Source organism: Candidatus Gastranaerophilales bacterium (assembly GCA_028693235.1).
In the GTDB taxonomy this organism is placed as follows: Bacteria; Cyanobacteriota; Vampirovibrionia; order Gastranaerophilales; family Gastranaerophilaceae; genus JAQUVW01.
This window is the reverse complement of sequence record JAQUVW010000002.1, coordinates 255298-485983: the sequence shown is the minus strand read 5'-3', so window position 1 is coordinate 485983 and position 230686 is coordinate 255298. Positions and strand designations below refer to the sequence as shown.

Genomic DNA, 230686 nt, shown 5'->3' with positions numbered 1-230686 from the left:
GTAAATAGTCCACTCTTTACACTGTCACCAATTGCAAAGACTTTTTTATTGTAATCACATTGCATAAATTCGTTTATATTGATTTTTGACTTTTCATCTAAGTAATTTCTATCAACGAAATCAAAAACGGGTCTATCGCCGACGGAAATTATAACGCTATCTGCCTCGATTAATGAACCATCTTTCAAAACAACGCCATCATCTGTAATTTTTTGAGTAAAACAAGGCCACAATATTTTTGCACCCAGTTTTTCTACGTGTTCAATTTCTTTAGCAAAAGCACTTGGTTTCTGAATGTCTATCGCAGTCACCTCTTTAGCACCTTGTTTATAGGCTTCGATAATAACGTCCATCGCAGCATTTCCGGCACCAATTACAACAACTTTTTCGCCTAAATCTATTTTTTGACCTCTTTTTGATTTCTTCAAAAAACTTAGACCTTTTTTTAGTTTTTCAAACCCTTCAAAAGGTATTACAATTGAGCCATGAGCACCTATTGCAAGCACGATGGCATCGTAGCATTCTTGAATATTTTCGAAATTTTCTTTTGTAATTTTTGCATTTGTATGAATTTGTATGCCGGTATTTTTAAATCTTTCAATTTCAGAGTCCAAAATATCTTGATTTAGCCTATCTTCAGGAATTACTTGAGATAATTTTCCGCCGATTTTATCATCTTGCTCAAACAGTTCGACCTCATAGCCTTTTTTAGCCAACTGCCATGCACACGACATGCCGGCAACTCCTGCACCAATTACAGCAATTTTTTTATTTTGAGTAATTGTATATGGCTTAACTTTTATATCTTTAGAAAGATTACCGAGCATTTTCACATCTAACGGAGTGTCGACTTTTTGTCTTGAACAATCATTCAAGCATAGGTTAGGACAAACTTGACCACAAACACTTGCCGGGAATGGACTATACTCAAGAACGAGCTCCAACGCTTCTTTTATTTTGCCGCTTCTTAACAAAGAAAATCTTTTTTGTGTAGGAATTTTAATCGGGCAATTATACTCACAAGGAGCACTATATGCGTAATTCTTCCATTTAGGAATTTTTAACCTTTTTTCATCAGTTTGAACCAAATCATAAATTTCAAAATTATCTTCCATCAAATCAGAAAAGATTGAACCGCCGATGGCTTTCATCCACTTATTTTCACGGAATGTTTGAAGCGAAATATCATGAGTTTGCTGTCTTTCTTCGTAAGTTTTAGCAATAATTTTTTGCCATTTTGAAAAATCAGTAAGCTCTTTTAACAATTCAGGTTTTTTAATTTTATTTAAAAATTCATTTAACCCGTTTTCTAAGAATTTTACATCTTTTTCATCAATTTCAAGAACAAAAACATCATCCGAGATATTTTTAATAGGCCCTCTGAAATATACAACGCCGCCGACCATTCCGGTGCAAGCTCTATCACCTAAAATAGAGTCAACCCCCTCAGAATCAATGCCGCAAACAACAGCTATACCGCCGCCCATAAATTCAAATGAAAACGAACCTGTATTTTTCAAGACCCATAATTCAGGAGCAAGATATTTCGGGTCTTTTTTCATCAACGCACCTGAGCGAGTTCCCACTTTTCCGTCAACAAAGATTTTTCCGCTCGCAGCACAATGAGCTGTAGTATCTCCGCAATCTCCTAAAACAGTAATTACGGCACCTGAATTTAGCCAACCCACATCCGCAGGAGCAGCCCCTTTAACTACAATATTAGTACCTTTTGCCCCCATTGAACCTACACGTTGTCCGGGATTTGTCAAACAAAAATTTAAAGGCTTTCCATCTTTTGACCACAAAGAACCGCCAATATTGTGTTGCCCACAAGCATTTATCTCAAAATCATGCTGCCCCTCATCAACGCCTTTCCAGATTATTTCCATAAGGGCTTGGGTTGAGAGTCTTTCGTCGTTTTTTAATGTATCAATTTTGAGCATTTTTATCTACCTTTAACAAACATGTTGAATATCTAATCTGTCAGCAACATTTTTATCAACACAAATCAAAGCATCAGAACGCCCAATCGGTAATGTGCTGTTTCCGACAGGTGCCAATAACTTTTTAAGTTCTATATCTGTTGCACAAATATAATTAACTATATTTTGAGCAACTTGGTCAATATCAAGTCTTTTAGCAAGCTTAGGATTTTGAGTCGTGATACCCATCGGGCACCTACCGGTGTTACAAGCATTGCATTTTCCAAAATCATTACCGACGCAACCTGCCATTTGCAAAACCAAACGCCCGATAAACACGCCACTGGCACCTAAACAAATAAGTTTAAATGCGTCAGCTGCAAGATTTCCGTTCATGCCAACGCCGCCTGCTGCAAACAATGGGATTTGCCCCTGTTTTCCTTGTCTTACGGCGGTCAAATAGCAATCTCTCAATTTTGAAACAATCGGATGTCCTGTATGATTTAACGATATTTCATGGGCGGCACCTGTACCGCCTGCTATACCATCTAAGAAAAAACCGCCGACAATATTATATGGGTCACGCAAAAGATTGTTATAAACGCTTACACTTGTCGCAGAAGCCGCAACTTTAACAGCCACCGGAACTTTGAATTTGAAAGCACAATTCAAAGATAAAAACATCTTTTGAACACTTTCCTCAATCGAATACAAGCCTTGATGGTTTGGAGGACTCAACAAATCTGCTTTTGGTACACCTCTGATTTCTTGAATTAATTTAACATTTTTTTCAGCCATCAAAAGCCCGCCATCACCAGGTTTTGCACCTTGACCGATTTTTATCAATATACCGGCAGGGTCTTCTTGCATATAAGGCATTGAGTCGATAATTCTGTTCCACCCAAAGTGACCTGAAGCGATTTGAAGTATCATATATTTCAAATATCTTGAACGCAAAAGTTTTTCGGGAAGTCCACCCTCACCTGTCGACATACGGATTGGAATCCCTTTTACTTCATTCAAATAAGCAACTGCAATGGCAACCGCCTCCCACATTCTGGGAGATAACGCACCGATTGACATATCACCGATTAAGATTGGATAAATCGAACGGTTTGGAGGGATTGATTTCGTTTTAGATGGTTGCAATTCACCGTTTACGATTTCTAAATCAATATCCTTTGGGTTCAATACTCTACCCAGATTTGTCCTCAAATCGAAAGTATGCCTCAATGCGTCCAATGAAGGGTCTGTCATTTGCGAAATTCTACCCACTTTTATTTTATCTAAAGTTCTTCCTTCTGTATGGAGATTGGTTCTTCCACCTCTTTTTACGCTTTCGCCTGTTTTTGAGCGATATCTTGTGCCGAAAATTTCAGTCTTATTGCGGACAGGTCTGATTGCACCATTTGGGCAAACCTTTGTGCAAATTCCGCACCCTCTGCAATAATCATTCTCATCGATATTTTGTTGAATTACAGGGATTGCCTTTTGGTCTGAATCTATTGAAAAACCTTCTTCATTAGAAATAGCTCTGACTTTTTTCCTTTTTTGAACACCAACTTTTATCGCAGAAAAAGAGCAAGATGCAACGCATTTACCGCAAAGCATACATTTATCACTCTCGTATTCGATTATCCAAGGTAAATCATCTAGGGCAATTTTGTTTAATTTCATTGTGGAATTCTTTCAATATTCAAATCGTTATCGACTACAACAATTTCTCGCTCATTAGTATAAATATCATCGTTAGAGTTTCTATCGGGCATAATTTCATTGGCACCGCAAACTTCTGACGTAATTATAACCATGTCATTATGCTTGCAAACTACCGTTGGGCGGAGTTTTTTCGAATCTTCAACACTCAACATCGTCCCATCCGGCAAAACTCCTATCGTCGTATTAGGACCGTTTATTGCCAGATTTGCCATAGAGGTTTTTATTCTCGTCAAAACTTCTTTATCATCACGTTTTTCAATTTCTTCATAAGGAAGCGGAGTTAAAACGTGTTTGAAATATTTCAACGGCCATTTCAAAATCTTATGCACGTAATGAAGCGTATATAAAAAACATTGAGAATCGGATTCAAAACCTATATACGCCTTGTGAAGATTTTTTTGGGCTAACTTATTCTTTTCATAAAACGTATTTTCACCGTTTGTCAACGTCGTATAACCTTGTAAAAAGAACGGGTGAGCAGCATATCTAACGATATCGTAATTCGTATTTTGCCTGCATTGAGCAGTTATAATTTTTGAGCGAATATTAACATCTTCACCCCAAAGATTGAAATAGGTGCCGATATCTTTTGGATTACCTATTTCTTTTAATGTTAAAACATCTTCCCAAAAAGAATATACATACCCTTCATCATCTTCTTCTAATAGCTTTCTCAATTTAAGTCTTGAATTAACAAGCAATTCTTCTTTTTCTTCTTTCGAAGCATTCTTATATGTTTTCGGGTATTGAAAAACTTCAAAAACATAATTCGGCATAGTTTTTATGTCAAGTTTTGCATCAGGATAAACCTCAGGCGTAAACTGAAAAACCCTAACGAAGCCTAAGCTATGCAAATAATCCTCAGCAATTTTCATCCCTGCATCGCTGCAAGCCATTGAAAGCGTAGGCAAATTTTTATAATTTTCAAATATTCCGCCCAAATCTTGCATTACAAACGCAAAGCCTGAGTTATCATGTCCCTTTTGTTGGGAACGCATAAGTTTTAAGGCTAGTGACGGATGAATATATTTCTTTGATTTTATCGCACCAATTCTACACATATTTATATTGTGCTTTTTTCTTGTTTTCAAGTCAAATAAAAAATGAAAAAAATTTTTTCTGCAATTTTGAAAATTTATCAAAAAAAACGCTTTTTCCTTAATTTTTTTATATATTTTTTATTTTTTTATAAAAGAATTTTACGATTTCTTACAATTATTTCGCAATTTTCTTATTTTTTTTCTTATTTTTTTTAGTTTTACAATTGAAATAAAAATATAATTTTTTAATATTTTATTTATTTTGGAAAAATGTTTTTAAACAGGTTAGATTTTGTTGTTTGAAAATCTAACTGTATCTAAAAAACTTCGTAAGGGTTAGATAAAATAATTCTCTACCCTAACTCACACATTGAAAATTATATATTTTCGCCAGCAACTGCCTTATATAAACTGATTTGATTTACATAACAATCAATTTTGCTTGCTGTCACAAGTTTTTGTGTGGATAACAAATTTTCTTTTTTCTGCAACAAATCAAGATAAGCGATTACGCCCTCTTTATATTTCAACTCGGTTAATTTAAAATCTTTCTTTTCCATATTCAATGCGTCAATATTTTTTTCCAATTTTTCATTTTCAAGTTTCAAAGAGCTCAAAGCATCGTTCACTTCTTGAATAGCAGTTAAATTAGTTTTGTAATAGTTTTGAAGAATTTGTTCATATTGGTTTTTTTTCATTCTAAGATTGGCAAACTTAGCACCTCCACTGAAAAGCTGCAACATGCCTGCCCCTGCAATTCCCGCAATAGCGTTTTCCCAATTCATAGCAGAGAACATTCCGCCAGTGTTGAAAGACATCAGCCCCAATATATTAAACTGGGGTAAAAACTCTTTTTTCGCGACTTTGACATCAATTCTTGATTTTTCAACCATTTTTTCTGCCACCAAATAATCAGGACGTTGGGTTATGATATCAGAAGATATAGCCTGAGGAACATAGATTGCCCCATTCAACTCATCATATTTTATTCTTTTAAAATCCTTGGTATTTTCAGGGCTATCTCCAGTCAAAACAGCAAGTTGATTGAGCATAATTTCTCTTGATTTTTTAAGCTCAATAATATCAGACATTGAAATAACATAAGATTTATTAGCCTTGACCAAATCAGACGTAGAAACAAGCCCCTCCTCGTTGCTTTGTTTCATAATATCAAAAATCTGCTTTCTGTCTTTAATTATTTGCTCTTGAATATCGATTAGTTTATCAAGCTTTACAACATTGTAATAGCTGGCACCTACAGCACTAACAATAGAAAGATAAGTCGCCTTTTCTTGCAATTTAGAAGCTTCATACAATTTTTTTGCACTTCTTGTCTTATCGTGATTTTTTAAGAATATATCCGCCTCATAGCTAGCAATAATAGGAATAGAAAAGCTACCCTCTCCTGAAGTTGTAAAAGGCATTTTTATAGCAGAAGGCGAAGCTCCCACTGTAAGCGACGGAAGTTCATTTGCCATTTGTAACTTTGAAGCCTGACGTGATTCTTCAACTTTTAATGTAGCGATTTTCAAATCTTGATTATTATCAAGAGCCTTTGTAATATAATCTTCCAAATATTCATCATTATGATTTTGCCACCACGCCATATTTATATAACTTACAGCATTTGCCTTCAAGACTTGAGCTGGTTGCTCAGGTGTTTTAGTGCTTTTTATAGCGGCATAAGTTGCTTCAGGTAAAAAATTCATAGACATCATTGATAACAATAATGTTAAAGCCAGTGTTTTCTTTGTATTCATTGAGTTTTCCTCTTCAAAAATTAATTGCTTGACATTTTTTATAGCAGTATGCTAGCATATCAATGTTGTAAAAGCAACATGTTTTTTACGCAACATGTTATAGATACAACATAAATATTTGAATATATAATTAGAATTGAAAAATAAAATGAAAAGAACTAAAACTTATACAAATTCCCTGTATTACCACATCAGGATGACCGCCAGATACCTAAAATTATTCGGCTGTCAGCTTTTTGAAAAAATGAACCTTCCTTTGAGCTTCGATGAATTTATCGCACTCGATGTAATATCTTGCAACGAGGGAATTTGCCAAAGAGATTTGGCTAAATTACTCTTAAAAGATAGAGCTAACACTGGTAGACTCGCTGAAATACTTGCAAATAAAGAACTAATCGAAATAAATATTGATACAAAAAACAAAAGACTCGTAAAAAAACTCTCTACTACAGAAAAGGGACAAAAAGCTATTGAAGCAATTCTTCTAACCTTAGAACCGACTTTGGAAAAACTTAAAAGTAAAAATAATGATGAATGCGAGGAAAAAGTAATCGCATATTTAACAAAATGCAGAGAAACTCTAAGCAAAATCGTAGATACACAAATTTAACAGGAGAAATATATGACCACTGCCGAAAATAAAACAAATGAAATAAAAGAAGAACCTAAAAAAATTAAAGGTGTAAAAAGATTTATTACCCTTGTTGTCGGAATAATTATAACGTGCATTGCCGGATACTACATACATGACTCTTTAAAATATCAAATTACAGATGACGCATACGTAGAGGTTCACATGGTACAAGTCGCACCAAAGGTTTCAGGTCAAATAGAATCAGTTTATATAGAAGATAACCAATATATTAACCAAGGCGACACCATTGCAAAAATAGATGACTCGGACTATAGAGTCAAACTTGCTCAAGCTGAAGCGAATTATCAAAAAGCTCTGTTAAACCAAAACGTAGCAAGAGCAAATATGTCTGCCACAAACTCTGCAATCTCACTCGCAAAAAAAGACTTGGAAAGATATACAAAATTATACGCAGCAGGTGCCGTGTCAAAACAAACACTCGACACAGCTCAAACAAAATATGATGACGCTAAAGCTAAATTAGAAACAGCTGACCAAGCTCTACTTTCTAAATCAGATAAAAAAGTTGCAGACGCAGAACTTAAAGCCTTAAAAGCACTTTGCGACCAAGCTGCCTTAAATCTTGCATACACAACAATAAAAGCTCCTCAATCAGGCACTGTCACTAACAAAAAACTTGAAAAAGGTGCTTATGTTCAAATAGGTCAACCTTTGTTCGCTTTAGTACCTAAAGAAGTATGGATTATAGCTAATTACAAAGAAAATCAAGTCGGACAAATGAAAATCGGACAAAGCGTTGATATCAAAATAGATGCCTATCCTGACAAAGTATTTAAAGGCAAAATAGACAGTATCCAAAGAGCTTCCGGTGCTAAATCAAGCTTATTTCCACCTGAAAATGCTGTAGGCTCATTCGTTAAAATAGTCCAAAGAATACCTGTCAAAATCGTATTTACAGAAAAAATTGACCCCGCTCAATACACAATCGTTTCAGGAATGTCAGTTGAACCGAAGGTAAAAATAAAATAATGGCAACTGAAACAACGATAAAAGACGAAAGCTGGAAACCTACCAAAAACCCATGGCTATTGGCTTTACCAACTTTATTTGCTGCCTTTATGTTTGTCCTTGATGAAACAATCGCAAATGTAGCATTACCACACATGGCAGGGACATTTTCAGCAAGTAGAGAAGAATCAACATGGATTTTGACAAGCTACCTTGTCGCCAGCGGAATTATGATTCCTGCAGTCGATTGGTTTTCAAAACTCATGGGGAGAAAAAATTTCTTCATAATGAGCATAATCATTTTTACAACCGCATCTGCTCTTTGCGGAGTCGCAGATTCACTGGAGATGATGATATTTGCTCGTGTGCTTCAAGGTTTTGGCGGTGGCGGATTATTGCCAATCTCACAAGCTGTTTTGTTAGAGGCTTTCCCTCCAAACATGAGAGGCAAGGCTATGAGTATCTTCGGACTTGTTATCGTTGTTGCACCTATTATCGGTCCGGTAGTCGGAGGATACATTACCGACAACTATAGTTGGCCTTGGATTTTCTTCATAAACCTACCAATAGGTGTATTCACCGCTTTCTTAGCAAAAGCACTTCTTGAAGACCCTCCTTACGCACAAAAGCAAAATAACGTAAAAATCGATGGAAAAGGCTTCTTTTTCCTTACTATTTGGCTAATCACATTGCAAACAGTTTTGGATAAAGGAAACAACGCCGACTGGTTTAATGCACCGTGGATTTGCTGGATGAGTTTTGTTTCAATAGTTTCTGCCATTTTCTTTTTTAGAAGCCAAATAAAAAACAAAGACTCACTAATTGATTTATCTGTTTTTAAAGATAAAAACTTCACAATCGGAACTTTCGTTCAAGTAGTTGTGCAAGCTGTCTTATTAGCATCTTTGGCTGTTTTACCGCAGTTTTTGCAAGGACTTTTAGGCTACACCGCCTTTCTAAGCGGAACAGCAATGATGCCCAGAGGCATAGGTGCCTTTATTGCAATGGCGTGTTGCGGAATTTTATCTACTAAAATAGACAACAGAATTCTTGTTATTATAGGATTATCATTAATTTGCGTAGCAAGTTTTTCTTTGGGAAATTTAAACTTACAAATTTCTAACATAAATATTGGTATTCCGAATTTTATTTTCGGGTTAGGAATGGGGCTTGCAATGGTGCCTTTGATTTCGCTATCTGTTGTAACCTTAAAAAACAGCCAGATGACTAACGCCAGCGGGCTTCAAAACCTGCTTAAAAATATAGGAGGTGCGATAGGCACATCAATTATAACAACTATTATTTCAAGGTACGCACAAGCTCACCAATTTATGATGGTGGGAAATTTACACGAATTAAATCCGGTATTCAACGCCAAAATCGCAGCTATGCAATCAGCATTTATGAATTACACATCAGCTAATGTGGCACATCACATGGCTCAATATTCTCTATATGGTGACCTCGTAAAACAAGCTAATCTCTGGGGCTTCATTGAAGCTTTCAGATTGTGCGGGGTCGCCGCTTTTATTACTATACCTTTGATATTTTTAGTTAAGAAAATAAATCTTAAAAAACAAAGTTAAATATATTAAATAATGGCAAAAAAAATCATGTTGAGTCTTTTATTCCTCATGTAAGTAACAAGTGAGGAATTTAAAGTGACTAACATTTCTAATCAACCTGCATTCGGCATGGCACTAAAACACAAAGATATGAAAGCTTTTATGAACGGATTAAGTGACGGCGACGTAAAACTATACAACAAATTGGCAAAAAAAGTTCACCGTTCATCTAACTGGAACAAAACAGACGTTTTCTTCTCCCCTGCAGGCGAAAACAAAATTGCAGCAAATATTGTAAGTAAAGCTGATAACGGTATCGCAGACTCTTGCGAATTCGGTTTTAAAGATGCTACAAAAAAAGAAACAAAATCTATCATTAACACTTTAAAAGCAAAATTCAAAAGAATAGGCACTATACAAAATTTAGACAGCAAGTTTGAAGGGGCTGAAAAAGCTACCAGACACGCTAAAAATATTGAAAATTAATTCACAATTTTGACTTAATTAAAAAAGCAGGAGCCTTGAAATTTGAGCTTCTGCTTTTTGCAAATAAAAAGCGGGCAAACTGTCCGCTAAAAAAGTCTCTAAATTTATTTATGTGTATTTATTGGATTTGTGATTTTTCAGGTAACGAATCTTTATCAACATTAAAAGCATCTAAATATTCGTATATAGGACCTTGCTTATTCGGCTGAATCCAGCTGAAATCTTCTTTAAGCGAATTCATGACCATTTGTTCATATTTAGGTTTATCATCAAAGAATGTTTTCAGACCTTGTTTCATAGCTTTATAGAAACCTTGACCTGAAATATCCTTAGTCAAAATACCTGTTTGGTTATCACCTTCAGCTTTTACCGTGTCCACAATTCCGCCTGTAGCAGTAGCTATTACAGGAGTTCCGAAAGCGAAAGCTTCACTTTGAGTCAAACCGCAAGGCTCAAATTTGCTCGGCATCAAGAAGAAATCTGTAGTTGACATCAAGGCAGGATTAGGATTAAATCCGTGATTGAAAACAACCCTGTTGGAATCTTCAGGTTTCAATTCTTTTTGAAGTTTTTCAATCAAAGCTCTGTTTTGACCACCTTCACCGTCTTCACCACCTAAGTAGAAAATTGGTTTAGGCTTATTCGGGAAGTCTTCTTCCCAATTATCATAAAGTTTTTTGATGGAATCCACAGCAATATCTACACCCTTTTGACCGACTAAACGGTGTGCGTATGAGAAAATCGGAGTATCTTTAAATTCTTCTTCGGTTAAATCAGGAAGTTTTGTATCGCCGACATTTTCAAGTCTGCTTGGTCTAAACTCGTGGCTCGCAACCGGCTTCATGTATTTATTATAAAATTCAATTTTGTTGTTCAAACGAGCTGCTAAAACATCTTCTTTAGAAGAATTTTGACTATAGGTTTTAATATCCAAAGGATTATTTGGATTTATACCGCTGATAAATTTCTTTTTAGCATTTATATCAAGGTTTTTAAAGTCGTTACCATTGATTATACCGACCAAAGTTTTTGATTTATCTCTTTGTTCAATAGCCCATTGAAGAGGACCTGATTTTGCATTTTCATTAACAAGCTCTTTTGCATAATTTTTTGAAACAGGAGCAAAATAATCACTCAAACAAACGCCCATATTTAAAAGATTGACATGGCGTTCGCCGTTAGTTCTGTTCATTATCAAAGTATTTTGCAAATCTTCGTATGGAGCACCTGTTGCAGCATTTTTCACGATATCTGAGGCATAATTATCAAAAAGGGTATTCAATATATTTTCAGAAACCTCAACTTTTTGTTGATAATCATTATCTATAAATGTATAGCCTTGATACTGTGCGTTATGACCGATTGTTATAATCTTCATATCTGAAAGTTTTTTAGCCGCATCATCAGCTAAACCTCCATAGGCATTTTCCATAGGAGCTTTATATCTAGCCATTGCAGCCATTGGAGCAGCTTGCCAATCATTCAACAAAAATCCGTCAGGAGATGCAATATCATCATATTTTTCTTTATTAATAATATTCAAGCCTTTTACACTGTGAGGGTCTTCTTTTGCCTTTGCAAATTCATATACCGCTTTTGAGAAAAATGCAAATTTTTCAGGTTCTTCTGCTTTTGCTGTGCGTGAATAGATTGAGCCATTGAAATATTCATCATTTTTGACAAATACAAGTGGAGGAGTGTCTATCACTTTCATAGAACCGTCCTTTTGAGGGACACGTTTTTTGTTACTTACAAAAATTTCAACAGGTTCATCTTTTGAATCGTGAAGCTTGTAAGAATGGACTTTAAATTCCGCTACTTTATCAAGTTCAAATTCTGTGCCTGAATAGTTATAAGTATATTTTCCGTTTTCTTTTTCAACAGAAGAAAAACCGTTTTTTTGGTACATCGGAATAAAGGTTGGCGTTTTGATGCCTAATTTTTCAAAATTATTTTGAACATCAACAGGAACAGCCCCGAGCCCGCCTTCTTTTATAGGTGCAAATTCAGAGGTAATAGACCATACGGTATCACCTTTTTTCAAAGGTTCTTTGCCTGCTTGAAGCTCACCGTGCAAGTATCCTGTAGCACTTTGTCGAATAGTTTCAACGGCTTTATCGTATTTACCTTGGTCGAAACCTGCTTTTTTATCTACACCTTTAAGTAATAAAAATCCATCAACATTTTCGAGATATTTTGAATGAAGAGCACCCTTCGTATTTACAGCTCTAGCTTCACCTGCTTCCCAGCGAGCAGAATTTGCCGTATTTTCAATGTTATCAATCCTAGTTTTTGCACCATTTATAATTTCTTGGTGCATTGCATCTTCCAAATCGCCTTTTGGAGTTTTATCATCTTTGACCATATCCATAAGCTTTGCACCGCCTGCAAAAGCCGCCAATGCAGTCCAAACACCTTTACTACTTTTTTGAACTTGTTCTACTGCTGATTGAGAATCTTTTGCAGCATTTTTAAGCATTTCTTCGACAGCATCTTTGCTTGCAGCTGTTTCTTTTTTGAGGACATCTGCGATTTGGTTCATGGTCTTTTTATTCGCCCTTTGGGTAAAAACTGCAGTAACAGGAACTGCAGCCAAAGCCGCTATTCCGGCATATTTTGTTATATAATCAAGAACTTTATTTTTTGATTTAGGTTCGTCATTTTTTTGCACAAATGTATCTTTTTGCGGCGTAGATTCAAGCTTTGACTCTTTTTGTATTTGAGGTTGAGGAGTGCCGGCAGAAGCCGTTGGGGCAGTATCTGCAGATTGTGCCGTGAATTTTTGAGGTGCATTTGTTATTTGTTTAAACGCATCAGAATCAAAATTACCCATGTAATATACCTTCTTATTTTAGAGACCTATATATAGGAAAACATGAACATATACAAAAATTGCCATGAGCGAAATAACCGCATATGCAAAAAAGCCTGAAATTTCAAGCTTTTTTGCGTTTTTTTGATTTTGTTTAAATGTAAATATTTATAAATCGTTACAAAAGATTAAAATAATTTTTTAAATCTTTCCATAGCTTCTACCGTATTTTCAAGATTGTTGAAAGAAGTCAATCTAAAATATCCTTCACCATTCACACCAAAACCTGCACCAGGAGTGCCGACTACTTGAGCTTTTTCTAAAAGCATGTCAAAAAAGTCCCACGATTTCATATTATTTGGGCATTTTAACCAGATATAAGGCGAATGTTTTCCGCCAGTAAACCAAATCCCTTTTTCCTCTAATGTGTCAGCAATAACTTTGGCATTTTCACTGTAATATTGAATATTTTCTTTAATTTGTTTTTGACCTTCTTCAGAGAAAACCGCCTCAGCACCTCTTTGAACGATATAAGGAACACCGTTAAACTTGGTTGTTTGGCGTCTTAACCACATTTTGTTCAACTTACCATCAAGCAATTTTTTAGGGACAATTGTATAGCCACATCTTGTACCTGTAAAACCTGCCGTTTTTGAAAATGAGCAAAATTCTATGGCACAATCTTTAGCACCTTCAATTTCAAAAATACTGCGAGGCAAATTTTCATCTTTAATAAAAGCTTCATACGCAGCATCAAACAAGATTAATGCATTATTTTTATGTGCATATTCAACCCATTTTTCAAGCTGTTCTTTATTGTAAACAGCTCCAGTAGGGTTGTTTGGCGAACATAAATAGATAATGTCGCATTTTACGTTTTCATCAGGAAGAGGCAAGAATCCATTTGCTTCATTTGCATTCATATATAAGACTTTACGCCCGGACATAACATTTGTGTCGACATAAACCGGATAAACAGGATCCGGCACAAGCACTGTATTATCAATACTAAACAAATCAAGAATATTGCCCAAGTCACTTTTTGCACCATCTGATATAAATATTTCTTCGTCATCAACAGGAGTTTTGCGAGAGTCATAATATCCTTTTATTGCTTTTTTCAAAAAGGCATAGCCTTGCTCAGGTCCATAGCCTCTAAAAGTTTCTTGTTTGCCCATCTCAGAAACAGCTTTTTGCATAGCCTTAACGACAGCATCGCATAAAGGCAAAGTAACATCACCTATCCCCAATTTAATTATTTTTTTATCGGGATTTTCATTTTCAAAATCAGCAACTTTTTTCGCAATAGTCGAAAACAGATAACTTTCTTCAAGTTTTTCATAATTATGGTTAATATTCATTAAAATCATCTCCTACAAACTGTTAGTAGAATGATTATACCGCATTTTTATAAAAAATTAAAATCCGGATTGATTTTTTTTACTCGGAATAAACTTATCAAGCTGAGGCTCAATCGTTTTAGAGATGACGATATGCTCAACGAAATAATCAATCGGCTTAACCAACAGAGCAAGTGCCATAAAACCGCCCGCTGTTTTTATCATTTTTTGTTTGAAAATTTTTGAATTTTCGTAATCTTTCAAAATGGCTTTTGCAGACTTACCCAAATATCTTTTTTCACCATATTCTTGCAGGTATCCTTGCTGAATATTTTGAAATTTTTTATAAAGTCTTTTTGGCAATTCCTTTGGTTTTTCGCCATTCATGAGCTGCTCTCTCATTTTGAACATAGTATCAACTTTTTTGTCCAAATAAATTTCTAGTTTTTGAGGATTAGCAAGTGAAAGAGATTTATATTCTTTGCTTGATGCAAAAGATGAAATCACCTTTTTTTTGGAAGTTTGAGTATGATACTCACCCAATTTGTCAGACACTATCTCATTTAATGAGGTTTTCAAGTTCTTTTTGTAAGAGTCTATTTTGTTTTCAAACTTGTGCAAACTGCTTTGTTCCATAAAATCAAGTGCAAATTCATTTGCTTCTTCCTTAGCATGAGTAGAAAGTCCCGTTTTTGTAAATGTATTCAAATGAGAAATAGCTTCTTGCCCCGAATGGACAGCAACAGTCGGCAATACTACACTAGCTAAAGCTTGAAAAACAGCCTCTTTGAAGCCCCTTTTTCCGCTAGGATTATAAGCAGTATTTTCATTTTTATACTTGTCATAAATATCTGCACCAAAATACATCAAAGCAGGCACCCACAATGCAGTTCCCAGTTTGGGCGATAATGGGCTCACAACAGCACCAAGCTCGTTAGAATAAGCTAGCCCCTTCAACGGCCACGTTCTCAACGGGTCTTTATAAGGTTTTGCAGCCTGCGTATTTTTGAAATTATTATCAATCTTATTGTCAAAACTTACACGGACTCCCGGTTGGCTATAAGCAGATAGTAAATCCAATATTTCCTCCAATATTTTTTTTATTCCAAACTGTTAATTTAAAAAACCGTCAATCTTTTTTTTACTCTCTACTTACTCTTTTTTAAAGAATTTGTTACAAAAAGATTGCTTTTTTTCACGAAAACGATATAATTGTAGCATAAACACTTAATCACGAGATAGATATATTGAATAAATTGAAAAAAATTCTGAATATCTTGAACTTTTCTCTAACAAGAGATGTTTCGAGTAGTGTTAATTCCAAAGGGCATTCAAAAGGTCCTTGGGGGCATCAGGTAGCTCACGCAGACGGTGCCTGTGCTTACCTAAAAGAAATGGTTTATGAGCTTTTTTATTTCAATTCGTGCACAAAAAATCTTAAACCATGCTACCAAGAATGTATATGTATAACTGAACGTCATTAATGTAAATTGATGACGTTTTTTAGTGCAAAATAAAACGACAAAATGGAGAATAAAATGTTAAAAGTAGAGAGCTTAAACACAAGAAACAGATTTAAAATGGGAAATATTTTTTCTAATCCTGTGAGAAATATAAAACCCAATTTGCAATATCAATACAACCTTATGCAAGACACCGTTTCTTTTACAGGTAAAGAAAATACTGAAATATTCAGCTGCAAAGATAACAAAAAACTTGCTCAAGAAGTTTCAAATCAATCAGATATCCCTTTTAAAGACTCTGTAAGCAAAAAATTTAAAAACGGAGAAACTTACGTAAAATTGAACGATGATGTTGAAGATAAAAATGTCGTTGTCATAAACGCAGGTAACGACCCTGTTAATGATAACTTGATGGAATTCAGACAAATGCTTGATGCCGCAAAAAGAGGCGGAGCCGAAAAAATTACAGCCGTACTTCCTTATTTGCCATACTCAAGACAAGACAGGCTCTCTGCTGACGGCGAATCATTGGCAGGAAAAATGATTGCAAAAGATTTGGAAACAGCTGGAGCTGATAAAGTCATTACTTTTGATATTCACTCAATACAAACTCAAGGCTTTTACGATGTACCTATGAAAAATGTTTCTGCAATGCCTTTATTTGCAGACTATTTCAAAGAAAAAACGAACGGAAAAACCGACAATTTCGTTGTGGTAAGCCCAGATGTCGGTGGGGTAAAAAGAGCTAAAAATTTGGCAAAAGAACTAGACGTTGACACTGCAATCATCCATAAAGAAAGGGCTGAACACAATAAAGCTGAAGCGGTTGCTCTAATAGGCGAAGTGAAAGATAAAAACTGCATTTTGATTGACGATATGATTGACACGGCAGGAACCATCACTGAAGCCGTTAAAATGCTTAAAGGCAAAGGTGCTAAAGACGTCTATATTTGTGCAACACACGGGATTTTCAGTGGCAACGCATTCGAAAACATAAAAAATTGTCCTGTTAAAGAAGTTGTAGTGACAGACACGCTTCCACTACCGGAAAATGCACCTGAAAAAATCAAGCAAATCAGTGTAGCACCACTTCTCGCAGAAGAAATCAACAAATAAATTTACATAATAGAATGGTCTTTCATTCAGCCAAGTTCCTTCACACACTTGGCTTTTTTTTGCAAAAAAAAAGAAGCCCTCGCGAAGCTTCTCCTTTTACAAATCCCATCTCTCTCAATATTATTAGTATTCAATACCTTGTCTTGCCATAACACCTGTATCAAAATAGTGTTTAATCGGCTTCATTTCAGTAACCAAGTGAGCCAATGCAACGAGCTCAGGATGAGCACGACGCCCTGTCAACACGATTTCCAAACTTTCAGGCTTATTTAGCAATGCTTCTTTTACTTCTGCAACTTTTATCATCCCCATATCAACGCAAATATTTAATTCGTCTAAAATAATAAGTTGATATTCGCCGCTTTGGATAGATTTTTTAGCCAAATCCCAACCTTTTTTAGCTTCTTTAAAATCTTCAAGATTAACATTGTGGCTGTAGACAACTCTATCCATTCCGAACTGAACTACATCTAAATTAGGTAAAAACTTTTTAGAAGCAAGTTCGCCGTAGCAAGTACCTTGGTCGCCTTTTGTAAATTGAATTACAAGAACCTTCCAGCCATGACCCAATGCACGTAGAGCAAGCCCTAAAGAAGCTGTAGTCTTTCCTTTACCGTCACCTGTATAAATTTGAATATAGCCGTGTTCTAGCAATTTTAAATTCCTCCAAAGAAACGTTTTTCTAATCTCTATATAAATTATAGATTATCTCATAACGGTTTTTATCGTATTTTTAATTGAGATTTATCCGAGCTCTGAGAGAAACAATTTTGTAGCCAATTAGCTTCTCTATAATGCAACCCCTGCACCAGAACTGAACTGTTATTCTATATTAAACCAAACCCGAGGCATCGGGCAATTTTTATACAATCCATGCTTTTTATTTTACAATTTTATAATCGTAGTAGCTCGCTTCAATTAGTCACAATGGGCTTTTTTTGATTTTAATAAAATATTTACAAAAACTTTTGTTATTTATCTTAAAGAACTATTGAAATCCAATCACAGCAACTTTTACGGCTTACTTTATAAAAACATTTTAATTCAATTTTCTTCATGATGAATACAAACATGTTTTATTGCAAGACATGCAAGCAAAAAGTATAAGAAACATAAAGCAATCAAAATAACGAAATCCCATTTTACTTGGGCAAACGACGCTCCGAATTGATTTATCCTGACAATTGCATCAATACCTCTTGTTGCAGGGACGAAATCAGCTACAAAATTGAGCCACGTAGGAATTGCCTCCTTAGGCCAAACAAATCCCGGGACAAATACCATCGGCAACGACAGTACAACAACAAACATTAACCCATCTTCTCGCTCATTAAAAAATATAGTAAGAGCTTGAGCTAAGAAACTTACAGCAAACAAAAACGGGAAAACGCATAATGCCAATAAGGGAATATTTTCAGGTGCCCTGAAAGAAAATAGCAACGGTATTACGATAAAGAAAAATATACTGTGCGATAAATACAAAGTTACGTAGGCAAGCGAATTGCCCAAAACAATTTGCCACGGTTCAGATGCAACTTTACAGAACGCCCCTTTCCTTTCACGCTTAGTTCCACCTAAAACGCCGACCCCGACGAGCAGCGTCTGCTGCATTATCAACACCAATACAACAGGGAAAATATATGTTTCATAGCCACCTGAGGGGTTAAACAAAGGCATATCAACACTAATAAAGGGTCTAACTACCCCCAATGCTTGTTTTTTTGTAACACCTGCCATTCGGAGCTTATTAACTTCAATGCCTGATGAAAGCGTCATAGCGGTCGACATAACGCCTCCAGCTACCTGTTTATACATGACTAAATACCCTGAATCTGCATATAGAGATAATTGCGTTTTTTTACCCTCTAAAAGATGTTTCTCAAAGTCTTTCGGTATGACAATAAACCCAAGTGTTTTACCCTTATAGAACTCAACTTGTGCCTCATTTTTATTAACAGGCTGCGAAACGATATCCACAGAATCTGTACTGTTGATATCTTTTATCAATTTTCTTGATAAAACGCTGTTGTCATTATCAACGGCAGAAATAGGTATATTTTTTGCAACCTCATGACTATATGGAATAGAATAAAACATTGAATACATAAACAATGCAATTATCATAATAAGAACAGTAGCAGGGTCTGTCAGAACAGCTATAAGCTCTGTTTTCCATATTTTTAATATTGTTAAGAAATCTTTTTTCATCAATTTTTATACCATTGAGTTTTATCTAATGCTAACCTTTTTAACCGAGGGAAGAAACATAACGCCAACAATATAATCACAATCAAACCATATAAAGAAGGCATATCATATTTCCATGGAATCCCTCTTAATGTTTGGTCGAGCATTATTTTCATATAGTGAGATATTGGCAACAATGAACTGTAAAACTTTGCAAAAGCAGGCATTCCAATTTGAGGATAAGTAACTCCTGCGAAAGTGAAACCTAATGCTGTGTAAAAAGCTCCACTGCTCAAAGCAAAACGCAAGCTACCCGTATAAGCTACAAAAGCAGCCCCCATAAGCTGATAAGCCAATATAAATAATACCGTAGTTAATATTACAAAAGGGATATTCCCCCTTAAAGGCATTCCGGATATACCAAAATAAACAATATCAACAAATAAAGTCAAAAATAAAAAACTCAAAAAATAAGGGAATATTTTGCCTAAAACACCGATAAGTATAGAATTATCTGCACATTCAAGCCATTCTATAGCACTACCGTTTTTAAACTCTGTCCCTACAGCCCACACGCACACACAACACGCTAATATTTGTAAAATGTGAGCAAAAGAAACAATCCCTAAAAAATACGAATAATTCAAATATGGATTTGCATTAACATGCTCGTCAATTTCAACAACATTCAGCTGGGACATGGCAACGCCTTTTGGCACGCCCAATTTTTGTTTCACTGCAAGATTTATCCCGCCCATAAGGGTTCTTGTCACAACTACAATTTCCTTGCTTACAATTCCACCAACGAGCAAAAGTTGGTTGTTGTAATAATAAACGAGTTGAGGAGCTTTATTCTTATATATATCCCTTTGAAAATCACGTGGAATATATATAAACGCATAGGCTTTTCCGCTAACAATAAGGTCACGCCCCTCTTGCATATCGGTTGTTTGATATGCAACATTCAAAGTTGGTGACGCCTCCAACATCCTTACATAAGTCCTTGAAAGACTTGAGTTATCGGCGTTATATACAGCAATAGGAAGATTTCTCGGCATGCCTGACTTAAATATAGCAAAAATCAAAAAGCATAATATAATCGGCAAAATAAACATAGGAAAAATTAATTTCTTCTGATTTTTTATTCGCCTTAATTCTCTTAAAAATACTGCTATAAAAGCATCCATCATTTAATTTTGTCCCAATTTACGATTGCACTCATGCCTGCTCTCAAGGCATCAATTTTATTAAGAGGTTTAGCCCTTACTTCAAATGTTTTAAGGTCGAAATCGCCTTTAGCTTTTGTAGCTTTCCAAGTCGCAAAATTGCCGAGGACAGAGATATAATTTACTTTCAAAGGTATTTCTTTGTTGCCTAAAGCAGGGATTTTTGCATTAATGATTGTACCTATTTTTATTTTTGACAACAAATCTTCTCTGATATTAAAGGTAACCCAAACATCATCAAGGTTTACAATGGTAATTATCGGATAACCTGTACCGACAAGCTCGCCTTTTTCTGCGGAGATTTCAGTAATTTCACCGTTTATAGGAGCTTTAAGTGTATTTTCTTTTAAATAAGAAGCGACTTCACTAACGGCACCTTGAGCTCTACGGACATTGGCACCGGCTGCCATTTTGTCTTCGCTTCTGGAACCTGTTTCTAACATCTGATAATTTGAGCGGGCTGTAGCAACCGCATTCAACGCATTGTTATAGGCAGCTTGAGCTTCATCTAATTTTTGAGTTGCAACAACACCATCTTTGTGTAGATTTTGGAGCCTTTTATATGTCTTTGACGCCAATGACAAACCGGCTTCAGCTTGCTGCATAGTGCTCTTAGCCATAGCTATTTGCTCAGCTCTGGCTCCGGTATTAACCTTTTGATTTTCAGCCATTGCCAAATCTAACGTAGCAGAACTTTGCATAGCTTTAGCTTGAATATCAGGGGTATCAAGTTTTACCAACAACTGCCCTTTTTTTACAACATCACCTTTTTCAACAGGAATATCCAAAATTCTACCTGCTATTTTGGAAGAAACATCAATTGTTTGAGTTTCGACTTCGCCTTGTATAATTTCAGGCTCCGGACGGGTTACAATAAATAATAAAATGCCCAAAACAGCTATGAAAACAGCTATTGTTATAAATAATCTTTTCTTATTCAATTTATGTATCTCCTTACAGTTGTTCTGTTTTTGATTCTTTTATATGTTCAAAAATTTTATCATATTCACCGTTGGTTTTTAAAAGTTGAGCCAAAGTAACATCGTAGTTATACAAAGCATTGAGGCGTTCAATTTTAACACCGGATAAAGCAGTTTGAGCATCTGTGACGTTCAAAGATGTAGAGTAACCTTCTTGAAAACTTTTTGTTGTAACCCTAAGCGATTCTTGGGCACTTTCCATAGATTTTGAAGTACTGTCATATTGTTCTTTGTATTTTAAAAGTTCTTGATATTGTTTATTCACAAGGGTTTCAATATTATATTGAGCATCTTTTTGCTCATATTTAACTTCTTTTCTGAATGAATCTGCAGCCTTAACCTCATTCAATCTTGTTAATCCGTCAAAGGCAACGAAATTAACGCTCGCCCCCATTGCCCAACGAGGAACTCCTGCTGATAAATCTTTTGAGCCAAAAATATCATAAGCAAACAAACTCACAATGGGACTGTAATTGCTTACTTGTGAACGATAATTTGCCTGTGCTAATTTTTTCTTTGCCTCAACTTGTTTCAATTGTGGATTTTTTTCTAAAGCATTTTTAGTATATTCATTAACATTCAAAAAATCTTTTTGATACATAAACAAAGCTGAAGTAGGGCTAACGGTAACATTTTCAAGGTCTACGGAATCATCTTTTATTAAATTTTTCAAACTGTTTTCGATAATATTTGCATCTCTTTGAGCAGCCAGTAGTTCTCTTTGAGCTTTTTCGTAGGCGACTTCTGCATGTAACCTTTCTGTTTTCGGAATAATACCGTTTTTCTCAAGTTTTATAGCATCTGAAAGATGTTTTTTTGTAGTTTCTTCCACTTGTTTTCTGACATCAATTACGTCTTTTGCAAGTTTTAGTCCATAATATCTTTTTATAAGCTCACAGGTTAAGTCACCTTTGATTTCTCGAAGTTTTTCGTTAGAGCCTTCATAATAGGCTCTGGCAGCAGAATTCATAGCAAGGATTTTGCCACCTGTAAACACATTCCAAACAGCACCTGCTCCAACTTCCCACAATTTGTTATCTTGAAGCATAATCGACTTTGTAGGAGCTAAAGGGATACTTATATCATCGCTTAGACCTGCCACAGTAGTATTAACACCTATTTTCGGAAAGAAATGTCCTATTGCAGCATTTTTCTTATGCCGTTTTTCTTCGGTTGCCTCAAATGCAGCTTTAATTGCATTATTGTTGACAATCATCAGGTCATATGCCTGTTCAATACTCAAATCATATTTTTCAATTGATGTTTTTTGAAGCGTATTAGAATAGGCAGGAAGAACGAAACAGAACAATAAAAACGCTATGCACAATTTTTTCATTGGCACGCTCCTATCGCATTATCAAATAAATTCAAAACTTTTGGTGTAAGCGAATTCAAATCAACATCTTCGCCACTGAAACGCTCAATAAAACTGCTTATCATACCGTCTAAGGTTAAAGCCAAAAGATAATAATCATTGGTAATAACATTTTTCTTGTTATGCACATAATCTTCAATTATTTGTGCAACTAAGGTATAGACACCTTTCATTGGATTCAGAGCACCTTTTTGAGTGTTTTGCATAAAAAACGGATTGTTTTTTAAATAATCACGTATAATCGCCTTGTTTTTTTCATAATAAGAAAACTTGTAAGATACAAAAATCTTTAATTTTTCAAAGGGTTGTTCAACATTCTGAAGCAAACTTTTTATCTCTAAAAAAGCATTATCCACAACACTATAGATATAACTTGCGAAAATGCCTTCCTTTGAGCCGAAAATAGAATATATGGTTCCGACACCCACATTCAATTCTTTAGCGATTTTATCAATTTGCGTTTTTTCATAGCCCAAAGTTTTAAAGTGTTTTGCAGCTACCTCAAGAATTAATTTTCTCTTAAATTCCATTACTTCATTTTTCATGATTTAGAATCCTTTTCTTTTTATAGAATAATATTCTAAATCAGAATAAAATTCAAGAAATATTTTTTTATTCTAAAAGAGCCTCTCAAAAGAGGCTCAAATTATATTAATATTAGAATTATTGACTGCAAAAATCTAATAAACCTTGAGCAATTTTATCCAGAGGCAAAACTTTTTCAGCCGCTCCTAACATAATCGCTTCTCTCGGCATACCAAAAACAATACAACTATGTTCATCTTGAGCAATTGTATTAGCACCTGCTTTTTTCATATTCAAAAGTCCTGCGGCACCATCTTTTCCCATGCCGGTGAGCAATGCACCGACAGAATTTTGACCTGCATATTTTGCAACAGAGTTAAAAAGGACCTCAACAGCAGGGCGTTGATGGAAAAGCATTGGGCCATCGAGAAGTGCAACATTATAACTTGTCCCGCTTCTTCTAATTTCCATATGGTGATTACCTGGAGCAATCAAAGCCTTACCTATAGAGAGGAATTCACCGTCTGTCGCTTCTTTGACTTCTATTTTGCAAATATTATTCAACCTGTTAGCAAAAGCTTTGGTGAAATTTTGAGGCATATGCTGAACTACAACGATAGGAGGACAATTTTCAGGTAAAGAAGATAATACCTGAGAAAGAGCTTCCGTACCACCTGTAGAAGCACCTAGAGCTATTATTTTATTTGTAGTTGCAACTCTCATGGCAGCAGAAGGTGAAGAAAGCGAATGTTTTGCCGCACCGGTAATACTATTTGTTTTAAAAGTATGAACATTAGCAGCAGCCTTGACTTTTTCAATTAATTGTCCGCTCATATCTCCGACAGAATATGCCGTCCCCGGCTTTGCTAAAACCTCAACAGCACCAAGTTCTATTGCCTTTAATGCGACATCACCGCCATTTTTAGCCAAAGAACTCACAACAACCACCGGCATCGGATAGTGCCTCATTAATTTTTCTAAGAACGTAAGCCCATCCATACGAGGCATTTCAATATCTAAAGTAATAACATCAGGTTTCAAATAAACAATTTTATCCCGACCGATTATCGGATCAGGAGCAGTTCCCACGACCTCTATGTCAGGGTCTTTCTCAAGTTCTTGAGTAAAAACTTTTCTGATCATGGCAGAATCATCTATTATTAAAACTTTAATTGACATTATTTATAGTCTCTTTTTTAATGTGGGCGTGATTTTTTATATATCGTAGGCTCGTAATAAAAGAATTTATGATGAATTTGAATAAGACTTTCAGAGTGCCCTATAAATAGCAACCCATTCGCTGATAAGGCATCATAAAATTGTTGAACCAACTTTTCTTGCACTTCTCTATCGAAATAAATCATGACATTCCTACAAAATATTATATCAAAAGGATTTTTAAATGGGAACTTATCGACCAAATTAAAGAGCCTAAAAGTTACTAATTTTTTTATTTCTTCAGAAAGACTCCACATATCTCCGTTTTTGTAAAAATATTTTGAAACCAAATAAGGAGGAATATTATCCTCAGGAGCAAATACATACTCACCACTTATTGCTTTATGTAAACTTTGAGGACTTATATCAGTAGCAAGTATTTTTGGCCTTATATCCATAGGCAAAATCTCTTTTAACAAAATGGCTAAAGTATAAGCCTCTTCGCCTGTAGAACACGCCGAAGACCATACCCTAAGCTCTTTTGTACGTTTTACCGTTTCACTCTCATTTAAGATTTGTCCTATGTTTTTTTTAATGTGTTCAAAGTGATTATTTTCTCTGAAAAAATTTGTTTTGTGAACGGTTATAGTATCAGTAAAGACTCCTTGCAACTCTTTTTGTTTTTCTGTAATCGGAGGAGCTGCAATATAGTGATAGTATTCACCAATATTTTCAACACCGCTTTCTCTGAATAACTTTACTAATTTTTGAGCAAAAAGACCTTTTTTACTTTCTTCAATGTAAATACCCATCTTTTTATAGACATATCCAGAAAATAAGTCTATATATTTTTGCTAAAGAGAAATAGAAGATTGAGTATGGTTGAACATTTTAAACCTTTACAATTATATCGAGTATTACAAAATTTGAGAATAAATGATTAAAAATCATCAAGAGGGATAATGTCTTCAGGATTCACCTTTGCTCTACCGGTGAGTTTTGGCTTTTTCTCTTCAATTTCTGCAATAGGAGGATTTTTGTCTTCTATTTCTTTTACCATATTTTTTTCAAAAGATTTATCTTTTTTAAAATCAGGTTTTTTTATGTTTTTAGATTGAGAGTACCTGTTTGTTTTTTCCGTTTTATTATCCTTGAATGAGGATGGATTATAATACTGTGTATTCTTAACATTTTTTGCAACACCTGTAATAGCAGATAGAGTTTCAACTATTATTTTTATTTTGTCAGAATAGCTTTCTAAATTTTTAGCCGACATACTGCTTTCTTGAGCGGTAGAAGCGGTATTTTGAATAACGACTTCCATTTGAGAAATAGCTTTATTGATTTGATTAATACCGATTTCTTGTTCTTGACTTGCAGCCGAAATTTCTTCTAGCAATTCACTGACTTTGTGTGTATCAATTCTGATGCCTTCAAGTGCATTTCTAACTACATCAGACATACTCAAACTTTTTTCAGACAATTTTATATTGCTTTCAATAATAACAGCAGTATCTTTAGCAGCTTGAGCACTTCTTTGTGCCAAATTTCTGACTTCTTCAGCAACAACAGCAAACCCTTTGCCGGCATCACCGGCTCTTGCCGCTTCAACTGCCGCATTTAAAGACAAAATATTAGTTTGAAAAGCGATTTCATCAATAACTTTAATAATTTTAGCGACTTCAGCACTTGATTTTTTCAGCTCTTCCATCGCATCTAAAAGATTTTTCATCTGAATATTGCCATCATCAGCAGCACTTGTAGTCTGTTTTGCCAAAGAATCAGCTTCTTTTGTATTTTGAGCAGTTTGGTGAATCATTGAAGCAGACTCTTCAAGAGTAGCAGATGTTTCTTGAATAGAAGCTGCTTGTTCCGCAGTTCCTTCTGCCAATGAATTTCCGGATTGAGTGAGCTCATTTGCCGTTAAAGCAACATTCGAAGCTGTGTGGCTTAAATCATCAATGAAAGATGCAACGCTTGATGATAAAGATTTAGCCGTAAGCTTAGCTAATATAATTGCTATCAAAACAGATATAACAATTAATATGACAGAAATCAAAGAAAATGATGATTTGCCTGCAATATAAGCGGAAGCACCGCTTAATAGCAGAGTTGCAACTATTAGCATAATTAGTCTTGAATCAAGATTTATTGTATTTTTATTCATGCACGGCTACCTCTTGTTTTTCGAATATATTAATAATTTCATTATTTATGAATATTTGGTCAAGGTCAATTATTATAACAACTCTGTCTTTCAACTTACCGATTCCTAAAATGAAGTTCGAATCCATGCCTGTACTATATTGAGGAGAAGGTTCAATTTCGTCAGCAGATATATTAACGACTTCAGAAACGGTATCGACGACGACGCCTAATAGCCGTTGGACATTATTTATAACGGTTTCGACAACAATAATACAAGTTCTTTCGTTATAAGATTTTTCTTCCATATTAAATTTTATTCTCAAATCCATAACAGGGATTATTTTGCCTCTAAGGTTAACCACACCTTTAACAAAAGAAGGTGTTTTAGGGACAGGAGTAATAGGCATCATGCCGATAATTTCTTTTACTTTTAATATAGAAATACCGTATCCTTCATTGCCTAATGAAAAAGTAAGTAATTTTTCTTCAGTTACAGTCATTTATTCGTTACCTCCTTTTTTAAATAAATAATCCACATCTAAAATCAAAGAGACTCTGCCATTACCGAGAATGGACATGCCCGCAATATATCTCAAATCAGAGAATTCTTCACCGACAGGTTTTACAACAACCTCCTGACGATTTATAACATTTGTAATTGGTAATGCTCTAAGTTCTTGGTCGAGTTCCAAGAGAATGACTAAAGCATTATCCGAATCATTATTTTCATCGGGGAACAATAAGGTTTCAGGAACAATCGGAACAATATCTTCCCTAACTTTAAGCATAGTTCTGTTTTGTTGAGTATAAATCCAATCAGCTTTTTCAGGTTGAATTATTTCTTTCACGTTAACGGTAGGAATAATGAAATATTGATTATTCATTTCGATAATGGTACCGTTCATAATTGCATGATTAACAGGAACCTCAAGAGTAAAAGTGGAGCCTTTGTCTTTTTCACTTTTTATATCAATTTTGCCACCGATTTTAAGAATTTGATTTTTGACAACATCCATACCTACGCCACGACCTGAAATATTGTCAACTTTTTTAGCGGTAGAAAAGCCTGGTAGTAAAATAAATTCTTGAATTTCTTCATCAGTATAGGTCTGACTGGTATTCACAAGTCCTTTTTCTAAAGCTTTCAAATATACAGCTTCCAAATCAATACCTCTACCATCATCTTTGACTTCAATAAATATTTTACCTCTTTTATTAAATGCATTTAATTCAACTTTTGCTTTTCGAGGTTTACCTTTTTGCAATCTAACATCAGGATTAGCCTCAATGCCATGAGAAATAGCATTTTTAATCAAGTGAACCAAAGGGTCTAATAATTTTTCAGTAACGACCCTGTCTATTTCAGTATTATCGCCTGAGGTTATGAATTCAACATCTTTGTCTAAATCCTTAATTGTATCTCTGGCGATACGGGTCAATTTATGGAAAGTGGATTTAAAAGAGACCATTCTTAAAGACATAGAGAGATATTGGAGCTCTCTTGTAATCCCCAAAAAGCTTGACATGTTAGAAATAAGTTGATTATCGTTTGCATAATTTTTAGAAATATGTTCATCGAGAAGAGCCTGATTGATAATAAGTTCTCCAATTATATTAACCAAATTATCAATTTTAGCATTGGCGACCTTCATAAATTCTTCATTAGATATAATAGCTGATTTTTTAGGAGCAGCTTCAAGTTTTGCTTCTATTTCTTTTTGTTGGGACGTCAATTTAGGCTCAAGTGTTTCAGATTTAAATTTAGGGACTTGAGATTTATAATCAACAGCAGCCTGATTATTTTCAGAAACATTTTCATCTTCATCAGGAAGTTTTATATCGGATAAATCGAGTTGTGCAAGTTTAGCTAAAGATTTTTCCTCATAGACGACAGTCTCTGAATCTTCGCTTTTTAGCTCCTCAATAGCAGGAGGTAAATGTTCTTCAACATTTTGCGGAATTTCAAAGCTAACATCATTTTCTTGATTTTGTTGAACAGTATTTTGAACAAACTCAGATGTAGCATCCCCTTCAAGACATTGCATTTCTTGAATCTGCATATTTTCTTCGGGCTGCTGTTCAGATATTTGAACATCTTCTGTATTATTTTCGCTAACAGGAGCAGGATTTTCATAATTTTGACATTCGAAAACTGCTTCTTCAACAGTAGGTATATCTTTTGAAGCGGATAAATTTTCTAAAACATCTTTATGAGCATATATAGAGGCGACATAAGCGTCGTCTTTATAAGAATCGACATCTTCACACAAATGTCTTATTATATCAGCCGACTTCAAGATAGCATCAACAATTTCTTTGGTAACATTTTTTTCTTGTTTACGACATAAATCCATGAGAGTTTCGGTACTATGTGATATTTCCTGAATAAGTTCATGCTCAACAAATCCAGCCAAACCTTTGATGGTATGAAAAGCTCTAAACATGGTATGAATAATATCCATATCATGAGGATTTTGCTCTAAAGTAAGAACATTTGACTCAATTTCTTCTATATGTTCAAAGGCTTCTTGTACGAAATCGCCCCAGAATTCATTGTCAATATTCAATTCCATTTACACACCTATTTTTTTGCCATGCTATATGCGAGACCGAATTTTTCCCCATTGATTTTGAAGAATATTTTTCTTGAAGGGACTTTGCTGATCATATATAAATCCTGTCCTGATATATATGCAGGATTGGATGTAAGAATAGTATAATCTTTTTTGGGATTATTTTCCTCATTCATATTTGTGATTTTTGCAAGATTGGCGAATCTTTTAACAGCTTCATTAAAAAAGTCAGCCAAAGCAGCTTTGACAAATATGTCTATTGTAGATATTTTATCTACGCCCATAATATTTTTAGCGATATCTTCAGCAACTTTTTGAGAAAAACAAAACATTATATTTCCTTCATAATCCCCCGTGATACCGATTAAAATATTATATTTTTCGGTTGAATTAAGAGAACTTTCAGGCATATCACACATAAATTTATAATCCATATCTATAAACTCAAACAAACGTTCAAGCACAGTAGAAAAGGTATCAACAACATTAAAAGTCATCGCAAATACTTTCACTTTGCCCCACATCTATTGTAAATTCGCCATAAGAGCTTTTATAAAAAGCTTTTTGACTTGATACATTAGGAGTAACTATATCTAAGTCTTTAGCAGAGAAAATAGAAGGTGGTGTAATCCAAATTTCTCTTTTACCGTATTTATTATTCATATAAGTAGCAGTTCTGCCGCAGAATATATTAGCAAATTCAGCGAGATAAACATATAAATCCTCATCGTTTTCGAGGTCTTCACCAAAATTCATGGCTTTTGCAAGGTTTTTGCCGTTATCAATAGACGTATTCAAAAGAATTCTGCCATTTGTTTCTCCGGCAACACCAATTAAAATGGATAGCATATTAGTTTGGTTTTCCTCGACTGCCTGAACCTGATTAAATTTTTCTTCCGTAACTTCAAAAGTTACATCTTCAAATGATTTTTTAGCAAAATCAAATAAAACATCAATCATATTTTCCAAGATATAAACTCCTTTTAATTATACAACTTCAGCTAATTTAGCTATAAGGGTATCAGGTTTAAACGGTTTCATTAAGAAGTGTTTAATACCCAATTCTTTTGCTTCATTGAGCAAAGTTTCGTCGCCCATTGCAGAAAGCATTACTATTTTGACATTAGGATTAAGTTCAAAAAGTTTTCTAGCCGTTTCAAGACCGTCCATAACGGGCATCGTAACGTCCAAAGTAATTATATCAGGATGTTTTTCAATATACAAATCAATCCCCAATTGACCGTTTAAAGCATTACCGACGACCTCATATTGTTCATCACCTTGCAATGCTCTGACCACCGTTTTATATACAAATGGAGAATCATCTATTACCAAAATTGTTTTGCTCATACGTCACTCTCTTTCGATATATTGTCTTTATTTATTAATTTTTCTGCATATTGTAATATATTGTAAGCCTCGTCGTCATTTGGGTCAAGGTCTATAGCAATTAGAATATTTGATTTTGCCCCATCTTTATTTAAAGATATCAAATCTGTAATAGCAGCAAGCTTGTAGACATTTGCATTTTCAGGATTTGACTCTAACGCTTTATCCAAAATTAGTAAAGTTTTTTGAAGTTGACCAGTTTTAGCAGAAGAATAAGCAGCAGTAATCAAATAATCTTTAGGGAGTCCTTCTTCACCGATTAATTGCAAATATAGCTTGGTAACGTGTTCTTGCACTTTGAGGTTATTTGAAATATTCAACAAATCGCAGCATCTGGCAATATAATATAAGATAAGTGGCTTTCCGGGTCCTATTTCATTTGCTTTTTGAAAATAGCTTAACGCAATTTCATATTTTTTAGCCTTAAAATTCATTATACCCAAATTATAATAAGTATCCACATCATTAGGATTTATAGAAATTGCTTTTTTATAAAGCTTAGTAGCCTCATCAATGTCATCAGTCATTTGAAAAGACAATGCTAAATTATAAATTGCAGCGAAAAAATCAGCATTAATTTCTGTTATTTTATCAAAGCAGAGAGCAGCTTTTTCAAATTCTTTGTTATGGAAAAACGCCAAACCGAGTTTGTGTAGACCCTCTTGCGATTTTGGGTACTTATGTAAAAATCTTTTAAACTTACGGATAGCCCCTTTATAATCTTTAGCTTCAAGAAGTAACAGACCTTTTTTATAACAAGTTTCTACTCTTGAAAAATAGAAATACAAAAAAGCGAGCACTAGAAAAATAAAGATGAAGAATCCATAAATAAATAATTCATAGGATTCAATAATATATTTCAAAACACTCATATATTTATCTGAATCTTTCTTCAGGAGGAATTATTTTTTTTATTTTAACCCCGAAAGTATCGCCCACCACAACGATTTCGGCAGTGCCGACTTCGACACCTTCTGAATATAATTTAATAGGTTCGTCAGCATCATTATCAAGCTCAATCAAGGAACCTTGAGTAAGCTCCATTGCGTATTTAATGGGAATTTGAGTTCTACCGAGTTCAGCAACCAATGGGATTTCAATATCGCCAAGTAAATTTATATTCATATGGGATATATCAGGTCTTAGATGTTGAATATCCTCTTTAAGCAGACCTAATCTTGACATTGTTGCAATAAGTTGTTCATACTCCAAAAACAAATGTATAGGAAATTCAAGCGAATCATTAATTTTAAGATTAAGATGAATGACGAAATCAGGCGTTAAATCTTTGAACCAATCATCATGTTTTTTATCGGCACATTGGCGGAACTCTAATTCTTTCAAAGGGGACATAGGAGCTTCACAAATTTTATTATAACGCACAGCGACAGCTTCCAAGATATTATCTAAAAATTTTAAACAAGAATTAACCTGAAGCTCAGTCAAAGCACCTTTTTTTTCGGCATCGCCATTCCCCCCCATAAAGACATCAGCTATTTTAACAGCCAAATTTTCAGGGAACAAAACAGCAAAAGAGCATATTGTTTTAGCTTTTTTATACTGTCTTGAATATATAGCGAAAGCCGAATAATCGCTTAAATCTGAAGGCAACAATTCATTACCTTCAGCGGTCAAGTTAAATTTTTGAAAAGGGTCTTTTCCGAGAGCTTTGTGCAAAGCCGAAACAATATTCGGAAAGAAATGAGATATAAATTTATTAATGCTGTCGATTTGAGAGTTAGTCATTTATGTCTTTCATTTTATTCAAAAATTTATGTAATATGTAAATATTAAATTTTTTGCCACCGATTCGAATCATCTTTTGTATGGTTTTTTCTTTAGAATTTGATTTTCTAAAATAATTAAAATAATAGTCAGCAATAGCCACAATGTGATAATATGGTATATTTTCAAGCTTATTATTAGCAATACTGAAGTCGTTACAATTATAATCTTTATTATACAATCTTGCAACTTCGGCGACCTTATCGGGAAGTTTCAACTCTTGCAACAGGTATTTATAGCCATATTCACCTTTTAAATGCATAAAATCATCATTATCTTTGTCAGATATTTTGATTTTTTTAACACCGATATTATAATTATATGCTGCTTGCTCAAGCTCTTTAAGTTTAAGTCGAGAAAAATGAAGCAATTCTCCCATATAAATAGAATATTTCGCAACAGCCTTAGCTTCCTCCTCATCAAAAGACATATAGACCGATGGAACAGAATTTTTTTCAGTCAAAAAGGCTTTGTCCTTGTCAGACAAAGATTGTTTAACATAAATATCGGTGAAGTATAGTCTTAACAGATTCTCGGGTGTAACACGCTCATTAGCTGCGTGTATCAAATCCCCGTTTTCTGAAAAAATTTCAACTTCAAAAATATCTCTTTCGAGTAAGTCTAAAGCATTAATTTTTATCATGTATTTATTTTATGCCCAATAGTCATGCACATTAACATTATGTGCATTAATGATAAAACATGTCAAGTTTTGTAAACTATATTGTAAAATAATCCAAATTAAGTAAAATATAAGTTGAGTAAATTATCAAGAATAAGGTGAGTAAAGTGGTTTTAGCAAAAGTAGTAGATGTACTGGCAGACAAATGCCAAAATTGTCACGCTTGCATAACAGTGTGCCCATCAAAATTTTGTAATGATGGCAGTGGTGACCACGTAAAAATCAATCACGATTTGTGTATTGGTTGCGGTCAATGTATTGAAGCTTGCACATGGGGAGCAAGGGTAGTAGTTGATGATTTGCAATCATTTTTAGAAGACATAAAAAACGGAACCAAGCTGATTGCAGTAGTAGCACCATCTGTTGCTGCTTCATTTCCCGAAACTTATCTAAACTTAAACGGTTGGCTTAAACAATTGGGGCTTAGTGCAATTTTTGACGTAAGCTTCGGTGCAGAACTAACAGTTAAAAGCTACATTGAATATCTAAAGACCACAGGAGCAAAAACCATTATATCACAACCGTGCCCCGCAATAGTGAATTATATTGAGTTATATCGACCTGAGCTTCTGCAATATTTGGCACCTGCAGATAGTCCGATGTTGCATATGATAAAAATGATTAAAGAATTTTATCCGCAATATAAAGACCATAAAGTTGCGGTTATCTCGCCTTGTATAGCTAAAAAAAGAGAATTTGAAGCCACTGGATTTGGCGATTACAATATAACAATGACAAAACTCAAAGACTATTTAAACGATACCAATACAAATCTTATAAAATATCCGAGGGTTGAATATGATAACCCGCCGGCTGAAAGAGCAGCATTATTTTCGACACCCGGAGGCCTATTGGAAACAGCAGCAAGATGGGATAACGAATTACGTCCGAAAATAAGAAAAATAGAAGGTCCACACGCAATTTATCCTTATCTTGACCATTTAGAAAAGGACATCTTGAGAGAAGTTGCACCACTGATTGTCGATTGTTTGAATTGTGAAAAAGGTTGCAACGGCGGAACAGGAACTGATTGCAAAGGAATGTCTCAAGATTATCTTGAAGCTGCTATTTCAAGGAGAACAAAACTTCTTCAAAAACAATATTTGACCTGTGAAGAAAACGACCTGCTTAACAAAAACGTCATTGATTCTGGAGAAAAAGACAAACTTATTCAAGATAAAATAATAAAAGAAATAGATAAATACTGGAAACCATATTTATATGATAGAAAATATGAAGATCGTTCTAATCATTCTATAGTGACACACGTACCCAAAAGAAACTATGAAGAAATATACGAAGCAATGCTTAAAGAAAACGAATCCGACTTTAAAAATTGCTCAGCTTGCGGATATGGAAATTGCAAAGATATGGCTATTGCAATTTATAACGGACTTAATAAACCTGAAAATTGCCACCACTACCAATCAAAATTATTAAGGAAAAACCTTAACGCAAGAAAAGAAGCTGTAAATACTTTCCAAGAAATAATTGTAAAAGAATTCGACTCAGAACATTTACTGGCAAAATTCAAACCGATTATTAAATCAATTGAAGATATTTCATTCCAAACATCAATGCTCTCAATGAACGCTTCTATAGAAGCTGCTCACGCAGGAGAAGCAGGGGCAGGATTTGACATTGTTGCAAAACAAGTCAGAACTCTTGCAACAAAATCACATAATGAAACATCAAAAATATATGATTCATTGCAAGATTTACAAAAAGTTTTAGATGGTGCTGTTTCAGAATTCCAAAAGCAACTTGACGTCTTTTTAAGTGAAGATAAAGAGCAAATAGAAAGCGTTAAAGACACATCTAAGAATGAACCTTTAAAACTTGAGGGGGAAGAAACTAAACTTTTAGCTGATGTAAAAGACTAAGTAAAAAGAGAGCCGAAGCTCTCTTTTTTTAACTACACCGCAATATCTAACGCTGAAAGCAAAGTGTCACCTATAGAACTCAATGAATCAGTAAAATTATTCGTGTACGCAGAACCGGCGTTATTTTTGCCGAGCAGTTGTTGAAACAGATTTTTGCTGTCAGAATTTTCTTGGTCAGACTGAAAATCTTGTTGCTGCTGAGAAATGTACTTCATAATTTCATCAAGAGTAATTTTGCCGTCGCCATTCAAATCCATTTCAGAATTTGATGACTCCTCATCGTTACTTGAACCTGAAGCAGAACTGCTTTTCTCGGAACCTTTAGCCCCTTGGGCTTCTTGCACATCCTGAGCATCTTGAGCTCCGCCGGACTCACCTAACATCTCCAAAAACTTACTTATACTGTTGTCGTCAGCCTCATTTGATGCTTTTTTACTGCTAGTTGAATTTGAATCGTACATGTAAGCGGAAAGAGCGTTAGTATTGGAATACAAACTTGAAATCATTATTTAACCTCCTATTAACATAGCACGGGTGCTATATTTTCCATGACTAATATAAATCTTTCAAAGATTTTTTCATCATGTAAAAAGACGACATGGAGGGAATAAAACAATTATCTGTTATATTTAGAGAATGAGGATTCAGGGTGATTAGAATTTGAGAGAATAATTTCTTGATACTCATTTTTGTCAATATTAACGCCCATTTTTTTAATATCGAGGGTAAATTTTTTATTTTTTTTATTATTTTTTTTGTTATCCATAATATTTTCCAAAATTTAAAAGCTTCCCTTTTTCGGGAAGCTATAAAACCTTAAAAATGGTGCCGATGGTCGGAGTCGAACCGACACGAGGCGTAAACCTCACCAGATTTTGAGTCTAGCACGTCTACCAATTTCATCACATCGGCATGTGATTTTGTGAAATTTTCAAGGTATGGATATATATTACCAGAAGCGATTTAAAATATCCAGTATTTTTTATAATTTTTTTTAAAGAAATGTGAAAATATATTTCAATTTGGCTGAAAGATAGCAATAATCATGAATTAGTCAACTTATAATGAAAGTAAAAATAGGAATGATTAGTGGTAGCAATAAATAATATACAGCAAAATCCGATTCAGACTGTTTCTAAGATACCGTCACAGCAAGAGAATCGACCGAATAAGACAGCAAGTGCAGCAGCAGTTGAAAGCATATTGTCGTCGACTTCGATTAATGACTCAAAAACCTTGTTACAAGAAGGGAATACGCATCTTAGAGCAAACGAATTTGATAAAGCAATTGACTGTTATAAAAAATCAATAGAACTAAGACCTGATTATGTCGATACCTTTTATCAAATGGGAAAAGCCTATAGGGGAATGGAAGATTATACAAACGCAATCTCATCACTTGAAACCTATACAGCTGAAAAAAACAAAGATACAGATGCAATAATAATGCTTGGGGAATGTTATTCAGACTCAGGATATTTTAATAAAGCTAAAGCTGAATTTTCAAAAGCAATTACACTTGACCCGGCAAATGACCTTGCTAAAAGAAATTTAAAAGAAACAGACAATCTTATTTTAAGTTGTTTTGCACCTGAAAAAGCAATGAAACAGCGTCAAGAGCAAGCCTATAGCAATTTATCACAAGCCTTAAAAATGTGTGAAAAATATCTTTCTCCCTCATATTTCAAAGATATGGGTGACTTAACGGTATGTTTTGACAAGACAGCAAAACTTGGTGGCACATCAAATATAGCCCAATATGAAAACACAAAACAAAAAATCAGCGTAACAGATTCCTACGTCTACGCTGCACCTGAAATTGTAACGGCATATTTGGTTCACGAATTTGTGCACGCAAAAGATAATGACCCCTATACCTCTGTAAGAGAGGAACAAGATGCATATCAAGCAGCTACAGAATTTTGGGTAAAAAATTCAGACGGAATAAATGACCCCGAAATGGATTACGCAGCAAATTTATATAAAGAAAACCCGCAAAAACTAGCAAACAGAGTCGAAGAAATATACAAATTGAGAGACCCTAAAATTGCGATGACGTCACCAAACCACCCGAAAAAAGGCGGTAAAATAAACGCAAGTGCTTTAACTCAATTAAACAATCTGAATGCGGCAAATGCATATAATGTAATCTCCTAGTTTTATCTTTTCCGTTCGATATAGGTTAAGAATTTGACACTTTATGCCAAAAAAGCTAGAATTGACAGGGAAAAGAGGAATAAGGGTAAAAGGAATTGGTTTCAAATATTCTCACAGCAACTGTTATCGGGCTAGATGTTTATAAAATATCAGTCGAAGTTGATATGAACAACTCAATTCCATCTGTATCGATTGTCGGACTGCCTGATACGGCTATAACTGAAGCGAGAGAAAGAGTTCGCTCTGCGATAAAGAACTCCGGCTTTGATTTTCCAACAAAAAAAATCATCATCAATCTTGCACCTGCTGATATTAAAAAGGAAGGTAGCAACTATGACCTGCCAATAGCGATAGGCATTTTGGCACAGAGCGGAAATATTGATGCAAATAAATTTAAAGAAACAGCTTTCATCGGTGAGCTGTCTTTAGATGGCACAGTTCGTGCAGTCAAAGGTATTTTACCGATTGTTGCCGGCTTGAAAGAAATAGGAATAAAAGAGATTGTAGTTCCTAAAGAAAACGCAAAAGAAGCAGCTCTTATTCCCGAAATGACTATTTGGGCGGCTCCGCATTTAAGTGATGTTGTTAATCATTTTTCAAATGACGCATCGACTCAAAAATTGATGGAATGTGTCGAAATAAATGTCGATGAAATTTTACTGGACGAATTAAATTCGACAAATAAATTTGATTTTAAAGATGTTAAAGGTCAACAAAAAGCAAAAAAAGCTTTAGAAATCGCTGCTGCAGGCGGACATAATATATTAATGATGGGTCCTCCGGGGTCAGGAAAAACATTGTTATCAAAGTGTTTTTCCTCCATTTTGCCACCTTTGCAAATAGAAGAAGCGATTGAACTTACAAAAATATATAGTATTTCAGGGTTGATTGACTCAAATGAACCTCTTATTACAAAAAGGCCATTTAGAGTTGTGCACCATACAGCTTCGGCAATAGGAATAATTGGAGGAGGCTCAAATCCCAAACCGGGAGAAATCACTCTTGCACATCGAGGGGTGTTATTTTTGGATGAAATAGTTGAATTTCCGAGGAATGTACTTGAGGTTTTGCGTCAACCACTTGAAGACGGAGAGGTCGTAATTTCAAGAGCACAATCTAGAGTAAAGTTTCCGGCAGATTTCACCCTTTTGGCAGCAATGAATCCTTGCCCCTGCGGATATTTAGGCGACAGCGAAAAACAATGCACATGCAACGAATTTCAAATTAACAGATACCGCTCTAAATTATCAGGACCACTACTTGATAGAATTGATATACAGATTGAAGTTCCAAGACTTAAAGTCAATGACTTGTTAAATAAGAATTTCCAAAGTGAAAGCTCTGCCGAAATAAGGAAAAGAGTAATTTCAGCACGGCTTATGCAAGCTGAACGATATAAAGGGCTTGATATTTTTACAAATTCAGAATTAACGCCAAAATTAATAAAGAAATTTTGCCCGCTTGACTCCCAATGCGAAGAACTTTTAAAAAGTGCAATCATAAAGTTTAACATTTCAGGTCGTGCGTATGACAGACTGATAAAGCTGTCAAGGACTATAGCGGACCTTGACGTCTCTGAAGATATACAAGTTCAGCATATTGCCCAAGCAATTCAGTACCGCAACTTTATCGAACCGGAAAAAGCACAATTATTTTAAATAACTTGATTAATCCTTAATCGCCCTGATTAAAGCGACTTTTGATTTCACATCAATTTCTTTGCCTGTTAATGTTTTATCAACAGAGGCAATAAATTTATTAACTTTTGCTTCATCAAAATATAATAAGAATTTTTCTTTCATGCTTTTAGCCCCTGGGCTTGGAGGAGCGTCAAACCAAGTCGGGACAGTATTTGGCTTTACTAAATATCTTGAGGCAGATTCTTGAACATCAATAGTTGCATTTTTAAAGCCTGCATTTTCGAGATTAGCCCCCAAAGATTCTGCATTAAAGTTAGTCAACGAGTCGTTAGGGTCTGACATTAGCTCAGATTCAGCCCTTTTAAAATCCTCATAATCATTGACGTCATCAGGAGTAACGAGTTCATAATAGCGAGTATTTGAGTTGATAATAGGTTCAAAAGCAGAAAATATTCCACCGAATTTAATTATTCTATATATCTCGTTAATAGCAACTTGTTTATCTAAAATGTGAACCATTACAGAACGCATTAGAGCTTTGTCCACAGCTTCTTTAGGCAATTTTATATCTTCACAACCTGAAAGCAAAAATTCATACTGCGGAACTATATCTAAAGTAGCCAAGAACTTTTTGCATTCTTGTAAACAATCTTCAAACTTATCAGAAAAAATAATTTTTCCTTTTTCATTTAGTCGTTCAAGCACCCCAAAAGCGAGTAGTCCTGTGCCTGTACCGATATCTATTACAGTATCATTCGGCTTAATAGAGGCATTATTCAAGATAATATCACGAACAAGTTTCAACCAATTCATAGTTTGAGATAGTTGAGTTTCATCCATATAAGAAAATCGGGTTGATTTTAGCCATTGTGACCAATTCTTGCATATTTCTGACATAAAGACCTCTTTCTATTTTACAAATCGGAACCGCAATTTGGGCATTTTTCAGCTGAGCGTTTTACATTTTTACCGCAAACGGGGCAAACTTTATAGACTTCGCCCTTATTGGGGGCATAATTTGCTTCTTTTTCTTTCTTTTTTAATTCGATGTTAATGTTTAATTTTGCAATAAAATTTTTAATTAAATAAATAAATACTACTATCGCAATAAGAAACCACAATTTCAAAGCTATAAAAAGCAATAAACCTAATATTAAAAGAACGGGAAGACACCCTTGTATTTGAAACTTATACATAGTTATTTTGCCTTTGGTTTAGTAATAGAAGGGGGCTGGATATAAAGAGGTTTGACCTTTGCCCAATGAAAATCATCATCTGTATTTTGAAGTTTTTGGCGGGTAAAATAAGCAAGATTTTTGCCTAAATCATACTCACCTGATTGAAAATCTAAAGAAGAAATACCGTTTTCTTGCAAAAAGTTGTGAATAGAATTATCAGCAATTATTGCAAAATCGAGCTTTGCAAGGGATAGTGCTTCTTCTTTTTCAATCATTTTCGGAGCTTCTATTTCTTCCCCAATAGGAGAATACATTCCGAAATAGACTTTATTTTTTCTCGCATCCATAAGGATAAGAGAATTTTTGCAAGAAGTGTTAATTCTTGAAAGAATTTGTAAAGAAGAAATCCCGACAAGTTTTGCATTTAATTGTTGAGCAAAAACCCTTGAAATAGTATTGCAAACTCTTATACCGGTGAAGCTCCCGGGACCTATATTTGTCCCGATAGCACTAATATGTTGCATCAAGATATTATTTTCTTTAAGGATTTCAACGATGGCTGGCATAAGATAAGCACTGTGATATCGTTCATCTGTGCTGTCGATAATCCTTTCAGAAAGCATATTCGAATCTTCGAAAAGTGTTATATAAGTCTTATCCAGGCTTGTATCAAACGTTAAGAATTTCATTTTTTATTTCCTTAATAATAGCCTCGTTATCAGAGCCGAAAGCCGAAAACGCAAATTCACGTTCAGTTTCGCCTAGATAATTAATTTTTATTTCCAACCTATCGAAAGGAAGAGCCATATCAGAAAACTCAGCCCACTCGACAAGCGTCAAGATTTTACCTTGAGAATACTCCTCAAGCTCGTCTGTAATCGTTTTAACGCCTTCATTTTCAAGTCTGTATAAATCGAAATGATAAATGGGCAATCTACCTGTTTTATATTCGTTAAGGATAACAAAACTTGGGCTTGTAACTTTTTCGCTTACTCCAAGGTGTTTGCAAAGAAATTTAGAAAATGCGGTTTTCCCTGCACCGATATCGCCATACAGGCAAACAAAAGCTCCATTTTGCTCAACCAATTTAGCAAATTTTTCAGCGAGATTTTCTGTATCATCAAGATTTTTGCAAATTATAGAAAATACTTTGTCCATTAGAAGAAATCTCCCACACCGAAAGTAAATGCCCCATTCGGATTGCCATCGCCGACGCTTGTGAACGGAATACCATAATCTATACTCAACGGTCCTACGCCCGGAATAAACAATTTGATGCCCACCCCACCGGCAATACCACGTTCAGGTCTGTTATATATAGTATTTGTAACCGTACCTCCATATAATTGACCTGCGTCAACAAACATAGAGAATTTTACGTTATCAAGCATTGGCAGTTTTTTAATTCTATCCAAGAAGAAGAACGGTGTAGTGACTTCAGCAGACGCCATAACGAAGCCGTCACCCGTACCGATACCGCTCATTCTGTAACCTCTTACAGAATAAGGTCCGCCTAAACGGAAAGCCATAACTTCAGGCATATCGCCGTGTATTTTTCCTGCAGCTCTTGCTTGGAATGAAATTGCAGATTTTTTCATCAATGGGAAGTATTTCTTTACGCCGGCAGTAACTGTACCGTGAGTTGCATTGAAGTCTGAAAGACCAACATTTTCATTAAATCTTATAGTTCCAAAGACGCCGTCACGAGGACTTAGAGCGTTATCACGAGTATCGTAAATCAGACTTGGTCCAAGAGTCAAGAAAGTACCGCCTTTTAACTGATCAGCTCTTTTGCTGAAAGGAATATTATGTTGAGCATATAGATTTTTTATTTGCCCCTCGTCGCCTTCTGTCATATTTACTTGTTCTATACCGATTTTAAATGAGCCTGTCAAATTTTTAAAATCTTTAAATTGACGAGAAACGACGACTTCACCACCGTATCGTTTTTCAATTGCAAGAGGCACTTGGTAGCTGGCAAAATCACGCCCGAAAGCTTTTACGAGGAGCGAGTTGTCACTACCTCTAAAGCGGGGTTCAAACCAGCTTAATTCAGCTTGAAGATTTGCTCGTCTTAACATTGAGCTGTCGGACAATATAACACCGGTACCTGTCATGAAGTTAAAGGAAACTCTTTGACCCAAACCTCTAAAATTATTTTCAGTAAATCCGACCTGTCCGAAAAGCCCTGTAGCAGTGTCAACACCACCGCCAAGAGAGATTGTACCTGTTCTTTGTTCGTCAAGAACGATTGTTACATCGTAGAAATCAGGGTCATCACATTTTTCTAAAGTACGATTGACATCTTTAAAAGCTTGAGTCCCGTATAAACGCATCAAATCAGCTTTTATCATGTTATCGTTATAAACAGACCCCGGAGTTGAGAGTATATTTCTTTGGATAACAAAATCTTTTGTTTTTTTGTTACCTTCAAATTTTATAGAATTAATTTTTCCTTCAGAAATTTTCAAATTCACGACGCCGTCAGGGTCATCTTTAATATCAACGACACGAGCTAATATGTAGCCTTTAGCGGCGTACAATTCTTCGATATTAGCAACAGCATTATTAAGAGTATTCAAATTTTGGGGTTCATTTTCAAGGTCAGAGAGTTGGTTTAAGATTTCGCCTGAAGACACGACAGAATTGCCGTCGACAGTAAAGCCAGTAATAGGCAAATTTTCTTCAAGGTATATTTTGAGAGTGACGCCATTGTCGTCATCAGGGACAGGAACAGCCTTCATTTTTTCGGAGAAAAAGCCCATATTATAGATATTTTTCAAGTTTTGTTGAACGAGTTCTTTGCTGTACACATCGCCTATTTGCATTTGCATACTACGCATAATATCGCTGTTGTTAATGAGTTGATTACCTTCAAATTCTACGCCTTTAATTTTAGAATTAGCATCAATCTGAGGGGAAGCAGAGTCACTTTGAGTAGCGAAAACAGGTGATGTAAGACACAATGTCATAAATCCCCATATTAACAAAATTCCCGCTTTATTTATAAAATTTTTTACTCTCATTACCCTGTCTTGTTCAACTCGTCATTGCATGACGCAACGACCCATTTTGATAGAATTATACCATATAAAAATATTATATTAAAACATGTAAAAAGAGTATAAATAAATTAACAAATAATAACATTTAGGGTTATTTTAATAAACAAAAGAGGATATAACATGAAAATAGCGTTTACCCCATCTTTCGGCAAGGTAATACCTGTAAAGAAAATCGTAATTAATAATGATAATGCCTGTGTAAACTATGAACAAATAACATTTGATTCATACAGCGGAAACACTGAAAAAGTGGACACATCTTGTTCGCCTGATTTATCTAAAAAAGTCATTCAAGCATTGAATAGAGTGCTTTTACGAAATGACGGAGCCGAAGAACATACATATAAAAACGCCCTTAACAATATGATACGAAACGCATTTGCTAATGTTGATAATGATTACAAAATACCCGCAAAGCCAATTCCGTCAAGCGAAAACTCAAGGATAAGACCTTGTTATACAGGAGATAGAAATTATATATTAACAGGCAAAGACGCCCAAGATTACTTTGAGTCAGGGAAAAACATAGGTGGAGCACGAGCACTTGTAAGAGATTATAACGAAGACAGATATGCTATAACAAAATCAAAACGAGATTTTGCCTATACAAAAACCGGTTTAATCGCAAATCCGAATTTAAGACTCAAAAACAAATACGGAAACAATTTAGGGATTGTAATCTATGCTGACAAACAAGAACTACCGAAAAAAGGCAAAGGCACAAAAACGGACATCACCATAAAGGGGATAGACTTTGAACCGTTAGAGCTAAACCGATAAGCGACTTAGATTAGGCTATATTAGCGTCTTCAATATTTTTTTTGGTAATATAATAGCCGAGGAACTTTTTATTCCAAGGATTTTGAACCACAGGTAACTTTTCTAATTTCATGCAATTCATTATTTGATAGACTTCTTTCAAATCAGAATCGGGATAAACAACGATTTTACAGTTTTTGTCGGCTAATATATCTGTCATTGAGTTGTTTTTTTTAAAATTATTATTGTCTTTTGAAGTATATTTCTTTTTTTTATGTAAGATAAAATTCGTAAACTTGTAAGTGCAGTCAAACATAAGTGACTCCTTTGGTTACTTGTATTTATCATATATATAAAGGGGAGTAAATCAACAACTTATTTATCCCATGCCTGCGAACATAATTCTACTAGCCTCTTGGGTAGAATTTTAGCAAAGATATATAGCCACTAGGATTTGAAAAGGACGATTTTTGAGGTACAATGGAGCCAGACAATAAAGATTGGAGAAAATATGATTATTCCTAGTATTGACTTGATGAATGGGAAAGCTGTTCAACTAAAGCAAGGCAAAGAAAAAGTTTTAGAACGTGAAGATGTTCTTGAATTAGCAAAATATTATTCTCGTTTCGGAGAAATTGCGGTTATCGACATTGATGCTGCAATGGGAAAAGGCGAAAACGAAGAATTAATAAGAAGAATTTGCCAAATAGCCCATTGCCGAGTCGGAGGAGGGATAAGAACAAGAGATAAAGCAAAGAAAATGCTTGCATTGGGAGCTAAAAAAATCATAATCGGAACAGCTGCTGATGAAGAATTTTTAGCCCAGCTTCCAAAGGATAAAGTGATAGTTGCAATCGACGCTAAAAACGGGAAAGTAACCACTGAAGGCTGGACAAAAGAAGTAAATTCCACCCCCGAGGACTTTGTAAAGCGTTTTGACGACTTATGCTCAGGATATTTATATACCATCGTTGAAAACGAAGGAATGATGAAGGGTACAAACCTTGAAGCTATCAAAAAAATTCGCAAATTAACGAAAAAAGAACTTATCGCAGCCGGCGGAATTTCTTCTGTTGACGAGATAAAAGAACTTGTTAAGATGAACGTGTCAACGCAGCTCGGAATGTGCATCTACACTAATGCGGTAAAACTTGAAGACGCTTTTTGTGCCGTAATGGATTTTGAAAAGCAAGACGGATTAATTCCGACAATTGTTCAAGATATAAAAACAAAACAAGTTTTGATGTTAGCATACTCAACCCCGGAATCTTTAAAGAAAGCACTTTCAGAAGGTTTAGGTACATATTACAGCCGTTCGAGAAAAGAATTATGGACAAAAGGGCTTACAAGCGGTAATACTCAAGAACTTGTGAATGCTAAATTTGACTGCGACCAAGACGCATTGCTTTTCCAAGTCAATCAAAAAGGAAATGCTTGTCACCTTGAAAGATTTTCTTGTTTTGAAGACAAAATGTTCTGCATAAACGAACTCTATGACTTGCTTTTAGACAGAAAAGAGAATTTGCCGGAGGGTTCGTTTACAACAAAATTATTTAAAAACGAATTTTACCTAAAAAGAAAAATAATGGAAGAAGCATTTGAAACCGTAAACCCTGAATGCGGCGACGGCTTAGAATGGGAAGCAAGTGACCTTGCATACTTTGTGCTCACATTTATGGCAAAACACAACGTCACCCCTGCTGATATAGTAAGCAACCTTGCCTCACGTACAAAATAGGAAAAAACGATGGAAATCATAAATATTTCAGAACTTACAGAGGAGAAGAAACAAAATTTTCTTCAAAAAATTGAGTTTGAAAATCTTTCTTCCGTAACAGATATCATAAAAGACGTGAGAAAAAACGGCGACGAAGCGTTAAAACGATATTCCAAACAATTCGGCGACGGCGAAATTGATACAATTGAACTTACCGAAGATGAAATCCAAAATGCAATTTCAAAAGTAGATAAAAAAACTATTGATACATTAAATTTCGCTATTGAAAATGTAAAAGAATTTGCCGAAAAGCAACTTTCTTGCATAAAAGAGCTTGAAACGCAAATAGCAGGTTCGACATTGGGGCACAAAATAGTCCCCTTAGAGTCTGTGGGTTGCTATATTCCGGGTGGAAATTATCCGCTACCGAGCACCGCAATTATGACAATTACGCCTGCAAAAGTAGCTGGGGTAAAAAATATCATTGCAGTATCTCCCAAAATCAAACCGGTGACAATTGCCGCTTGTAAACTCGCAGGGGCGACGAAGATATTCAAGGTTGGCGGCGTTCAAGCTGTTGCAGGACTAGCTTATGGGACAGAAACCCTTCCGAAAGTAAACAAAATTGTAGGCCCCGGCAATAAATATGTAACCTCCGCTAAAAAACAAGTATTTGGCGAATGCGGAATTGACTTTTTAGCAGGGCCATCTGAAGTTTTAATAATCGCAGATGAAAAAGCAAATCCGAAATTTGTAGCCGCAGATATGTTGGCACAATGTGAACATGATAAAGATGCAAGAGCTTATCTCATTTGTTTTTCAGCAGATTTTGCAACGAAAGTAAAAGAAGAAGCAGAAGCATTTTTAAACGAACTTGAAACCGCAGAAATTGCCAAGATATCATTTGCAAAATCCATAGCAATAGTTGTAAATAGCATTGGAGAAGCTGTTGAATTATCGGAAGAAAGAGCTCCTGAGCATCTTGAATTGTGCTTTGAAAATGCAACTGATACCATAGAAAAATTTAAAAATTACGGCTCTATGTTTATCGGAAATTATTCAGCAGAAGTTTTCGGAGATTACGTATCAGGCACAAATCATACACTGCCTACCAATCAAGTTGCAAAATATTCAGGCGGATTAAGCGTTTTTGACTATATAAAAATTCAAACATATCAAATTATAAGCAAAACCGCAATAAATCAAATAGCGGCAAACGCAAGCAATTTAGCTAAAAATGAAGGATTATTTGCTCACAAGCTTGCCGCAGACGTAAGAAAGCATTGATATAATAGGCACAATTGTTAATACAGTTTAATGTCATTACGAAGCAATGGGAAAAGGGCTTCAAGAACTACCCTTCGTTGGCTTTTGTTTTTACGATTTCATATCCATGGTTAGCCCATGACTCGAAACCACCTGACAATTCCAGAACCGAATATCCGTGTTGAACCATAATCAACGCTGCTTTTTTGCCCAAATGACAAGTTGCATTGTAGCAATAAACAATTGTCGGTTTTGATTTATCAATAATTTTCAAATTTTCAACAAGATTTTCAAAAGGTATATGAACCGCAAAGGGGATGTGCCCTGAAATATAATCCTCGTAGTGACGAACATCGACCAAATTAAAGAAATTCAAATAATCATCCATTTCTTTTTCGAGGTCATAAGGACTCATTGTATAAGCCAACTCATTTTCAAAATAATCAATAGAACGTTCTAAATCATTGGTAATTTCAATATACTTAAACATAAAAACAGACTCCTGATAATGTAACATCAAGAGTCTATTATTTCTTATAATTTTTTTAAACCGACAGTATGGTTACCCCATGATATCAAGCTTGTTGCCGGATTGTTTGTTTTTAGCCTCATCATTAGCCATAGCAAGGACACTGCGAGCCTCTGCAGCGACTTTGTAATCTTGAGCAGAAGGGTCAGAAGGAGCCATAGCCGAATCAATGACCTGTTGAGCTTGTTTTATTGTCAATTCAGGTTTTGTCTTGTTCAAACCAGGCATTTTGATATCAACATGCCCACCGGTAATTAGCCCCGAACCATCTTTGTCGATAACAATACCACCGCCCAACGAGCCTGCTTTAGACTTATGAGCGAGTTCGTGAGCATAAACGTCTTTATATCGTTTTTGATTTTCTACCTTCAAATCTTGAGGCGACAAGCCAGAGCCTGAACTAAAGCCTATAGACATAGCACTACCTTCTTCCTTTTCCTATACTTATAAAAACATTTTTCCAAAATAGTTGTTGTGTAATGGATGAAATTTTTACATAAATTAATTATTTCCTTGACTTTTTCAAGTAGAGCTATTATCGTAATACAAGATTAAATTTGAGGAAAAAATGAAAAAAAGATTGTCAAGCACAATTGAATATAGATTTTAAAAGGGAAAACTTTTTGTTTTCCCTTTTTTACGGATTGCGAGCAGAGGCTAAAGGGCTTGCGAAGAGCAAGACCGAAACGCAAGAGATTATGAGGACAAAATGTTAAAAGAAAAAGAAAAAAATATAAGAGCGACGAAGTCGCATAAAGGCTCGGTTACGAGGATAGAGCAGGTTTCAAAAAACACTCATTACATTGAATTTGAAACAGAAAAGCCATTTTTTTCCAACCCTGGTCAATACGTATCGATTTTATGTAACAATTTAAGCCTTAGACGCCCATTCAGCATTGCTTTCAACAAGCAGGACAGAATAGGCGTTCTTTTTAAAGAAAAAGGTGAAGGAACAAAATTCATAAAAAGCCTGACTGTCGGAGATAATATCGATTTTATTGGAGCTTTAGGCAATAGATTTAATATCCGAAACGAAAAATCTTTGTTAATAGGAGCAGGCGTTGGTGTCGCTCCTATTTTTTATATGAAAAATAAACTTGAAGAATTAAATATTGATTACAAAATGTATTCTGGTTTTTCATCTAAAAGTGATATCCCACAAAGATTTGACCTTGGCTGTATTTTTACAGACGACGGCTCTTTCGGCAAAAAAGGAAGCGTTGTTGATTACCTTGAAGAAATAATAGAAAATTACAAACCAAAAATTATTTATGCCTGCGGACCGAGAATAGTCTTACAAAAAACCGCTCAACTCGCACAAAAGCACCATATTGCTTCACAAATAGCGATGGAAAAAGTTATGGCTTGCGGAATCGGAGTATGTAGAGGCTGCGTAATTAGAATTATCAAAAACGGCAAGGAGCAAAACGCAACTGTTTGTAAGGACGGACCGGTTTTTAAAGGCGAGGAGGTAGTATGGTAGCAATTGAAAAAGCTGACTTAAGCGTAAATTTAAACGGACTTGAGCTAAAAAACCCTATTTTGACTGCGTCAGGAACCTTCGGATTTGGCGACGAATTTGAAGACTTTGTCGATGTAAAAAAACTTGGTGCAGTGGTGACAAAAGCTGTCACACTACTACCGAGAGAAGGGAACAAAACAAATCGTCTTATTGAAGTAAAAAGCGGAATTATTAACTCAATAGGGCTTGAAAACCTTGGAGCAGAAAGGTTTTTCGAGGAGAAAGTTCCTATGATGAAAGAAAAAAATATTGAATTTATTATGAACATGGCAGGAGCTGACGAAAACGAATATGTAGAGCTGGCTAAAATGTCTGAACAAAACGACCTCAAAGCAATTGAACTAAATGTGTCGTGCCCGAATGTAAAATCCGGCTGTTTGGAATTTGGAACAGACGAAAAAACTCTCGAAAATTTGGTAAAACGAGTTAGAAACGAATTTTCAGGCACACTGATTGTCAAGCTAACTCCCAATGTAACTTCAATCGAAAAAATAGGTATAGCCGCTCAAAAAGCAGGTGCAGACATTATTTCAGCCATTAATACTGTTAAAGGATTGGGGCTAAAGTTGACTTTTTCAAATGGAAAATTTCAAAAGGAAATGGTTACAGGAGGTTTTTCAGGAGAAGCAATAAAACCAATCGCCCTTGGTGCTGTATTTCGTCTGAGCAAAACTGTCGATATTCCGATAATCGGAATGGGCGGAATTTCAAAATTGCAAGATGTATTAGAATTTTTTACAGTAGGAGCAGACGCAATTCAAATAGGAACTGCAAATTTTACTCACCCTGACATTTCAGAGTCAATAATAGCGGACCTCCAGAGCTTTATGAGCAAAAACGGATTTAAAAATATTAAAGAATTAAAAACAAATTTGAAAGGAGCTATAAATGAATAATAACGAGGCTTTAGACCTTCTAAAAGAAACTCAAGGAATGCTAAAAGGACATTTCTGCCTTACTTCTGGATTACATTCTGATACATATTTTCAATGTGCAAAACTATATCAATATCCTGAAATCACAGAAAAAATTGCAAAATCATTAGCAGAAAAACTTTCCACGCTTGATTTTGACACAATTATAGCACCTGCCGTAGGTGCAGTAATAATGGGCTACGAAACCGCCAAACAAGCCAAAAAACGCAGTCTTTTTGTCGAAAGAAAAGACGGAAAAATGGAGCTTAGACGAGGCTATAGCTTAAAAAGAGGAGAAAGAATAGTCATAGTTGAAGATGTGATAACAACAGCCCGCACAATTAATGAAACGTTAGACGCAATCAAAGAATATGACGCCGAGCTTGTCGCTGTAGGCTGTATCGTCGACAGAACAGCAGGGAAAACTGACTACGACATAAAATCCGTAATTCAAATGACTCCGGTACTTTACAAAGCTGAAAATTGCCCGCTTTGCAAAGAAAATATCCCCATTGAAAAACCGGGCAGCCGCAATAATGATAAGGTTCTTGCAAAATGCTAAAAGATTTAATCGATATAAAATCATTAACGAATGATAATATTAATTTAATCATTAAAACCGCTCAAGACTTTAAATCAGGGCTTTTACAAGCTGATTTGAAAAGCACAATCGTAGCATTGATGTTTTATGAAAATTCAACAAGAACCCGTTGCAGCTTTGAAATTGCGGCTAAAAGACTAAATATGATTACGACGATTTTCGACACAAAATCATCTTCACTTTCAAAAGGCGAATCATTGGAAGACACGATTGAAAACCTTACCGCACTAGGAGTTGAGGTAATAGTCTTGCGTCACAACGAAAACAATATAATCAATACTATAAAAAGAAAAATTAAAGCGGATATAAAGTTCGTAAACGCAGGCACAGGAAGCCATTCGCACCCAACACAAGCTCTTTTGGATTATTTTACAATGCTAGAAAAATTAGGAACTGTCAAAAACAAAAAAATCACAATCGTCGGCGACATAAAAGATAGCAGAGTCGCAAAGTCAAATATAGCCTTATTAAGCAGGTTTGGAGCTGACATTCATATTGCAGGGCCGAAATATTTTATGCCTGAAAAAGCAGATTTTGAGGGTGTAACTTTTCACAAAAACCTGATTGATGCAATTATCGATTCCGATATCGTAATGACTTTGAGGATACAAAAAGAAAGACTTGAGGCGGATTTCGGTCTTGATATTGAAGATTATAAAAAAGATTTTCAGATTAATAAAAAAATTCTGGCACAATATGCCCCAAACTCAATATTAATGCATCCAGGACCTGTTAACAGGGGTATTGAATTAACCTCAAATCTAATTGATTCAGAAAAAGGAAAAACTATTTTAGAACAAGCTCAAAACGGCGTTTTTATCAGAATGGCAATTTTAAATTTAATCGCAAATTCAAAAAAACAGGAGGCTATTTATGCTTCTTAAAGGTGCAAGAATAATTGACCCTAAAAGCAACATTGATAAGGTTTTAGATATAAGAATAGAAAACAAAATTATAACTAAAATCGCAAAAAATATTGAAGCAAATGAAATGGAAATAATCCTTGATTTTAGCGGAAAAATAATCACTCCCGGCTTAATCGACCTGCACACTCATTTAAGAGAACCCGGATTCACAGACAAAGAAACAATAGAAACAGGCATAAATGCAGCAATTGCAGGAGGCTACACCGCCATCTGTCCGATGGCAAACACAAAACCCTGTAACGACAATGTTTTAACCTTAAAAGATATGTTCAAATCTTCTGAAAAAGCAAAAGGCATAGGCTTCTATCCTGTTTGTGCCGTCACAAAAGAGCTTCAAGGGGAAAAAATAGTAAACATAAAAGAGCTTAAAAAGCTTGGAGCAGTAGCTTTTTCAAACGATGGCAAGCCGATTGAAGACATGACATTATTAGAAAATATTTTAAGCTATACAAGGGATTTAGACGTTTTGGTAATTTCACACTCTGAAATTTTAGAACTCTCTCAAGGCGGTTCAATAAATGAGGGCGAAACCAGCAAAAAATATGGAATTAAAGGAATTCCAACAGCCGTAGAATATACAGCAGTAGCTAAAGAGCTTGATATTATCAGAAAAACCCAAGCCCCATACCATTTTGCACACATTTCCACAAGAAAAAGTATAGATTTGATAAGAAAAGCAAAAGCAGAAGGACTAAAAGTCACTTGTGAAACGGCTCCACATTATTTCACACTTACAGAAAACGACATAAATCCCCAAAACGGAATATTCAAAATGAATCCGCCACTTCGCACGCAAGATGACCTTGAAGCAGTAATAGAGGGGCTTTCAGATGGTACAATAGACGTAATCGCTACTGACCACGCGCCTCACACTATTTATGAAAAAAATTTACCTATTGAAGAATCACCCTTCGGTATAGTAGGGCTCGAAACAGCCTTGGCACTAACCTTAGCACTGTCAGGCAGGGTCGAACTTCCTATTCTCATTGAAAAATTGACATTTAGCCCTGCAAAAATTCTTAAATTGAAAAATCAAGGCACAATCGAAATAGGAAAAATCGCAAATTTAACAATAATTGACCCCGATTTGGAGTGGACAGTCAATGCAAAAAACTTTAAATCAAAATGTAAAATATCGCCATTTGAAGGTAAAAAATTAAAAGGTAAAGCAATAGGAAGTTTTATCAACGGAGAATTTATAAACTTAGAGGAGAATACATAATGGAAATCGACCCGAAAATAAAAGAGAAAATCGTTCTCGCACTAGATGTTGACAACATATCAAAAGCAAAAGAAATGATTTTGGAGCTTAAAGATTACGTCGGCGTTTTTAAAATAGGTTTACAGCTTTACACCGCTAACGGCGGGGAAATATTTAAATTTATGAAAGAGCAAAACATCGATTTTTTCTTTGATGTAAAGCTTTTAGATATCCCGAACACTGTCGCAAAAGCCTCAGAAAATATCATCAGAAACGGTGCTGCTTTTTACAATGTTCACACGATGGGTGGCTCTGAAATGATGAGAAAATCAGCAATTTCAGCAAGAAAAACAGCCCTTGAAATCGGTGCAAAAAAGCCTATAGTTCTAGGCGTAACAGTCCTCACCAGCATTAGTGATGATACATTAAACAACCAACTAAAAGTGCCCCTAAAATCAAATGACTACGTAACAGAACTTGCAAAACTCGCAAAAGAAAGCTCCTTAGACGGCGTGGTTGCAAGCGTTTGGGAAGCTAGAAGAATAAAACAAGCCTGCGGAAAAGATTTCAAAGTCCTTTGCCCCGGAATTCGTCCGGAATGGGCTTCAAAAAACGACCAGAAAAGATTGGCAACACCTAAAAAAGCAATACAAGAAGGTGCCGATTATTTAGTCATCGGAAGAGCCGTAACAGCCTATGAAAACAGAGTCGAAGCTATGAAAAAAATCTATGACGAAATCGAAAATACAATGCTAACCCAAAATGAATCTTCTCCGAATTCTACAGCCAAATTAATCCTCGAAAACGGTATGATTTTTGAAGGAGAATCAATTGGTGCCACAGGAATAGCCTACGGCGAAATCGTTTTTAACACTTCAATGAGCGGCTATCAGGAAATTTTAACCGATCCGTCTTACGCCGAACAAATCATAGTTATGACTTACCCTGAAATCGGGAACTACGGCATAAACAAAGAGGATTCTGAATGCGGAAAAGTTCAGGCAAAAGGTCTCATCGTGAAAAATGCATGCTCGCAAGAAAGCCACTACAAAAGCATTATGAACATATCTGATTACCTCAAACAAAACAACATTATTGCTCTAAACAAAGTCGACACACGTTTGTTGACCAAAATAATAAGAGAATCAGGCGATATGAGTTGTGCAATAACAACAAATGAAATTACTCGTGAATTAAAAGAAAATATAAAAAAATTCAAAGTCAGCAACAACATAACTCTTGAGGTTTCGACATACAAAAAAGAAAAAATAGCTGGATGTGGCGTAAAGGTCGCCATAATAGACCTAGGAGCGAAAAAAAGTATTATAGAAAACTTAAAAAAATATAACGCAGATATAACTATCTTCCCTGCAGACATTGACTCTAAAGTGATTTTAGAGGAAGAATTTGACGCAGTAATATTGTCAAATGGTCCAGGCGACCCAAAAGATGCAACAAAGACAATAGAAACAGCAAAAAATCTGTTAGGAAAAATTTCGCTCTACGGAATTTGTTTAGGCCATCAGATTTTAGCAATAGTAACAGGTGCTCAAACCTACAAGCTCAAATACGGGCACAGAGGCGGAAATCACCCTGTTATAAACCTTCAATCAAACAAAGTGTTTATGACCGCACAAAATCACGGCTACGCTATAAAAGACGGGAGTCTGCCTGATTGCGTAGAAGTAACATACAGAAATCTCAACGACGGCACAATCGAGGGAATTAAATCTGACAAATACAAACTAGAATCAGTACAATTTCACCCAGAAGCCGCACCCGGTCCAAACGACACTGATATAATATTTAAAAATTGGATTCAAAATATTAGAAAAGAGAGTGAATTATGCCAAAAAATTTAGATATAAAAAAAGTTCTTGTAATAGGTTCAGGTCCAATAGTGATAGGACAAGCAGCGGAATTTGATTACGCTGGAGTTCAAGCTTGCAGAGCTCTTAAAGAAGAAAATCTAAAAGTAATCCTCGTAAACTCAAACCCAGCAACAATCATGACCGATGAAGACATCGCTGACAAAGTCTACATTGAGCCCCTAACCATAGAAGCTTTGACCTTCATTATAAAAAAAGAACGCCCTGACGGAATAATTGCAACTCTAGGCGGTCAAACAGGTTTAAACCTCGCTGTAGAGCTAAGCGAACAAGGTGTTTTCGACAAATACAATGTGAAACTTTTAGGCACTAATATAGACTCTATCCAAAACGCAGAAGACCGTGAACTCTTTAAAAATCTCATGATGGAAATAAATGAGCCAATCCCAGAAAGCGACTGCGTTTCAAGCTTTGATGACGCAAAAAAATTCGCTCAAAAAATAGGCTTCCCGATAATAGTTCGCCCCGCATACACTCTTGGCGGTTCCGGTGGTGGCATCGCCTCCAACATGGAAGAATTCGAAGATATTGTCGGCACAGGACTTGCTATGAGCCCTATATCCCAAGTGCTCGTTGAAAAAAGTATCGCCGGATACAAAGAAATTGAATATGAGGTTATGCGTGATTCTAATGACACGTGCATTACAATTTGCAACATGGAAAATATAGACCCAATCGGTATTCACACAGGTGACAGCTATGTTGTAGCACCATCTCAAACCCTAACAAACAAAGAATATCAAATGCTCAGAAGCTCCTCCATAAAAATAATCAGAGCCTTAAAAATTGAAGGCGGTTGCAACGTTCAATACGCTCTAGACCCTGTAAGCAACCAATATTACGTAATAGAAGTCAATCCCAGAGTCAGCCGTTCATCAGCTTTAGCCTCTAAAGCAACCGGCTACCCAATAGCAAAAGTCACAACAAAAATCGCTATCGGTTACAACCTGCACGAAATTACAAACTCAATAACTCAAAAAACCGTAGCAGCTTTTGAACCAGCATTAGACTACGTTGTAACTAAAATCCCAAAGTGGCCTTTTGACAAATTTGCCCACGGCGACAGAATCCTCGGTACAAAAATGAAAGCGACCGGCGAAGTTATGGCAATTGGCAGAACCTTCGAAAGTTCCTTCAAAAAAGCTGTAACCTCTATAGAATCAAAATTTACAGGGATTCTCAGAGGCTGTCACATGGACTGCGGTGAAGATGAATTAAAAGCCCTACTCCACGTCCAAGACGACAGGCGAATCTTTAGAGTAGCAGAAGCTTTGAGCAGAGGCATTTCCGTAAACGAAATAAACAAAATCACGAAAATTGATAAGTGGTTCATCAACAAAATGAAAAATCTTGTCGATTTTGAACAAAGATTAAAATCAGAAGAACTTACAAAAGCTCTATACATTGAAGCGAAAGAAAAAGGCTTCCTTGACTCTGAAATAGCCTCTATCTCTTGCCGTGAACAAAAAGAAATAGAAGATTTTCGCTCTCAAAACAACATAAAAGCCTCATTCAAAATGGTGGACACCTGTGCTGCTGAATTTAAAGCCTACACTCCTTACTACTACTCAACATATAACGAATTTGACGAAAATCAAGTCAGCGAAAAAGACAGCATAATGATTTTAGGCTCAGGTCCAATCAGAATAGGGCAAGGCATCGAATTTGACTACTGTTCCGTCCACGCTGCCTGGTCTGTTCGTAAAAACGGCTACGAATCAATAATAGTAAACTCTAACCCGGAAACATTAAGCACAGATTTCGACGTCGCTGACAAATTGTTTTTCGAGCCGATGTACATTGAAAACATAATGAACATAATTGAAAAAGAATCGCCAAGTGGCGTTATGGTTCAATTTGGCGGTCAAACCGCTATCAACCTCGCCTCTAAACTCGAAAAAAGAGGCGTAAAAATACTCGGAACCAGTCTTGAATCAATAAATATAGCAGAAGACAGAAAACTATTTGAACAACTTTTGAGAAAATTGAATATCCCGCAACCTAAAGGTGGTGCCGTTTACACGATTGACGAAGCTCGCCAAAAAGCTCTTGAGCTCGGTTATCCTGTACTTGTTCGCCCATCTTACGTAATAGGCGGACGTGGTATGCAAGTTGTTTACAACAAAAAAGAGCTCGAAAGCTACATAGAAAATGCTTTGAAATTTTCAGGCAAACATCCTATCCTTATTGACCAATATATTGAAGGTTCTGAAATGGAACTCGATGCAATTTCTGATGGCGAAAATGTCCTTATTCCTGCGATAACAGAGCATATAGAACGTGCAGGAATACACTCCGGTGACAGTATTGCAATTTATCCTACACAAAAACTCTCTAATGAAATCAAAGAAAAATTAATCTCTTATACAGAAAAAATCGCAAAAGAGCTCCAAATAAAAGGTTTAATGAACATACAATTTGTCCTTAAAGACAATATTCCCTATGTCATTGAAGTAAACCCGAGAGCCTCAAGAACAGTGCCGATTTTGAGCAAAGTAACAGGTATTCCGATGGTCGACATTGCCATAAACGCAATCCTCGGAAACTCAATAATAGAGCAAGGATACAAAACAGGACTCGCTAAAGAAACAAACCTTGTTTGTGCAAAAGTCCCTATCTTCTCATTCCAAAAACTAAACAGAATTGACCCCGCTTTAGCCCCTGAGATGAAGTCTACAGGGGAAGTCCTCGGTATAGACACTACCTACGAAAAAGCTCTCATAAAAGGATTTTTAGCAGCCGGTTATGAAATGAGCAACAAAAGAGGCAATGTTTTGATTTCTATAAATGACCACTTTAAAAAAGATTGCATTGATGTCGCTCAAACCCTTACAGAAATGGGGTACACACTAATCGCAACTACAGGAACTCATAACTTCCTATCGCAATATGGAATTGACTCTAAAGAAATCGAAAATTTCGACATCGAAAAAATTCAACGAAATATGAAAAACAAAGAACTAAGCTTCATAATAAACGCCCCTACGACAAACAACGACCCAAAAAGATACGGCTCTCAAGACAGAGGTTTCTTAATAAGAACAATAGCTGAAATGTATTCAACTCCTTGTTTTACAGCCTTAGATACAGCTCGTGCGTACCTCGAGGCATTAAAGTTCTTCAACCAAAACGAAACCCTAACATACAACAGCATAGAAATCTACAGAGATAAAGAACCTGCTTTAGTTTAAATTGATATGGTGTAGTGCTATGACGGTTTCTATAGCCTCATTGCACTCACCTTTTTCAGGCTCTTCTAGCTCTCAAAATAATTATCCAAATCAAAGCCCTACGGCAATGTATTTTGAAATTATGCTGCAAATTCAGAAAAAGACATCCCTAAAGCACCAACAATTCGCCACAAAGTTGTCAACTGAATATTTCGCTTTCCCTTTTCTATATTACTCAGATGCCCCCTGCTTATATTGTTCATAAGTGCAAATTCATTTAAGCTCACGTTTTTCTTTTCCATTCTGAGCCGCTTCAATGTTTTCCCGAAAATTCCATCTTTAATCAACAAAACAAACCAAGAAGAATATAAAACATCCCTGAAAAAAGCTGTTTCAATGCTTCAACAAGCATCCAACCTTGAATATGCAGAAACAGGACGAACAAGCATTGACATGGGTCCAACCAGTCAAGATTGGTACGACAACTTTTTTAAAAAAAGATTCAATATAGTAAGCTCAATGCCATCATCCTCAAGCAAAGCTGTGAATGAAGGTTGGCGTTATAGTGGAGATATTACATTCTATACTGCTGACGGTATGGCTTTTTCAATTGAAGGACACAACAGTTTTTGTGCAATTACTATTGACGTTAATGGAGATAAAAAGCCTAATAAATTTACCCTGTCTAAAGACGATTTGAAAGACGGTTATACTATTGGGCTACAAAGCTTTAATAACATAACCGGAGATTACATGAATGGAGCTGCTGTCGTAGCATTAGCAGGACCTGCCGCATGTATTATCGAGGGAAATAGCTCAAGAAATTGTGCTATAGATTTGAGTGAAAATCAATTACCTCCACCTCCACCTCCACCTCCAAACTAGATATCAGACATCAAGTCCAAGAACTCAGGAAATGATATATCAACCCACTGAAATTCATTTACAGTTATTGGGGTTTCTGCAATCAAACCTGCTACATAAAGGCTCATCGCAATTCTATGGTCGTGGTAACATTCATGAGTTGAATCGCCACTTAATGAACTTTTGCCCTTTATCAAAAAGCCGTCCGGTGTTTCTTCAACGTCGGCTCCGAGTTTTTTCAGTTCATCACTAACACATTTAATTCTATCGGCTTCTTTATTTCTAAGGTCTTGGGCGTCTTTTATCACGGTTGTCCCTTCTGCCTGTGTAGCTGCTACTGCAAGAACAGGAATTTCATCTATCAACCTTGGAATAATTGCTCCCTCAATAGTAGTGGCTTTCAAATTTGAATATCGAACCCTTATATCTGCAACTTTTTCGCCTGAAATTTCTCGTTCATTTAAAACTTGAATATCTGCATTCATTTGTATCAAAGCATCGATTATTCCGGAGCGGGTTTCATTTACCCCCACATTTATCAAGGTTATATCGGAGTCTGGAACAATACTCGCCGCCACCATAAAAAATGCAGCTGATGAAATATCTCCGCAGATAGAAATATCTTTTGCTTGAAGCTTGGATTTCTTTATCGAAACCTTATTTCCGTCAACTTTTATATCTGCTCCGAGATATTTAAGCATCAATTCTGTATGATTTCTTGATTTGAAAGGTTCAACAAACGAAGTAACCCCCTCTGAAAAAAGCCCTGCCAACAAGACACAAGACTTGACTTGTGCTGACGATAATTGCGACACATAATCTACACCATTTAGCTTTTGCCCCTGTATCTTCAAAGGTGCCTTATAATCTTTATGCTCCAGCTTAGCCCCCATAAGTTCCAGCGGCGAAATAACCCGCTTCATAGGTCTTTTCGAAAGGCTAACATCACCAACAAGTTCAGAATTAAAACTTTGCCCTGCCAAAATCCCAGACATCAATCTCATTGTCGTGCCTGAATTTCCACAATCAAGAACAGCATCAGGTGCATTCAAAGCCTTTGAAGCATCAACTATGACTGTTTTATCGTCTAAAAAATCAACTTTGCACCCAAGCTTTTTAACAATATTTAAAGAGCTATGACAATCTGCTCCTTTTGAAAAATTTGATATTTTAACTCGTCCACCCGTTAAAGCGGAAAACATTGCGGCTCTATGACTTATCGACTTATCTGAAGGTATCTCTATAACGCCTTTAAGTGGAGTTTTTCGTTTTTCTATCGTAATATCCATAGCTATATTAGACTATAGTCCTCTATTTTTTGCAATCGCAACAAATTTATCTTTTTACATTAGTCCAAAAATCAGGGTGTAAAAGTGCCAAAAACGGAATAAGCTCTAATCTTCCGACAAGCATATTTATTATATAAATAATCTTTGTTAAAGGACTCAAAACAACAAAGCTTCCCATAGGACCAATCAAGCCAAAACCCGGGCCAATGTTACCTAAAGTAGTAATAGCACCAGTCATTCCGATTATAAGATTATGTTCAATTATACTTGTCACAAAAGCTGAAACTGCAAAAATTAAATAATAAAAAATCACAAACCCAAGCAACTGTTTAACTATCTCGCTTGAAATAGAAACTTTGTTTATCCTAATAGGATAAACCCCGTTCGGATGATGGATTTGAGTTATTTGACGCTTAATATATTTAAAAATAAATACAAGCCTAACTACCTTAACGCCACCACCTGCAGAGCCTGCACAACCACCAACAAACATCAAAACAAATAAAAATGCCTTCGCACTGAATGCCCATAAATTAAAATCAGCAGACGCAAATCCGGTTGTGGTTATTATACTTATAACCTGAAATAAAGATTCTCTAAAAGATGCAACAAAACCATATTCGTGATTTAAAAACAATATCAACGCAATTACACACGCAAACCCTAATACTATTACAGAATACCAATTGAACTCCTCATCTTTAAACAAGCTCATAGGTTTTCGTTTTGTAATAATTTTATATTGCAACGCAAAGTTTGCACCCGACAAAAACATAAATAACGAAATAACCCAAACATATATCGGACAATTATAGCCCCATATGCTTTTCGGGTTAGGCGAAAATCCACCTGCCGCTAATGTGGAAAATGAATTGCAAAATGAATCAAACCAAGGCATTCCACATAATTTCAATATCACTATTTCTAATATGGTTAATATTATATATATTTTCCACAAGGCTGTTGCCGTATGTCGTATTCTGGGCGTAAATTTGTCCTCGGTAGGTCCAGGTGCTTCTGCAAAAAACATTTGTCTGCCAGCAACTGCAAATTGGGGCAAAATGGCTATAAACAAAACTATTATCCCCATACCTCCAAGCCATTGGCTCATTGAACGCCAGAAAAACATTGTTTTCGGGTACAAAGAAAAATCCGACAAAATAGTGGCACCCGTAGTCGTAATCCCTGAAACCGCCTCAAACAAAGCATTTAAAGGGCTTATATTATAAAACAAATACGGCACCGCTGATACTACTCCGAAAATAATCCAAGAAAGGGCTACTATAAATAATGCCTCTGACTTTTTTAAGTCGTTCAATTTATTTCCGTCAACCTTTTTTGGATTACAAAAAACACCAATCGTATAAGAGCTGAATGACGCCATTATAAAGGGTATCAATGAATAATAATCCTTGTAATACAATGCAACCAAGCAAGGTGCCAATATCACCAATGCTATGTATTTTAATACTAAACTGATTGCTATAAGTATGTGTGACGTTCTCATTTATCAAGCTTTCTTAAAAAACTCTTTTATCGTATTTGAGTTTTCTTTGGTGGTAAATATAATCAAATTATCATTCGCCATAACATGCGTTGTACCTTTTGGAATTATTACCTTATTCCATCTTTGAATTATTGCAATGATTGCTTTTACGGGTAACTGCAAATCCATAATCCTTTTATACTCGAATTTTTGAGGAACCGTGATTTCGATAATTTCGCCCTGACCACGTTCTACTGTTGCCAAAATATCCACATCTGTTTCAATCAAGTGGTTTTCAATCTCATCTATAGCAGCTTCATTAGGAGAAACAGCTACATCAATTCCGACTTTTTCAAACAACGCCGCATTTGCATCTTTTGAAACCCTTGTAATTATTTTACTTACCCCTAATTGCTTTGCAAGTAACGAGCATAAAAGATTTTTTTCATCATTATTCGTAACACTAACAACGACTTCACTCTCTCCTATAGACTCAGACTCTAAAAGCTCCAAGTTAGTACCATCACCATGCAAAACCAATGTTTTCTTCAAATTTTCCGTCAAAAATTCACATCTTTTATAATCTTTTTCGATGATTTTAGTTCTGATGTTCATTTTTTCTAAATTTTGAGCAAGCATCATTCCGACACTTCCTCCACCAATAATACTTACGGATTTAATCATCTCGGCACGTTGGAAAAATTCACCTGCCAATATATCTAACGAATAGGCAGACCCCATAAAAATGACTTTATCATTAAGTTCCAAAGTCGTTTCACCATCAGGAATAAACAATTTTGCATCTCTCGTTATACCCACAATCAATGTTTCATCAGGGAAACAACAATCTTTGATTGTTTTATTCAAAATTTTGGATTCTTCCTTAATTCTATACTCAAAAAGTCGAGCTTTACCTTGGGCAAAATTTTCAACGTCAATCGCATTTGGAACCGTTATTATTCTAAAAATTTCTTGAGTTAAAAGCTCTTCAGGCCATATCACATGGTCAATCAACAGCTCTGCTTGATATTTTGAACCTTTTACCAATGACAATGATTCCAAATATTCTTGTTTTTTCACGAAACATACGGTTTTTACAGGGCTCATGCTTTTGGCGGTTAGGCAAGCGACTATGTTTGCCTCCTCCATATCCGTGCAAGCAATAAACACGTCTGCATTTTGTATTTGTGCGGTTTCCAAGACTTTTATATTGGAGCCGTTTCCGTGGACGAAGCTTATATCAAGTTTATTAAAATCATCGCTTCTGTTTTCTTCTTTGTCTATTATTGTTATATCGTGGTCTTCAAAGAGTTCTGTCGCAATCAAGCAACCAAGTTCATTTGCACCAAAAATTACAATTCGCATAAATTATCCTTATTCTATTAATTTATAAACTAAATACAATATCTTTTCAACTTATTTAAGTGTTGGAGGAGATTGAATAGGCTAAAATACTTCACTTCGCTAAGAACAAAGAGTATTTAAAAGACTAAAACCATAAAAAAGCAACAACACAAAGTGCTATAATCAACATTGAACGAATATTAAACTGTTTTAAAAGTCTAAGCCTATTTGTTTGTCGTGACGCCATTTTTTACGGCTCAGTACTCACCTCGAAAAAGTCAAAAAAATCCCCTTCCGAAGAAGGGGTTGAGCACTAAGCATAAGCAATCAGAAGAGTTGAGGATTTACTCTCACATCATACTTGTTTTACCCCCTCGAAACATTCCACTTGACGGCTATTTTAAGCTATAAGCATTTCGGTTAATTAAAACAACTTTTGATTTATATTCTTTTTTGAAATAAAATAATCTCATTAGACTTGGAGATTATATGCAATATCTGAACTTTAACGAACAGGAGCTCACTCCTGAACTAAAACAAAAATCTATCAACCAAATCCTTAAAGTTTGCAACCAATGCTATAGTTGCCCTCTCGGCAAAACCAGAGATAATTTGGTCTTCTCAGATGGGAACCCCAATGCAAAAATTATGCTAATCGGCGAAGCCCCCGGAGCAGAAGAAGATGCCTCAGGTACCCCTTTCGTAGGTAGAGCCGGCAGATTGCTGAATGACCTCCTTCAAGAATGTAATATCGACAGAAACAAAGACCTCTATATCTGCAACACTGTTAAATGCAGACCCCCAGAGAACAGAGTGCCGACTGATGAAGAAAAACAAACCTGCTCTTCCTTTCTATCTGCACAAATCAATATTGTTCGTCCAAAAGTCATTGTCCTTTGCGGTGCTACTGCCGCTAAAACTTTCCTCGGGGATAAAATTAAAATTTCTCAAATTAGAGGTCAATGGTCCACCCTATTCGGCAACATAAAGTCCATTGCAATTTTTCACCCCTCTTATCTGTTGAGAAACCATTCACTTGAAGAAAATTCTCCAAGATGGCTCACTAAACAAGATTTAATCGAAATTAAAAAGGTCGCTTACTCCAACAATTAAATTTTTTATAAGATTTGCTTAAAAAATTGTAATATTTCAAAACGCCCCAACCCCCATCATAGCAAGATTTTTGCAATATTACCATTATTTATTCCAGCTTAAATCCTCAATTAATGCACCATCGGCTTGAGTCTGATAAAATATGTATATTGTAGTTATAACAGTCTAGAGAGAAAATATGTCAGAAGATAAGGAATTCAAAAACGTTTTAGAAAAAATTCAAATCCAACTCGATAAAATCGCGGCACTTGATGAAGGCGATATTATTGAATTGAAAAATAAATTGCGAGAAATTACAGATACAATGGCTCAAGAAAATTCTGTCGAAAATTTCTCTGAAATTAAAGACAAAATCAAATCTCTCGATAACACAAACTCTGATATGAAAACTACTATGAAAAATCTTATCGACAAAACTTCTTCTATGATTGAAAAATTGTCCTCTACAGACCATAGCTCTATCATCAAACTGCAAACCTTTTTGACTGACCTATCCTACCAAATCTCTAAACTTAAAGAAGAAGTTCAACATAATGACTCTGAAAACAGCAAATATATCGACGAGGTTTTTGACGAGCTTAGAGATACTATCGAAAAATCTCAAGAAGAAATCTCGGACAGCTTTAAAGTTAATTTTGAAGGCGTTAATACCTCATTTCAAGGTCTTGTCGAAAATGTTCTCGACAAACTGAATGAGCTTAATTCTACCTTCGAAACCTACAATAATAACCTTGTTAAAGACGTTATTGAAGCCGTTAATTCCCAAAAAGAGTCCTTGGCTAAAATGTCCTCTGACCTTGAGGAGTTTAAAGAATCTGATACGTCCATTCTTCTAGAGGAAGTTAAACAAAAACTCGCTTCTCTCCATGAAAGTTTGTCCGCTGAACTCAAAGAAATGATTACAACTGCTTCTGACAAGCAGGATATCCAAATATTAAAAGCCGTTTCTATTAAAAATACTGACGGAATTCAACAATTTTTATCTCAAATTCAAGAAGATTCTATCGAGCAAACAAAAGATATTATCAAAAAATTAAAAGAACAAAATGAAATCTTTGAAGACTTAGATTTGGTCGAAAAAATCAACAAATTAGATGTAATCTACGACAACATCAGCATTTTAAACAGCTGGGTCGAAAAAATCGATTTAATAAAAGAAAACTTGAGCTCTGTAAGTGCTAAAATTGAAAACTTCCCTGACGTTCAAAACAAAGTTAATGCGGTTTACAACAATATTTCTGTCTTGAGCGAATGCTCTGAAAAACTTGATAATATTGACGCTAAACTCGACGATTCAACAACAGACAAAGTTGATATTATCTACGAAAACGTTTCTTCTTTAAACGAATGGGCTCAAAAACTTGACGCCATCAATGCCAAAATAGACGATGATACTTCTGATAAAGTTGACGTTATTTACGAAAACATTTCAAACCTTAACATCTGGGCTAAAAAACTGGATAACATCGACAAACAAGTCGCCGAAATAGACTCTAAATTGGCTCAAAAAACATCCTCTCAATTACAAAAAATTGATGAACAATTATCAACTTTGGACTCAAAAGTTGAACTATACGCTCAACCAACAGAAGACGAAGAAGCTAACTCTGATAAAATTGATATTATTTATGAAAATATCTCTCTTCTTAACGGTTGGGCTAATACTCTTGACTCTGTTAATGACGAGGTATCTAACATCTCCAGTTGGGGATTTAAAATCGAAGAAATTAGAGAAAAACTAGAAAACCTTTCTAACGAATTTGAAATCATTACAACTGCAACTAAAGATGATACTGATGAATATATCTACACTCTTTTGGATATTGAATCTGACTTTGCTAAACTTCACTGTGCTCTTGAAGAAAAAGAGCAAGAAAAAAAAGAATTCTTAGAAAATATCACTGAGGTTTCGACCAATACTGTTGAAGATATTCAAGTCATCAAAAATTGCTTTGAAGAATTGAACGACGATATTTCTAGCATCAGCAAAAGAACCAACAAATTGATTTTGACCTCTGATGAAGCAAACAAAACCTTCAACAATCATTTGTTTGAATTTTCAAAACTTATTGATGATTTACACAAAAAAATCGCTGCTTTTAACCCAATTAAACAATATTCTCTACTTGAAAATAAAGCCAACACCATAAAAAAACTAGTGGCTTCAAACCTTGCCTCAAGTAAAAGTTTAAACGAAGCTTTTATCTACCTTGCTGAATGGGTTGATTCTACAGGCTCTATCATAAATTCAATCCAAGAAAATGTTATCAATGTCACTCCGCAACTAGACGTTATGAAAGCTCAAATGAATAATATCGAAGAAAACTCTTCTAAAGTTGATATTATTGAATTAAAAGTTAAATTTGATGACCTTGTCGAAAAATTAAATTCTATCTCAAAAGAAAAAACAGAATTGATTTCATCAAATGTCAATCAGCTCAAATTAACCATGGCTTCTGCTTTAGACAATCAAAAAAATGATATTAAAAACGAAGTAAAAATTGAAATGACTTCGCTTAATAAAGATATTACGTCTAAGCAAGAAGAAAACAAAACAGCTGTAATCACTGCGATTTCAGGTATTCAAAACAGAGTTGAAAATCTTGAAACAAAAATGGATAGTCTTGAAAACAAGTTGAATTCTATCGATGAAAAACTTGCAAAACTTGTCGCAAAAGCTGATGAAGAACCTGAAGAAAACACACCTAACGAACTTGCTGAAATGAAGACTGTTATGGATTTCATCGCTTCTCAAGTGATTTCTGCAAATGAAAACTCTATTAACAACAAGGTTTTAAACCAAAAAATGGAAGTTATGGAGCATCAACTAGCAAAATTTGAGAAAAATATTGCAAGGATTGTTTCATATCTGGATGAAGACTAAAGTTTTCCTAACAGGCTTGATTACGTTCACAATGACAACTAATCCAGAGTGGTGTAAAACATTGTTATCACTCAAAACTAAACATCAAGTTTTTCGAAAACTTTCCTTAAAACTCCATTGTTTGAAGCTAAAAGCTCTGTAGCAACGCTCGTTTCAACACCGTATTTAAGAGTCAAAACAGCTTCTTTTACTTTATATCCATTGTCTTGAAGAACAGTTTTTGCTTTATTTTGCTCAATGCCAACAATCGCCGAAACTATTCTTTCTGCTCTATCTTTTAGTTTTATATTTGTAGGTTTTACATCTATCATATAATTTTCATAAGTTTTTCCGATTTTAATCATTGAAGCTGTCGTAAGCATATTCAAAACAAGCTTTTGAGAAGTACCTGCTTTCATTCGAGTAGAACCCGTAACCACTTCGGCACCTGTTTCAACGCAAATAAAGACATCTGTATTTTGTTTTATCTTTGCATTTCTATTTGACGACACGGAAATACGTTTGCAGCCTGATTTTGTAGCTATTTTTAAGATTTCAACAACGTAATTTGCATTTCCGCTCGCAGAAATTACACAGATTGTATCATTTGAAGATACTTGCAATTTTTTAAAATCAGTTTTTGCGAGTTCAACAGAATCTTCTGCTCCTTCAATTGCATTTCTTAAAGCGATATCACCACCAGCTATAACACCAACAACCATTGAAGATGGGACATTAAATGTAGGTGGGCACTCTGAAGCATCTAAGACGCCCAATCTTCCGCTTGTGCCTGCTCCAAAATATATCAATCTTCCATTTTGCAAAAAATTTTCTGAAATTATATCAACCGCCTTGGCTATTGAAGGTAATTCCGTTTCTATTGTTTGAGCAACTTTTTTATCTTCATCATTGATTATTTTGACAATTTCTAAAGATTCAAGTTTATCAATATCTTTTGATAAAGGATTAACAGCTTCTGTTTTACTAAGTTCTAGCATACCTCAACACCTGTATTTATTGACTTTAGTCCATTTATCACTATAAATTTTTCTGTATCAAATTCATAATTTATTCGTTTTTTTACAACAAAAAAAGTTGGACCGCTACCTGACATCATTGAGCCCTTTACGGATTTTTTCATAAATTGAAGCTCCTCATAATCATTGATAACGGCATTTTCCAAGCTGTTATACAACAAAGAGGCATCAAACTCACCTTTTTTCAATTTTTCTAACATTTTATGGGTATTATCAGGAGATGTTTTATCTTTTAGCTGTGCAAATTTTGTATAAGCTTCCTTAGCTGAAATGCCAAATTTACACGGTTTTACCAGTGAAACGTCAAATTGAACAAAAGGTATAGCTTCTATTTTTTCCCCACGAGATGTGCATAATGCACAGCCACCTTTTAGGCAAAAATTCAAATCAGAGCCCAAAGAAGCACAAATTCCATCAATCTCATCATCAGATAAAGAGTTTAACAATTTATTTAACGCATACAAAACAGCAGCACCATCAGTGCTTCCACCGGCTAATCCTGCTGCCACCGGAATATTTTTTTCTATATTTACCTTTAAATAAATATTTTTAATTCCGGCTTTTTCAAAATATTTATGAGCCGCTTTAAAAACAAGATTGTGCTCATTATAAGGAATTTCAATGGAATTCCCCGTAAGTATAATATTTATACCGGTTTCATTTTCATCAACTTCGACAGTTAAATAATCGTACAAATCAACCGCCTGCATAATACTTTGAAGATTATGGAACCCATCTTCCCTTTTATTTAAAACCTCAAGTGTTAAATTTATTTTTGCGGGTGCTTTTACTTTTATTTTTTTCATAAATTTTCTTTCAATTTTTCTGACAACTCACCTATCGCCTTTATCGACAAGGTTTCACCTCGTATCTCTTGAGGAATATTTAATTCTGTCAGCGTTTCTTCAACTGCATCTTTAGAAAAACCTGCATTTATCAAAGAATTTTTTATGTTTTTTCTTCTCGTGGCGAAACAAGCTTTTGAAACTTTTTTGAAAAAAGTATAGTTTTGCAAACTCAAAAGCGGTTCTTTGTTGACCTCTAATTTTATAATAGCAGAATCAACTTTCGGAGCAGGGAAAAAGCTTCTTGCACCAACTTTTCTAACAATCTCAGGATTAGCCCAAAATTGAGCCAAAATAGTCAACAATCCAAAATCTTTACCCATAGATTTTTCAGTAGCGACAAGCCTTTTGGCAACTTCAAACTGAACCATCAACGTAATTTGAGAAATAGAATTTCTGTTTTTATTATCCAAGTCATCGACTTCGCCCAACAAATGTGCCAAAATCGGGCTTGTAATATAATAAGGGATATTGGCTACAACCTTTAAATTGTTGCCAAACTGAGAGATATCAGTCTTCAAAACATCAGCATGGACAATCTCCAAATTGTCAGCATCTATTTTTTTTATCTCTTTGACCATGTCCTCGTCAAGCTCTATCGCAATTACCTTTTTTGCCTCCTTAACAAGCCTTTCTGTAACAAAGCCAAGCCCTGGACCGATTTCTATAACCGTATCTTCTTTAGTTATACCGCTTGTCTCAAAAATAGCATCTAAGGCTGACTCGTCAACTAAAAAATTTTGACCGAGTCTTTTTTTTGCTCTGAATTTCTTTGCTCTTTCGAAGTAGTTCATGTGTACTTATATAATAATACAAATAGCTAAATGTTTTAATACATTAATTCTGGTAAATTTCATATATGAGCATGATTAATATTAAAAATAAAGAATTAACAAGTAAAAAAGAAATTAGGGATTATTACCTAACTGGTGCAAAGCCTAAACATTTACACAAATTCGGAATGGAATATGAAAGAATAACAACAAACAAAAATGATTTCTCCATAATTCCTTATCACGGCGAAAAAAGCATATTCAGGCTCTTAAGGCAGATTGCATTCAAAGATGAATGGAGCTATTTAGTCGATTTCGGGCAAGTCGTAGGACTAAAAAAAGGACAATCGACAATAACATTAGAACCCGGTGGCCAGTTTGAAATTAGCGTCGCTGCTCAATTTTCTATCAAAGAACTTGAAAAAGAACTTGAAAAATTAACAAAAAAAACTAACGACATTGCAAAAAATCTTAATATTTCTTTCTTAAGCTACGGAATTTCACCCCTAAAAACCTACAAAGATATTTCGCTTATTCCCAAAAGACGCTATGAAATAATGTCGAGAGAACTCCTAGGCGACCATCACTCTAACATGATGCGAGAAACGGCAGGGCTTCAAGTAACAATGGATTACGAAACCGAAACTGACGCTATGAAAAAGCTGCAACTCGGGTTAAAACTCTCGCCCGTCATTTGTGCGATGTTTGCCAATTCGCCTATCTATAACGGTAAACTCTCCGGCTACAAAAGCTATCGTGCACTTGCTTGGCTCTTTACTGACAACAAAAGATGCGGTTTGATTAATGAAAAATTCTTCTTTAATAATATAGATTTGTCTTTTGATGATTATATAAACAAAATCCTCAAAATACCAATGCTTTACATAATGAGAGATAACAAAATCATTGAATTTTCTCAACAAATAGACTTTGAAACCTTTTTAAATCAAGGATTTCAAGGGCACAATGCCAATTTCTATGACTATCTTTTACACGCAAGTCTGTTTTTTCCGGAAGTTCGATTAAACAACTATCTTGAATTCAGAAACCACGATTCTCAAAAAGGTACTATGAAATATGCTCTTGCCGCATTATATAAAGGTATTTTCTTTAACACTCGTTCAATTAGCGATACTATGGAATTGTTTAAAAAATTCAATTATTCGGATTTCGCATTCGCAAGAGAATCAGTCCCAAGGCTCGCTCTTGAAGCACAACTGGGAAGTTATAAACTTCACAATATTGCAAAAGAATTATTGAAAATTGCTTCCATTTATTTAAGAAAAGAAGGCAAAAACGAAAATAAATACCTTGAGCCCTTACAAGAACTGATTAATCAGAACATGTGTCCTGCTGATTTGATAATCAAAAATTGGGAATCTAAATGGAGCCGAAATCTAAAAAAATTGATTGACTCTGTCGCCGACTAAATTTTATGATTGTAAATAATAATTAAGTATCATTTTTTTATCGTTCATTTTTGCCCTTTTCAATACTTATATTTTTGTAGCCAAATTTCATGAAATAGTAAGTAATAATGATAAACCCTCTTTTGCCTGAAACAAAAATTAATGAATGTAGAAGTCACAAAAAGAAAACTCCTTCTTTTAAAGAACTTTCGCAAAACAAAAAGCAACTCATTCCACAAGCTTTATTAATTACTCTTGCGATTTTATCGGCTCAGAATATGTCTTTAGCCCTGAAAAGAAACGAAAATCCACCTTATATAATTGAAGAAAGCTCACAAATGGATGAAAACAAAGACTATTCAGACATCACAATCGTTGCACCGCCAAATATTGAAAACTCAAAACACTATAACGAAAACAGCGAAAATGTATCGGCAATAGCCCACAGAGGCTATAGCCATATAGCCCCTGAAAACACTATTCCTGCCTTCGTTGCCGCAGCTCAACACGGTTTTAAAAAGGTTGAATGCGATGTAAGCTGGACTAAAGACTCCGTACCTGTTCTATTACACGATGAAACAATTAACAGGACAGCCTCTCGCAAAAACGGGTTTCCACTCATTCTCCCTAAAAAATGCAGCAATTTAAACTATAATGAATTATTGGATTATGATTTCGGAAGCTGGAAAGGTTCCCAATATAAAAATACAAAAATCCCTACATTTGCTGAATTTATCGACTGCTGCAAAGAAAATAATTTGCAACCCTACATAGAGCTCAAAGAAACAAAAGGCTTTGACTCTGAAAAAGCCGAAATGCTTGTCAACTACGTAAAAGAAGCAGGTCTTGAAAATGATGTCACCTGGATAAGCTTCAACGCTGATTATCTAAAACTCATAAATGAACAATCCGAAAATTGCCGATTAGGATATTTAACAAAAGATTTTTCATCTGACACTATAAGCACTCTACAATATCTAAATACGACCTTTAATGAGGTCTTTTTAGACATTAAAGCTGCTGCCATTGATGACAAATCCAGTGAAAGCATTCAGGATTCTGGCTTTTATTTTGAAGCATGGACCGTCGATACACCTGACGAACTTGACAAACTTTCCTCGCTCAATTGCAGAGGTATAACTACCAATTATTTTACAAACGATGATGTGAATGAATATTTTTTAAAAAGTGACATAAAATAAACTTCTGAAACAAAAAGAGAACCACTCTTAGGCAGTTCTCTTTTTATATCATTCTATCAGGCTTATGCGATATCTTCTTTTGGTTCAACAGTTGTAGCAGGTTTTGCTTCTTCCAACTTTTTGCTTGTTAAAGACACAACATCTGCACCACTATTACGCTTTTTCACCATATCTGCCGTTACAACGTACTCTTTCAAGTCTTCTTGTGACGGAATATCATACATAATATCAAGCATCAATTCTTCTACAATTGAACGCAATGCCCTTGCACCAGTCTTACGTTTAATAGCCTCTGCAGCTATCAAATTGACAGCATCGTCGTCAAATTTGAGTTCAACTCCATCCATATTCAACAAACATTGATATTGTTTCAACAATGCATTCTTTGGCTTAGTCAAAATCATCTTCAACGTATCTTCGTCTAACGAATCAAGAACTGCATAAATAGGAACACGTCCGATAAATTCAGGAATTAAGCCGAATTTAAGCAAATCTTCAGGTTGCAATTTTTTGAGTAATTTACCTGACTCAATCTCTTTTTCAGCCTGAGTTTTAGGTTTGGCAGCTCCAAATCCTAAAGAACTACCCTCGCCTGCTCTTCTTTCGACAATTTTTTCCAATCCGACAAAAGCACCACCGACTATGAACAAAATATTGCTTGTATCAATTTGAATGAATTCTTGGTGAGGATGTTTTCTTCCACCTTGAGGAGGAACATTCGCCACTGTACCTTCAATCATCTTGAGCAATGCTTGCTGAACACCTTCACCTGAAACATCACGAGTAATGCTCGGGTTTTCAGATTTTCTTGCAATTTTGTCGATTTCGTCGATATAAATAATGCCCCGTTCTGCCTTTTGTGAGTCGTAATCTGCACTTTGATACAATCTCAAAAGGATATTTTCGACGTCATCTCCGACATAACCTGCCTCTGTCAACGTTGTTGCATCTGCAACAGCAAACGGAACATCTAACATTTTTGCCAGCGTTTGAGCAAGCAATGTTTTTCCGCTTCCTGTAGGTCCGACAAGCAAGATGTTACTTTTTTGAATTTCTACGCCTGCTTCGTCTTTTCCTTTTGCTACAGCATTATGTGCTATACGTTTATAGTGATTATACACGGCAACTGATAACACCTTTTTTGCATCATCTTGTCCAACAATAAATTCATCAAGATATGTCTTTATTTCATGCGGTTTTGGAACACTGGTAATGTCAGCCTCTTTTTGTTCTTCTGCTGCTTCTTTTTTATCTTTGTTCTCGAAAAATTCTTCATCTAAGATTTCGTTACACAATTCGACACACTCGTCGCAGATATATACTTCAGGACCAGCAATAAGTTTTTTTACTTGGTCTTGAGTTTTTCCGCAAAATGAACATTTTAGGCGACTGTCATCGTGGTTAACCATTCTTTTCTCCTAGTTTTAGTCGTTTCTATTTTTTTCAATACTGATAACTTTATCAATCATACCATATTCAAGAGCTTCCTCAGGAGTCATGATATAATCTCTGTCTGTATCTTTTTCAATTTTTTTCAATGATTGTCCTGTATTTTTAGCCAAGATTTCATTCAATGATTTTTTAATTCTTACAATTTCTGCAGCTTGAATTTCAATATCAGTTGCTTGACCTTGAGCACCACCTAAAGGTTGGTGAATCAATACTCTTGAATGAGGTAAAGCCATACGTTTACCTTTTGTTCCTGCTGCAAGCAAGAAAGCACCCATTGATGCTGCTTGACCTAAACAGATTGTTGAAACATCTGCTCTTATGTGTTGCATAGTATCAAAGATTGCAAAACCCGCTGTAACACTACCTCCGGGGGAGTTAATATACAACATAATGTCTTTTTCAGGATTTTCACTATCTAATAGCAACAATTGAGCAACTATTAAATTTGCTACCATATCATCAACAGGGGTTCCCAAGAATATAATTCTTTCTCTCAATAATCTTGAAAAGATGTCAAATGATCTTTCGCCACGGCTTGATTGTTCAATAACAACAGGTACAAAGCTCATATTTTTTTACCTTTCTTATATAAGTATACTTATCTTTTATTTTTTGTCAGTAGTATTATACTTCACTTTTGCGTTATCAATCAAAAATTGAGTAACTTTTTGGCTCAAAATTTGTTGTGATAATGAATTTATCAAGTTTTGATTTTTTTGAAGTTCTTTTACGATATTCATTTTATCTGTTTGATAAATTTTTGCAATTTCTTCTACTTTTCTTTCTAAATCCATCGGTTCAACCATTATTTTTTCTTCTTGAGCAATTTTTGCAATAATTAAAGAACTTTTTATTCTGGTTTTAGCTTCAGTACTTAGCTCTTCCCAAACTTTTTCATGCCCTTCTTTTTCAAGCATTTCATCCCAATTTCCGCCTTGCATAGCAACTCTTTGTTGGAATTCACCCATTAAAGCACGAGCTTCACGTTTTATCATAGATTCTTGAATATTTACATCAACATCGCCTGTGATTTTTTCAAATAGTTTTGTAGAAATTCTTTTGTCATTTTCCATTTTTGCTGTGTTATCCAAATATTTTTGGATATCGGCTTTTAGTTCATCTACATTTTTGAAATTACCGACTTTTTTAGCAAATTCATCATTAATTTCAGGAGCGACTTTTTCTTTAATTTCATTTAATTTGATAGCAAATTTTGCATCTTTGCCTTTAATTGTTTCATCATGGTAGTTATCTGGGAATTTCACATCAATAGTAAATTCAGAACCTACTTCTTTATCAACAAGTTGTTCAGCAAAGCCCGGTATAAATGTGCTGTTACCCAAATCAAGAGTATAGCCTTTTGCAGCTCCGCCTTTGATTTTTTCGCCGTCAACTTCACCATCAAAATCAATATTTACAATATCTGTAGCATTTGATTTTCTGCCCTCAACTGTTTTAAATTCTGCATATTTATCTGCTAAAACAGCCAATTCTTTATCTAAGGAATCATCATCATTTTTAAATTCTTCAATTTCGATTTCAACTCCTTTATAGTCACAAAGATTGACTTCAGGTCTTAATTCTAATTTAGCAACAACTGTCAAAGCTTTATCATCAGCAAATGCAAATTCTTCAACAGACGGTTCTGTTACGATATCCAATTTATTTTCATATATAGCTTTTGCAAATATATTTGGCAAAATGTTTTCTAAAACTTCACGTTGAATTGCGTCCACGCCAATATGTTTTTCCAAAACAGGTTTTGGAGCTTTCCCAGGTCTAAATCCCGGTATATTTACTCTTTCTGATAATTTTTTACATGCCTTGTCATATTCTTTTGACGCTGTTTTCGCATCTACTGCAATGTTTAATTTGACTTCATTGTTGTCAAGTTTTTCAATTTCTATACTCATTAGTTCACCTTTTCACATAGTTACTGTAATTATAGTAACTATTATAAAACAAAAATGTAATAATACGAAACATTTTACAAAAAATACTAGATACGGTCGAGTTTGACTGCACAAAGCACCTATAAACATGGTATAATATTAAAAACATTCAAAAGGATATTTTATGAAAAATTTATTTGTTCTTATTTTTGCTTTAACTATCGCAACACCTGCATTTGCATACATAAATATGGGCTCATACGACGCAGGTGCTATTAACAGCATGTACATGCAAGATATAAGAAACTTTGCCAGACAAAAAGAAATACCCAAAATTCTTCAAGACAACAAAGAACAACAAGGTTTTGTACTTGAAAGAGTCAATTTTGTAAATAACCATGCCTTCACTTTCTCTGAACTTGAACAGGTTTTTGAAAAAAAATTAGGCACAACCGTTACCCCCGTCGACATAAATACAATGCGTCGCGAGCTTATGCAGTTTTACCAAAAGAACGGTTATCCCTCTGTATTAGTGAATATAGACTCCCAAGACCCTGATGGCGGCATTGTAACTTACTCCATCAACGAAGGTAATAAAAACTCTGTGCAAATTGAAATTGAACCTCTAAGATAAATCTGTATATCCTTTCTGAAAGCTTCCAAGAGGTTATAATTATTTATTTCCGCTTGTAATATCTAAATATTACAGGTGATTTAGTGTGAAAAAATTAGTTGCATATATATTTATTGTTTGTCTTTTTACATCGACTGCCATCGCTGGAGAAATGCAAGAATATATCCCCCAAGAGCAAGCCACTGAAGCAATAAATCTGGCTCCTGAACAAATTAAAGCTTTATGCACAATGGAAAAAAGACTTTGGGGTAAAGCAAAAGACTCCAATGATTTTTTAAGCCGAATTGAAATTTTAGAACATACCCTCGGTATTAATTCACCCAAAAACACCGCCTCTCAAAGAATAGAAGCCCTTAAACTTGCAAGTTCAAGAAATGCTATCTCAGGAAGTTCTATACCCGTCATGACAAGCAGATACTTTAGGCAACGGGATATCCAGACTTTCGCCCTGAATAAATCTGATGACGTCGGCTTAATCGATGGTCTATTGAGAGCATGGCGTCCTGATTTATACAACCAACTCAAAGAATACCGCCGCCAAAGAGACGAGGTAGACCCTGAATGGTATGAATATAATTAAACTATTTTGCTAAAGCTGTCGCTTTAGATTTTATAAACTCGTAGCCGGATTGCAATGCTTTTAGATTTTTATCAATTAATTGAGATTTTTTATTCTTTAAAACATTTGTAATCACGTTTTTTACATTGTCTAATTTAAAATTTGGCAAAGTTGCAAAAAATGCACCGATAGCCGCCACGTTTGTAGTTCTTATTTCGCCTACCTTATTCGCAATTTCAGTCAATGGTATAAATTTGTAATTAATATCTTTTCTTCTTGGCTTTGCATCTACCAATGAAGAATTTACAAGCATTGTACCACCGGTTTTAACCTGCGATTCAAACCTTTCAAATGAAGGTAAATTCAAAGCTATGACATTTTCAGGAACTTCTATATACGCAGATGCAACTTCATCATCAGAAAACGAAACCGTACAGTTTACCGTACCACCACGCATTTCTGCACCATAAGCAGGTAACCAACTAATATTTAATCCTTCAAGCATTAATGCTTTCGCTATAATTTGTCCTGCCAGCAAGACTCCTTGACCGCCGAAACCGGCTATGACCAAACTTGAATCCATTTTAAACTCCCTCTGATATATCTTTATAAACACCAGGCACAAAGACTTCACTCATTTCGCCACGAACTCTTTCGTGAGCCTCTTGAGGAGTCATTTTCCAATTGGTTGGACAACTTGCCAATACTTCTACAAAACCAAATCCTAAGCCTTTAACTTGTGCCTCAAAAGCTTTTTTAATAGCTTTTTTTGTTTCATTGATAGCTTTTGGATTATCAACACTGACTCTTGCCACATAAGCGGCTCCTTCAGCTTGAGATATAACTTCTGACACTCTAACAGGATAACCTGAAATCTCAACTTTTCTTCCCTTCGGAGTTGTTGTTGTGACCTGCCCTAACAAAGTTGTAGGACCTGCTTGTCCTCCAGTCATGCCGTAAGTTGTATTATTAATACATATTGAACTTACTTTTTCGTTACGAGAAGCTGTGTGCACAGACTCACCCATTCCGATTGAAGCAAAGTCGCCATCACCTTGATATGTAAATACAAATTTATCAGGTTTTGAGCGTTTAACCCCTGTTGCAACTGCGGTTGCTCTACCATGAGGAGCTTCAACTATATCAAGGTTCAAATAATCATCTAAGAATACCGAACACCCGACTGAAGCAACTGCAATAGTATTTTCTCTGACTCCTAGTTCGTCCAAAACTTCTGCAACCAGTTTTAAGACGACACCATGGTCGCAACCCGGGCAAAAACTGAATTTAAAATCATCTCTTATTGATTTAGGTTTTTCAAAAACTAATTGTTCCATTATTTTGCACTCATTTCTGTATAAGCATCTTCTATTTGAGCATATATTTCTTCGACTGTCATCATTTTGCCGGCAGCTCTACCGTAGAATTTTACAGGAGTAGCCGTCTCGACAGAAGCTCTGACGTCTTGAACCATTTGTCCCATATTGAGTTCAACATCTAATATCATATCGACTTTAGATGCCAATTTTGCAATCTCTTTTTGTGGGAACGGATTTAACATAATCGGTCTGAAAAGTCCGACTTTCATTCCATTTTCTCTTGCTTTTCGTATTGCGGATTTTGTAATTCTTGCAATACTTCCAAAAGCAGTAACTGCAAGCTTCGCATCATCAAGTTTATATTCTTCAAACATATTTTCTTCTTGTGCGATTTGTTCATATTTTCTGAATAGTTTTTCAACTCGTCTTTCAAGCACAACAGGATCTCGCTCAATAGTGCGAATACATCTGGGCTCTCTATCTTTCGCACCGTCTAATGCCCAAGAAGATTGATCGATTTCAGGATAAGGATATTCTCCGAAAACAGCAGGCTCCATCATCTGCCCAATCATTCCATCAGCTAACAAGCATACAGGCGTTCTGTATTTTTGAGAAACATAAAAACATTTATAAGTTAAATCGATACTTTCTTGAACGTTTGAAGGAGCAAAAACGATAAGTTTGTAATCGCCGTTGCCACCACCTTTGGTAGCTTGAAAATAATCACCTTGGGACGGATGAATATAACCGAGCCCCGGACCGCCTCTCATAACGCTCATCAAGACGCAAGGCACTTCGTCACCACACAAAAAAGATAAACCTTCTTGCATAAGTCCGATTGCACAAGATGAAGATGAGGTCATAGCTTTTATACCTGTCGAACCTGCACCTATCAACATATTTATAGCAGCCACTTCACTTTCTGCCGATACAAAAGCTCTGCCCATTTCAGGCATTTTTCCACTCAAGTATTCCCCGACCTCTGTTTGCGGCGTAATCGGATAACCGAAATAAGCTTGACAACCGGCATTGAGAGCCGCTTGAGCCATCGCATAATTACCCTTTAAAAGTTCTTTTTCTTTAATCATTTATCTATAGACCTTTTCAATAGCTAAATCAGGACAGGTCTTGGCACACACGGCACAACCGATACATCCTTTTTCTTCGTTAAACGTTATCGGATAACACCCTTTCATATTTAATGAAGTGTCTTTCTCAATACATTTTTTAGGGCACACATCAAGGCATAAATAGCACGCTTTGCATCTTTCCCTGTTTACAATAATTCTACCCATAACGGATTTCCTAGCACAATATTCTATATCAACAATATTATACTCCAAACAAATAAATAAAAGTCCATATTTACAAATCTTCTTATTTCGTGAACAATAACACATGTAAGCCGTTAATCGTGACAAATGACAAGAAAGGCAACAATGACTACCACTTTGACCTACACAGAAGCTATTGAGCAAAGCCAATATATAGAAATAGCTAATATCAGCAAAAAAATATGGAACAAACATTACTCAAAAATCCTGACACAAGCCCAAATTGACTACATGTTGGCAAAATTTCAATCAGAAGACGCCATTAAAGACCAAATAAAAAATGAAGATTATTCATATTTTATAATATCTGAAAACAACAAAACTATCGGCTACTTCGCATACAAACCGGACAAGAAAAGCCTTTTTATCTCTAAAATATACCTCCTTGATGAATTTCAACACAAAGGTATTGGTGCAAAAACTATCGCTTTTCTCAAAAGAAAAGCTGTTTCGCTGGGGCTAAAAACCTTATTCTTAACAGTAAATAAACATAATATTAATTCCATAAACGCTTACAAAAAATATGGGTTCATAATAGAAAACTCAATAATTACGCCCATCGGCAACAATTTTGTCATGGATGACTTTGTCATGGTTTTAAATTTTTAATTAACAAAATTTATACCAGTATTACTTTTTTGTGACTTTTATTATTTTATGCTAAAATTTAATCGGAGAGGGGTATTTGTCAATGCCAAGAAAGAAAATTATTGAAATTGTACTGGATGTTGAAACTACAGGACTGGATTATACCAGAGAAAAAATGGTTGAATTTGCTGCCGTTAGGCTTGAAAACGGCAAAATTAAAGATGAATTTCAAACACTCATCAATCCTGAACAACATATAAGGAAATCAAGCATTGCCATTCACGGTATTACAGAAGACATGGTTAAAGACGCCCCTACGGAAGCTGAAATTATGCCGAAAATTATGGAATTTATCGGTGAGTACCCTATAGTTGCCCACAACGCAATTTTCGACTGGAGCTATATCAACGAAGCCTGCCTTCGTCAATTCGGAAAAGGTATCCAAAATCAACGCATTGACAGCCAAATGATGTTTAAAGAAATCTATCCCGACCTCGAATCTTGCGGACTTGAAGCACTTATGAAAAAATTCGATGTCAAATACGATACAAGACATAGAGCAATGGCTGATACCGTAGGACTTGCAATGGCATACCCTAAGCTTAAAAAACTCTATGAAAAAAAATACGCTTGGCAACTTCAGCAAATCGACAACGTCGAATATCTCTTTGAGAGATATTTGAGAATTCAAGGTGCCGTACAAACACTTCAAGCTGAAATGCAAGATTTGAAATCTATCTTCAAGCTATATTTTGAAGAAGGCGGTGAACCTATCACCTCTACTTCAGGCGAAACTCTTGTCTACCAACTAAAACACGGTTTCGGATATGATTTTATGGAAATTAAAGATGTTTTAGACGAAATCGGTGCTCTAAACAAAGCCGTTAAACTAAATCATGGCTTTATCGACAGACTCGCATCAGGTTTGAGCCTAAAAGAAGAAATAAAAGAAAAAATCAAAAACGCAAGACACGAACTCTCTGAAACAAGAAATATTCAAGTCTTAAAACCTGACAGAAGAGCAGACTCTAATCATAACTAGCTTTTTAAGCTTATTTTTGCCTGCGAAATTTAACATTAGTTTACAAAAAATAAACGATTTTAGCAACTTTGTGTGTTTATACCCTTTTTAGCAATCAGTGAGAATAGGAGTTAGAAAATTGAAATTTATCCACGAAATTTTCAAAACAAATGCAAAAAAATACGGTAGCTGCATCGCCGTAGAAGATTCATATTCAGGTTACACTGCAACATACCGCCAATTATATAACGACATTATGAAAGCCGCTTCCGGACTTCAAGCATTAAATATCGAAAAAGGTATCCATATCGCTCAATTCAGCGAAAATTCTTCCAAGTGGCTTGTTGTAGACCAAGGAATTTTTAACAACGCAGCAATTAATATCTTGCGAGGCTCTTTGGCTCCAATTGCAGAACTTGAATACATATACAATCACTCTGATAGCCAAGCCCTCGTCACTGATAGCTTGAAAGTCATTGACGGATTGAGCCATTTGCTCGACTCTGCCAGATTTGTCATCTATATCGGTAATGAAAAAATTCAAAAAAATTATAATTTTAAAATTGAAACCTTTGATTCCCTTTTGGCTTTGGGCGAAAACAAAGAGTTCCAACCGGTCGAAATTAAAGGCGAAGATGTAGCTTCTTTAATCTACACCTCAGGCACAACTGGGAACCCAAAAGGTGCTATGCTTACTCAATATAATCTTGCCTCACAAATTGAAGGTTGCAATGCAGCTCTTGACCTTAAAGAAACAAAAACTCTAACCGCTGTCCTTCCGATTTGGCACGCCTACGAAAGAACTTGCGAATATTACATCTTCTCAATAGGTTCTCATGTTTGCTATACAAACGTCAAAAATTTCAAAAAAGATTTAAAACGCTACAGACCTCACTACCTCATTGCGGTTCCCAGACTTTACGAGGCTGTTTATGACGGAATTCAATCAGAATTAAGGAAAAAACCTCAATTTGCTCAAAATATTATTAATGCAATAATTTCCGCCTCAAGCAAACGGGAAATCGCAAGAAGAATACTTGAAGGAACTTGCATTTATAACCAAAATCCTACATTTATTCAAAAATTGTGTAGTCAAATTATATCTTTATCACTATCACCAATCGATGCTCTCGGCAAATTTGTTATTTACAAAAAATTTAAAGAAGCTATGGGTGGTCGTTGCGTTACCGGCATCGCCGGCGGCGGAGCTATGGCAAAACATATAGAAGACTTCTTCAAAGCAGTCGGAATTCAAGTTTGTGTAGGCTACGGTTTGACTGAAACTTCACCGGTTTTATCCGTCAGAAGACAAAGTAATTGCAAAGCATATTCATCCGGACCTGCTTTCAAAGATACTCAATTTATGATTGTTGACACAGAAACTATGAAACCTCTAAATAAAGGCGAAAAAGGTTTAGTTTTGGTCAAAGGTCCTCAAATAATGAAAGGCTACTACAAAAACCCTGAAGCTACAGCTAAAGTAAAATTGGCAAACGGCTACTTAAACACAGGAGATATCGGATGGCTTACAGAAGATAACTACCTAGTTTTAACAGGAAGAGCTAAAGATATCATCGTCCTTTCTAACGGCGAAAACATTGAACCTGAAGCAATTGAACAAAGCTGCATGACCAGCCCCTTTGTTAAACAAGTCGTTATCGCCGGGCAAGATAAAAATGCCCTAAGTGCCCTCATTGTACCTAACATGGAAGCAATCAACGAAATAGCTCAAAAAAGACATATCACCAATCCTTTGAATAATTCACAACTTAAAAATGAAATATTAAAAGAGTTAAGAACAAAAGTCCAAAACAGAGAAACTTTCAGAAGCCACGAAAGACTTGCCAATTTCGATTTCGTTGAGGAAGAATTTACTCCCCAAAACGGCATGATGACTATGACTGCAAAAATTAAAAAGAATGTCGTCTACGAAAAATATAAAGAAAAAATTGATGCAATGTATAAATAGTTTACACAGGCGTTACGCCATCTTATGTTTAGTTTATAATATTTTTAAGTCAGAAGATTTCGTTTCAGGACGAAATCTTCTTCTTTAAATACAAAATAACAAAAAGGATTTTAAATGTTTTTAGATAAAGCTAAAATTAAGTTACTATCAGGTACAGGCGGAAATGGTATGGTCGCTTGGAGAAGAGAAAAATTTGTCGACAAAGGCGGACCGGCAGGTGGTGACGGTGGTCGTGGCGGAGATATCTATCTTGTCGCAGACGAAAGCATGACTACGCTTATGGATTTTAAATTCAAATCAATATTTAAAGCAGACGACGGCGAAAACGGCAGAGGAAAAAGCCAAATAGGTCGTGGCGGTAAAGACCTCTATGTAAAAGTACCGATTGGAACCATTGTTAAAGATTTAGAAACAGGCAAAATCATTGCTGACTTTACAACTCCTGAACAAACTATACTTATAGCTAAAGGTGGTCGTGGCGGTCGTGGAAATATTCGTTTTGCAACATCTCAAAAAAGAGCTCCACAATTCTGCGAACCGGGTGAACCAGGAGTCGAAAGAAGCATTGAACTTGAATTGAAACTTATCGCAGATGTCGGTTTATTAGGTATGCCTAACGCCGGCAAGTCAACTATCATAAGCGTAATTAGTTCTGCTAAACCTAAAATCGCAGATTACCCTTTTACAACACTCGTTCCTCATCTTGGGGTTGTAAAAAAGCCTGATGGCGATGGATTTGTTGTCGCTGATATCCCCGGACTCATTGAGGGTGCATCTGACGGGATAGGTTTGGGGCATGAATTTCTACGCCACGTAGAAAGATGCAGATTCCTTATTCACGTCGTCGACTTGACTCAAGATAACCCTATCGAAAATTTCAACACCATAAATAATGAACTTGCAAAACACGGCACCAGATTGTCTGAAGTATATCAAGTTGTTGCTTTAAATAAAATTGACTCCATAGATGAAGAAACTGCTCAAAAATACTTGAAAAAATTCAAAGAATTAGCTAACGATGTATTCTTGATTTCTGCAGCCACAAACCAAAACATAAAACCTTTCCTTGATTTTGTTATTCAGAAAGTTGACGAAATACCCAAACCCGAAAGCGAAGTTGAAGTGGAAGAAGATACTGGTGCTTTTGATAACGATGACAGTGCTTATAGCATCTATAAAGTTGATAAAAACTCTTTCGTAGTAGATGGAGGAAAACTTCTTCGACTTGCTAACGTTACCGACACTAGAAATACTGACCAATTATATAGATTTCGGAATATCTTAAACGCCATGGGCGTCTACGAAGCACTAAAAAATGCCGGTGTCAAAGACGGTGACAACGTAAAAATAGGACATATTGAATTTAACTATTTGGAATAAAAACGGTTTTAAAAAACTAAACTTCACACTAAAAATTAACTAAATCTTTCAAATCTATTTTAAGGGCTTTTGATATATCCAACAAGGTATTTAATGAAGGTCGCGAGTAGGCTACTTCTATTTTTCCCACAAAATTAATGCCTTTATTTATCCTATCTGCGAGTTCTTGTTGTGTAATATCGAGTTCTAAGCGTCGTTCTTTTATCCTTCTACCCAATTTTACATAAAACTGTTCATGCATATTTTCAGCATAAACGTAAACTTTCATTAAATATACGTTCTAACTATACGTACGTAGGGTATAATATAAAAACAATAGAAGTTGAATGAAAATATGAAATCAAAGTTAATAATAGATATCAATTGGATTTTAAATATACAAAATATATTATCTCAAGATATTCCATTTCCACCGCTCAAAGATGAAACATTATCTTTTTTAAAAAGCACATTTAGCCATTTTGAGATAATTTTATTTACTGAACTGAATTGCGAAATTGTAAAAATATGGCTTTGCCAAAATAATATAGATAAATATATTTCAAGAATAATCAAAATTACTACAAACGAAGTTTATTCGCAAAACGAAAAAGCTATTGAATATTGCACTCCTGATTTTTTACAAAAATTAATCTGAGTCTTTTAAACATTGCTTTTTAGCTTTTTTCCAAAGACAATCCCATTCTTCAAAAGAATTATCGGATAAATTTTTATCACACAATACTTCCATTGTTTTAAATCGTTTGATAAATTTTTTATTAGCTTTTAATAAAGCTTGTTCAGCGTCAATTTTGTTCCAACGTGCAAGATTAACTATTGCAAATAATAAATCGCCTAGTTCTTCTTCTTTGTGTTCTTTAGTTTGGGCTTCTTGAAACTCTTGCAACTCTGAATGAACGCAATCTAGCAACTGCTGCTCATTTTGCCATTCAAAGCCGACGGTTACAGCCTTTTTACTGATTTTTTGAGCACTCATTAAAGCCGCTTGCGACTTAGAAACGCCATCCATTAAGGAGGTTCTATGCGGTTTTTCTTGTTTTTTCAATTTTTCCCAATTATCAAGGATTTCTTGTGTATTTTTAACTTTCACATCTCCGAATACATGTGGGTGTCGGTGTATCAGCTTGGTCTTAATGTTATCTGCGACATCTTCGATATTAAATTCATTATCTTCTTTTGCAATTTGAGAATGCAAAATAACCTGCAGCAAAACATCACCGAGTTCTTCTTGCAAGTGTTTGGAATCATTGTTATCAATGGCATCTACAGCTTCGTAGGCTTCTTCAAGCATATTGCGTTTCAACGAAGAATGAGTTTGCTCTCTATCCCAAGCACAACCATTCTCTGAGCGAAGCGTTTCTATTACTTTAATCAATTCTTCTAAATTCGGATAATTACTCATTTATTTCACCATTTGATCCACTGTCATTATCAAAATACCTTGACCGCCAATAGCCTTAAGGTGTTCAATACTATCATATACTTTTTCTTTATCAACAACAACATGAACTACAGCCATATCTTCATTTCCTAAAAGAGTTGTTACAGTGGGAGCTGAAAGCCCTGGTAAAAATTCTTTCAACTTTCCTAAAGAGGCTTTTGGAATATTTACCATCAAATATTTTTTTTCTTTGGCGTTAATCACAGATTCCATGGCTCTTAACAAGCTCTTTGTCATTTGGCTTTGTTCTTGAGTTAAATTTTTTCTTGCAATAACAATAGCGGTTGATTCAAGGATTTTATCAATAATTTTCAATCTATTAGACTTCAAAGTTGACCCTGAAGACGTAATATCAACAACAACATCAGACAATCCCAAACGAGGAGTAATTTCTGTTGCACCGGAAACTTCAATAATTTTTGGTTTTTTACCCTTTGACTCTAAATAATCTCGTGCAATATTAGGGAAAGATGTTGCAACTTTGATATTTTCAGGCAAACTTTCAGTATCATTGTACCCGTCTTCTTCCTTTACAGCTACAACCATTTCACAATAACCGAAATCCAAGTCCATAATTTTGTCTACATCTGCCTTTAGTTCAGTTACAATATCAAAGCCGGTAAATCCTAAATCTGCTACATTATCCTCTACAAATCTCGGAATATCTTGCGTTCTTACAAAAATAATAGAATATTTGCCGTCTTTAGTTGTTACTTGAAGCGTTCTATCACCTTTTGTCGGAAAATTCAATCCTGAACAATTCAACAAATCATATATTTTTTCTGACAATCTTCCTTTATTAGGAATAGCAATTCTTAAAACTTCCATATTTTCCCTTTTTCTTTTATCTCATGCTCTTATTCTACCACAACTAACAAAAAGCCAGAAGAGTAGTTGCCATAACAAAAAAATATGCTATAATGAACGATGAAATTTAAGCATAAACTCCAATTAATATAACTATTTTACTCAATATTGAGAACACGAGGCATACTTACTACTTAATAAAAGAAAAGGGGTAATATGAAAATTAACGCAGTTGACCAAAACAATGTCTTTGGTCCGTTTCAACCTAACAGAAATGAAAATAATAAACATTTTCAATCAACACCTATAGCTTCACAACATATTGAAAGTGACTCTTTCATAAGTGAAAAAAAAGCTCAAACAGCTAAAAATATAGTTGTTATTGGTAGTATTGCAGCTTTGGTTACTGCCGGTCTTATGATTTTAAAAGGCAAACCTGATAAACTTGCAAAACAAGCTGATGATGTAATGTCTTCTTTTAGCAAATCTGCAGATGATATAGTTGAAGACATAATGGTTTAAAAGAAAAAGACCTTTCAACAAGGTCTTTTCTTTTTCTTTTTATTTTATTTAACAGCTACTTATGAACCTGAAACAATGATTGTAAAATCACTCTTTACGCAATAAGTTCTGATGGGGTCGTAGACGAATTGAGAATGTTTTACTTCAGGAATCTTCTTCTTTAACGAATTTACAAACTCACCCGTAACCGCTGCATTATGTCCGATAACTTGAGAATGCGGCAAGTGTGCTCTACCTATACAATTAACTTCGTAGCCGTTTTCTTTAAGCTCTTCTTTTATTCGCATTGCTTCTGCTTCTTTGTCAAATGAATACATAATACCTGCTACCAGCTGTTTATCTTCATAAGAAGCTTTGTGCCTGTATATCATTCTATCTACAACTTCTTGAGTTTTTTCAGGGTCTAAAATCCAATAACTTATATACCCTTTTTTATTTGGAGCACCCGGTAGAGTTGCAACCTCAATGCTATCCAAATCGATACCACGCATTAGAGCAGCATATTGAGATAACTGATACAAATTCATATCGGTTTTTATGTAAGAATTTGCTATTTTTAAAGCTTCCGGAATCTTCGTAATGGCTTCGGGTGTTTGCAATTTTTCCATTAACGCTTTCAAGAACCATTGCTGTCTTGAAGTCCTTCCGATATCGCCGAGTCCGTCTTTTCTGTAACGAAGATATCCTTCAACATCTTTGCCGTATAAAACATGAACACCCTTGTTCAAGTTGATATGCAATCCGCCTGCATTGTCGTTATAATACATATCTTTTTCAATATAAATAGGAACTCCACCTATTGTATCAACAAGTTTACGAACTCCGGCAGTGCTAATAACAATATAGTTATCAATTCTTACGCCCAAAGTATCTTCTATAGTTTTTTTAGTCGTCTCAACTCCACCCAAAGCATGTGCGGCGTTAATTTTTTGCACACCATGCCCGTTTGCGACATAGACCTTGCTATCTCTAGGAATTGATATTGCATTGACACTATGAGTATGAGGGTCTATATTAAACAACAATATTGTATCTGAGCGAGTACCTTTAAAAGGATCACTGTTTTCACCGTTTGAATCAACGCCCAATACCAAAATATTTTGTTTTCTGTTTAAAAATTGCAAATTGAAATTTTTAGAATCTGAAGGTAAGTATTTTTGGACAAATGCCATCAAAGACTCTTTCAACGCCATAGCTTCTTCTGAATCATTTGTAAATACATAATACAAAAAAGCACTCACTGACATCACCACTGATATCAACACGAGTACCATTATCGTCTTGCCGAAATTATCTTTTGGCTTTTTCCTCGTTTCGTTATAATTCAAAAAAGCATTATACTGATCTTCTTTATTTCTAAGTTCTTTCATATGTTTCTAGCTCTCTACTCTCGTTATATTTATAAATAATATTAATTTAATAATAATATTTTACTTCAAAAAATATTATTACAAATAGTAGCAATGAATTATTTTACAGAAATTTTGCAATTGAAGTTAAATTAATTTTGAGTTATGGTTGAAAGTGTGTATTGATACGATTCTAAGGGACGAAGAATGAAAGACTCTAAGTTAATAATTAAACAAGCAGAAGATAAAGTTTTTAATCAATTTAAAATTGTTGATGAAATTAAAGAAATTAATCAAGAAAAAGTCTTAAAAGCTTTCATAAAAAATAAAGTCGGAGCAGAACATTTCGCATCAGTGTCAGGCTATGGTCACGATGATATGGGGCGTGATGTCTTAGATAGAGTATTTGCAGATGTTTTCAAGGCAGAAAAAGCAATGGCTCGCCCTCAATTTGTATCAGGAACTCACACGCTTGCTTGCTGTCTGTTCGGCAATTTAAGACATGGCGACAAACTCATTTCCGTAGCCGGTGCTCCTTATGACACAATGGAAGAAGTTATCGGAAAAAGAGGTGATAAAAAATCCTCTCTAATTGGGCATGGCGTTCTTTATGATGAAGTACCGCTAAAAGACGGCATTGACATAGATTTTGAAGGCATTGACAAGGCTATTGATAAAAACACAACAATGATTCTTATCCAACGTTCAAGAGGTTACTCTCAAAGACGCTCTTTGAGCATTGAAACAATTAAAAAAATTGTCGAAATAACAAAAAAGAATAATCCTAATTGCATTTGTTTTGTAGACAACTGCTACGGCGAGTTTGTCGAAGCCTTAGAACCACTTGAAGTAGGAGCAGACTTGATTGCAGGGTCATTAATTAAAAACCCCGGTGGTGGACTTGTAGAAGCAGGTGGCTATGTTGCAGGGAAAAAAGAATATGTTGACCAAACCGCATACCGACTTACAGCACCAGGCATTGGAACAGAAGGGGGTGCCATGTACAACCAATCAAGATTGATGTTCCAAGGTCTTTTTATGGCACCGTCAATTGTTGCAGAATCAGTTAAAGGGGCAATATTAGCTTCTCAAGTTTTTGAAGATATAGGCTTTAATTCAACGCCGCTCCCGACAGAACACAGAACAGACATAATCCAAACAATAAAATTTGGTGAAGAAAAACCACTTTTAGCTTTTTGTAAAACGCTTCAATCATTATCTCCGGTGGAATCATATTTAACCCCAATTCCTGATGAAGTCCCCGGGTATGATAACAAATTAATCATGGCAGGTGGCTCTTTTATTGAAGGCTCCACAATTGAACTTTCAGCTGACGGCCCTGTTCGTCCGCCTTACGCTGCTTATATGCAAGGCGGGCTAAATTACGCCCATGTAAAAATTGCAATCCGTGGCATTTTAGACGAACTTGCAAAACATGAAAAAGAATAAAGTTATATTCTATTCAATGTTTTAGTATCAAAGAATAAAAATTTATTTGAGTCTGCTTTCAACGTTATATCCCCGGAAACATCTGTCATTGGAGGCATTTTAGCACAACATTTTTTGCCGTTTGCTATGAAATACACAACTCTTTCACTACCTAACATCTCCGAGATATCAACAGGTGCTTTAAACTCGCAATTAGGAACATATTCTGATAAATTTTCAGCTCTTATTCCAATTAAAACTTCATTATATCCTGACAAAAGATGTTTTTGTTCATCATTCAAATAAATCTTAACCCCATTGATTTCAACAGCACCCTCAATAATTTCAGAAGGAATAAAATTCATAGCAGGAGAACCTAAAAAGCCACCCACGAAAGTATTTGCCGGTAGATTGTAAATCTTATCAGGAGTATCAACTTGTTGAATAATTCCCTTATCAATAACAGCGATTCTATCGCCCATCGTAAGAGCTTCCGTTTGGTCATGGGTTACATATATAAACGTTGTTTGGAGTTTTTGATGTAATTTTTTGATTTCAGCTCTCATTTGAACCCTTAATTTTGCATCAAGATTAGATAACGGCTCATCCATTAAAAATACCTTTGGTTCACGCACGATAGCTCTGCCCAAAGCAACTCTTTGCCTTTGTCCGCCGGATAATTGCTTAGGCTTTCTATCCAACAATTCATCTAAATCTAATGAACCGGCAACTTTCAAAACTTTTTCTTTAATTTCATCTTTTTTATATCCACGCATTTTTAACGGAAATGCAATATTTTCAAATACGGTCATGTGAGGATACAACGCATAACTCTGGAAAACAAAAGCTATATCTCTATCTTTTGGGTGAATATTATTTACACATTTATCCTCGATAAAGATTTCACCGTCTGTTATATTTTCAAGCCCTGCAATCATTCGCAAAAGGGTAGATTTGCCGCACCCTGATGAGCCGACAAGCACCAAAAATTCTTTATCTTCAATCGACAAACTAACTTTATTTATAACCTTTTTGTCGCTATTATCGTATATTTTTGATACATTTTTTAATTCAACTTTTGCCATTTTATACTATTCTTTCTTAGCAAACTTGAGAGTCATTTTTTTCTGCATCGTCTAAATACTCAAGTTGCACAGGATTTTTTTCTACTGGAATAATTATAGAATAAACAGACTCTTTTAAAAGCTCAGAATCAACCCAAATTAATCCTTTTAATTGTTTAACAAATTCTTTTGTTATTCCCAATAAAAGTCCTCTCAACAAATGCTTTTTAGCATTTTTATCAATTTGTATATATGGATCAAAAATGTCTTTCATTTCATCTTTCGAAATACCGGAACCAGTATCTCGGACTTGTATCAATAAAAATTCATTTTTTTCTGAATCAGTAGGAACTTTTATTCCTTTTTCAATAAAATATTCAAATTCTGGATTTGCAAGTTTTACCTTAACGCCACCCAAATCGCAAGAAAGAACAGCATTTTCTAACAGATTAAGCAAAATAGTTTTGACAACAGTTTCATCAGAATAACAATTTTTTCTCGTCAGTTCTTCTGTATCCAAATCTATTGAAAGTCTTTTTTCGTCAAGCTTTGCCTTAACTTCATTTATCGCAATGCTTGCAGTATTGGTAATATCAAAGTTTTTAAAACTTATTTCATACAAATCGGCTTCGATTTGGGACAAATTTATAACTTTATCTAAAAGTTGAAGCAACTCGGATGAGTTTTTGTGTATAATTTTCAAATATTTTTCTTGTTTGTCATTAATATCGCCCCCCAAACCTTCTAAAATAGCTTGAGAAAAGCCGATAATAGAATGCAAAGGTGAGGTTAAATTGTTAGACATTTTGTGCAAAAATTCATTTTTATTATATTTAACTTTTTCGTCTTCTTCAATTTTTCGCTCAAGGGATTTGACCATTTTATGATTTGACGTCACATCTAAAATAACAACCAAATATTTATCTTCGTCGGGCAATTTTTCTGATTTAATCTCAACGTATTTTTCATCGCCTTTTTTTGATTTCAAAAAGAAAATTCGTTTAAGCTGTTTTTCCTCGTTTAATTTTATATCCTCATTCGGGAAAAAATCGTACAAACTTGTTATTTCTGACACTTCAGCTCCACACAAAAACAAAGCCGCAGGATTGGCGTAAGATACATTACACTCAACATCTGTAATAAAGACAGCCTCGGGACAAAAATCAAGGATTGCAGACTGTTTTGAGAACAATTGTTTAAAAAGACCCATAGAAAATACCTATCTAATCTATCGTCTCTGTTTCCTGTATTTAGTCATACGAAACAGAACACACGAATTCTAGCATATTTTTTATACTTTGTTATCATCTTTTAAGTGTAGAAATAAAAAAAAAGGCGGAGATTTCCGCCCATTAAACCGGTTCGAGTTATATTCACCATCTTTTGTATTATCAATTGAGATAATCTTTAAGATGATAAAACTCTTCCCTTCCTCTCAACTTTTTGATTGCAGTTCCTTCTATTTGCCTAATTCTCTCCTTTGAGAACCCTAATTTTCTCCCTAGCTCCTCTAATGTCTTGGGCTGCATACCATCAAGCCCAAATCTGTTTATTAATATAATACGTTCTTTTTCATTCAACTCATCTAATAGCTTCTTTATATCGTAGCTCAAAAAATATTTTTGAGCCTTAAAATCAGGCGATTTAAAAACCTCATCAGGAATATAATCTTCAAGAACTAAATTGTCCGCAACCGGCGTATCCAAACTTATCGGCTCACGCATCATGGCTTTTTTTATTACGCTGATTTTTTTAGGGGTAAGCTTCATAGCCTTTGCCAGTTCTTCATCTGTAGGCTCTCTGCCGAGTTCACAAGAAAGAGTCAAATTAGCACGTCTTAAAGCTCTTATTTTATCAGCCATGTGAACCGGAATTCTTATTGTGCGTGAATTATTTGCAATAGCCCTGACAATGGTTTGTTTTATCCACCAAGTCGCATAGGTACTGAACTTGAATCCTCTTTTATAGTCAAATCTCTCTGCTGCCCTGATTAACCCCAATGACCCCTCTTGAACCAAATCCATAAAAAGAACGCCCTGACCGACATATTTTTTAGCGATACTAACCACAAGCCTTAGATTAGCTTGTACAAGTTTTTTCTTAGCAACTAAAGCACTTTTTATATCACCTTCTTGAATGGTCTTTCCTAACGTTTTTTCATCTTCGGCTTTTAAAAGACGAACCTTGCCAACATCTTTCAAATACATTTGCAATAAATCGTCTTTGTGAGCAATACTGTTAAATGATACTTCTTCTACATTTTCTTCGTCGTCACTTCCTTTAATAATAAAATCATTCTTCAATGCGTTTGCTGAATATTTGTTTTCATAAGATTCTGCAAAACAAACTCCCATCACTTCTCCACGAATGTTTTTTACACTCATATCAACTACTCTCCTTCGGTTTATAAGTAGTTTGACGAGAATTAATGAGAATTGTTTCTATTTTTAAGTTAATCGCTTTACGTTAGTTAATAATTTTATAAACCAAACTTTGCTTCGGTGGTTTTTCAGCAGTAAACGCAAAAGCTTCCTTTATCAAAGCTTCTGAATCAGGTATCAAAGCTTCATTATTGGCATATATAGTGGCATAAGTTTCACCTTTTTTCACTTCTTCGCCATATTTTTTATCCAAATAAACACCTACAGCATAATCTATAGAATCTGTTTTCTTTTCTCTGCCTGCACCTAATGCCTTAGAGGCTTTTGCAATAGAAAGAGCATCAATATTTTTAACAAATCCTGAATTTTCAGCCTTAAGCTCATACGTATATTTCGCCTGAGGAAGCAAGCTGTAATCGTTGATTACATCAGGATTTCCATATTGAGAAACAATGATTTCTTTTAACTTTTCTAAAGCCTTTCCGCTTTTAATCAACTCTTCAAGATAAGCTTTTCCTTCATGAATTTCCTTGAACATGCCTGTTTTAACAAAGCTTACACCAGCAAGCTCGAAGGTTAATTCTTCCAAGTCTTCAGACATATTACCTTTTAAGAACTCAATTACTTCTTTAATTTCAATTGCGTTACCGACAGCACGCCCCAAAGGTTGATTCATCGAACTTATAACAGCACAAATATTTCTCCCTAAACGCTTACCGACCTCCACCATTATCGTAGAAAGTTTTTCCGCTTCTTCGGGAGTTTTAATAAATGCACCTGAGCCGTATTTAACATCTAAAATAATATGATTTGCACCTGATGCAATTTTTTTAGACACAACAGAAGATGCAATCAAAGGAATAATATCAACGGTTGATGTAACATCTCTCAATGCATACAATTTGCCGTCAGCAGGAGCTAAGGATAAGGTTTGAGAAGCAATAGCCGCCCCAACCTCTTTGACTTTTTTCTTAAAATCATCGATATCTAAATTTGTTTTAAAGCCCGGAATTGAATCCAATTTGTCAATGGTTCCGCCAGTATGTCCCAAACCACGCCCTGACAACTTAGCAGAATGAATACCCGCTGCAGCCACTAAAGGCAAGAACATAACCGTAATTTTGTCACCAACGCCGCCTGTTGAATGTTTATCGATAATATTGTTAGAAATATCAGACAAGTCAAGAATTTCACCTGACTCAACCATATATTTAGTCAAATATGTGGTTTCATCCAAATCCATTCCCTTAAAATATATAGCCATCAACAACGCACTTGTTTGATAATCTTCAATGGTATTATTCATAATTCCATCGATAAAGAACTTAATTTCTTTTTCGGAAAGTGACAGACCTTTTTTCTTTTTTTCAATTAAATCAACTATTTTCATCAGAGACCTCTTTCTTTAGAGCCACAAGAGAAGCGACTCGATAAAACCGCTTCTCTATGTGATTAAAACTATCTATATACTATTTTCTTGGTGCAGAATTCAGATATTGTATAATGTCATTAGAAATATCTATGCCGCCTGTAAAGACAACTCTATAATCAAGAACGACATCATATTTTTTAATTGCGGCAACTGCTTTTGTAGCAGCCATAATGTTTTGATATATTTCATCTTCTTTTTGCATTTTCATCTTCAAAACAGTATCTTCTTTGTCTTTATACTCTTTTTGGATTTTTTCTTCAAAATTTTTCTTTTGAATAGGTGAATCAATAGCCTTGAACTGTTTATCTTTGTCTATAACATATTGTTGAAGCTCAAGAACCTTATTATCAATCTGTTTATAAGAATCTTTTGCGTAAGCATATTCTGATTCGATTTTTTTAAAGTTTGCATAAGCAATAGTATCAGCATTAGCAGCCAAATTAGTAAAGAACAACAATGCTAAAGCTGTAACTGCGAGTTTTAAATTTTTCATTTTTTCCTCCATCATTTGCAAAATAATCTTATCAAATTAAGCAAAGAAATACAAGCTTTTTGCGATACTGTTAATTTAAAATTATCCGTGATAATATTACTCAGTAAGGAGAGTGTATTATGTTAATCATAATGAAGCCATTGGCTAAAGACGAACAAATTGAAAAAGTTATTGCTTTTATCAAGAAAAAAGGGTTTGACGCACATGTTTCTCACGGTGAAATACATACGGTAATCGGAGCTGTCGGGGGGAAAATAATTGACCCGAGAGATATCGAGCTTATTGAAGGCGTTGAAGAAGTAATTAGGATTAGCTCTCCATACAAACTTGTTAGCCGTGTTTTTCAGCAAAACGATACAGTTATAGAAATCAATGGAGTTAAATTCGGAGATAACAATATAGGTGTAATAGCCGGTCCCTGCACGATTGAGACCTACGAGCAAATGGACGCTGTAGCCAAAAAACTTTCATCTTATGGTGTTAAGATATTACGTGGCGGTGCTTTTAAACCAAGAACCTCTCCTTATGCCTTTCAAGGATTGGGAGAAGAAGGGCTTCACATAATAAGAAAAGTCGCTGATAAATATAATATGGCTGTTACATGCGAAGTCATGGAAATATCTCAAATTCCTTTATTCCTTGAATACGTAGATATTTTGCAAGTGGGTGCAAGAAACATGCAAAACTTCAACCTTTTAAGAGAACTCGGAACAATTAACAAACCTGTTATTATAAAAAGAGGTCTTAGTGCAACTATTCAAGAGTGGCTAATGGCAGCAGAATATATTATGGCAGGAGGAAACCGAGAGGTTATTCTTTGCGAAAGAGGTATAAGAACCTACGAAAAAGCGACAAGAAATACCCTCGACCTATCAGCAATACCCGTCGTTAAGAAATTAAGCCACTTGCCTGTAATCGTTGACCCCAGTCACGCTACCGGATTAAGAGATAGCGTGCCTCCAATGAGTAAAGCTTCTGTCGCAGGAGGTTGTGACGGTTTAATAATAGAAGTCCACGACGACCCTGAAAACGCTTTGTGCGATGGAGCTCAATCTTTATTCCCGCAAGGCTTTGAAAAACTCTACAACGAAATAAAACAAATTGCTCCTATAGTCGGCAAAAAAATAATTTAACTAAATACAAAATCTTTATATAAAACAAAGGTCGCTTGAAATTTCAAACGACCTTTTAAATGTTTTTTCAAAACTGTAACTATGCGTTAACTGTTTCTTTAAATTTCTTTCCTGCAGTAAAGATAGGAGCAACTTTAGCAGCAATTTTAATTTGAGCACCGGTTTGAGGATTACGACCAGTTCTTGCAGCTCTTTTTCTTGGTTCAAATGTACCGAAACCAACTAAAGTAACTTTTTTACCTTTAGCCAATGTTTTTTCTACTGTATCCATAAATGCATTGATAACTTCAGCTGCATCTTTTTGAGTAACTTTAGCTTTTTTTGATACTTCTTGTACTAATTCTTCTTTGTTCATGTGGATTAAACCCCTTTCATAATGTGTACAACTCTTATTATATTTGTTTTTTCAAATTATGCAAGAGGTTTTTTTCATATATATGTAGGTTTTCTGGCTTTTTTATTTTTGTTTCATGGTCGGAAAAGCAATAACGTCGCGAATTGTAGGGGAATTAGTAAGCAACATTACAATCCTGTCAATGCCTACACCCAAACCACCTGCAGGAGGCATGCCGTATTCCAAAGCATTAATAAAATCTTCATCAATATCACATGCTTCTTCATCACCTGCTGCTTTTGCTCTTGCTTGTGCTTCAAATCGATTTCTTTGATCAATCGGGTCAGTAAGTTCAGAAAATGCGTTACAAATTTCCCAACCGTTGATACGAGATTCAAATCTTTCAGTCAATCTCGGGTTATCTCTGTGGACTTTTGCCAATGGAGATATATCTCTCGGGTAATCGATAATATGAATAGGTTGAATCAAATGAGGCTCAACTTTTTCTTCAAAAATAGCATCAAGAACTTTTCCCCAGCTATCGCAATCTGAAACATCAATGCCGAGTTCTTCAGCTTTTTCAGAAGCTTCTTCTTTTGTATAATAGTCATTAAAATCGACACCTGTATATTCTTTAATAGCACCAAGCATTGTTTTTCTATCCCAAGGCGGAGTCAAATCGATTTCTTTATCGCCATAAGGAATTTTCATTGTGCCTAAAACATCTTGTGCCACAGAAGAAACAAGATTTTCAACCAACGCCATCATTTCGTTATAGTCAACATATGCTTGATAAAGCTCCATCATAGTAAATTCCGGGTTATGACGAGTATCAATACCTTCGTTTCTAAAACTTCTGTTTATTTCAAAGATTTTTTCAGATATTCCGCCAACAATTAATCTCTTCAAATATAGTTCAGGAGCAATTCTCAAAACCATATCCATATCAAGAGCGTTATGATGAGTAATAAAAGGTTTTGCATTAGCTCCGCTTGCTTGAGGATGAAGCATAGGCGTTTCAACTTCTAAAAAGCCTTGCTTTGTCAAATATTCTCTGAATTTTTGAACAATTAAGCTTCTTTTTTTCAATTTGTCTTTAGAATCTTCGTTCATAATCAAATCCACATATCTTTGGCGATAACGAAGTTCAACATCAGTCAATCCATGAAACTTTTCAGGTAGTGGTTTCAATGCTTTTGATAGCAATTTATAGTCGTTAGCTTTTATGCTCAACTCGCCTCTAGGAGTTCTTCTTACAGTACCGTAGAAGCCAATAACATCGCCGATATCAACGAGTTTTAATGTTTTAAATTTATCTTGCCCCATATTTTCTTTATGACAAAATATTTGGACTTTCCCTGAATCATCCATCAAGTCAATGAACATGCCGGAATTTCTCATTGCCATAATCCTGCCAGCAACAGCGTAAGAGTCTTGAGTATCTTCCCCTGCAGGCAAGTCTTTATATTTTTCTTGCAAAACATGGGCACTTATATTTTTATCAAATGAATACGGATACGGATTTATGCCTTTATCAGCCAAATCTGCTAATTTTTGTATTCTGGTATTTCTGATTCTGTCTGTTTGTTGGGTTGCTGTTTCGTTAGATTCTTGCATTTTTCCTCCAAAATTCATCTTATTGCGTTATAATTTTATCATTAACAAGGAAAATAATATATAATTATCTTATGAGCAACGAATATAATGTAATAATTCCTGAAGCACTTGCAATCTTAGAGCCGAATGAGGAGCTTCTTGAAAAAATAAATTCAAAAACATTTAAGGACAAAATCCTTTTTGAGACAGACTCCGATTTTCATCAAATTAAAGTAATCGAAAATGAAATCGGTCGTTTTTTGCACTACAAAGATACTTATCAAGCAGGTTTTATTGATACTTCTTTTTATAAAGGAAATCTGCCTTATATTAATTATTTTCTTATCCCGTATTTCATGAACCCTGATATCAAGAAAATACTCCTTATCGGTATGGGAACAGGAAAAATCGTCAACGACTTTGAAATAATGTTTGATAAACTCAAAAAAATTGACGTTGTTGATATTGAAGAAAATATTTTGCCTATCGCAAAAGAATATTTTGATTTCAAAGAATCGAAACTTTTTAATTTTCACCTCCAAGACGGACGGATATTTTTACGCAACACAAAAACGAAATACGACCTGATTGTGGTAGATGTCGCAAACAATGACGGAATAGATGCGAGGTTTTTTGAAGACAGTTATTTTGATGAGATAAAAAATGCACTTTCTCCAAAAGGAATTTTCGTCTCCAACTTATGTGCCAGTGCCCAACTTGAACATCCTAAAAACTATTTCTTTAAGGCACTGAAAGAAAAGTTCAACTCGACTTTTCCATATTTTTCTGTCTACAAAGGCAATTATTCTGACGAAGTATATTACAAGAGCTTCTTCAATATTGACAAAAGAGTTATCGACATAACAAACATAATAACTATAGCCGCAAACTCCGATTATTGTTTCACGCCTTCAAAAAAACAAATAGAAAAATTCAAACTTATAAACATCGACATGACGAAATATCTTTCCGACAAGGTCTGAATATATCCAACATTTTAATGATTTACTCAAAGCGAAAACTATTATATAATTCAAATGATAATAGAGTGGCTAATTATATACATAGCAAAGTGAAAACAGGCAAGGAGCTCTTTAATGGATTTTTCCTCAGTTATAGGTTTAATAGGCGGCATAGGCTTGATACTCATGGGGCAAGCTTTAGAAGGCGGAAAAGTTACTGACCTTCTACAAGTTACAGCTGCTATGATTGTATTCGGCGGAACTTTTGGTGCCGTAGTTGTCAGCTTCCCTGTTGAGACTTTAAAAAATGGTGTATTGTTACTCAAAGATGTATTCTTCCAATGCAAAGTCGATTTTGACGAAGTTATTGCCGAAATTTTAAAATTCGCACAAAAAGCAAGAAAAGAAGGCATCATAGCTCTTGAAAAAGAAGCAAAAAACGCATCTGACCCCATTCTTAAACTTGGCTTAGAAGCAGTAAGTGACGGTGCTGACCCTACATTAGTTAAAGAAATGATGGAAAATCAACTCGGGCAGCTTGAAGAAAAAATAAACACTGGTGCTAAAGTCTGGGAATCAGCCGGAGGCTATGCACCGACTTTCGGTATCATCGGTGCCGTAATGGGGTTAATTCAAGTCATGCAAAATCTATCTGACCCCTCTAAATTAGGTGCCGGCATTGCAGTTGCTTTCGTTGCAACTATTTATGGTTTGTTTGCGGCTAACTTGGTTTTCATTCCATCCGGTACGAAAATTAAATCAAAATATGCAAAAGTTTTCTTGAAAAAAGAAATAATTATAGAAGGAGTCTTGGCTATTCAGGCAGGTGAAAGCCCTGCTTTGATTGAACGAAAACTACAAACTTTCTTATTATCTGATGATAAAGAAGGAAAAGAAGATAAATAATGGGAAGAAAAAAACCACCTGAAGAACATGAAAACTTAGAACGCTGGCTCGTTTCATACGGCGACTTCATTACACTTCTTTTTGCTACTTTTGTTGTCTTATACGCATTATCCCAAACAGATGCCGGACAATTCGAAAAGCTAGGTGCCTCTCTTGAAGGTGCCTTCAACCCTTCAATCATTGAAGGCTCTTCGGGTATGATGGACGGTCAAGGCGAATCTCCTATTGATTCGAAATCAGCAGACTCCATAATGGAATCTCTTTTACTGGAATATATTAGCCCAAAATATGAACAAACATCTTTTGAAAAAATTGAAGAAGAAATCCAAAAGCTTATAAACAAAAAAGAATTATCAGGCGTTGAAGCAAAGATTGATGACAGAGGACTTATTATAACCTTATCTGAAAAAGCTCTTCTTTTCCAACCAGGTTCTGCAACAATAAACCCCGAAGCGAAAGTAAAACTAGATAAAATAGGTGCAATAATCGGACAAAAATTCATCTTGCACTTGATAAGAGTGGAAGGCCACACTGACAGTGACCCATTAACTTCTGATGACAAATACCCTTCTAATTGGGAATTGTCTGCAGCAAGAGCCAGCTCTATTATTCGCTATCTAATATTAAGATTTAACTATAAACCAGAATTATTTACAGCTGTAGGATTTGCAGACACAAGACCAAAAGTTCCTAATACAAGTGCAGCAAACAAAGTAAAAAACCGAAGGGTCGACATTGTTGTTTTGAGAAATAAATTCAAAACCGTTGAAAACTCTCAAGACTCTATTATTAAAATGGACAAATCTTCTCAACGTAAAATGAAAGAACAACAACTCAAAACAGTAAACAGCGTTTTGGGTCTTAGCGATGCGGCAAAACAATTAACCAGCGATGAAGCCGATGATAAAAATGTCATCATACTTGATACAGAAAAACAATAACTATAGCATTATCTGTTTTTTTGTATTAAAATTGTTCTCGGTTAGAGTATTGTTTAAAGCAGGTAAATTATGTCACAAAGACCCATAGTAGCAGTCGTCGGAAGACCAAATGTCGGAAAATCGACTTTTGTAAATCGCCTTACAGGTAACAGAAACGCCATAGTGGATGATATCGCAGGAGTCACTCGTGATAGAATTTATTTTGATGTCGAATGGCAAAATAAAGAATTTACCGTCATTGACACAGGCGGCATAATCCCTGGCGATGAAGATGAAATTATGCTAAATATCTTCACTCAAGCAAAAGTAGCCTGCGAAGAAGCTGACTCTATTGTATTTTTAGTTGATGGAAAAGAAGGTATCAACCCCATCGATTATGATATAGCTAATATCTTAAGAAGAAGCGGTAAGCCAATCTATCTTGCAGTCAACAAAATTGACTCTCCTGAAAGAATGGCTATGACTGCAGATTTCTACGAGCTTTCTCTTGGTGAACCTCACGCAGTTTCGGCATTGCACGGCTCTGGTGGTGTGGGAGATTTGCTCGATGAAATAACACAAAATTTCGAAATTGTTGAAGATGAAGAAAAATCTAACACTATTAAAATCGCTATAGTAGGAAAACCTAATGCGGGAAAATCTTCTATTATAAACGCCTTACTAGGTAAAGACCGTGTTATTGTATCTGATGTTTCAGGTACAACAAGGGATTCTATCAACTCAAAAGTCAAGTACGAAAACCAAGAATTTACTCTAGTTGATACCGCAGGCATAAGGAAAAAAGCCAAAGTTGATTGGGGCATAGAAAAATTTGCCGTAGATAGAGCAATTAGAGCCATTCGTGACTGCGATATCGCCGTCCTCGTAATAGACGCAACTGACGGCATCACCGACCAAGACAAAAAAATCTCAAGTCTTGTCGTAGAAGCAGGCAAAGGTCTAATCGTTGCCATCAACAAATGGGATTTAATTGAAAATAAAGAAACTACTACCATCAATAAATTTGAAAAAGAACTTGAACATGAAGTTCCTTTCTTGAGCTTTGCACCTAAAATATTTATAAGTGCAAAAACAAAACAAAGACTTGTAAGCATTTACAAAGAAGCTGTAAAAGTATATGAACAATGCAACAAAAGAGTTTCTACAAGTATTTTAAACAGAGTTCTTTTAGATGCACTTGCTATAAACCCGCCAACTACATACAAAGGCAAAAGGTTACGTATCCTTTATGCAACGCAAGTGAAAACAGCTCCACCTACATTCGTTCTATTTGTAAATAATGAAGATCTTTTAAAAGACAGTTATAAAAGATATTTGGAAAACCGTTTAAGAGAGGCTTTCGGATTCTTCGGAACTCCAATCAGATTGTCAGCTAGAGAAAAACAAGGAAAAGAAAAATGATAATAGATGCAATTTCACAAAAAATGTTAATTGAATTGGGGGTAATCGCTTTTGTATCCTATATTATCGGCTCAGTTCCAACGGGATATCTCGTTGTTAAATTAATCAAAAATGAAGATATTAGAAATATCGGAAGCGGTTCAACAGGAGCTACCAACGTAAAAAGAGTATTGGGCAAAGAATGGTTCTTTGCTGTAATGCTTTTAGACGCCTTTAAAGGCTTTTTACCCGTTTTCGTTGCGGCAAATGTTTCTTATGCTTTCTACGAGTGGGGAATTCCCGCTGTAGTTGCTGCCATTTTCGTTTTGCTTGGACACAGCAAATCTGTATTCCTAAAATTCACGGGTGGCAAATGTGTTGCCTCTGGTGTCGGAACTATAATCGCTCTTTGCTGGCCCGTAGGACTCATAACGGCAGCCATTTGGGGCGTAATCACTTATTTCTCAAAATATGTATCGCTAGGCTCAATAATAGCTCTAACTTGCACCCCTATTTTGATGACTTTATTTAAACAACCTCCTTTCTACGTATCATATTGTGCAATCGGAGCTGCATACGTAATATACTTACACAGAGAAAATGTCAAAAGATTGTTTGACGGCACAGAAAGCAAAGTAAGATAATGACTTTATACAAAAGTATTAAAATTACCCCTAAAATATATGTCGAAGATAAAGAAACTCTTGCACTCGTTTACACTCCCGGAGTTGCTGCTTCTTGCTTGGAAATTTCAAAAGATGAAGAAAAATCTTTTGACTATACCAATAGAGAAAACTCGGTAGCCGTAATCGCTTTCGACTACTCTGAAGCACTAAAAAGAGCTATATTTTTAAAAAGCACTCTTGGAATTGATGCTTACCCTTTAGAATTAAAAGAATGCCCGATTGATAAAATAAAATTTGTTGTCGAAAATATAGAACCAACTTTTTGTGCTATAGATTTAAGCCTTATTAAAGAAGATGTTGCAGACGTTACCTTTGATGTTAAAATACCTGTTTTAACGTCAAATGTACCCGATTTAAAAAAATTCTTCTTATGCGTTTCAAAAAATTTATTTATGTTTGACATTAATAAACTTGAAGGAACAACCTCAAAAAAATCTTTAGATTTAAGACTCAAAGCAGGTGGAGTTATTGAAACTGAATTATCAGAAAATGAGCATATTAAACCGGTCGCAATTGCCTCAGATGGCTCTGCCGTATTAGGCTTAGGCAACATTGGAGGACTCGCAGGTCTTCCCGTAATGGAAGGTAAAGCGGTTCTGTTCAGCTCTCTTGGTGATGTTAGTGCGATGCCTCTTTGTTTCAAAACTCAAAATCCAAAAGAGGTAATTGAGCTTATTTTATTGCTTGAAAATTCCTTCTCTGCTGTAAACCTTGAAGATATTTGTGCTCCAAATTGTTTTGAAGTGGAAAATACTTTAATCGAAAAAGCTAATATTCCAATTTTTCACGACGACCAGCACGGAACTGCAATTGTTGTCCTTGCTGCTTTATTAAACGCCGTTAGCGTAGCAAATAAAAAAATCGACGAAATAAAAATAGCATTTTCCGGAGCAGGAGCTGCGGCAATAGCCGTCACAAAACTACTGCTTGCAGCAGGTGTAAAAGACATAACCCTTTGCGATATCAACGGGGCAATCTACAAAGGACGGAAAGAAAATAATTCTTCTCTTGAAGAAATAGCAGAAGTAACAAATAAATCTAACATTAATGGTACGCTTAAAGATGTAATCAAAAACGCAGATGTTTTTATAGGGCTCTCTGCTCCTGATTTAGTCACAAAAGAAATGATTAAATCAATGGCAAAAAAGCCTATCATCTTTGCTTTAGCTAATCCGACTCCTGAGATATTGCCCTCAAAAGCACTTGAATATGGAGCCTTTATAGCAGCCTCCGGAAGAAGCGATTTCCCAAACCAAGTAAACAATTCCCTAGCATTTCCCGGTTTGTTTAAAGGTGTTTTAGATAATAATGTAATCAAAATAACCACAGAAATGAAGCTCAATTGTTCATTTGCTATAGCATCTTTAATCAAAGATAGCGAGCTTTCTCAGGAATACATTATTCCAGATGCTTTAGACCCACAAGTTGCCAAAATTGTTGCTGAAAATATTTGTGTTCAATAAAGTTAAACTATGCTTTTTTTAAGTCTTTCAGCTCTATTGCTGGTTAATATATTTCTTAATTTCATAATAGCTTGAGCATGCAACTGACAGACTCTTGACTCAGAAACTTCAATTGTTTCACCGATTTCTTTTAAAGTCATATTTTCATGATAATACAAGACCATTATCATTCTTTCTCTTTCCGGCAAACATTTTAAGGCCTGTTGAAGTTCTTTTTTTGCGTCTTTTTCTTCCAATTTTTCTAAAGGATTAATCGAATTTTTATCCTCAATAGTGTCAATAATTTCAACACTTTCTTCGGAAGTTCCTTTTTTATCATATAAAGAAGTAACGGAGGTATCATCAGCAAGAATCGCATCAATTTTTTCTTTTTCAATGCCCATACTATCTCCGATTTCTTGAGAAGTAGGAGCTCTGCCTAATTTTTGCCTTAAAATTTCAGCTGCTTGTTTAACATCTTTAATTTTTTTTCTTGCACTTCTAGGAAGCCAATCTTGAGCTCTTATTTTATCAATAATAGTGCCACGAATTCTCATTATCGCATAGGTTTCAAACCTTGCACCTTTATCGGGAGAAAATTTTTCAATAGCATCTATTAATCCTTCAACTCCAAAACTTGCAATATCTTCCAAACTATAAGATGGAGGCAAACTTACTTTTACCCTGCCAATTACATATCTTGTCAAATAAATATATTGAACAATCAACTCATCTCTGAGCTTTTTATCAGAACGATTTTTCAAAAACTCGCCCCAAAGAGCAGCGAGCTCATCATCAGAAATTCGCTTGATGTTGTTATATGAGTTGTATTGTATTTCTTCACTCATCTAAGTCTTATCCCCAAGTATGTCAACAAACGTGACCATACTATAATTGTAATGATAAATGAATTTTAGTAATCATTTATATAGATGAGTTTTATATTTTACAGCCTAGGATTGAAGTGTTTGCGAAGCTTTTTTAGGATCTGTTTTTTTACGTTTTCTTCTACGCATTAAGTCAACAAATGCTTCTAAACGAGTAATATAACCTGCCCTACCTGATTGTTCATCCATAATCATGCATAAAATAGGAATATCACAATTTTCTCTAATCGTTGGAAAAATATTTTGTGACATAATCTCAGGCATACAGGTAAACGGACTTATATGAATAATACCGTCGATACCTCTTTCGTCAGCGTAAGCAACGTCGCTCACTGACTCTAAGGCATCTCCTCCAATATCTCGTTTCAAATAAGGGGCAGCCAAACGTTCCGCCCTTTCCAAATGGGTTTCACCTTTGCGAAATATTTTTGGTATAATCGCATCTTTTAAAAAGCTTGATACTGTAAGGCTTCTTCTTGTTTGCACACCCATTCTACCCAATTCTCTTTCGACAAATTGATTAGAAAAAGGGTCCTGAACAAGATAAATCTCACCTGTTAAATCAACTTTAAGAATTTCTCTTTTTTCGTCAATCGGAGTCTTTCTGATTTCTTCAAGAGCCATTTTTTTAGCTTTTTTCAACTGCCTTGTATTTTCAGCATCATAAATCATTTTCAAAGCTTTTTTATAATGCTTTTCGGCAGTACCGATTTCCCTCTCACGAGCTCTATAATAAGCCAGTTCATCTTCTATTTTGTCCAAGACAAAGACTTTACTTATTGCAGCATATATGGATTTAACCAATCTGATAGGATTATTAACACCCGTAAGCTCATGCAAGAACCTATACATACCGTTAAAGCCATCATACAATTCGAGTTCAATATATTTTGTATCGTAATTCAAGTCGTTTAAAATATGTTTTATGCTTTGACCATATTCGCCAAGCCTACAAATACCGGGAGATGAAATCATCGCAACATAATCAGCACCGGCTTCAGATGCTTCAATAAAGTTCCCTAATATTAATTTATAAGGCAAACAAATAGACTCGGGGCTATATTTTGCTCCCAAAGAAATCGTTTTCTTATTAGAATAAGGAGGAACAAAAGGCTCGACCCCCATTTTTCTAAGTGCAGACGCCCAAGCTATATATATATTTCCCATATGAGGGAATGCAACTTTAATTTTGTCTTTTTCTTGTTTCATTATATTAGAACTTTAAAACATATCCGCCGTTATCAGCATTATAAAGCACATCTTCATTTAATTTACTTCTTAAATTTTTGATATATTTATATACGTAATCTCTTGGCAAATCTAAAATCTTAGCCAAATCTTTAGCGTAAACAATAGAATTTTTATTAGCCAAGAAGTGGTCAAAAATCATTTGTTCACGAGCGGTCAAATTCTTTTTAAAAGAATAAAAAGCATCGTTTTTAGATGTAATAATTTCCGGAAGAACTTCTCTTTTCAATTCAGGTTTCTTTTCCTGAATAGGTTTAAGAGGAGTTTTTTCTCTATGCATATTTTGCTTTGTTTTTTCTTCTTTATTTAATTTTGAAATTTCTTTTTCTTTTTCAAAAGATTTTATCGCAATAGTTTGTATTTTTTCCGCTTTTACACGTGGATAATCAGTGTCAACAGGCATTGAATTTAATGATCTGGACATTACTTTGTCAACCATATCATTTGTTTGTTTTTCCCCTTGGATTGTTTTACCAAGCCTTGCAGCAAATTCTTCTAAAGTGATGCGTTCTAAAGAACTTCTCCATTGACGAATTTCCTCTTTGCTCAAGTATTCTGGCATTATAATAAATCTCCTTGACTCAAAACTGTCTAATAATCTAACTTTTAACCAATTGGTCTTCCATTTGTTTATACAATTAGGTTACCACAATTGGGGTTTAAAATCTCAAAATGTTTACGAAAATAACAAAAATTTTAAAAAGATTTACAAAACAAGATGCTACACTTATTCTACTCTCACAAGCTTAAAAGGCAGGCTTGACGCCTACCTCAAAATAATAAATATTATCATTTATAAATCTTACGAGAAGAAGTGACCTCTTTTAGAATTTAAGGTTATGTTGTCGAAAGAATACAATCTTGCAGGTCTTTTTGAGCCTGATTTTGTATATTCGTCAAGTTCTCTCAAGATTGCACCTGTTAAAACTTTCTTTCTAAAGTTTCGTTTATCAAGTTTTTTGTCCCAAATCAATTCATAAGACTTTTGCAATTCTGTCAACGTAAATTTTTCGGGAAGCAATTGGAACGCAATCGGGCAAAATTCTAAACGTTCTCTCATTCTTTTTAATGAATACTCAATGATTTCTTTGTGGTCGAAAGCCAAAGCAGGCAAATCATACACACCGTGCCATTGAACTTCTATAATTTCAGAACTATCTTCGAAAGAAAGCTCAATATCATCAGAACGAATTAATGCAAAGTAAGCACAAGTTATGACTCTGGCATTCGGGTAACGCAATGGATCACCGAAGGTATATAATTGTTCCAAATAAATATTTTCAACATTAGTTTTTTCTTTCAAAATACGCAAAGCCGCATTATCTAGATTTTCTGACAATCTGATAAAACCACCCGGAATCGCCCATTTTTCTTTAAAAGGCTCGTGAGCACGTTTTACAAGCAAAACGCATAATTTGCCTTGTTTAATAGTAAAAATGACTACGTCGGTTGTAACTTCGTGTGTTTTTATCTCGTGAAACATATCTTTCTCATCTTGCTGTTAAGTCGTTATGCTATTTATGTATTGTATTTCAAACATAACGCTCTTTTTTGATTTGTTAAGAAAAATAAATTGTCGAGAATGTTTGAAATTATATTGCTTGGTTAATCATAAAGTTTGTAATTACCCCATCAACATCCATTTGATGTCTAAAAGTAGAACTGCTTGCACTTTGACGTGACTTGTGAATAGCAGGGTCCGGATTTCTTTTTTGGTAATTATATTCATTCATGATATTAGAAACAAATCTTCTTGTTTCAGAAAACGGAGGAACTCCGCCATATTTTTTAACATTGCCAGGACCCGCATTATATGCAGCCAATGCAAGTTCAGTAGAACCAAACATTTTGTACATCATTTTGTAGTACATTAAACCGCCACGGATATTATCATTCAAATAATATGGATTGTATCCGAGTTTTTTAGCTGTTTGCGGCATCAATTGGAATACGCCGACTGCACCGTAAGAACTTCTTTTGTTGTGGCAAAATCCTGATTCTTGTTTTGCAATACTTAAACCCAATGCAGGGTCAATGCCCATCTCAAGCGAATGCTTTACAATTGATTGCTTAATTGTAACTACTGATTCGGCTTTTACTTGGTTTTGTGGGAGTGAGATAAGGGTGGTTAGCATTATTAGCGTTAGTATTAGTAACTTTCTAATCATGTAAATCCTTTTTAATTGTAAATTGAATAAAGAATTGATTAAAATTTTCGGCTTGATTGAGGCTCAATTTTTTTTAAAAAATCCTTCGTGATATTATTAATTTTTACACATCAATATCAAAAGTCAAGTCCCAGTAGGCTATACACCGAAAAGCCAGTCAATGACTGGCTTTTTTTGGACTTTGAAAATACTATAAATTATGTAGAAGTTTGCAAAATAAGGCTTTCAGCTGTTGCGAAATCTTCAACCGTATCTATATCAACAGTTTCAGGGGATAGATAAAACATCGGATTTTCCCCGATGAAGTCTTTCACTTTTTTCATTATTTCCGTTTTTATTATGTAAATCGATCCGGTCTCAACAAAACTCGGATAATGCCTGTGAGTGTCTTGACGACGAGGGCGTTCTCTGTAGTTATACATACCTTCGGGCTTTCCCGTTTCAATATTTAAACGCCAATAAGCATGCGTATATCCGAGTCGCCTTACTGCGAACACAGAATCACAATCATTATCAAAATAAAGCTTAAAAGCCTCGTCAATTTGCTTTGCGTCACGTAAAGGACAAGTTGCTTGCAAAAGAACAACTGCATCCGGAACATAATTTTCGTTTTTTTCAAGATAATCTAAAACCTGCAACATTACAGGAGCCGTTTTTGTTTCGTCTTGAGCCAATTCTACAGGTCTGTCAACAACTTCAGAGCCAAAACTCAAAGCTATATCTTTTATCTTTGAACTCTCTGTAGAAAGTACCGTGCGAGTTATATATTTTGACTTTAGTGAAGCTTCTATCGTATGAGCAATAAGAGGCTTACCTGCAAGCATTTTAATATTCTTCCCCGGGATTCCCTTAGAACCTGCACGTGCCGGAATAATTGATAAAATTTCCATTTACAAAATCTCTTCCAATAACTGTGCCGCTTTATCGGTTTTTAATGAACCTTTAACTTTTGTGCCCTTGATATAGCTCCTTAAAGCCTCTCGAATAAGTTCACTTCTTGTTCTTTGCTCATCGCCAGCCATCTTATCTATTTTATTTAAAAATTTATCGGGCATTGAAACCAAAATTCTTGCCATAAAAACAGTCCTCTCCTAAGTAATATAATCTTTTATATATTATAGCAATTTTTTTGAAAAAGTACAAAAAAAGGTCGTTCTTTTGTTGGATTTAAGATTTTTTGTATGGATTTATAAAAACAAATTGACTATAATAAACCTATGGAACGCACTCCAAAGAAATATATCGGCATATTATACAAATGCTGCAACGTATATGGAAGAATTTATGAAAATTCTGACAAAACCGCTTACGTGGGTCGTTGTCCCCGTTGCATGCGTTCTGTTAAAGTAAAAATCGGAGAAGGCGGTACCGATACAAGATTTTTTGAGGCATTTTGATATGAATTTAAAAGAAATTAGAGATAATCATAAATTGGTAAATTTATTCTGCACACTTGCGGAGATTCCATCACCTTCTTTAAAAGAAGAAAAAGTTTCTGCAAAAATACTTGAGATTTTTAAAGAAAATAATATTGAAGCTCATCTTGATTCTTACGGAAATGTAAAAGCAAAAGTAGCAGCTAGTGACCCGACTAAAGCTCCGATAATGTTCAGTTCGCACATGGATGTAATCGGCGACGACAGCCCTATCAATATGGTAGTGAATGGAAACATAATTGAAACGGACAAAAAAAGGACTCTAGGTGCTGATGATAAAGCAGGCGTTGCCTCTGCTATTATGTTGGCAATGGAAATAAATGCCGACAAAAACATAAAACACGGAGGAATTGAAATTACCTTCACAAGAGATGAAGAACATTCTATGACAGGAATTGAGCACGTTGAAATGGACAAAATCGACTCTGAATATGTACTTGTTTTAGACGCTGATAAAATCGGGCAAGTTCAAGTTTCAGGTGCAAGTTTTACTAAAATTACAGTAAACGTAAAAGCCCTAATCGGTGGACACTCCGGAAACGACATCGGCGACAAAAAAAGACTAAATGCCATAAAACTCTTAGGCGAATTGATTAATGATATCCCTCAAGGTGTTTACAAAAAAGACGAGCTTGGCGTAGTAACCTCAATCAACGCAGGAGCTATAATTGGAGGTGGCGTAAAACCTGCTCTTGAGGATATAAAAGACAAAGGGCAAGTCCCTGAAAACTTCCAATCAGCAATTCTTGACGGCTCTGCGACCAATATTATAAATACTGACGCAGGAATTGTTTATTCAGTAAGAAGCACCGACAAAAATGCTGAATTAGACCTAATAGCTGAAATACAAACAATTATTGACAACTTCAACAAAAAATATAAAGGACTCGCAACAGCGGAACTGATAAAAGAAATTCACCTTTTGCCTTTTGAAAAAAGTGATGATGAAACTATCCCAAATCTTGCAAAAATTGCCTCTAAAAAATGTGGTTTACCGATAGAAATTTCATCTTTCCACGCAGGAGCTGAAACCCACATTTATGCAAACGCTAAAAATAAATACGGAAAAACAATCAAGCCTTATTTATTAGGTGCTGCCGACGTTTACAATATGCATTCTACAAACGAGCAAATGGACTGGAAATCACTGTTAAAAGGTTATGAATTTATCAAGGCATTATTTTTGGTCTTTAACGAGGCTCAATAATGAAAGCACTTATACAACGTGTAAAAGCTGCATCCGTTTCAATTGAGGGTGAATTGTACTCATCAGTCAACAATGGATTGTTAATTTTGCTCGGTGTTGAAAAAGAAGACACAGAAAAAAACGCCGAACTTCTTGCAGAAAAACTTTTGAAATTGCGTATTTTTGAAGATAAAAACGCAAAAATGAACCTTTCCGTCATTGATACTAAAGGGGATATTTTGGTAGTTTCGCAGTTTACATTGTGCGGCGATTGCAAAAAAGGGACTCGTCCGAGTTTTGATAAGGCAGCACCGCCTAAAGAAGCGAACAAGCTTTATGAATATTTTGTTTCACTAATGAAACGTTCCAACCTCAAAATCGAAACCGGCAAGTTTCAAGCTATGATGGAAGTATCTTTAATCAACGACGGTCCTGTGACATTTATGGTTGAGAAGTAGTTTTAAGATGTTATGATGCGATGCACCCTTCTCCATAATAGGTATCATCATCAATGCTATCTAAAATAACACCTGCTGTGCCACTCTCTTCACAAGGTATTATTGAATTTTGCCAACCGCCTAAATCATCATTATAAACACGTCCATATCTAAAGCCGTCTTTAACATCATTAGGATTAGTAGTAACCATATTGGGACCTTTTTCACCATTTACATCAACAGAAATAGAATAAAAATCACTTTCATAACTGTAAGCAATTCCGTCAGTTGTGTAAACGATAACATCTCCATAGTGATAAGCATCAGAAGATGAAGCAGTTGAAGCAACATTAAATCTTTTTGACCAGAATTCATCATAAACACAATCTGAGTCATAATCACAATTATTAATTATATCGTCAAGTGTTTCCCCAGTCAAAGCATAGTGTTGTGATACAGCTTGGTTCAATACAGATAAAGCTTTTTTCGCACCAGTTCTATATTCTTGTTTATTAGTATTATTCAATAATGCAGGTATCGTCATCGCTGCGATTACGCCGATAATAACCAATGTAATCAAAACTTCTGCCAAGGTAAATGCTTTACATTTTTTCATTTAGAGCTCCTTAATCACGATTTTACCATGATAACACTTATCGCTAGTAAATACAAGCCTGCACAATCATCTTTCCGCCAAGGCGGATATATTAATTTGGTTATAGCATTATTTATGTTATGCAACACGACGAAAAAATACTTGCAAAAGCAATAGCCAAAGTGATGGTAGATATAAGCAATAAATCAGGCAAAAGCTTGAATCTTTTTTGTAATGAATATTCTATTCCTGCTTCAACTTTGAGCAATATTGAACTTGCGAAAAAAAGCGGAAAGATTTTTTCACTATATAAAATATTAAAAGCTTATGGAATAAGCCCTTCAAAATTTTTTGCAGCAGTTGAAAAAGAATTGCCTAGTGACTTTTTATCACCTGAAGATTAATCATTCTCTTTCGTCATAAGATATTTTCGTATCAGGAGTTATTGAGACAGTGAATGCGTTACTTAGAGCGATTCCGCCTTTGACTGCCGGAGCGTTTACAATGTTTCCTTTAACATACATAACGCTTGAGCCGCCGCCATCAAGATTCATAGCGTTGTAGCAGCCGAAAGATTTCATTATTTTCGCCAAATCCCAGATATTTACGCCGACAGAAGATTGCTCCCGCCCATCGATTGTCACAATTATAAAGTTGTTATCTGCCGTGTAGCCTATTGCAGTTCTAGGGTTTTTACCTGATATAGCATTCAATTTTTGAGCTGCTGTATCAACAAAGAGATTGCCGTCTTTAACAAGATAAGGGCCACCACTGACTATGTGCTTCATATCATTCCAATTTGGTGAAGTATTAATGTCTATTTGTACACTTTTTCCATTAAAAAACGGCTTCAATTTTTCTTTTGGACCGGATATAACATATCCATCTTTAGGAATTTGAATTGAGCCGTCTGAAATTTGTATGATTTTGCCATCTTGAATAGCCATCTGAACCCCATACTTTGGCGTGGGTGGAGAATATTGCCCCCAGTCCCTCGTATATGCCAAAACATGGGTTGCAAGCATCCTCGGCTGGTTAATATTGTCTATTGGTACACTTGTAAATAAGTTATGTATTTTTCCGTCAAATTCAACTCTTGCCATTTTAAAATCGTTTTCGCCGATTCCCATCGCAACTCTGTTGTAAATAGGACCCGTCAATATTTTTTTGTCTATCATCAAAGTCCCCAAAGGCACTCCTGATTGAGGCTTGAAATAAGTCCCGTTTACAGCAACTACAGCATTGTTCTTTTGAGCAATATTCCTTATTGTTGCTTTTCTGGCTAAAGTACTAGAGGCAAGAGCCGGAGCCAGTTCAATATTTGGATTAATTTTTCTGTTAACTTCCACTACATTAATTTTAATAGGCTGAGAATTTATATATTTTGTTAATTTCACATGAACAATGCCGCTATCGACATAGGTAATCCTTGCATTTCTGTATTTCTGCCGAATATTCTTATCCCATTTGTTTTTCTCGACTGCAAGGCTAGGCTGATTAGCAGGCGGAAGCTTCGTTGAATACAACCCCGCACCCATCGAAGGAGATATTGTTTCGTGAGCAAAAAGAGAGTTATTAGTAAACAAAGCTTGTCCTGAGAAAATCGCCAGTGCCAACATACAGTAGATAGAGTTAACCGCTATTTTCTCGAAACGTTTTTGTTCTTCTAATAACAGCGCGTACATAATTCATACTTTCCTTATACTACTATTGTAACACAAATGCAAACCTTTCGCAAGAGTGAATTAGATGTATTTTTATAAAAACAATGTAAATTTTTATTACAAACGTAATAACAAAGCTTCGCTATATTTTTTCAACTTGGTACAAATTCATACCGCCCAGTGCTTGATATAAATTTATGAAAGCAATTATCTCATTTATTTTTAAAGAAACAGCATTTTGCTCAGACAATAGTTGCTCCTGCCTTTTAATCAATAAGTCCACATTATCGGCTGTTCCTATGTTTTCTTGTCTTTGAACCAAAGACAGCTTGTGTGTATCAAGATTATAACGATTATTAGAAATAAGATATTTTTTATGGGTAGATTTTAAAGAATAAAGAGCATCATTTGTTTCTTGTATAGACGTCAAAACCACTTTGTTGTAGTGTTGCAAGCCTATTTCATAATTATCTTTTTGAAGTTTTAAAAATTGAATTTTTCTGCCACCCATAAACAAATCCATCGTTGGAGCAACGCCGAGATTTGCAAGAAAAGTGTTAGACGAGGCAATGCTATAAGCATTAAACCCCAAATTGCCGTTAAGAACGAAACTCGGTAATAACTCTTTTTTCGCAACTTTTACATTTATGCCTATTCTTTCGAGGTTCAATTCTGATTTTATCCAGTCAGGTCTTGAAGAAATGCTATCTATTTGTATAGTTTGAGGAATTGGGAGACTCATATCTATTTTTTCGTATGGCATACGTTGAACAGGCGAAAAAGCTCTATCTGCAAGCAAAACATTGATTTGATTTTGCAAGACATCTTGTTTTTCTTCTAAGAATTGCATTCTTTCTGTAAGGTACGTCAAATCTTTTTGGGTTTCAATTACGTCATTGATGTTTGCAGTCCCGATTTCGTAGCGTTTTTTAACAGCATCGCACAATTTTAGCTGAACAGAGATGAGCTCTTTTTGTATAGAAATCAACTTGTCTATCTTTATTAAAGTAAAATAATCGCCCGCAAAGGTTGATGTAAGTGATATATAAACCGATTTTTCATCTTGTTTAACCATTTCCAGATTTTTATATTGTGACTTTGTTTTCAAATGATTTTTGCCCCAAATATCAATCTCATAATTCATAGATAAAGGAAGCAAAAAATGAGACTCGGTATAATCAGGGATAGTAATATCGCCAAAAACCTCATCTGAAGATTTAAAGACGTGCCCTACATATCCGTTAAAGCCAATGTTTGGCAATTCGTTAGCAAATGACATTTTGACTAAACGTTGAGCCTCCGAGACCTTTAGCGAAGTTACCTTGAGGTCATTGTTATTGTCATATAATTTACTCAAACCATCTATCAATATTTCATCGTTAAAGTTGGACCAAAACGGAATATTCAGATATTGCAATCTATATGAATTCTCGATGTTTTCTTTTGCATAAGAGGAATTAAACATTCCGAAGACAGTAAATAGTATAAAAATAAAAATTATCTTTTTCATAACGCCACCAATTTGTTATCATAATAACATAAAAAAATAAAAAGCAACTAGCTCTAATGCAAATATATCAAAATAAAAAACCAAACACTATTGCAAATTCAAATTATTGAGTTATCATAACAACTATACAAGGAAAGAAAAATGTTGAAAGAAATTTTTGAAAAATTAATAGGAAACGCTATCGTTCAGGCAGGTAGAGCTATAAAAGTCCACAACTTGGAACTCTTTGCTAAGAAAAATTTCGACATAACACCTGAACAATACGTTGTTTTGAGCATGCTAAATGAAGATACCCTTTTTTACCAAAATAAACTCTGCGAACAGCTCTACAAAGATAAATCAAATATGACTCGAATACTCTCCGTACTGGGGAAAAACGGATATATCGAAAAAATCTGCAAAACAGAAAATAAAAAACAAGTCAACAAAATAAAAATCACAAAAAAAGGTAAAGAATTAAGAAATAAAATACTCCCATTAATGCAAAACTCCAGAGAAAAATATCTGGAGCATATATCAGCTGATGATATGTATATATGCATTAAAGTTCTTTCTAAAATTCAGGAAAATTTAGCTAACAAGGATTAAGAAAATGAAACACAAAAAGCCGAAAGATATATTTGAACAAGAAGCAAAAATCAGATTAAAAACCATAAAATCAAAACACAGAAAACCTTATCAAAAGAAAAGAGTATTAATTCCTTCAATAATAATGCTTTTTTTAGTATTTACAGGCATTATGTCATTCATAGACTCATTGCAATACCAAAGCACCGACGACGCTTTCATTGAAGGAAGATTCGTTGCCATCGCACCTAAAGTTTCAGGAAATATCGTAAAACTGAATTTCAACGACAACGATTTCGTGAAAAAAGGACAACTTCTTTTAGAAATAGACTCAAGGGATTACGAAAACAAAGTCAAAGAACTTGAAAGCAGCCTTAAAGAAGCTAAAGCAAACCGAAATGTTTCCTCTGATGATACCGAAAAATCAGAAGCAGACTTGGCCCAAGCAAATAAAAACCTAAACTTTACAACAAGAGATTTTGACCGTTATAAAAAACTTAAAAAAGAAGGCTTATGCACAAAACAAGAATTTGACTCCGCAGAAACAGCCTATAAACAGGCTAAAGATAGAGAAAAATCACTAAAAGCTTCGGTTAAATCCGGCTCATCTAAACAAGATGTAAACTCAGCAATCGTAGAAAAAACAGAAGCTCAACTCGCTCAAGCAAAATTAAATTTATCCTATACCAAAATTTATGCCCCCCAAGACGGAAACATATCTGCAAGAAATGTAGAAATTGGCAACTATGTGCAAGTAGGTCAAGTGCTTACATCAATTGTTTCACAAAATGTTTGGGTTATTGCCAACTTCAAAGAAACGCAACTTACAAATATGAAAAAAGGACAATCTGTCGCCATAAAAATAGACACTTATCCTTCAAAAAAATTCAAAGGAAAAATCGATAGCATACAAAGAGCTTCGGGAGCAAAAACAAGCCTGTTTCCTCCTGAAAACGCTGTTGGCAGCTATGTCAAAGTTGTCCAACGTATTCCCGTTAAAATTCTATTCGACGAAGATATTTCTCAATTCAATATAACCCCGGGAATGTCAGTTGTACCAAGGGTTAAGATAAAATAATGACAACCTCAAGCGACAAACAGTTAAAAAGTACGCCCCTATGGCTAATATCATTGATTGTTACAATGCCTACATTCTTCGCCTTTCTGGCAACAAGTGCAACAAATGTAGCATTACCACATATAGCGGGCTCTTTCGGCTCTACCAATGACGAAGCAAAATGGGTAGTAACGAGCTACATGATTGCAAATGGAATCGTCCTTCCATTAACAGGGTGGCTTGAAAGAAAGCTCGGAAGACTTGATTTTTTGAAAATATTTATTTTGTTATTTACTTTGGGGTCAATAATCTGTACCGTTGCCCCAAATTTACTCGTTCTTATTATAGGAAGAATTGTCCAAGGAATAGGTGGCGGAGTCTTGATGCCTTTATCTCAATCCATATTACTGCAAGAATTCCCAAAAGACAGGAAAGGTGACGCAATGGCAATTTTCATTTTTGCCATAATGGTTTCATCAATAATGGGACCCACAGTAGGTGGACTTTTGGTAGACAATTTTTCTTGGCAATGGATTTTCATAATAAACATTCCGATTGGCATTTTATCATTAATTTTGATACCTCTTACGATTAATGACACAATAAAACAATCAAAAAAAGAGCAGGTGGATTTTTTAGGATTAACCTTTTTGATTTTATGGCTATTTTCAATGCAAATTATTTTGGACAAAGGACAACAATTCGGCTGGTTCGACTGCAGTTGGATTTGCTGGTTAAGTATTTTTTCTATTGCAAATATGTTTTTGTTCGTCATTTGGGAACTTGAAAACAGAGAACCAATAGTAAATCTTAGAGTTTTCAAGGACACGAATTTTTTCGCAGGAACAATTCTTGGCGTGCTAGTAAACATAATGGTGTGCGTCACAATAATTTTATTACCTCAATTTTATCAAGGACTTATGCATTACACGGCAGCCTTAACAGGATTGGCACTGGCAAGCAGAGTAATAGCTTGCGTCGCATTATTATTTATCGGAAAACTTTGTCAATTATATGATTTAAGACTTTTAATAACCATCGGATTTGTATTTATAGGCTTATCTATCGGAATGTGTGCAGACTTAAATCTCCAAATTGCCCCAACAACAATTATCCTGTCAAATGTGTTATTCGGAATAGGCTCTGTTTTTGCACTTGTACCTGTTTCAGCAATCGCATTAGGAACTTTACCGAAAAACGAAATCGCAAATGCAGCAGGTATTCACAGTTTAACAAAATGCGTAACCGGTTCAATGTTCACATCTCTCGCCTCCAGCTTTGCAATAAGCTTATCGCAAGTTCATCAGACTTATTTATTAAAAAACATGACTGTTTACAACCCTATTTTTGTAAAACATTTTTCCGCTTTACAACACTTTTTCAGCAACAATTCGGCAATGATTATTGCAACCAAAAAAGCAAATGTCGTCTTATACAAACAACTATTAACTCAAGCAAAACTATGTGCTTTCTCTGATTTATTTCAATTTGCATCGTTGGTTTCTTTTATAGCGATTCCTCTTGTATTTGTACTCAAAACCCAACGCCCTCAAAAAGACTGATTATAAATATATATAAGATTTGCCCAATACGCTTTTTTGTAATAAAATTAACACGTTATAAGAATAAATGAGGGTTTTATTTATGCCGAGACCAATGAATATTACAGAAAAGATATTGGCAAAACACGCAGGACTTGATGAAGTTAAACCTGGTGACTTGATTACAGCTAAAGTTGACATCACACTCGCAAACGACATTACAGGACCTGTTGCTATTAAAGAATTCAAAAAAATCGGCGTGGATAAAGTTTTTGATAAATCAAGAACAGTTTTTGTTCCTGACCACTTTGTACCAAACAAAGATATCAAATCAGCTGAACAAGTTAAATTAATCAGAGAATTTGCAAGAGAGCAAAAACTCGACAATTTCTTTGAAGTCGGAAGAATGGGCATTGAGCATACATTGCTTCCCGAAAAAGGGATTGTAACAGCCGGCGACTTGGTTATCGGTGCCGACTCACACACATGCACTTACGGTGCTTTGGGTGCATTTTCAACAGGAGTAGGCTCGACAGACCTCGCTTGTGCTATGGCGTCAGGCGAAACTTGGTTCAAAGTTCCTCCAACAATTAAAGTTGAATTTAACGGCAAACTTAACAAATGGGTTTCTGCTAAAGATTTAGTATTACGTTTAATCGGCGACATCGGCGTGGACGGAGCCCTTTATAAATCACTTGAAGTCGGCGGAAATGTTATTGAAGAAATGGAAATGGACGGACGCTTCACTTTCTGCAATATGGCGATTGAAGCAGGTGCTAAAAACGGAATTATTGCTCCTGACGATAAAACTAAAGCATTTTTAGACGGCCGTTCTCAAAGAGAATACACCTTCTACAAAAGTGATGAAGATGCCGAATACGAAAAAATTATAAAATATGATGTTGCTGATATTGAACCTACAGTCGCATTCCCCCACTTGCCGGAAAATACAAAACCTATTTCTCAAGTCGGCGAAATAAAAATTGACCAAGCCGTAATCGGTAGTTGCACTAACGGAAGAATCTCCGATTTAAAAATCACTGCAGATATTTTAAAAGGAAGACAAGTCCACCCGAACGTAAGACTGATTGTATTTCCGGGAACTCAAGCAATATACCTTGAAGCAATCGAAAAAGGCTACGTCCAAACAATAGTAGAAGCAGGCGGTGCTGTTTCCACTCCAACTTGCGGTCCTTGCCTTGGCGGACACGCAGGCATTTTAGCCGCAGGAGAAAAAGCTATATCTACAACAAACAGAAATTTTGTTGGAAGAATGGGACACGTTGATAGTGAAGTTTACCTAGCATCACCTGCTATTGCAGCTGCCAGTGCAATCTTAGGTAAAATCGCATCACCTGATGAATTAGGATTATGATTAAAGAATATAAAACACCTATAACAGAAAAAAGCGTATTTGTAGGACCTGACGTCAAAGAAGATGTCATTATCCTTGCAATAGAATCAAGTTGTGACGAAACAGCTTGTGCAATTGTAAAAAACGGGCGAGAAGTCTTGGCAAATGTAGTTGCTTCTCAAATAAAAACTCACCGTGAATTCGGAGGAGTAGTCCCAGAAGTAGCAGCCCGTGAGCATCTTGACGCTGTAAACCTTATTATAACTGAAGCTTTTGAACAATCAGGACTAAAACCTGAAGAATTGACAGCTATAGCTGCAACCGTAGGTCCCGGACTTGTAGGCTGTTTACTCGTAGGAATGAACGCTGCAAAAGCACTTGCCGTTACATACGACAAGCCATTTATCGGCGTAAATCACCTTAATGCTCATGTTTGTGCAAATTATATTGATACTGACCTCAAACCTCCATTCGTTGCACTGCTTGTAAGTGGTGGGCATACACAAATAATAAAAGTCGATAGCTATGAAGAACAATCAATTATCGGTGAAACCATTGATGATGCAACAGGCGAAGCTTATGATAAAGTCGCAAGACTATTAGGGCTCCCATACCCAGGAGGACTTAACCTTGACAGAATGGCTCCAAACGGAAACCCCAATGCCTATAGTTTGCCTATTGCGAAAGTTAAAGGTGATTACGATTTTAGCTTTTCAGGGTTAAAAACCGCTGTTTTGCAACTTACTCAAAAATTAAAAAAAGAACTCGGCACAATTCCGAACGAAGATGTTGCTGCAAGTTTCCAAGAATGTATCACAAAAACTTTATTCAAAAAAACACTAAAAGCTGCAGTCAGCATAGGTGCTAAAAAAATAGCTTTGGGTGGCGGTGTAGCTGCAAATTCTGAAATCAGAAAGAAATTTTTCGCACTTGAAGAAAACGGCTACAAAATCTACGCTCCTGCAATGAAATATTGCACAGATAATGCTTCTATGGTTGCCTCTGCTGCTTATTTTTCAACTAACACATTCCCTGATTTGGGCGTTGAAGTTTTTTCAAGATGTTCATAAAAATGTGCTATAATCCACATTAATAAATATTGAAGGGTTTACAATGAAAGAAACAGCAAAAAAATATTTTTCCATTGGATATTCCTGCTCTGAATCAATGGTTATGGCAGCAGCAGAATTAGGGCTTGTGTCCAAAGATTTACTTTCCGTTGCAAGTTCATTTTCAGGCGGTATGGGAAGCGGTTGTCTTTGTGGAGCTGTTGCAGGTGCTCAAATGATTATCGGAGCATTAAACGGTAGAAATCAAGAAAAAAACGGAATGGACGCAAGAGTTCTTGCTAAAAAATTTATTGAAAAATTTAAAGAAAAAAACAAAGCAACTTGTTGTAAAATTTTGACACTAAAATATAAAGATAATTTTGCATCCCCAGAAAGAAAACTTCACTGTTCTCAAATGGTTGAAGATGCCGCACTTATTTTGGAGGAATTATTAGAATTAAAGACAGTCAAAACCTAATATTATAAAACAAAACCGCTAACAAAAGGGAAAAACAAATGAATCAAGAAGCTCAAAATGAACTCGAAAGATTGTTAAACGGCAATAAAAGATTTATAACAGGTACTCCAAAAGCAGAAAATAAATGCCTGCAAACATTGCAAAAACTATCTACTTCTCAATCGCCTAAAGCTATTGTATTAAGTTGTTCAGACTCAAGAATTGTTCCTGAGCTGATATTTGATTGCGGAATAGGCGAACTTTTCGTGGTGAGAACAGCTGGCGTAGGGATTGGTCCGAATATCACAGAAAGCATCGAATTCGGGATTGAAGAATTAAAAATACCGCTCTTGATACTACTCGGCCACGATAATTGCGGCGTTATCAAATACGCAAAAGATAAATACCCCGCACCCCTAGACGATTTTTACGGACTCATGAATTCTGTATATCCGGTTTTGGGTGACAACAAATTGTCTTACAACGAAATATCTCAAGCCCATACCATTCTAACTAAAAAAATATTAATGAAACGCTCATACATAATCAGAGAAGCGGTGGAAAAAAACAAACTAGCAATCACAACAGCTCACTTCAGCTTTGAATCCGGAACAGTGGAAATTATATAAACCATATTAAATATAAATGCTATTTATTAGCTATTTTTTCAGACTTAATTTTTTCAAGCTCCTTAAATACACAGTCTGAGCTATCGCTGTTTAAAACACTCTCTAAAAATTTAATAGCCTGTTCCAGATTAATTTTATTTTTCATATTTAAATAACTCCAAGTCTTATTAATATAATAAGAGAGGGGTAGTAAAATATCATCGTATGAAAAAACTAATTTGATTCAACCGGTTGCACTTGACGCGGTCTTTCAAGAGATAAAAGCATATCTTGAGGATAAACTTCTTCCGTGAGCCCTAAAGTTCCGTTGATAATAAAGAAATCTATTTTTTCACCGGGGCTTATATTCAAATCAAAAAACGGAATACACAATTCAACAATATCTTCATAGGCATATTTCACGTTATTGTTCATCTGCAATACCCATAGATTATTCTCTTGTGCTTTAGAAAATTGCATCGGTGATTTAACATCTTTAAACAAAGTTATTTTCAACTCATGAGAATATCCGTCTTTTAAAATCGGGAACAAATAATCAGGCTTATTAACTGTCCTTATTGGTGCAGTATAAGCCGCATATTCATTGTATGATTTAAAATACACATATATTTGATAAATAGATTTAAATTTACCTTCCATGTCGAAAATAAATCTGTTTATATCAAATCTTAAATATATATTAGTTTCATCACAGCCAAAACATATTCTGTTAAAAAGCTTATTTTCTTGAGGAATAGGACCAGCAGGGATATCAATACAACCTGCATTTATCCATTCATCATTGTATAAATCTTTACCGTTCACATGTGGCGAAATTTGCTTTTTAGGAGCTCTGGACGGTTTGCCTAAAAACGAAATCAACGGCGAATCAAGATATTTCGGAACTTTTTTACCAAGCAACAAATATATATTTTTCAAATGTTCTCTAAAAAGATAATCAAAAATATGGTCTTGTCCTGAGTCATTAGGCTCACCATACCACCAGAACCAATCGGAGCCCTGAGCAATATATAGTTCATTTTTTGCCATTGTTACAAGTCTTTTATCAACATCTTTTTCTTTTGCAAAAATCTTTAAATCTTCTTCCGTATGGCAGAGGTATTTCCAAGCGAGATTTTTTGTAGGCTCAGCAATCCATAATTGAAAATCTCTGTTAATCCAAGAGCCGGCTGCCAATGAATCCAATTTTTTAATATGCTGAACTTCTTTTATGTAATCACTGACAAGGACAGAATGTAAAGTTTCATCACGTGTAATTAATTTATACAAAGTTTTTAAAAATTGAGCACCATCATTAGCATAGCTTTCCCAACTATTTTCTCCGTCCATCGCAATAGTCAACAAATGATGTTCATCAGGTGAATTTTGAAGTTTATTTTGAATAGTTTTTATTCTGCTATATAAATCACTCGCAGCAATAACACTTTCATGGTGAGGATATTCAAAACTTATAAGATTAGGAATTACAGAATCCCTAAAGACAATATTTATAGGTTTGTGATTTTTTGACTCATAAGTATAAGCGTTGCAAAGGTCATAAGGGTCTTCGAGATACCCTTTAAAATCACGAACAAACTCTTTTTTTAACGTGTTAGCCAGTATGCCCTCATCAGAAACTGTCCATTTTATACCCAAATCAGCAAAGCAATCTAAAGTTTTTTGACTGACACAATGTTCAGATGGCCACATTCCTACAGGTCTTTTGCCAAAAGTTTGCTCCATTTTATCAAGAGCCATCTTAATTTGAGTTTTAGCATCTTCTGCCATATTAATTTTACAGTCAGGCAAAGGGTGCCTTATAGCGGACTTTTTCGCAACATTCATATCAAACATAATCGGCAAAATCGGGTGATAGTAGGGGCTCGTTGTAATTTCTATCCGACCTTCATCTTGATATTTTTTAAATTCAGGTATAATACGAGCCATAATTTGACGTTGAATATCAATTACAGCAACCCTTTGAGCTAAAGAAAAGCCTCTTTCTTGTTCAATAAAAGATTTGAGCTCAGGATATTCTTCAATCCATCTGGGGTCAAACCATACCAGATTAAACCACATCATGATATCAGAATATTCCTGCTCAGAAAAATCAGAGATATCTACTTCTTCTTTGAGATATCTTTTGTGATACAAGTCACTATAGTATTTGTGATGAGAAATCAAGTTTGCATAATTCGCATCAAAGAAATAATTGAGGATATATTGCTTATCATCTTCTGTAAGTTCATCAATAGGAGTCACCGTAAGTTTAGAATGAATGTCATGGGCACCTTTGTGGGCATATTCTTCAATCGCATCAACCAAAACAGGTACAAGATTGAAATTCAACTTCAAATCAGGAAAGTTGTCGAGTTGCAGAAGCATATCCAAATAATCTTTAATAGCGTGCAACCTAGCCCAAGGCATAAGTCTGATACCATTAGGCTGTGCCTGATAGTTTGGTTGGTGCATATGCCAAATAAAGGCTATTGATAGATTTTTATGCATATTTCAGTTGACTCCACAGAAAGTATCATATCACATGGAACGCCAATACGGAAGCAGAAATTGCGTAATATCATACTTGAGTTTGATACATATATGAAGTTTTGTAACGCCATAGTGGTCTACAAATTCGTTACTATAATTGAACGAGAACACAACAAATCACAATACTATATAAAAAATATTACTATGGGGACTTCACAAGCTAAAAAATTAGTGCTTTAATATAAACAATTCATGCGGCATGAATATTTGATATTATTGACTCATGCACCTGAATAACAAAATTTTTAATCACAGCCATGGGTTAAGGCTCATGACTTAGGGGAGGAGATTTGGAATATAATCCAAATAATGGCCGCAAATAGCGGCTTTTTTCTTGCCTTCTTTAGCCTAACCTATATACGGCAATAGCGGCTTTTTAGGTTGGATTTCAGCCTAACTGGCATAATAACAACAAAAAGAGCGTCCAACGACGCTCTTAAATCTATATATATGTTCTTTACGGTCTTAGTCTATCCATCAAACGAGGGAACGGAATTGTTTCTCTAACATGATGCAATCCACAAATCCAAGCAACTGTTCTTTCTATACCCAAGCCAAAACCTGCATGGGGAACGGAGCCGTATTTTCTCAAATCGAGATACCAATCAAAAACTTCTTCTGAAAGACCTTGTTCTTTGATTTTTGCTTTGAGTTTATTTATATCACTTTCCCTTTCGCCACCGCCTATCATTTCACCATAGCCTTCCGGTGCAATCATATCAACGCAAGCAGCCTTGTCGCCATCTTGTTTCATATAAAACGCCTTTACTGACATCGGATAGTGGTGAATCATAACAGGCTTATCAAATTCTTCACCGATAAGAGTTTCTTCATCTCCGCCAAAATCTTCGCCCCAGGGGGTATCATTACCTTTTTTATGAAGAATTTCAATCGCTTCATCATAAGAAACTCTCGGGAAAGGACGTTTGATGTTTTCTAATTTAGAAATATCTCTTTCTAAAGTCTCAAGCTCAGCCCTATTATGCTCAACAACGTTTTGAACAATATATTCAACAAATTCTTCAGCCAAATCCATATTGTCATAAATGTCAGCAAATGCGACTTCAGGCTCAACCATCCAAAATTCCGTCAAATGGCGACGTGTTTTTGATTTTTCAGCCCTAAAAGTCGGACCAAAACAATATGCCTTACCAACAGCCATAGCTGCAGCTTCCATATAAAGCTGCCCTGATTGTGACAAATACGCTTTTTCGTCAAAATAATCGACTTCAAATAGATTTGTTGACCCCTCGCAAGCATTCGGGGTAAAAATGGGAGCATCAACCAGCGTAAAACCTTTCATATCAAAAAAATCACGCACTGATTTTATAATTCTGTGACGAATTTTCAAAATAGCTTTTTGCTTCAAAGAACGAAGCCACAAATGACGGTGTTCCATCAAAAAGTGAGTGCCGTGTTCCTTCGGCGTGATAGGATAATCCAATGAATCACCAATGACTTTCACATCAGTAGCGTCAATTTCAAATCCAATTTTTGAACGGTCATGTTTTTTAACAGTTCCAACCACCTCAATAGAAGATTCTTGAGTTATTTTATCAGCAAGTTCAAACACCTCAGGTGCAACATTACCCTTAAAAACAACAGCTTGAATTTCGCCTGTACCATCTCTTAATTGCAAAAAATGCAATTTCCCGCTTGAACGTTTATTATAAAGCCACCCTTGAAGCGAAATTTCCTTACCTTCAAAATCCTTTATGTCTGATATAAATATTTTTTTCATATAAACCTCTAAAACATAATCTTACCGCTTAATAATAACATATTATTTATACAATATAACATCATGTAAAAATTTGTTTAAAATTTTCTGTTTTTATGCAAGAATGTTTGTACAATGGCATTTTGCTATAATAATTTAGTAGTTTAAAATAAAGGAAAACAAGAAATGGCAAGACAAACTCCATTAGAGAAAGTTAGAAACATTGGTATTGCCGCTCACATTGATGCGGGCAAAACCACTACTACAGAACGTATTCTCTTTTACACAGGTAAAACACATAAAATCGGTGAAGTTCACGACGGTGCTGCCGTAACCGACTTCATGGATCAAGAACGTGAACGTGGCATCACAATTCAATCTGCTGCTGTTACAGCTTATTGGAACGGTCACCAAGTCAATATCATCGACACCCCCGGGCACGTTGACTTTACAATCGAAGTTGAACGTTCTTTACGTGTATTAGATGGCGTTGTTGCTGTTTTCTGTGCAGTTGGTGGCGTTCAATCTCAATCTGAAACAGTTTGGAGACAAGCTAACAGATACGAAGTTCCTCGTATGGTATTCGTAAACAAAATGGATAGAACCGGTGCAAACTTCTTCCGTGTAGTTGACCAAATCAAAAACAGATTAGGTGCAAACGCAGTTCCTATCCAACTTCCTATCGGTGCTGAAGATAAATTCTCAGGCTTAATTGACCTTATGACTATGAAAGCTGAAATCTACACAAATGATTTGGGAACTGACATCAAAGAAGAAGAAGTACCTGCTGATATGCTTGAAGAAGCTAAAAAATACAGAGCAGAAATGATTGAAAAAATTTCTGAACTTGATGATGATTTAATGATGAAATTCTTAGAAGGTGAAGAACCTACTGTTGAAGAATTAAAAACTGCTTTGAGAAAAGCTGTTTGTGAAAACAAAATTGTACCTGTTACTTGCGGTACTGCTTTCAAAAACAAAGGTGTCCAACTATTGCTAAATGCGGTTATTGACTTTATGCCTTCTCCTGTTGATGTTAAAGCTATCGAAGGTGAACTTGAAGATGGTTCTAAAGTTGAAAGACATTCTTCTGATACAGAACCATTTGCAGCTCTTGCATTCAAAGTTATGACTGACCCTTACGTAGGTCGTTTAACATTTATGAGAGTTTACTCAGGTGTACTTACTGCTGGTTCTTACGTTCTAAACGCTACTAACGGCAAGAAAGAACGTATCTCAAGACTTGTTCAAATGTACGCTGACCAAAGAAATGAAATTACAGAAGTTCACGCAGGCGATATTTGTGCGGCTGTTGGTTTGAAAGACACCACAACCGGTGATACATTGAGTGATGAAAAATCACCAATCGTACTTGAAAGAATGACTTTCCCAGAACCTGTTATCGAAGTTGCTATTGAACCAAAAACAAAAGCTGACCAAGATAAAATGGGTATCGCTCTTCAAAAACTTGCAGAAGAAGATCCTTCTTTCAGAGTTAAATCTGATGCTGAAACAGGTCAAACTATCATCGCAGGTATGGGCGAACTTCACTTAGATATTATCGTTGACCGTTTGCTTAGAGAATTCAAAGTAGATGCTAACGTTGGTAAACCACAAGTTGCTTACCGTGAAACTATCAGAGGCAACGCTGACCAAGACTCTAAATTTGTCCGTCAATCAGGTGGTAAAGGTCAATACGGTCACGTTAAAATTCAAATCGCTCCAGCTGAAGAAAATGCAGGTTTCGTATTCGAGAACAAAATCGTCGGTGGTGCTATTCCTAAAGAATATATCGAACCGGCAAGAAAAGGTATGGAAGAAGCTCTTGAAGGTGGTATCCTAGCAGGATTCCCAATGATAGACGTTAAAGTTACCTTGTACGATGGTTCTTACCACGATGTCGACTCTTCTGAAATGGCGTTCAAAATCGCTGGTTCTATGGCTGTTAAAGACGGCGTTAAGAAAGCTAAACCTTGCATTCTTGAACCTATGATGAAAGTTGAAATCGAAGTTCCTGAAGAAAATACAGGTGATATTATCGGTGATATTTCTTCAAGACGTGGACGTGTTGAAGGTATGGAAATCATTGAAGGCACAGGAATTCAAAAAATCAAGGCTATCGTTCCTTTGGCTGAAATGTTTGGTTATGCAACAGACATCCGTTCAAAAACTCAAGGTAGAGGAACTTTCTCAATGGAATTCAAATGCTACGAACAAGTTCCATCAACTATCGAAACAGAAATCATTTCAAAATCAGGTGCTACTGCATAGTTTTGAAACTGAATTCAATAAATTCAAAGACGACACTTTTGGGTGTCGTCTTTTTTAGTATTATTTTTTATACTAAGGTTTAAAAGTTTTTATCGCATCAAAAAGTTCTGAGTAATCACCATTAAAAGACAAACGCATATCATCGATATAAAAATAGACGATATATCTAAAAAATTTGGCAAAAAAATCATTAAATTTTGTAATTAATTGGAATAGTTAAAAACTCATATTATAATTATAAAATGAGAATTATGGGAATAGACCCCGGAATGGCAATCGTGGGGTACTCAATAGTTGATATAGAAAATGACACAAATATTCTTGTCGCATCTGGTTCAATCCAAACTGACAAGGGGGATTCTGACTCAAAAAGACTCGCTGAAATCGGAGCAGATATGGCGACTTTAATCGAAAAATATCACCCTGATGTTGCAAGCGTCGAAAAGTTGTTCTTTTTCAAAAATCAAAAAACCATTATTCCTGTAGCTGAAGCCCGAGGCGTTATTCTTATGGAGCTTGAAAAATATGAAGTTCCGATGTACGAATATACTCCAATGGTCGTGAAACAAGTAATGACAGGATACGGGAGAGCCTCTAAAGAAGAAGTAGCCATAATGGTTGAAAAATCCATTGAGTATGAAACGTTACCAAAACTTGACGATACTTTGGATTCAATCGCAATAGCTTTATGCCACGCAAGAAGTTGTATTTCCATATAAAGGAGAAAATATGAATATAAATATTTTAAAAGAAATGAGTTTGCTCGGTGCTATATTTGGGCTTGCATTGGGAATAATCGCTATTTTGCCCTGGATTGGAACTTTATCATTTTTAGCTTTAATGTTCTTATCTGCAACAGCTGTCATTGTTTATCTTAAAAAACAGAACAAAATAGGATTATTAACCACTAGAGATGGTGCTATATATGGAGCAATAATCGGCTTCGTTTCTTGTATAGGATTTTGTTGCTCTATGATTCCGTTGGCTTCAATTATCGCTTTTATTAACCATTTGTGGTTCCACAAACTTGTTTGGTATTCAAGCATTGGGATTTGGTTTTTAAACGGTATCGGCGGTTTTTTAGTTTTAATAATGATGATTATTTTCGTAGGAATTTTAAGCGGATTGATGAATTCATTCGGAGGATTGGCTACAGTTTATTTCTACGACCAAATTTTAAATAGAGAAGACACAAACGAAACTTTTCACATAGATAATTAAAGATTAAGGATTAAAAATGACATTTGAATCAAAAATAAAAACAATTGAATGGATTGACGGCGTTTCAAGAATGATTGACCAAACCATTTTACCTAAAGAATTTAAACTTGTTGATATAAAAACAGTAGAAGAAATGTATGTTGCAATAAAAGATATGATTGTCAGAGGAGCTCCGGCAATAGGAATAGCAGGTGCTCACGGGGTGGCATTAGCTGCTCAAGAATTAGGCACATCGATTGAGTGCCCTTCTGTATTTATAGAAGAATTGCAAAAAAAAGCTGATTATTTAAAAAGCTCACGTCCGACAGCAGTAAATTTAGCTTGGGCGGTAGATAAACAAATGGCATTTGTAAAAGATTTATCCGAACGAGAAAACAACGTTAAGAATTTGATTAAAGCACTTGTCGAACATGGGATTAAACTTGAAAATGAAGACATTGAAATCAACAAAAAAATGGGTGACTATGGAGCACAATTGGTGCCTAAAGGTGCAACAATTTTGACCCATTGCAACGCAGGGGCCTTGGCAACAGTAGGTTACGGAACAGCTCTTGGCGTAATTCGTTCCGCCTACGCAAAAGATAAAACAATAAAAGTTTTCGCAGACGAAACTCGCCCACGTCAACAAGGAGCCAGACTTACCACATGGGAACTCACGATGGACGGCATTCCAACAACCTTAATCACTGACGGAATGTGCTCTTATTTTATGAGCAAAGGAATGATTAACATGGTTGTAGTCGGAGCAGACAGAATTGCCGCAAACGGCGATACTGCCAACAAAATAGGCACTTACACAGTTGCAATCGCTGCAAAATACCATAATGTGCCTTTTTACATTGCTGCTCCATTGTCAACAATTGATACAAACATAAAATCAGGAGCTGAAATACCAATTGAAGAACGCTCACATGAAGAGGTTACACATATTAATGGTGACTGGATTTGTGCAAAAGATGTCAACATTATAAACCCCGGATTTGATGTTACGCCTCATGAGCTTATCGCAGGTATAATCACTGAAGTCGGCGTTTTAAAGCCTGATTACAACAAATCAATTAAAGAAGCTTTTGAAAAAAATAAATAATGTCATTTTCATTATGCAAATTTATGAGATAATGGAACTTTTATGTCTGACCGCAAGCCTTAATAGCTTGTGGTTATATTAAATCATATCACGTCTTTATTCTATGATATTTTTCCCCTCAGGGGAATACATTTTTTCTCGTGCGGTTTTTATTTTTTCAATCAAGAATTTATAGTTATCATTATTGAGTTGGTTCAAAGATACGACCATTTTTTCACAGGCTTTTTGAATATTATTCCCGTTAAAATTCATCATATCTTGTGCCATTTGAGCATTCGACATAGCGAGCCTTGTAGTATCCCTAAATCCACTCGCAGCAAGTTTAAGTGCAAGTTCATTACCTTCTGCGGCTTTAAATATAGATTGAGCAACGAGCATTGGCATATGACTAATCAATGCAACTGCCTCGTCATGAGATTTTGCATCAGCTTCAATAATATTTGCCCCTGTAAGTTCAATTATTTTTCTCAATTCGGCAATATCATCTTGCGAAACATTTTTTTGTGGAGTGATAACCCATTTAGCACCCTCAAACAGACCATCAAAAGAATATTCAAAGCCGGAATGTTCAGTGCCTGCCATCGGATGAGTACCGATAAATTTATAAGGTCTTGTTTTTGCCATAACAAACTCTTTGACACTGGCAACATCACAGACGATAGCAGATTTAGGCAAAATATTTTCAAGCAAGTCTAATGTTTCCAAGGTTTTAGAAATGGGAGTGCAAACAAAAACGATATTACAATTTTTCAAAACTTCATAATCAGAAGAAACAATATCTGCATATTTTTTTGCTTTATCAAGAGATTCATTATTTCTTGTAACCACAGTCATTTCAATATTATATTTATACAAAGCTTTTAAGAGAGAGCCACCGATAAGCCCCAATGCTACAATACCAATTTTCATCGCAATTCCTTTATTATTGATTACAAGATACTACATGTTAACATTTATTCACAGATTTGCATAGTATCCAAATATATGTAATAATGACTATAAATTAATAGTCTAACCATTCCTTTCTTGACTTATGCGGCTTACGGTCGCATTTTATTTTGCTAATTTTTATTTTATCACTACGTTATGAGTATTAATAGGAAGATTGAATATAAATGTCGTGCCATCTTCTTTGCAGGAAGAAAAATCAATGTTTCCACCGTGCATCATAACAATCTTTTTGCACAATGCTAACCCTATCCCCGCACCCTCATAATTTTCTCTGGGCGAAGGAGAACATTGATAAAACAACTTAAATAGACTATTTTTGTGTTTTGCATCAATACAACGACCATGATTATTTATCTCAAATACAAAATTGTTTCCGTCTAAATATGTTATGACTTTTATAACTCCACCTATATCGGAGAACTTTGTTGAATTACTTAATAGATTATATATTACTTGCATAAACCGTTTTGAATCTGCATTTATCAAAATATCGATTAATTTAAGTTCCAATCTTAAACTTTTTTTGTCATTAGGCTTTCAAACTCGTCAACTATATCATTTATAATGGTTTTGGTATTAAATTTTTCAAAATTCAGATTAATATTCCCCGACTCTGCAATAGAGGCGTCTTGGATATCAATCATTAATCTAAGCAAATGCTTTGAACAATTATAAATGTTTTGAGCATATTTATCTATTTCAGATTGATTAAGCTGCGATGAATTTTGGAGCAATTCAGAAAATCCAATTATTGTATTCAACGGAGTTTTAAATTCATGAGAAAGCCCTGCAATAAACTCAACTTGGTTCTTATTTGCTTGCTTTAATTTTTCATATAATTTAGAATTTCGCAAAGACATTGAAATATTTTCAACAACCAACTGTAAAATATTTTTTTCTTCTTCATTAGCCCAATTGCCTTTTTTATATAAGAAAATAACGGCGGACAAGCTATTTTCCGTATAAATGGGTTCAACAACATAAGAAGAATTTAAACCGTTTTTTATAAATTCTCTCATATTTATTCTTTGAGATTCTAAATCAGAATTAATATAACATTTTATTTCTTTGTTCTTCTCAAAAACATAATCATCAATATATTGAACACATTCATTGGATATAGGAGCATTAACATATTTACGTTCTAAAATATGCTTATCTTCGTTAAGTCCATATATACTACACAACTCCGAGCCAACCAATTTTTCGAGTTGAGTACTTATTACATCAGTCAATTCCGAAATTTCAAGAGTAGAATTTATATTTTTAACTAAATAATTAATTTGTTTCCATTTTTCTTCATTTTGAAGAAATTTATTAATGTAACGTGCAAGTTGCTCTTGATTTTCTAAAATTGTGTTTTGTAAATTTTGGACTAACCTATCATTATTTTCGGATTTTTTGAAGAAGTTCATAACCTAAATCTTTACTCTTGCTTGAATTTTATCATATATTGGAACAATTATCCACTATATATTTTCCGCTTCGGGTAATATTTTTTATTATTTGTACTGGATTATAAGATTTATTTTTTGTATAATTGAATAAATACCGTAAAAAACTTTCTTGCAAACAAAAGTCAAAATAATAACAGAAGTCAGGAATAATCTATGCAAGGCAAATTATTTATCATCTCAGGTTCCTCCGGTGTCGGCAAAGGAACCTTAATCAAAAGATTTATGGACGCAAATCCAACAGTCAAATTCTCCGTATCTGCAACGACGAGAACCCCTCGCCCCGGCGAAACTAACGGAGTTAATTATTTTTATATTTCAGAAGATGATTTTAAAAAATCTATCAATAATAATGAATTTCTTGAATGGGCTGTCTTTAGCGAGCACTTCTATGGTACAAAACAATCAATAGTTGAAGATTCTTTGAAAAACGGCAACGATATTATTCTCGAAATCGACACACAAGGTGCTTTTCAAGTTAAAGAAAAAATCAAAGATGCCATTTCTATATTCATTTTGCCCCCATCTATTGAAATTCTCGAACAACGCTTAAGAGGAAGACACACAGAAGATGAAGCCTCTATTCAATTAAGACTTGATTTTGTCAGAAAAGAACTCAAAGCATCTGAAAAATTTGACTACAAAATAGTTAATGATAACCTTGAAGAAGCTTTATGCAGCTTGCAAGATATTTATAATAAAGAAAGAAATTCATAATGCTTACGGGAAAAAACATCCTCATCGGAATAACAGGTGCAATAGCCGCTTATAAAACAATCGAATTAATAAGACTGTTTAAAAAAGCGAACGCAAACGTGAAAGTTGTTGTCACAGAAAACGCCTATAAATTTGTAACTAAAACAACTCTTCAATCCTTGAGTCAAAACGAGGTCTTCTGTAACCAATATGACTTCGAAGACTTTAAACCCGAGCACATCTCCCTTGCGGAGGAAGCTGACGTATTTTTAATTTGCCCAGCCAGTGCAAATACCATCTCCAAAATCGCAAACGGGATTTGTGACAATCTTTTGACTTCAATATTTTGTGCATTTAAAAAAACAACCATTTTGGCCCCTTGTATGAATACTGGGATGTGGGAAAACACTTTCATCCAAGAAAATATAAAAAAACTGACAGCTAACGGCACAACGATAATAGAGCCCCAAACCGGCTTTCTTGCCTGCGGAACCGAAGGAAAAGGCAGACTTGCCGATATAGACACTATTTTTGAATCTGTTAAAAATATCTTAACAATAAAAAAAAAGCTCATAGGTAAAAAAATCATAATAACTGCAGGTGGCACAAAAGAAAATATTGACCCCGTAAGATACATCGGAAATTATAGTTCAGGCAAAATGGGGCTGGCTCTTGCAGACTCCGCATTTGAACAAGGTGCGGAAGTTACTCTGATAAGCACTTTCGACATAAATAAACCTTACAATGTTATCAAAGCTGAAAATGCTGACAAAATGCTTAAAGAAGTGTCTAATGCCATGAAAACAGCTGATTCCTTGATAATGGCTGCCGCCGTCTCTGATTATAAAGTCAAAGATGAAGCTCAAAACAAAATAAAAAAAGATAACAATGAAAAAATCATACTTGAATTGGTTCAAAATCCTGATATCCTTGCGAACTCGGCTAAAAATAAAACCCCAAATCAACTTGTCGTAGGATTTTGTGCCGAAAGTGAAAATTTGATTGAAAATGCAAAAACTAAAATTGACAAAAAACAATGTGATTTTATAATTGCAAACGATATATCTCAAAAAGATATAGGATTTTCTTCTGACGAAAACGAAGTTTATATAATTGATAAGAAAAAAAATATAACCCACATTGACAAAAACTCAAAAAAAATAATCGCTGAAAAAATTATCGAGGTAATATATGGCTAAAACAGGTGACATTATAAAATCTATTGAGGATTTTGCCCCTCTTGATACAGCACAAGAATGGGATAACAGCGGATGGCAAATTAATCTTAAAAATACTCTCACAAAACGTGTTATGCTGGCACTAACCCTTACTCCTGATGTCTTAAATCAAGCAATTATAAGCCATTGCGACCTCATAATAACTCATCACCCGATTATTTTTAATCCTCTGAAAAAGATTGTTGACCCATTGCTCACAAAAACTATTAAAAACAACATACAAGTATATTCCGCACATACAAATTTAGATATTGCAAAAGGCGGAATTACGGACTATTTAGCCACAAAATTAGGATTTAGAGCAACCAAAACCAACAATGATTTCATTAAAAAATTCGACCTTCCAAAAGAAGAAAAATTGGAAACAATAATTAAACTTATAAAATCAAACTTAAATCTTGAACATATAAAATTGATTAATCCATCGAAAAAGCAAACCATAAAATCAATCGCTTTGTGTAGCGGAGCCGGCGGAAGCTTTATTTCTGACCTAAATGATAGTAAAATAGATTTGTATATCACGGGTGACATAAAATACCACGAGGCTCTTAACGCTGATAACCTTGTAATTATTGACATTGGTCACTTCGAAAGCGAACGTATTGTAATTGACATTTTCAAAAAAATACTCAAAAATGTTGATATAGAAATATTTGAGGCAAATGAAAAAAATATTTGGCAAATTTTATAAATTATTTTTAACATCAATTTTTGTGTGCTTTTTTATTCAATGCACGGTTTTTGCTTACGAAACGGTTATTATTGATTTTCCTAATGACGGCTGGCATAAAGTTTTTTACAAACAACAAGGTAAAGAAACTATTGTTCAATACGTACCATCAGGTCAAACTCAACAGAATTTCAATGAAACGGTCATTTTTCACTCTTACAAATGGCGAAACAATCAAAAAGCAGGTGCCGATACAACCCTACAATACCACCTAAATCAAGCCCATTTGAAATACAAAGATATGCAATATAAAAAGCTTAAAGATGACCCCGCAGACTCCATCGCCACTTGGTGCAGTGCGAGTGCTTCTCAATGCGAAATCGTTCGTGCGGCACAAGGTTATGAAGGCATTATAACAATGCACTATATAAACAAAAATCCAATGTACTTCCACAATGTTTATCCTAACTGGTACAACATAATAAGGCTCGTCAGAATTTATTACAGCTATTACCGTTGGAACAACGTAATGGGCAAAGAACTTACAGTGGAGCTATAAGCCAAAATGCAAATTACAGGTGGATTTTTAAATTCAAGAAAAATAAAGACCGAAGAATATGAAAACATAAAACCGACTCTTTCTAAAACAAGGCAAGGTCTTTTCAACGCCTTGTCAGGACTTATAGAATTTGACCAATCAAGCTTTTTGGATATGTTTGCAGGCAGCGGCATCATGTCTTTTGAAGCAATTTCAAGAGGATTCTCTCCTGTTTATACCTTTGAAAAAGATAGAAAAACAGCATTATTAATAAAAGATAATTTTAAGTCGCTAAAACTTACCGATAATTTATTTTTTGGCGATTCCATCAAATTGTTAAAAAAAATAAACAAATCCTACGACGTTATATTTATCGATCCTCCTTATAATTCAGATTTATATCAAAAATCCTTAAAAACAATAAGCGAAAATGATTGCCTCAATCTTGACGGCATAATCATCCTTGAGCACCCGTCAACTAAAGCTATAGACCCTGATGGCTATACGCTAATAAAAGAAAAACAATACGCAGACAAGATGCTTTCTTTTTTAAAAAAATAAAAGACGTCACAAAAGTTCATACTAAAGTATAAAATAAAGCTTTTTATTCAAAAATCTACTAAAATAGTAGTATGTATATTGTAAAAGATTTGAATGATTTTGAACTAAATTCTAAACAACGTATCTTTGTTGATTTTATTAAAGATACGGTGGCGACATCGTGTTCATATGAAAAAATAAAAAATAGAGCTTATCAAAAAAAATATGCTTCAAGAAAGAATGATTTTGTTATCTATAATACGCAATCGGCATACCCGCAGATAAACCGAATTGAACCATTTGGAGAATAAAAAAGCCTCAAGAAGAACTTGAGGCTTTTTATTTTAATTGAAATTGATTATTAATCCATTGGAATAGTTAACTTTTGACCAATTGAAATAGCATTTGGATTAGCTAATCCATTTGCGTGTTTAATTTTTTCAACCTTTGACGGGTCATATTTACCATAGAATCTAATGATAATACTTTCCAAAGTATCACCGTTTTGAACCGTATATTGTTCACTTGAAGAAGCCACAGCAGTTTCTTCAGCTGGTTTATCAGGTGGAACAATAGCTAATTTAGAAGCTTTTTGTTTTTTAACAAGTCTTTTTTCAACTTTTGGAGTTGCAATAGAATCATTAGACAAATTGTCAGAATTGTCAGCACTGATACTAAGAGCTGCTGTCATGAGAAACATACATAAAGCACCTGCAATAAAGCCTGCTAAAAGATAAATACCCGGTGACTTTTCTTCTTTTTGATTTAACTTAAAACTTTGCCAAAGTATATCTAATTCTTTTTGTTTACTTGGTCTTTTATATATTCCCGGAGTACCGTCTTGAGCTTGTTTACGTTGAGCTGCTCTCAATTCCGCCAAAACATGCATTTTCTCGGGAGATAGTGTAGACCTATTTAGTGTTGAGTTTTTCATTTGACCTCTCTAACTGTTTCCTAACAACATGATATATATCTAATATCCCTAAAGTCAAGTTGTGTTAAGTTTTATATTACAATACTAAATATATAAAATATTGGAAGAAAATTATATTTATATAAAAGTCCATAAATATAATTTTTGCTAGTAAAAAAGAACCTTAAAGGTTCTTTTTTCGCAATATATATTCAGTAAAGGTTTATATTAAACTAAGCAGCAACGCCTTTAATTTCTGTGATTAAATATTTAGCAATCCATTCAAAGTCTTTGTTAACTTTAGCAGCTTTTTCCAAATAATTAACAGAAGATTCTCCGATTCTAATCAAAGTCATAGCGACAACGCCTCTAACAGTACCTTTAACGACTTGAAGTTCATTAATTAGTTGAGGAACTGCAGCTTCCCCGATGTTTACAAGAGCATTTTCTAATTCGTTTTTACTTTTATTATCTGCATTTTCTAATTTTGATAAAATTGTTATTACGTTATTATCTGTCATTTTTTCCTCTTTTACTTTATGCCTAAAGACTTAACCAGATAGTCTTCTCTTTTCACATTATTAGTATAAACTAAATTTTTCAAATTTCTGTTTTTTTTATAAAATCTTTATATCCTACCTCAAACCCTTTAAAATCAAGATTTTATATTTTGTCTATTCCCTATAATTCTAAAAATATAGTCCTTTTTTCTAAAGGGGCTAATATACATTGGGATATTTTAAAGGATAAAAAATAGGTATAAACTTATATATATTCTGGCGTAGAAACGAATACAGGCATCATTTCACGTCAAAGCAGAAAACAGTTTTTCTGAATTTTGCTATTTAAAGTGCCTTAGGGCTCTTTATAAGTCAAGACTCAAGGGGTGACGCAGTTTACCAAGAACAGCGTCACGCTTACTTAGGGAGGTAAGAGATGTTAGTTGAAAAATATACCAATGAATCCAATCAAAGAAAGCAGCTTGAATTCAAGAATATCTCAAAAGAACTCTTAGGTTGGCTAGAAGAAACCGCCATTGAAAATAACTGCCAAATTGAAAAAAAAGAATGGAAAAGCAAATATAACAGCTATGTAATTTACGATTACGAGCCGTTTTGTTCTGACGGTTTTGAGATAAATATAATAGTTTCTTCATACAATGTTAATTACTTAAATTTCGTTAAATTTTTATATGAAAACAAGCTTAACGTAATTGATTACCTCAATAATTGCATTAATAATTAAGGCTGAATAATGGAGAAAAAATGAATATTTTAAAGGAAACAGCTTATATTCTGGCAATCTTGGGAGCTCTAAACTGGGGACTGATAGCGGGCTTCAATTTCGACATGGTTATATTTATGTTCGGCAAAGGTACTCAAATGACGCAAGCTGTGTATTTTACTTTCGCAATAGGAGCAATAGTATCTGCCGTTATGACCGTCAGTTGTAACATAGGGAACAAACGTGCTTGCTAAAAAATACCAAATTTTGAATTTTCTCGGCAATATTGATACCGAAAAAAAAGTCAATAGAGATAGAATTCAAAAGCTTAATAACATTCCTATAAAATCAGGCGTTATCATTTATGTCATGCAGCGTGAATCTAGGTATAAAGACAATGACGCACTGCTTTTCGCTCAAGAGTTAGCTCTTGAGATTTCTGCACCGATATTAGTTATAAATTTTTCAGATATTAATGAGGGGATTTCATCAAGACAATTTGATTTTTGCAAAGAAGGACTTATTGATTTAAAAAACGGCTTAGATGCTTATAACATAGGTTTTTTTAATTTAGTATCGAATAAAAATGACTTGGTTGATATCGTTAAAAGACTTGACGCAGGAGCTGTAATCACGGATTTTTCACCGTTAATTGAAGCAAATAAAACCATCAATTATCTCTGTAAAAACCTTGATTACCCAATATTTGAAGTTGATGGACACAATGTGCTTCCTGCAAAAATAATTTCTGATAAACAAGAATATTCCGCAGCATCTTTTAGAGTAAAAGTAAATAGAAATATTACTCATTATTTGAATGAATATAAAAATTTGATTGTCCATCCTTTTGATTTCAAACCCGATATCGATTTCGATTTTTATAGCCAAAAATCACCCACCATCATAAAGACCCCGTCTATTAGCAAAATAAAAGGTGGAAGCCACAATGCTCAAGCGACCCTACAATATTTTATAGAGCAAAATCTATGTCAGTATGATGAATATAGAAATTTTCCACAGAAAGAGTCGACCTCTGGATTATCTCCATTTTTGCATTTTGGGCACATTGCTCCACGGCGAGTTGCTCTTGAAATAATCAAAGCAAATTCTTTGAAAATTAACAAAGAAGCTTTTTTAGAAGAATTGATTGTGCGTCAGGAATTGGCAGACAATTTCTGCTTATATGCAAATTCTTACAAAGATTTTTCTTCAATTCCAAACTGGGCTGCACTCTCACTAAATAAACATAAAGACGATTTTAGACCTTACATATACAAACAAAATGAATTTGAAGAAGCTAAAACACACGAAACTCTTTGGAATAACATACAAAAATCATTATTATCAGAGGGGAAAATTCATCCATATTTAAGAATGTATTGGGCAAAAAAAATTCTCGAATGGAGCAAAACTCCTCAAGATGCCCTTGAAACAGCGATATACCTGAATGACAAATATTCTCTCGACGGTAAAGACTCAAATGGTTATACTGGAATACTATGGTCTATTGGAGGTTTACACGACAGACCATGGCAAGAAAGAGATATTTTCGGAAAAATCAGATTCATGAGCGGCGAAAGATTGAAACAAAAACTTGCACTATAACCCATTCGGATTACCCACCGGTATAATTGAAAATGATTGACAGATGTTAGAAAATCATTATCATAAAAAAGAAAAGGAGATTTGAAATGGAAGAAAATTTCAATAACGAACACGAACACAAAAAAGAATGCCACACACCGACTTGCTGGCTAAAATATTTAGTAATAACGCTCGCTGCATTTTTTGGAGCATTTTTGGCTGTTTATTTTGTTGCCGACAACACAATGCATCGTTACATGTATCCACAATTACCACCAACTATGCCGGATAGACAAATTCAACAAGCTATAAACCAACAAGAACGAATGATGCGTGACATAACAGATTTTTCTATGCCGATTAACCCCTTCGCACAAAATCCTGTTCAAGTAGAATCTATGAAAGACGGCGATGCTTACAAAATCATAATCGACCTGAAACCATTCAATAACAATCCAAACAATATAAAATTAAATATTAATGAAAATTCTGTCAAAATATCAGGAAATTCTGACACAAAAAAACATCATAGAGAAAAAGATATTTCTTTTATGCAAAACTTTTCTCTCCCACAAAAAATTAATGTACACGACGTAACAAAAGAAATAAAACATAACAAATATATTATTACTCTTCCGATTGAAGACTAATGACTATAATCTAAACCAAAAGGCGGTCTCACATAGGCCGCCTTTAACTTGTGGCAACATCGACAACCTCAACACGAATTTTACTGTTCTTGCTATAATAACAATATGGAAAAATCATATAAAACATTAGAATTTGATAAAGTATTAGAATACTTGAGCGAATTTGCAATATCTGACTCTGGTAAGACGCATTGTCTAAATGCTGAAGTTTATAGTGATATTAATGTAATCAGAGAACAAATTTTGCTTACAACACAAGCCGCTCAACTTGTTAATTCGGGTTTTCCACTCCCTCTAGAGGCTATTAAAAATATCGAATCACACTTAAAAGACGCTAAAAAACATCTTCGACTTTCAGAAGAAGAAATATTAGACGTTGCAGATATTTTAAGAAATTCCAGACTGGTTAAAAATTATCTTGATAAATTTTCTACAGAATTCGCCGAACTATCTCAACTAAAAAACGATTTATACCCAAATAAAGAACTAGAAGATAAAATTTTTGAAACATTTGACGCAAATTTAAAAGTAAAAGAAACAGCTTCACAAGAGCTAAAACGCTGTTATAGCTCATATAGAGATACTCAAAGCAACATCAAAACAACAATATCTTCACTTTTAGCAAGCTCAACTTTCACAAATAATCTCCAAGATACGGTCTACACACAACGTGACGGAAGGACCGTTTTCCAAGTCAAGGCAGAATGCAAAAACAAAGTCACAGGTATTGTTCACGATGTATCAGCAAGCAACCAAACTTTTTTTATCGAACCAAAAGAACTTATTTCCCACAACAACAAACTCAGGGAACTTGAAGCCAAAATCCATATAGAAATCGAGCGGATTTTGAAAGCATTATCAGATGAAATAGCTTGCAACTACGACGGAATTCTAAACTCATTTAACAAACTATCGGAAATAGATTTCATTTTTGCAAGGGCAAAATACGCAATAAAAACGAACTCCGCACCCCCAAACATAGTCGATGATAAAAAAATAATATTAAAGTCAATGAAAAACCCCGTGCTTATGCACATAACAGACAAAATTACAGAAAATAACTTTAAACTGGAAAAAGAAAATAACTGTCTTATAATAACAGGTTCTAACACAGGCGGAAAAACCGTAACCCTAAAGACAGTAGGGCTATGCGTACTAATGGCAAAAGCAGGGCTACATATACCCTGTATAAGTGGCGAAATATACCCGTTCCAAAAAATATATGCCGATATCGGCGACGACCAAAGCATTGTACAAAGCCTTTCAACATTTTCATCTCACATGACAAATATCGTGAATATCGTCAACAACTCAGATGAAGAAACCCTCATCTTACTTGATGAAATAGCTGCAGGGACAGACCCGGCAGAAGGCTCATCTTTGGCTCAATCAATCCTTGAACACATACAAAAGCAAGGCTCCTTTTGCATTGTCACAACCCACTATGGAGAATTGAAATCACTCGCTTATTTAAAAAACGGATTTAAAAATGCAAGTGTTGAATTTGACCTAAAAACACTATCTCCAACCTATAAATTATTAATAGGTATCCCGGGAGCCAGTAACGCTATTGCAATAGCTCAAAACCTCGGCATAAAATCAACAATTGCGGAAGACGCAAGAAAAATATATTTTACCCAAAAAGACCCTTCTGCTAAAGTCCTAGAAGAACTTCAATCAACTCAGCAACAACTCTCTGAATCTGCAAAATCAGTTCAAGAAAATGAAAAAGACCTAAAAAATCTAAAAGGTGAACTTGAAGTAAAACTTGACGATATAAAGAAAAACAAAAAAAAGAATATTGACATTTATAAGAAAAAATACGAAACCTCTATCCATAAGGCTCGCAACGAGATAAAAGAAATTCTTAAAGAAATAAGAGAAGAAAAATCAGAAAAAATTGCAAGAAGAAGCTTTGCCCGTTTGGCACAACTTGAAACCGGCATAAGAAAAAAATTCAGAGAAGATGAAGATTTAGAAACCTATATTACTCCCGACTGGACAAAAGTAAAAATCGGCGACAAATTAATGATAAAAGACCTTAACCAAGAAGCAGAATTAATTTCACTCCCGGATAAAAACAAAAACGTAACAATTCAAATGGGGCTAATAAAAACAATTGTAAAGCAAGATAAACTGGCAATATATGACAAAAGACTTGTCAAAACTCCTATAAAGAAAAAGAACTTACAAAAAACAAGTTTTCATATTAGCCGTTATGACCTATCGCAAACACTCGACCTTAGAGGTTTCAAATGCGAAGAAGCACTTGATGAAGTTGAAGCTTACTTAGATAAAGCAAGTCTTGCAAACCTTACGCCTGTCTACATTATTCATGGGCATGGAACAGGTGCACTAAAACAAGTAATCAGAGATTACTTAGACTCATCACCCTACGTTGCAAAATATAGAGCAGGAGAACAAGCTGAGGGCGGCGACGGCGTCAGCGTTGTGGATATAAACTAATCAATATCAAAATCCAAAAGCTCTTTCGGATGAACATTGAGCACCTTGGCAATAACTTTAAGCTTTAAAAGAGCAACGTCTGTTTTAGCAGTTTAAATCATTGCAATATTAGATGGAAAAACTCCATCTGCCTTTAAAAGGCATCCTTTTCAGACATTTTTAAATATTCGGCAAATTTTTTTATATAATCTATATCCATAATATTATTGTTAATCATACTGATAAAAACATAATCGCCCATTTTGACATTATGCAAAATTGGTGATAATATTAAAATTTAGCAACAATTGGAGATATTTTATGAAAAAAGCATTCACTTTGGCCGAAGTATTAATTACACTCGTAATCATTGGCGTAATAGCGGCAATGACAATACCGTCTTTACTGAATAATACTAATAAAGAAGAAACTAAAACTGCGGTAAAAAAAGCATATACCACCTTATCTCAAGCAGTATCTCTGGCTCAAACAAAAAATGGCTCAATAAACAACCTTGAACAAATACTTGCGGAAATGAATATATCTTCAACAGAATCCTGTAGTAGTAATACAGCCTGTAAATCAATGTTAAACGGTGTTACTGATTTTATTAATAGTAATAATGATGAAGATAATCAAACAACTAGCGAGGAGGTTGCCGAAGATCTTGAAAGCATGGGATGGAATAAAGCAGTAATTGGTGCCGATGGAATGACATATTTATTTATAGAGGGCCTTTTCTTCGTTGATGTCAATGGAGAAAGGAAACCAAATAAAATGACAACTGATATTGAAGACTTAAAAGATGAATATGCTTTTTTTATAAGAGGTAACAGTGCAAATCTACGTGTTTTTCCCGTAGGTCCTGCCGCATGCCTGATGTTCGGGGAAGACTCTGATATCTGCAAAGGAACTATGCCTAGCCAAGGAGGTAGCAACCCAAATTGCCAATATGGAACAAATCCTGATGGTTCATGCAGTCCAGGCTAAAAATAACCACCACTGATAATTTACAAAACCAATAAAAAAGCCCTGAGCATAATACTCAGGGCTTTTAAACGTTTACTAAATAACTATTTATTTAGCACAAAGTTCTTTGTTCTTTTTGCATTCAATGACAGCTTGAGCAGCCGCAAGTCTTGCTTGAGGAACTCTGAACGGTGAACAAGAAACATAGTTTAAACCGATTCTTTCACAGAATTTAACTGATTCAGGGTCGCCACCGTGTTCACCACAAATACCACGTTTTAGATTTGGTCTAACTGGAAGAGCCTTATCAAGAGCCAACTTCATCAATTGCCCAACGCCTTCTTGGTCAAGTGTTTGGAATGGATTTGATGGAAGAATTTTTTGGTCGACGTATCTCTTCAAGAATTTACCCTCCGCATCATCACGAGAATAACCAAATGTCATTTGAGTCAAGTCATTTGTACCAAATGAGAAGAATTCAGCATATTCAGCGATTTGGTCTGCAGTTAATGCCGCACGTGGAATTTCAATCATTGTACCGAACATATATTCAACATCTACGCCCTTTTCAACCATAACTTCACGAGCAACACGTTCAAGTACATTTCTTGCTTCTTTGAGCTCATTAACATGACCAACCAATGGAATCATGATTTCAGGTTTTACATTCAAGCCTTCTTTTTTCAAATCACAAGCTGCAGAGAAAATAGCTCTGACTTGCATTTCATTGATTTCAGGATAAGTCAAACCTAATCTACAACCTCTCAATCCCATCATTGGGTTAGATTCTGCAAGATTTTCAACGATTTCAAGCATTTCTTCATCTGCTTTATAATCTTGTTTCAAAGCTTTTTTAGTAGCCACAGTCGCAATCAATTCTTCTTTTGAAGGTAAGAATTCATGAAGCGGTGGGTCTAACAATCTGATTGTCATTGACAATTCACCCAATGCCTTGAACATTTTATAGAAATCATTGTATTGCATAGGAAGCAATTTGTCTAAAGCTTCTTTTCTTGCCTCAGGAGTATCTGCAATAATCATTTTTTGAACCCAAGGAAGTCTGTCAGGATCCATAAACATGTGTTCAGTTCTGCAAAGTCCAACACCTTTAGCTCCCAATTCTAATGCTTTTGCAACATCAGCAGGAGTATCAGCATTAGCTCTTACAACCAATCTTTTTGTTTCATCAACCCAATTGAAGAACTTTGTAAAGTTTTCATCGATTTTAGCATCTGTAAGTTCTACAGCACCAGCCATAACGATACCGGAACCACCATCAAGAGAAATAACATCATCTTTTTTGTAAACAGTACCATCTTGACCTGTCAAAGTTTCTTTTTCAAGGTCAATTTTCATATCTTCACAGCCGGCAACACATGGTTTACCCATACCTTTTGCAACAACTGCAGCGTGAGAAGTAGCTCCGCCTCTAAGTGTCAAAACACCTTGAGAAACAGCCATTCCGTGAATATCATCAGGACAAGTTTCAATTCTTACCAAGATAACTTTTTCGCCGTTTGCACCACGTTCAGCAGCTTCTTCTGTATCAAATACGATTTTACCTACAGCAGCTCCAGGAGAAGCGTTTACACCTTGAGCAATTCTTTTAGCAGAAGCTAAAGCTTTTTGATTAAAGCAAGGAAGTAAAATTTGATTTACTGAATATGGGTCAACAAGTTCGATTGCACGTTCTTTAGAGATAATGCCTTCTTCTTTCATTTCAACTGCAATTCTTACTGCAGCAGTAGCAGTTCTCTTACCGTTACGAGTTTGAAGAATCCATAATTTTCCACGTTCAATTGTGAATTCCATATCTTGAACATCTTTGTAGCCTAATTCTAATTTTTTCGCAATATCAACATATTGTTTGTATAATTCAGGCATTTCTGTTTCAAGTTCTGCAATAGGCTTTGGCGTTCTGATACCGGCAACAACGTCTTCACCTTGAGCATTTGTCAAATATTCACCGTAGAATTTATTTTCACCTGTAGCAGGGTTACGAGTGAATGAAACGCCTGTCGCACAATCATCACCCATATTACCGAATACCATTGTTTGAACGTTAACTGCTGTACCGTAGTTGTGGTCAATTTTGTTCATGTTTCTGTATGCGATTGCTCTTGGAATATTCCAAGATCTGAATACTGCCTCAACAGCTTCTTCTAATTGAACATAAGGATCTTGAGGAAAGTCTTTTCCTGTTACATCTTTAATAACTTTTTTATAAATAGGGATTAAAGACTTCCAACCTTCTGCTGAAATATCAGTATCAGAAGATACGCCTTCTTTTTCTTTAACTTTTTCTACTTCGGATTCAAAATATTTTTGTCTATCCATTTCCCAAGCGACAGAACCGAACATCGTTAAGAAACGGCGATATGAATCATAGCAAAATCTCGGATTATTTGTTAATTGAACCATAGCCTCAACAGTTTCATCATTCAAACCTAAGTTCAAAATAGTTTCCATCATACCGGGCATTGAAACTCTTGCACCTGAACGAACTGAAACTAACAAAGGATTTTTAGAATCGCCGAATTTTTTACCGGCTTTTTCTTCAACATCTTTTAAAGCCTTTTTGACTTCATCCATCAATCCAACAGGCATTTTATTACCGTGATTAATATAATCCATACAAGTTTCTGTTGTAATAGTTAATCCTGGAGGCACAGGCAAACCAAGGTTTGTCATTTCTGCAAGGTTAGCACCTTTACCACCTAGGAGATTACGCATTGTAGCGTCGCCTTCTTTAAATAACCATACTCGTTTTTGTGTCATGTGTTTTTCTCCTTAATCGTTGTTATACCTTTATTTTTTATAAAAAAGACCATTTAAATTTATCATAAACATGCTCATCCATAAACTAGAAATTACCACCGATGAGGTAATATTTGGAGCACATCACTCCTGAACCAACCGGCGAACAATTAACTTTTATTATAGATTTAGACCTACCTTCTCCGAATGGCTCAACCCCATCAGAGAATATATTTACCCCGAATATATCTTTTCCGATTCTATTTGGTTTTTCTATCCCATTTACATCAAATAACATGATTGCTTTAGGAGAATTTTCCGAAAAAGATTTATTATTGTTTAACTTAAATCCGATTATAACACCGCTTTTAAGTATTGCAAATTGGTCAACGTAGAAATGTGAATTTTCCTTAACTTTAGTCCCGTTAAGGTACTTGTAACGGTATTTTTTCAAATCCTTCAATGAATTTGAATCGTATTTAACATTTAGAAATGGCTTGATTATTGAGAATGCTTTCGCAGAATCTGAAGAACTTAATGTACTTAACTCGTTAAATACCTCAGGTTCTTCGGCTTTCAATGCAGAAATCGAATATTTAGTTTCCTCGTAGGTATTTTTCCATTTTGCAACTCTTTCAGCTTGTGAAACGTTTGTAATATTCAATGGAATAAATATTGATGCAACGACAACGAGCAAGAATAGAGCGATTATTATCTCTGCTATTGTAAAAGCATTTTTAGTCATTTTAAGCCATGTCCAATCTTTTCTTTTCATTTTTAAGTTCATTATATATCCATTCAGGGATAAAGTTTTTCCCGAGAATAATATTTCCGTTATTTGGATTAGGGGCATGGAAATCAGAACCTCCCGTGATAATCAAACCCAATTGTTCTGCAATAGTTGAATAATACTCAACCATGGCAGGAGAATGTTTGCGGTGATAAGCCTCTATTCCTCGCAAACCGAAATTCATAAGTTCTTTCGTCAAAACTTCTGCAATATCAACGTCAAACGGGTGTGCAAAAACAGGAATACCACCTGCGTCGTAAATTATTTCAACTGCGTCATGCGGTGAAACAGTTTTCCTTTGGACATAAACACTTGAAGCATCGTTGATATATTTGTTGTATGCTTCAATAACATTCATAGTTCCGCCGGCTAAAGTTATAGCTTTTGCAATGTGCGGCCTACCGATACTTCCACCGGGAGCAACTAATTTTTTAATATCTTCAAAACTTATATGCATACCTTCTTTTTTATGCAACAAGGAAATAATTTCTTTAGTTTGCTTAATACGAGCATTTTGTTGAACTTTTAATAATTTTTGAAAATCAGCATTCTCCAAATCCATATAATAACCTAAAATATGGATTTCATAGCCTTTATAAAGTGTGTTAATTTCAACTCCAGGAATTACTTCTAAAGGTTTTTTAGAACCCTCTGGAATTATCTTTTTTGCATAATCTGTTGCCATATTGTACGACAAGACATTGTCGTGATCCGTTATGGCTAACGCATCTAAGCCCACATCGAGTGCTGTGTCGATGATTTTTTCCGGAGAAAAAGCACCGTCTGAGTATGTCGTGTGGACGTGCAAATCGATTTTCACTTTCTTACCCTTTCATAATATCATTTACCTCATCAATACTTTTTTTAAAATTAATTCTTTCAATATTTTGTGCACAGCCGCTTTCAATATCCACGGTAATTAAAACACCGTTAAGCTGTGACACATTTGATTTTGCGACTTCAAATCTCTCAGGAAGAGAAGTAACCAATCTTTTCAAAGACGTTTCATACTCCATACCAATAACACCTTCAGCATCACCGCAAAAACCCGCATCTGTAATATATGCACAACAATCATTTATAATTGTTTCATCAGCAGTTTGAACATGTGTATGAGTTCCGACCACCGCTGTTGCACCGAATTCGGTACAATATTTTCCAAAACATATTTTTTCAGCACTTGCCTCTGCATGAAAGTCTATAAAAACTATAGGAGTTTCTTTTTTTATTTTTTCCATTTCAGGTTTTATCAAAGTCCACGGCGATTCCATTGGAGTCATAAACGTGCGACCAAGCAAATTAATAACACCTATTTTACAATTATTAATTTCAAAAATTCTAGAGCCCACACCCTTTGTCCCCTCCGGGTAATTCAATGGACGGACTAGGATATCAGCTTTATCAATATAGCTGAATATATCACGTTTATCCCAAATATGATTACCTGATGTAAAACAATTTATCCCATAAGAAAGCAGTTCATTATAGTTTTTTTCAGTAAGTCCAAAGCCATGGGAAGCATTTTCAACATTTGCGATTATAAAATCAGGCCTACCATCTTGAGGTAAAGCTGCAAGATAATCACGAACAACGAGTCGCCCCGCTTTGCCCACGATATCGCCTAGAAATAATATTTTTATTTTTTGTGCCATTAGCTCTGTTAACAGCCGTCCTTTACGACCCTGATATTCTCTATATTTTTTTACTGAATGATATGGCTATGATTAAGATGAAATCATAGCCATATTAATTTTATTTTGCAATCTCTGTTGTACGAGTCTCTCTAACAACAGTTACACGAATTTGCCCCGGATAATCCAACTCATCTTCAATACGTTTTGCAATATCTCTTGCAAGTTTATTACTTGCCAAATCATCAAATTTTTCAGGTTGAACAACAACTCTGACTTCACGTCCTGCTTGTACTGCGAAGGATTGTTTAATACCTTCATAGCTGGAGGCGATTTCTTCAAGTTTTTGAAGTCTTTTGATATAAATTTCAAGAGTATCACGTCTTGCACCCGGACGTCCTGCTGATACAGCATCTGCAAGCTTTACAAGGACTGCCTCTATTGAATTTGCAGTAACATCATCATGGTGAGCTTCTATTGCATGAACGATTTCTTCTTTTTCGCCATATTTTCTGGCAAGTTCAACGCCTAGTTCAATATGAGTACCTTCTTGAGTTTGGTCAACTGCTTTTCCGATATCATGCAAAAGACCTGCACGTTTTGCGATATAGACATTTGCACCAATTTCAGCAGCAATCATGCCAGCAATATGTCCGACTTCCAAAGAGTGTTTTAAAACATTTTGTCCATAGCTTGTTCTGTAATATAGACGACCTAAAGTTTTAACAAGTTCTTTGTTCAAGTTCATAACGCCCATATCAAGAGCGGCATTTTCACCTTCTTGTTTAATTTTTTGTTCAATTTCTTCTCTTGCTTTTTCGACCATTTCTTCAATTCTTACCGGATGAATACGACCGTCTACGATTAATTTTTCAAGAGCAAGCTTAGCAATTTCCCTTCTTACAGGGTCAAAGCTTGATAAAACAACGGCTTCAGGAGTATCATCAATAATCAAATCTACGCCTGTAAGGGTTTCTAAAGTTCTGATATTACGACCTTCACGACCGATAATACGCCCTTTCATTTCATCTGACGGCAAATTAACAACGGCAACAGTTGATTCAACGACTTGGTCAATCAAGCATCTTTGCATAGTTGTTGTTAAAATTTCTTTCGCTTTTTCATTAGAAGTTTCTTTGATTTTATTTTCATTTTCTCTAATCAAATGATTAGCTTCTTGTTGAAGGTCTTGTTTTAATTGATCAAGCAGAATTTGTTTTGCCTGTTCAGAGCTCATGCCGGAAATTCTTTCGAGTTCACCAATTTGTTTTGCGACGAGTTCAGCTAAGTAATCTTCTTTAGCATCAAGTTCATCCATTTTTCTTTGCATTTGGCTTTCTTTATCGGTAGCTTGTTGGATTTTATCTTCAAGCGTATCTTCTTTTTTAGCCAATTTACTTTCAAGTCTGGATAAATCTTGTCTGCGTTCACGGGTTTCTTCAATGAACTTTTCTTTTTCGTTATGAAGTGCTTCTTTTGCCGCAATCATAGCTTCTTTTTTAATTAAGTTTTCTTTTTCTTTGTCTTCACTAGCCAATTTTTGGTTTTCTGCTGCTACTTTTTTGACCTTACTAAATGCAAAAATAAGAGCGACAACCAAGGCAATCACAACAATGATTAAAAGCATACTTATTTGATTTAAGTTTTCGATTGTCCTATACCTCGTTCTTCACTATATACACATCTGCTCAAACACGCCGTTGGGGGCATGTTAGAGTAGGATATTTCTGTATTAAACTGTATAACTATAAATTCATATATAAAAAATAATATTTTTCTGTAATAACTGACGTTATTCTAGCACATTTTTAGTGCTTTTAACAAGGATTTTTTTTAATTACCTTTTAGATATGAAGATAAAAATAATATTTGACTAGACAGAATTTTGTTTTTATACTATATTTTACATAAGAGGAGCCCTGGTGGCGGAACCGGTAGACGCGTTGGACTTAAAATCCAATTAGGCTCACCCCTAGTGCCAGTTCAAGTCTGGCCCAGGGCACCACTTTAAAAGACCTAGCATTTTGCTGGGTCTTTTTGTTTATTAAGGCACTAGGGGCGTTGAACTCAATTTGTTGTTCGCAACTTTCAGTCGCTTTGTCAAGTCTGGCAGGAGTGTTCCACTTTAAAAGACTTACCATTTTGCTGGGTCTTTTTGTTTATTGCTCAATTAAACCTTTAGCTAATTCCATCTTTTATAAATCAAAATTATCGATTTACCTTGATATACTTTTTCAAGAGTATAGTTATCTTTTATCCAGCTATAGAAATCTTTGGCATAATCATATCCAAAAATAATTTCAGAGCGGAAGAAATAATTTATAACAACTATATACTCGGGGGGTTCATTTTGAAAATGTTGGATTAAATTTTTTTCGCCGTAAGCTTCGACGAGCTCCGGTTTCATACCGCAATAATTTCCGTCACTTTGCCTATCTGTTAAAAAATTTATCAAGTCACTTTCAGGGAAAACCAATATTTTGTCCGAATTTTTTGTTTGAGTTTTGATATACGAAAACAAATCTTCAAACATTTTCCCTTCTGTAGGCATAGAATAAAATATACCTCTCGGAGTTTCTACTTTATATGTTCTTGCATTTATGATGTGAAGATTAATTATAAAACAAGCAAATAGATAAATAGAAAAAAACCATATAGTTGTATTTTTATATATTTTATTCCTATAAACATCTTTTATATAAAATTCTTTTAATAGAATTATTATTGATAATAAGATAAAAGGTAACGTATATTGACCATAGCCAAATGTTGTCGACAATGACCAAAATGTTTTCAATGAAAATAAAATAGAAAACCCGACAAATATAAATAATGAAGTGCTTTTATAAATATATTTTGCCTTAATCAGAGCAAGAACAAACAACATTACCGGTAGGAAATTGAAAAAATAGAGTCTAAAATACAAGCTATGATTAAAAATAACTAACAAAAAAATATAAGCAAGTCCAAATGTCATTATTATTTTAACAAATTTTGATTTATTAGATATGAATTTCCCATACCAATATGAGCCAAACCCTAACAATGAAGCAATTAAAAATGACTTGAGTGTCATAACAAATATCTTAAAATCGAAAAGAGTTAAGCCCGAATAGAATTCTTTCATTGCATCAGTATTGACATACTTTATAGAAAAATTGAGATAATTTGCCATATCAGAATAAGTTAAACCTTGATAAAATAAAAGGATTAATAGCAAAATCAAAGGTAAAAAAGTAATAGCTATCATTGAACCAATATCTTTTATTGAAGTTTTTCGGCGAAGCATATCTACTAAGAGCAACAATAACAAAAATAGAAATTCATACTTGTTTGATATTGCCAACCCTACTGATAAAAAAGCTATTGGTAAAAATATTTTTTTGTCAGGATTCTCCCAATAATTAAAATATGAAACAATAGAGATTAATGCAAAATTTATACCGAAAACCATTGCATAGGTATAAGGCATAATAAAATTCACTGCCGTAGCTTGAAAAACACAAAACTCCATAATAAATACGCAAAAAAGAACGGAAGTCATCCTACTCAAAAACCTTTTGGCAATTGAATACAGTAACAAAATTATTGATAACGCATTAATACAGCCCAGATAGAATAATGTATCAAGGTGAATTCCAAATATTTTAAACGCTAACGCTAAAAACAAATGATTAAAAGGCGTATAATTATTGAAAAAATCTCTGTACATAAGTTGCCCGTTTAAAATCTCTTGGGCAAAATATGCTTCTCTTCCAATATCTGAATAGATAATATCCAAAAACTTATGATTAAAAATACAAATATTTATAACCATCAAAAGCATAAAAAACAAAATTGCTTTATATTCTTTTTTTATAAATGTCATTTCAACCCTTTCAACAAGTGTACTTTACATTATTTTTTCTTGAAAAAAAGCATATTTGTATCAGACAAGACATACCCTTCTAATGAATAATTCGCAAATACCCACATATATAGTTTGTGCCCGTAGTCAAAACCAAATATATAAGAATACCTATTCAAACTTGAATTTTGCATAATTATATATTCAGGTTGCAACTTTTCAAAATCTTTTATTATTTTATCTTCGCCAAATGCTTCAATAAACTCGGGAGTAAGAGCATTATATGTGCAATTTGCCTTTGTATCAGTTAAAAAATTAACCAATGCAGGCTCTGGTAGAACATAGACTTTATCAGAAGCTTTAGCATTTTGTTGCAAATATGAAATGACTCCACTAAAAGCATTGTAATCAGTCTTATTTACAAGCAACTTGCCTCTGGGCGTTTCTATTTGATATGTTTTCTGTGCCAAAGTAGCTTGATATATAAGCGTAACGCCTATCGTATAAAAAATTAAAAATAAAACACAAACTTGATTGAATACCTTTTCAGCTTCAACATTTTTTATATAAGAATAACGAATTAAAACTAATCCCGCCAGTAATAACAAAGGAACAAAAAACTTCCCGTAACCTGCAAACGTATTTAAAAGCCAATATGACTTTAAGGAAATCAATAACGCCGATGCTGAAAGGAAAAGAATTTTCGGATAATTCAAAAGTTTTTTTATATTAACAAACATCAAAATCGTCACGATTATGCACAAGCCTGACAATAATAAATATAGAAAAAAGCTCCATTTATTTATCATCAATATTATAAACACATAACCTGTCAAAACATAAGCCGGTAGTGCATATTTTAAAGATTTAGCAGACATTAATCTGACAATAAAAGTAATAATTGAAACAAGCCAAATCAACAACGAAACACTAAAAATAATTTTAAGCATTCCTCCAATTGAAAGCGTCAAGCCTTCGCCATAAGCATTTTTGACCCCCTCAGCTGTTGCAAAAGCAAAAATATGCTGTGACCAAAACAATAAATTATCAAAAGTTAAACCTTGATAAAAAAGAAAAAGAAATAAAATTAAACTCGGAAATAACGCAGAGCCGATACAAACAATGCTATTTTTAAGATTTTCTTTTCGCCAAAAAAGTCCGCCGATAAGCATTAACAAATACAATCCGAACTCATATTTATTTGCGACGGCCAATCCTGCAAATAAAAAAGCTAAAAATAAATATTTTTTATCTGAAAAATTATCAATATATTTCAAATATAAAGCAACGGAAATTAAGAAAAAATTCAACCCGTAAACCATAGCATAAGAATAGGGCATGATATAATTCATAAAACTTATACCAAAACAACAAAAAATCAAAATAAAAATACTAAAAACACATGAAACCCTTTTTGATAAAAAATTTCTCGCTATTATAAATAAAGTAATAACGATTGAAAGAGCATTCAGACAACCTGAAAAATATAAGATGCAAAGATTTGAGCCGAATAATTTATATAAAAAAGCATTATAAAGATAAGAAAAAGGTCCGTAATTATTAAAAATATCCCGATATAAAAGCTCACCGTTCAATATAGCCTGAGGATAATAAGCCTCTCTGCCAAAATCCACATAAAAATTTGCAGTCTTATACATTTGCCAAATAACACACAAAATAAAAACAGAAATTATAACGATTAAAGACTTATATTCTTTTTTAACAAAATCCATATTAAAAGCGTAGTATAAGTTATGCAATATTGCAAGACATTAAGATTACATATTAAAATAAGGAAATTTTTAGTGTTTTTAAGTTTTACATGTAATATATAAGAAATTTAAGCTATGGAAATAAATCAAAACTATTTAAACAGAATAAATTTCAAAGGCAACTTAATCGATACGGCAAGCTCTGTTGCCAAACCTTCTGATGCTCAAAAACCGCAAATAACATCTTTATCATCTAACCCTATAGCTCAAGCTCAAATCGGACTAAAAACACCTATTTCTTATACGAAAATATCAGAAACTTTTATCCCTGAAACCGAAAAATATATGAATTTATACAAACTGGCAAATGGACAAAAAGTAGCGATTTTACCCAAAGAAGGTCCAACAATTGTTAAAACCTATTTCAACGTCGGCTCTATGAATGAACCCGATAATCTTAGAGGAATAAGCCATTATATTGAGCATAATCTATTCAATGGAACAGACAAAATCGGCCCGGGAGAATTCTTCCACAAAGTAGCTGATATGGGAGCCTATACCAATGCTGCAACAGGATATAATACAACAAACTACTATATCAAATCCCAACTTCTCAATAATGAAACTTTGGGCGAAATCATAAAACTCCACGCCGACCAAGTTCAAAATCCAAAATTTGCCCCAGACCAATTAATCAAGGAAAAAGGACCTGTTACATCTGAAATAACTATGTACAGTGACAATGCATATAACACTACTCAAAACATAGCTCTTAAAAATTTATTTCAAATCAATTCAACCTCTGAGGATATGGTTGCAGGAAGTATCAAAAATATCAACTCTTTGACACGAGAAGATGTTGTAAACTATTACAACACTTGGTACACTCCGGATAATGCCATCACTGTTATAACAGGTGACGTTGACCCCGAAAAAACAATGGAGCTTGTTGCTAAGAACTTTAACAAACAAAACCCCGTTGAACCTATGAAAAGAATACACGAAGAGCTTACCCCGATACAATCGACCAAAAGAGTTGACATAAAAAAAGCAAATGCCATTAAAACATCTATGGTTATGGGGTTTGCAGGTCCTCCAAGTAATGACACAAAGGCTCAATTAACATTAAAAGTTCTCGATTATATATTGACTAACAATATGAACTCACGTCTTACAAAGGCGTTGGACAAAGAACAACTATGGGCTTTTTTAAATACAGAAAAAATCGGGAATAACCCATCTGACCCAACAGGAATTTTTTTCGTGATGGATGCTCCTGAAGAAAAATCAGAAAAAGGACTCAAAATCATTTATAATGAATTACAAAATCTCCAAACAAATCCTCCGACAGAAGACGAAATTAAAAACGCTGTAAACAAAATAAAGCTTAATCGTTCATCATGTTTTGAAAAATCTTCCTACATAAACGATTATATAGGAGAATCTCTACTTGACAACAATACAACTCAATTGTCTAATTACAAGGAAATTTTAGACAGCATTGATACATCTGATATTCAAAACTTTATAAAGAACTATTTAGACTTAAATAAAACATCTATAAGTGTCGTACACCCTGCAGCTACGACTAATGAGCAATTAAAATCCAACTATAAAAATGCTAATTCTCAAAACGTAAGTTTCAAGGGTTCAATTACAGGTTCTTCTCCAGCAAATATATATAAAGATGTAAAAGAATATACACTTTTAAATAACACGACCGTATCATTTTTACCTAAAAAAGACGGATTAGCAAAGTCAACAATTACTTTTGCTACCCCAAATGAATTAAACTTAAGTAATCCTGAAATAAATATGCTTAACTCATTACTAAACAAGGGGACAGCAAGTAAAGATATAAGTGCGTTTACCAATATTTTAGATGACAAATCTTCTGACATTTCATTTGTCGTCGGTTCTGATGGGATTTTAGTTATGACATCTTGCCCTACAGAAGATTTGCAAACAATTCTCAATTTATCTCATGAGGTATTAAACCATCCCAGATTTACTCAAGAAGAATTTGAAAAAGCAAAACAAGAACAATTAGACAATTTAAAAAACCAATACAAATCCCCCTCTGACAAAGCCGGCAGGATAATGTTCCCGAATAAAAGAATATATCAATCCACGGAAAAAAATATTGAAGAACTTGAAAAAATGACATTAAATGACTTAGTCAATGTCTACAATAAAATGATTTTAAATGCATCAGCACATGCTACATTAACGGCACCAACTGATGAAAATCCAAATATTTTTACAGAATATATGAATAATTTATACGCAAATATTAAACCTTTAAAACCCATTGATTATAATATCGAAAAAACTTATACCCAAAATTCGAAACCACAAATTGTAACGGATACAGAAGAAAATGCACAAGCTGATGTTCTTCAAACGTATAAATATAAGAATAATCGCAATATTGAAGATGAAGCAAAATTAAAAGTTTTGAACACGATACTTGGTGGCGGTGCAAGTTCAAGATTATTTACAGACCTTAGAGAATCTCAAAAACTTGCCTATCACGTTTCCTCATTTAATGATAATATCGGCGATACAGGAACTATTAATTTGAATATCCAAACTACGACTGATGACCCCAATGACCCAACAGCCTCTCCTGAGAACGTAAAGAAAGCACTTGCAGGATTTGATAAACACATAAATGAGTTGAAAACGAAACAAGTAACTGAAGCAGAACTTCAAAAAGCAAAATTAATGTTGAAAAATGATATTTTAAATGATTTAGAAACATCAAGCTCTAAATATGCAAATCTTGCTTCTACCTGTTTAACCCCTTATGGAAAAAACTATACGGAAAAACTTTTCAACGCAATTGGCAATGTAACAATCAAAGATATTCAAAATACCGCAAATTACATTTTTAAAGATGCACCTGTTACATCAATTGTTGCAAGCAAAAAAACCATCGAGTCTTTAAATTTGAATAAAACTGCCGATTAAATATTTGTGTGCGGTTCATACTTCACACCTGCAGAATTCAGCGTATAATGCTTAGCAATTTTACGAGCAAAAAACTCTATGTTTGTATCAGGTGCCATATAAGGAAGAACCAAACTTTCCTCTGTTCCGCCCCAACTATTTGAACCTTTTAAAGAATTATACGCCCACAGTTTATCTTTGTAAGACTCTGTATATTCATTTTTTCTATAATAGCTATCCAATTTTTTGGCAGGTAAAAAAGTACATTTATCATCTTTTGTTTTAACATAATTACCCAAAACATACGAAGCTATTCCATTTGCGAAATAAGGTGCCAAAACCATTTCACCCTTATACTCATTCCTGAAATAAGTGCAAAATTCTCTCATACTGTCGCCACTTCCGGCATAATCATCCAACAACACAACCAGCTTTTTTTGATGATTATTCGGAACAGAGTTTAACCCGTATATAAATTGCCCAGAAGGGATATCATTGACCTGCTGGTATTGATTTGCGATAAGGCAATAGCTTTTGTTTTTCAATGGCAACATATAATATATCTGCTTATGAGAAATATTTTTTTCATCGGCAAGCTTCAAAAGATTTTCATTCATTTTTTCAGCCATAAGAGCAAGCTCTCTAATACTGATTAATTTTGCATCATTTGCCAATAAATCTAATGCAACGTCTGAATATGGAGCTCTTGAAGGCAGCGATGACTCAAAATCGCTCATTTCCATTTTTTTTGAAGCAAAATTCTCCGCAATACTATCTGAATAAAGTGCCTTTTTTTCAATAACTTTTCTGTTCTGCACAGGGAGCAATTTATCCCCAATACCAAGTTTATCAAGAGCCTTTTTGACAGAGTGATTCAAAGAAAAATCAATAGCCTCATCTTCACTCATTCCAGATTCAATATTAGCCTTTGCAAGAGCTATGGAACTAAGGACTTTTTCTTCTAAATGTTCCTTTGACCCTGTATTAAAGGCAGTAAAACCCTCATCCCAACCGTAAGGATATAACAACAAAAAATCATTTTCCTTTATATGTCTTACTAGCCCGGGGTTTTCTTTCAATTCTTCAACAACATTTTTATCAACAATAAACGCACCGCTTTTTTGTGCAAATACATCAGAAGCACACGCTCTTTGTGTAATTGGAGTCACAAAAGCACCCTTTTTATTCAAATAGTTATATGTCGAAACGATACCTACTTTAGAATAATTCGGCACCTCGTAAACGGTTCTTCCTGATATTTTTTGAGCCTCTACTCCGTCATAGAACTCATTTAAAGATTGAAAGTTTCCATATTGAGAACCCTTGTTCAAAATTTTCAAACCAAGTTTTTCATCTTGTGCAGGAAGCGACTCAATTATTTCATCGATTTCCTCAGCTGATACATCAATCAATCTGCTATTCAAATCTGACAAAACCTGTCTTGCGTCATAATTGCTCCCTTTAAACGAGATATTTGTTAACGCAATATTGTTTTTTGCAAGGATTTCAAGTCCGTTAAAATTAAAGCTTTTACCGCTATATTGTGCAACTGAACCGCCATTTAAAACAGGCAAACTGCCTATACTTTTAAACGATACATTTTTCAGATATGGAGATTTTAGATTATATGCAGAAACACTATTCACCATATTTCATGAAAAACTTATAAAAAATATTTTTGCTAAAAAAAGCTCCCTGTTCGAGAGCTTTTTTAATTTTATTTAGTATTGGCTGTCTTTAACACTCACGTTTAACGGAGTTTCCGTTTTCCTCATCGGAAAACTTTCAGCCTCAGTTCGTGTTTGCTATTTTTTCAAGAAATCAGGAATATCAAGAATGTTTGTAGCCAATTCTTGAGTAGCCTTAGGTCCTTGAACTGCAGGTTGAGGTTGAGCAGCATTAAAAGACGCTGAACCTGAGAAGAAATCTGCAACATTAATCGGTTTAACAGCAGGTTCTTCAACCTTTTTAGTCGGTGTAAGAGTAGAACCCTTCAATTCAAAACCTGTCGCAATGACAGTAATTTGAATTTCGCCTTGAATTCTATCATCAATTACAGAACCGAAAGTAACAATAGCATCATCAAGCACTGCATCATGAATAACTTGAGCAGCTTCTGTAACTTCATGCAATGTCATATCAGGACCACCGGTGACGTTCATAATGATACCTGAAGCACCGTTAATTGAAGTTTCAAGCAATGGTGAATTGATAGCAAGTTTAGCAGCTTCCATAGCTCTGCCTTCACCTGTACCACGACCGATACCCATTAATGCTGAACCTGAAGCTTGCATAACAGCTTTTACATCGGCAAAGTCAACATTGATTAAACCGGGGACTGTAATGATATCTGATATGCCTTGAACACCTCTTAAAAGAACTTCATCAACTACTTGGAAAGCTTCTCTCATTGTAGTTCTGCGTTCAACAACTTCTAATAATTTATCATTCGGAATAACAATCAAAGCATCAACAGTTTCTTTTAATTTTTCAAGACCTTGAAGAGCTTGATTCATTCTTCTTTTACCTTCAAAGCTAAACGGCTTTGTAACAACACCGATAGTCAAAGCACCGAGTTCTTTTGCGATTTTAGCGACAACAGGAGCTGCACCGGTACCTGTACCACCGCCCATGCCGGAAGTAACGAAAACCATATCAGCACCATCAAGTGCTTGAACGATATCATCTCTTGTTTCTTCAGCAGCTTTTTCGCCTACAGACGGGTCACCGCCTGCACCTAAACCGCTTGTTAATTTATTTCCTAAACGGATTTTATTGTCAGCAGTTGACATTTCTAAAACTTGAGCATCAGTATTCATAGCCCAAAAGTCAACACCGCTTAATCCGGCTTTTATCATTCTGTTAACGGCATTTCCGCCACCGCCACCGACACCTATAACTTTAATGTTAGCAGCATTTGATAACCCTTGTGCTGCAATAGATGCGGAAGTTTGTTCTTTACTGTCTTTTCTTCCGAAAATATCTGGTCCGAAATTTTCCACTAATATGACCCTCTTTTTGTTACTTGTACATCTTTTGTCGATATCTATCCATTTTCGACTTGAAAGGTTATTCTTTAATAAGGTTACCTAAATAATCTTGTTCATAAAATAACTAACTACATAGTATTTTAAATAAGAAAAATAGTAAAGAAATTTACAAAAAATTTTATAGAAATTTAATAAAAAAACATATACAAAAACATCATATGATTACAAGAATAACAAAAGAGACACCTATAGGTGCCTCTTAATTGATTTAATTTATTAGAGTACAGTTTATTTTCTTTCAGTTGCACTCAATCTTTCTTCGATTAATTTTTGAGCATTGTCTGACAAGCGGCTTCTTAATGTAGTAACCAAGCTGTCAGCTTCTTGAGCTTTTGATGTTATTTCTTCTGTATCAGAGTCAACTGTTTGTGACATTGCCTCGTCATAAGCTGCGTTAATTTGTTTCAATGCGTCATCGATATTGATATTTGATGAAGCAGATGCTGACAATTTTTGAGTAAGTGATTCATTGCTTAAGTTGTTTGCAATGTTGCTACTTGCATCAGACCAAGATTGTCTTCTGTTTCCGTGATAAGAATTGCTTTGAGTTTTATTTTGAGCACCTGAGAACAAGTTTGAAATAAATGAAGCAAATGTACTTTGAGGTTTAGATGTTTTTTCACCTGTTGCTTCAGTAGCTTCATCACCATCTGTAGCTGCTTCATCGACATTCAATGTGTCTATTTCGGTGTCTACACTTGAAATTTGAGTTGATAGATTTGAAAGTTTTGTTTCATTATCACTATATTGAGAATTTAATGAATCTAAAGCGTCAGACTTAGCTGCTTGTGTATTTTGGCAAGTAGCCAATTCTTGAGTTTTTGCTGACAATTGAGAATCAATTTCAGAAGCCAAATCTGTTACTGAATTGATTTTTGCACTTGATGCAGCTATAGCCTTTGCCAAAGTACCTCTTTGATTCATAAATCCTGCTAATTGAGAACAAAGAGCTTTAACTTTCATGTTATTTGAATCAACGATGTTTGCATTTGCGGTGCTACCGACTGAATCCATACCGCCGATTTTTGATGCTACATAAGAAGGAATATCTTCAGATTTCAATTCACCTGCTTGAACCAATTCCATTGCTTGAGCAGTTGCACCTGAAACAGCTTTTCTTTGAGCTACCAATTCATCTTCTGCATTTGTTTCAATTTCATTAACTTGATCTCTCAATGCTGTCAATGCACTGTCTAGAGTTTCTTTTGTTGCATCAATATTTGCATCAACTTGGTCTAATTTAGCTTTTTTTGATGTCAATTGTTTATTTTCAGCTTGAGTTTCATTGTTTAATTTTTGTTTGTCTGCAGTCAAACTTTTAATTTGAGATTGAACTTCTTGAGTTTTTGCTACAGATTGTTGATATTCAGATTTTGCTGTAGCTATTTTCGCATTCAATGCAGTTTGTTTTGCTTCTAAATCTTTCTTTTCATTTACCAAAGAATCTCTTTTAGCTTCGAGTTCTTTTTTCTTTGCAGCATCTTGAGTTTTTTTAATTTGAGCGTCTAAATCAGCTATTTCATCTGTTTTTGAATCTATAGTAGATGTAAATTCATCAGCTGTTGCTTGGTTCATTGACAAACCATCTAAAGATGTATATTCTTCAACCTTTTCAGTAAGTGATGTTGAAGTTGTATCTGTTGCAGTTGTTGTACTTACTACTGAATTTAATGCTTTAAGATCCATTACACACAATACCTTATTTTTTTACTTACACATCTATATAAAAACATTTTCTTATATACTATTTCAATATTTCTTATATCTTTAACAAATCGTAACATGTCAAAGGCAATAACGACGACACTTTTGCATGATTTAACATACATGTAACATATCGGCAGTAAATTTATAATCTTTAGATGTTTTACATGGATACTTAACTTTTCTTAAACCAAAGGATTAAATTATGCAAATATCAAACAATAACGCTCAATCTGTATCATTCGGAAGAATTAAAAATGAATACAAAACCAGCGATATGATTGCAAGAGAAGCTATAAGAGGGCAAATAGAAGGACATTGCGACGCATCATACGAATTCAGCGAACAACTGGGCTCAATGACAAAAGCCGAAATCATGCTAAAAATGAGACAAAAAGCCGCAACTCAAGATAAAATAACCACCGACGACTCCAATACTTCAACCGAGGTTGATGTCGAAAGACTTTCCAAAGAAGGAATATATGCTTTTTCAGAAAGAATAAAAAACAAATTATACTCCGGTCAATGTCTAGAAAACAAACCCGACCAAATAAAAGCACTAAAAGAATCGGGAATAAAAACAGTGTTAGCACTTGTTCCATCTGATGAATACAAAAATGTCGTAGAAAAAGAAGGACTTAATTATGTTCAGCTTCACAATATCGGCAAACAGCAACTCAGAGTATTGAGCTCTGACGCCTTCATAGAACTTGCCAATCGTCCGGAACTATACGGCAAAAATTCTTCCAACGCTATAAATGACCTTAAAGAATACGTAAATATCTTAAACGGCGAAAACGAAAAAACCCCTTACCCGATATATATGGGTTGCCAATGGGGAACAGACAGGACTTTTGAATGGTACACCGCTTACAAAATCTTGAAAGATGCACCTCAAGATAAACCACTGTCAACCGATAGAGTTAAACAATTATCCGACCTTATCGAGATGATGGAAGACCATAAAAGATGGTAATTATTACCTAATAAAAAATAACGCCTAATTTATCTATACCATTGTCCTTTACATATAGTGCAGTTATTGCATATAATATGATTGTTATTAAATAAGGTAACTTAACCATGGCTAAAAAATGCCCTTTTAAAGACCAAGATTGCACAGAAGAATGTGCCCTATTTATCGCACCTGAAGAAGTAAATGAGCTTGTTTTAAACAGACTCTCAAGCTTAGGCGTATTGCATAAAGACGGGATATGCTCTTTGAAAACAAGTGCTTTGAGCTTAAATCGTTTTATCTTTGAGAACACGACAACAAGAGCACGCTAATTTTCCTTTTCATCCTTCATAAAAAGACCTACTAACGGCATTTTACAAAAAATCCTTTTAGATACATTTACCATACCTTTTAAAACGATATCTACATCAGAATTTTTACAATATTTTGTAGATTGTTTTATTTCTGCTTTTTGTTTTTTTAACTCCCCTTGAAAAAGAATATCAGAATCAAGAGCATCAAGCTTTTTCATAGGATTAGAAACATTTTTTTCAGTATTTTTTAAAGCTTGAACAGCTTTTAAAAGCTCGTTCTCTTTTTTTAGTGCTGAAGGAGAATTGTTTGCAAAGAGATTTTCTTTTGAAGACAAATCAAGGTCAAGCTCCTCAATCACCATTGGTTCAACAGTAGCTTTCAATAAAAAATTATTATTCGTTTTATCCTCGGGAATTTTCATCATTTCAATACCTACAGATATTATGAACGAAATTTTTTCAAAATTAGCCCTATAAATAAAGTATTTTATACTGCAAATCAAAGAAAATGATTACAAAATTGCAAACCTTTGTTATACTTTACTAAGAAATTGATATTTTAAAGGGATTAAAATGAACAGTTTACTGATTATCGACAATAATGTTCCTTTGGCTGGAATGTTAAATGTATTATTTAAAAAAGAAGGAATAAATGTTCAAGTAGCGAATTCAGGGCAAGAAGCTCTTACAAAATTAACAAGTTTTACGCCTGATATAATATTGCTTGAAATCGGACTTCAGGATATGAATGGTTTCATGATAAGTGCAAAAATAAAAGAGCTACCTTCTTTAAAAACTACTCAAATTATGTTTATGTCAACTTCAACGAGCACTTCTGACAAAATAAAATGCTTCAATTTGGGCGGAATTGACTACATACAAAAACCTTTTAATAATGAAGAAATCAAAGCAAAAATCAAAACTCAATTAAAATCCCTCGAAGATAGTGAGAATATAAAAAACGAGATTTCATCAAAAAACGAACAAATCGCAAAATACAAAAACGCATTGATGTATTCTTTGGGTCGACTTTCTCAAATACGTGATGATGACTCAGGAAAACACATAGAGAAAATTCAAAATTTTGTCAAACTTATTTCAGAAGAATTAAGAAAAAATCCGAGTTATGCCCCTCAGCTTACATCAGAGTTTATAAACAAATTGCGTCAATCTTGTACTTTTCACGATATAGGCAAAATCGCTATGCCTGATAACATTTTGCTGAAGACTGATGAATTATCTTCAACAGAATACGACATCATGAAGCAGCACGTTTCTTTTGGTGCCACGATTATAGAAGATATAATAAAATTTTCAGGCGACAAAGAGCTGTTGGAGCTAGGCAAACAAATTGTAAAACACCACCACGAAAAATGGGACGGCACAGGATATCCCGATAGACTTTCTTCCAGCCATATCCCTTTGGCGGCTAGAATAACGGCAGTTGCAAATACATACGATTTTTTACGTTCAACAAAAGCTTATAAAGCAGCTATGTCACACGAAGATGCCTGCAAAACAATGCTTGCTCACAAAGGAACTTCTCTTGACCCGCATATAGTTGAAGCGTTTCTAAAAATCGAAAAACAAATATCAGAAATCTTTAATCAAATTGAATCTTCAATGACATAATTTATCTACTTATAACAAATATAACTTCTTCTGCAAAAAACGGAACCCACCATTTCTTCAATACAGACTTATGCCTTTTTCCACGAGTCATTGTGATAGTTTGCTCAATTTTTATATCTCGCTTATGACAAAATTCATAAAAATCATTAATAGTTAATAAATGAATATTTGGTGTATCAAACCACTCAAAGGGAAGCATTTTAGATTTAGGCATTTTTCCGTTAAAAAACAAATAAAAACGCACTTTCCAATATGCAAAATTAGGGAAACTCACAACAACTTTTTTGCCGACTCTAAGCATTTCATCTATTACATAATCAGGTTTTTCAGTAGATTGGAGCGTTTGGTTTAAAATAACATAATCCCATTCTTTGTCAGCAAAATCTTTCAACCCGGCGTCAATATCCCCTTGAATAATCGACAGTCCTTTTTGAATACTTTTTATCACATTATCCTGATTTATTTCAATACCTTTGCCTTTTACATTTTTTTTGTTAATAAGATTTTTCAAAAGGGTTCCGTCACCGCATCCCAAATCCAAAACAGAAGCTCCATTATTAATCATTTCCGTAATAAGTGAATAATTCAAATGCAATCCTTTTGAGTCAGAATAAGGTTTATTCATTTTTTAAGTCCTTTCCCAGAAATGATTTAACAATTTTAGTTTGAGTTTCAAACTCAAGTAAAAAGGCATCATGCCCGCACGGGGACTCTATTTCGCAGAAAGAAACATCTTTCCCTGCTTTAATCAAAGCCCTTGTCATTTCTTTAGATTGAATAGTTGGGAAAAGCCAATCCGAGGAGAAAGACATTATCAAAAAGTTTGCATTTGCTTGTTTGAAAGCATTTTCTAAAGAGCCGTATTTTTGAGCTAAATCAAAGTAATCAACAGCTTTTGTAATATACAAATAGCTGTTAGCATCAAACCTGTCAACGAAGATTTGACCTTGATGTTGGAGATAGCTTTCCACTTGAAAATCTATATTAAAATCGAAGTTCAACTTGTCTTTATCTTGAAGCTTACGACCGAATTTGTTATGCATAGCTTCTTCACAGAGATAGGTAATATGCCCTACCATACGAGCAATTCCGAGTCCTTTTTCGGGTTGTTTTTCTTGATTATAGTAGTTACCGTTATTAAAAAAGGGGTCAGAAAGGATTGCATTCCGCCCGACAGCATTAAACGCTATACCTTGAGCACTCAAACGAGATGTAGAAGCAATAATTATACACGATTTTACCATTTCGTTATGAGATATTGTCCATTCAAGTGCTTGCATACCACCCATTGAGCCGCCTGCTACTATAAGCTTTTTTATACCAAAATATTTAATAAGCTCATGTTGAACTTTAACGGTATCTTCAATTGTTATAACGGGAAAAGTCAAGCCATAAGGCTGATTGGTGTCAGGATTAATAGAGCAAGGTCCCGTTGTTCCAGAGCATCCTCCGAGCATATTTGTGCAAACAACGAAATATTTGTTGGTGTCAAAAGCTTTATCAGGGCCAATCATCATATCCCACCAACCCGGTTTATTGTCACCCTCATGGAAGCCGGCAGCGTGAGCGTCGCCCGTTAATGCATGCAAAACAAGGATTGCATTATCCTTGGTTTCATTAAGCTCTCCATAAGTTTCATAAGCGACATCAACTGGCCCAAAATCTATTCCTGACTCAAGCTTTATTTTTTTATCAATATGAAAGATTTTAGTTTCAATAGTTCCGACTGAATCATTACTCATAGGTTACACTCCTGCCCATAAAGATAACATATTATTAAGGAGCAGGCAATCTATTCATAATCCCAAGTATATATGTTGCCACAAAATCGACAGACCGCATGGCTATTCATAAAAGCTAAATCAGGCACAAAAGTATATCCGTCGACAGTTATCTGAATATCGCCGTTTTCTTTGTATTTTTTCTCGAACGTTCTGTTCCCTTTGTAATCAGGGCTAAACATGAGCTCGAATTTGTCAACAGAAGAGCACTTTTTGCACTTAAACATTAATAATTACTTTCGTCTTGCCCATCAGAAGATTTATACTTCTTGGTTTCACGTTTCATAATTTTTTTGATTTCTTTTCTGCCATCAATTTTTGTAGCTTGTCTGTTTTCTTCAATTTTTTCATCATCAAGTTTTTTATACAAGATAGTGCAAGCACAACTTCTCAAAGGCAATGTATAGGCTATGACTATCGAACTTATACCCATCATTACAATATTTCTTGATATTTCAATCGGCTCAACCACGTATCCTATATGCCACGCTCTTAATGATGTTTCTACAATATCCAGCGGGAGTGCTTTTACGATTTTTTCAATCGGATTAGCAAGGTAATACACAACATCTATTTCATCAAGAGCCCATACAATCAAATGAGGAAGCATTAAATAAGTAAAGAAAAATAAAAGTCCTAATAATATAGTAGTTACCCAAAAATTACCATTAATTAACGTTATACTTCTTTTCAAAGCGGCAACAGGACCCATATTTTCTTCAAGAGCAAAAACCTGTAAAGTTAGTGATGAATATATTATAAAGGCTATTAAAACAATCCAGAAAAACGGCAAAATACAAACCATATAAATCAAACTCATCAAAATCACAAGTAATATGTAATTAAATGCCTTGCGTTGAATAAGCTCATTATGCACGGTTGTATCAAGCTTTTTTGCAGTAGATTTTTTAAACAACGCACAAGAAATCGAATTCAAAGCCGCCATTGCTATTAAATAATCGTAAAAAGCCTTGCAAAACAAAAAGAAGAAAGGCAAAGTTATAACAAGCAATATACTCATTGCAACCATCACGTTGTCAAAGACAGGTGAAAACATCATAAGTTTAGGCAGATTGGAAGAATACCAATATGTAAGCCCTAAAAGCATAACAATCCCGATAAGTTGCCCAAAAATCGGAAACGTCATATAGTTCATAAACTTATCCAGATACGTAAAATATATTTTTACACTTTCGAAAAATATTTTGAAAGAACTTAAATATGTACTTTTTTCTTTGCTCATAATCAGCCTTACTTGAATATTTTACATTAATATATATCCATACTATTATAAATTGTGAAATTTGGAAAGAAGCATTAAATGAAGAATGAAATTGAATATATAAAAAGTTTTAATGAATTTGATTATTTTGATACGGTAGATTTGCATATACATTCTACATGTTCGGACGGAAAGCTTACACCTGAAGAAATCGTGAAGCAGGCAAAAGCCAAGGGGCTCAAGCATATAGCTATTTGCGACCACAATACTGTAAAAGCACATAAGATTTTGCCAAAGAGCGATTTTGTAATTAAAGGAATTGAGTTTGACTGCTGGTATCAAGGAGTATTAATACACCTTTTGGGCTATGGAGTAGATGTCGACAATTCAGAACTTTTAAAATTTTGTGCAAAGGATAAAGCAGGAACAACATCTGATATTGTCAGATTTTTTTCTTACCGTGACCCCAAAAAAGTTATAAAAGCAATCCACGCAGCAGGTGGCATTGCCGTCTTGGCACATCCTGCGTGTTACTGGACTATTTCGCTTGATAGATTTGTAAAAAGTCTTATAGCGGCTGGCTTAGACGGAATTGAAGTATATTATCCATACCGTAGACATAGGGGCATAATCAAATTCCATCTTGCAGAGAGCGTAAAAAAAATAGCTAAAAAATACAACCTTATTGAAACAGGTGGCTCTGATACCCATGGTGACAGGCTATAAAGAATAATCTTATAATTAATATTTGCTTGTATATTTTTTCTTAGGAGCTTTTTGTTTTATATAATTTCTGACAGCTTTTGTAATTATCAAATCAGGTTCTTTATGACAAAAATCATCTAAAGTGATTATACCTGTTGATGTTTGACCAAGCTCAATATATATCAGCCCGACCATGATTTGATTTAACGGATTTATTTTTTTTGACTTATATTCAGCCAATTTAGGCTTTAAAATGCCAAGTTTTTTATAACAATTTAATAAATTCAAATAATACTCAAAATTAATTGGATTTTGAATAAGAGCCCGTTCAAAACACATTTTTGCCTTAGCCGGATAGCCGATAATAATATATGTACGTCCGAGATTGCTATAATAAACAGCTGTAGCTTGAGTGTTGGGATTTAGCTGAATTGCCATTTCAAACTCTTTTATCGCACCGAAATAATATCTTTCCTCTAGCCAGTTTACACCTTTGTTGTTATGGATTTCAGCATTTTTCTCGGCGTCAACTTTGAATTTATTCAAATCGACAGCACTGTTTTTTACAAATCCGAAATTCAACGCACAAATAATTAAAACAACTATTAAACTGAGTGTTTTTTTCATAAAATATTGATTTCTTCGCCTTCTTTTGCCATAAAGCAATTTTCAAACTGTTTTTTATAGTGAGTTTCAATATCTTTAAGTTTTTCATCGTCATACGACGGGTCAAAGTGGAAAAAGGCAAGCTTCTTAGCTTGAGAAAGCTTTGCACTTTCTATCGCCATTTCAAAGGTAGAGTGTCCAAATCCTTGTTTTGAATTTGAAGGAGAGAGGTAATCTTCGCTAGTATATTGACTGTCATGAATTAGCAAATCGGTGTTTCTTGAAAACAATCCTAATTTTTTATCAGCCCCAACATAGCACTCCTTGTCGGTCGCATAAACAATTGATTTATCTTTATAGGCTATTTTGTACATCATAACTCCATTTTGCGGATGAGAGCTTGATTTCAGGCAACTTATAACGACCTCATCGCCTCGTGGAGTTAAGTCATCAATAGACATTATTCTTTTCAAAATCGGCTCATCTACGCCTTTTTTAAACACTATAACCTCAGCTTCTGTAATATTAACAATATCAAGGTCAGATGTTATATCATATAATGATAAAGGAAACGATTTTCCATATAAAAGGTCGGATAAATTTTGTTCAAGACTTTCATCATAGTCGCTATAGCCGAAAACATTGAGTTTTGTAGTCAAAATATTTGACGGTTTAAAAAATGTAAGCCCTTGAATATGGTCTTGGTGTATATGGCTCAAAAGTATTGTTGCATTAATGGGAGTACGTTCAAATAATGCATCAGCAGAAGCTATATGGTTTTTAATAAGTTCATCACCCACAGAAATAATTCCGGTGCCGGCATCTAAAATAATCAAATGACCACCGACATTAACCTCGACACAAGCAGTATTTCCGCCATATTCCAAAAATCTTTTATCAGGAGTAGGATGAGAGCCTCTTGTTCCTCTAAATTTTACAGAAAATTTATCTTTTGCCATAACAAACCACTTTCTCTACATCACTGATAATATGGTAATGATACTTTATTTAAGCTTATTTGTCCATAAGGATTACGGTGTTTCTGTCTGAATCCGTGCCGTAATAGCTTGAACTTCCGAACGTAAGCATTTTTGCTCTTCTTTGAGCATCAGTAAGGCGTGTTTCGTGGAATTTTATATCATATTCTACTTGTTTTTTGCTGTTGACCACCTTAACGGAGCGAAACGCATCAGGATAGCAGACTAAAGACGGAGTTGAAACATGCAACAAATGTCCTTCTTGCTTAATTTTAGTTGTATGATAATGCCCTGTAAAGAGTGCAATGGGGCGATTATACTTATCAAGAACCTTATATAACTCATCGGAATTAATAATTTTATGATGAGGAGATGGGAAGGGTTCATATAGAGGAAAATGCATAAATATTATTACAGCATCATTTTTATTTGTTGACTTTAACTCATTATCAAGCCAAGAAAGCTCATCAGCGGGTATATTTCCGTTTGAAGATACTCCTGAATTTTTCGCACCGTCAAGCACAATCACCTTAAATCCTTGTTTTGGAACAAATGAGTAATACCATTTATCAAATACAAATTTTGTATTGTAGTTTTTTACAACAGATAATAAACATTGTTTTGTCAAAGTGCCACTTGTCGTTGTGTCATGATTTCCCAAAGCCATATACCACGGGTATTTCATAGTATTTAATAAGGTAAAAACATCCTCTGCAGAAGACTTTATAGGCTGGTCGATTGCGTCACCTGTAATCATCACAAAATCGACATTTTTCATCTCATTTATTTGAGCAATAACATCTAAAAGAATATCCCGTGAACGCTCCAGAAGCTTGTATGTCGTATTTGCTCTCGTCGTAGAATAATGGATATCAGAAACTTGGACAAATTCTAATGTATTTGAAATTGAAGGCTCATTATGGGTAAAAAATATAAAAAGAGCCAATGCAAATGCTACAATCAAATTTTGTAAAAATTTATTCATAAAATACCTCTTACGATATACTTACAGGAAGAATATATCACAAAAGCCGTGCAAAATTATTTTTTACGCTTTTTAAATAATTACACATCAAAAGAGGAAACCATCTTGAAAATAAATTTTAATACACAAAAGATTATACAACCACAATATCAGACACTTACAGCGAAAAAACTTGAAAATAATCCCGCAAAATGCAATAATAACGTCGATACGTTTAATACATTGAATTTGGTAGGAAAAATAAATATGACAAATATAAATTTTAAAGGCAACAAAAAATACGCAGGATATGAGCTAAATCTTTCAGAAGAAGATTTAAACGACAGACTCGGCAATAAAACCAATACTATAAAAATGCTTCAAGCTAATGCTCCTGAATTTGAAGCTCTTGCTGATGGCGACAAAGAAGCCCTAAAGCACCTCGTTAAAGCTGCTTACATATTAAATGATGTGTATTTAAAACAAGATTGCGAGCAAAATGTGGAGCTTAAAAAATCACTCTCAGAAGAAGCTGAAAAAGGCGACTCTCACGCTGAAAAAGCCTTAGAACTTTTCACCTCACTGAATGGGGCTATGGGTATCGACCGCAATTCAGAAATGACGTATATCTTTAAAAATATGGAAGAAAAACCCGGAAAAAACTTCTACCCTGAAGATATAACAAAACAAGAACTCCAAACTACTTTAAAAACGCTTTTAAAAGACGGAAAACAAAATGAAGCCCAAAATATTTTGAGCCAAAGAACAATTATAAAACGTGACGAAAACGGCAAACTACAAGCCATAGACTATGTTGACGCTTACAAAGAAGAATTTGCAAAAGCAGCTGATGAACTCGACAAGGCAGCTGAAACCTCTACAAACGAAGCTTTTAACAAGTACTTAAAAGCTCAAGCTTTAGCTTTCAGAACTCCTGATAATGAGCTTGACTGCGAAGCTGACAGACTGTGGGCTTCTTTGCAAGATACTCCGTTAGAATTTACCGTTTCAAGAGAACAATACGAAGACGCTTTAAGTGGCGACATAATGGATGATGAAGAATTATCAAAAATGATTAAAGAAGCAAAGATTGACGCCCAAACTAAAGACGCAATCGGCGTTAGAGTGGGCATCGTAAACAAAAAAGGAACAGAAGAACTTTTAGACTTTAAAAAATATCTCCCGGCTTTGGCTGAGCAAATGCCACTAAAAAACCAATACAAACAAACAATCTCAGCTGACTCAGAAGTAAAACAAACAATGGTTGACGCTGATATAGTTTGCCTCACAGGTGACCAAGGTGCATATAGAGGCGGTATAACTATCGCTGAAAACCTACCTAATGGCGACAAATTAAGCGTAAAACGTGACTATGGAAGAAGAAATGTTTATCACAGACAAGTCAGGCTCGGCGGGAACCCCGAAAAACTTCAAAAACGACTAGATGCAACCCTTGATAAAGAACAACAAAAATACTTTGACAAAAATGCAGACCACAGATTTACAATAGGTCACGAAAATGCCCACTCTCTCGGACCAACAGGATTAAAAACAACTTTGGGCGTTTGGAGCAACATAATTGAAGAAAACAAAGCCGACATGGGCTCTGTTGCTTCCCTCGACTATCTTGTAGAAGTAGGGAAATATAACGAATTTGAAAAAAATCAAATCCTCGTAACTTGGGCAGAAGATTGTTTGCTAAAAGCTAAACCTCAACTCTCACAAGCTCATAGAGTCCGCTCTGTTATGCAACTTAATTACTTTATGAAAAAAGGTGCTATTGAAATAAATAACGACGGAATTTTGCACGCAAATCTTGACAAAATGGTTCCGACAGCAAAAGAAATGCTCACAGAAATTGTAGCCTTGCAACTCGCAGGTGAACCTAAAAAAGCAGAAGAATTTGTAAATAAATACTTTATCTGGGGCGACAATATCGACCAATGTGCAAAAAATATTCAAAAAATAGACAAAGACTTGCACGGCAGACTCGACCAGTCTTTCGCCGAATCAATGCTCGATTAAAAATCAATAAATATATATTTATCATCACAAATTTGACATAAAGCCACCTTCTTTCTAAAATATAGGTGGCTCTTTGTAGCCTTTAGAATGGAAATAAACTGTTTTTATGAGAGAAATGATACACTTCAACAGACCAAACGGCTCTGAATTAGAGCTTAACAACATCTCTACTGCAATTAAGAGCGGTAAAATTTGTGGCGACGGTCAGTTCACAAAGAAATGTAATGATTGGTTTGAAAAGAATCTTGAAAGAAAAGCTCTTTTAACAAATTCTTGCACAGCAGCTCTTGAAATGGCTGCGATATTACTCGACGCAAAGCAAGGCGATGAAGTTATTATGCCGTCTTACACATTTGTTTCAACAGCAAACGCTTTCGTTTTAAGAGGAATAAAGCCTGTTTTTGTCGACATTCGCCCTGACACATTAAATATTGATGAAAAACTTATAGAATCAGCTATAACCAACAAAACAAAAGCTATCGCCCCTGTTCATTATGCAGGCGTCGGTTGCGAAATGGATACAATTTTAAATATAGCCAAACGACATAATTTAAAAGTTATAGAAGATGCAGCACAAGGTTTTGGAGCTACATATAAAGGACAAGCTCTCGGCACAATAGGTGATATGGGAACATATAGCTTCCACGAAACGAAAAATATTGTTTCAGGTGAAGGCGGTGCTATTATATTGAGCAACGCTGATTACCACGAAAGAGCTGAAATCATCAGAGAAAAAGGCACAAACCGCTCAAAATTCTACAGAGGACAAGTTGACAAATACACTTGGGTTGACCTTGGTTCATCATTCTTGCCATCAGACATGATTGCGGCGTACCTTTATGCACAACTTGAAAAATCAGAAAAACTAAACGCAAGAAGACTCGATATCTGGTCAAAATATCACGAATTTTTCAAAAGATATGAAGCAAATGGTATTTTAAGACGACCTATTATACCTGCTGAATGCTCTCATAATGCACATATGTACTACATTCTGTTTAATGATAAAGAATTAAGACCAAAATTTATCGACTTCTTAAAAGAAAATCAAATTTTGACAGTATTCCACTATGTGCCACTACATTCAGCACCTGCAGGAAAAAAATATTGCAGAACAGCGACGACAATGGAAGTAACAGACAAAGTATCTGACTCACTCCTCAGAATGCCGATGTTCTATGACCTGTCAGACAATGACCTTGAATATATATTTGAGATTGCGGCAAAATTTTTAGATAAAATATAATTTTAGAACTTGAGAGGAAAAAAATGAAAACTATTTCAGGCGTAATTAATACATATAACAACGATGAGACATTGGAAGAATGCCTGCAATCACTAAAAGACTGTGACGAAATCGTCATTTGCGATATGCACTCAAACGACAGAACTATTGAAATCGCAGAAAAATACGGCTGTAAAATTTGCTACCACGAAAATGTAGGACACTGTGACCCAGCAAGAAACTTTGCACTCTCAAATGCTACATCTGATTATTCAATAATTCTTGACGCCGACGAAGTTGCTTCACCTGATTTAATCAACAATTTGAAAAAATATATTACAGAAAACGAAGATGCTGCAGAAGGTATCAGAATCTTCTACAACAATGAACTTTTAGGAAAAGTTCTTAAATCATACTCAAAAGAGGGTATTTTAAGATGCTTCAAAAAAGGGCATATCCACTATGGCACCCAAATCCATTGTGCACCGGAAGTTTCTGGGCGTGAAATCGTATTTGGTGACGGGAAACACTCATATATTACACACAAAATGATAACAGACCTCGGCGAACACGCTGCAAAATGGAACACTTATACAACATTTGAAGCTAACGAAAAATATATCGCTAACGGAAGAACAATATCCGCTAAGACATTAATATTCCGCCCAATCGGAGAATTTATCAAAATTTATTTCTTAAAAAAAGGATTTTTAGACGGCTTGCACGGATTTGTATTTGCCGTTTATGCAGCTAATTACAAGTTTATGGTTCTTGCTAAAGTCTGGGAACATCAATTAAAAACAGCTCAAAAGACTAAATAAAAATGAAAGAAAAATACGATATCATTTATTCTATAGGCGACAATTGCGGTTGTGCTATGTATTTAAGTGACCATAACTTGCGAGCAACCTCGGGACCTTTAGATTGGCTAGTAGGTCAAAAATTAAAGGATTCTGTAGAATTGATAGTATCCGATTTTAAAAATCTTTTAAAACAGAATTTATTTATTAAAACGCAATTAGAAAACAGCTCGACTCACGATACTTATAAAAATACTTTTTGGGATATTGATTTTATTCACGATTTTCCTGTCGGAATACCTATAGGAGATAGCTTTTCAGCTGTTGAGGAAAAATATCAGAGAAGAATAAACAGATTTTACGAATTAATTAAAAATAAAAATAGAGTCCTTTTCGTATGGTTTAGTCTATCTTCTCAAGATTCTAATGAAGAAATAATAGATTTGTCAAAAAAATTAAATAATAAATTTAAAAAAGAAATAGACTTGTTAATAATTGAACACGATGAAACAAAAGCATTAGAAGGAATAGAAAAAATTAAATTAAATAACAATATTACTTGTTATAAATTATATGCCAAAGGAAAAGACGGCAATCCGGAACAAGCAACTATGGGCAACGAAACCATTTGTAATAAAATATTTAAAAATTACTCTTTAAATATGTCTTTATCAAACAAAATAAAACATTCAATTTTACAAGCCATTTGCACTATCGGCAACTGTTTTATTCCATCTAAATCATTAAGACAAAAATGGCGAAGCAAATTCAAATTTGGAAGTTAATATGACAAATCTAATAATATTCGACCTTGACGGTACTTTAATTTATTCAGCGGAAGACTTGAAAGACAGCGTAAATTTTGCCCTGTCAAAATTCGGCTACCCTGAACATTCAGTCAAAGAAATAATATCTTTTGTCGGAAACGGGATTGAAAAGCTTATAGAGCGTGCTATTCCTAACGGTCGAAACAACACGCATTTTGAAGAATGCCTTGAAATTTTCAAAGCTCACTATTTAAAGAATATGTTCAACAAAACTGCACCCTACGAAGGAATTCCCAAATTATTAGATGATTTAAGAAGCGAAGGATACAAACTCGCTGTTCTTTCAAATAAATTTTTACCCGCTGTAAAAGGGATTTGCGATTTATATTTCAAAGATCAAATTGACTATGTTTTGGGAGCAAATTCTGAGATAGGGAAAAAACCTGACCCGCGAGGAGTAAACACCATAATAAAGCACTTTAATGCAAATAAAAAAGACTGTATCCTTGTCGGTGACTCAGAGACAGATATTGAAACAGCAAAAAATGCAAATATCAATTGCATAAGTGTAGATTGGGGATACAAATCAACAGATTTTTTGGCTAAAAATGGTGCAACAAAAATAGTATCTGACACCAGCGAACTATTTGCGGCAATAAAAAGCTACTAGGCTATTTTATCAAACTTTATACCTGCTTCGTTCAAATTTTTTTCGAACAAATCAGAAGTACAAGAATTTATATTGATTTTCAATCCATTACTTGTATTTTTAGGAACAAAATTTTGAGTCAAATCGCCATTGAGGCTCACACCGAAACGCCCAGCCATATATCCTATATTTATAAAATCATTTTGGTTCAAGGTTTGCCCATTTGTTTTTGGAGCATTTGTTTTTACAACATAATCACAGCGAGCTACTTGCATATAACCTCTTCATATTTAACAAAATCTTTCATATTTAACTTCAAAATTTCTGCAATTTCTTCATAATTATCAGCATAGCCAAAAACTATTGCGGCCATTGGTTTTTCTTTATAATCTATCTTTCTGAAATTCAAAATATGAGAAAAATTTTTCTTCAACTTTTCATATTGAACACTTAAAGAATGTATTTTATCTTCATCAACAGGGGCCTCTGCCATGGCAAAATAATATATTTCATCGCCTTTATTTTTTAGAATTTTTTCCCAATTCGGTTTTTTGTCTTCAGCGAAACATTCATAAATATTAATACCATAGGCATAATACGCCAAATCTGTTGTGCACCAACCTGCAAAACGCATAGGATTGATTTCGATAGGAATTATCTCGCCCGTAGGCGTGACTCTAAGCTCGATATGCATAGGAAAGTCTTTTAAATTGACAATATGTCCGATTTTTTTTAAAACAGAACTAAATTTTTTCAAATATTTTTCAATTATTTTTTTAGAAGAAATATAAGCCCTATCGCTAACATCTGAAGCATTTACAAAAGGATGCTCAAATATATTTAAAATAACAGGCTCTCCATTATGTGTATAATAGGCATCAACGGCATATTCTCTGCCCTCAATCAATTCTTCAACAATAAATTTTTTAGAATTGACAACTTCGGAGGGGAACATTTTTGAAAAATCAGAAACCTCTTTTTTAATTTCAGATACAATAAAATTCCAATCTTGCGGCGTATCTATTTTGTGCACGCCAAGGCTTAAAAAACCGACAACCGGCTTTATAATGCAAGGGAAAACAAGAGAATCAGTCTTTACGCTATCAAGTTCAGAGAATTTTATTTCTTTGAAAAAGAAATCAGGATAAATAGATGCAATGAGTTTCCTAAACTCGACTTTGTCTTTAAAAGAATAAATATATGTAGATAAAGCAGAATCTTTGAAATTTTGGAGTACCCATTTTATTGAATTTTCAGAATTTGAGTATATCTTGACATCTTCACTAACATTTATCACAGCAGAAGAAGTAGGCGAATCAACCAAATTCAACTTATAATCCACAGCATATCGTTTAGAAACTTCATTTTCTAAAACGCTATAGCCCTTTTCTTCCATTGTTTGTATCAAAAACTTTGAAACATAAGGTTCTTCCAAAATAAACATTCGTCTACCCAACCTTGTTTTGTCAATCGTTATTATTTTCACACATAAAGCGATAATTTCAAGTTTTGAAATAATTTTCTTCATGCTAATCTATTTATATGGATAAAATATTTTCAGATAAAATAAATTTATTAAAAGCTTTGGCTATAATGCTTGTTGTATCAGGACATTTAGAATTTTCCCTTATGGGTATTTTCCCTCCGTATTCCTTTCAATTATCGCTATTTTTCTTTATCTCGGGAATGCTTTTTAAGGATAAATATCTAAATGAGGTCGGAACATATCTTGAAAGACGGGTTAAAAGCTTGCTGATTCCCTATTTTAGTTACGAAACCTTTTATATTGGCGTAACAACATTTATTTTTTATCTCACAGGTAAATGGTGGGGAATGCCATTGACATTTAAAAATATATTTATAACGCCGTTTTTAAACGGTCATCAACTTGATTTATGTTGTCCATTGTGGTTTGTACCACAGCTTTTTATCAGCATGATAATATTTTTATTTGCAATGCGAGTACTCAACGGGATAAACAAAAACAGATGGTTCCATTTAACTTTCTTTATTATTCTCGGATTTTGTTCCATACCATTGATAAAAAGTATCCCGAATTCTCCACTTAATTTATTAATATTCAGAACAGCTTTTTCAATGTTTTTCATATATTTAGGGCATTTTTACATTAAATACATAAAAGACAAACACGATATATTTACTCCAAACTGGCTTGGAGCGATTATTATATTTCAATCTATTTTGTGGCTTTTCAACCGTGACTTCGACCCGGTGCACGGTATAGGGCTAAGCTATGTATTGGTTTGGGCAAGATTTGACAGCCAGCTTATAGTCCCTGTATTAACTTCGCTTACAGGAATTTGGGCGAGTCTTTACTTAATCAAAATCATTTATCCGTACTTTAAAGATATTAAATTTTTAAAACAAATGGGTGAAAATACATACAGCATTATGGCTAATCATTTGCTTGTTATGTATGTTATAACAGCAATAATTTTTGCAATAAAAGGCATCCCGATTTCAGAAAGAAATGCTCAAAACATATATTGGATTTACGACCCAAAACAGACAACATATCTATATTTTGTTCTTACAATGATAATTTCAACTTATATCGGAGTTTTGCAAAAGAAGATTAAAAAAGTTTTAACCAAAGAGTCGCATAAGGATACATAAGAAGCCTTGTTGTTTTTTGAGTTAAAGAGACTTTTAATTTATATATCTCACCGTTAAGAATATTTTCTAAATAAACGGCATCACGCTTATTCGGGTTAAAGACTATTCCGACAGGCAAATCGATTTCAGCAACTCTGCGAGTGCTTCCCAAGTTGTGAACGATTAGATATTTTTCTCCATTATATTCTCTGATGTAAGCAAAATCTTTAGGTGACTTTGTTTTCAAAATAGTAAAACTGCCTCTAGAAAGAGCAGGATTAGCTTTTCTAAGTTCAACCATATGTTTAATATTTTTATAGACTTTAGATTTTGCAGAGAGTCTTTTGTTGCCGTTCATAGCAGAATAGAAAGCTTCATAAGATAACGAACCTCTGTTAATATCTCTGCTGTCAAAGAAAGAAAGAAGTTTTATTTTATTTTTCTTTTGATTTTTTTCTCGTTTTTTAGCCTCATTTTTGGCATAAGAATAATTGTTTTGAGCGGCGATTTCATCACCGTAATAAATAATAGGAATACCCGGCAAAGATAGCAATGTTGAGTATGCCATCAAAATCCTATCTGTATTATTATCTAGAAAATTTGCAACTCTACCGCTAACACCGAGTCCTTTTCTAAATTCTGCTCCTTTTGGCTCCAATTCATCATATATCAATTTTCTAACAGAAGGGTCGACCATCTCAAGTGTAAGCTCATCGTGAACCCTTAAAAAAGTAGCCCAAGAAGCACTTTGAGGGATTTCAGGAGTTGCCTTATTTGCATCAACAAAATATTTATTATCCTCTGTTATAAAACTTGCCCAAAGAGCAGGCATATAAGGGAAATGGTATGCAATTTGAATTTCATCGGTTCTAGTTAAAGTCTTTTTGGTATCTGCGACATTTGTAGTCACAGTTCTTTCTTTACCAAAATAAGGAAGAATATTTTTAGGAGTTTGGCAAGCTTCCGCTTGAATAACAGAGCGGGGAGCCGTTGCTTGAAGATAAGAGCTTATAATTTTAACAATATCGTGTGTTTTATCTAAATTTTCAGCCGTTGAACCTTCTTCTTTTACAAAGTAAGGGATTGCATCCATTCTAAATATATCGATACCCAAATTAGCCCAATAGCTTATCGTATCAAGACAATAGTACAATACTTTGGGATTTTCCCAATTGATATCAAGTTGAAAAGGGTAAAAAGTATGATATAAATAATAATCTTTATTCTTAATAGATACTTTTCGGTAGTGATTATCGGTAATTTCAGGAAAAATCAGTCTTCTTCTGGATATCTTGCCGTTAGCTTCTTTATATTCAATTATAGTACCTTTTTTTTCATCAACATATTTTTTGTATTCGGGCATTTTGTCTTTGACAATAAAATAATTAAGTTTTTCAATGTCACCATTCATTGCATCTTGGAACCATTGATGTTGGTCAGAAAAATGATTGAGCACCAAATCTGCTTTTATTTTAAAGCCTTTATCCTTAGCAGCCAGAACAAATTCTTTAAACTCAGAAATACCGCCTAAATCTTCTCTGACATTTTGAGGATTTTTCACATCAAACCCTGAATCACCCATCGGAGAATCAGCAAAGGGCAAAATATATATTGTCGTGACGCCCAAATCTTTTAAATAATCCAGCATTTTGATAGAATCTTTAAAGGAATTAGGTTTTTCAGGAGTTACAACCCCAAACTGGTCAACATAAAACATGTAGATAATTTCATCTTTATACCAGTCAGATGTTCTCGTTTTGTCTTCTTCTAAAAGCTTTTTGGGGCGGTCTTTAACAGCTTTTTTCGCCATTTGCTCAATGTTAGAATAAATCTCGTTTACATTTTTAGAGCCATAAACGACTTCCAAATTCGTTTTTATTTCCTTTTCCAAATCTTGAGATATGAGAGGAGTTAAATTTTGTTCAACTGCAGGTTGCTCTTTTACAGGCTGAACAGCAGCAAGCTCTTGAGCGAATGTAATGTTACCTAAAAATAACAAATTAATAATTATAAAAAGTTTAATATATTTTTTGAGAAATTTTACCATAGCACTACTAAAATACCATCAAAACAACTCCTTTTCCATAATAGTTAAATCTTTGTTAAAAAAATCATATAAATAAGAAAACAGAGTTATAACGTAACTGTTGAAAGAATAAATTATGAAAGGAGTTATGATTATGAAATTTTTAGTTAGAAAAGCACCGGAAAACTTCATCAGAACTGTAAACGACGAAATCAGCTCTTTATTAAACAGACACTTTGACAGCTATTTCCCAGAAGCCGCATACTGGAACGATGCAGATAGAATATCCATGCCTGTAGAATTCATCGATAATGAAAAAAACTACGAAGTCAAAGCAGAATTACCGGGAGTTCAAAAAGAAAATCTTGATATTGATATTGATGCCAATTATTTGACTATAAATGCAAAAAAAGAAGAAGAAAAAACAGCTTCTGAAAATACATCTAAAAAAACCGAATTCAGTTACGGAGAATATTCAAGAACTGTTTACTTCCCAGAAGAAATTGATACAGAAAAAACAGAAGCAAAACTTGAACACGGAGTCTTGAAAATTAATGCCCCAAAAAAGCACGTTGAAAAAGACACCAAAAAGAAACTTTTGATTAAATAACAGACATTCCAAACTCTCTCACTAATTGGTTAAGAGGACAAGTATTTTGTCCTCTTTTTATTTTATTCAAGTTATAATAAAATTATGGAATATAAAACAAATGTAATGCGAATGTTCGACAAAAAGAACATAAAATATAAATCATATAACTACGTTGACACTGACGCAATAAGCGGAATTGAAGTTGCCGCTGCGTTAAATCAAAACCCAAAACAAGTTTTTAAAACATTGGTAACAGTTTCTAAATCCAAAAAATATTACGTTTTTATGATTCCCGTAGCCGAAGAATTGGACCTAAAGAAAGCGGCTTCTTCCGTTAACGAAAAATCTATCGAAATGTTACCCCTAAAAGAACTTTTGCACACCACTGGATATATCCACGGTGGGTGCTCTCCTGCAGGAATGAAAAAATTTTTTCCAACCATTATCGATAGCTCTGCGGAGAATTTTCAATCAATTATTTTTAGTGCAGGAAAAATCGGCTATCAGGTTGAAACTTCTATTCTTGAATTAAAAAAAATAATTCATTTTGAATTGAAAGATATTGCCGTTACTAATTAAAATGAGTCATTGCTTTTAATTTTATATATTTATATAATGGGATAATTAAAGTAGGATTGTTATATGAAATTAGGAAAAACATTTAATCTTGATATATTATTTTATCTGATATTTGTTATAGTAATAGTTTTTTACTTGGTAACTGGTTTATACAAATACAATCAAATCAAAATTAACGAAAATAACGCAATGAAGGCGTCCCAAAAGATAACACAGGTAGTAAATACCTTAAAAAAAGAACATAAATCTTTCACAGAAATGCGAAAAAACTTAAATGATGATGAATTTATCAAAGAAATGCGAAACTATTTTGATATTGCTTCAATCGGATATAAAAGACTGGGAGAATACACATTTAAAGGATTTTATACAACAGACGGAATGTTTTATTGCCTAAATGCCCTTCACGGTTTTACTTTTGTAGATACTAACGGGGATGCAAAACCGAATATAATCTCGCAAAGTATTTATCCCTGCAAAGATATCGTTGTCATAACATCATTTTCAAACATCATAAACCAAAAACGAACCAAACCTAACTTTAATACTAAAGAAAATTGGCTACCTACAACAGGAAAACTATTTTCACAAATAATTAATCAAAAAAGCACCTTAAAGCGAAAAGAAAGTAATGGAAAAATATAAAAAATATAAAGATTTAACAATATTTTTAATATGCATAATGTTCAGCGGATTAATCGGCATATTTATTGGTTTTACAGTAAATGTTGACCTCCTAAATTACCATTATTATGCACCTTTTGCTGTTTTGCATAATCGTATCGGATTTGATTTTTTCCCCTGCACAATTCAATCATATTTCAATCCGTATCTTGATTTTCCATTTTATTTTTTAGTCAAATACTTGAATTCTCACCCTAATTTAATATTATTTTTAAACAACATTTATTATGGGGTTTATGCATTTTTAATATACAAATTAACTGATTTGATTTTCAAACCCAAAGGAATAGAAAAGCTTTTCTACATAACATTTGCCTTGGTAATGTCAATGTCAGCACCTTTGCTTTTGGCTCAAGTAAACGCAAACAGTAACGATATGCACATAAGTATGTTTGCCCTTTTAGGATTATATATTATTTGCAGATATATCTTTAATGAGGATTCAAAAAAAAGAAATTTATTTTTAATATCCGCAGGACTTATCTTTGGATTAATCAGCGGACTAAAATATTCCGGAGCTGTATTTTTTCTGGGCTTATTATTATCATTGTTATTCTTAACGAAAAGGATTGCAAAGCCTTTAAAGAGTTATTCTTTGATATTAACAGCATTTTTTATAGGTTTTTTAATTTCAGATGCTTCTTGGCTATATTCAATATACGTTCATTTTAAAAATCCGTTTTATCCATATTTTAATAATATATTCAAGAGTCCTTATGCTGACTTGACGCCTGTGCTGGATAAAGATTACATGCACCTAAGACCAAAAAATTTATATCAGTTTATTTTTTATCCGTTTTTATGGCTTAACCGTAATTTTATGAATGGAACAGAAAGATTTTATTATGACTTAAGATATCCTTTAGCTTATATATCTATTCCTATAATACTAATTCTATACAAACGAGCAAAAGAACTTATTGACACCAATTACGCTGTATTTTTAAGTTTATTTTATTTATTCACTTATTTTATTTCATTGCTGATATTTGCCCAATACAGATACGTCCTTCTTTTGAATTCTCTTAGCGGAATATTATTTATAATTGCTATTTATGCAATATTTCCTAAAATGAAAAATATCCGTTATATCTCTCTGCTTTTATTATCAATAGTTATTTTCAGCACAACAAAATACATATATAAATGGGATGTTGTACACCCCAAAGGTCATCTGATGGAAATCGGAAAGGCGAACATAAAAGATAATGCAACAGTACTAATGGCATCAAAAGGCATGTCTATATTTATCCCATTTCAAAATCACACCGCTAGATTTGTCTTTTTTGCATTTCCGACTTCAGTAGACCATTACAACAACTACCAATATCACAATACAAATTATTCTTCAAAATATTTAGAAAAGGAATTGTATAAAATTATTAATAAAAATCCTGACAACTTATATATCATCTTCAAATACAGCTTTATGGCGAAAAATTATGACTCTTACGTAAAATCAATGGATATATACACCGATGGACGTTTTGAATATTTTTATGACTGTGAAGAAATTCCAACAAACTTAAAGCGAATTGTCCAACATTCTTATACCATTTGCAAAGTAAAAATTAAAAAATCAAACTGAAGCGGAGGCTCTAGGGGTTTGTTTCGGACATTAAAATTTTAAAAATCAGTCTCAAACGTGTTTGAAAAATAGCGATTTTATGCAAAGTGACTAAAAAGTCCGAAATTACCACATTCTTGCATTTTCTGCAATAAATTTTCTGACGAAAGAAATATAAATGGCAAATTTTAAAACCAAAATTTTAAACACACTAAAAAATAATAAAAATACAGATAATACTTTAAATTATTTATCCAATATTCAAAATAATTTAATAAAAAATTATTCAAATCCTGTATTTTCTAATCAATCAAAAAATAAATTATTAGAAAAATATAGCAAAGTCGAAAATTTAGGCAAAGCGATTTATAGACATAACGCACTAAAAGAAAATAATATAAATGCAGAACAAGAAGAAGAAAATGTTTCAAATCTTGTTTTAAAAGGCGGAATAAGTAATTGTAGATATGTTTGGCATTCGGACAACTCAGAAAACACATGTGAAGAATGTGCTGCTCTCAACGGCACGGAATATGGTTTTGAAGATGAAGTTCCCGAATGTCCACATCCGAATTATCAATGTTGGGTTGAAATAATCGAAAACGATAATGATAATATGGATGAAGATAAAGAACCTTGCGATTGCCTTTCGCAACTAGAAGAATGGTTTAATGAGTGCGAAGATGCTTGTTCTGAGGCAGAAAACATGGGTGCCGAAATGAAAAATTCTCAAACTGATATGACTGATATTATTGATCGCGTTTCTTCATATTCGTTAAATGGTTATAGTGTATTTTTATCTGAAGCTGAAGCAATTGTAACTAATACGTTAGAAACTTTAACGGATTTAATGTCTCAAATTGTTGAGAGTATCAAGATATTTTGGAGTAACTACAATGACTTAACTCAATTAAAAGAAGAAGTAGGGCATTATGTGAATTGGTCAGCTGAATATTATCATACAAATGCAAATTGTGAAGCCGCACAATTAGGCGATGCGGGTGCAAAAACAGCAACAATACTCGGATATCTTAGAGAATTAGGTGATTTCCCAAAAGAAATTTTATTTAAAGGTCAAAGCATTGAACAAGCCTTTAATAATAGCATGCACGACTTAGAAGTCAATGAAGAAGGGCGTAAAATAGGGTGCGAAAATCCAAATGGGAATTGTGGGGATATCATCAAAGGTCGAATAAAAGTGGACTGGCCACAAAACCATTAAAATTTTGTAATATAATATCTATATGAAAAACTTTTTTATAATTTTAATAAAATTTATATTTGGTTTATTATTGTCATTATTGATTTTATATTTTGATTTTATTGTATTTTCAATAAGTGGCAAGACAAATGTTGTTGATTGGCAAATTGTTATTTATGTTGCTTTTTCCTTTTTTACTGCATTCTTAATTTGGGTTATTGTATTTACAAAAATAAACTATAAATGCAACTTTTTAATATTTTTTTTAATTGTTATATGGCTGTTTTTACCACGATTTTTGCCAAATGTGATGAAAGCTTTTGACATTGATTCTTGTCTTGATTCTGGTTTGTGTAGAGAGGGGATAACTAATATGCAAGACAATAAAGGTAATTCTATCTCTATCAACAAAGAAAATTGTATCAATAACGGATACAAATGGTACGAAGAGGACAAATCTTGCGATTTGAGAAAAAACAATAAATAACGGTTCTATTAGATTTTAGATGCAAATTGATTGACCATGAATCCTTGCAGGGATTTGTAATGGATAGAAAATGAGTTAAAATGTGTAATGCAAAGGAATGGTTTATGAAAAAAGAAATGCGACAAGAATTGTTAGAACAAAAAATGTCAGCACAAGGCATACAAGCTCGCAAGTTTCGCCTCAGCTCAACTGCTCGTTTTGTAAAAATCGCCTAATTTAAGTGGTAGTAGATTTTTATATCGCCTAGAAAAGATGATACGAATTAAACTGCTTTTACAAAACATTTCACAAAAAACTTTAGCACAAAGAATAAAGATATAATTGACAAAGAACAAGAAAACAATTATTCAAAAATTTCAAAAAATGAAGAATGGTTCGAAGACCTTTTATATAAAGATTTATAAATCAAAAATATCATAAATTTTTATAAAATAGCTTGAAAATATTAATAATATAAATCGAACTCCGCTCGAACTTTTTGAAACCATTGATAATATTGAATCTTAAGACAATAACGTTGGGGTTTGTTTCGGACATTAGAGGTGCTAAAAAGTAGCCTCAATCGTAAAGTGTGTTTGAAGATTAGCGATTTTATGCAAATTGACTGAAATGTCCAAAAATTCCGTTTTCTTGCATTTTTCTGCACTAAATTTCCCGTCAAATATTCATAAAGTAGCCTCAAAGCTAAACACTGTTTATATTATAGCGATGGAACGAAATCGGACATTTTTCGAGCAAATTATTGCCACTCCAAAACTTGGAAGGAAGTTGGAAAGGTTTGTCAAATCTAAATTATATGCGATTTGTTCATTTTCATAATTTTAAAAAACTTGATTTGAGGCACAATAATATAGCTTTTTCAGTCAACTATTCAATTACGTTAAAACCTAATATATTCATTTTATCCTTAAATTCGTTATAGTAATCTTTAATTTTATCTTTATCTACGATAACTTTTAAAACCTTTTTAGCACGAGAGCATCCAACATAAAACAATTTGTAAGCAATTAAAGTTCCAAAAACCATATTAGTGTTTATTGCTTTAGTTAGCTTTGAAACTATTGTTTTATTAGTATACTCCGCAATTGCATCTGAAAAAAAATAATTAAAATACATATTGTTATTGTATTTATTTGATAATTCATTAATAAACGCATTTAATAGATGTTTAATTTGTTCAAAAGTATCTTTTTTTAATTCACTAATTTTTATAGAATTGTCAGACTCAAATTTATGAACGTCTTTTAAATATTCATAATAAAAAGATTCAAAACTTGTATAATCTATATTATGTGTAGATAATAAATTAAAAAATCCATACATTTTTACTAATGGATTTCTTGAATCTTCTGCAATAAAAACAACTTCATCATGACCTTCTCCCTTTACACCATGTTGTGTAGAAATTCGGGGTTCCTTTAAATATTTACATGTGTTTTTAAATTCTATTAAGGGTTGTTCTAAAACTTCTGAATACTCATTATCTTCTAAGTTTTCAAAAAATACATCCATAATTGATTCGTTGATAATGTTTTCATCTTTTAAGGCAATTAAAAAGTCAGCAATTTTTAAATTTTCATTATATTTTTTATATACGTAATTAATTAACTTATTAAAAGTAATTTTATCATTATGAACATTGATCTTTAAAATGCTTTTATTATATATTTTATTTTTGGGATTCTTTATTTTTTGGATAAGTAATCCATATTGTTTTAATTCATGTTTTTCAAAAAAATCATTTATTTCAAATAATAATTTAAATAATGGATCTGGATTATCATTATTATTTGTTAATAAAACATCAACTGCTCCATATTTTCTACCAAAAGAATATTTTTCCATGTTTGAAACAGCTTCGAATAAATTTTCAGCTCCTATTTTTTTAAAACGTTCTTTATTGAAAATATAAAGTTTTAAAATATTAGGATTATTTTGTTCTATTATCGAGAGTGAATAATTAAAATCCGTTGATATATATAAAGATGGAGGAGCACTACACAAATCATTTATATCAGAAAATTGCTTATATTGTTCATCATTATATATATTATTTAAAACATTAACAATATTACCGACTGAGCGATAATTGTTTTTCAGGAAATAGCTTTCTTTATCAAAATTTTTTAGCATGTCTTCAAAGGTACCATCATAATTTTTGTATATTTGTTGCATTTTATCTCCACACAAAAATAATTTTGTAGTGGTGTTTTTTACAACGCTATAAAAAAATCGTAAAATGTTAGCAGAAGTATCTTGATATTCATCAATAAAGATATATTTAAATTTAGCAGATATTCTTTTTTTTAGTATAGGATATTTATCTAACATGATTTCAGCAAAAGACAACAGATCATCATGAGACAGACCTCCATAATATAAAGAATTAAATGATAATTCGTTATATTTTATTTTAGTAATTGTTCCTTTTAAATATTCCAAACTTAACTTACCATCATTCTCGTCTTTAAATTTCTGATTACTAATTATAATTTTTTCATCTGTTGATGAAATACGCTCTTGTATTTTGGTTTCATAGATATCAAAATATAAATCAATTATCTTTTTATCGGAAAAATAAATATTCAAAAAATCAGAAATAAATGAATGAATTGTTTTTATAATAACATTTTTGGAATTAATTTTTGACAATAATTCTTCTGCTGCACGATTTGTATATGTAATGCATAAAATTGCAAAATCCTTGTCAATTGAAATTATTTCATTGATTTTATCTCTTATAAAAGTTGTTTTTCCACTACCGGCCGGAGCATTTACTAAGAACAAATTATTTTCAACTACTGAGCTAGCCAAATCAACCCCTCCTCTATATAGTTAGGAATAAAAGTTTCTAACTGCTCATTATCTAATAAAATTAAAGAATACATAAAATCTGTTTTGTTGTCACTTGTAGCCCTAACAATATCTCTCACACCTATATTGTCCCCTATATCATTACCATTAAAATCTTTTAATGGAATTTTAAATTTTAATAATGATTTATTTATTTCCCAATACTCTTTAGTTTTTTTATTTTCTACAATAATATTTAATTTTTTGTTTAGTATAGCTTCTTCTAACGTTCTTGCATATCCATCTTCTTTTGTTTGGAAATATAATTTAATATTTGGATTTGTTTGCACCCATTCGTATAAATTTTTGATTGTTATCATTTCTTTTTCCACATTAATGGAATCTGTATAATACGACAACAAACCTTCATTCGTTGTCTTTGATTGAAAAATATCGTCAGCCGAACATTTAGAGCTATCATAATCAATATCTGTAAAAATTACAGTTTTAATACCTAAAAAGTTTAAAATATCTTTATATTTATGAGAATAGGCCCCACCTACTTGTACAAAAGAAATATATTGACTGTTTAATTTATTATATTTATTAAGTTGTAATAATCTTTCTAAAAACATTTTTTCGGTGTCACCTTCATACATAATAATTTTATTCGCAAATATTAAATCAGAATAATTTACTTTAAATAGTAATGAATAAAAAAGTTTCATGTCTTTCTTCTTAATATCTTTCATGAATTTATTTAGATCGAATATTTCGTTTTTTAATATTTGTTCCGTCGTTCTAATTACCCTTATTGTTTCAATTTCACTAACCTTTACTATTTCATTTGAATGTGTAGTTATTAATCCTTGTATATTTTCGCTATAAAAATAATTATTTAAATATTTAATAAGAATTCTTTGCATATGTGGATGCATATGAGCTTCAGGTTCTTCAATAACAAAAAAATTAACTAATTTATTATCATATGCTTTTTTGAACTTTTCTATTTGGATATGTATATAAATTAAATTACTATAGCCTAGTCCTTGTGATTGTTCTTCAAATAAATAATCGTCAACTTGGTATTTTGCTATTGTAGAATTAGAAATCAAATTGCCAATGTTTTCTTCTGTTAGATTAAGTTCTAAATGTGGAGTACCTATTTCACACCCATTTGTGCTTTTTAATTCTTGCATAACTGGCTTTAAACACGCATACGAATTATCTGTAATCTCCTTTTTAATATTAGTATTATCAAATAATTCAAAGACTTTTTCCGGAGTATCTTTCAATAAATCTTTCCATTGCTGTGTGTCTGAAATTAAATCAATCAAACTTTTGCTAATTAAATAGTTATTATTTGTTTTTTCATCAGATAAATTTCTATCAGCATTTATTCTGACAAAATTGAATAAGTTTTTAAATTTTGTAACATCTAGTTCTATTTCATTTTGATATACATTATTACAAAAATAGAATTTGTTTTCAAAACTCTGCTCAAATAATTTTGTTATTAAACTATTTTTTATATTTTGTTGTTTTAATTCTGAATTTTGACGGCTTTCCTCATCCTTAGAATTATTTAATTCTTCTTGAATTTGATTATAAGTTGTAATTTTCTCACTAAATTTTTCATAGTCTTCTGATACTTTACTTATGAAAAATTTATAATTAAAATAATATCTGTACATAAAATAAAAACTTTTATTTGTATCATCTAATTCCATTAAATAATCCGCAAAATTCGTAATTTCATCATTTTCCTTATAGCTAATTTCTAGTTGAACTTCAATAGAATCAATTAGATTAATTGATAATTTTTCTTCTAATTTGTTTAAAAAATTATTTTTATTTTCTGCTTCAGTAAGGCTCTTTATTAAGATTTCTATTAATTTGTTTTTTTGAACTTGATATACTTGTGCATTAATATCAGTAGCTTTTATATTTTGAATTCCATTTTCGAAAAGGTTTCTATATAATTCTACAAGTGAAGTTTTTCCACTATTGTTGGGACCTGCAAGAATTGTAATTAAATCATTATAACAAATATCTACATCATAAAATTGACGATATTTTTTAATTTTCATTCTGCTTAAGTTCATTTTTCATACACCCCTTGATATTGTTATTCAAATACAAATATAATCAACTTACCATTAGACACTTGTATAATAAATTTATATTTCATCTATGCTTTCTATTCCATACAAAGGAATATCGTACAAATTATCTGTTTGCTTATAATCCGCCAACGAAGTCCTTATTGCCATTTTAGGATTAAATTTTTCCATATAAACTTTCAAACTTTTGGCTTGTAAATTTGTCGTCGCTTTTACCTCTACTGGAATAACACTATCTTCAATTTGGATAACAAAATCCATTTCTGCAATATTGCCCACATTGGACCAATAAAAAACCGGTAATTCTTCCATTGATTTAAATTGTTGCAATACATATTGTTCTGCAATTGCACCCTTAAATTCTTCAAAAATCTTATTACCGTCAATGATTGTATTAGCTTGTAAATTAGTCATTGCACCAAGCAATCCGACATCAAGGACAAACAGTTTAAATGCATTAAAATCTTCATATGCTATTAATGGTAATCCGGGTTTTGAAATTCTATTAACTTTATAAATTAAACCGCAATCACACAGCCATTCCATCGCATTTTCTATGTCTTTTGCTCTTGCACCCTCTTTAACTGCACCATATATAAATTTTTTATTTTCACGCGCCAATTGTGCAGGAATTGATTTCCATAACAATCTTGTTTTTGCGAGGGTATTTGCCGGTACATGTTTAGAAAAATCTTTTTCGTAAGTTGCTAAAATGTTTTTCTGTTTAGTTCTAACTTTTGTAAAATCCTTATTTTTAAGAAAATTCATTACGACTGCCGGCATTCCGCCAATATAACAATATTGTTTCAATAAATTTTCAAACCTGTTTTTAAATATAGAAATCATTTTAAAATCTTTTTTTTCAATAAGTGCAACAAGCTGAGCTTCACCCATCGCAATGGCAAATTCAATAAAGTTTAATGGATATAAATCCACAAAATCCACCTTGCCAACAGGAAAACCTGTTCCTTCATGGCAAGAAACGCCAAGCAAACTTCCGGCAGCAACAATATTATATTGAATTTTATTTTCACTGAAATATTTTAATGAGGTTAAGGCTCTAGGGCATTCTTGAATTTCATCCAATATTATTAACGTGTCATCAGCATTGATTTTTGTGCGGGTTTCAACTTCAAGAGCCAAAATAATTCTTTCTATATCATAATCCTCATCAAAAATTTTACAGAATTTTTCGTTATTATCAAAGTTTACATAAGCTACTTTTTGATAATACTTTTCTCCAAATTCTTTCATTAACCAAGTTTTGCCAACTTGTCTTGCTCCTCTTATGATTAAAGGATTTTTATCTTCAGAGTCTTTCCATTCAACCAATTTTTTTAATGCTTTTCTTTCCATGACAAACCTCACTTTATTAGATTATATTATATCACAAAAAGAACAATTTTTGGACGAGTTTTAATAGAAATTATTACATAATTTTGACGACTTTTATTCACTAAACAAACAAAATGCCGATGACTTTTTAAATGAATTTGACACAATTTACACGACTTTTGGGCTAATTTTACACATTTTTGACAGAAAATCTTAAATCATCAATTATATAATTTTCTAAGCCCATTTGTTGTTTTATTTTATAAAACTCGTTTCTAATCTTGCGTTTTAGGTGTTCTTTGTTTTGAGTGTCAGCTAAAATATCATTTAGCTTTTTGTTTTCGGTAATCATAGTTTTAATTATCGGTTCAAGATACGAATAATTTTTGCTGACTGTCTTAAAAATTTTAGCAAGTTGTTCTGGTGTCAAAATTTGAACTTCACGTTTCGGGATTTTTTCTAATCGTTTGACCTCAAAAACACAAGTGCGTTCAATATAGCCCTCATTTTGAAAATGTTTAATTATTTGATTCAAAAGAGCAAGAATATTTTTAATCCTGCGTTCGGATATTTTATTGTTTTGCATAAATAATTTAAAATTCTGAACATCACCTACCGTAATATTTTCCAACCTGAATTTTAAAAAATAAGGAATAATTTGAGCATTAATAAAAGATTTATACGTTTTGAATGTTTGAAATGTGGTACTATTTTCTTTCGTTTTTAAGAATTCCTCACAAGCTTCAATTACGCTTATTTCAGAGCTTTTACATTTTATTTTTTTATCAATAATTTTAAATTTATCGACTGTTTTTGGAACTTCCACATATTCAAAATATTTCCCGCTTTGTTTGATATTTTTAGAGTTTTCTAAAAATTTGATAACTTCATTTTCATCTAATTCGCTAAACATAACAATATCGTCAACAGTAAATGTTTTAAGCCGCTTTGCGATTTTTAAAATTTTACTTTCCATTCAAAACCTCCTCTGCGATATTTTCATCAATTGCGGTTAATCCGTTAGCTTCTGCGACACACTCGAATTTATCAATAATCCTTACGAGTTGCCGAAATCTTGTTGCTTTTTTATGAATGATTTTTATTGCTTCATTTTCAATTCCAACTTCTGCTAATTCGCTCACAACCTGCTTTATATCCTCTAACTTAAATTCTTCAAAATGATATATTTCAGAAATCCTGTCAAACAAATGGGTGTGCTTTTTTAATTTGTGTTTTGCTAAATTCATACCAACCAAAATTATAGGAACACCAGTTTCATCGTGCAAATCTCGCAGAGTTTCTATGGCTTTGAAATCTGCTAACAGATAATCTATTTCATCAACAATAATCATTTGAGGCTTCGTTTTTAAAACATTCGCACATTGCCTAAAAATATCCGCCGTATAAAATCTCGGAATTTCATCAAGTTCCTTTGCAATTTCTTCCAACAACCATTTAGGGGTCATTGAATTTGTTGCCCTGATGTATATTGCATCAAATTTTATTGATAAATAAAGTGCAGTTTTAGTCTTGCCAAGACCTGCTTCACCATATATCAAACCGATTTTGCTTATGTTATCAGGTTTGTTTTGCAAGCTGTAAATCAATTCCATAAACCCTTTAACGTTTTTTGTTTTACAAAAGATTTTGTTCATAAATTTTATACTCCTTTGTTTCTTTGAAATATTTAAGCCAATTCCTATCATCAGCTGAGGTGCAACCATATCTCATTAAATATTCGTACCGTTCAAAATTATTTTTGAACAACGGTTTTATTGCAGGGTTATATTTTTCTTTTGGCGGTTTTTGATATTCAGGTGTTTCTGTTGTTAATACTTTAATTTCCTCTCTACAATCTTCTTCAATCAAATCACATTGTATAATTTCTAAATCCTCAATATTCAAGAGCTTTTTACACTCTTTTATCGTTTTATTTTTAAGCTGTTTTTGCTTTTGGATTTTCTGTTTGTAATCTTCAATATCTTTGATTTCGCCTGTATAATTTGCGAGCGGATGAGTTAATGTAATTCTGTCTGCCTTGCACAAAAATTTGCCGTATTCACTATAAACCTTGATATAGCTCAAATCAAAGAGCGAATATTTTATCATTACTTTTTGCCGCAATCCGTAAAGTGCATCATTAAAATACCAAGTATTTAAAAATCTTATCCCCAGGCTTGATATAGTTTTGACCTCTTGTGCCAACATCAAATCATCAAGTAATTGTTCATTTATTTCTTGCCTATCAATGGTTTCAAGCATTTGTGCTACAGTCTTATCCTTGCAATTTGAACAAGGTAAACTATTTTTATACTCCAGCCAACTGTCAATCATTTGAATGGTTTGAGCAATTGTTGGAACTAAATTTTGATGTATTTTAGAATGAAATTTTTCATTCCTTTTAAGTCTTGCAGGCTTATTTTCAATATTTGTTCCAATGTAACTCGGTAACATCTTTTCAAAGCTTTCTTGCATTTCAAGCCAAAATCGCTCAATAACTTTCGAGCGTGCATTATACGGATTGGCATAAATTGTCGTTATTCCTAAATTTTCATAAATACCACTAAAATAATTGTTTTTAAACGCTTTGCCGTTATCTAAATAAACAAATTTTGGAATGTGTTTTATGTTTAAAATAGCATTCCTTAAAGCAGAAGCGACACATTGTGTCTTTTCTTCAATCATAATTTCATAACCGACTAACGCCCCTGATTTCCAATCCAAAAATCCGATAATCGTTGCACGCGTCGGCTTTCCTGTGAACGGATTTATTATTTGAAAATTCAATCGTTTGCCGTCAGCGACCAAAATTTCGCCAACTTCAATTTTTGAAATATCTCTTCTGATGTGTGGAACAACTTGCTCTTTCAACGCTTTTTCGCCATCACGCATTAATGTCCATTTGTCAAAATAATTATTTTTGTACCAATTGGCAAACCGCCTAAATGTCGGTGACGCAGGAATATATTCAGCATTTTGATTTTTTAGAATATATTGAGTTAATGAAATTGCCTTGCCGATACTGAATTTGTTTGGATGTAGCAATAATTTTAAAAATATTTGCTTTTCAAAATTCGTCAATGTCGTTCTTGAATAATCAGAGTAATGATAATTTGGCAATAGCAACTCGTAATTTTGCGAACCGTCTAAAATCCTTTTCCACCTTTCAAGCGTGCCGGTTGAAACTTTACCGATTTTTGAATAAATATCAGGATACAAAAAACCTGAATTATACGCACTCAAAAAATCTTTATCAAATTGGGTTTTGCATTTTTGATTTTTTCTTTGTCCTTGCCAAATCTTAACAAGCTCATATCTTGCAAGTGCAATGCTTTTTGCACTATCCGGTTTTATAGAATTTATAACTGTCGGTAAAAGTTTTTTGTTTTCCGTAGGTAAAAATTTATTTAAATATTTTTCTTGCAATTCAGGCTCAATACTTGATAACAAAATTTCAAAACTCTTTCCGCCTTTGACATTTATTTCTTTGGTCTGATATTTGTTTTTTGCCAACCTAACAGCCCGAGTACTAACGCCCTTGAGTTCTGCTAATTCTTTGATTGAAATATATTTTTCATTGTTATCCATACTTCCATCTATCACTCATTAGTCGGAAGAATGGAACTGTTTCCGACTAAAACGAATCATTCGGACACACTTGCTTTCCTTAAACGCAGAGTTATAATGTGCAATGCAAAGGAATGGTTTATGAAAAAAGAAATGCGACAAAAAATAGAATTGTTAGAACAAAAAATGTCAAAATCCCCAAATTTAAACGGTAGTCGTTTTTTATACAGACGAGAAAAGATGATAAGATTCAAACTGCTTTTACAAAATATTTCACAAAAAACTTTGGCACAATATTTAAAAGTAACAGAAAGCTATGTTTCAAAACTCATAACCGGCGAACGCTATAACCAAGACTTTGAATTCTTCCTCGAACGTCATTTAGAAATTCATTATGGGTTTATTTAATATTATTCGATTCAAAATCATTTAATGTTGTTCCGTTGGATAGTTTCCATTCGATTCTGCCGTTGGTACTTCCACCTTTTACAATATCTGAAGCTGCTGATGGTGATTTAAAATAAATATCTTCTAATGTTTGAAAAACATCTTCAAACTCTTTAACCTTATTCGAGGAAACAATTTCTTGACGTTGTTTATATGTCGGAACTTTTGGATAACATTTAGCTATTTCTTTTTCAATATAAGAACCTTTTAATAATACATATCCATTATCGATTGAAATTAATTTAGCTTTCTTATCTTTATTATTTCGTTTTAAATGTAAATAAAAAATGTTTTTTGAAATTTCTTCCGTGATTTCTTCTTTTTTACCAGTATTAATAAAATCTATCAAACCAAGATTATTTAAAACAAATATTATTTTTTCTTTAAATCCGTCGGCTTTTGCTAAGTCAAACGATTGAAGTTTTCCATCTTTTTTAGTATTTGAATTACAACTATTATCAAGATTTATTGTTGTTAAATTTTCTTGAGCCAATTCTATAAAAGCTGCTTCAAGATATTTGACATGAGCTTTATTTAAATCCCCTTTTTTAGAAGTAAATACAATAAAATCTTCAAACCAATCTTTTTTCTTATCACAAGAATGGGTTTGGAATCTATTAGCAATATTTTCGGTTTCGCCTATATATAAGGTTTTATCCCCTGTTTGATTATTCGCCCCAATTAAAAAATATATTCCAGGTTGTTTTAATTGATCAATTTTTGAAAGAAGTGAGATATGTTTTCTTTTGCCAATAAAAGCAACTCCATCCAAATTAGAAACTTCCGCCATTTTTAAATTTTGGTATTCTTGCATAATTAAAAGCTGAATAAAATCATTTGCCATATTTCCACCTCATTGAAATATTATAGCAAAAACATGTGCTATAATTGGTTTATGCTAAAATTTTCATTAAAATTTCAAAATAGAATAATAAATCTTGAACAAGCTCTAGATTTTGTTGGCTTTGTTATCAAATTTATTGAAAATCATTTTAATTGTAATTTGGAAAGATATAGGATTACAATTGATGTTTTAAATAAACTTTGTTTAGCTATTAAAGGGATAAATGACCATAAACCTGAAAAATACAAGTGTAAAATTGCGATTGATGTTTTATCAGAAATTGCCGAATTACAAATTAAGAACGAAAAAGAATTAAAAAAAATCCGAGAATCTGCAGCTTTTTGCAAAATTGTACTCGATAGATGTAATAATTAAATTTCCTCAATATACCAAACAGAATTTGTGTGGCTGTTGAAATTATAACGGAGTTGAAAATAAAACCTTGACTCAATCATATTGTCATCAGGGTAGTTGTAGAAGGTTTTTGCGAGTTCAGTTTGACGAAAATTCTCAAATGCGGATTGGATTTCTTTAGCAAATTTATTACGGAATTCAGGATAGGTAATTTCTAACACTTCTCCGGTTCTTTTATTTTTCAATCTCATCATAGTCCTCCAACGGCGCAAGATTATCAAGCTCAATGTTGTATCGTTTTCCGTTTTTATCAACGCAAGTGGCGAAATTGACAATGTCATCTGTAAATTTATTTTTCCAAGTTTTGATTAGTAGTCCGATTTCTTGTGTTTTTAGGTTTAAAATCTTTGTTCCAAGTGCAATATCCATAGTAAAAATCCTTTCATTTACAATCACATTAATCGATTGCAAGTGAAAGAAAATCAACACTTTGTGTCAAAACAGAATCATTTCAACACAATATTTTTAAACACCTTTTAAACGACTTTTAAAACACGTTTAAACATTGTTTAAAAAAATAAATTATAATACGCAATCGTTTACAATCAAATGCATTTAAGATTTTTCATGGTAAGATAATTCTTATAGTGAGGTGTTCTATGGCATTAAAAATGGAAGTTCAAATTGATAATAATAAGATTTTTTCGCCATTAAGAGATAAGTGGCTTGTTTTGACTCCTGAAGAAATAGTTAGACAAAATTATATTTGCCGTTTAATAAATTTTTATGGATATACTCTTGAGCAAATGGACGAAGAATTAAAAGTAAATAATTCCCATCGAGGACAAGGAAAAGCCCGAGCAGATATTGTTATATGGAAATCAAAAGAAGATAAGCAAAAGAAAAAATCAGCATTTATTGTGATAGAATGCAAAGCTGAAACAGTTAAAATCAGACAAGAGGATTATTATCAAGGTGCAAATTATGCGGCTTGGTCTGGCGCGAATTTCTTTGTTACAACAAATGAAAAAGAAACTAAGTTTTTCAAAGTTGATAAAGAATCATTACCAAAAGATTTAGACGAAATCATAGACATACCAAATGCTTCAATTATTAATGATGAGAAAAAAATAAACAAATTGTTATCACAGACTAAGGCTTTTTCAAGAGATGAATTTGCTAAACTATTATTCAAATGTCATTGTATAATTAGAAATAATGATAAATTATCTCCAGAGGCTGCGTTTGATGAAATAAGTAAAATTTTATTTATGAAAATAAGATATGAACGTAACCCCGATGAAGATGTTTTATTTTCATTGGATAAATTTCAGCGAGATGAGAAAAATTACGAAAAAAATATCAAAAAACATTTAAGAGAAGAAGATCAAATTCCTTATATGCAATATCTTTTTAAAGGTACCAAGGATGAATTTGCAGAAGATAAATTATTTGATTCTTTTGAGACAATAAAAATTAAGCAATACAGTTTTGAGCAAATTGTTAAAGAATTGGAAAAATATAATTTGTCTGCAACCTCTGATGACGTTAAAGGTATCGCATTTGAACATTTTTTGGGTACAACTTTTAGAGGCGAATTGGGGCAATTCTTTACTCCAAGAACTATTGTTGACTTTATGGTTGAAGTACTGGACCCACAAGAGGGAGAAACTGTATGCGATCCGACTTGTGGCTCCGGAGGTTTTTTGATTAAATCTTTTGAATATATAAGAGATAAAATCGAAAAAGACGTTGAAGAAAATAAAAAATTATTGAAATCAAAATTATTTAATGATGAATATGAAAAAATGACAGAGGAACAACAATCTGAAGTTAATGAAAAATATAATGAAATTTTAAAGAAATTAAACTCAGATATTAATGTCCCTAATAAGGCATACTCAAAACAATCTGAAACCGAACGAAACAGAAGAATTTCAAAACTATCTTCAAGTTGTATTTATGGAACTGATGCAAATCCAAGAATGGCAAGAACATCAAAAATGAATATGATAATGCACGGTGATGGTCACGGTGGTGTTCATCATCACGATGGACTAATAAATATTAACGGGATTTTTGAAGGACGATTTGATGTTATATTAACAAATCCACCTTTCGGAGCGCGTGTTGAAAAAGATTACAAACTTAGTGAAACTGACAGATTTTATGATGATGAAAAATTAAAAGAATATGAGGAACGCTACGGAGAAGATTGCGTTAAACAAATTAATGAATTAAATAATGCTATAGATGAAGGTCAAAAAGTCCTAGATAGATTTGATTTAGGTAAAGTTAGTGGGCTTACAGAAGTGTTATTTATGGAAAGATGTTTAAATCTTCTTAAAAAAGGTGGAAGAATGGGAATAGTTCTTCCTGAAGGTGTTTTAAATAATTCAAACTTACAAAAAATTAGAGATTATTTTGAATCCAAGGCAAAAATTCTTTTAATCACTTCTATTCCGTCTGATGTGTTTATTGCCTCAGGTGCTACAATTAAACCTAGTTTATTGTTTTTCAAGAAATTTACAGAACAAGAAGAAAAACAATATGCTGAAATAAAAGCAAAAGTTGAAGAGGAAATAAATACAAAAGTTCAAAAAGAAATCGATACTTATTTTAAAACAGAAAAAGACAAAATTATTTTATTAAATTTACCTTCGAAAAAATCAATAGTTGCATTAAATGTATTAGAAAAACAATGTAAAAAACTTTTTGACAAAGAATTTTTAAAACAAATGGAAGCCATAGGAAAAGACAAAATTAAAGAATTATTTGACTATGAAATACCAATTGTGCAAGTTGAAAAAGCAGGTATTACAACAACCGGCGGACAATGCGAGAATGAACTTGTTGACGTCGCAAAGGAATTCAAAATATACCGAAAAGAAAAGAATTTGTGGGAAGATAATAGCGTAAATGTTTCTTATAAATTACAAGATAATAATTTGTTACGCATTATAAATAATGAGGAACAAATTATTAATGAATAATGCAGAATTTTCATATTTAAATTTTATAAATTTTTCATTCTTATCACTTTGGGATTATAAGCGATACGCTTCAAATTCCATTATTTCAAATCATAATATTGTAAAATTGTCAGATTATATAGTAGAAGAAAGTCAAAAAATAAAGCCTTTTGACTTTCCAAATGAAAAATTTGAAATTTTAGGTGTTAATAATAAAACAGGTTTATTTGATGCATATGTTGAAGAAGGTTCTAAAATCAATCAACCGTACAAAATTGTAAAAAATGGTTTTCTCGCATATAATCCATATCGTATAAATGTTGGTTCTATTGGTTTAAAAACTAAAGAACAAAAATATAAATATATAAGCCCTGCTTATGTTGTATTTAGTTGTAAAAAAGATTTATTGCCAGAATTTTTATATATTTTATTCACAACAAATAAATTTAATGAACTAATTCGTGAAAATACAACGGGTTCAGTCAGACAAACTCTTTCATTTACTTCGATGGGGAATATTATGTTTCCTCTACCTTCATTATCAAAACAACAAGAAATTGTTGATAAGTATAATGAAAAAATAAAATTAGCTAAAAAACAAGAACAGCAAGCAAAACAACTTGAAGATGATATAGAAAAGTATTTACAAAACGAACTTGGGTTAAAAATAGTTAATAATTGTTTTGAAAAAAATAATATATGGAGTATTTGCAAATTATCACAATTAAACAGATGGGATATTTATAATAATACAAGTTCTCTTTCCTCTCAAAAATATAAAATATCAAAATTTAAAGATATAGTAGTTGGTAAGCCGATGTATGGAGCCGGAGAAAAAGGCGTAAAAATAAAAACAGATGTTCGTTATATAAGAATTACCGATATAAATGAAGATGGTTCTTTAAACAATGATATTGTTTCTGCAGAAAAAGTTGATTCTAAATATTTATTAAAAGACAATGATTTTTTAATAGCTCGATCAGGAAATACTGTTGGAAAAACTTTTTTATATAAAAATATTTTAGGGAAATGCATGTATGCGGGCTATTTAATAAAATTTAATCTTGATATAGCAAAGGTAATACCTGAATATATTTTATATTATTCAAAATCAAAAGCATATAAAACTTGGATTTCATCAAATCAAAGAGCAAATGCTCAACCAAATATAAACAGTAATGAATATTTAGAGAGTCCAATGGTTATTCCGCCCATAGAAATACAAAATAAAATAGTAGAACATATAGCTTTGATACAAGATAAGATAAAATGCCTTAATAAACAGGTCGAAAATAGTCGCACACTTGCACAACAAGAATTCGAAAAGGAATTGTTTGAATAATGGATTTTAAAACTATATTTTTAGATTATTTTAAAAAACAATTTTTAGCAAATTTACCAATAAACATTGATGAAATGAAAGAAATGTCGCATGGATATGAAAAACAAGCCGACAATGCTCTTGAAGAACTATTTAAGGAAGAATTGATTACAGGTACTCAAGAACTTAATGTTTTTAGTCCGGGAATCAAATTAGAAAATCACAAAACAATTGAATTGACAGAAAAGGGAATAAAAGAAGTAGAAAAAAAGCTTACAGATAATAATTCAATAAAAAATAGTATCGAAGAAAATGAAAAAATATTAACAGTGGAAGATTTGATTAAAAAAGCTCCTAAAAATTTGACTATTGAAGAAAAATATAATCAGATTAAAAAAGAAATATTAATATTCTTTTATGAATTATCGCAAGAGCCATGCCTTTTATTTGATCATAAAAGTAAGCCCTACACTTTATATACAGTTAGAGGAAAGATTAGGGAAATTGAATCAAAATATATTCCAAATTCTGGATATCATTTGGAATATGTTATTAATCAGGAGCTTTTTAAAAACGAATTGACAACATATCGTTATGGAACGAAATATGTAAATGAAAATGAAAAAATTGGTATTAAAAATTTTATTACAGAAAACGGAATAAAATATCTTGAAGAAAATTATTCATATTGTCCAAACAAACCACTTAAGGATCTCTCTGACCAAGAACTTGTCAATACTTATGGTAATGTCGTACCAAGGTTATCTTCTGCTTTGCTAAAACTTGCAATTCATCCTGAATTATATTCACAAAATATAGTAAAACAAATTAATTTAATTAATAATGCTCAAAAAATTACGGGGTTAAATTCAGTTGCATTAAAAATAGCTCAACAATTATCAGGTTCCGCAACAGCAAATCTTATGTGTGATTCTGCTGCTGGCAAATTGGCTCAACTATTAACTGGGGTTCCAAGTGTTAAAGCTTGGCAAAATTTTATAAATACAAATTCTGTTGCTTTAAATAATTCTCAAATTGGTTTTAATGCCATTAATACTATAAATCCGGCAATCGTAAAAGCTACTCAAAATGCTACTCACTCAATGAACACTGCCCTTGTAGATGCATTTCAGCAATCAACCAAAGCTCTTAATGCCATTAATTCAGACCAAGAAGAAATAACTGCTGAGCAAAATGATGAAAAAACATATACATTTGAAGGTATATTAGGTCAAAATTGTGGAGAAATAGAATTACCAAGTGGAGAAGATTTAAAAAGAATCAAAATTAAAGGCTATAAAGTAAAAGACGGTATTAAAGTTTTAAGAGGATTTGTAGATGCTTCTAAGTTAGCTGATTTTTCAAAAGCTGATGAAAATTATCAAAGAGATAAACAGCCGAAACATTTAAAAGCATTAGAATCATTTGTTAATAGCATGAAAACTTCTGCAAAATATTTACCGGAAGTTACTTTAGTTGCCCGAGGATACCAAAAATTTGAACCTATAAAATTATCTGGCACTTTTACAGAAACACAACAAGGTGAAATTGATAATTTGGAGCATTGGCAACTTACAGTAAACAAAAATCAACTATATAGAATTGACGGTAATCATAGATTAGAAGCAACAAAAGATAAAAAGATTTATATACCATTTTCTATAATCGTTTGGGAAAAATCTGATATTAATGTAGATGACGAAGCATTTTTGTTTTATTTTTTGAATAGTAAAGCTAAAAAACTAACTACTGAAGAAAATTTAAAAGGGCTAGTTGATGCTAATACTTGGGAGAATCATGAATTAGAAAAAGCAAATGTTTTATTGCCATATATTCGTCATTTTAGAAAAGAATTCGAAAGCCACAAACTTTTCAAAAAAGAATATTATAAAAATAGCCAAAACAAAGAAAATGCAAAAACTCAAATTCTAAATATTTTAGAAATTATTTTAAAAGAGGAACAACGAACTAACGAACAACAAGAAAACTTGTCTTTTGGAAAAGAAAAATTTGAAGCATTTTTAACTGGTACTCAAGAAATATTATCTCAGAAGGATAGATTTAAATACTTGCGAGAAAAGTTTAGATGTTTCCCTCAATTTGTGTTTTATTCTTTATATAAAGAAAATGGTAATATTGAAAATGCAATTAATTTTTTATCTAATGCTAATTCTTTAACAGAATATTTTCAACATGACTCAAACTCATTTAATTCTGCCGATAAAATGTATGATAATTTAATAAAACTATAGAATCTATTATTGATGAATTAAAGCAAGAAAATGACGTTTTAAATGGTAAATTATGTTTATATCCGATAATGACTTATAAAGCAGAGAGTACTGATATCTTATCAAATATGGATAAACAAATAAATGAATGTGATATATTTATAGCTGATATTTCCGAACATAGAAAATTAAATGTTAATCCAAATGTAATGTTTGAACTTGGTAGGGCTTTTGGTAAAAGTAAAGTTTTACTTATTAAAAATAAAGATAATTCATTAGACAAAACACCTTTTGATATTAAACATTTTGATATTATTCAAATTGATTACGGAATGGGTTTTGATGAATCAATGAAAACAAATTTAAAACCAAGAATTTTAGAAATTACAAAAAAATTGATAGGATTTTGCTAATATTTCTTCCGACTAACATGTCAGCACAAGGCAGACAAGCTCCGCCGACTCGTTCCTCGTCGCTTCGTTTTGTCAAACTCGTGATACTTTCTGTCAAACTCCCTGACACATCGTAAACGTTTTAAGATTTGTTTTGGTGTTGTATTGTTAGAACTCATTATACTGCGAAGAATGCTTGTTATAACACCAAAAGAGACGACCTAAGTCGTCTCTTTTGAAATGGTGGGCGTTGAGAGGCTCGAACTCCCGACATCTTCCTTGTAAGGGAAGCGCTCTACCAACTGAGCTAAACGCCCACACCATTTATTTAATTTTCATTTTCTGACCCAGTTGGCAGAGCTATATCTGTTCTACCGTGAGGCTCAACCTCACTGGGGCAACTGAGCTAAACGCCCACACCATTTATTTAATTTTCATTTTCTGACCCAGTTGGTAGAGCAATATCTATTCTACCTTGAGGCTCAACCTCACTGGAGCAACTGAGCTATACGCCCAAGCCACTTTATTCATTTTTTACATTTATTATATTACAGGATAAATTTTTTAAGTCAATAGTTTAAACAAATACTTTCTTCATACATTCAACTAAATAATCTATTTCTGTTTTTTGAATTACCAATGGAGGAGCAACTCTTATGGTATTTTCATGTGTTTCTTTTACTAAAATACCATATTTTTTAAATAACAACTCACAGAATGGACGAGCTTTTTCATTGAGCTCAATCCCAACAAATAGCCCGATACCTCTTATTTCTTTAATTTTAGGCGAATTAATTTTATTTAATTGTTCCATCAAATAAGCACCTGACTCAGCGGATTTTTCGCACAATTTTTCATCAATGATAACATCCAAAGCACTGATTGCTATCGCACAAGCTAAAGGATTTCCACCAAAAGTTGAACCGTGTTCTCCAGGGTTAAAAACGCCTAAGATTTCTTTGTTTGCAAGGACTGCTGATACCGGATAAAAGCCGCCCGATAAAGCTTTCCCGACAGTAACCATATCTGGTCGAATATTTTCGTGTTCAAAGGCAAACATTTTTCCTGTTCTGCCAAATCCGGTTTGAATTTCATCTAAAATCATGAGGATATTATTTTCATCACAGATTTGACGAATATCCTTCAAATAACCCTTTGGCGGAATTTTTATGCCCGCTTCACCTTGGATTGGCTCAAGCATAACCGCTATGGTGTTTGGATTTACCGCATTTTTAATTTCTTCAATATCGCCATATTTAACAACAACAAAACCGTCTGTATAAGGCCCGAAACATTTTTTCGAATCTTCATCTGTTGTGAAACTTATGATTGTAGTTGTTCTTCCGTGGAAATTTTCAGAACACACAATAATTTCGGCTTTATTTTCCGGAACTTTTTTGAGAGTATATCCCCATTTTCTTGCAGCCTTTATAGCAGTTTCTACGGCTTCGGCACCACTATTCATTGGCAAAACTTTTTGATAGCCTGTTATAGTGCAAATTTTTTCGTAGAATAAAGGTAATTTATCATTTCTAAAAGCTCTTGAAGTTAGAGTGACTTTGTTTGCTTGTTCAAGCATGGCTTGGAGGATTTTGGGATGTTTATGACCTTGATTAACTGCAGAATAGGCACTTAAGCAATCCAAATATTTTTTGCCTTCAACGTCGTAAAGCCAGACTCCGTCAGCTTTTTCGACAACTACGTCAAGCGGTTTGTAATTTTTTGCACCGTATTTGTCTTCCAAATCAATATAAAATTGTGCAGATTTTTTAACCGCCATAGAGTCTCCTTTTCATCAAATTTTCAACGTCAAGCATTTTGCGGCACCGCCAGCTTTCATATACTCGGACAAATCTGTTTGAATATGTTTAAAGCCTTTATTTGCTAAAAGCTTGTCAAATCTTTCTGTTGTCAAATTAGTAACCACTGTATCACCAATATTTACGGCATTACAAGTAAAATAAGCAGCTTCTTCTTCATTTACAATAATTCTTTTTTCTTCTGGCACATTTGCCTCGATAACCTTGTTTCCATACTCATCAAAAGCACCTGGAAAATATATTACATATCCGTCAGTTAAAGGACAAAAACAAGTATCTAAGTGGTAGAAATTTTTGTTTACGAGCTCAAGAGAGAGCACCTCAATGCCAAATAAATCTGATATGTATGTATGAGCAGCAATGTCTGTTCTAGGAACATAACCGGAAAAGAGCACATCGCCTAAATAAAGAGCATCGCCAGCCCCTTCAAAAGCCATATTTTCAGGCATCATATGCACTTCGTAGCCGTTTTCAAAAAACCACTCTGCGAAATATCTTTCCTCGGGAGCTCTTTGCGGATACTTAAACTTTGCAATTAAAGCTTTGTTTCCGTGCATAAGAGCTGCATTTGCAGTAAAGACCATATCAGGGACATCTTCTTTTGGCACAACGAGTTTTACATCAGCTTTCAAATCATCTTTCAAAATGGAATAGAGATTATTCCATTGAGAGAGTGCAAGCTTGTTGTCAGCTTGCACATTCACGTTCATCCAGGGATTGATTTCATACTTAATACCGTAATGTTTTGGAGCACACATCAAAATTTTATCAGTCATTTAGATTTCAAAAGCTCCTTGTTTTTCAGATATTTCTATAGCTCTTTCAAGAGCGGCTTCATTTGGTGCGTCAATTAAAAAAGTTGCCTCTGAAACGTCTTTCCTACGAGAACCTATTTTCACATCGATTGTGTAACACTCTACACCTGTTTCAGCTAGTTGATCTAAAAGCTTTGACAATACAAGAGAATCAATTATATGACCTCTAAGTTTTAATTCTTTTTTCATTTGCTTAATTCCATTTTCTTCTCACCATAAATAAAAAAATGACGTTTCAGATTTTTATGGCAACTTGTGTAAAATTAACGACTTTTTCATTTTAAATCTTTTTTTTCATCTGTCAAAGTTAAGCTATTTAAGGATTTTCAAAAAAAGAAGAAAAAACCAAACAAAACGAAGATTTGACATTACTATTTAAAAATTTTTTACATTGATTTTATAAAAATTCAAAAAATAAAATAAAAAAAACAAAAAAACTTTTATTAAAAAATTCATATTTACAAAATTTAACATACCATTGCCGGTAAATTTAAAGAACAAAAACAAAAGGTGCCCAAAAGGCACCTTTAAAAGATAATGGGGTAGTTTTAGTTATTGAAAATATCTTTTTAATAAACCATCGAAAGCCGCACCGTGTCTTGCTTCATCTTTGCACATTTCATGGACAGTATCGTGGATTGCATCATAGCCCAATTCTTTAGCACGTTTAGCGATTTTAAGTTTTGCTTCACAAGCTCCGCCTTCAGCAGCGACACGCATTTCAAGATTTTTCTTGGTAGAATCTGTAACGACATCGCCCAACAATTCACCGAATTTTGCAGCATGTTCAGCTTCTTCAAAGGCAATTCTTTTGTAGGCTTCAGCGACTTCAGGGAAGCCTTCTCTGTCAGCTTGGCGGGACATAGCCAAATACATACCGACTTCAGAGCATTCACCTGCGAAGTGGTCTTTTAGTCCTTGTAAGACTTCTGCATCAACGTCTTTTGCAACACCGATTCTATGTTCATCAGCCCACCCTGTAGCAGCAGCAGGGGCATCTTCTTTTATAAATTTTTCACCCGGAACTCCACATAACGGGCATCTAGCCGGAGGGTTTTCACCTTCATATACGTAACCACAAGCAGGACATGTAAATTTTGCCATAATAACCTCTTTTCTAAATCTGATTGTATTTTCAAAGATTTTTTCAAATCCATAAATACATAATAGCAGATTTTTTTCACTTGTAAAGTGCTTTTTGAGAAAAAATAGTATTTATTCTCAATTTACGTTACAAATGTTTACACGCTTTTTTTGGCAATAATTACTCTAGCAATTTTATCCAAATCATTTTTTAATGAAATATTTGAAAAGCCATAATCTTCCAACAACAATTCAACGGAAGCCGCCTGACCTATACCAAGTTCAAAAGCAATATTACCGCCATCTTTCAGATATTTTGAAGCTTCTTTAATGATTCTTTCATAAACCCCCAAACCGTTGTTTTCAGCAAATAAAGCTGATTGTGGCTCAAATTTTCTAACCTCAATTTGCAAATTTTCTAACTCAGAGAAAGGTATGTATGGTGGATTTGATACAATCAAATCAAATTTTCCTTGTATGTTTTGAAATAAATCAGATTCAATAAAATCAACTTGGACTTTATGTTTTTCAGCATTTTTAACAGCAACTTTTAATGCACCGGAAGAAATATCACAGGAAATAACTTTGGCTGCCGTATTTTTTGCAATTTCGATTGCAATACACCCTGTCCCCGAGCCTATATCTAAAACCTCTGGCTCTGATAAATCTTCTAAAATATCAATTGATTTTCGGACCAAAATCTCCGTTTCGGGTCTGGGGATTAAAGTATTTTTATCAACAAAAAACAAATCTCCCATAAAAAAAGCTTTGCCTGCAAGTTGTTGTATAGGTTTTCGGGTTTCAAGCCGTTCGGATACTAAAGATTCAATATGTGTAAAATATTTTTTATCAACTTGACGCCCCATGACAGAATCTTGAGGATAAAAACCAGCCACGACTTCCAAAAGGAAATCGACTTCCGACTGAGCCTCATAGGCATCAAATCCTGCTTCAAGATATAAATTTATTAATTTTTTTCTAAACATCTGTAAACATCCTGTTCGTGCTCATCAATGATAGCACTAATCATGTTTTTAAGGTCAAGTTTCGAAAGATTTTCCACCGAAGCCATATCAAGCTTATATTTTTTGCACAAAGATTTGTAATAACTTAATTGCTTAGGACTAGGAGGTTCCTTAGACCAATGGAAATCTCTCGCCTTTTTTCTTTGCTCTTTCATATACAATTTTTGTTTTTCGATATACGGTTTTTGCTTTTCTTTGAGCTCAATTTCTTTTTTATACTGACTAATTAAGAATTTTATTTGTTTTATAAAGTCCTCGGACTCAAATTGAGGAATAATCCACCCAAAATGAGGATTTCCGACCTGTGAATAATACATTTCATCATCATAAAATTCAGAAAAGACCTCATCTGTTGAAAGTGAAGCATTTTTCCTCGTAAAATTTTTTATAAATGAAATCAACGAAGCCTTTTGATTTTTAGACAAATCCAAAAAAAGCTTAGTTTTTTGTATAAACATTATCGAAATAAATCTCTTAAACTAAATTTTTCATGAGTTTTTTTGTTATTAATAATACATTTTTTCAAAATAGGGTTTGAATGGAACTCAGATGATTTTTTTGGCACAACATCATTGCCTGATGAGGTATCAGCATCAGGGAGAAACGGTTTAATGTCAATTATAGTCTTATTTTCGTCCATAAATCTATTTTACATCTTTTCTAATAAAAAAGCTATCAGCTTGCATATATATAAAGTAAAAAACATTTTAAAAATTTACCATTGCAAGAAAACGAAATAGGTATTAGGATATAGAAGTAGCCCAATATCACCGAAATATCAAATTTAATGAAAAGAAAAATATTATATTATTGTTTTTTGGCAGTAGCAACGATTATAACAATATTGTTGATACATTTTCCATTCGACAAAGTAAAAGAACCTGTTTTAAAGAAAACAAGCAAAATTATCAACGAACAAAAAGTAGAGCCCAAAAGGCTATTTTTAGACGCATGGAGAACCGCAAAAAACCAATATGTAGACCCCAAGATGAACACCCAAGACTGGTCACGCTGGAAAAAACGCTATGAAAACGAGATTGAAACAGAAGATGATGCCTATGTTGCCATCAACTCAATGTTGCAAAGTCTTGACGACCCTTATACAAGATTTATGAATATGTCAGAAGCCAATGACCAAAATGTAGCCATCGACTCAAATATATCAGGAATCGGTGCCAGCATTATGCAAATTGCAGGCAAATTCGTAATATATAACGTCATATCAGGTTCTCCTGCTAAAAAGTACGACCTTCAAATCGGAGATATAATCGAAAAAATTAACGACACTGAAATAAGTAACCTTTCAATTGACAATGTCGTATCAAAAATACGAGGCAAAAAAGGTTCTTACGTAAAACTTTCAATAAAAAGAAACAATAAAATACTAACCAAAATTATATGCAGGGATATTGTTACTCTAAAAAATGTCCAATATAAAAAGATAAAAGATATCGGATATATTCAGGTAGGAAGTTTCATAGGAAAAACGACCCCTCAAGAGTTTGAAGAAGCAATAATGCAAACTCAAAACACAAAAGGAATAATTATCGACCTTAGAGGCGACTCAGGCGGTTTATTTGACAACGCAATACTTATGTCGGATATGATTATCACCCAAGGTGAAATACTCAATGTGGTTTACAGGAACGGCTTTAGAAACCCGATTTTAGCTCACGACACAGCAATTTTCAGAGATAAACCTATTGTAGTTTTAATAAATAGAGGAACTGCGAGCTCAGCAGAAATTTTTGCAGGAACACTGAGAGATAACAAAAAAGCGATTTTGGTCGGAACAAGAAGCTATGGAAAAAACTCCGTCCAAGAGATTATTCCAATGCCTAATCACACAGGGATGAACATTACGATTGCAAAATATTATATCCCCTCCGGTGAAGATATTCATAACGTCGGCATAAAACCAGACTACGAAATATACTATACACAACAAGATTACCTGAATAATCGAGATACCCAGCTAATAAAAGCCATAGAGATTCTTAACAATATAACAGGCGGAAAATAAACTTATTCAGCATTGCAGATGGATAAACTAAAGACAGTCAAAAAGATGTCATTCTGAAGCGTGAACTATTAGAGATGCTAAAACCAAACAGCACTTGCTTCGGCATGGCTGGAGTTTTAGGTGATAAAGCAAGCTTGTTGACTTCACTTTTGGCACAACAATGAAGTCTTTGTCATTGCGAACGAATGTAAAGCAATACAGTCCTTAGATTGGACTAAAGCCCAGCGAAATTCCCCACCTCGCAAATCATGCTCAAAACGTGTCAAACCAACACTTTTAGCCCACTTTGTTTTTATAAAGATATGTAACATTACTACGTTTATAGTATGATTTTTAAGAAACTTTTTTTGAAAAAATGGTATAATAAAAGTGTAAGGCAAATTTGTTGCACTACCGAAGTAATACACCCTCAAAAAGATACAAGACAAATTCCTCACGCGTTAGACATAAGCGAAAGGGACATATGGACAAAGTTCAATTTCACAATGACCTTGCGAGGTTGCTTGAGATTCTACCCCCGAAGATTACCGCCTGTATGAAAAACACAAATCAGGACGATATCATCGAACTGGTGTTGGATTTGGGGAGAGTTGGAGAAGTCCGTCACGCTGACGGCAAAACAGAGTTTTTAGGGCATGATTATATTTCAGAGGGCGACCTTGAATATATAACATCGAAAATTCCGCCCTTTACGCATGACAACCGCTCGGGACTTGCAGGCACCTTGCACAGAATAAGTGCAATTAAAAATAGACAGGGAAAAGTCGTAGGGCTCACATGCAGGATTGGTAGAGTTGTTACGGGTACTATTTCTTGCATAAAAGATATCGTTTTACAAAATAAAAGCATTTTGTTCTTGGGACGCCCTGGAGTTGGGAAAACTACAAAATTGAGAGAAATATCAAGACTTGTATCAGATGAACTCGGCAAAAGAGTCGTCATTGTAGATACATCCAATGAAATCGCAGGCGACGGCGACACTCCGCATCCGGCTATCGGAAGAGCCAGAAGAATGCAAGTTCCACAACCTGAATTTCAAAAAGACATAATGATAGAAGCTGTTGAAAACCATACCCCCGAAGTCATTGTTGTCGATGAAATCGGTACTGAAGCAGAAGCTCAAGCTGCAAGAACAATCGCTGAGCGTGGCGTTATGCTCATCGGAACAGCTCACGGAAATACTCTTGAAAACCTCATCAAAAACCCTGTTTTATCAGATTTGGTCGGAAGTATAAGCTCTGTAACTTTAGGCGACGACGAGGCAAAAAGAAGAGGCTCTCAAAAAACTGTTCTTGAAAGAGAAAAACAACCGACTTTTGATGTTGTTATTGAAATTATTGACAGAAACACCCTTGCAGTTTACAAAAATACCGCAGAAGCAGTTGATTACATACTTAGAGGCTGGCCAATTCGACCCGACATAAGAAAAGTCGATGAAAATTATCAAGACACCAAAAAACCAACTCTTGTTCAGGAAATCAATAAACTTGATGAAAAAGTTGAAAAAGCAAACGAAAGCTTAAAATTCAGCTTCTCTCGTCAAGAATATGTCAACGAAGTTAAAGATTTCAAAAAAATATACATTTATGCAGTCAGCAAAACAGTTGTAGACAAAGCTATTGAACGTCTTGACCTGCATGCTGAAATAACAAAAAACATTGAAGATGCTGACGTTGTGATTGCACATAAAGCTTTTGCAAAAGGCGGAACAAAGATTTTGAGTATTGCAAATGATTATCGATTACCGATTTATTACGTCCGCTCAAATTCAATGGCTCAAGTACAAAAAATACTAAAAGAAGCTTTGCATATTGAAGAAGCTGCAAACACGCTTCAAGGCTATTATGACGAGGCTGAAAAGGCACTTGATGAGGCTAAAAATGCAATTCAAAAAATATTATCTGGTGCTAAAGATGTTGAACTTCAACCACAAAATCAACAAATCAGAAAATTACAGCACGAGCTTGTTGAGCAACACAATCTAGCTAGCGTCAGTATTGGCGAGGGTTCAGCACGCCGTCTAAGAATTGTCGGCGGTAGCGAATACAAAAACGCAGGCTAGTGCCAGAGCCGATATAGCCAACGCACACAAGACTTTGAGGTCACTTTGTCAAAAGAGTGACCTCTTCTACACCTTACTTGACCGCTGTAAAGCTATGCTATCAGTATCTATACAGAATAGTTGTCATAAAAATTTTATATTTAATTATTTTTTGAAAAAAACAGTAAATTTAAAAGAAGCAATAACTTTAAAATTCTTGTCGGTTACATTTTTATAACAATTAGAATGCTTTTGTTTTTTATAACGACAAATTCTTCAAATATTTCTAGTTATTTAATTAAATTATTTAACCACAAACTTTGCATTTACAATAACTGACCTTTGAACAATCTAAATCATTAACAACTCCACCTGTTGGTCCGCTCTGCGGACGCACAGGATTTTGGAGATAAAACACATATCCGCCGTCTTGAGGAGTTTCTGCATCATCAGTAGTTTTGTTAGGCGGTCTTTCCCCATTAACATCAACAACTACAGTATCATCACCTCTAGAGCCAAAAGCCATACCGTCCTTGAGAAACATCACGTTATCACCGTCAATGTATTCCGAATAAACATTCGCAGATGTTTCATAGGAATCTTTAACAGCAACAATATCAAGGTATTTAGAATAAAAATTATCATAATAACAGCTAAAATTAAAATAAGATCCACATTGGTCTTCCAAATCTTCATTGTTTGTCCAGTATCGGCATAATAGTGTTGTGCCGCCTGTGACAGAACTGAATATGCTTTTTTAGCACCAACACGATATTCTTGTTGGTTAGTTTTATTCAACAATGACGGAATAGTTATCGCAGCAATAACACCTATAATAACTAAAGTAATTAAAACTTCCGCAAGCGTAAAAGCTTTTTTCTTCATAACTATATTCCCAAAAAATAAATTACACATAATATATGATATCATATCTGATTTTGCTAAACAAGTGATAAAAGTAATGATATATATTTCAAATTTTTCTATTCTTGTAATATAATATATTGTATAATGCGAGTTTAAGAGGGCGAAAAGTGTCTATTACATTAGAAAAAATACAAGGTTTAATTGCAGGTGACGGAGAATTACCTGTGCAACTTGCTGAAAATGCCAAGAAAAACGGCTTTCAAGTAATTGCAATTTCTCTTTCATCAGATAACAGAAACGATTTAAAAAAACATTGCGAAAAAGTCTACAGTTTTGGCCCCGGTGAAATCGGCAAAATAAGAGAAGCTCTTGTTGCAGAAAATGTTAAACAATTAACTTTTATAGGCAAAGTTCACAAGGGTTTAGTTTTAAAAAGACCTAAATTTGATTCAAGAGCAATAGAATTATTAAAACAAGCAAAAAGACTCAACGATGACGCGGTAATGATGCTTGCTGTTCAAGAATTGGAATCTGTAGGGATAACAGTTCTCGACCAAACATTGTTTATAAAAAACTTAATGGTTCCAACTGGCGTTCTCGGAAAAACTCGTCCTTCTGAATCTCAAATAGAAGATGTAAATTACGGTTTTTGGCTCGCTAAAGAAATGGGCAAAGTCGATGTGGGACAATCCGTTGTAATTAAAGACAAAATGGTTATGGCTGTTGAAGCAATAGAAGGCACAGATAAATGTATCGAACGTGGTGCAAAATATGCAAAAAAAGGTGCCGTCATCGTTAAAGTGGCAAAGCCATCTCAGGATAAAAGGTTCGACATTCCCGCTTTCGGATTAAGAACACTTAAAATGATGAAAAAATGCGGTGCAAATCTTATCGCCGTTGAAGCGGGTGAAACGATAATTGTTGACCAACAAAAAACAATTGAATTTGCCGATAAAAATAACATTGTGGTTATGGCGGTATGAAAAAACTTTTTATAATTACAGGAGAACACTCAGGCGACAAACACGCAGCTAATGTAGTTAAAGAAATTCAAAAATCAGGTCAATATATAGAAATTCAAGCTGTGGGAGGCAAAAACCTATCCGATACCGGCATAAAATTATTTGCAGACCATTCAAAAATGTCTGCCGTCGGTTTGGGATTTAAAATAATAATTGACCACATTATGCTCGGCAAAAGAATTGTTGACTATTTAAAAAATGACTTCAAGCCTGATATGGTACTGCTTGTAGATTATGGCGGTTTCAACCTTAGCATCGCAAAAGTACTGAAAAAACTCGATATCAAAGTATATTATTATATTCCGCCTCAAATTTGGGCATCTAGAAAATGGCGTCTTAACACTGTCAAAAAATATATCGATAAAGTAATCACTATTTTTCCTTTTGAAAATAAAATGTACAAAGATGCAGGAGTCGATGTTGAATTTTCAGGGCATCCTCTTTTAGAAGAAGTACCTCCAAAAGCTAACAAAGACGCTTTCTTTGATGAATTCGACTTAGACAAAAACAAAAAACTTGTATCCATCTTCCCCGGCTCAAGAAGTTTTGAAATCAAAGAACTTTTAAAAATTTTCGTCAAAGCTTCTGACATAATAAAAAAAGAAGACGACAACGTCCAATTCGTCATCTGTCAAGCTCCGACAATTAAAGATGATTGGTTTAAAGACAAAATCCCTTCTGATATAAAAATTATTAAAAACAAAAATTATGAACTTTTGTCAATTTCTGACGCTCTAATGTTAGCATCAGGAACTGTTGCTCTTGAAGCAGCCTTATACGAAACGCCTATGATTATTAGCTATAGAGGACCTTGGCTATTTTACTTAATCTATCTTTTGGTTCGCTGTATAAAAATGGTATCGCTTCCGAATATAATCATGGACGACAAAATAATACCTGAATTAATTCAAAGCAACGCAAAACCAGTCATAATAGCTAACCACATACTTAACATTCTCCATGATGCAGGCTATCGCAATAACATGGTCACTTCATTAAAAAATGTTAAAGAAAAACTTTCGGAAGAAAACTCGGCTAAAAAAACTTCAACTATCATACTAAATAATATATAAATACTGCGTTTCGATGTTACATCATCTTTCTATAAGATAATATTATTATAAAAAACATGTAAAATTTTCTTTAGAAATAGCAATTTTTCGTGACAAAATGCCTTATAATGAATGAAGGTTCAAGAAAGATTTTAGTGTGAAACAAGAAAATCATATAAATAATGTTAATAAGGAGAAGGATTCCAACCTCCAAACACCGAATATATCAAACCCAATTAACCAAACGGGGTTAATTGCAAAGATTAATTCGCTGAACACCAGAGCCACTTCAAACAGGCTCTATGGCGGTTACAATCAGTATGTCGAAAAACCATCTTTGACAATTAATTATGCTGAACTTCTCAAATATATGAACGAAGTTATGCTCAATAAGCATAATATTAATGAACTTTTTTATTCTTTCCACAACCTTGTAACAAATAAGCTTAATTGCTCATTCACCTCTTTAGGTATTATTAACCCGCAATCTAACTGCATGAATATCAAATTAATCGATAAAATCGGCAGCATATACTCCTCAAGAGTATTTTTGAGCGACACAAATAACGAAATTGTAAAATCAATAACAGAAAATAAAATCTCAACTCACAACGATAACGAATTTCTAAAAATCCCTTACCTTGCAAATTCACCTGCAATCGTTCTTCCTATTACCAGTTTTGGTGAGAATATCGGCGTTTCAATTATCGGGGATTATGAAATTGACAGTCATATAGATATCTACAGACTAATTTCAAACTATTACGGACTGTTTATTGCAAACTTTGACCTCAAAGAAAAAGCTACTCAAAGTGCTAATATCGACACTTTAACAGGCTTATACTCACACAGAAAGTTCCAAGAATTGTTAGCAAAAGAACTCTCTGACACTAAAGAAACCGAAAAAAGCGTTTCTATTGTAATCTTTGATGTAAACAATATTTCTCAAATAAATCGGGAATTCGGGCACGCTAAAGGCGATGAAATTATCAAAATGGTCGCAACCAAAATTAGTCAAAATATCAAAAAACAAGATTTCGCAGGAAGATACGGCGGCGACGAAATTGCTGTTGTTTTGCCTGATATGAATACCGAAGAAGCTAAATACCTTGCTGAATATTTGACCTACACTTTATCTTGTTGCTTAATTGACAACGTAGGTCCAATCAAAGTCTCCGTTGGGGTAGCGACTTTCCCTGAAGCCTCTATCGACCAAGAAAAACTTTTAATCCTCGCTGAACAAGCTATGTACATCTCCAAAAGCAAAGGATACAAAAACGGCATTTCAACTATTGTAAGTTCTCAAGATTATGACTTCTGGGAGGACATGGCATTGAACTCTTTCGCTTCTGTACTTGCTAAACGTCACTCTCAAATCGGCATAAACTTCGAAGAAGAACTTGTAACAAAATTCCAAAATGAAGAAATTATTTCTCAAAACCACTTGATTGATGTTGTAACTTCTCTTGCGAGTGCAATCGATGCTAAAGATGAATACACAAAAGGTCACTCAACATCTGTTTCCAGATATGCTGTCGCTTTAGCCAGAGCAATCAATCTGCCTGAAAAAGAAGTTGAACGCATTAAACTCGGAGCACTTCTTCATGACGTCGGCAAAATCGGTATCCCTGAAAACGTCCTTAAAAAACCAACAAAATTGAGCGACGAAGAATGGGAAATCATGAAACAACACCCGACTATAGGTGCTGAAAAAGTTCTACAACCTAACCCATCTTTACACGACCTTATCCCAATCGTAAAATATCACCACGAACATTGGGACGGTAGCGGTTATCCAAACAGACTAAAAGAAACTGAAATTCCTTTAGCAGCAAGAATCGTCGCTGTAGCAGATGCTTACCACGCCTTAATAAGTGACAGACCTTACAGAAAAGGACTTGGGAACGACAAAGCTTGCGAAATATTGACCGTAGGTGCAGGCGTACAATGGGATGAAGAACTTGTCAGACAGTTTGTCGCTATCGCTCCATCTTTGGCTACTATGATTTAGCTTTCAGCGTCATTTATTTTCTTGTGGTAATAATTTATCGTCTTTGATAAGTTAAGTCTTTTTGCCTTTTTTTTAAAAATTTTGGATTTATACACTCCAAGAGTTGCCAGCAAATATTTAAAACTTACAGACAAGACTCCTAAGCCGTATTTACAAGAACGCATAAAGTTTATTGATGATGCCTCTGGAAAATATAATGTCGGACAACTTATCTCCCCGATTTTAAATCTATGATAAAAAATAAGGGCAAGCATTTCGTTGTCAAAAATGAAGTCGTCGTCACAATCTTCAAGTGGCAACATTTCTAAAACTTGTTTATTAAATGCCCTAAAACCTGTATGATACTCAGACAATGCCTGTCCCATCATTATATTTTGAAAAAAAGTTAAAAACTTATTTGCAATCCACTTATACATTGGCATTCCACCTTTTAGTGCACCACCTGTCAACATTCTCGAAGCAATTACTGCATCATACTCCTCAAATGCAATCATAGAAACCATTGCAGGTATTAACTTTGGCGTATATTGATAATCAGGATGAAGCATTATAATAATATCAGCCCCAGCCTTTAATGCCCCACGATAACAAGACTTTTGATTTGCTCCGTAGCCCAAATTGACATCATGAACTATTGTATCAATATTGAGCTTTTCAGCAATGAGTTTTGTATCGTCAGCAGAATTGACATCTGTCAATATAACTTCATCGACAATATCCATTGCTATTTCTGAATATGTCTTCTCCAATGTTTTTGCCGCATTATACGCAGGCATTATAACAACTACTTTTTTTCCGTTTAGCATTTTGACCTCTGCTATTAGGATATTATTTATTTTGTAAAAATGCAAATATTTATATAATAATCACTTTTTTACCTTAAAGGCTAATTTATTTTTTCAAACTAGCTGATATAATCCTCCGAAAAGGAGGAATTTATGAATTTATCAGATGTCAAACTTCAAGGAATTGACGAAAACGGCGACGAAAAAACATATTCTATAGACGATTTTAAAGATGAAAATGTCATTCTGTACTTTTACCCAAAAGATAACACCTCAGGTTGTACAATAGAAGCACACAACTTTAGAGATAACATGGACAAAATTTCAAAATTCGTGAAAGTTGTCGGCGTAAGCCCTGACGACATAGAAAGTCACAAAAATTTCAAATCTCATAATGATTTGAACTTCACTTTGCTCTCTGACCCCGATAAAGAATTGGCAGAAGCTTTAAGCGTAAAAAATGATGACGGCTCTATTGAACGCTCTACATTCCTTATTGACAAAAATGGAAATATCGAAAAAGAATGGCGAAAAGTTAATCCTAATGAACACATTGAAGAAATTATGAAATATATAAAAGAAAAACTTACCTAATCGGTCTCTAAATAAAAGGGCAAGCGATAAATCACTTGCCCTCAATATTTTTAAAGTATTAACTACTTCATCAATTCTCCGACTGATTTGTAAACAGCCATACGTTTTGCTGCATCTGCTTCTGCTTGGTTATAAAGAGCTTCGGCAGCTTCAGGATTTGTCTTAAGAAGTGATTTATAACGACCTTCACTTCTAATAAAGTCTTGATAATTGCCTTTTGGTTCTTTAGCATCCCAAGTAAACGGAGTTTCGTTTGCAGGATTGTATCTGTATAGTGGGAAATATCCTGCTTCAACTGCACGTTTTTGTTCAGTTTGAGTCTTGCTCATATCGATACCGTGAGCGATACAAGGAGCGTAAGCGAAGATGATTGATGGTCCGTCGTAAGCTTCAGCTTCTTGGAATGCTTTAAGAGTTTGACCTCTATCAGCACCTAATGCTACTGATGCTACGTAAACATATCCGTATGACATGCTCATCAAGCCCATATTCTTCTTGTAAGTTCTCTTACCGCCTGTAGCAAACTTCGCAACTGCACCTGTAGGTGTAGATTTAGAAGCTTGTCCGCCTGTATTTGAATAAACTTCTGTATCAAGAACCAAGATATTAACATTTTTATTTTGTGCCAATACATGGTCGATACCGCCGTAACCGATGTCATTTGCCCATCCGTCACCACCTATAATCCATACTGATTTATCGGTAAAGTAATCTTGAAGCTCTCTTACTTTCGCAAGGTCTGCACAATCACAATCTGCATATTTTGCAAGAACTTCTTTTGCTTTATCTTGAGCTTGAATAGCTTCTTCTGTCTTTGAATTATCAAAGTTTGAAATAGCTTCGTTCAATGCCTCTTTCAAATCAGCTGGAGCTTTTTCTGAAGCAACTACTTTTTCAACGTAAGTTTTCAAAGTATCTCTGTTTTGGTCTACTGCAAGTCTCATACCAAAACCGAATTCAGCATTATCTTCAAATAATGAGTTAGCCCAAGCCGGACCTCTGCCGTTTTTCTTCTTAGTATAAGGAATTGTCGGGAATGTACCTGAGTAGATTGAAGAACAACCTGTTGCGTTAGCAACGATTACATTTTCGCCAAACAATTGTGATACCAATTTAACGTAAGGAGTTTCGCCACAACCTGCACAAGCACCTGAGAATTCGAATAACGGAGTCTTAAGCATTGCACCTTTTATTGTTTTTGTTGTGTTTTTACCCATTACATCATCAGGAGCTTCATTGAAGAATTTTTCATTTTCCAATTGACCTTCTGCAACTTCTTTTTCAATAGTTGACCAAGAAAGAGCCGGTGTTTCAGGTTTATTATTGTTTATTGGACATTGGTCTAAGCATACGCCGCAACCTGTACAATCTTCAACATAAACTTGTACTCTGAATTTTTCTCCGTTCGCATTTGGTTTGGCATCTACTGTTTTGAATGATGCAGGTGCATTTTTCAATGTTTCAGCATCAAATAATTTTGTTCTTATAGCTGCGTGAGGACAAGCTGATGCACAAATTCCGCATTGGATACATACATCAGAATTCCATTGAGGAACTCTCGGTGCGATACCACGTTTTTCGAGGCAAGCTGTACCTGTCGGGATTACGCCGTCATAAGACATTGCTGAAACAGGAATATCATCACCTTTTTGTCTCATTGAAGGTTCAATTATTTTCTTAGCGAATTCATCTGCGTTATCAGGAATCATTTTAACTTCATCTGCAGAACCAACGCCGTCTATAGAAGCAGGAATAACAACTTCTTGACAAGCGTCAACTGCTGCATCTATCAATGCAAGGTTCATATTTACAACATCATCACCCTTTTTCTTGAATGTTTTTGTTGTCATAGCTTTCATTCCTTCAAGAGCTTGTTCAAAAGGAATAATTCCTGAAACTTTGAAGTATGCAACCATCATTACTGTGTTTGCACCTTTACCACGTAAGCCCGGTTGTTGTTTAATCAAAGCTTCTGCATCAATATTATAGAATTTGATTTTCTTGTCGATAATTGTTTTTTGCATATCTTTTGTCAAGTGAGCAAAAGCTTCTTCCTTAGAATAAGGGCTGTTCAACAAGAATGTTCCGCCTTCTTTGATACCTTTAAGCAAATCGTATCTGCCGATGTATGCGTGTGTAGAACAAGATACAAAGTCAGGAGCTGTGATAAGGTATGTAGATTTAATTTGTTTATCGCCAAATCTCAAGTGAGAAACAGTTACACCAAATGACTTTTTAGAGTCATAAGCAAAGTATGCTTGAGCATCTTTGTCAGTATATTGACCGATAATTTTAATTGAGTTTTTGTTAGCACCAACAGTACCATCAGAACCTAACCCCCAGAACATGCAGTTTGTAGTGCCTTCAGGTTCTGTAACGATATGTTCTTCAACTTTTAATGATTTATTTGTAACATCATCTTCAATGCCCACTGTAAATCCGTGGAATCCGTTGTTTTCAGCATGTTTAAACGTAGCCAATACCATTGAAGGAGTGAATTCTTTAGAAGACAAGCCATAACGACCGCCGATAATTCTAATATTTTTACCTTCTAATGCAGCAACAACGTCTAAGTACAAAGGTTCACCGATAGCACCGGGTTCTTTAGTTCTGTCAAGAACTGTAACACGTTTTGCAGAAGCAGGAAGTGCTTCTAAGAATCTCTTAACATCAAACGGTCTGTACAATCTGACTTTAACCATACCGTATTTTGTACCGCGAGTTGCATTTAAGTATTCAATAGTTTCTTCAATAGTTTCACAGCCTGAACCCATTGCAACGATAACGTCTGTAGCATCAGGAGCACCGACATAATCAAACGGATGATATTGTCTGCCTGTTACTTTTGCCACTTTATCCATATATTCTTGAACGATATCAGGAACTTCATCATAGAATTTATTGACTGTTTCACGTCCTTGGAAGTAAACATCGGTATTTTGAGCACCGACTTTACAAACAGGAGCTTCCGGTCTTAACGCTCTTTTTCTGAATTCTTCAATATATTTAGGTTCAACTAATTTTGCAATATCTTCGTAAGAAATTTCTTCAATTTTGTGTACTTCATGTGATGTTCTGAATCCATCAAAGAATTGCAAGAAAGGAACTTTTGATTTATAAGTTGCCAAGTGAGCAACCAAAGCCAAATCCATTTCTTCTTGAACGCTGTTAGCAGCCAACATTGCATAGCCTGTATTTCTGCAGCCCATAACGTCTGAGTGGTCGCCGAAAATAGCTAATGATTGAGCTGCAATTGCACGAGCTGCAACGTGAATAACATGCGGAAGCATTTCACCTGCTACTTTGTGCATTACAGGAATCATTAATAATAAACCTTGTGAAGCTGTATAAGTAGATGTTAACGAACCTGCAGCCAAAGAACCATGAACAGCACCTGCTGCACCTGCTTCTGATTGCATTTCGGCAACGTTTACTTTTTTGCCCCATACATTTTTCTTACCTTGTGATGCCCATTCATCAATCCATTCGCCCATTGTAGAGGAAGGAGTGATAGGGTAAATTGCTGATACTTCGCTCAATGCATACGCAACGTGTGCTGCAGCGTAGTTACCATCAACTGTTATTGTTTTTCCTGGCATTTTTACTTGCCCTCCTTTATTATTTTCCTAACTAATAACAAATAACCATACCAAAAAGGTACCGTAAATATGACAAAATTACAACTAAATTTTTTGTCAAAGCACATGAAAACACTATATTTCGGCACGTTTCGTGATTTTTTGCACTATAAGTTTTGTTAAATGTGAATTATTTGATATTTTTGAACTAGGAACTGTTTACTACTAACCAAGCAAACTTCTGAGTGACTTTAGCTTATCAAGCCACCGGTCACTCTGCAAAAAGTTATTCTGAGGCAAAATGCTAAGTCAAGCTAAAAAGTTCTAATAGTCGTTCTCTCAAGTTTACGGACAAGACGTGTTTGGATATTTTCCGTGTTTTTCGTAATTGAATCGACTAAAACTGTCTTTGCTCCCAAAAGTTTCCCTGCTAAGATATCCGTCAAAGGTCTATCCCCTATAACAACAGTATCTTTCGGACTCTTGCCAATATTTAATAAATATTCACGCATAACTTTAGGTGAAGGTTTATTCGCATGCCCGACAACAGCAAAGTCTGTCATAGCTTGGACTTTTGCAATATAATCTTTGTTTTTATTATTACTGATAACTGCTAAAGTAAAATCATTTTTCAGCTTTTTAAAAAGTTCTTTTACGTTCTCCGGATACATACCGCTTTTAGATGGCATAATCGTACTGTCAAGGTCAAATAAGACAACATTTACGCCTTGATTTTTCAACTCATCAAAATCAATGTCAAAAAGTGAAACTACATTATAATCAGGTTTTAATATCATCTTAAATTTTTTATCCCTATCGTCCTTGCAAGTGCGTATGTATAATCTTGTGGCTCTTTATCTAGTTCAATCCACGATTCATCATTGGTATTTGAAAGCTCTTTTTCTTCACCTGATTTTGAGTCGATAATCTTTAATACTTTTGCTGTGAATTTTTCATCAGGCGTAATAACTTCTATCTCATCGTTTAAAAGAATTTTATTTTTCGTTTTAACTAAATATCGATTTTCTTTTTTATCTAAAAATACGCATAAAAAGTCAGCTCCGGCCAAGCCCTTTGAAATATCATAGCTGTACCCTTCAGAATCAGGTTTATCAATGAAAAATCCTGTAGTATAGCCACGGTTTCCGATTTTAATTATTTCGTTATAATTTTCTTCTTCTGATTGTTTCCCTGTTTCAAGATACTCATCAATAGCATGCCTGTAAGCTTTTGCGACTGCAGAAACATAGTAAAGACTTTTTGTTCTGCCTTCAATTTTGAAGGAATCAACACCTGCGTCAATCAATTTAGGCAAATAATTTATCAAAGCTAAATCTTTAGGGCACAAAATGTGAGTACCACGTTCATTTTGATTAATTTCGTAATATTCACCGGGGCGAGTTTCTTCTACAAGTTTGTAGCTCCATCTACAAGGTTGAGCACACCCTCCGTGATTAGATTTACGCTCACCGCCTGTCATATAATCGCTCAACAAGCATCTTCCTGAAAATGAAACACATTGGGCACCATGGACAAAAACTTCAATCTCCATTTCAGGCACTTTATCTTTAATTGTAGCAATCTCAGGTATAGATAGTTCCCTTGCTAAAATAGCCCTCGTAGCTCCCAAATCTTGCCAAAATTTAACAGTTTCATAATTCAAAATATTTGTTTGAGTGCTAACATGAACATCAACTTCAGGCATGTATTTCTTAACGACATTAAAGACCCCAAAGTCAGACAAAATAACAGCATCAGGCTTAGAATCCTTAATAACATCAATATTTTTTATCAAATTTTCAATATCATTATTGAACGCAAATATATTAAGCGTCAAATACGCCTTTGCCCCCAATGAATGAATTTTTTCAATCGTATCTTTGAGGTTTTCAGCAGTGATAAGCTCACCCTTCCTCATAGCACGCAAGCTGAAATCAACCATTCCCAAATAAACGGCATCAGCCCCGTATCTAACAGCATATTCTGATTTTTCTCTGCTTCCTGCAGGCAATAACAATTCAGGTTTATTCATAATAATTGTATTTTACTACAAAAATAAGCCGACGAATAATTGTTTCGCCGGCATTAAATCCTTATCTATGAGTCAAGGATTTCCCTATGTGTCTATAAGTGCTTGGTTAAGCATATAGACATACTTATCTTGAGTGCTTCCTGAGAAGTCACCTTTTATTGCTGCCGTGAGCGATTTTCCGTATTCTTCTTTATACGCATCCATAATCTGCGTAAGTTGAGCAGGGGTATAATTGCCATCATTCAAAATACTGGAAACTGCGTCCTCATCGGTTCCGAGCCCTTTCATAGCCCTATTGAGTTCTGTAACAACCATTTTGACTTTGTTATCAGGAAGAGAGTCAGCTTCTGCTTCTGTTCCTTTAGTACCTTGCAATCCTCCAAGCACAATTGCCTTTAATTCTTTTTCTGCTTTACCTGAAAAATCGCCTTTAATATCACCTATCAGTGAGCCGTTTGTAGTATCGTAATTCTCTAAAATCTGAGCCATTTGGTCGCTATTGTAACCGCCATCTTTCAATATCGTATTTACGACATCTTCATCAGTTCCAAGACCTTTCATTGCCGATTTCAGCTCTGAGCTAATCATATCAAGTTGCTCTGTAGAAAGAGGTTCTTCTGAGGAGGCAGAAAGTCCTTTGAGTGCAATTCCTTTCAATTCTTTTTCCGCTTTACCTGAAAAATCACCTTTTATGTCACTTATCAATGAACCATTGGTCTTGTTATATGCACTTAATATTTGATTCATTTGCTCAGGCGTATAATTGCCGTCTTTCAAAATTGAATTTACAACATCTTCATCGGTTCCAAGGCCTTTCATTGCGTTATTCAACTCTTGAACAACAAGCCCTACCTGTTTATCAGCAAGAAGTTTTGAATCATCTTGAGATTTCAAGGCGTTCGTCAATGTTTCTTTTAATCCTTTTTCTTCTTTACCTGAGAAATCGCCTTTTATAGCATCCATCAATGATTCGCCGTGAGCCTCTTGATATGCAAGCATTATTTTTTGCAAATCTTCAGGGCTTGCTTTATCGAGAATTTGATGGACACTAGCTTCATCTGTTCCCCAACCGTCCATTGCTTCAAACAGTTGGTCAGCTAACTTTTGAGATTTTTCATCTACTGTTACGCTGTCTGCTTTTTCCATCGGCAGTTTATTGCCTTCCATATCGCAGGCAACCTCATTTGACCATTTGTCGCCGTCAAAAGTTTTGGTTGTATATCCACCATCTTTGTATTGCAAGACAGTTCTTGGTGCGTCATCTCCATCACCATTCCATGTTGTTATTGTATATTCTTTCGGCGTTACTCCATCATCTTCAAATTGATAATTTTCCATTGTTCTTCCTTGAGTATCCGTCAAAGAAGCAGAAGTTGGAGTACCTTCAGCATTAGATACAGTTGTCATTGTATTTCCGTTTGAATCAAGTGCTGTTGACTCATAGCCTATCAAAGTACCGTTTTTGTCAAAATTTTGTTTTAATGATGTATCTCCATCTTTTATAGTTTTTGAATATGAGCCATCTGAATTATAGTCTTTTTTTGCATCAGCAAACATTGAATTCAAGTCAGTAGAAGCAGTGCCATCTGTGGTTGAAGAATCGTCAGCAGAAGTAGTACCATCAGTTGCAGTTGAGCCGGTGGTACCATTTGTACCATTTGTAGCATTTGTTCCTGTGGTATCCGTTGTGCCCGTTGCACCTGTTCCCGAGTTCATATCAGCACCTGTAATGTCAATATCTTGTTGAGTATTACTCTCATCAGGAATTTCAATATTAAGAGCTATATCATACAAATCGGCAAAATCAAGAGCTGCTGAACCGCTTTGACCTTGGAACTGCGTATTCAAATTGTTAAACGCATTTTGCTCGTCAGTATCCAGTTTGCCATCGCCATTCGAATCCAGCAAGTTATAAAAGTTTTCAAGCCCTATAGTATCATCAATCTTTTTGAGGGCAGAATTGCTGTCTACCTTGCCAGCCAACTCTGAATATGAGCCTGCAGAGAATATACTGTCTTGAAAATCAGAAATAGAATAATCTATACCACCTGAATTCTTTTGCATTTTCTCTTTAATGTTTTTAATTGCTTCTTGCTGTTTTGATGTCAACTGCCCAAAAGTGATATCTTTTGAGATTTCGCCCATGACTTACTCCTTAATTTTATTAATAATTTAAATATTTTTGAATTTATTTTTTGCTTTTATCCGTTTCTTTAGTATATTCAACAACCGGTAATTTAATGTGCTCTCCGGTATAAAGAACGCTGCTATCTGTGCCGGTTCCCCCTACAATTTTTCTTCCGCTTGAATATATATCAGGGTTAGCTTTCATTATGGCTGCTGAAATTAGTTTATATTTTTCAGAACCGTATTTTATATCACTGCCATAATTATTTTGAATAATCCGTAACAAGCAATCGTTTCTATCGCCGTCTTTTGGAATTACGCCCCATTTAGTAACTGTGACATCACTGTTTTTTGATTTGTACTGTTCTGATTGAGGCTTGTCGGTTTTGTCGGTTTTGTCGGTTTTGTCAGTTTTGTCAGTTTTATCTGTTTTATCTGTTTTATCTGTCGTATCGGTTTTATCGGTTTTATCTGTCTTATCAGTTTTTTTAGGCTCTTCGGGAATTTCTATGTTCAATGCTATATCATACAAATCCGCAAAGTCTAAAACTGTACTGCCCTGCATATTTTGATATCCCTTATTCAAATTATTAAAAGCATTTTGCTCTTTTTCACTGATTTTCCCATCACCATCAGAATCCACAAGATTGACAAAATTGTCTATTCCCATCAATTCATCAATCTTTTTGAGAGTTTTATTATTCTTCGCTTCAGACTTCAACTTTTCAGCACTATCTGCAACGAAAATACTTTCACTAAAATCATCTAAAGTATAATCGATGGAAGCCAAACCATTCGTATTCTTTTGAATATTTTTTATTGCTTCTTTCTGTTTAGCAGTCATTTGTTCGTAGGTGATACCACTTGATATATCTACCATCGATACACTCCTTTTACCTTTTTATTCCCTTATTCATCTTATCGACCATGTAAACTCTTATCTTTAGCATGTTTAAGGCAAATGTAACAATAAGTTTACATTCTTCGCCCTCTGTTAATTTTATTTATTCCGAAAGTGTAATATACTATTTTCATAGAAATTTTTATTTATGGACAAATTTATACTTGGTAAAAAAATTAAAGAAATAAGGCTAGCTGCAAATATAACTCAAGATATTGCGGCAAAAAAACTCGGAATTCCGCTGTCTTCTTTTTCTGCTATTGAAAACGGAAAAAGAAAAGTTGATGCGATTGAACTATTTGCTCTCGCAAATCTATATAATATAAATATTGAAGATTTTTTCACTAAATCAAACAACCCTGTTTTAAACAAAGCTTTGTATCTGTTAAAAAATTCTTCTGAACAAACAAAAACAGCTATTGGCTATTCCATCATCGGGCTGATTGAGAAAGGAAATTTGAAATAATTGACAGAGTCTAAAAACAACTTAATAAATCCTAAATTTGAAAAACACGGCTATATTCAAGTCTACACGGGTGACGGCAAAGGCAAAACAACTGCCTCATTAGGACTAACAATGAGAGCTTTAGGTAGAGGCTGGAATGTACTCATCATAATGTTTACAAAAGGCGGCGACAACTACGGAGAGCTTTACTCTTTTACCGATTTAAGTAATATTTTGACCAACAAGCTAAAAATCGTTCCGGCTGGTGTCGACAGGGTTGTTTACGCATCAAATATGAACAAAGACGATGAAAAAACAATCAAACAAGGTTGGGAAACCGCAAAAGACGCCATTTTAAACAACAAATACCAACTTATCGTTTTAGATGAAGCCAATATCGCTCTCGATTTAGGGCTGATTGACCTAAAAGACATGTTAGACGTACTTTCAAACAAGCCGGAGGAAATGGAAATCGTTTTGACTGGAAGAAATGCAAAACAAGAAATCATTGAAGCAGCAGACCTTGTATCAGAAATCAAGCCTGTCAAGCACTACTGGGACAAAGGAATTAAAGCCAGAAAAGGTATTGAATACTAATCTTGTGCCAAATAAAATCCCACGGGAAATCTATTTTCAATCTCCTACAATACTGAAAAACAAAAAGGTCTTTTTACTACTAATTAATCTGGCTTTTAAGTGGCTTTAGCTTATTTGAGCTCCTACAATACTGAAAAACAAAAAGGTCTTTTTACTACTAATTAATCTGGCTTTTAAGTGGCTTTAGCTTATTTGAGCTCCTACAATACTGAAAAACAAAAAGGTCTTTTTACTACTAATTAATCT

The 230686-nt window shown here is 34.2% G+C and carries 218 protein-coding genes and 3 tRNA genes (1 of these 221 cut by a window edge); 97 read left to right on the top strand and 124 right to left on the bottom strand.

Translation table 11 applies throughout. The features are described 5' to 3' along the window. The 4 genes from PHV37_05440 to PHV37_05425 form a co-directional block, all read right to left on the bottom strand. Positions 1 to 1943: the 5' portion of an FAD-dependent oxidoreductase gene (locus tag PHV37_05440; GenBank protein MDD3237524.1), read on the bottom strand. The gene continues 352 nt to the left of window position 1, outside the view; only the first 1943 of its 2295 coding nucleotides appear in the window; the start codon lies at positions 1941 to 1943; the stop codon falls past the left edge of the window. A 12-nt stretch (positions 1944 to 1955) separates the two neighbouring features. Beyond that, entirely contained in the window at positions 1956 to 3599 is a 1644-nt protein-coding gene (locus PHV37_05435; protein MDD3237523.1) for a glutamate synthase-related protein, read from the bottom strand. After that, complete coding sequence (locus PHV37_05430) at positions 3596 to 4702, bottom strand: hypothetical protein (protein MDD3237522.1); 1107 nt, start codon at positions 4700 to 4702, stop codon at positions 3596 to 3598. The genes PHV37_05435 and PHV37_05430 overlap by 4 nt, the downstream gene beginning before the upstream one ends. A 356-nt stretch (positions 4703 to 5058) precedes the next feature. Then, positions 5059 to 6441: a TolC family protein gene (locus PHV37_05425; protein ID MDD3237521.1), complete on the bottom strand. Its 1383-nt coding sequence runs from the start codon at positions 6439 to 6441 to the stop codon at positions 5059 to 5061. Positions 6442 to 6589: 148 nt separating this feature from the next. Between PHV37_05425 and PHV37_05420 the strand changes: the two genes are divergently transcribed. From PHV37_05420 to PHV37_05405, 4 genes are all read left to right on the top strand, one after another. Continuing rightward, positions 6590 to 7051, top strand: coding sequence for a hypothetical protein (locus PHV37_05420; GenBank protein ID MDD3237520.1), 462 nt, complete (start codon positions 6590 to 6592; stop codon positions 7049 to 7051). Between the two features lie 12 nt (positions 7052 to 7063). Further along, the gene (locus PHV37_05415; protein MDD3237519.1) at positions 7064 to 8065 is read left to right on the top strand and encodes an HlyD family secretion protein; all 1002 of its coding nucleotides are present in this window, start codon (positions 7064 to 7066) and stop codon (positions 8063 to 8065) included. Beyond that, positions 8065 to 9630: a DHA2 family efflux MFS transporter permease subunit gene (locus PHV37_05410; GenBank protein MDD3237518.1), complete on the top strand. Its 1566-nt coding sequence runs from the start codon at positions 8065 to 8067 to the stop codon at positions 9628 to 9630. The genes PHV37_05415 and PHV37_05410 overlap by 1 nt, the downstream gene beginning before the upstream one ends. A 75-nt stretch (positions 9631 to 9705) precedes the next feature. Further along, a complete protein-coding gene (locus tag PHV37_05405; protein MDD3237517.1) occupies positions 9706 to 10095 on the top strand; it encodes a hypothetical protein in 390 nt (129 codons plus the stop codon). Positions 10096 to 10213: 118 nt separating this feature from the next. On the opposite strand, the gene PHV37_05400 is transcribed toward PHV37_05405, so the two are convergent. From PHV37_05400 to PHV37_05390, 3 genes are all read right to left on the bottom strand, one after another. Continuing rightward, entirely contained in the window at positions 10214 to 12928 is a 2715-nt protein-coding gene (locus PHV37_05400; protein MDD3237516.1) for a glycogen/starch synthase, read from the bottom strand. Positions 12929 to 13095: 167 nt separating this feature from the next. Then, complete coding sequence (locus PHV37_05395) at positions 13096 to 14268, bottom strand: LL-diaminopimelate aminotransferase (protein MDD3237515.1); 1173 nt, start codon at positions 14266 to 14268, stop codon at positions 13096 to 13098. A gap of 57 nt (positions 14269 to 14325) precedes the next feature. Beyond that, a complete protein-coding gene (locus PHV37_05390) occupies positions 14326 to 15327 on the bottom strand; it encodes a hypothetical protein (GenBank protein ID MDD3237514.1) in 1002 nt (333 codons plus the stop codon). Positions 15328 to 15785: 458 nt separating this feature from the next. On the opposite strand from PHV37_05390, the gene PHV37_05385 reads away from it, so the two are divergent. Next, entirely contained in the window at positions 15786 to 16826 is a 1041-nt protein-coding gene (locus tag PHV37_05385) for a ribose-phosphate pyrophosphokinase (GenBank protein ID MDD3237513.1), read from the top strand. A gap of 123 nt (positions 16827 to 16949) precedes the next feature. Here PHV37_05385 and cobO (PHV37_05380) read toward each other — a convergent pair whose 3' ends face one another. The 17 genes from cobO (PHV37_05380) to PHV37_05300 all read right to left on the bottom strand — a co-directional run bounded on the left by cobO (PHV37_05380) (position 16950) and on the right by PHV37_05300 (position 32815). Further along, positions 16950 to 17480: a cob(I)yrinic acid a,c-diamide adenosyltransferase gene (cobO, locus tag PHV37_05380; GenBank protein ID MDD3237512.1), complete on the bottom strand. Its 531-nt coding sequence runs from the start codon at positions 17478 to 17480 to the stop codon at positions 16950 to 16952. 390 nt (positions 17481 to 17870) lie between these two features. Then, a complete protein-coding gene (locus PHV37_05375) occupies positions 17871 to 19034 on the bottom strand; it encodes an ABC transporter permease (protein ID MDD3237511.1) in 1164 nt (387 codons plus the stop codon). After that, positions 19034 to 20203: an ABC transporter permease gene (locus tag PHV37_05370; GenBank protein MDD3237510.1), complete on the bottom strand. Its 1170-nt coding sequence runs from the start codon at positions 20201 to 20203 to the stop codon at positions 19034 to 19036. Before PHV37_05370 ends, PHV37_05375 begins: the two co-directional genes overlap by 1 nt. After that, entirely contained in the window at positions 20200 to 21180 is a 981-nt protein-coding gene (locus PHV37_05365) for an efflux RND transporter periplasmic adaptor subunit (protein MDD3237509.1), read from the bottom strand. The genes PHV37_05370 and PHV37_05365 overlap by 4 nt, the downstream gene beginning before the upstream one ends. Positions 21181 to 21193: 13 nt before the next feature. After that, positions 21194 to 22555: a TolC family protein gene (locus tag PHV37_05360; protein MDD3237508.1), complete on the bottom strand. Its 1362-nt coding sequence runs from the start codon at positions 22553 to 22555 to the stop codon at positions 21194 to 21196. Further along, entirely contained in the window at positions 22552 to 23139 is a 588-nt protein-coding gene (locus tag PHV37_05355; GenBank protein ID MDD3237507.1) for a TetR/AcrR family transcriptional regulator, read from the bottom strand. Before PHV37_05355 ends, PHV37_05360 begins: the two co-directional genes overlap by 4 nt. A gap of 118 nt (positions 23140 to 23257) precedes the next feature. Next, the gene (locus PHV37_05350; protein ID MDD3237506.1) at positions 23258 to 24298 is read right to left on the bottom strand and encodes a chemotaxis response regulator protein-glutamate methylesterase; all 1041 of its coding nucleotides are present in this window, start codon (positions 24296 to 24298) and stop codon (positions 23258 to 23260) included. 17 nt (positions 24299 to 24315) lie between these two features. Further along, positions 24316 to 25089: a protein-glutamate O-methyltransferase CheR gene (locus tag PHV37_05345; protein ID MDD3237505.1), complete on the bottom strand. Its 774-nt coding sequence runs from the start codon at positions 25087 to 25089 to the stop codon at positions 24316 to 24318. Positions 25090 to 25217: 128 nt separating this feature from the next. After that, a complete protein-coding gene (locus PHV37_05340; GenBank protein ID MDD3237504.1) occupies positions 25218 to 26444 on the bottom strand; it encodes a methyl-accepting chemotaxis protein in 1227 nt (408 codons plus the stop codon). Next, entirely contained in the window at positions 26437 to 26925 is a 489-nt protein-coding gene (locus PHV37_05335) for a chemotaxis protein CheW (GenBank protein MDD3237503.1), read from the bottom strand. Before PHV37_05335 ends, PHV37_05340 begins: the two co-directional genes overlap by 8 nt. Then, the gene (locus PHV37_05330) at positions 26926 to 28998 is read right to left on the bottom strand and encodes a chemotaxis protein CheA (protein MDD3237502.1); all 2073 of its coding nucleotides are present in this window, start codon (positions 28996 to 28998) and stop codon (positions 26926 to 26928) included. Positions 28999 to 29006: 8 nt separating this feature from the next. After that, complete coding sequence (locus PHV37_05325) at positions 29007 to 29510, bottom strand: chemotaxis protein CheX (GenBank protein ID MDD3237501.1); 504 nt, start codon at positions 29508 to 29510, stop codon at positions 29007 to 29009. Then, the gene (locus PHV37_05320; GenBank protein ID MDD3237500.1) at positions 29485 to 29958 is read right to left on the bottom strand and encodes a chemotaxis protein CheX; all 474 of its coding nucleotides are present in this window, start codon (positions 29956 to 29958) and stop codon (positions 29485 to 29487) included. The genes PHV37_05325 and PHV37_05320 overlap by 26 nt, the downstream gene beginning before the upstream one ends. Before the next feature lie 27 nt (positions 29959 to 29985). Next, positions 29986 to 30348, bottom strand: coding sequence for a response regulator (locus PHV37_05315; protein ID MDD3237499.1), 363 nt, complete (start codon positions 30346 to 30348; stop codon positions 29986 to 29988). Next, positions 30345 to 31259, bottom strand: coding sequence for a tetratricopeptide repeat protein (locus PHV37_05310; GenBank protein ID MDD3237498.1), 915 nt, complete (start codon positions 31257 to 31259; stop codon positions 30345 to 30347). The genes PHV37_05315 and PHV37_05310 overlap by 4 nt, the downstream gene beginning before the upstream one ends. A 4-nt stretch (positions 31260 to 31263) precedes the next feature. Then, positions 31264 to 32133 (bottom strand): FliM/FliN family flagellar motor switch protein, encoded by an 870-nt coding sequence (locus PHV37_05305; protein ID MDD3237497.1) that lies wholly within the window; start codon positions 32131 to 32133, stop codon positions 31264 to 31266. After that, complete coding sequence (locus tag PHV37_05300; GenBank protein ID MDD3237496.1) at positions 32126 to 32815, bottom strand: hypothetical protein; 690 nt, start codon at positions 32813 to 32815, stop codon at positions 32126 to 32128. The genes PHV37_05305 and PHV37_05300 overlap by 8 nt, the downstream gene beginning before the upstream one ends. Before the next feature lie 146 nt (positions 32816 to 32961). On the opposite strand from PHV37_05300, the gene PHV37_05295 reads away from it, so the two are divergent. Continuing rightward, positions 32962 to 34737, top strand: a complete 1776-nt coding sequence (locus PHV37_05295) for a [Fe-Fe] hydrogenase large subunit C-terminal domain-containing protein (protein MDD3237495.1) — start codon at positions 32962 to 32964, stop codon at positions 34735 to 34737. A 32-nt stretch (positions 34738 to 34769) separates the two neighbouring features. On the opposite strand, the gene PHV37_05290 is transcribed toward PHV37_05295, so the two are convergent. The 3 genes from PHV37_05290 to PHV37_05280 form a co-directional block, all read right to left on the bottom strand. Beyond that, positions 34770 to 35243 (bottom strand): hypothetical protein, encoded by a 474-nt coding sequence (locus tag PHV37_05290; protein ID MDD3237494.1) that lies wholly within the window; start codon positions 35241 to 35243, stop codon positions 34770 to 34772. Positions 35244 to 35353: 110 nt separating this feature from the next. Continuing rightward, positions 35354 to 35503 carry a hypothetical protein gene (locus PHV37_05285; protein MDD3237493.1) on the bottom strand — a complete coding sequence of 50 codons (150 nt, stop codon included), beginning with the start codon at positions 35501 to 35503 and terminating at the stop codon, positions 35354 to 35356. A gap of 57 nt (positions 35504 to 35560) precedes the next feature. Then, positions 35561 to 35649 (bottom strand) — tRNA-Leu (locus tag PHV37_05280). A 177-nt stretch (positions 35650 to 35826) separates the two neighbouring features. On the opposite strand from PHV37_05280, the gene PHV37_05275 reads away from it, so the two are divergent. After that, a complete protein-coding gene (locus PHV37_05275) occupies positions 35827 to 36894 on the top strand; it encodes a tetratricopeptide repeat protein (GenBank protein ID MDD3237492.1) in 1068 nt (355 codons plus the stop codon). 95 nt (positions 36895 to 36989) lie between these two features. Then, on the top strand, positions 36990 to 38552 hold the full coding sequence (locus PHV37_05270; GenBank protein ID MDD3237491.1) for a YifB family Mg chelatase-like AAA ATPase: 1563 nt from the start codon (positions 36990 to 36992) through the stop codon (positions 38550 to 38552). 9 nt (positions 38553 to 38561) lie between these two features. On the opposite strand, the gene PHV37_05265 is transcribed toward PHV37_05270, so the two are convergent. The 5 genes from PHV37_05265 to PHV37_05245 are packed head-to-tail and all read right to left on the bottom strand — an operon-like array spanning position 38562 to position 42684. Then, positions 38562 to 39431 carry a class I SAM-dependent methyltransferase gene (locus PHV37_05265; GenBank protein ID MDD3237490.1) on the bottom strand — a complete coding sequence of 290 codons (870 nt, stop codon included), beginning with the start codon at positions 39429 to 39431 and terminating at the stop codon, positions 38562 to 38564. Between the two features lie 17 nt (positions 39432 to 39448). Next, a complete protein-coding gene (locus tag PHV37_05260; GenBank protein MDD3237489.1) occupies positions 39449 to 39730 on the bottom strand; it encodes a zinc ribbon domain-containing protein in 282 nt (93 codons plus the stop codon). A gap of 2 nt (positions 39731 to 39732) precedes the next feature. Then, complete coding sequence (gene tsaB, locus PHV37_05255; GenBank protein ID MDD3237488.1) at positions 39733 to 40401, bottom strand: tRNA (adenosine(37)-N6)-threonylcarbamoyltransferase complex dimerization subunit type 1 TsaB; 669 nt, start codon at positions 40399 to 40401, stop codon at positions 39733 to 39735. Beyond that, positions 40382 to 40870 (bottom strand): tRNA (adenosine(37)-N6)-threonylcarbamoyltransferase complex ATPase subunit type 1 TsaE, encoded by a 489-nt coding sequence (gene tsaE / locus PHV37_05250; protein ID MDD3237487.1) that lies wholly within the window; start codon positions 40868 to 40870, stop codon positions 40382 to 40384. Before tsaE ends, tsaB begins: the two co-directional genes overlap by 20 nt. Further along, positions 40870 to 42684, bottom strand: a complete 1815-nt coding sequence (locus PHV37_05245) for a BamA/TamA family outer membrane protein (protein ID MDD3237486.1) — start codon at positions 42682 to 42684, stop codon at positions 40870 to 40872. The genes tsaE and PHV37_05245 overlap by 1 nt, the downstream gene beginning before the upstream one ends. A gap of 213 nt (positions 42685 to 42897) precedes the next feature. Between PHV37_05245 and PHV37_05240 the strand changes: the two genes are divergently transcribed. After that, on the top strand, positions 42898 to 43557 hold the full coding sequence (locus PHV37_05240) for a hypothetical protein (GenBank protein MDD3237485.1): 660 nt from the start codon (positions 42898 to 42900) through the stop codon (positions 43555 to 43557). A 10-nt stretch (positions 43558 to 43567) separates the two neighbouring features. Here PHV37_05240 and PHV37_05235 read toward each other — a convergent pair whose 3' ends face one another. Next, positions 43568 to 43852, bottom strand: a complete 285-nt coding sequence (locus PHV37_05235) for a CBS domain-containing protein (GenBank protein MDD3237484.1) — start codon at positions 43850 to 43852, stop codon at positions 43568 to 43570. Between the two features lie 195 nt (positions 43853 to 44047). On the opposite strand from PHV37_05235, the gene hisIE reads away from it, so the two are divergent. Together hisIE and hisD are read left to right on the top strand one after the other, a co-directional pair. Next, positions 44048 to 45274: a bifunctional phosphoribosyl-AMP cyclohydrolase/phosphoribosyl-ATP diphosphatase HisIE gene (gene hisIE, locus PHV37_05230; protein MDD3237483.1), complete on the top strand. Its 1227-nt coding sequence runs from the start codon at positions 44048 to 44050 to the stop codon at positions 45272 to 45274. Between the two features lie 9 nt (positions 45275 to 45283). Then, complete coding sequence (gene hisD / locus PHV37_05225) at positions 45284 to 46540, top strand: histidinol dehydrogenase (protein ID MDD3237482.1); 1257 nt, start codon at positions 45284 to 45286, stop codon at positions 46538 to 46540. Between the two features lie 67 nt (positions 46541 to 46607). On the opposite strand, the gene PHV37_05220 is transcribed toward hisD, so the two are convergent. Further along, on the bottom strand, positions 46608 to 47009 hold the full coding sequence (locus PHV37_05220; protein ID MDD3237481.1) for a rhodanese-like domain-containing protein: 402 nt from the start codon (positions 47007 to 47009) through the stop codon (positions 46608 to 46610). Between the two features lie 72 nt (positions 47010 to 47081). Further along, positions 47082 to 47465: a putative metalloprotease CJM1_0395 family protein gene (locus PHV37_05215; GenBank protein ID MDD3237480.1), complete on the bottom strand. Its 384-nt coding sequence runs from the start codon at positions 47463 to 47465 to the stop codon at positions 47082 to 47084. 292 nt (positions 47466 to 47757) lie between these two features. Here PHV37_05215 and PHV37_05210 point away from each other — a divergent pair, with 292 nt between their 5' ends. From PHV37_05210 to carB, 7 genes are read left to right on the top strand one after another with little or no spacing between them, the layout of a single operon-like run. Next, the gene (locus PHV37_05210) at positions 47758 to 48531 is read left to right on the top strand and encodes an FAD-binding oxidoreductase (GenBank protein ID MDD3237479.1); all 774 of its coding nucleotides are present in this window, start codon (positions 47758 to 47760) and stop codon (positions 48529 to 48531) included. Next, complete coding sequence (locus PHV37_05205) at positions 48525 to 49466, top strand: dihydroorotate dehydrogenase (GenBank protein MDD3237478.1); 942 nt, start codon at positions 48525 to 48527, stop codon at positions 49464 to 49466. The genes PHV37_05210 and PHV37_05205 overlap by 7 nt, the downstream gene beginning before the upstream one ends. Continuing rightward, positions 49459 to 50046, top strand: a complete 588-nt coding sequence (gene pyrE / locus PHV37_05200) for an orotate phosphoribosyltransferase (protein MDD3237477.1) — start codon at positions 49459 to 49461, stop codon at positions 50044 to 50046. Before PHV37_05205 ends, pyrE begins: the two co-directional genes overlap by 8 nt. Then, positions 50040 to 50969, top strand: coding sequence for an aspartate carbamoyltransferase catalytic subunit (locus PHV37_05195; GenBank protein MDD3237476.1), 930 nt, complete (start codon positions 50040 to 50042; stop codon positions 50967 to 50969). The genes pyrE and PHV37_05195 overlap by 7 nt, the downstream gene beginning before the upstream one ends. Then, entirely contained in the window at positions 50959 to 52233 is a 1275-nt protein-coding gene (locus PHV37_05190; GenBank protein MDD3237475.1) for a dihydroorotase, read from the top strand. The genes PHV37_05195 and PHV37_05190 overlap by 11 nt, the downstream gene beginning before the upstream one ends. Continuing rightward, positions 52233 to 54074: a glutamine-hydrolyzing carbamoyl-phosphate synthase small subunit gene (carA, locus tag PHV37_05185; protein MDD3237474.1), complete on the top strand. Its 1842-nt coding sequence runs from the start codon at positions 52233 to 52235 to the stop codon at positions 54072 to 54074. The genes PHV37_05190 and carA overlap by 1 nt, the downstream gene beginning before the upstream one ends. Beyond that, positions 54059 to 57292, top strand: coding sequence for a carbamoyl-phosphate synthase (glutamine-hydrolyzing) large subunit (carB, locus tag PHV37_05180; protein ID MDD3237473.1), 3234 nt, complete (start codon positions 54059 to 54061; stop codon positions 57290 to 57292). Before carA ends, carB begins: the two co-directional genes overlap by 16 nt. A gap of 119 nt (positions 57293 to 57411) precedes the next feature. On the opposite strand, the gene PHV37_05175 is transcribed toward carB, so the two are convergent. Beyond that, on the bottom strand, positions 57412 to 57588 hold the full coding sequence (locus PHV37_05175; protein ID MDD3237472.1) for a helix-turn-helix transcriptional regulator: 177 nt from the start codon (positions 57586 to 57588) through the stop codon (positions 57412 to 57414). Between the two features lie 79 nt (positions 57589 to 57667). Between PHV37_05175 and PHV37_05170 the strand changes: the two genes are divergently transcribed. Next, a complete protein-coding gene (locus PHV37_05170) occupies positions 57668 to 58156 on the top strand; it encodes a hypothetical protein (protein ID MDD3237471.1) in 489 nt (162 codons plus the stop codon). On the opposite strand, the gene aroA is transcribed toward PHV37_05170, so the two are convergent. Genes aroA through trkA form a run of 3 tightly spaced genes read right to left on the bottom strand, consistent with a single transcriptional unit; the run spans position 58153 to position 62275 of the window. Continuing rightward, positions 58153 to 59424 carry a 3-phosphoshikimate 1-carboxyvinyltransferase gene (aroA, locus tag PHV37_05165; protein ID MDD3237470.1) on the bottom strand — a complete coding sequence of 424 codons (1272 nt, stop codon included), beginning with the start codon at positions 59422 to 59424 and terminating at the stop codon, positions 58153 to 58155. The genes PHV37_05170 and aroA overlap by 4 nt on opposite strands. Positions 59425 to 59470: 46 nt before the next feature. After that, the gene (locus tag PHV37_05160) at positions 59471 to 60931 is read right to left on the bottom strand and encodes a TrkH family potassium uptake protein (GenBank protein MDD3237469.1); all 1461 of its coding nucleotides are present in this window, start codon (positions 60929 to 60931) and stop codon (positions 59471 to 59473) included. Positions 60932 to 60934: 3 nt separating this feature from the next. Beyond that, entirely contained in the window at positions 60935 to 62275 is a 1341-nt protein-coding gene (trkA, locus tag PHV37_05155; protein ID MDD3237468.1) for a Trk system potassium transporter TrkA, read from the bottom strand. A gap of 468 nt (positions 62276 to 62743) precedes the next feature. Between trkA and PHV37_05150 the strand changes: the two genes are divergently transcribed. Next, positions 62744 to 63367 carry a uracil-DNA glycosylase gene (locus PHV37_05150; protein MDD3237467.1) on the top strand — a complete coding sequence of 208 codons (624 nt, stop codon included), beginning with the start codon at positions 62744 to 62746 and terminating at the stop codon, positions 63365 to 63367. 178 nt (positions 63368 to 63545) lie between these two features. Then, the gene (locus tag PHV37_05145) at positions 63546 to 66251 is read left to right on the top strand and encodes a hypothetical protein (protein MDD3237466.1); all 2706 of its coding nucleotides are present in this window, start codon (positions 63546 to 63548) and stop codon (positions 66249 to 66251) included. Positions 66252 to 66328: 77 nt separating this feature from the next. Here the strand turns inward: PHV37_05145 and murQ are convergent, their stop codons facing one another. From murQ to rsmA, 3 genes are read right to left on the bottom strand one after another with little or no spacing between them, the layout of a single operon-like run. Further along, positions 66329 to 67228: an N-acetylmuramic acid 6-phosphate etherase gene (murQ, locus tag PHV37_05140; protein MDD3237465.1), complete on the bottom strand. Its 900-nt coding sequence runs from the start codon at positions 67226 to 67228 to the stop codon at positions 66329 to 66331. After that, entirely contained in the window at positions 67222 to 68073 is an 852-nt protein-coding gene (gene ispE / locus PHV37_05135) for a 4-(cytidine 5'-diphospho)-2-C-methyl-D-erythritol kinase (protein ID MDD3237464.1), read from the bottom strand. The genes murQ and ispE overlap by 7 nt, the downstream gene beginning before the upstream one ends. After that, entirely contained in the window at positions 68070 to 68906 is an 837-nt protein-coding gene (gene rsmA, locus PHV37_05130; protein ID MDD3237463.1) for a 16S rRNA (adenine(1518)-N(6)/adenine(1519)-N(6))-dimethyltransferase RsmA, read from the bottom strand. The genes ispE and rsmA overlap by 4 nt, the downstream gene beginning before the upstream one ends. 65 nt (positions 68907 to 68971) lie before the next feature. On the opposite strand from rsmA, the gene PHV37_05125 reads away from it, so the two are divergent. Then, complete coding sequence (locus tag PHV37_05125; GenBank protein MDD3237462.1) at positions 68972 to 70315, top strand: glutamate-cysteine ligase family protein; 1344 nt, start codon at positions 68972 to 68974, stop codon at positions 70313 to 70315. A 107-nt stretch (positions 70316 to 70422) separates the two neighbouring features. Continuing rightward, complete coding sequence (locus tag PHV37_05120) at positions 70423 to 71496, top strand: glycerophosphodiester phosphodiesterase family protein (protein ID MDD3237461.1); 1074 nt, start codon at positions 70423 to 70425, stop codon at positions 71494 to 71496. A 62-nt stretch (positions 71497 to 71558) separates the two neighbouring features. Here PHV37_05120 and clpX read toward each other — a convergent pair whose 3' ends face one another. The 3 genes from clpX to tig are packed head-to-tail and all read right to left on the bottom strand — an operon-like array spanning position 71559 to position 74861. Beyond that, positions 71559 to 72905, bottom strand: coding sequence for an ATP-dependent protease ATP-binding subunit ClpX (gene clpX, locus PHV37_05115; protein MDD3237460.1), 1347 nt, complete (start codon positions 72903 to 72905; stop codon positions 71559 to 71561). Positions 72906 to 72920: 15 nt separating this feature from the next. Beyond that, positions 72921 to 73517, bottom strand: coding sequence for an ATP-dependent Clp endopeptidase proteolytic subunit ClpP (clpP, locus tag PHV37_05110; protein MDD3237459.1), 597 nt, complete (start codon positions 73515 to 73517; stop codon positions 72921 to 72923). Between the two features lie 36 nt (positions 73518 to 73553). Next, complete coding sequence (gene tig, locus PHV37_05105; protein ID MDD3237458.1) at positions 73554 to 74861, bottom strand: trigger factor; 1308 nt, start codon at positions 74859 to 74861, stop codon at positions 73554 to 73556. Positions 74862 to 75024: 163 nt separating this feature from the next. On the opposite strand from tig, the gene PHV37_05100 reads away from it, so the two are divergent. Together PHV37_05100 and PHV37_05095 are read left to right on the top strand one after the other, a co-directional pair. After that, positions 75025 to 75474 (top strand): POTRA domain-containing protein, encoded by a 450-nt coding sequence (locus tag PHV37_05100; GenBank protein MDD3237457.1) that lies wholly within the window; start codon positions 75025 to 75027, stop codon positions 75472 to 75474. A gap of 85 nt (positions 75475 to 75559) precedes the next feature. Continuing rightward, positions 75560 to 76054 carry a hypothetical protein gene (locus PHV37_05095; protein MDD3237456.1) on the top strand — a complete coding sequence of 165 codons (495 nt, stop codon included), beginning with the start codon at positions 75560 to 75562 and terminating at the stop codon, positions 76052 to 76054. 1 nt (position 76055) lies between these two features. On the opposite strand, the gene PHV37_05090 is transcribed toward PHV37_05095, so the two are convergent. Genes PHV37_05090 through PHV37_05075 form a run of 4 tightly spaced genes read right to left on the bottom strand, consistent with a single transcriptional unit; the run spans position 76056 to position 78647 of the window. After that, the gene (locus PHV37_05090; protein MDD3237455.1) at positions 76056 to 76616 is read right to left on the bottom strand and encodes a 2-oxoacid:acceptor oxidoreductase family protein; all 561 of its coding nucleotides are present in this window, start codon (positions 76614 to 76616) and stop codon (positions 76056 to 76058) included. A 1-nt stretch (position 76617) separates the two neighbouring features. Continuing rightward, positions 76618 to 77370, bottom strand: coding sequence for a thiamine pyrophosphate-dependent enzyme (locus PHV37_05085; GenBank protein MDD3237454.1), 753 nt, complete (start codon positions 77368 to 77370; stop codon positions 76618 to 76620). Further along, on the bottom strand, positions 77370 to 78440 hold the full coding sequence (vorB, locus tag PHV37_05080; GenBank protein ID MDD3237453.1) for a 3-methyl-2-oxobutanoate dehydrogenase subunit VorB: 1071 nt from the start codon (positions 78438 to 78440) through the stop codon (positions 77370 to 77372). The genes PHV37_05085 and vorB overlap by 1 nt, the downstream gene beginning before the upstream one ends. After that, positions 78441 to 78647, bottom strand: coding sequence for a 4Fe-4S binding protein (locus PHV37_05075; GenBank protein MDD3237452.1), 207 nt, complete (start codon positions 78645 to 78647; stop codon positions 78441 to 78443). It abuts the gene before it with no gap. A 126-nt stretch (positions 78648 to 78773) separates the two neighbouring features. Between PHV37_05075 and PHV37_05070 the strand changes: the two genes are divergently transcribed. The 4 genes from PHV37_05070 to obgE all read left to right on the top strand — a co-directional run bounded on the left by PHV37_05070 (position 78774) and on the right by obgE (position 83644). After that, entirely contained in the window at positions 78774 to 79295 is a 522-nt protein-coding gene (locus PHV37_05070; GenBank protein ID MDD3237451.1) for a GNAT family N-acetyltransferase, read from the top strand. Positions 79296 to 79377: 82 nt separating this feature from the next. Next, complete coding sequence (locus PHV37_05065; GenBank protein ID MDD3237450.1) at positions 79378 to 80316, top strand: 3'-5' exonuclease; 939 nt, start codon at positions 79378 to 79380, stop codon at positions 80314 to 80316. Between the two features lie 118 nt (positions 80317 to 80434). After that, positions 80435 to 82264, top strand: coding sequence for an AMP-binding protein (locus PHV37_05060; GenBank protein MDD3237449.1), 1830 nt, complete (start codon positions 80435 to 80437; stop codon positions 82262 to 82264). 114 nt (positions 82265 to 82378) lie between these two features. Continuing rightward, positions 82379 to 83644: a GTPase ObgE gene (obgE, locus tag PHV37_05055; protein ID MDD3237448.1), complete on the top strand. Its 1266-nt coding sequence runs from the start codon at positions 82379 to 82381 to the stop codon at positions 83642 to 83644. 28 nt (positions 83645 to 83672) lie between these two features. Here the strand turns inward: obgE and PHV37_05050 are convergent, their stop codons facing one another. Then, entirely contained in the window at positions 83673 to 83912 is a 240-nt protein-coding gene (locus PHV37_05050) for a helix-turn-helix transcriptional regulator (GenBank protein ID MDD3237447.1), read from the bottom strand. A 66-nt stretch (positions 83913 to 83978) separates the two neighbouring features. Here PHV37_05050 and PHV37_05045 point away from each other — a divergent pair, with 66 nt between their 5' ends. Then, entirely contained in the window at positions 83979 to 84281 is a 303-nt protein-coding gene (locus PHV37_05045) for a hypothetical protein (protein MDD3237446.1), read from the top strand. On the opposite strand, the gene mazG is transcribed toward PHV37_05045, so the two are convergent. Together mazG and hisG are read right to left on the bottom strand one after the other, a co-directional pair. After that, positions 84273 to 85046, bottom strand: a complete 774-nt coding sequence (mazG, locus tag PHV37_05040; GenBank protein MDD3237445.1) for a nucleoside triphosphate pyrophosphohydrolase — start codon at positions 85044 to 85046, stop codon at positions 84273 to 84275. The genes PHV37_05045 and mazG overlap by 9 nt on opposite strands. Then, positions 85047 to 85913: an ATP phosphoribosyltransferase gene (hisG, locus tag PHV37_05035; protein ID MDD3237444.1), complete on the bottom strand. Its 867-nt coding sequence runs from the start codon at positions 85911 to 85913 to the stop codon at positions 85047 to 85049. 195 nt (positions 85914 to 86108) lie between these two features. Between hisG and PHV37_05030 the strand changes: the two genes are divergently transcribed. Next, positions 86109 to 86414, top strand: a complete 306-nt coding sequence (locus PHV37_05030) for a hypothetical protein (protein ID MDD3237443.1) — start codon at positions 86109 to 86111, stop codon at positions 86412 to 86414. A 59-nt stretch (positions 86415 to 86473) separates the two neighbouring features. Here PHV37_05030 and PHV37_05025 read toward each other — a convergent pair whose 3' ends face one another. After that, entirely contained in the window at positions 86474 to 87784 is a 1311-nt protein-coding gene (locus tag PHV37_05025; GenBank protein ID MDD3237442.1) for an LCP family protein, read from the bottom strand. 186 nt (positions 87785 to 87970) lie between these two features. On the opposite strand from PHV37_05025, the gene PHV37_05020 reads away from it, so the two are divergent. After that, positions 87971 to 89212 carry a methionine gamma-lyase family protein gene (locus PHV37_05020; GenBank protein MDD3237441.1) on the top strand — a complete coding sequence of 414 codons (1242 nt, stop codon included), beginning with the start codon at positions 87971 to 87973 and terminating at the stop codon, positions 89210 to 89212. A 2-nt stretch (positions 89213 to 89214) separates the two neighbouring features. On the opposite strand, the gene ugpC is transcribed toward PHV37_05020, so the two are convergent. The 5 genes from ugpC to PHV37_04995 all read right to left on the bottom strand — a co-directional run bounded on the left by ugpC (position 89215) and on the right by PHV37_04995 (position 94561). Further along, a complete protein-coding gene (gene ugpC / locus PHV37_05015; protein MDD3237440.1) occupies positions 89215 to 90276 on the bottom strand; it encodes a sn-glycerol-3-phosphate ABC transporter ATP-binding protein UgpC in 1062 nt (353 codons plus the stop codon). Positions 90277 to 90292: 16 nt separating this feature from the next. Next, positions 90293 to 91465: a PAS domain-containing sensor histidine kinase gene (locus PHV37_05010; protein MDD3237439.1), complete on the bottom strand. Its 1173-nt coding sequence runs from the start codon at positions 91463 to 91465 to the stop codon at positions 90293 to 90295. 181 nt (positions 91466 to 91646) lie between these two features. Beyond that, a complete protein-coding gene (locus tag PHV37_05005; protein ID MDD3237438.1) occupies positions 91647 to 92639 on the bottom strand; it encodes a sigma-70 family RNA polymerase sigma factor in 993 nt (330 codons plus the stop codon). Between the two features lie 82 nt (positions 92640 to 92721). Next, positions 92722 to 94026 carry a thymidine phosphorylase gene (locus PHV37_05000; GenBank protein ID MDD3237437.1) on the bottom strand — a complete coding sequence of 435 codons (1305 nt, stop codon included), beginning with the start codon at positions 94024 to 94026 and terminating at the stop codon, positions 92722 to 92724. 79 nt (positions 94027 to 94105) lie between these two features. Continuing rightward, positions 94106 to 94561 carry an OmpH family outer membrane protein gene (locus PHV37_04995; GenBank protein MDD3237436.1) on the bottom strand — a complete coding sequence of 152 codons (456 nt, stop codon included), beginning with the start codon at positions 94559 to 94561 and terminating at the stop codon, positions 94106 to 94108. Between the two features lie 119 nt (positions 94562 to 94680). Here PHV37_04995 and aroF point away from each other — a divergent pair, with 119 nt between their 5' ends. Next, positions 94681 to 95694 (top strand): 3-deoxy-7-phosphoheptulonate synthase, encoded by a 1014-nt coding sequence (gene aroF / locus PHV37_04990; GenBank protein ID MDD3237435.1) that lies wholly within the window; start codon positions 94681 to 94683, stop codon positions 95692 to 95694. Between the two features lie 79 nt (positions 95695 to 95773). On the opposite strand, the gene PHV37_04985 is transcribed toward aroF, so the two are convergent. Together PHV37_04985 and lysS are read right to left on the bottom strand one after the other, a co-directional pair. Then, complete coding sequence (locus tag PHV37_04985) at positions 95774 to 96049, bottom strand: HU family DNA-binding protein (protein ID MDD3237434.1); 276 nt, start codon at positions 96047 to 96049, stop codon at positions 95774 to 95776. Between the two features lie 102 nt (positions 96050 to 96151). Beyond that, positions 96152 to 97645 carry a lysine--tRNA ligase gene (gene lysS, locus PHV37_04980; GenBank protein ID MDD3237433.1) on the bottom strand — a complete coding sequence of 498 codons (1494 nt, stop codon included), beginning with the start codon at positions 97643 to 97645 and terminating at the stop codon, positions 96152 to 96154. 71 nt (positions 97646 to 97716) lie between these two features. On the opposite strand from lysS, the gene PHV37_04975 reads away from it, so the two are divergent. From PHV37_04975 to PHV37_04950, 6 genes are all read left to right on the top strand, one after another. Then, complete coding sequence (locus PHV37_04975) at positions 97717 to 98607, top strand: fused MFS/spermidine synthase (GenBank protein ID MDD3237432.1); 891 nt, start codon at positions 97717 to 97719, stop codon at positions 98605 to 98607. Between the two features lie 114 nt (positions 98608 to 98721). Then, positions 98722 to 99492: a flagellar motor protein gene (locus tag PHV37_04970; GenBank protein ID MDD3237431.1), complete on the top strand. Its 771-nt coding sequence runs from the start codon at positions 98722 to 98724 to the stop codon at positions 99490 to 99492. Continuing rightward, the gene (locus PHV37_04965; protein ID MDD3237430.1) at positions 99492 to 100433 is read left to right on the top strand and encodes a flagellar motor protein MotB; all 942 of its coding nucleotides are present in this window, start codon (positions 99492 to 99494) and stop codon (positions 100431 to 100433) included. Before PHV37_04970 ends, PHV37_04965 begins: the two co-directional genes overlap by 1 nt. A 69-nt stretch (positions 100434 to 100502) precedes the next feature. Next, positions 100503 to 101834, top strand: a complete 1332-nt coding sequence (gene der, locus PHV37_04960; GenBank protein ID MDD3237429.1) for a ribosome biogenesis GTPase Der — start codon at positions 100503 to 100505, stop codon at positions 101832 to 101834. Further along, positions 101831 to 102457, top strand: coding sequence for a glycerol-3-phosphate 1-O-acyltransferase PlsY (gene plsY / locus PHV37_04955; GenBank protein ID MDD3237428.1), 627 nt, complete (start codon positions 101831 to 101833; stop codon positions 102455 to 102457). Before der ends, plsY begins: the two co-directional genes overlap by 4 nt. Beyond that, the gene (locus PHV37_04950; GenBank protein MDD3237427.1) at positions 102457 to 103962 is read left to right on the top strand and encodes an NADP-dependent malic enzyme; all 1506 of its coding nucleotides are present in this window, start codon (positions 102457 to 102459) and stop codon (positions 103960 to 103962) included. Before plsY ends, PHV37_04950 begins: the two co-directional genes overlap by 1 nt. 2 nt (positions 103963 to 103964) lie before the next feature. Here PHV37_04950 and PHV37_04945 read toward each other — a convergent pair whose 3' ends face one another. From PHV37_04945 to PHV37_04915, 7 genes are all read right to left on the bottom strand, one after another. Beyond that, positions 103965 to 104789: a FliA/WhiG family RNA polymerase sigma factor gene (locus tag PHV37_04945; protein MDD3237426.1), complete on the bottom strand. Its 825-nt coding sequence runs from the start codon at positions 104787 to 104789 to the stop codon at positions 103965 to 103967. A gap of 105 nt (positions 104790 to 104894) precedes the next feature. Continuing rightward, positions 104895 to 106037: an acyl-CoA dehydratase activase-related protein gene (locus tag PHV37_04940; GenBank protein MDD3237425.1), complete on the bottom strand. Its 1143-nt coding sequence runs from the start codon at positions 106035 to 106037 to the stop codon at positions 104895 to 104897. Positions 106038 to 106041: 4 nt separating this feature from the next. Then, complete coding sequence (locus PHV37_04935) at positions 106042 to 106638, bottom strand: helix-turn-helix domain-containing protein (GenBank protein MDD3237424.1); 597 nt, start codon at positions 106636 to 106638, stop codon at positions 106042 to 106044. A 240-nt stretch (positions 106639 to 106878) separates the two neighbouring features. Beyond that, positions 106879 to 107559, bottom strand: coding sequence for an NUDIX domain-containing protein (locus PHV37_04930; protein ID MDD3237423.1), 681 nt, complete (start codon positions 107557 to 107559; stop codon positions 106879 to 106881). Positions 107560 to 107668: 109 nt separating this feature from the next. Further along, on the bottom strand, positions 107669 to 108244 hold the full coding sequence (locus tag PHV37_04925; GenBank protein ID MDD3237422.1) for a lytic transglycosylase domain-containing protein: 576 nt from the start codon (positions 108242 to 108244) through the stop codon (positions 107669 to 107671). 197 nt (positions 108245 to 108441) lie between these two features. Next, complete coding sequence (locus PHV37_04920; GenBank protein ID MDD3237421.1) at positions 108442 to 109134, bottom strand: acylneuraminate cytidylyltransferase family protein; 693 nt, start codon at positions 109132 to 109134, stop codon at positions 108442 to 108444. Then, positions 109135 to 109320 (bottom strand): ribbon-helix-helix protein, CopG family, encoded by a 186-nt coding sequence (locus PHV37_04915; GenBank protein MDD3237420.1) that lies wholly within the window; start codon positions 109318 to 109320, stop codon positions 109135 to 109137. A 141-nt stretch (positions 109321 to 109461) separates the two neighbouring features. Here PHV37_04915 and PHV37_04910 point away from each other — a divergent pair, with 141 nt between their 5' ends. Genes PHV37_04910 through dtd form a run of 3 tightly spaced genes read left to right on the top strand, consistent with a single transcriptional unit; the run spans position 109462 to position 111324 of the window. Further along, complete coding sequence (locus PHV37_04910) at positions 109462 to 109641, top strand: hypothetical protein (GenBank protein ID MDD3237419.1); 180 nt, start codon at positions 109462 to 109464, stop codon at positions 109639 to 109641. Between the two features lies 1 nt (position 109642). Then, positions 109643 to 110887, top strand: coding sequence for a M20/M25/M40 family metallo-hydrolase (locus PHV37_04905; GenBank protein MDD3237418.1), 1245 nt, complete (start codon positions 109643 to 109645; stop codon positions 110885 to 110887). Next, entirely contained in the window at positions 110887 to 111324 is a 438-nt protein-coding gene (gene dtd, locus PHV37_04900) for a D-aminoacyl-tRNA deacylase (protein ID MDD3237417.1), read from the top strand. The genes PHV37_04905 and dtd overlap by 1 nt, the downstream gene beginning before the upstream one ends. A gap of 10 nt (positions 111325 to 111334) precedes the next feature. Here the strand turns inward: dtd and PHV37_04895 are convergent, their stop codons facing one another. Further along, positions 111335 to 111919, bottom strand: coding sequence for a type II secretion system protein (locus PHV37_04895; protein MDD3237416.1), 585 nt, complete (start codon positions 111917 to 111919; stop codon positions 111335 to 111337). Positions 111920 to 112038: 119 nt separating this feature from the next. On the opposite strand from PHV37_04895, the gene PHV37_04890 reads away from it, so the two are divergent. Then, entirely contained in the window at positions 112039 to 112302 is a 264-nt protein-coding gene (locus PHV37_04890; protein MDD3237415.1) for a hypothetical protein, read from the top strand. Here PHV37_04890 and PHV37_04885 read toward each other — a convergent pair whose 3' ends face one another. Together PHV37_04885 and PHV37_04880 are read right to left on the bottom strand one after the other, a co-directional pair. After that, positions 112303 to 113583, bottom strand: coding sequence for a phosphodiester glycosidase family protein (locus PHV37_04885; GenBank protein MDD3237414.1), 1281 nt, complete (start codon positions 113581 to 113583; stop codon positions 112303 to 112305). It abuts the gene before it with no gap. Between the two features lie 121 nt (positions 113584 to 113704). After that, complete coding sequence (locus tag PHV37_04880) at positions 113705 to 115072, bottom strand: TolC family protein (GenBank protein MDD3237413.1); 1368 nt, start codon at positions 115070 to 115072, stop codon at positions 113705 to 113707. Positions 115073 to 115213: 141 nt separating this feature from the next. On the opposite strand from PHV37_04880, the gene PHV37_04875 reads away from it, so the two are divergent. The 7 genes from PHV37_04875 to PHV37_04845 all read left to right on the top strand — a co-directional run bounded on the left by PHV37_04875 (position 115214) and on the right by PHV37_04845 (position 121726). Continuing rightward, positions 115214 to 115660 (top strand): MarR family transcriptional regulator, encoded by a 447-nt coding sequence (locus PHV37_04875; GenBank protein ID MDD3237412.1) that lies wholly within the window; start codon positions 115214 to 115216, stop codon positions 115658 to 115660. Positions 115661 to 115664: 4 nt separating this feature from the next. Beyond that, positions 115665 to 116717: an HlyD family secretion protein gene (locus PHV37_04870; protein ID MDD3237411.1), complete on the top strand. Its 1053-nt coding sequence runs from the start codon at positions 115665 to 115667 to the stop codon at positions 116715 to 116717. Continuing rightward, positions 116717 to 118258, top strand: coding sequence for a DHA2 family efflux MFS transporter permease subunit (locus PHV37_04865; GenBank protein MDD3237410.1), 1542 nt, complete (start codon positions 116717 to 116719; stop codon positions 118256 to 118258). Before PHV37_04870 ends, PHV37_04865 begins: the two co-directional genes overlap by 1 nt. 82 nt (positions 118259 to 118340) lie before the next feature. Beyond that, complete coding sequence (gene leuC / locus PHV37_04860; protein MDD3237409.1) at positions 118341 to 119612, top strand: 3-isopropylmalate dehydratase large subunit; 1272 nt, start codon at positions 118341 to 118343, stop codon at positions 119610 to 119612. After that, the gene (tsaD, locus tag PHV37_04855) at positions 119609 to 120661 is read left to right on the top strand and encodes a tRNA (adenosine(37)-N6)-threonylcarbamoyltransferase complex transferase subunit TsaD (protein ID MDD3237408.1); all 1053 of its coding nucleotides are present in this window, start codon (positions 119609 to 119611) and stop codon (positions 120659 to 120661) included. The genes leuC and tsaD overlap by 4 nt, the downstream gene beginning before the upstream one ends. A gap of 43 nt (positions 120662 to 120704) precedes the next feature. Further along, a complete protein-coding gene (locus PHV37_04850) occupies positions 120705 to 121118 on the top strand; it encodes a C-GCAxxG-C-C family protein (protein MDD3237407.1) in 414 nt (137 codons plus the stop codon). A gap of 38 nt (positions 121119 to 121156) precedes the next feature. Beyond that, on the top strand, positions 121157 to 121726 hold the full coding sequence (locus PHV37_04845; GenBank protein ID MDD3237406.1) for a carbonic anhydrase: 570 nt from the start codon (positions 121157 to 121159) through the stop codon (positions 121724 to 121726). Between the two features lie 19 nt (positions 121727 to 121745). On the opposite strand, the gene PHV37_04840 is transcribed toward PHV37_04845, so the two are convergent. From PHV37_04840 to asnS, 3 genes are all read right to left on the bottom strand, one after another. Further along, entirely contained in the window at positions 121746 to 121871 is a 126-nt protein-coding gene (locus tag PHV37_04840) for a hypothetical protein (protein ID MDD3237405.1), read from the bottom strand. Between the two features lie 68 nt (positions 121872 to 121939). Next, positions 121940 to 124213, bottom strand: a complete 2274-nt coding sequence (locus PHV37_04835) for a glycoside hydrolase family 57 protein (GenBank protein ID MDD3237404.1) — start codon at positions 124211 to 124213, stop codon at positions 121940 to 121942. A gap of 499 nt (positions 124214 to 124712) precedes the next feature. After that, on the bottom strand, positions 124713 to 125996 hold the full coding sequence (gene asnS, locus PHV37_04830; protein ID MDD3237403.1) for an asparagine--tRNA ligase: 1284 nt from the start codon (positions 125994 to 125996) through the stop codon (positions 124713 to 124715). A gap of 165 nt (positions 125997 to 126161) precedes the next feature. On the opposite strand from asnS, the gene fusA reads away from it, so the two are divergent. From fusA to mtnA, 4 genes are all read left to right on the top strand, one after another. Next, positions 126162 to 128246 carry an elongation factor G gene (gene fusA / locus PHV37_04825; GenBank protein MDD3237402.1) on the top strand — a complete coding sequence of 695 codons (2085 nt, stop codon included), beginning with the start codon at positions 126162 to 126164 and terminating at the stop codon, positions 128244 to 128246. 242 nt (positions 128247 to 128488) lie between these two features. Beyond that, the gene (gene ruvC / locus PHV37_04820; protein MDD3237401.1) at positions 128489 to 128965 is read left to right on the top strand and encodes a crossover junction endodeoxyribonuclease RuvC; all 477 of its coding nucleotides are present in this window, start codon (positions 128489 to 128491) and stop codon (positions 128963 to 128965) included. Positions 128966 to 128975: 10 nt separating this feature from the next. Beyond that, positions 128976 to 129467: a hypothetical protein gene (locus PHV37_04815; protein ID MDD3237400.1), complete on the top strand. Its 492-nt coding sequence runs from the start codon at positions 128976 to 128978 to the stop codon at positions 129465 to 129467. 16 nt (positions 129468 to 129483) lie between these two features. Beyond that, complete coding sequence (gene mtnA, locus PHV37_04810) at positions 129484 to 130554, top strand: S-methyl-5-thioribose-1-phosphate isomerase (GenBank protein MDD3237399.1); 1071 nt, start codon at positions 129484 to 129486, stop codon at positions 130552 to 130554. 96 nt (positions 130555 to 130650) lie between these two features. On the opposite strand, the gene PHV37_04805 is transcribed toward mtnA, so the two are convergent. The 3 genes from PHV37_04805 to PHV37_04795 all read right to left on the bottom strand — a co-directional run bounded on the left by PHV37_04805 (position 130651) and on the right by PHV37_04795 (position 132920). Next, positions 130651 to 131463, bottom strand: coding sequence for a prephenate dehydrogenase/arogenate dehydrogenase family protein (locus PHV37_04805; protein MDD3237398.1), 813 nt, complete (start codon positions 131461 to 131463; stop codon positions 130651 to 130653). 159 nt (positions 131464 to 131622) lie between these two features. Next, positions 131623 to 132015 (bottom strand): ATP-binding protein, encoded by a 393-nt coding sequence (locus PHV37_04800; GenBank protein ID MDD3237397.1) that lies wholly within the window; start codon positions 132013 to 132015, stop codon positions 131623 to 131625. Between the two features lie 2 nt (positions 132016 to 132017). Beyond that, positions 132018 to 132920, bottom strand: a complete 903-nt coding sequence (locus PHV37_04795; protein MDD3237396.1) for a GAF domain-containing sensor histidine kinase — start codon at positions 132918 to 132920, stop codon at positions 132018 to 132020. Positions 132921 to 133115: 195 nt separating this feature from the next. Here PHV37_04795 and gmk point away from each other — a divergent pair, with 195 nt between their 5' ends. The 6 genes from gmk to PHV37_04765 all read left to right on the top strand — a co-directional run bounded on the left by gmk (position 133116) and on the right by PHV37_04765 (position 136952). Next, positions 133116 to 133676, top strand: a complete 561-nt coding sequence (gene gmk, locus PHV37_04790; protein MDD3237395.1) for a guanylate kinase — start codon at positions 133116 to 133118, stop codon at positions 133674 to 133676. Continuing rightward, a complete protein-coding gene (gene coaBC, locus PHV37_04785) occupies positions 133676 to 134854 on the top strand; it encodes a bifunctional phosphopantothenoylcysteine decarboxylase/phosphopantothenate--cysteine ligase CoaBC (protein ID MDD3237394.1) in 1179 nt (392 codons plus the stop codon). Before gmk ends, coaBC begins: the two co-directional genes overlap by 1 nt. Then, positions 134847 to 135584, top strand: a complete 738-nt coding sequence (locus PHV37_04780; GenBank protein ID MDD3237393.1) for a Nif3-like dinuclear metal center hexameric protein — start codon at positions 134847 to 134849, stop codon at positions 135582 to 135584. Before coaBC ends, PHV37_04780 begins: the two co-directional genes overlap by 8 nt. Beyond that, the gene (locus PHV37_04775; protein ID MDD3237392.1) at positions 135556 to 136122 is read left to right on the top strand and encodes a hypothetical protein; all 567 of its coding nucleotides are present in this window, start codon (positions 135556 to 135558) and stop codon (positions 136120 to 136122) included. Before PHV37_04780 ends, PHV37_04775 begins: the two co-directional genes overlap by 29 nt. Positions 136123 to 136128: 6 nt before the next feature. Further along, a complete protein-coding gene (gene rsmD / locus PHV37_04770) occupies positions 136129 to 136662 on the top strand; it encodes a 16S rRNA (guanine(966)-N(2))-methyltransferase RsmD (protein ID MDD3237391.1) in 534 nt (177 codons plus the stop codon). Between the two features lie 71 nt (positions 136663 to 136733). Next, positions 136734 to 136952, top strand: coding sequence for a hypothetical protein (locus PHV37_04765; GenBank protein ID MDD3237390.1), 219 nt, complete (start codon positions 136734 to 136736; stop codon positions 136950 to 136952). A 50-nt stretch (positions 136953 to 137002) separates the two neighbouring features. Here the strand turns inward: PHV37_04765 and PHV37_04760 are convergent, their stop codons facing one another. Continuing rightward, positions 137003 to 137575, bottom strand: coding sequence for a LysM domain-containing protein (locus PHV37_04760; GenBank protein MDD3237389.1), 573 nt, complete (start codon positions 137573 to 137575; stop codon positions 137003 to 137005). A 212-nt stretch (positions 137576 to 137787) separates the two neighbouring features. Then, positions 137788 to 138075: a hypothetical protein gene (locus PHV37_04755; GenBank protein ID MDD3237388.1), complete on the bottom strand. Its 288-nt coding sequence runs from the start codon at positions 138073 to 138075 to the stop codon at positions 137788 to 137790. A gap of 415 nt (positions 138076 to 138490) precedes the next feature. On the opposite strand from PHV37_04755, the gene PHV37_04750 reads away from it, so the two are divergent. The 6 genes from PHV37_04750 (at position 138491) to PHV37_04725 (ending at position 144447) form a co-directional block, all read left to right on the top strand. Continuing rightward, entirely contained in the window at positions 138491 to 138799 is a 309-nt protein-coding gene (locus PHV37_04750; protein ID MDD3237387.1) for a hypothetical protein, read from the top strand. A gap of 20 nt (positions 138800 to 138819) precedes the next feature. Continuing rightward, positions 138820 to 139032: a DUF378 domain-containing protein gene (locus PHV37_04745; GenBank protein ID MDD3237386.1), complete on the top strand. Its 213-nt coding sequence runs from the start codon at positions 138820 to 138822 to the stop codon at positions 139030 to 139032. Beyond that, positions 139022 to 140383 (top strand): deoxyribodipyrimidine photo-lyase, encoded by a 1362-nt coding sequence (locus tag PHV37_04740; protein MDD3237385.1) that lies wholly within the window; start codon positions 139022 to 139024, stop codon positions 140381 to 140383. Before PHV37_04745 ends, PHV37_04740 begins: the two co-directional genes overlap by 11 nt. A gap of 86 nt (positions 140384 to 140469) precedes the next feature. Further along, positions 140470 to 141012, top strand: a complete 543-nt coding sequence (locus tag PHV37_04735) for an Hsp20/alpha crystallin family protein (GenBank protein ID MDD3237384.1) — start codon at positions 140470 to 140472, stop codon at positions 141010 to 141012. A gap of 105 nt (positions 141013 to 141117) precedes the next feature. Next, positions 141118 to 143478 (top strand): endonuclease MutS2, encoded by a 2361-nt coding sequence (locus PHV37_04730; GenBank protein ID MDD3237383.1) that lies wholly within the window; start codon positions 141118 to 141120, stop codon positions 143476 to 143478. A gap of 300 nt (positions 143479 to 143778) precedes the next feature. Then, positions 143779 to 144447 (top strand): prepilin-type N-terminal cleavage/methylation domain-containing protein, encoded by a 669-nt coding sequence (locus PHV37_04725; protein MDD3237382.1) that lies wholly within the window; start codon positions 143779 to 143781, stop codon positions 144445 to 144447. An 87-nt stretch (positions 144448 to 144534) separates the two neighbouring features. Here the strand turns inward: PHV37_04725 and ppdK are convergent, their stop codons facing one another. The 5 genes from ppdK to rny all read right to left on the bottom strand — a co-directional run bounded on the left by ppdK (position 144535) and on the right by rny (position 151231). Further along, entirely contained in the window at positions 144535 to 147204 is a 2670-nt protein-coding gene (gene ppdK / locus PHV37_04720; GenBank protein MDD3237381.1) for a pyruvate, phosphate dikinase, read from the bottom strand. An 85-nt stretch (positions 147205 to 147289) separates the two neighbouring features. Further along, entirely contained in the window at positions 147290 to 147958 is a 669-nt protein-coding gene (locus tag PHV37_04715) for a hypothetical protein (protein ID MDD3237380.1), read from the bottom strand. Further along, positions 147930 to 148793 (bottom strand): PHP domain-containing protein, encoded by an 864-nt coding sequence (locus PHV37_04710; protein MDD3237379.1) that lies wholly within the window; start codon positions 148791 to 148793, stop codon positions 147930 to 147932. The genes PHV37_04715 and PHV37_04710 overlap by 29 nt, the downstream gene beginning before the upstream one ends. A gap of 4 nt (positions 148794 to 148797) precedes the next feature. Further along, positions 148798 to 149625: a TIGR00282 family metallophosphoesterase gene (locus PHV37_04705; GenBank protein ID MDD3237378.1), complete on the bottom strand. Its 828-nt coding sequence runs from the start codon at positions 149623 to 149625 to the stop codon at positions 148798 to 148800. 100 nt (positions 149626 to 149725) lie between these two features. Beyond that, complete coding sequence (gene rny / locus PHV37_04700) at positions 149726 to 151231, bottom strand: ribonuclease Y (protein ID MDD3237377.1); 1506 nt, start codon at positions 151229 to 151231, stop codon at positions 149726 to 149728. A gap of 289 nt (positions 151232 to 151520) precedes the next feature. Between rny and PHV37_04695 the strand changes: the two genes are divergently transcribed. After that, positions 151521 to 151609, top strand: a tRNA-Leu gene (locus PHV37_04695). A 177-nt stretch (positions 151610 to 151786) separates the two neighbouring features. On the opposite strand, the gene PHV37_04690 is transcribed toward PHV37_04695, so the two are convergent. Both PHV37_04690 and PHV37_04685 read right to left on the bottom strand, forming a co-directional pair. After that, a complete protein-coding gene (locus PHV37_04690; protein MDD3237376.1) occupies positions 151787 to 153472 on the bottom strand; it encodes a glycosyltransferase family 39 protein in 1686 nt (561 codons plus the stop codon). A gap of 29 nt (positions 153473 to 153501) precedes the next feature. Beyond that, positions 153502 to 155184 (bottom strand): glycosyltransferase family 39 protein, encoded by a 1683-nt coding sequence (locus PHV37_04685; protein ID MDD3237375.1) that lies wholly within the window; start codon positions 155182 to 155184, stop codon positions 153502 to 153504. Positions 155185 to 155298: 114 nt separating this feature from the next. Between PHV37_04685 and PHV37_04680 the strand changes: the two genes are divergently transcribed. Continuing rightward, on the top strand, positions 155299 to 158136 hold the full coding sequence (locus PHV37_04680) for a pitrilysin family protein (GenBank protein ID MDD3237374.1): 2838 nt from the start codon (positions 155299 to 155301) through the stop codon (positions 158134 to 158136). Here the strand turns inward: PHV37_04680 and PHV37_04675 are convergent. The 3 genes from PHV37_04675 to PHV37_04665 all read right to left on the bottom strand — a co-directional run bounded on the left by PHV37_04675 (position 158133) and on the right by PHV37_04665 (position 162851). Then, complete coding sequence (locus PHV37_04675) at positions 158133 to 159764, bottom strand: hypothetical protein (protein ID MDD3237373.1); 1632 nt, start codon at positions 159762 to 159764, stop codon at positions 158133 to 158135. The genes PHV37_04680 and PHV37_04675 overlap by 4 nt on opposite strands. A gap of 156 nt (positions 159765 to 159920) precedes the next feature. Beyond that, the gene (gene ftsZ, locus PHV37_04670; GenBank protein MDD3237372.1) at positions 159921 to 161117 is read right to left on the bottom strand and encodes a cell division protein FtsZ; all 1197 of its coding nucleotides are present in this window, start codon (positions 161115 to 161117) and stop codon (positions 159921 to 159923) included. Between the two features lie 276 nt (positions 161118 to 161393). After that, positions 161394 to 162851 (bottom strand): hypothetical protein, encoded by a 1458-nt coding sequence (locus PHV37_04665; protein ID MDD3237371.1) that lies wholly within the window; start codon positions 162849 to 162851, stop codon positions 161394 to 161396. A gap of 223 nt (positions 162852 to 163074) precedes the next feature. On the opposite strand from PHV37_04665, the gene PHV37_04660 reads away from it, so the two are divergent. Together PHV37_04660 and PHV37_04655 are read left to right on the top strand one after the other, a co-directional pair. Next, positions 163075 to 163845 carry a hypothetical protein gene (locus tag PHV37_04660; GenBank protein ID MDD3237370.1) on the top strand — a complete coding sequence of 257 codons (771 nt, stop codon included), beginning with the start codon at positions 163075 to 163077 and terminating at the stop codon, positions 163843 to 163845. A 107-nt stretch (positions 163846 to 163952) separates the two neighbouring features. Beyond that, entirely contained in the window at positions 163953 to 164156 is a 204-nt protein-coding gene (locus PHV37_04655) for a hypothetical protein (GenBank protein ID MDD3237369.1), read from the top strand. Here PHV37_04655 and PHV37_04650 read toward each other — a convergent pair. Then, positions 164153 to 164563, bottom strand: a complete 411-nt coding sequence (locus PHV37_04650; protein MDD3237368.1) for a hypothetical protein — start codon at positions 164561 to 164563, stop codon at positions 164153 to 164155. The genes PHV37_04655 and PHV37_04650 overlap by 4 nt on opposite strands. A gap of 148 nt (positions 164564 to 164711) precedes the next feature. On the opposite strand from PHV37_04650, the gene PHV37_04645 reads away from it, so the two are divergent. Beyond that, positions 164712 to 165770 carry a response regulator gene (locus tag PHV37_04645; protein ID MDD3237367.1) on the top strand — a complete coding sequence of 353 codons (1059 nt, stop codon included), beginning with the start codon at positions 164712 to 164714 and terminating at the stop codon, positions 165768 to 165770. A 1-nt stretch (position 165771) separates the two neighbouring features. Here PHV37_04645 and metW read toward each other — a convergent pair whose 3' ends face one another. From metW to PHV37_04625, 4 genes are read right to left on the bottom strand one after another with little or no spacing between them, the layout of a single operon-like run. Continuing rightward, the gene (metW, locus tag PHV37_04640) at positions 165772 to 166395 is read right to left on the bottom strand and encodes a methionine biosynthesis protein MetW (GenBank protein MDD3237366.1); all 624 of its coding nucleotides are present in this window, start codon (positions 166393 to 166395) and stop codon (positions 165772 to 165774) included. Beyond that, positions 166388 to 167512, bottom strand: coding sequence for a homoserine O-acetyltransferase (locus tag PHV37_04635; protein MDD3237365.1), 1125 nt, complete (start codon positions 167510 to 167512; stop codon positions 166388 to 166390). Before PHV37_04635 ends, metW begins: the two co-directional genes overlap by 8 nt. Positions 167513 to 167562: 50 nt before the next feature. Continuing rightward, positions 167563 to 167778, bottom strand: a complete 216-nt coding sequence (locus tag PHV37_04630; protein ID MDD3237364.1) for a hypothetical protein — start codon at positions 167776 to 167778, stop codon at positions 167563 to 167565. Further along, on the bottom strand, positions 167778 to 168794 hold the full coding sequence (locus PHV37_04625) for a hypothetical protein (GenBank protein ID MDD3237363.1): 1017 nt from the start codon (positions 168792 to 168794) through the stop codon (positions 167778 to 167780). The genes PHV37_04630 and PHV37_04625 overlap by 1 nt, the downstream gene beginning before the upstream one ends. A 78-nt stretch (positions 168795 to 168872) precedes the next feature. Here PHV37_04625 and PHV37_04620 point away from each other — a divergent pair, with 78 nt between their 5' ends. Then, positions 168873 to 169499, top strand: coding sequence for a PHP domain-containing protein (locus PHV37_04620; protein MDD3237362.1), 627 nt, complete (start codon positions 168873 to 168875; stop codon positions 169497 to 169499). A 15-nt stretch (positions 169500 to 169514) separates the two neighbouring features. Here the strand turns inward: PHV37_04620 and PHV37_04615 are convergent, their stop codons facing one another. Genes PHV37_04615 through PHV37_04605 form a run of 3 tightly spaced genes read right to left on the bottom strand, consistent with a single transcriptional unit; the run spans position 169515 to position 172046 of the window. Next, complete coding sequence (locus PHV37_04615; GenBank protein ID MDD3237361.1) at positions 169515 to 170105, bottom strand: hypothetical protein; 591 nt, start codon at positions 170103 to 170105, stop codon at positions 169515 to 169517. After that, entirely contained in the window at positions 170102 to 171043 is a 942-nt protein-coding gene (locus PHV37_04610; protein MDD3237360.1) for an MBL fold metallo-hydrolase, read from the bottom strand. The genes PHV37_04615 and PHV37_04610 overlap by 4 nt, the downstream gene beginning before the upstream one ends. A gap of 55 nt (positions 171044 to 171098) precedes the next feature. Then, positions 171099 to 172046, bottom strand: coding sequence for a metallophosphoesterase (locus tag PHV37_04605; GenBank protein ID MDD3237359.1), 948 nt, complete (start codon positions 172044 to 172046; stop codon positions 171099 to 171101). A gap of 105 nt (positions 172047 to 172151) precedes the next feature. On the opposite strand from PHV37_04605, the gene PHV37_04600 reads away from it, so the two are divergent. From PHV37_04600 to PHV37_04580, 5 genes are all read left to right on the top strand, one after another. After that, complete coding sequence (locus tag PHV37_04600) at positions 172152 to 174050, top strand: hypothetical protein (GenBank protein ID MDD3237358.1); 1899 nt, start codon at positions 172152 to 172154, stop codon at positions 174048 to 174050. Positions 174051 to 174156: 106 nt separating this feature from the next. Next, positions 174157 to 175296, top strand: coding sequence for a dTDP-4-amino-4,6-dideoxygalactose transaminase (gene rffA, locus PHV37_04595; protein MDD3237357.1), 1140 nt, complete (start codon positions 174157 to 174159; stop codon positions 175294 to 175296). 23 nt (positions 175297 to 175319) lie between these two features. Beyond that, positions 175320 to 176096 carry a glycosyltransferase family 2 protein gene (locus PHV37_04590; GenBank protein ID MDD3237356.1) on the top strand — a complete coding sequence of 259 codons (777 nt, stop codon included), beginning with the start codon at positions 175320 to 175322 and terminating at the stop codon, positions 176094 to 176096. Between the two features lie 2 nt (positions 176097 to 176098). Next, on the top strand, positions 176099 to 176860 hold the full coding sequence (locus PHV37_04585) for a DUF1796 family putative cysteine peptidase (protein MDD3237355.1): 762 nt from the start codon (positions 176099 to 176101) through the stop codon (positions 176858 to 176860). 1 nt (position 176861) lies between these two features. Next, positions 176862 to 177512 carry an HAD-IA family hydrolase gene (locus PHV37_04580; GenBank protein MDD3237354.1) on the top strand — a complete coding sequence of 217 codons (651 nt, stop codon included), beginning with the start codon at positions 176862 to 176864 and terminating at the stop codon, positions 177510 to 177512. On the opposite strand, the gene PHV37_04575 is transcribed toward PHV37_04580, so the two are convergent. Together PHV37_04575 and PHV37_04570 are read right to left on the bottom strand one after the other, a co-directional pair. Beyond that, positions 177509 to 177766: a hypothetical protein gene (locus tag PHV37_04575; protein MDD3237353.1), complete on the bottom strand. Its 258-nt coding sequence runs from the start codon at positions 177764 to 177766 to the stop codon at positions 177509 to 177511. The two genes, PHV37_04580 and PHV37_04575, sit on opposite strands and share 4 nt — an antisense overlap. Continuing rightward, positions 177757 to 179019, bottom strand: coding sequence for an ATP-grasp domain-containing protein (locus tag PHV37_04570; protein ID MDD3237352.1), 1263 nt, complete (start codon positions 179017 to 179019; stop codon positions 177757 to 177759). Before PHV37_04570 ends, PHV37_04575 begins: the two co-directional genes overlap by 10 nt. Before the next feature lie 14 nt (positions 179020 to 179033). Here PHV37_04570 and PHV37_04565 point away from each other — a divergent pair, with 14 nt between their 5' ends. Then, complete coding sequence (locus PHV37_04565; protein ID MDD3237351.1) at positions 179034 to 180128, top strand: acyltransferase family protein; 1095 nt, start codon at positions 179034 to 179036, stop codon at positions 180126 to 180128. Here PHV37_04565 and PHV37_04560 read toward each other — a convergent pair. Further along, on the bottom strand, positions 180088 to 182154 hold the full coding sequence (locus PHV37_04560) for an alpha-amylase family glycosyl hydrolase (protein MDD3237350.1): 2067 nt from the start codon (positions 182152 to 182154) through the stop codon (positions 180088 to 180090). The two genes, PHV37_04565 and PHV37_04560, sit on opposite strands and share 41 nt — an antisense overlap. Positions 182155 to 182287: 133 nt before the next feature. Between PHV37_04560 and PHV37_04555 the strand changes: the two genes are divergently transcribed. The 5 genes from PHV37_04555 to PHV37_04535 all read left to right on the top strand — a co-directional run bounded on the left by PHV37_04555 (position 182288) and on the right by PHV37_04535 (position 186777). Next, positions 182288 to 182743, top strand: coding sequence for an Hsp20/alpha crystallin family protein (locus tag PHV37_04555; protein ID MDD3237349.1), 456 nt, complete (start codon positions 182288 to 182290; stop codon positions 182741 to 182743). An 84-nt stretch (positions 182744 to 182827) separates the two neighbouring features. Beyond that, a complete protein-coding gene (gene ybaK, locus PHV37_04550) occupies positions 182828 to 183304 on the top strand; it encodes a Cys-tRNA(Pro) deacylase (GenBank protein ID MDD3237348.1) in 477 nt (158 codons plus the stop codon). Positions 183305 to 183367: 63 nt separating this feature from the next. Further along, on the top strand, positions 183368 to 183949 hold the full coding sequence (locus PHV37_04545; protein ID MDD3237347.1) for a hypothetical protein: 582 nt from the start codon (positions 183368 to 183370) through the stop codon (positions 183947 to 183949). Then, positions 183936 to 185576: a hypothetical protein gene (locus PHV37_04540; GenBank protein MDD3237346.1), complete on the top strand. Its 1641-nt coding sequence runs from the start codon at positions 183936 to 183938 to the stop codon at positions 185574 to 185576. Before PHV37_04545 ends, PHV37_04540 begins: the two co-directional genes overlap by 14 nt. Positions 185577 to 185733: 157 nt before the next feature. Beyond that, positions 185734 to 186777 carry a hypothetical protein gene (locus PHV37_04535; protein ID MDD3237345.1) on the top strand — a complete coding sequence of 348 codons (1044 nt, stop codon included), beginning with the start codon at positions 185734 to 185736 and terminating at the stop codon, positions 186775 to 186777. A gap of 1333 nt (positions 186778 to 188110) precedes the next feature. Here PHV37_04535 and PHV37_04530 read toward each other — a convergent pair. From PHV37_04530 to PHV37_04505, 6 genes are all read right to left on the bottom strand, one after another. After that, complete coding sequence (locus tag PHV37_04530; GenBank protein MDD3237344.1) at positions 188111 to 190057, bottom strand: UvrD-helicase domain-containing protein; 1947 nt, start codon at positions 190055 to 190057, stop codon at positions 188111 to 188113. Beyond that, positions 190042 to 192141 (bottom strand): AAA family ATPase, encoded by a 2100-nt coding sequence (locus tag PHV37_04525; protein ID MDD3237343.1) that lies wholly within the window; start codon positions 192139 to 192141, stop codon positions 190042 to 190044. Before PHV37_04525 ends, PHV37_04530 begins: the two co-directional genes overlap by 16 nt. A 75-nt stretch (positions 192142 to 192216) precedes the next feature. Continuing rightward, complete coding sequence (locus PHV37_04520; protein MDD3237342.1) at positions 192217 to 193515, bottom strand: ATP-binding protein; 1299 nt, start codon at positions 193513 to 193515, stop codon at positions 192217 to 192219. A gap of 169 nt (positions 193516 to 193684) precedes the next feature. Then, positions 193685 to 194470, bottom strand: coding sequence for a hypothetical protein (locus tag PHV37_04515; GenBank protein ID MDD3237341.1), 786 nt, complete (start codon positions 194468 to 194470; stop codon positions 193685 to 193687). Then, complete coding sequence (locus tag PHV37_04510; GenBank protein ID MDD3237340.1) at positions 194460 to 195149, bottom strand: ATP-binding protein; 690 nt, start codon at positions 195147 to 195149, stop codon at positions 194460 to 194462. The genes PHV37_04515 and PHV37_04510 overlap by 11 nt, the downstream gene beginning before the upstream one ends. After that, the gene (locus PHV37_04505) at positions 195130 to 197082 is read right to left on the bottom strand and encodes a Mu transposase C-terminal domain-containing protein (GenBank protein ID MDD3237339.1); all 1953 of its coding nucleotides are present in this window, start codon (positions 197080 to 197082) and stop codon (positions 195130 to 195132) included. Before PHV37_04505 ends, PHV37_04510 begins: the two co-directional genes overlap by 20 nt. Before the next feature lie 120 nt (positions 197083 to 197202). Between PHV37_04505 and PHV37_04500 the strand changes: the two genes are divergently transcribed. After that, positions 197203 to 197469: a helix-turn-helix transcriptional regulator gene (locus PHV37_04500; protein MDD3237338.1), complete on the top strand. Its 267-nt coding sequence runs from the start codon at positions 197203 to 197205 to the stop codon at positions 197467 to 197469. Here PHV37_04500 and PHV37_04495 read toward each other — a convergent pair. Further along, on the bottom strand, positions 197462 to 198352 hold the full coding sequence (locus PHV37_04495) for a GIY-YIG nuclease family protein (GenBank protein MDD3237337.1): 891 nt from the start codon (positions 198350 to 198352) through the stop codon (positions 197462 to 197464). The two genes, PHV37_04500 and PHV37_04495, sit on opposite strands and share 8 nt — an antisense overlap. Positions 198353 to 198403: 51 nt before the next feature. Between PHV37_04495 and PHV37_04490 the strand changes: the two genes are divergently transcribed. After that, on the top strand, positions 198404 to 198727 hold the full coding sequence (locus tag PHV37_04490) for a hypothetical protein (GenBank protein ID MDD3237336.1): 324 nt from the start codon (positions 198404 to 198406) through the stop codon (positions 198725 to 198727). On the opposite strand, the gene PHV37_04485 is transcribed toward PHV37_04490, so the two are convergent. After that, a complete protein-coding gene (locus PHV37_04485) occupies positions 198724 to 198960 on the bottom strand; it encodes a hypothetical protein (protein MDD3237335.1) in 237 nt (78 codons plus the stop codon). The genes PHV37_04490 and PHV37_04485 overlap by 4 nt on opposite strands. Beyond that, positions 198941 to 199135 carry a hypothetical protein gene (locus tag PHV37_04480; GenBank protein ID MDD3237334.1) on the bottom strand — a complete coding sequence of 65 codons (195 nt, stop codon included), beginning with the start codon at positions 199133 to 199135 and terminating at the stop codon, positions 198941 to 198943. Before PHV37_04480 ends, PHV37_04485 begins: the two co-directional genes overlap by 20 nt. Before the next feature lie 230 nt (positions 199136 to 199365). On the opposite strand from PHV37_04480, the gene PHV37_04475 reads away from it, so the two are divergent. The 4 genes from PHV37_04475 (at position 199366) to PHV37_04460 (ending at position 205643) form a co-directional block, all read left to right on the top strand. Further along, positions 199366 to 201699: an N-6 DNA methylase gene (locus tag PHV37_04475; GenBank protein MDD3237333.1), complete on the top strand. Its 2334-nt coding sequence runs from the start codon at positions 199366 to 199368 to the stop codon at positions 201697 to 201699. After that, complete coding sequence (locus tag PHV37_04470) at positions 201692 to 203020, top strand: restriction endonuclease subunit S (GenBank protein ID MDD3237332.1); 1329 nt, start codon at positions 201692 to 201694, stop codon at positions 203018 to 203020. The genes PHV37_04475 and PHV37_04470 overlap by 8 nt, the downstream gene beginning before the upstream one ends. Next, complete coding sequence (locus PHV37_04465; protein MDD3237331.1) at positions 203020 to 205251, top strand: hypothetical protein; 2232 nt, start codon at positions 203020 to 203022, stop codon at positions 205249 to 205251. Before PHV37_04470 ends, PHV37_04465 begins: the two co-directional genes overlap by 1 nt. A gap of 68 nt (positions 205252 to 205319) precedes the next feature. After that, entirely contained in the window at positions 205320 to 205643 is a 324-nt protein-coding gene (locus tag PHV37_04460; GenBank protein ID MDD3237330.1) for a hypothetical protein, read from the top strand. Positions 205644 to 205863: 220 nt separating this feature from the next. On the opposite strand, the gene PHV37_04455 is transcribed toward PHV37_04460, so the two are convergent. The 8 genes from PHV37_04455 to PHV37_04420 all read right to left on the bottom strand — a co-directional run bounded on the left by PHV37_04455 (position 205864) and on the right by PHV37_04420 (position 211005). Then, positions 205864 to 205939 (bottom strand) — tRNA-Val (locus PHV37_04455). Positions 205940 to 206199: 260 nt separating this feature from the next. Then, positions 206200 to 207402, bottom strand: coding sequence for an ornithine--oxo-acid transaminase (gene rocD, locus PHV37_04450; protein ID MDD3237329.1), 1203 nt, complete (start codon positions 207400 to 207402; stop codon positions 206200 to 206202). 15 nt (positions 207403 to 207417) lie between these two features. Further along, entirely contained in the window at positions 207418 to 208218 is an 801-nt protein-coding gene (locus tag PHV37_04445) for an arginine deiminase-related protein (protein ID MDD3237328.1), read from the bottom strand. Beyond that, positions 208219 to 208446 (bottom strand): hypothetical protein, encoded by a 228-nt coding sequence (locus PHV37_04440; GenBank protein MDD3237327.1) that lies wholly within the window; start codon positions 208444 to 208446, stop codon positions 208219 to 208221. Between the two features lie 363 nt (positions 208447 to 208809). Beyond that, positions 208810 to 209361, bottom strand: coding sequence for a ferritin family protein (locus PHV37_04435; protein MDD3237326.1), 552 nt, complete (start codon positions 209359 to 209361; stop codon positions 208810 to 208812). A 137-nt stretch (positions 209362 to 209498) separates the two neighbouring features. Continuing rightward, a complete protein-coding gene (prmC, locus tag PHV37_04430) occupies positions 209499 to 210326 on the bottom strand; it encodes a peptide chain release factor N(5)-glutamine methyltransferase (protein ID MDD3237325.1) in 828 nt (275 codons plus the stop codon). Further along, positions 210308 to 210823, bottom strand: coding sequence for a hypothetical protein (locus PHV37_04425; GenBank protein ID MDD3237324.1), 516 nt, complete (start codon positions 210821 to 210823; stop codon positions 210308 to 210310). Before PHV37_04425 ends, prmC begins: the two co-directional genes overlap by 19 nt. Next, on the bottom strand, positions 210823 to 211005 hold the full coding sequence (locus PHV37_04420; protein MDD3237323.1) for a hypothetical protein: 183 nt from the start codon (positions 211003 to 211005) through the stop codon (positions 210823 to 210825). The genes PHV37_04425 and PHV37_04420 overlap by 1 nt, the downstream gene beginning before the upstream one ends. Positions 211006 to 211182: 177 nt before the next feature. On the opposite strand from PHV37_04420, the gene PHV37_04415 reads away from it, so the two are divergent. Continuing rightward, entirely contained in the window at positions 211183 to 212388 is a 1206-nt protein-coding gene (locus tag PHV37_04415) for a S41 family peptidase (protein MDD3237322.1), read from the top strand. A gap of 463 nt (positions 212389 to 212851) precedes the next feature. Then, complete coding sequence (locus PHV37_04410) at positions 212852 to 214450, top strand: hypothetical protein (protein ID MDD3237321.1); 1599 nt, start codon at positions 212852 to 212854, stop codon at positions 214448 to 214450. A gap of 286 nt (positions 214451 to 214736) precedes the next feature. Here PHV37_04410 and PHV37_04405 read toward each other — a convergent pair whose 3' ends face one another. Beyond that, on the bottom strand, positions 214737 to 214955 hold the full coding sequence (locus tag PHV37_04405; GenBank protein ID MDD3237320.1) for a hypothetical protein: 219 nt from the start codon (positions 214953 to 214955) through the stop codon (positions 214737 to 214739). A 17-nt stretch (positions 214956 to 214972) separates the two neighbouring features. Beyond that, entirely contained in the window at positions 214973 to 215314 is a 342-nt protein-coding gene (locus tag PHV37_04400; protein MDD3237319.1) for a prepilin-type N-terminal cleavage/methylation domain-containing protein, read from the bottom strand. A 149-nt stretch (positions 215315 to 215463) separates the two neighbouring features. On the opposite strand from PHV37_04400, the gene lpxI reads away from it, so the two are divergent. The 3 genes from lpxI to PHV37_04385 all read left to right on the top strand — a co-directional run bounded on the left by lpxI (position 215464) and on the right by PHV37_04385 (position 219381). After that, entirely contained in the window at positions 215464 to 216279 is an 816-nt protein-coding gene (gene lpxI, locus PHV37_04395; protein MDD3237318.1) for a UDP-2,3-diacylglucosamine diphosphatase LpxI, read from the top strand. After that, positions 216276 to 217391: a lipid-A-disaccharide synthase gene (gene lpxB, locus PHV37_04390; GenBank protein MDD3237317.1), complete on the top strand. Its 1116-nt coding sequence runs from the start codon at positions 216276 to 216278 to the stop codon at positions 217389 to 217391. The genes lpxI and lpxB overlap by 4 nt, the downstream gene beginning before the upstream one ends. Positions 217392 to 217527: 136 nt before the next feature. Then, positions 217528 to 219381: a diguanylate cyclase gene (locus PHV37_04385; protein ID MDD3237316.1), complete on the top strand. Its 1854-nt coding sequence runs from the start codon at positions 217528 to 217530 to the stop codon at positions 219379 to 219381. On the opposite strand, the gene PHV37_04380 is transcribed toward PHV37_04385, so the two are convergent. Beyond that, positions 219378 to 220187: a glycosyltransferase family 2 protein gene (locus PHV37_04380; GenBank protein MDD3237315.1), complete on the bottom strand. Its 810-nt coding sequence runs from the start codon at positions 220185 to 220187 to the stop codon at positions 219378 to 219380. The genes PHV37_04385 and PHV37_04380 overlap by 4 nt on opposite strands. 132 nt (positions 220188 to 220319) lie before the next feature. On the opposite strand from PHV37_04380, the gene PHV37_04375 reads away from it, so the two are divergent. Next, on the top strand, positions 220320 to 220760 hold the full coding sequence (locus PHV37_04375; protein ID MDD3237314.1) for a peroxiredoxin: 441 nt from the start codon (positions 220320 to 220322) through the stop codon (positions 220758 to 220760). A gap of 62 nt (positions 220761 to 220822) precedes the next feature. On the opposite strand, the gene nifJ is transcribed toward PHV37_04375, so the two are convergent. From nifJ to PHV37_04350, 5 genes are all read right to left on the bottom strand, one after another. Then, complete coding sequence (gene nifJ / locus PHV37_04370; GenBank protein MDD3237313.1) at positions 220823 to 224359, bottom strand: pyruvate:ferredoxin (flavodoxin) oxidoreductase; 3537 nt, start codon at positions 224357 to 224359, stop codon at positions 220823 to 220825. A gap of 293 nt (positions 224360 to 224652) precedes the next feature. Further along, positions 224653 to 225135: a YqeG family HAD IIIA-type phosphatase gene (locus PHV37_04365; protein ID MDD3237312.1), complete on the bottom strand. Its 483-nt coding sequence runs from the start codon at positions 225133 to 225135 to the stop codon at positions 224653 to 224655. Next, entirely contained in the window at positions 225132 to 226370 is a 1239-nt protein-coding gene (locus PHV37_04360) for a U32 family peptidase (GenBank protein MDD3237311.1), read from the bottom strand. The genes PHV37_04365 and PHV37_04360 overlap by 4 nt, the downstream gene beginning before the upstream one ends. An 84-nt stretch (positions 226371 to 226454) precedes the next feature. Next, on the bottom strand, positions 226455 to 228515 hold the full coding sequence (locus PHV37_04355; GenBank protein ID MDD3237310.1) for an annexin: 2061 nt from the start codon (positions 228513 to 228515) through the stop codon (positions 226455 to 226457). A 43-nt stretch (positions 228516 to 228558) separates the two neighbouring features. After that, positions 228559 to 229377 carry a hypothetical protein gene (locus tag PHV37_04350; GenBank protein ID MDD3237309.1) on the bottom strand — a complete coding sequence of 273 codons (819 nt, stop codon included), beginning with the start codon at positions 229375 to 229377 and terminating at the stop codon, positions 228559 to 228561. A gap of 169 nt (positions 229378 to 229546) precedes the next feature. Here PHV37_04350 and PHV37_04345 point away from each other — a divergent pair, with 169 nt between their 5' ends. Together PHV37_04345 and cobO (PHV37_04340) are read left to right on the top strand one after the other, a co-directional pair. After that, complete coding sequence (locus PHV37_04345) at positions 229547 to 229864, top strand: helix-turn-helix transcriptional regulator (protein MDD3237308.1); 318 nt, start codon at positions 229547 to 229549, stop codon at positions 229862 to 229864. After that, complete coding sequence (gene cobO / locus PHV37_04340) at positions 229865 to 230440, top strand: cob(I)yrinic acid a,c-diamide adenosyltransferase (protein MDD3237307.1); 576 nt, start codon at positions 229865 to 229867, stop codon at positions 230438 to 230440. The last annotated feature ends 246 nt before the right edge of the window (positions 230441 to 230686 follow it).

What these genes read in the sequence shown, in the direction of transcription:
- PHV37_05435 (MDD3237523.1), bottom strand. Translation starts at nt 3,599, where the DNA reads ATGAAATTAAACAAAATTGCCCTAGATGATTTACCTTGGATAATCGAA.
- PHV37_05430 (MDD3237522.1), bottom strand. Translation starts at nt 4,702, where the DNA reads ATGTGTAGAATTGGTGCGATAAAATCAAAGAAATATATTCATCCGTCA.
- PHV37_05425 (MDD3237521.1), bottom strand. Translation starts at nt 6,441, where the DNA reads ATGAATACAAAGAAAACACTGGCTTTAACATTATTGTTATCAATGATG.
- PHV37_05420 (MDD3237520.1), top strand. Translation starts at nt 6,590, where the DNA reads ATGAAAAGAACTAAAACTTATACAAATTCCCTGTATTACCACATCAGG.
- PHV37_05415 (MDD3237519.1), top strand. Translation starts at nt 7,064, where the DNA reads ATGACCACTGCCGAAAATAAAACAAATGAAATAAAAGAAGAACCTAAA.
- PHV37_05410 (MDD3237518.1), top strand. Translation starts at nt 8,065, where the DNA reads ATGGCAACTGAAACAACGATAAAAGACGAAAGCTGGAAACCTACCAAA.
- PHV37_05400 (MDD3237516.1), bottom strand. Translation starts at nt 12,928, where the DNA reads ATGGGTAATTTTGATTCTGATGCGTTTAAACAAATAACAAATGCACCT.
- PHV37_05395 (MDD3237515.1), bottom strand. Translation starts at nt 14,268, where the DNA reads ATGAATATTAACCATAATTATGAAAAACTTGAAGAAAGTTATCTGTTT.
- PHV37_05385 (MDD3237513.1), top strand. Translation starts at nt 15,786, where the DNA reads ATGTTAAAAGTAGAGAGCTTAAACACAAGAAACAGATTTAAAATGGGA.
- PHV37_05375 (MDD3237511.1), bottom strand. Translation starts at nt 19,034, where the DNA reads ATGAAAAAAGATTTCTTAACAATATTAAAAATATGGAAAACAGAGCTT.
- PHV37_05370 (MDD3237510.1), bottom strand. Translation starts at nt 20,203, where the DNA reads ATGATGGATGCTTTTATAGCAGTATTTTTAAGAGAATTAAGGCGAATA.
- PHV37_05360 (MDD3237508.1), bottom strand. Translation starts at nt 22,555, where the DNA reads ATGAAAAAATTGTGCATAGCGTTTTTATTGTTCTGTTTCGTTCTTCCT.
- PHV37_05355 (MDD3237507.1), bottom strand. Translation starts at nt 23,139, where the DNA reads ATGAAAAATGAAGTAATGGAATTTAAGAGAAAATTAATTCTTGAGGTA.
- PHV37_05350 (MDD3237506.1), bottom strand. Translation starts at nt 24,298, where the DNA reads ATGTCAATTAAAGTTTTAATAATAGATGATTCTGCCATGATCAGAAAA.
- PHV37_05345 (MDD3237505.1), bottom strand. Translation starts at nt 25,089, where the DNA reads ATGGGTATTTACATTGAAGAAAGTAAAAAAGGTCTTTTTGCTCAAAAA.
- PHV37_05340 (MDD3237504.1), bottom strand. Translation starts at nt 26,444, where the DNA reads ATGAATAAAAATACAATAAATCTTGATTCAAGACTAATTATGCTAATA.
- PHV37_05335 (MDD3237503.1), bottom strand. Translation starts at nt 26,925, where the DNA reads ATGACTGTAACTGAAGAAAAATTACTTACTTTTTCATTAGGCAATGAA.
- PHV37_05330 (MDD3237502.1), bottom strand. Translation starts at nt 28,998, where the DNA reads ATGGAATTGAATATTGACAATGAATTCTGGGGCGATTTCGTACAAGAA.
- PHV37_05320 (MDD3237500.1), bottom strand. Translation starts at nt 29,958, where the DNA reads ATGATTGATGTTTTATTTGATTTTGCTAAAAAATCATTTGAAGATGTA.
- PHV37_05315 (MDD3237499.1), bottom strand. Translation starts at nt 30,348, where the DNA reads ATGAGCAAAACAATTTTGGTAATAGATGATTCTCCATTTGTATATAAA.
- PHV37_05310 (MDD3237498.1), bottom strand. Translation starts at nt 31,259, where the DNA reads ATGAGTGTTTTGAAATATATTATTGAATCCTATGAATTATTTATTTAT.
- PHV37_05305 (MDD3237497.1), bottom strand. Translation starts at nt 32,133, where the DNA reads ATGACTAACTCTCAAATCGACAGCATTAATAAATTTATATCTCATTTC.
- PHV37_05300 (MDD3237496.1), bottom strand. Translation starts at nt 32,815, where the DNA reads ATGATAAAAATTAATGCTTTAGACTTACTCGAAAGAGATATTTTTGAA.
- PHV37_05290 (MDD3237494.1), bottom strand. Translation starts at nt 35,243, where the DNA reads ATGATTTCAAGTTTGTATTCCAATACTAACGCTCTTTCCGCTTACATG.
- PHV37_05285 (MDD3237493.1), bottom strand. Translation starts at nt 35,503, where the DNA reads ATGGATAACAAAAAAAATAATAAAAAAAATAAAAAATTTACCCTCGAT.
- PHV37_05265 (MDD3237490.1), bottom strand. Translation starts at nt 39,431, where the DNA reads ATGTCAGAAATATGCAAGAATTGGTCACAATGGCTAAAATCAACCCGA.
- PHV37_05260 (MDD3237489.1), bottom strand. Translation starts at nt 39,730, where the DNA reads ATGTATAAGTTTCAAATACAAGGGTGTCTTCCCGTTCTTTTAATATTA.
- tsaB (MDD3237488.1), bottom strand. Translation starts at nt 40,401, where the DNA reads ATGAAATTCTTAACGTTTGATACAAGCCTGGATAAGACTTATATAACA.
- tsaE (MDD3237487.1), bottom strand. Translation starts at nt 40,870, where the DNA reads ATGGACAAAGTATTTTCTATAATTTGCAAAAATCTTGATGATACAGAA.
- PHV37_05245 (MDD3237486.1), bottom strand. Translation starts at nt 42,684, where the DNA reads ATGACATTGTGTCTTACATCACCTGTTTTCGCTACTCAAAGTGACTCT.
- PHV37_05240 (MDD3237485.1), top strand. Translation starts at nt 42,898, where the DNA reads ATGAAAATAGCGTTTACCCCATCTTTCGGCAAGGTAATACCTGTAAAG.
- PHV37_05235 (MDD3237484.1), bottom strand. Translation starts at nt 43,852, where the DNA reads ATGTTTGACTGCACTTACAAGTTTACGAATTTTATCTTACATAAAAAA.
- hisIE (MDD3237483.1), top strand. Translation starts at nt 44,048, where the DNA reads ATGATTATTCCTAGTATTGACTTGATGAATGGGAAAGCTGTTCAACTA.
- hisD (MDD3237482.1), top strand. Translation starts at nt 45,284, where the DNA reads ATGGAAATCATAAATATTTCAGAACTTACAGAGGAGAAGAAACAAAAT.
- PHV37_05220 (MDD3237481.1), bottom strand. Translation starts at nt 47,009, where the DNA reads ATGTTTAAGTATATTGAAATTACCAATGATTTAGAACGTTCTATTGAT.
- PHV37_05215 (MDD3237480.1), bottom strand. Translation starts at nt 47,465, where the DNA reads ATGTCTATAGGCTTTAGTTCAGGCTCTGGCTTGTCGCCTCAAGATTTG.
- PHV37_05210 (MDD3237479.1), top strand. Translation starts at nt 47,758, where the DNA reads ATGTTAAAAGAAAAAGAAAAAAATATAAGAGCGACGAAGTCGCATAAA.
- PHV37_05205 (MDD3237478.1), top strand. Translation starts at nt 48,525, where the DNA reads ATGGTAGCAATTGAAAAAGCTGACTTAAGCGTAAATTTAAACGGACTT.
- pyrE (MDD3237477.1), top strand. Translation starts at nt 49,459, where the DNA reads ATGAATAATAACGAGGCTTTAGACCTTCTAAAAGAAACTCAAGGAATG.
- PHV37_05195 (MDD3237476.1), top strand. Translation starts at nt 50,040, where the DNA reads ATGCTAAAAGATTTAATCGATATAAAATCATTAACGAATGATAATATT.
- PHV37_05190 (MDD3237475.1), top strand. Translation starts at nt 50,959, where the DNA reads ATGCTTCTTAAAGGTGCAAGAATAATTGACCCTAAAAGCAACATTGAT.
- carA (MDD3237474.1), top strand. Translation starts at nt 52,233, where the DNA reads ATGGAAATCGACCCGAAAATAAAAGAGAAAATCGTTCTCGCACTAGAT.
- carB (MDD3237473.1), top strand. Translation starts at nt 54,059, where the DNA reads ATGCCAAAAAATTTAGATATAAAAAAAGTTCTTGTAATAGGTTCAGGT.
- PHV37_05170 (MDD3237471.1), top strand. Translation starts at nt 57,668, where the DNA reads ATGCTTCAACAAGCATCCAACCTTGAATATGCAGAAACAGGACGAACA.
- aroA (MDD3237470.1), bottom strand. Translation starts at nt 59,424, where the DNA reads ATGGATATTACGATAGAAAAACGAAAAACTCCACTTAAAGGCGTTATA.
- PHV37_05160 (MDD3237469.1), bottom strand. Translation starts at nt 60,931, where the DNA reads ATGAGAACGTCACACATACTTATAGCAATCAGTTTAGTATTAAAATAC.
- trkA (MDD3237468.1), bottom strand. Translation starts at nt 62,275, where the DNA reads ATGCGAATTGTAATTTTTGGTGCAAATGAACTTGGTTGCTTGATTGCG.
- PHV37_05150 (MDD3237467.1), top strand. Translation starts at nt 62,744, where the DNA reads ATGCAATATCTGAACTTTAACGAACAGGAGCTCACTCCTGAACTAAAA.
- PHV37_05145 (MDD3237466.1), top strand. Translation starts at nt 63,546, where the DNA reads ATGTCAGAAGATAAGGAATTCAAAAACGTTTTAGAAAAAATTCAAATC.
- murQ (MDD3237465.1), bottom strand. Translation starts at nt 67,228, where the DNA reads ATGCTAGAACTTAGTAAAACAGAAGCTGTTAATCCTTTATCAAAAGAT.
- ispE (MDD3237464.1), bottom strand. Translation starts at nt 68,073, where the DNA reads ATGAAAAAAATAAAAGTAAAAGCACCCGCAAAAATAAATTTAACACTT.
- rsmA (MDD3237463.1), bottom strand. Translation starts at nt 68,906, where the DNA reads ATGAACTACTTCGAAAGAGCAAAGAAATTCAGAGCAAAAAAAAGACTC.
- PHV37_05125 (MDD3237462.1), top strand. Translation starts at nt 68,972, where the DNA reads ATGAGCATGATTAATATTAAAAATAAAGAATTAACAAGTAAAAAAGAA.
- PHV37_05120 (MDD3237461.1), top strand. Translation starts at nt 70,423, where the DNA reads ATGATAAACCCTCTTTTGCCTGAAACAAAAATTAATGAATGTAGAAGT.
- clpX (MDD3237460.1), bottom strand. Translation starts at nt 72,905, where the DNA reads ATGGTTAACCACGATGACAGTCGCCTAAAATGTTCATTTTGCGGAAAA.
- clpP (MDD3237459.1), bottom strand. Translation starts at nt 73,517, where the DNA reads ATGAGCTTTGTACCTGTTGTTATTGAACAATCAAGCCGTGGCGAAAGA.
- tig (MDD3237458.1), bottom strand. Translation starts at nt 74,861, where the DNA reads ATGAGTATAGAAATTGAAAAACTTGACAACAATGAAGTCAAATTAAAC.
- PHV37_05100 (MDD3237457.1), top strand. Translation starts at nt 75,025, where the DNA reads ATGAAAAATTTATTTGTTCTTATTTTTGCTTTAACTATCGCAACACCT.
- PHV37_05090 (MDD3237455.1), bottom strand. Translation starts at nt 76,616, where the DNA reads ATGGATTCAAGTTTGGTCATAGCCGGTTTCGGCGGTCAAGGAGTCTTG.
- PHV37_05085 (MDD3237454.1), bottom strand. Translation starts at nt 77,370, where the DNA reads ATGGAACAATTAGTTTTTGAAAAACCTAAATCAATAAGAGATGATTTT.
- vorB (MDD3237453.1), bottom strand. Translation starts at nt 78,440, where the DNA reads ATGATTAAAGAAAAAGAACTTTTAAAGGGTAATTATGCGATGGCTCAA.
- PHV37_05075 (MDD3237452.1), bottom strand. Translation starts at nt 78,647, where the DNA reads ATGGGTAGAATTATTGTAAACAGGGAAAGATGCAAAGCGTGCTATTTA.
- PHV37_05070 (MDD3237451.1), top strand. Translation starts at nt 78,774, where the DNA reads ATGACAAGAAAGGCAACAATGACTACCACTTTGACCTACACAGAAGCT.
- PHV37_05065 (MDD3237450.1), top strand. Translation starts at nt 79,378, where the DNA reads ATGCCAAGAAAGAAAATTATTGAAATTGTACTGGATGTTGAAACTACA.
- obgE (MDD3237448.1), top strand. Translation starts at nt 82,379, where the DNA reads ATGTTTTTAGATAAAGCTAAAATTAAGTTACTATCAGGTACAGGCGGA.
- PHV37_05050 (MDD3237447.1), bottom strand. Translation starts at nt 83,912, where the DNA reads ATGAAAGTTTACGTTTATGCTGAAAATATGCATGAACAGTTTTATGTA.
- PHV37_05045 (MDD3237446.1), top strand. Translation starts at nt 83,979, where the DNA reads ATGAAATCAAAGTTAATAATAGATATCAATTGGATTTTAAATATACAA.
- mazG (MDD3237445.1), bottom strand. Translation starts at nt 85,046, where the DNA reads ATGAGTAATTATCCGAATTTAGAAGAATTGATTAAAGTAATAGAAACG.
- hisG (MDD3237444.1), bottom strand. Translation starts at nt 85,913, where the DNA reads ATGGAAGTTTTAAGAATTGCTATTCCTAATAAAGGAAGATTGTCAGAA.
- PHV37_05030 (MDD3237443.1), top strand. Translation starts at nt 86,109, where the DNA reads ATGAAAATTAACGCAGTTGACCAAAACAATGTCTTTGGTCCGTTTCAA.
- PHV37_05025 (MDD3237442.1), bottom strand. Translation starts at nt 87,784, where the DNA reads ATGAAAGAACTTAGAAATAAAGAAGATCAGTATAATGCTTTTTTGAAT.
- PHV37_05020 (MDD3237441.1), top strand. Translation starts at nt 87,971, where the DNA reads ATGAAAGACTCTAAGTTAATAATTAAACAAGCAGAAGATAAAGTTTTT.
- ugpC (MDD3237440.1), bottom strand. Translation starts at nt 90,276, where the DNA reads ATGGCAAAAGTTGAATTAAAAAATGTATCAAAAATATACGATAATAGC.
- PHV37_05010 (MDD3237439.1), bottom strand. Translation starts at nt 91,465, where the DNA reads ATGGGTCTTTTTAAACAATTGTTCTCAAAACAGTCTGCAATCCTTGAT.
- PHV37_05005 (MDD3237438.1), bottom strand. Translation starts at nt 92,639, where the DNA reads ATGAGTGTAAAAAACATTCGTGGAGAAGTGATGGGAGTTTGTTTTGCA.
- PHV37_05000 (MDD3237437.1), bottom strand. Translation starts at nt 94,026, where the DNA reads ATGAAAATAGTTGATTTAATTGAAAAAAAGAAAAAAGGTCTGTCACTT.
- PHV37_04995 (MDD3237436.1), bottom strand. Translation starts at nt 94,561, where the DNA reads ATGAAAAATTTAAAACTCGCAGTTACAGCTTTAGCATTGTTGTTCTTT.
- aroF (MDD3237435.1), top strand. Translation starts at nt 94,681, where the DNA reads ATGTTAATCATAATGAAGCCATTGGCTAAAGACGAACAAATTGAAAAA.
- PHV37_04985 (MDD3237434.1), bottom strand. Translation starts at nt 96,049, where the DNA reads ATGAACAAAGAAGAATTAGTACAAGAAGTATCAAAAAAAGCTAAAGTT.
- lysS (MDD3237433.1), bottom strand. Translation starts at nt 97,645, where the DNA reads ATGCAAGAATCTAACGAAACAGCAACCCAACAAACAGACAGAATCAGA.
- PHV37_04975 (MDD3237432.1), top strand. Translation starts at nt 97,717, where the DNA reads ATGAGCAACGAATATAATGTAATAATTCCTGAAGCACTTGCAATCTTA.
- PHV37_04970 (MDD3237431.1), top strand. Translation starts at nt 98,722, where the DNA reads ATGGATTTTTCCTCAGTTATAGGTTTAATAGGCGGCATAGGCTTGATA.
- PHV37_04965 (MDD3237430.1), top strand. Translation starts at nt 99,492, where the DNA reads ATGGGAAGAAAAAAACCACCTGAAGAACATGAAAACTTAGAACGCTGG.
- der (MDD3237429.1), top strand. Translation starts at nt 100,503, where the DNA reads ATGTCACAAAGACCCATAGTAGCAGTCGTCGGAAGACCAAATGTCGGA.
- plsY (MDD3237428.1), top strand. Translation starts at nt 101,831, where the DNA reads ATGATAATAGATGCAATTTCACAAAAAATGTTAATTGAATTGGGGGTA.
- PHV37_04950 (MDD3237427.1), top strand. Translation starts at nt 102,457, where the DNA reads ATGACTTTATACAAAAGTATTAAAATTACCCCTAAAATATATGTCGAA.
- PHV37_04945 (MDD3237426.1), bottom strand. Translation starts at nt 104,789, where the DNA reads ATGAGTGAAGAAATACAATACAACTCATATAACAACATCAAGCGAATT.
- PHV37_04940 (MDD3237425.1), bottom strand. Translation starts at nt 106,037, where the DNA reads ATGAAACAAGAAAAAGACAAAATTAAAGTTGCATTCCCTCATATGGGA.
- PHV37_04935 (MDD3237424.1), bottom strand. Translation starts at nt 106,638, where the DNA reads ATGCCAGAATACTTGAGCAAAGAGGAAATTCGTCAATGGAGAAGTTCT.
- PHV37_04930 (MDD3237423.1), bottom strand. Translation starts at nt 107,559, where the DNA reads ATGTTTCACGAGATAAAAACACACGAAGTTACAACCGACGTAGTCATT.
- PHV37_04925 (MDD3237422.1), bottom strand. Translation starts at nt 108,244, where the DNA reads ATGATTAGAAAGTTACTAATACTAACGCTAATAATGCTAACCACCCTT.
- PHV37_04920 (MDD3237421.1), bottom strand. Translation starts at nt 109,134, where the DNA reads ATGGAAATTTTATCAATTATTCCGGCACGTGCAGGTTCTAAGGGAATC.
- PHV37_04915 (MDD3237420.1), bottom strand. Translation starts at nt 109,320, where the DNA reads ATGGCAAGAATTTTGGTTTCAATGCCCGATAAATTTTTAAATAAAATA.
- PHV37_04910 (MDD3237419.1), top strand. Translation starts at nt 109,462, where the DNA reads ATGGAACGCACTCCAAAGAAATATATCGGCATATTATACAAATGCTGC.
- PHV37_04905 (MDD3237418.1), top strand. Translation starts at nt 109,643, where the DNA reads ATGAATTTAAAAGAAATTAGAGATAATCATAAATTGGTAAATTTATTC.
- dtd (MDD3237417.1), top strand. Translation starts at nt 110,887, where the DNA reads ATGAAAGCACTTATACAACGTGTAAAAGCTGCATCCGTTTCAATTGAG.
- PHV37_04895 (MDD3237416.1), bottom strand. Translation starts at nt 111,919, where the DNA reads ATGAAAAAATGTAAAGCATTTACCTTGGCAGAAGTTTTGATTACATTG.
- PHV37_04890 (MDD3237415.1), top strand. Translation starts at nt 112,039, where the DNA reads ATGCAACACGACGAAAAAATACTTGCAAAAGCAATAGCCAAAGTGATG.
- PHV37_04885 (MDD3237414.1), bottom strand. Translation starts at nt 113,583, where the DNA reads ATGTACGCGCTGTTATTAGAAGAACAAAAACGTTTCGAGAAAATAGCG.
- PHV37_04880 (MDD3237413.1), bottom strand. Translation starts at nt 115,072, where the DNA reads ATGAAAAAGATAATTTTTATTTTTATACTATTTACTGTCTTCGGAATG.
- PHV37_04875 (MDD3237412.1), top strand. Translation starts at nt 115,214, where the DNA reads ATGTTGAAAGAAATTTTTGAAAAATTAATAGGAAACGCTATCGTTCAG.
- PHV37_04870 (MDD3237411.1), top strand. Translation starts at nt 115,665, where the DNA reads ATGAAACACAAAAAGCCGAAAGATATATTTGAACAAGAAGCAAAAATC.
- PHV37_04865 (MDD3237410.1), top strand. Translation starts at nt 116,717, where the DNA reads ATGACAACCTCAAGCGACAAACAGTTAAAAAGTACGCCCCTATGGCTA.
- leuC (MDD3237409.1), top strand. Translation starts at nt 118,341, where the DNA reads ATGCCGAGACCAATGAATATTACAGAAAAGATATTGGCAAAACACGCA.
- tsaD (MDD3237408.1), top strand. Translation starts at nt 119,609, where the DNA reads ATGATTAAAGAATATAAAACACCTATAACAGAAAAAAGCGTATTTGTA.
- PHV37_04850 (MDD3237407.1), top strand. Translation starts at nt 120,705, where the DNA reads ATGAAAGAAACAGCAAAAAAATATTTTTCCATTGGATATTCCTGCTCT.
- PHV37_04845 (MDD3237406.1), top strand. Translation starts at nt 121,157, where the DNA reads ATGAATCAAGAAGCTCAAAATGAACTCGAAAGATTGTTAAACGGCAAT.
- PHV37_04840 (MDD3237405.1), bottom strand. Translation starts at nt 121,871, where the DNA reads ATGAAAAATAAAATTAATCTGGAACAGGCTATTAAATTTTTAGAGAGT.
- PHV37_04835 (MDD3237404.1), bottom strand. Translation starts at nt 124,213, where the DNA reads ATGCATAAAAATCTATCAATAGCCTTTATTTGGCATATGCACCAACCA.
- asnS (MDD3237403.1), bottom strand. Translation starts at nt 125,996, where the DNA reads ATGAAAAAAATATTTATATCAGACATAAAGGATTTTGAAGGTAAGGAA.
- fusA (MDD3237402.1), top strand. Translation starts at nt 126,162, where the DNA reads ATGGCAAGACAAACTCCATTAGAGAAAGTTAGAAACATTGGTATTGCC.
- ruvC (MDD3237401.1), top strand. Translation starts at nt 128,489, where the DNA reads ATGAGAATTATGGGAATAGACCCCGGAATGGCAATCGTGGGGTACTCA.
- PHV37_04815 (MDD3237400.1), top strand. Translation starts at nt 128,976, where the DNA reads ATGAATATAAATATTTTAAAAGAAATGAGTTTGCTCGGTGCTATATTT.
- mtnA (MDD3237399.1), top strand. Translation starts at nt 129,484, where the DNA reads ATGACATTTGAATCAAAAATAAAAACAATTGAATGGATTGACGGCGTT.
- PHV37_04805 (MDD3237398.1), bottom strand. Translation starts at nt 131,463, where the DNA reads ATGAAAATTGGTATTGTAGCATTGGGGCTTATCGGTGGCTCTCTCTTA.
- PHV37_04795 (MDD3237396.1), bottom strand. Translation starts at nt 132,920, where the DNA reads ATGAACTTCTTCAAAAAATCCGAAAATAATGATAGGTTAGTCCAAAAT.
- gmk (MDD3237395.1), top strand. Translation starts at nt 133,116, where the DNA reads ATGCAAGGCAAATTATTTATCATCTCAGGTTCCTCCGGTGTCGGCAAA.
- coaBC (MDD3237394.1), top strand. Translation starts at nt 133,676, where the DNA reads ATGCTTACGGGAAAAAACATCCTCATCGGAATAACAGGTGCAATAGCC.
- PHV37_04780 (MDD3237393.1), top strand. Translation starts at nt 134,847, where the DNA reads ATGGCTAAAACAGGTGACATTATAAAATCTATTGAGGATTTTGCCCCT.
- PHV37_04775 (MDD3237392.1), top strand. Translation starts at nt 135,556, where the DNA reads ATGAAAAAAATATTTGGCAAATTTTATAAATTATTTTTAACATCAATT.
- rsmD (MDD3237391.1), top strand. Translation starts at nt 136,129, where the DNA reads ATGCAAATTACAGGTGGATTTTTAAATTCAAGAAAAATAAAGACCGAA.
- PHV37_04765 (MDD3237390.1), top strand. Translation starts at nt 136,734, where the DNA reads ATGTATATTGTAAAAGATTTGAATGATTTTGAACTAAATTCTAAACAA.
- PHV37_04760 (MDD3237389.1), bottom strand. Translation starts at nt 137,575, where the DNA reads ATGAAAAACTCAACACTAAATAGGTCTACACTATCTCCCGAGAAAATG.
- PHV37_04755 (MDD3237388.1), bottom strand. Translation starts at nt 138,075, where the DNA reads ATGACAGATAATAACGTAATAACAATTTTATCAAAATTAGAAAATGCA.
- PHV37_04750 (MDD3237387.1), top strand. Translation starts at nt 138,491, where the DNA reads ATGTTAGTTGAAAAATATACCAATGAATCCAATCAAAGAAAGCAGCTT.
- PHV37_04745 (MDD3237386.1), top strand. Translation starts at nt 138,820, where the DNA reads ATGAATATTTTAAAGGAAACAGCTTATATTCTGGCAATCTTGGGAGCT.
- PHV37_04735 (MDD3237384.1), top strand. Translation starts at nt 140,470, where the DNA reads ATGGAAGAAAATTTCAATAACGAACACGAACACAAAAAAGAATGCCAC.
- PHV37_04730 (MDD3237383.1), top strand. Translation starts at nt 141,118, where the DNA reads ATGGAAAAATCATATAAAACATTAGAATTTGATAAAGTATTAGAATAC.
- PHV37_04725 (MDD3237382.1), top strand. Translation starts at nt 143,779, where the DNA reads ATGAAAAAAGCATTCACTTTGGCCGAAGTATTAATTACACTCGTAATC.
- ppdK (MDD3237381.1), bottom strand. Translation starts at nt 147,204, where the DNA reads ATGACACAAAAACGAGTATGGTTATTTAAAGAAGGCGACGCTACAATG.
- PHV37_04715 (MDD3237380.1), bottom strand. Translation starts at nt 147,958, where the DNA reads ATGAAAAGAAAAGATTGGACATGGCTTAAAATGACTAAAAATGCTTTT.
- PHV37_04705 (MDD3237378.1), bottom strand. Translation starts at nt 149,625, where the DNA reads ATGGCACAAAAAATAAAAATATTATTTCTAGGCGATATCGTGGGCAAA.
- rny (MDD3237377.1), bottom strand. Translation starts at nt 151,231, where the DNA reads ATGCTTTTAATCATTGTTGTGATTGCCTTGGTTGTCGCTCTTATTTTT.
- PHV37_04690 (MDD3237376.1), bottom strand. Translation starts at nt 153,472, where the DNA reads ATGACATTTATAAAAAAAGAATATAAAGCAATTTTGTTTTTTATGCTT.
- PHV37_04685 (MDD3237375.1), bottom strand. Translation starts at nt 155,184, where the DNA reads ATGGATTTTGTTAAAAAAGAATATAAGTCTTTAATCGTTATAATTTCT.
- PHV37_04680 (MDD3237374.1), top strand. Translation starts at nt 155,299, where the DNA reads ATGGAAATAAATCAAAACTATTTAAACAGAATAAATTTCAAAGGCAAC.
- PHV37_04675 (MDD3237373.1), bottom strand. Translation starts at nt 159,764, where the DNA reads ATGGTGAATAGTGTTTCTGCATATAATCTAAAATCTCCATATCTGAAA.
- PHV37_04665 (MDD3237371.1), bottom strand. Translation starts at nt 162,851, where the DNA reads ATGGATCTTAAAGCATTAAATTCAGTAGTAAGTACAACAACTGCAACA.
- PHV37_04660 (MDD3237370.1), top strand. Translation starts at nt 163,075, where the DNA reads ATGCAAATATCAAACAATAACGCTCAATCTGTATCATTCGGAAGAATT.
- PHV37_04655 (MDD3237369.1), top strand. Translation starts at nt 163,953, where the DNA reads ATGGCTAAAAAATGCCCTTTTAAAGACCAAGATTGCACAGAAGAATGT.
- PHV37_04650 (MDD3237368.1), bottom strand. Translation starts at nt 164,563, where the DNA reads ATGATGAAAATTCCCGAGGATAAAACGAATAATAATTTTTTATTGAAA.
- PHV37_04645 (MDD3237367.1), top strand. Translation starts at nt 164,712, where the DNA reads ATGAACAGTTTACTGATTATCGACAATAATGTTCCTTTGGCTGGAATG.
- metW (MDD3237366.1), bottom strand. Translation starts at nt 166,395, where the DNA reads ATGAATAAACCTTATTCTGACTCAAAAGGATTGCATTTGAATTATTCA.
- PHV37_04635 (MDD3237365.1), bottom strand. Translation starts at nt 167,512, where the DNA reads ATGAGTAATGATTCAGTCGGAACTATTGAAACTAAAATCTTTCATATT.
- PHV37_04630 (MDD3237364.1), bottom strand. Translation starts at nt 167,778, where the DNA reads ATGTTTAAGTGCAAAAAGTGCTCTTCTGTTGACAAATTCGAGCTCATG.
- PHV37_04625 (MDD3237363.1), bottom strand. Translation starts at nt 168,794, where the DNA reads ATGAGCAAAGAAAAAAGTACATATTTAAGTTCTTTCAAAATATTTTTC.
- PHV37_04620 (MDD3237362.1), top strand. Translation starts at nt 168,873, where the DNA reads ATGAAGAATGAAATTGAATATATAAAAAGTTTTAATGAATTTGATTAT.
- PHV37_04615 (MDD3237361.1), bottom strand. Translation starts at nt 170,105, where the DNA reads ATGAAAAAAACACTCAGTTTAATAGTTGTTTTAATTATTTGTGCGTTG.
- PHV37_04610 (MDD3237360.1), bottom strand. Translation starts at nt 171,043, where the DNA reads ATGGCAAAAGATAAATTTTCTGTAAAATTTAGAGGAACAAGAGGCTCT.
- PHV37_04605 (MDD3237359.1), bottom strand. Translation starts at nt 172,046, where the DNA reads ATGAATAAATTTTTACAAAATTTGATTGTAGCATTTGCATTGGCTCTT.
- rffA (MDD3237357.1), top strand. Translation starts at nt 174,157, where the DNA reads ATGAGAGAAATGATACACTTCAACAGACCAAACGGCTCTGAATTAGAG.
- PHV37_04590 (MDD3237356.1), top strand. Translation starts at nt 175,320, where the DNA reads ATGAAAACTATTTCAGGCGTAATTAATACATATAACAACGATGAGACA.
- PHV37_04585 (MDD3237355.1), top strand. Translation starts at nt 176,099, where the DNA reads ATGAAAGAAAAATACGATATCATTTATTCTATAGGCGACAATTGCGGT.
- PHV37_04580 (MDD3237354.1), top strand. Translation starts at nt 176,862, where the DNA reads ATGACAAATCTAATAATATTCGACCTTGACGGTACTTTAATTTATTCA.
- PHV37_04575 (MDD3237353.1), bottom strand. Translation starts at nt 177,766, where the DNA reads ATGCAAGTAGCTCGCTGTGATTATGTTGTAAAAACAAATGCTCCAAAA.
- PHV37_04570 (MDD3237352.1), bottom strand. Translation starts at nt 179,019, where the DNA reads ATGAAGAAAATTATTTCAAAACTTGAAATTATCGCTTTATGTGTGAAA.
- PHV37_04565 (MDD3237351.1), top strand. Translation starts at nt 179,034, where the DNA reads ATGGATAAAATATTTTCAGATAAAATAAATTTATTAAAAGCTTTGGCT.
- PHV37_04560 (MDD3237350.1), bottom strand. Translation starts at nt 182,154, where the DNA reads ATGGTAAAATTTCTCAAAAAATATATTAAACTTTTTATAATTATTAAT.
- PHV37_04555 (MDD3237349.1), top strand. Translation starts at nt 182,288, where the DNA reads ATGAAATTTTTAGTTAGAAAAGCACCGGAAAACTTCATCAGAACTGTA.
- ybaK (MDD3237348.1), top strand. Translation starts at nt 182,828, where the DNA reads ATGGAATATAAAACAAATGTAATGCGAATGTTCGACAAAAAGAACATA.
- PHV37_04545 (MDD3237347.1), top strand. Translation starts at nt 183,368, where the DNA reads ATGAAATTAGGAAAAACATTTAATCTTGATATATTATTTTATCTGATA.
- PHV37_04540 (MDD3237346.1), top strand. Translation starts at nt 183,936, where the DNA reads ATGGAAAAATATAAAAAATATAAAGATTTAACAATATTTTTAATATGC.
- PHV37_04535 (MDD3237345.1), top strand. Translation starts at nt 185,734, where the DNA reads ATGGCAAATTTTAAAACCAAAATTTTAAACACACTAAAAAATAATAAA.
- PHV37_04525 (MDD3237343.1), bottom strand. Translation starts at nt 192,141, where the DNA reads ATGAACTTAAGCAGAATGAAAATTAAAAAATATCGTCAATTTTATGAT.
- PHV37_04520 (MDD3237342.1), bottom strand. Translation starts at nt 193,515, where the DNA reads ATGGAAAGAAAAGCATTAAAAAAATTGGTTGAATGGAAAGACTCTGAA.
- PHV37_04515 (MDD3237341.1), bottom strand. Translation starts at nt 194,470, where the DNA reads ATGGAAAGTAAAATTTTAAAAATCGCAAAGCGGCTTAAAACATTTACT.
- PHV37_04510 (MDD3237340.1), bottom strand. Translation starts at nt 195,149, where the DNA reads ATGAACAAAATCTTTTGTAAAACAAAAAACGTTAAAGGGTTTATGGAA.
- PHV37_04505 (MDD3237339.1), bottom strand. Translation starts at nt 197,082, where the DNA reads ATGGATAACAATGAAAAATATATTTCAATCAAAGAATTAGCAGAACTC.
- PHV37_04500 (MDD3237338.1), top strand. Translation starts at nt 197,203, where the DNA reads ATGAAAAAAGAAATGCGACAAAAAATAGAATTGTTAGAACAAAAAATG.
- PHV37_04495 (MDD3237337.1), bottom strand. Translation starts at nt 198,352, where the DNA reads ATGGCAAATGATTTTATTCAGCTTTTAATTATGCAAGAATACCAAAAT.
- PHV37_04490 (MDD3237336.1), top strand. Translation starts at nt 198,404, where the DNA reads ATGCTAAAATTTTCATTAAAATTTCAAAATAGAATAATAAATCTTGAA.
- PHV37_04485 (MDD3237335.1), bottom strand. Translation starts at nt 198,960, where the DNA reads ATGATGAGATTGAAAAATAAAAGAACCGGAGAAGTGTTAGAAATTACC.
- PHV37_04480 (MDD3237334.1), bottom strand. Translation starts at nt 199,135, where the DNA reads ATGGATATTGCACTTGGAACAAAGATTTTAAACCTAAAAACACAAGAA.
- PHV37_04475 (MDD3237333.1), top strand. Translation starts at nt 199,366, where the DNA reads ATGGCATTAAAAATGGAAGTTCAAATTGATAATAATAAGATTTTTTCG.
- PHV37_04470 (MDD3237332.1), top strand. Translation starts at nt 201,692, where the DNA reads ATGAATAATGCAGAATTTTCATATTTAAATTTTATAAATTTTTCATTC.
- PHV37_04465 (MDD3237331.1), top strand. Translation starts at nt 203,020, where the DNA reads ATGGATTTTAAAACTATATTTTTAGATTATTTTAAAAAACAATTTTTA.
- PHV37_04460 (MDD3237330.1), top strand. Translation starts at nt 205,320, where the DNA reads ATGACTTATAAAGCAGAGAGTACTGATATCTTATCAAATATGGATAAA.
- rocD (MDD3237329.1), bottom strand. Translation starts at nt 207,402, where the DNA reads ATGGCGGTTAAAAAATCTGCACAATTTTATATTGATTTGGAAGACAAA.
- PHV37_04445 (MDD3237328.1), bottom strand. Translation starts at nt 208,218, where the DNA reads ATGACTGATAAAATTTTGATGTGTGCTCCAAAACATTACGGTATTAAG.
- PHV37_04440 (MDD3237327.1), bottom strand. Translation starts at nt 208,446, where the DNA reads ATGAAAAAAGAATTAAAACTTAGAGGTCATATAATTGATTCTCTTGTA.
- PHV37_04435 (MDD3237326.1), bottom strand. Translation starts at nt 209,361, where the DNA reads ATGGCAAAATTTACATGTCCTGCTTGTGGTTACGTATATGAAGGTGAA.
- prmC (MDD3237325.1), bottom strand. Translation starts at nt 210,326, where the DNA reads ATGTTTAGAAAAAAATTAATAAATTTATATCTTGAAGCAGGATTTGAT.
- PHV37_04425 (MDD3237324.1), bottom strand. Translation starts at nt 210,823, where the DNA reads ATGTTTATACAAAAAACTAAGCTTTTTTTGGATTTGTCTAAAAATCAA.
- PHV37_04420 (MDD3237323.1), bottom strand. Translation starts at nt 211,005, where the DNA reads ATGGACGAAAATAAGACTATAATTGACATTAAACCGTTTCTCCCTGAT.
- PHV37_04410 (MDD3237321.1), top strand. Translation starts at nt 212,852, where the DNA reads ATGGACAAAGTTCAATTTCACAATGACCTTGCGAGGTTGCTTGAGATT.
- PHV37_04405 (MDD3237320.1), bottom strand. Translation starts at nt 214,955, where the DNA reads ATGGCTTTTGGCTCTAGAGGTGATGATACTGTAGTTGTTGATGTTAAT.
- PHV37_04400 (MDD3237319.1), bottom strand. Translation starts at nt 215,314, where the DNA reads ATGAAGAAAAAAGCTTTTACGCTTGCGGAAGTTTTAATTACTTTAGTT.
- lpxB (MDD3237317.1), top strand. Translation starts at nt 216,276, where the DNA reads ATGAAAAAACTTTTTATAATTACAGGAGAACACTCAGGCGACAAACAC.
- PHV37_04380 (MDD3237315.1), bottom strand. Translation starts at nt 220,187, where the DNA reads ATGCTAAACGGAAAAAAAGTAGTTGTTATAATGCCTGCGTATAATGCG.
- PHV37_04375 (MDD3237314.1), top strand. Translation starts at nt 220,320, where the DNA reads ATGAATTTATCAGATGTCAAACTTCAAGGAATTGACGAAAACGGCGAC.
- nifJ (MDD3237313.1), bottom strand. Translation starts at nt 224,359, where the DNA reads ATGCCAGGAAAAACAATAACAGTTGATGGTAACTACGCTGCAGCACAC.
- PHV37_04365 (MDD3237312.1), bottom strand. Translation starts at nt 225,135, where the DNA reads ATGATATTAAAACCTGATTATAATGTAGTTTCACTTTTTGACATTGAT.
- PHV37_04360 (MDD3237311.1), bottom strand. Translation starts at nt 226,370, where the DNA reads ATGAATAAACCTGAATTGTTATTGCCTGCAGGAAGCAGAGAAAAATCA.
- PHV37_04355 (MDD3237310.1), bottom strand. Translation starts at nt 228,515, where the DNA reads ATGGGCGAAATCTCAAAAGATATCACTTTTGGGCAGTTGACATCAAAA.
- PHV37_04350 (MDD3237309.1), bottom strand. Translation starts at nt 229,377, where the DNA reads ATGGTAGATATATCAAGTGGTATCACCTACGAACAAATGACTGCTAAA.
- PHV37_04345 (MDD3237308.1), top strand. Translation starts at nt 229,547, where the DNA reads ATGGACAAATTTATACTTGGTAAAAAAATTAAAGAAATAAGGCTAGCT.